Origin of the sequence: Rhodoferax potami, assembly GCF_032193765.1 — a bacterium.
Lineage (GTDB): Bacteria > Pseudomonadota > Gammaproteobacteria > Burkholderiales > Burkholderiaceae_C > Allorhodoferax > Allorhodoferax potami.
The window spans coordinates 112402-340744 of sequence record NZ_JAVBIJ010000001.1 but is presented as its reverse complement, the minus strand read 5'-3'; the positions used below and the strand labels follow the sequence as shown (position 1 = coordinate 340744).

Annotated in this window: 220 protein-coding genes, 4 tRNA genes and 3 pseudogenes (1 of these 227 cut by a window edge); 130 read left to right on the top strand and 97 right to left on the bottom strand. The window is 59.5% G+C overall.

From position 1 onward, the window contains the following. Nucleotides 1-119 precede the first annotated feature (119 nt). The 3 genes and pseudogenes from RAE21_RS01665 to RAE21_RS01655 all read left to right on the top strand — a co-directional run. Nucleotides 120-1019 (top strand): annotated as a pseudogene (locus RAE21_RS01665) (2-hydroxy-3-oxopropionate reductase); the annotation flags it as partial. Nucleotides 1020-1023: 4 nt separating this feature from the next. After that, nucleotides 1024-2001, top strand: a complete 978-nt coding sequence (locus RAE21_RS01660) for a TRAP transporter substrate-binding protein (protein ID WP_313879855.1) — start codon at nt 1024-1026, stop codon at nt 1999-2001. Nucleotides 2002-2063: 62 nt separating this feature from the next. After that, on the top strand, nt 2064-2690 hold the full coding sequence (locus RAE21_RS01655; RefSeq protein WP_313879854.1) for a LysE family translocator: 627 nt from the start codon (nt 2064-2066) through the stop codon (nt 2688-2690). Nucleotides 2691-2717: 27 nt separating this feature from the next. On the opposite strand, the gene RAE21_RS01650 is transcribed toward RAE21_RS01655, so the two are convergent. Together RAE21_RS01650 and xdhC are read right to left on the bottom strand one after the other, a co-directional pair. Beyond that, nucleotides 2718-3956, bottom strand: a complete 1239-nt coding sequence (locus tag RAE21_RS01650) for a urate hydroxylase PuuD (RefSeq protein ID WP_313879853.1) — start codon at nt 3954-3956, stop codon at nt 2718-2720. 12 nt (nt 3957-3968) lie between these two features. Continuing rightward, nucleotides 3969-4832, bottom strand: coding sequence for a xanthine dehydrogenase accessory protein XdhC (gene xdhC / locus RAE21_RS01645; protein WP_313879852.1), 864 nt, complete (start codon nt 4830-4832; stop codon nt 3969-3971). A gap of 88 nt (nt 4833-4920) precedes the next feature. Between xdhC and RAE21_RS01640 the strand changes: the two genes are divergently transcribed. Continuing rightward, a complete protein-coding gene (locus RAE21_RS01640; RefSeq protein WP_428983951.1) occupies nt 4921-5457 on the top strand; it encodes an energy transducer TonB in 537 nt (178 codons plus the stop codon). A gap of 4 nt (nt 5458-5461) precedes the next feature. Here RAE21_RS01640 and uraH read toward each other — a convergent pair whose 3' ends face one another. Further along, on the bottom strand, nt 5462-5827 hold the full coding sequence (uraH, locus tag RAE21_RS01635; RefSeq protein WP_313879851.1) for a hydroxyisourate hydrolase: 366 nt from the start codon (nt 5825-5827) through the stop codon (nt 5462-5464). A gap of 67 nt (nt 5828-5894) precedes the next feature. On the opposite strand from uraH, the gene RAE21_RS01630 reads away from it, so the two are divergent. The 9 genes and pseudogenes from RAE21_RS01630 to RAE21_RS01590 all read left to right on the top strand — a co-directional run bounded on the left by RAE21_RS01630 (nt 5895) and on the right by RAE21_RS01590 (nt 15987). Further along, complete coding sequence (locus tag RAE21_RS01630) at nt 5895-6536, top strand: GntR family transcriptional regulator (protein WP_313879850.1); 642 nt, start codon at nt 5895-5897, stop codon at nt 6534-6536. Beyond that, a complete protein-coding gene (gene puuE, locus RAE21_RS01625) occupies nt 6533-7486 on the top strand; it encodes an allantoinase PuuE (protein ID WP_313879849.1) in 954 nt (317 codons plus the stop codon). Before RAE21_RS01630 ends, puuE begins: the two co-directional genes overlap by 4 nt. A gap of 3 nt (nt 7487-7489) precedes the next feature. Next, nucleotides 7490-9308: pseudogene (uraD, locus tag RAE21_RS01620) on the top strand (2-oxo-4-hydroxy-4-carboxy-5-ureidoimidazoline decarboxylase). After that, complete coding sequence (locus RAE21_RS01615) at nt 9305-10537, top strand: M20 family metallopeptidase (protein WP_313879848.1); 1233 nt, start codon at nt 9305-9307, stop codon at nt 10535-10537. The pseudogene uraD and the gene RAE21_RS01615 overlap by 4 nt, the downstream one beginning before the upstream one ends. Nucleotides 10538-10748: 211 nt before the next feature. Further along, nucleotides 10749-11777 carry an ABC transporter substrate-binding protein gene (locus RAE21_RS01610; protein WP_313879847.1) on the top strand — a complete coding sequence of 343 codons (1029 nt, stop codon included), beginning with the start codon at nt 10749-10751 and terminating at the stop codon, nt 11775-11777. Between the two features lie 2 nt (nt 11778-11779). Further along, nucleotides 11780-12619, top strand: a complete 840-nt coding sequence (locus RAE21_RS01605) for an ABC transporter ATP-binding protein (RefSeq protein ID WP_313879846.1) — start codon at nt 11780-11782, stop codon at nt 12617-12619. A gap of 8 nt (nt 12620-12627) precedes the next feature. Continuing rightward, nucleotides 12628-13395 (top strand): ABC transporter permease, encoded by a 768-nt coding sequence (locus tag RAE21_RS01600; RefSeq protein WP_313879845.1) that lies wholly within the window; start codon nt 12628-12630, stop codon nt 13393-13395. A gap of 3 nt (nt 13396-13398) precedes the next feature. Next, the gene (locus tag RAE21_RS01595; RefSeq protein ID WP_313879844.1) at nt 13399-14229 is read left to right on the top strand and encodes an urease accessory protein UreD; all 831 of its coding nucleotides are present in this window, start codon (nt 13399-13401) and stop codon (nt 14227-14229) included. A 42-nt stretch (nt 14230-14271) separates the two neighbouring features. Beyond that, on the top strand, nt 14272-15987 hold the full coding sequence (locus tag RAE21_RS01590) for a response regulator (RefSeq protein ID WP_313879843.1): 1716 nt from the start codon (nt 14272-14274) through the stop codon (nt 15985-15987). Here the strand turns inward: RAE21_RS01590 and urtE are convergent. The 5 genes from urtE to urtA all read right to left on the bottom strand — a co-directional run bounded on the left by urtE (nt 15984) and on the right by urtA (nt 21725). Then, the gene (urtE, locus tag RAE21_RS01585; RefSeq protein ID WP_313879842.1) at nt 15984-16676 is read right to left on the bottom strand and encodes an urea ABC transporter ATP-binding subunit UrtE; all 693 of its coding nucleotides are present in this window, start codon (nt 16674-16676) and stop codon (nt 15984-15986) included. The genes RAE21_RS01590 and urtE overlap by 4 nt on opposite strands. Nucleotides 16677-16808: 132 nt before the next feature. Continuing rightward, nucleotides 16809-17690 carry an urea ABC transporter ATP-binding protein UrtD gene (urtD, locus tag RAE21_RS01580; RefSeq protein ID WP_313879841.1) on the bottom strand — a complete coding sequence of 294 codons (882 nt, stop codon included), beginning with the start codon at nt 17688-17690 and terminating at the stop codon, nt 16809-16811. After that, nucleotides 17687-18790, bottom strand: a complete 1104-nt coding sequence (urtC, locus tag RAE21_RS01575) for an urea ABC transporter permease subunit UrtC (RefSeq protein WP_313879840.1) — start codon at nt 18788-18790, stop codon at nt 17687-17689. The genes urtD and urtC overlap by 4 nt, the downstream gene beginning before the upstream one ends. Continuing rightward, entirely contained in the window at nt 18787-20367 is a 1581-nt protein-coding gene (gene urtB / locus RAE21_RS01570; RefSeq protein ID WP_313879839.1) for an urea ABC transporter permease subunit UrtB, read from the bottom strand. The genes urtC and urtB overlap by 4 nt, the downstream gene beginning before the upstream one ends. A gap of 95 nt (nt 20368-20462) precedes the next feature. Beyond that, complete coding sequence (urtA, locus tag RAE21_RS01565; protein WP_313879838.1) at nt 20463-21725, bottom strand: urea ABC transporter substrate-binding protein; 1263 nt, start codon at nt 21723-21725, stop codon at nt 20463-20465. A 259-nt stretch (nt 21726-21984) separates the two neighbouring features. Here urtA and RAE21_RS01560 point away from each other — a divergent pair, with 259 nt between their 5' ends. Both RAE21_RS01560 and RAE21_RS01555 read left to right on the top strand, forming a co-directional pair. Next, nucleotides 21985-22641: a FecR domain-containing protein gene (locus RAE21_RS01560; protein ID WP_313879837.1), complete on the top strand. Its 657-nt coding sequence runs from the start codon at nt 21985-21987 to the stop codon at nt 22639-22641. 178 nt (nt 22642-22819) lie between these two features. Continuing rightward, nucleotides 22820-23227: a hypothetical protein gene (locus RAE21_RS01555; RefSeq protein WP_313879836.1), complete on the top strand. Its 408-nt coding sequence runs from the start codon at nt 22820-22822 to the stop codon at nt 23225-23227. A 29-nt stretch (nt 23228-23256) separates the two neighbouring features. Here the strand turns inward: RAE21_RS01555 and RAE21_RS01550 are convergent, their stop codons facing one another. From RAE21_RS01550 to RAE21_RS01510, 9 genes are all read right to left on the bottom strand, one after another. Beyond that, the gene (locus tag RAE21_RS01550; protein WP_313879835.1) at nt 23257-24063 is read right to left on the bottom strand and encodes a DODA-type extradiol aromatic ring-opening family dioxygenase; all 807 of its coding nucleotides are present in this window, start codon (nt 24061-24063) and stop codon (nt 23257-23259) included. A gap of 37 nt (nt 24064-24100) precedes the next feature. Beyond that, entirely contained in the window at nt 24101-24745 is a 645-nt protein-coding gene (locus RAE21_RS01545) for an ABC transporter ATP-binding protein (RefSeq protein ID WP_313879833.1), read from the bottom strand. A gap of 147 nt (nt 24746-24892) precedes the next feature. Then, on the bottom strand, nt 24893-25465 hold the full coding sequence (locus RAE21_RS01540; RefSeq protein ID WP_313879832.1) for a YceI family protein: 573 nt from the start codon (nt 25463-25465) through the stop codon (nt 24893-24895). A 45-nt stretch (nt 25466-25510) separates the two neighbouring features. Further along, on the bottom strand, nt 25511-26080 hold the full coding sequence (locus tag RAE21_RS01535) for a YceI family protein (protein WP_428984051.1): 570 nt from the start codon (nt 26078-26080) through the stop codon (nt 25511-25513). A gap of 27 nt (nt 26081-26107) precedes the next feature. Continuing rightward, nucleotides 26108-26686 (bottom strand): cytochrome b, encoded by a 579-nt coding sequence (locus RAE21_RS01530; protein ID WP_313879830.1) that lies wholly within the window; start codon nt 26684-26686, stop codon nt 26108-26110. A 129-nt stretch (nt 26687-26815) separates the two neighbouring features. Beyond that, nucleotides 26816-27079 (bottom strand): VF530 family protein, encoded by a 264-nt coding sequence (locus RAE21_RS01525; RefSeq protein ID WP_313879828.1) that lies wholly within the window; start codon nt 27077-27079, stop codon nt 26816-26818. Nucleotides 27080-27097: 18 nt separating this feature from the next. Then, nucleotides 27098-28432 (bottom strand): ferredoxin reductase family protein, encoded by a 1335-nt coding sequence (locus RAE21_RS01520; protein ID WP_313879827.1) that lies wholly within the window; start codon nt 28430-28432, stop codon nt 27098-27100. A gap of 118 nt (nt 28433-28550) precedes the next feature. Further along, entirely contained in the window at nt 28551-29546 is a 996-nt protein-coding gene (locus RAE21_RS01515; protein WP_313882626.1) for a response regulator, read from the bottom strand. Next, nucleotides 29533-33153 carry a hybrid sensor histidine kinase/response regulator gene (locus RAE21_RS01510; protein ID WP_428984050.1) on the bottom strand — a complete coding sequence of 1207 codons (3621 nt, stop codon included), beginning with the start codon at nt 33151-33153 and terminating at the stop codon, nt 29533-29535. The genes RAE21_RS01515 and RAE21_RS01510 overlap by 14 nt, the downstream gene beginning before the upstream one ends. A 104-nt stretch (nt 33154-33257) precedes the next feature. Between RAE21_RS01510 and ureA the strand changes: the two genes are divergently transcribed. The 20 genes from ureA (at nt 33258) to RAE21_RS01410 (ending at nt 52399) form a co-directional block, all read left to right on the top strand. Beyond that, entirely contained in the window at nt 33258-33560 is a 303-nt protein-coding gene (gene ureA, locus RAE21_RS01505; protein WP_313879825.1) for an urease subunit gamma, read from the top strand. A 20-nt stretch (nt 33561-33580) separates the two neighbouring features. Then, nucleotides 33581-34183: a HupE/UreJ family protein gene (locus RAE21_RS01500; RefSeq protein ID WP_313879824.1), complete on the top strand. Its 603-nt coding sequence runs from the start codon at nt 33581-33583 to the stop codon at nt 34181-34183. A gap of 11 nt (nt 34184-34194) precedes the next feature. After that, on the top strand, nt 34195-34500 hold the full coding sequence (locus RAE21_RS01495) for an urease subunit beta (protein ID WP_313879823.1): 306 nt from the start codon (nt 34195-34197) through the stop codon (nt 34498-34500). Nucleotides 34501-34502: 2 nt separating this feature from the next. Next, nucleotides 34503-36221 (top strand): urease subunit alpha, encoded by a 1719-nt coding sequence (gene ureC, locus RAE21_RS01490; RefSeq protein WP_313879822.1) that lies wholly within the window; start codon nt 34503-34505, stop codon nt 36219-36221. 5 nt (nt 36222-36226) lie between these two features. Next, on the top strand, nt 36227-36685 hold the full coding sequence (locus tag RAE21_RS01485; RefSeq protein ID WP_313879821.1) for a GNAT family N-acetyltransferase: 459 nt from the start codon (nt 36227-36229) through the stop codon (nt 36683-36685). Nucleotides 36686-36741: 56 nt separating this feature from the next. Beyond that, nucleotides 36742-37392, top strand: coding sequence for an urease accessory protein UreE (ureE, locus tag RAE21_RS01480; RefSeq protein ID WP_313879820.1), 651 nt, complete (start codon nt 36742-36744; stop codon nt 37390-37392). 12 nt (nt 37393-37404) lie between these two features. Then, nucleotides 37405-38082 carry an urease accessory protein UreF gene (locus tag RAE21_RS01475; RefSeq protein WP_313879819.1) on the top strand — a complete coding sequence of 226 codons (678 nt, stop codon included), beginning with the start codon at nt 37405-37407 and terminating at the stop codon, nt 38080-38082. A gap of 47 nt (nt 38083-38129) precedes the next feature. After that, nucleotides 38130-38789, top strand: a complete 660-nt coding sequence (gene ureG, locus RAE21_RS01470; protein WP_313879818.1) for an urease accessory protein UreG — start codon at nt 38130-38132, stop codon at nt 38787-38789. Between the two features lie 13 nt (nt 38790-38802). Next, nucleotides 38803-38892, top strand: a tRNA-Ser gene (locus tag RAE21_RS01465). 421 nt (nt 38893-39313) lie between these two features. Continuing rightward, nucleotides 39314-39802, top strand: a complete 489-nt coding sequence (locus RAE21_RS01460; RefSeq protein ID WP_313879816.1) for a hypothetical protein — start codon at nt 39314-39316, stop codon at nt 39800-39802. A 3-nt stretch (nt 39803-39805) separates the two neighbouring features. After that, on the top strand, nt 39806-40315 hold the full coding sequence (locus RAE21_RS01455) for a hypothetical protein (RefSeq protein WP_313879815.1): 510 nt from the start codon (nt 39806-39808) through the stop codon (nt 40313-40315). A 142-nt stretch (nt 40316-40457) separates the two neighbouring features. Further along, a complete protein-coding gene (locus RAE21_RS01450; RefSeq protein ID WP_313879814.1) occupies nt 40458-43256 on the top strand; it encodes a type I restriction endonuclease subunit R in 2799 nt (932 codons plus the stop codon). A gap of 15 nt (nt 43257-43271) precedes the next feature. After that, nucleotides 43272-44981, top strand: coding sequence for a type I restriction-modification system subunit M (locus RAE21_RS01445; protein WP_313879813.1), 1710 nt, complete (start codon nt 43272-43274; stop codon nt 44979-44981). Beyond that, nucleotides 44978-46510 carry a restriction endonuclease subunit S gene (locus RAE21_RS01440; RefSeq protein ID WP_313879812.1) on the top strand — a complete coding sequence of 511 codons (1533 nt, stop codon included), beginning with the start codon at nt 44978-44980 and terminating at the stop codon, nt 46508-46510. The genes RAE21_RS01445 and RAE21_RS01440 overlap by 4 nt, the downstream gene beginning before the upstream one ends. A gap of 2 nt (nt 46511-46512) precedes the next feature. Then, nucleotides 46513-48294, top strand: coding sequence for a restriction system-associated AAA family ATPase (locus RAE21_RS01435; protein WP_313879811.1), 1782 nt, complete (start codon nt 46513-46515; stop codon nt 48292-48294). After that, a complete protein-coding gene (locus RAE21_RS01430; RefSeq protein WP_313879810.1) occupies nt 48294-48998 on the top strand; it encodes an HNH endonuclease in 705 nt (234 codons plus the stop codon). The genes RAE21_RS01435 and RAE21_RS01430 overlap by 1 nt, the downstream gene beginning before the upstream one ends. Before the next feature lie 80 nt (nt 48999-49078). After that, a complete protein-coding gene (gene istA, locus RAE21_RS01425) occupies nt 49079-50152 on the top strand; it encodes an IS21 family transposase (RefSeq protein ID WP_428984048.1) in 1074 nt (357 codons plus the stop codon). Further along, complete coding sequence (gene istB, locus RAE21_RS01420) at nt 50149-50976, top strand: IS21-like element helper ATPase IstB (RefSeq protein ID WP_313879687.1); 828 nt, start codon at nt 50149-50151, stop codon at nt 50974-50976. The genes istA (RAE21_RS01425) and istB (RAE21_RS01420) overlap by 4 nt, the downstream gene beginning before the upstream one ends. A gap of 35 nt (nt 50977-51011) precedes the next feature. Continuing rightward, nucleotides 51012-51497, top strand: a complete 486-nt coding sequence (locus tag RAE21_RS01415) for a hypothetical protein (protein ID WP_313879809.1) — start codon at nt 51012-51014, stop codon at nt 51495-51497. A 518-nt stretch (nt 51498-52015) separates the two neighbouring features. Beyond that, complete coding sequence (locus RAE21_RS01410) at nt 52016-52399, top strand: hypothetical protein (RefSeq protein ID WP_313879808.1); 384 nt, start codon at nt 52016-52018, stop codon at nt 52397-52399. 11 nt (nt 52400-52410) lie between these two features. Here RAE21_RS01410 and tnpC read toward each other — a convergent pair whose 3' ends face one another. The 3 genes from tnpC to RAE21_RS01395 all read right to left on the bottom strand — a co-directional run bounded on the left by tnpC (nt 52411) and on the right by RAE21_RS01395 (nt 54799). Beyond that, nucleotides 52411-53970, bottom strand: coding sequence for an IS66 family transposase (gene tnpC / locus RAE21_RS01405; RefSeq protein WP_313879806.1), 1560 nt, complete (start codon nt 53968-53970; stop codon nt 52411-52413). 110 nt (nt 53971-54080) lie between these two features. Further along, entirely contained in the window at nt 54081-54416 is a 336-nt protein-coding gene (tnpB, locus tag RAE21_RS01400; protein ID WP_313879805.1) for an IS66 family insertion sequence element accessory protein TnpB, read from the bottom strand. Beyond that, on the bottom strand, nt 54413-54799 hold the full coding sequence (locus RAE21_RS01395; protein WP_313882625.1) for a transposase: 387 nt from the start codon (nt 54797-54799) through the stop codon (nt 54413-54415). Before RAE21_RS01395 ends, tnpB begins: the two co-directional genes overlap by 4 nt. A gap of 29 nt (nt 54800-54828) precedes the next feature. Between RAE21_RS01395 and RAE21_RS01390 the strand changes: the two genes are divergently transcribed. Both RAE21_RS01390 and RAE21_RS01385 read left to right on the top strand, forming a co-directional pair. Further along, nucleotides 54829-55266 (top strand): hypothetical protein, encoded by a 438-nt coding sequence (locus RAE21_RS01390; RefSeq protein ID WP_313879804.1) that lies wholly within the window; start codon nt 54829-54831, stop codon nt 55264-55266. A 66-nt stretch (nt 55267-55332) separates the two neighbouring features. Next, on the top strand, nt 55333-56340 hold the full coding sequence (locus tag RAE21_RS01385) for a site-specific integrase (RefSeq protein ID WP_313879803.1): 1008 nt from the start codon (nt 55333-55335) through the stop codon (nt 56338-56340). Nucleotides 56341-56505: 165 nt separating this feature from the next. On the opposite strand, the gene RAE21_RS01380 is transcribed toward RAE21_RS01385, so the two are convergent. The 4 genes from RAE21_RS01380 to RAE21_RS19400 form a co-directional block, all read right to left on the bottom strand. Next, entirely contained in the window at nt 56506-57078 is a 573-nt protein-coding gene (locus RAE21_RS01380; protein ID WP_313879802.1) for a hypothetical protein, read from the bottom strand. 431 nt (nt 57079-57509) lie between these two features. After that, complete coding sequence (locus RAE21_RS01375; protein WP_313879801.1) at nt 57510-58937, bottom strand: SIR2 family protein; 1428 nt, start codon at nt 58935-58937, stop codon at nt 57510-57512. A gap of 329 nt (nt 58938-59266) precedes the next feature. Next, a complete protein-coding gene (locus RAE21_RS01370) occupies nt 59267-59980 on the bottom strand; it encodes a glyoxalase superfamily protein (protein ID WP_313879800.1) in 714 nt (237 codons plus the stop codon). A 415-nt stretch (nt 59981-60395) separates the two neighbouring features. Next, on the bottom strand, nt 60396-60629 hold the full coding sequence (locus RAE21_RS19400; RefSeq protein WP_487392435.1) for an AbrB/MazE/SpoVT family DNA-binding domain-containing protein: 234 nt from the start codon (nt 60627-60629) through the stop codon (nt 60396-60398). 108 nt (nt 60630-60737) lie between these two features. On the opposite strand from RAE21_RS19400, the gene RAE21_RS01365 reads away from it, so the two are divergent. After that, nucleotides 60738-61514, top strand: coding sequence for a protein NO VEIN domain-containing protein (locus RAE21_RS01365; RefSeq protein WP_313879799.1), 777 nt, complete (start codon nt 60738-60740; stop codon nt 61512-61514). 14 nt (nt 61515-61528) lie between these two features. Here the strand turns inward: RAE21_RS01365 and RAE21_RS01360 are convergent, their stop codons facing one another. From RAE21_RS01360 to RAE21_RS01340, 5 genes are all read right to left on the bottom strand, one after another. Next, a complete protein-coding gene (locus RAE21_RS01360; RefSeq protein WP_313879798.1) occupies nt 61529-62899 on the bottom strand; it encodes a hypothetical protein in 1371 nt (456 codons plus the stop codon). 154 nt (nt 62900-63053) lie between these two features. Further along, entirely contained in the window at nt 63054-63830 is a 777-nt protein-coding gene (locus tag RAE21_RS01355) for a hypothetical protein (RefSeq protein WP_313879797.1), read from the bottom strand. 44 nt (nt 63831-63874) lie between these two features. Continuing rightward, nucleotides 63875-65647, bottom strand: coding sequence for a DUF3631 domain-containing protein (locus tag RAE21_RS01350; protein ID WP_313879796.1), 1773 nt, complete (start codon nt 65645-65647; stop codon nt 63875-63877). Between the two features lie 13 nt (nt 65648-65660). Beyond that, complete coding sequence (locus RAE21_RS01345; protein WP_313879795.1) at nt 65661-66374, bottom strand: helix-turn-helix transcriptional regulator; 714 nt, start codon at nt 66372-66374, stop codon at nt 65661-65663. 323 nt (nt 66375-66697) lie between these two features. Further along, nucleotides 66698-67927, bottom strand: a complete 1230-nt coding sequence (locus RAE21_RS01340) for a tyrosine-type recombinase/integrase (protein ID WP_313879793.1) — start codon at nt 67925-67927, stop codon at nt 66698-66700. A 248-nt stretch (nt 67928-68175) separates the two neighbouring features. Between RAE21_RS01340 and RAE21_RS01335 the strand changes: the two genes are divergently transcribed. Beyond that, nucleotides 68176-69399 (top strand): MFS transporter, encoded by a 1224-nt coding sequence (locus tag RAE21_RS01335; RefSeq protein WP_313882624.1) that lies wholly within the window; start codon nt 68176-68178, stop codon nt 69397-69399. A gap of 15 nt (nt 69400-69414) precedes the next feature. On the opposite strand, the gene RAE21_RS01330 is transcribed toward RAE21_RS01335, so the two are convergent. From RAE21_RS01330 to RAE21_RS01305, 6 genes are all read right to left on the bottom strand, one after another. Then, nucleotides 69415-70101 (bottom strand): CBS domain-containing protein, encoded by a 687-nt coding sequence (locus tag RAE21_RS01330; protein WP_313879791.1) that lies wholly within the window; start codon nt 70099-70101, stop codon nt 69415-69417. Between the two features lie 42 nt (nt 70102-70143). Beyond that, complete coding sequence (hemW, locus tag RAE21_RS01325; protein WP_313879790.1) at nt 70144-71379, bottom strand: radical SAM family heme chaperone HemW; 1236 nt, start codon at nt 71377-71379, stop codon at nt 70144-70146. Nucleotides 71380-71384: 5 nt separating this feature from the next. After that, nucleotides 71385-71990: an RdgB/HAM1 family non-canonical purine NTP pyrophosphatase gene (rdgB, locus tag RAE21_RS01320; protein ID WP_313879789.1), complete on the bottom strand. Its 606-nt coding sequence runs from the start codon at nt 71988-71990 to the stop codon at nt 71385-71387. A 44-nt stretch (nt 71991-72034) separates the two neighbouring features. Next, entirely contained in the window at nt 72035-72712 is a 678-nt protein-coding gene (gene rph, locus RAE21_RS01315) for a ribonuclease PH (protein WP_428984049.1), read from the bottom strand. Between the two features lie 88 nt (nt 72713-72800). Next, on the bottom strand, nt 72801-73712 hold the full coding sequence (locus tag RAE21_RS01310; RefSeq protein WP_313879787.1) for a PP2C family protein-serine/threonine phosphatase: 912 nt from the start codon (nt 73710-73712) through the stop codon (nt 72801-72803). Beyond that, on the bottom strand, nt 73709-74722 hold the full coding sequence (locus RAE21_RS01305) for a serine/threonine protein kinase (protein ID WP_313873931.1): 1014 nt from the start codon (nt 74720-74722) through the stop codon (nt 73709-73711). The genes RAE21_RS01310 and RAE21_RS01305 overlap by 4 nt, the downstream gene beginning before the upstream one ends. A gap of 79 nt (nt 74723-74801) precedes the next feature. On the opposite strand from RAE21_RS01305, the gene RAE21_RS01300 reads away from it, so the two are divergent. The 4 genes from RAE21_RS01300 to RAE21_RS01285 all read left to right on the top strand — a co-directional run bounded on the left by RAE21_RS01300 (nt 74802) and on the right by RAE21_RS01285 (nt 78954). Further along, nucleotides 74802-75719: a YicC/YloC family endoribonuclease gene (locus RAE21_RS01300; RefSeq protein ID WP_313879786.1), complete on the top strand. Its 918-nt coding sequence runs from the start codon at nt 74802-74804 to the stop codon at nt 75717-75719. A 36-nt stretch (nt 75720-75755) separates the two neighbouring features. Continuing rightward, a complete protein-coding gene (gene gmk, locus RAE21_RS01295; protein WP_313873933.1) occupies nt 75756-76376 on the top strand; it encodes a guanylate kinase in 621 nt (206 codons plus the stop codon). 16 nt (nt 76377-76392) lie between these two features. Then, complete coding sequence (gene rpoZ, locus RAE21_RS01290; RefSeq protein ID WP_313873934.1) at nt 76393-76596, top strand: DNA-directed RNA polymerase subunit omega; 204 nt, start codon at nt 76393-76395, stop codon at nt 76594-76596. Nucleotides 76597-76683: 87 nt separating this feature from the next. Continuing rightward, entirely contained in the window at nt 76684-78954 is a 2271-nt protein-coding gene (locus RAE21_RS01285; RefSeq protein WP_313879785.1) for a RelA/SpoT family protein, read from the top strand. A 32-nt stretch (nt 78955-78986) separates the two neighbouring features. Here RAE21_RS01285 and greB read toward each other — a convergent pair whose 3' ends face one another. From greB to RAE21_RS01250, 7 genes are all read right to left on the bottom strand, one after another. Further along, the gene (gene greB / locus RAE21_RS01280) at nt 78987-79547 is read right to left on the bottom strand and encodes a transcription elongation factor GreB (RefSeq protein ID WP_313879784.1); all 561 of its coding nucleotides are present in this window, start codon (nt 79545-79547) and stop codon (nt 78987-78989) included. A gap of 69 nt (nt 79548-79616) precedes the next feature. After that, nucleotides 79617-79693, bottom strand: a tRNA-Arg gene (locus RAE21_RS01275). A gap of 99 nt (nt 79694-79792) precedes the next feature. Further along, on the bottom strand, nt 79793-80668 hold the full coding sequence (locus RAE21_RS01270) for a beta-keto acid cleavage family enzyme (RefSeq protein WP_313879783.1): 876 nt from the start codon (nt 80666-80668) through the stop codon (nt 79793-79795). Between the two features lie 17 nt (nt 80669-80685). Then, entirely contained in the window at nt 80686-82653 is a 1968-nt protein-coding gene (locus RAE21_RS01265; RefSeq protein ID WP_313879782.1) for an acetyl/propionyl/methylcrotonyl-CoA carboxylase subunit alpha, read from the bottom strand. A gap of 136 nt (nt 82654-82789) precedes the next feature. Further along, nucleotides 82790-83656, bottom strand: a complete 867-nt coding sequence (locus RAE21_RS01260) for an enoyl-CoA hydratase/isomerase family protein (protein ID WP_313879781.1) — start codon at nt 83654-83656, stop codon at nt 82790-82792. A gap of 39 nt (nt 83657-83695) precedes the next feature. Continuing rightward, nucleotides 83696-84850: an acyl-CoA dehydrogenase family protein gene (locus RAE21_RS01255; protein ID WP_313879780.1), complete on the bottom strand. Its 1155-nt coding sequence runs from the start codon at nt 84848-84850 to the stop codon at nt 83696-83698. Between the two features lie 45 nt (nt 84851-84895). Further along, on the bottom strand, nt 84896-86518 hold the full coding sequence (locus RAE21_RS01250; protein WP_313879779.1) for an acyl-CoA carboxylase subunit beta: 1623 nt from the start codon (nt 86516-86518) through the stop codon (nt 84896-84898). Between the two features lie 157 nt (nt 86519-86675). On the opposite strand from RAE21_RS01250, the gene RAE21_RS01245 reads away from it, so the two are divergent. Both RAE21_RS01245 and RAE21_RS01240 read left to right on the top strand, forming a co-directional pair. Next, on the top strand, nt 86676-86972 hold the full coding sequence (locus RAE21_RS01245) for an SCP2 sterol-binding domain-containing protein (protein ID WP_087494838.1): 297 nt from the start codon (nt 86676-86678) through the stop codon (nt 86970-86972). A gap of 8 nt (nt 86973-86980) precedes the next feature. Then, entirely contained in the window at nt 86981-87457 is a 477-nt protein-coding gene (locus tag RAE21_RS01240; RefSeq protein WP_313879778.1) for a MerR family transcriptional regulator, read from the top strand. A 94-nt stretch (nt 87458-87551) separates the two neighbouring features. On the opposite strand, the gene RAE21_RS01235 is transcribed toward RAE21_RS01240, so the two are convergent. Then, a complete protein-coding gene (locus RAE21_RS01235) occupies nt 87552-87938 on the bottom strand; it encodes a translational machinery protein (protein WP_313879777.1) in 387 nt (128 codons plus the stop codon). 199 nt (nt 87939-88137) lie between these two features. Here RAE21_RS01235 and RAE21_RS01230 point away from each other — a divergent pair, with 199 nt between their 5' ends. Further along, nucleotides 88138-88782: an SPOR domain-containing protein gene (locus RAE21_RS01230; RefSeq protein WP_313879776.1), complete on the top strand. Its 645-nt coding sequence runs from the start codon at nt 88138-88140 to the stop codon at nt 88780-88782. 83 nt (nt 88783-88865) lie between these two features. Here RAE21_RS01230 and RAE21_RS01225 read toward each other — a convergent pair. Continuing rightward, a tRNA-Ile gene (locus RAE21_RS01225) sits at nt 88866-88942 on the bottom strand. Nucleotides 88943-89571: 629 nt separating this feature from the next. On the opposite strand from RAE21_RS01225, the gene RAE21_RS01220 reads away from it, so the two are divergent. Both RAE21_RS01220 and RAE21_RS01215 read left to right on the top strand, forming a co-directional pair. Further along, entirely contained in the window at nt 89572-90795 is a 1224-nt protein-coding gene (locus tag RAE21_RS01220) for an ImmA/IrrE family metallo-endopeptidase (RefSeq protein WP_313879775.1), read from the top strand. Further along, the gene (locus RAE21_RS01215; protein WP_313879774.1) at nt 90796-91920 is read left to right on the top strand and encodes a beta family protein; all 1125 of its coding nucleotides are present in this window, start codon (nt 90796-90798) and stop codon (nt 91918-91920) included. Nucleotides 91921-92021: 101 nt separating this feature from the next. On the opposite strand, the gene hrcA is transcribed toward RAE21_RS01215, so the two are convergent. Next, nucleotides 92022-93026, bottom strand: a complete 1005-nt coding sequence (gene hrcA / locus RAE21_RS01210; RefSeq protein ID WP_313879773.1) for a heat-inducible transcriptional repressor HrcA — start codon at nt 93024-93026, stop codon at nt 92022-92024. A 40-nt stretch (nt 93027-93066) separates the two neighbouring features. Between hrcA and RAE21_RS01205 the strand changes: the two genes are divergently transcribed. The 3 genes from RAE21_RS01205 to rapZ are packed head-to-tail and all read left to right on the top strand — an operon-like array spanning nt 93067 to nt 96530. Further along, on the top strand, nt 93067-93963 hold the full coding sequence (locus RAE21_RS01205) for an NAD kinase (RefSeq protein ID WP_313879772.1): 897 nt from the start codon (nt 93067-93069) through the stop codon (nt 93961-93963). Nucleotides 93964-93983: 20 nt separating this feature from the next. Continuing rightward, complete coding sequence (recN, locus tag RAE21_RS01200; protein WP_313879771.1) at nt 93984-95633, top strand: DNA repair protein RecN; 1650 nt, start codon at nt 93984-93986, stop codon at nt 95631-95633. A 3-nt stretch (nt 95634-95636) separates the two neighbouring features. Next, nucleotides 95637-96530: an RNase adapter RapZ gene (rapZ, locus tag RAE21_RS01195; RefSeq protein WP_313879770.1), complete on the top strand. Its 894-nt coding sequence runs from the start codon at nt 95637-95639 to the stop codon at nt 96528-96530. Between the two features lie 103 nt (nt 96531-96633). On the opposite strand, the gene mutY is transcribed toward rapZ, so the two are convergent. From mutY to mutM, 3 genes are read right to left on the bottom strand one after another with little or no spacing between them, the layout of a single operon-like run. Next, nucleotides 96634-97698 (bottom strand): A/G-specific adenine glycosylase, encoded by a 1065-nt coding sequence (gene mutY, locus RAE21_RS01190; protein WP_313879768.1) that lies wholly within the window; start codon nt 97696-97698, stop codon nt 96634-96636. A 2-nt stretch (nt 97699-97700) separates the two neighbouring features. Further along, the gene (locus RAE21_RS01185; RefSeq protein WP_313879767.1) at nt 97701-99662 is read right to left on the bottom strand and encodes a dynamin family protein; all 1962 of its coding nucleotides are present in this window, start codon (nt 99660-99662) and stop codon (nt 97701-97703) included. A 43-nt stretch (nt 99663-99705) separates the two neighbouring features. Further along, nucleotides 99706-100521: a bifunctional DNA-formamidopyrimidine glycosylase/DNA-(apurinic or apyrimidinic site) lyase gene (mutM, locus tag RAE21_RS01180; protein WP_313879766.1), complete on the bottom strand. Its 816-nt coding sequence runs from the start codon at nt 100519-100521 to the stop codon at nt 99706-99708. Nucleotides 100522-100560: 39 nt separating this feature from the next. Here mutM and RAE21_RS01175 point away from each other — a divergent pair, with 39 nt between their 5' ends. From RAE21_RS01175 to RAE21_RS01140, 8 genes are all read left to right on the top strand, one after another. Continuing rightward, nucleotides 100561-102297 carry a tetratricopeptide repeat protein gene (locus tag RAE21_RS01175; protein ID WP_313879765.1) on the top strand — a complete coding sequence of 579 codons (1737 nt, stop codon included), beginning with the start codon at nt 100561-100563 and terminating at the stop codon, nt 102295-102297. Further along, nucleotides 102294-102797: an outer membrane lipoprotein LolB gene (locus RAE21_RS01170; protein ID WP_313879764.1), complete on the top strand. Its 504-nt coding sequence runs from the start codon at nt 102294-102296 to the stop codon at nt 102795-102797. The genes RAE21_RS01175 and RAE21_RS01170 overlap by 4 nt, the downstream gene beginning before the upstream one ends. A gap of 33 nt (nt 102798-102830) precedes the next feature. Beyond that, a complete protein-coding gene (gene ispE, locus RAE21_RS01165) occupies nt 102831-103706 on the top strand; it encodes a 4-(cytidine 5'-diphospho)-2-C-methyl-D-erythritol kinase (protein ID WP_313879763.1) in 876 nt (291 codons plus the stop codon). 14 nt (nt 103707-103720) lie between these two features. After that, nucleotides 103721-103797 (top strand) — tRNA-Gln (locus RAE21_RS01160). 79 nt (nt 103798-103876) lie between these two features. Then, the gene (locus RAE21_RS01155) at nt 103877-104839 is read left to right on the top strand and encodes a ribose-phosphate pyrophosphokinase (protein WP_313873955.1); all 963 of its coding nucleotides are present in this window, start codon (nt 103877-103879) and stop codon (nt 104837-104839) included. 102 nt (nt 104840-104941) lie between these two features. Beyond that, nucleotides 104942-105565, top strand: a complete 624-nt coding sequence (locus RAE21_RS01150; RefSeq protein WP_313879762.1) for a 50S ribosomal protein L25/general stress protein Ctc — start codon at nt 104942-104944, stop codon at nt 105563-105565. Between the two features lie 99 nt (nt 105566-105664). Next, nucleotides 105665-106345 (top strand): aminoacyl-tRNA hydrolase, encoded by a 681-nt coding sequence (pth, locus tag RAE21_RS01145; RefSeq protein ID WP_313879761.1) that lies wholly within the window; start codon nt 105665-105667, stop codon nt 106343-106345. Nucleotides 106346-106370: 25 nt separating this feature from the next. After that, nucleotides 106371-106769, top strand: coding sequence for a hypothetical protein (locus RAE21_RS01140; protein ID WP_313879760.1), 399 nt, complete (start codon nt 106371-106373; stop codon nt 106767-106769). Between the two features lie 31 nt (nt 106770-106800). Here the strand turns inward: RAE21_RS01140 and RAE21_RS01135 are convergent, their stop codons facing one another. The 6 genes from RAE21_RS01135 to RAE21_RS01110 are packed head-to-tail and all read right to left on the bottom strand — an operon-like array spanning nt 106801 to nt 111579. Next, nucleotides 106801-107064, bottom strand: a complete 264-nt coding sequence (locus tag RAE21_RS01135; protein ID WP_313879759.1) for a YfhL family 4Fe-4S dicluster ferredoxin — start codon at nt 107062-107064, stop codon at nt 106801-106803. A 32-nt stretch (nt 107065-107096) separates the two neighbouring features. Next, complete coding sequence (locus RAE21_RS01130; RefSeq protein WP_313879758.1) at nt 107097-107549, bottom strand: universal stress protein; 453 nt, start codon at nt 107547-107549, stop codon at nt 107097-107099. An 18-nt stretch (nt 107550-107567) separates the two neighbouring features. Then, nucleotides 107568-108056 (bottom strand): pantetheine-phosphate adenylyltransferase, encoded by a 489-nt coding sequence (coaD, locus tag RAE21_RS01125; protein WP_313879757.1) that lies wholly within the window; start codon nt 108054-108056, stop codon nt 107568-107570. A 22-nt stretch (nt 108057-108078) separates the two neighbouring features. Continuing rightward, nucleotides 108079-108723: a 16S rRNA (guanine(966)-N(2))-methyltransferase RsmD gene (gene rsmD / locus RAE21_RS01120; protein WP_313879756.1), complete on the bottom strand. Its 645-nt coding sequence runs from the start codon at nt 108721-108723 to the stop codon at nt 108079-108081. Nucleotides 108724-108732: 9 nt separating this feature from the next. Continuing rightward, nucleotides 108733-110085, bottom strand: a complete 1353-nt coding sequence (locus tag RAE21_RS01115) for a M16 family metallopeptidase (protein WP_428983950.1) — start codon at nt 110083-110085, stop codon at nt 108733-108735. A 15-nt stretch (nt 110086-110100) separates the two neighbouring features. Further along, on the bottom strand, nt 110101-111579 hold the full coding sequence (locus RAE21_RS01110; RefSeq protein WP_313879755.1) for a M16 family metallopeptidase: 1479 nt from the start codon (nt 111577-111579) through the stop codon (nt 110101-110103). Nucleotides 111580-111607: 28 nt separating this feature from the next. On the opposite strand from RAE21_RS01110, the gene ftsY reads away from it, so the two are divergent. The 6 genes from ftsY (at nt 111608) to RAE21_RS01080 (ending at nt 118360) form a co-directional block, all read left to right on the top strand. Beyond that, nucleotides 111608-112876 (top strand): signal recognition particle-docking protein FtsY, encoded by a 1269-nt coding sequence (gene ftsY, locus RAE21_RS01105; RefSeq protein WP_313879754.1) that lies wholly within the window; start codon nt 111608-111610, stop codon nt 112874-112876. Nucleotides 112877-112946: 70 nt separating this feature from the next. Next, nucleotides 112947-114146 carry an ABC transporter substrate-binding protein gene (locus tag RAE21_RS01100; RefSeq protein WP_313879753.1) on the top strand — a complete coding sequence of 400 codons (1200 nt, stop codon included), beginning with the start codon at nt 112947-112949 and terminating at the stop codon, nt 114144-114146. 122 nt (nt 114147-114268) lie between these two features. After that, on the top strand, nt 114269-114889 hold the full coding sequence (locus RAE21_RS01095; RefSeq protein WP_313879752.1) for an OmpA family protein: 621 nt from the start codon (nt 114269-114271) through the stop codon (nt 114887-114889). A gap of 14 nt (nt 114890-114903) precedes the next feature. Next, nucleotides 114904-115788 carry a patatin-like phospholipase family protein gene (locus RAE21_RS01090; RefSeq protein WP_313879751.1) on the top strand — a complete coding sequence of 295 codons (885 nt, stop codon included), beginning with the start codon at nt 114904-114906 and terminating at the stop codon, nt 115786-115788. Nucleotides 115789-115914: 126 nt separating this feature from the next. Beyond that, complete coding sequence (locus tag RAE21_RS01085; protein WP_313879750.1) at nt 115915-117204, top strand: cache domain-containing protein; 1290 nt, start codon at nt 115915-115917, stop codon at nt 117202-117204. A 52-nt stretch (nt 117205-117256) separates the two neighbouring features. Continuing rightward, complete coding sequence (locus RAE21_RS01080; protein WP_313879749.1) at nt 117257-118360, top strand: SMP-30/gluconolactonase/LRE family protein; 1104 nt, start codon at nt 117257-117259, stop codon at nt 118358-118360. A gap of 5 nt (nt 118361-118365) precedes the next feature. On the opposite strand, the gene RAE21_RS01075 is transcribed toward RAE21_RS01080, so the two are convergent. After that, on the bottom strand, nt 118366-119250 hold the full coding sequence (locus RAE21_RS01075; protein ID WP_313879747.1) for an EamA family transporter: 885 nt from the start codon (nt 119248-119250) through the stop codon (nt 118366-118368). Nucleotides 119251-119318: 68 nt separating this feature from the next. On the opposite strand from RAE21_RS01075, the gene RAE21_RS01070 reads away from it, so the two are divergent. The 4 genes from RAE21_RS01070 (at nt 119319) to RAE21_RS01055 (ending at nt 122695) form a co-directional block, all read left to right on the top strand. Continuing rightward, complete coding sequence (locus RAE21_RS01070) at nt 119319-119990, top strand: alpha/beta hydrolase (RefSeq protein WP_313879746.1); 672 nt, start codon at nt 119319-119321, stop codon at nt 119988-119990. Further along, nucleotides 119990-121252: an Hsp70 family protein gene (locus RAE21_RS01065; protein WP_313879745.1), complete on the top strand. Its 1263-nt coding sequence runs from the start codon at nt 119990-119992 to the stop codon at nt 121250-121252. Before RAE21_RS01070 ends, RAE21_RS01065 begins: the two co-directional genes overlap by 1 nt. A 287-nt stretch (nt 121253-121539) precedes the next feature. After that, the gene (locus tag RAE21_RS01060; protein WP_313879744.1) at nt 121540-122199 is read left to right on the top strand and encodes a Crp/Fnr family transcriptional regulator; all 660 of its coding nucleotides are present in this window, start codon (nt 121540-121542) and stop codon (nt 122197-122199) included. A gap of 64 nt (nt 122200-122263) precedes the next feature. Continuing rightward, entirely contained in the window at nt 122264-122695 is a 432-nt protein-coding gene (locus RAE21_RS01055; RefSeq protein ID WP_313879743.1) for a BLUF domain-containing protein, read from the top strand. Nucleotides 122696-123082: 387 nt separating this feature from the next. Here the strand turns inward: RAE21_RS01055 and hmpA are convergent, their stop codons facing one another. From hmpA to RAE21_RS01040, 3 genes are all read right to left on the bottom strand, one after another. Beyond that, entirely contained in the window at nt 123083-124252 is a 1170-nt protein-coding gene (hmpA, locus tag RAE21_RS01050; protein ID WP_313879742.1) for an NO-inducible flavohemoprotein, read from the bottom strand. Between the two features lie 42 nt (nt 124253-124294). Further along, the gene (locus RAE21_RS01045; RefSeq protein ID WP_313879741.1) at nt 124295-125257 is read right to left on the bottom strand and encodes an alternative oxidase; all 963 of its coding nucleotides are present in this window, start codon (nt 125255-125257) and stop codon (nt 124295-124297) included. A gap of 63 nt (nt 125258-125320) precedes the next feature. After that, nucleotides 125321-125722 carry a group III truncated hemoglobin gene (locus RAE21_RS01040; RefSeq protein WP_313879740.1) on the bottom strand — a complete coding sequence of 134 codons (402 nt, stop codon included), beginning with the start codon at nt 125720-125722 and terminating at the stop codon, nt 125321-125323. 92 nt (nt 125723-125814) lie between these two features. On the opposite strand from RAE21_RS01040, the gene RAE21_RS01035 reads away from it, so the two are divergent. Further along, nucleotides 125815-126282 carry an RrF2 family transcriptional regulator gene (locus tag RAE21_RS01035; RefSeq protein WP_313879739.1) on the top strand — a complete coding sequence of 156 codons (468 nt, stop codon included), beginning with the start codon at nt 125815-125817 and terminating at the stop codon, nt 126280-126282. A gap of 105 nt (nt 126283-126387) precedes the next feature. On the opposite strand, the gene RAE21_RS01030 is transcribed toward RAE21_RS01035, so the two are convergent. Beyond that, on the bottom strand, nt 126388-126981 hold the full coding sequence (locus RAE21_RS01030; protein ID WP_313879738.1) for an NUDIX hydrolase: 594 nt from the start codon (nt 126979-126981) through the stop codon (nt 126388-126390). Then, nucleotides 126971-127918: a LysR family transcriptional regulator gene (locus tag RAE21_RS01025; RefSeq protein WP_313879737.1), complete on the bottom strand. Its 948-nt coding sequence runs from the start codon at nt 127916-127918 to the stop codon at nt 126971-126973. Before RAE21_RS01025 ends, RAE21_RS01030 begins: the two co-directional genes overlap by 11 nt. Before the next feature lie 85 nt (nt 127919-128003). On the opposite strand from RAE21_RS01025, the gene RAE21_RS01020 reads away from it, so the two are divergent. From RAE21_RS01020 to RAE21_RS01010, 3 genes are all read left to right on the top strand, one after another. Then, nucleotides 128004-128426 (top strand): DoxX family protein, encoded by a 423-nt coding sequence (locus RAE21_RS01020; protein ID WP_313879736.1) that lies wholly within the window; start codon nt 128004-128006, stop codon nt 128424-128426. A gap of 97 nt (nt 128427-128523) precedes the next feature. Continuing rightward, nucleotides 128524-129387: a pirin family protein gene (locus RAE21_RS01015; protein ID WP_313879735.1), complete on the top strand. Its 864-nt coding sequence runs from the start codon at nt 128524-128526 to the stop codon at nt 129385-129387. 26 nt (nt 129388-129413) lie between these two features. After that, nucleotides 129414-130532 carry a patatin-like phospholipase family protein gene (locus tag RAE21_RS01010; RefSeq protein WP_313879734.1) on the top strand — a complete coding sequence of 373 codons (1119 nt, stop codon included), beginning with the start codon at nt 129414-129416 and terminating at the stop codon, nt 130530-130532. 92 nt (nt 130533-130624) lie between these two features. Here RAE21_RS01010 and katG read toward each other — a convergent pair whose 3' ends face one another. After that, nucleotides 130625-132835 (bottom strand): catalase/peroxidase HPI, encoded by a 2211-nt coding sequence (gene katG, locus RAE21_RS01005; protein ID WP_313879733.1) that lies wholly within the window; start codon nt 132833-132835, stop codon nt 130625-130627. A 155-nt stretch (nt 132836-132990) separates the two neighbouring features. Here katG and RAE21_RS01000 point away from each other — a divergent pair, with 155 nt between their 5' ends. After that, nucleotides 132991-133923 (top strand): class I SAM-dependent methyltransferase, encoded by a 933-nt coding sequence (locus RAE21_RS01000; RefSeq protein ID WP_313879732.1) that lies wholly within the window; start codon nt 132991-132993, stop codon nt 133921-133923. A gap of 22 nt (nt 133924-133945) precedes the next feature. Here the strand turns inward: RAE21_RS01000 and RAE21_RS00995 are convergent, their stop codons facing one another. From RAE21_RS00995 to RAE21_RS00985, 3 genes are read right to left on the bottom strand one after another with little or no spacing between them, the layout of a single operon-like run. Next, nucleotides 133946-134224, bottom strand: a complete 279-nt coding sequence (locus RAE21_RS00995) for a TFIIB-type zinc ribbon-containing protein (protein WP_313879731.1) — start codon at nt 134222-134224, stop codon at nt 133946-133948. Nucleotides 134225-134273: 49 nt separating this feature from the next. Continuing rightward, entirely contained in the window at nt 134274-134441 is a 168-nt protein-coding gene (locus RAE21_RS00990) for a hypothetical protein (RefSeq protein WP_313879730.1), read from the bottom strand. Further along, entirely contained in the window at nt 134441-134785 is a 345-nt protein-coding gene (locus RAE21_RS00985) for an HPF/RaiA family ribosome-associated protein (protein WP_313879729.1), read from the bottom strand. Before RAE21_RS00985 ends, RAE21_RS00990 begins: the two co-directional genes overlap by 1 nt. A gap of 97 nt (nt 134786-134882) precedes the next feature. Here RAE21_RS00985 and RAE21_RS00980 point away from each other — a divergent pair, with 97 nt between their 5' ends. The 12 genes from RAE21_RS00980 to RAE21_RS00925 all read left to right on the top strand — a co-directional run bounded on the left by RAE21_RS00980 (nt 134883) and on the right by RAE21_RS00925 (nt 150520). Then, nucleotides 134883-135767, top strand: coding sequence for a LysR family transcriptional regulator (locus RAE21_RS00980; RefSeq protein WP_313879728.1), 885 nt, complete (start codon nt 134883-134885; stop codon nt 135765-135767). A 102-nt stretch (nt 135768-135869) separates the two neighbouring features. Continuing rightward, entirely contained in the window at nt 135870-136802 is a 933-nt protein-coding gene (locus RAE21_RS00975; RefSeq protein ID WP_313879727.1) for a Tim44 domain-containing protein, read from the top strand. A 119-nt stretch (nt 136803-136921) separates the two neighbouring features. Next, on the top strand, nt 136922-138592 hold the full coding sequence (locus tag RAE21_RS00970; protein ID WP_313879726.1) for an ABC transporter permease: 1671 nt from the start codon (nt 136922-136924) through the stop codon (nt 138590-138592). A gap of 4 nt (nt 138593-138596) precedes the next feature. Then, the gene (locus RAE21_RS00965; RefSeq protein WP_313879725.1) at nt 138597-139235 is read left to right on the top strand and encodes an ATP-binding cassette domain-containing protein; all 639 of its coding nucleotides are present in this window, start codon (nt 138597-138599) and stop codon (nt 139233-139235) included. 55 nt (nt 139236-139290) lie between these two features. Beyond that, nucleotides 139291-139842 (top strand): TlpA family protein disulfide reductase, encoded by a 552-nt coding sequence (locus RAE21_RS00960; RefSeq protein ID WP_313879724.1) that lies wholly within the window; start codon nt 139291-139293, stop codon nt 139840-139842. 6 nt (nt 139843-139848) lie between these two features. Then, nucleotides 139849-140454, top strand: a complete 606-nt coding sequence (locus RAE21_RS00955; protein WP_313879723.1) for a CDP-alcohol phosphatidyltransferase family protein — start codon at nt 139849-139851, stop codon at nt 140452-140454. Nucleotides 140455-140464: 10 nt separating this feature from the next. Continuing rightward, the gene (locus tag RAE21_RS00950; RefSeq protein ID WP_313879722.1) at nt 140465-142648 is read left to right on the top strand and encodes a dihydrolipoyl dehydrogenase family protein; all 2184 of its coding nucleotides are present in this window, start codon (nt 140465-140467) and stop codon (nt 142646-142648) included. A gap of 10 nt (nt 142649-142658) precedes the next feature. After that, on the top strand, nt 142659-144986 hold the full coding sequence (gene selD, locus RAE21_RS00945) for a selenide, water dikinase SelD (protein ID WP_313879721.1): 2328 nt from the start codon (nt 142659-142661) through the stop codon (nt 144984-144986). Between the two features lie 70 nt (nt 144987-145056). Continuing rightward, entirely contained in the window at nt 145057-145761 is a 705-nt protein-coding gene (locus RAE21_RS00940; protein WP_313879720.1) for a DUF3047 domain-containing protein, read from the top strand. A gap of 4 nt (nt 145762-145765) precedes the next feature. Next, complete coding sequence (locus RAE21_RS00935) at nt 145766-146887, top strand: FAD-dependent oxidoreductase (RefSeq protein WP_313879719.1); 1122 nt, start codon at nt 145766-145768, stop codon at nt 146885-146887. Between the two features lie 70 nt (nt 146888-146957). Beyond that, a complete protein-coding gene (locus tag RAE21_RS00930) occupies nt 146958-148589 on the top strand; it encodes a mechanosensitive ion channel family protein (protein WP_313879718.1) in 1632 nt (543 codons plus the stop codon). Continuing rightward, a complete protein-coding gene (locus RAE21_RS00925; RefSeq protein WP_313879717.1) occupies nt 148586-150520 on the top strand; it encodes a YhgE/Pip domain-containing protein in 1935 nt (644 codons plus the stop codon). The genes RAE21_RS00930 and RAE21_RS00925 overlap by 4 nt, the downstream gene beginning before the upstream one ends. A 45-nt stretch (nt 150521-150565) precedes the next feature. Here RAE21_RS00925 and RAE21_RS00920 read toward each other — a convergent pair whose 3' ends face one another. Then, nucleotides 150566-151234: a ProQ/FINO family protein gene (locus RAE21_RS00920; protein ID WP_313879716.1), complete on the bottom strand. Its 669-nt coding sequence runs from the start codon at nt 151232-151234 to the stop codon at nt 150566-150568. Between the two features lie 137 nt (nt 151235-151371). Between RAE21_RS00920 and RAE21_RS00915 the strand changes: the two genes are divergently transcribed. After that, nucleotides 151372-151785, top strand: coding sequence for a hypothetical protein (locus RAE21_RS00915; protein WP_313879715.1), 414 nt, complete (start codon nt 151372-151374; stop codon nt 151783-151785). 20 nt (nt 151786-151805) lie between these two features. Then, nucleotides 151806-152729 (top strand): alpha/beta fold hydrolase, encoded by a 924-nt coding sequence (locus RAE21_RS00910; RefSeq protein ID WP_313879714.1) that lies wholly within the window; start codon nt 151806-151808, stop codon nt 152727-152729. Here RAE21_RS00910 and RAE21_RS00905 read toward each other — a convergent pair. Beyond that, on the bottom strand, nt 152726-154183 hold the full coding sequence (locus RAE21_RS00905) for a flavin-containing monooxygenase (RefSeq protein WP_313879713.1): 1458 nt from the start codon (nt 154181-154183) through the stop codon (nt 152726-152728). The genes RAE21_RS00910 and RAE21_RS00905 overlap by 4 nt on opposite strands. A gap of 292 nt (nt 154184-154475) precedes the next feature. Between RAE21_RS00905 and groES the strand changes: the two genes are divergently transcribed. Together groES and groL are read left to right on the top strand one after the other, a co-directional pair. After that, nucleotides 154476-154766 carry a co-chaperone GroES gene (gene groES, locus RAE21_RS00900; RefSeq protein ID WP_296509483.1) on the top strand — a complete coding sequence of 97 codons (291 nt, stop codon included), beginning with the start codon at nt 154476-154478 and terminating at the stop codon, nt 154764-154766. An 84-nt stretch (nt 154767-154850) separates the two neighbouring features. Beyond that, the gene (groL, locus tag RAE21_RS00895) at nt 154851-156497 is read left to right on the top strand and encodes a chaperonin GroEL (RefSeq protein WP_313879712.1); all 1647 of its coding nucleotides are present in this window, start codon (nt 154851-154853) and stop codon (nt 156495-156497) included. Between the two features lie 225 nt (nt 156498-156722). Here the strand turns inward: groL and RAE21_RS00890 are convergent, their stop codons facing one another. From RAE21_RS00890 to tal, 5 genes are all read right to left on the bottom strand, one after another. Further along, nucleotides 156723-157373: an HAD family hydrolase gene (locus tag RAE21_RS00890; RefSeq protein ID WP_313879711.1), complete on the bottom strand. Its 651-nt coding sequence runs from the start codon at nt 157371-157373 to the stop codon at nt 156723-156725. A gap of 104 nt (nt 157374-157477) precedes the next feature. After that, nucleotides 157478-158449: an MBL fold metallo-hydrolase gene (locus RAE21_RS00885; RefSeq protein WP_313874001.1), complete on the bottom strand. Its 972-nt coding sequence runs from the start codon at nt 158447-158449 to the stop codon at nt 157478-157480. 133 nt (nt 158450-158582) lie between these two features. After that, on the bottom strand, nt 158583-159809 hold the full coding sequence (locus RAE21_RS00880) for a winged helix-turn-helix domain-containing protein (protein WP_313879710.1): 1227 nt from the start codon (nt 159807-159809) through the stop codon (nt 158583-158585). Then, entirely contained in the window at nt 159810-161378 is a 1569-nt protein-coding gene (gene pgi / locus RAE21_RS00875) for a glucose-6-phosphate isomerase (RefSeq protein WP_313879709.1), read from the bottom strand. Nucleotides 161379-161399: 21 nt separating this feature from the next. Continuing rightward, entirely contained in the window at nt 161400-162347 is a 948-nt protein-coding gene (gene tal, locus RAE21_RS00870) for a transaldolase (RefSeq protein WP_313879708.1), read from the bottom strand. A 144-nt stretch (nt 162348-162491) separates the two neighbouring features. On the opposite strand from tal, the gene zwf reads away from it, so the two are divergent. Both zwf and RAE21_RS00860 read left to right on the top strand, forming a co-directional pair. Further along, the gene (zwf, locus tag RAE21_RS00865; RefSeq protein ID WP_313879707.1) at nt 162492-163958 is read left to right on the top strand and encodes a glucose-6-phosphate dehydrogenase; all 1467 of its coding nucleotides are present in this window, start codon (nt 162492-162494) and stop codon (nt 163956-163958) included. 6 nt (nt 163959-163964) lie between these two features. Continuing rightward, the gene (locus RAE21_RS00860; RefSeq protein WP_313879706.1) at nt 163965-164813 is read left to right on the top strand and encodes a MurR/RpiR family transcriptional regulator; all 849 of its coding nucleotides are present in this window, start codon (nt 163965-163967) and stop codon (nt 164811-164813) included. A gap of 85 nt (nt 164814-164898) precedes the next feature. Here the strand turns inward: RAE21_RS00860 and RAE21_RS00855 are convergent, their stop codons facing one another. Both RAE21_RS00855 and RAE21_RS00850 read right to left on the bottom strand, forming a co-directional pair. Beyond that, complete coding sequence (locus tag RAE21_RS00855; RefSeq protein ID WP_313879705.1) at nt 164899-165963, bottom strand: porin; 1065 nt, start codon at nt 165961-165963, stop codon at nt 164899-164901. Nucleotides 165964-166260: 297 nt separating this feature from the next. After that, nucleotides 166261-167202, bottom strand: a complete 942-nt coding sequence (locus RAE21_RS00850) for a porin (RefSeq protein WP_313879704.1) — start codon at nt 167200-167202, stop codon at nt 166261-166263. Between the two features lie 253 nt (nt 167203-167455). On the opposite strand from RAE21_RS00850, the gene coq7 reads away from it, so the two are divergent. Beyond that, nucleotides 167456-168073 (top strand): 2-polyprenyl-3-methyl-6-methoxy-1,4-benzoquinone monooxygenase, encoded by a 618-nt coding sequence (coq7, locus tag RAE21_RS00845; RefSeq protein WP_313879703.1) that lies wholly within the window; start codon nt 167456-167458, stop codon nt 168071-168073. 9 nt (nt 168074-168082) lie between these two features. Here the strand turns inward: coq7 and pelA are convergent, their stop codons facing one another. Together pelA and RAE21_RS00835 are read right to left on the bottom strand one after the other, a co-directional pair. Continuing rightward, nucleotides 168083-169501, bottom strand: a complete 1419-nt coding sequence (gene pelA, locus RAE21_RS00840) for a pectate lyase (RefSeq protein ID WP_313879701.1) — start codon at nt 169499-169501, stop codon at nt 168083-168085. Nucleotides 169502-169720: 219 nt separating this feature from the next. Continuing rightward, nucleotides 169721-170170: an OsmC family protein gene (locus RAE21_RS00835; protein WP_313879700.1), complete on the bottom strand. Its 450-nt coding sequence runs from the start codon at nt 170168-170170 to the stop codon at nt 169721-169723. 115 nt (nt 170171-170285) lie between these two features. Here RAE21_RS00835 and ilvA point away from each other — a divergent pair, with 115 nt between their 5' ends. Then, nucleotides 170286-171920 (top strand): threonine ammonia-lyase, biosynthetic, encoded by a 1635-nt coding sequence (ilvA, locus tag RAE21_RS00830; RefSeq protein ID WP_313879699.1) that lies wholly within the window; start codon nt 170286-170288, stop codon nt 171918-171920. Nucleotides 171921-171947: 27 nt separating this feature from the next. On the opposite strand, the gene RAE21_RS00825 is transcribed toward ilvA, so the two are convergent. Continuing rightward, the gene (locus RAE21_RS00825; protein WP_313879698.1) at nt 171948-172415 is read right to left on the bottom strand and encodes a type II secretion system protein N; all 468 of its coding nucleotides are present in this window, start codon (nt 172413-172415) and stop codon (nt 171948-171950) included. A 65-nt stretch (nt 172416-172480) separates the two neighbouring features. Between RAE21_RS00825 and gspG the strand changes: the two genes are divergently transcribed. The 10 genes from gspG to RAE21_RS00775 are packed head-to-tail and all read left to right on the top strand — an operon-like array spanning nt 172481 to nt 181449. After that, nucleotides 172481-172912: a type II secretion system major pseudopilin GspG gene (gene gspG, locus RAE21_RS00820; protein WP_313879697.1), complete on the top strand. Its 432-nt coding sequence runs from the start codon at nt 172481-172483 to the stop codon at nt 172910-172912. After that, nucleotides 172893-173384, top strand: coding sequence for a pilus assembly FimT family protein (locus RAE21_RS00815; protein WP_313879696.1), 492 nt, complete (start codon nt 172893-172895; stop codon nt 173382-173384). Before gspG ends, RAE21_RS00815 begins: the two co-directional genes overlap by 20 nt. Continuing rightward, nucleotides 173381-173755, top strand: a complete 375-nt coding sequence (gene gspI, locus RAE21_RS00810) for a type II secretion system minor pseudopilin GspI (protein ID WP_313879695.1) — start codon at nt 173381-173383, stop codon at nt 173753-173755. Before RAE21_RS00815 ends, gspI begins: the two co-directional genes overlap by 4 nt. Next, the gene (locus RAE21_RS00805) at nt 173755-174447 is read left to right on the top strand and encodes a PulJ/GspJ family protein (RefSeq protein ID WP_313879694.1); all 693 of its coding nucleotides are present in this window, start codon (nt 173755-173757) and stop codon (nt 174445-174447) included. The genes gspI and RAE21_RS00805 overlap by 1 nt, the downstream gene beginning before the upstream one ends. After that, complete coding sequence (gene gspK / locus RAE21_RS00800; RefSeq protein WP_313879693.1) at nt 174444-175412, top strand: type II secretion system minor pseudopilin GspK; 969 nt, start codon at nt 174444-174446, stop codon at nt 175410-175412. Before RAE21_RS00805 ends, gspK begins: the two co-directional genes overlap by 4 nt. After that, nucleotides 175396-176622, top strand: a complete 1227-nt coding sequence (gspL, locus tag RAE21_RS00795; RefSeq protein WP_313879692.1) for a type II secretion system protein GspL — start codon at nt 175396-175398, stop codon at nt 176620-176622. The genes gspK and gspL overlap by 17 nt, the downstream gene beginning before the upstream one ends. Then, entirely contained in the window at nt 176619-177092 is a 474-nt protein-coding gene (locus RAE21_RS00790; protein ID WP_313879691.1) for a type II secretion system protein M, read from the top strand. Before gspL ends, RAE21_RS00790 begins: the two co-directional genes overlap by 4 nt. A 4-nt stretch (nt 177093-177096) precedes the next feature. After that, entirely contained in the window at nt 177097-177936 is an 840-nt protein-coding gene (gspN, locus tag RAE21_RS00785; RefSeq protein ID WP_313879690.1) for a type II secretion system protein N, read from the top strand. Nucleotides 177937-177939: 3 nt separating this feature from the next. After that, entirely contained in the window at nt 177940-180051 is a 2112-nt protein-coding gene (gspD, locus tag RAE21_RS00780; RefSeq protein WP_428983949.1) for a type II secretion system secretin GspD, read from the top strand. A 9-nt stretch (nt 180052-180060) separates the two neighbouring features. Beyond that, nucleotides 180061-181449: a GspE/PulE family protein gene (locus tag RAE21_RS00775; RefSeq protein WP_313879689.1), complete on the top strand. Its 1389-nt coding sequence runs from the start codon at nt 180061-180063 to the stop codon at nt 181447-181449. Nucleotides 181450-181460: 11 nt separating this feature from the next. Here the strand turns inward: RAE21_RS00775 and RAE21_RS00770 are convergent, their stop codons facing one another. Continuing rightward, nucleotides 181461-181820 carry a LysR substrate-binding domain-containing protein gene (locus RAE21_RS00770; protein ID WP_313879688.1) on the bottom strand — a complete coding sequence of 120 codons (360 nt, stop codon included), beginning with the start codon at nt 181818-181820 and terminating at the stop codon, nt 181461-181463. Between the two features lie 45 nt (nt 181821-181865). On the opposite strand from RAE21_RS00770, the gene istA (RAE21_RS00765) reads away from it, so the two are divergent. After that, nucleotides 181866-182939: an IS21 family transposase gene (istA, locus tag RAE21_RS00765; RefSeq protein ID WP_428984048.1), complete on the top strand. Its 1074-nt coding sequence runs from the start codon at nt 181866-181868 to the stop codon at nt 182937-182939. Continuing rightward, nucleotides 182936-183763 carry an IS21-like element helper ATPase IstB gene (istB, locus tag RAE21_RS00760; RefSeq protein ID WP_313879687.1) on the top strand — a complete coding sequence of 276 codons (828 nt, stop codon included), beginning with the start codon at nt 182936-182938 and terminating at the stop codon, nt 183761-183763. Before istA (RAE21_RS00765) ends, istB (RAE21_RS00760) begins: the two co-directional genes overlap by 4 nt. An 85-nt stretch (nt 183764-183848) precedes the next feature. Here the strand turns inward: istB (RAE21_RS00760) and RAE21_RS00755 are convergent, their stop codons facing one another. Beyond that, nucleotides 183849-184535 carry a LysR family transcriptional regulator gene (locus RAE21_RS00755; RefSeq protein WP_313879686.1) on the bottom strand — a complete coding sequence of 229 codons (687 nt, stop codon included), beginning with the start codon at nt 184533-184535 and terminating at the stop codon, nt 183849-183851. Nucleotides 184536-184737: 202 nt separating this feature from the next. On the opposite strand from RAE21_RS00755, the gene RAE21_RS00750 reads away from it, so the two are divergent. Beyond that, nucleotides 184738-185298 carry a DUF4148 domain-containing protein gene (locus tag RAE21_RS00750; RefSeq protein WP_313879685.1) on the top strand — a complete coding sequence of 187 codons (561 nt, stop codon included), beginning with the start codon at nt 184738-184740 and terminating at the stop codon, nt 185296-185298. A gap of 54 nt (nt 185299-185352) precedes the next feature. Here RAE21_RS00750 and RAE21_RS00745 read toward each other — a convergent pair. After that, nucleotides 185353-186152, bottom strand: a pseudogene (locus tag RAE21_RS00745) (lipase secretion chaperone). 197 nt (nt 186153-186349) lie between these two features. Next, the gene (locus tag RAE21_RS00740) at nt 186350-187282 is read right to left on the bottom strand and encodes a lipase family alpha/beta hydrolase (protein ID WP_313879683.1); all 933 of its coding nucleotides are present in this window, start codon (nt 187280-187282) and stop codon (nt 186350-186352) included. A gap of 243 nt (nt 187283-187525) precedes the next feature. Between RAE21_RS00740 and gspF the strand changes: the two genes are divergently transcribed. The 5 genes from gspF to RAE21_RS00715 all read left to right on the top strand — a co-directional run bounded on the left by gspF (nt 187526) and on the right by RAE21_RS00715 (nt 192741). Further along, complete coding sequence (gene gspF, locus RAE21_RS00735) at nt 187526-188746, top strand: type II secretion system inner membrane protein GspF (RefSeq protein WP_313882620.1); 1221 nt, start codon at nt 187526-187528, stop codon at nt 188744-188746. Between the two features lie 30 nt (nt 188747-188776). Next, a complete protein-coding gene (locus RAE21_RS00730; protein WP_313879682.1) occupies nt 188777-189583 on the top strand; it encodes an SPFH domain-containing protein in 807 nt (268 codons plus the stop codon). Nucleotides 189584-189592: 9 nt separating this feature from the next. Beyond that, nucleotides 189593-190486, top strand: coding sequence for a 5'-nucleotidase (locus tag RAE21_RS00725; protein ID WP_313879681.1), 894 nt, complete (start codon nt 189593-189595; stop codon nt 190484-190486). 92 nt (nt 190487-190578) lie between these two features. After that, a complete protein-coding gene (locus tag RAE21_RS00720; RefSeq protein ID WP_313879680.1) occupies nt 190579-190827 on the top strand; it encodes a hypothetical protein in 249 nt (82 codons plus the stop codon). A 96-nt stretch (nt 190828-190923) separates the two neighbouring features. After that, complete coding sequence (locus RAE21_RS00715) at nt 190924-192741, top strand: ABC transporter ATP-binding protein/permease (RefSeq protein WP_313879679.1); 1818 nt, start codon at nt 190924-190926, stop codon at nt 192739-192741. On the opposite strand, the gene queC is transcribed toward RAE21_RS00715, so the two are convergent. From queC to RAE21_RS00695, 4 genes are all read right to left on the bottom strand, one after another. Beyond that, on the bottom strand, nt 192699-193436 hold the full coding sequence (queC, locus tag RAE21_RS00710) for a 7-cyano-7-deazaguanine synthase QueC (protein WP_313879678.1): 738 nt from the start codon (nt 193434-193436) through the stop codon (nt 192699-192701). The genes RAE21_RS00715 and queC overlap by 43 nt on opposite strands. A gap of 59 nt (nt 193437-193495) precedes the next feature. Then, nucleotides 193496-193993 (bottom strand): hypothetical protein, encoded by a 498-nt coding sequence (locus RAE21_RS00705; RefSeq protein ID WP_313879677.1) that lies wholly within the window; start codon nt 193991-193993, stop codon nt 193496-193498. Between the two features lie 191 nt (nt 193994-194184). Further along, nucleotides 194185-195762 (bottom strand): methyl-accepting chemotaxis protein, encoded by a 1578-nt coding sequence (locus RAE21_RS00700; RefSeq protein WP_313879676.1) that lies wholly within the window; start codon nt 195760-195762, stop codon nt 194185-194187. 54 nt (nt 195763-195816) lie between these two features. Then, nucleotides 195817-197262 carry a DUF4139 domain-containing protein gene (locus tag RAE21_RS00695; protein WP_313879675.1) on the bottom strand — a complete coding sequence of 482 codons (1446 nt, stop codon included), beginning with the start codon at nt 197260-197262 and terminating at the stop codon, nt 195817-195819. Between the two features lie 119 nt (nt 197263-197381). On the opposite strand from RAE21_RS00695, the gene RAE21_RS00690 reads away from it, so the two are divergent. Together RAE21_RS00690 and RAE21_RS00685 are read left to right on the top strand one after the other, a co-directional pair. Then, nucleotides 197382-199079 carry a SulP family inorganic anion transporter gene (locus RAE21_RS00690; protein WP_313879674.1) on the top strand — a complete coding sequence of 566 codons (1698 nt, stop codon included), beginning with the start codon at nt 197382-197384 and terminating at the stop codon, nt 199077-199079. A gap of 149 nt (nt 199080-199228) precedes the next feature. Continuing rightward, the gene (locus tag RAE21_RS00685; RefSeq protein WP_313874032.1) at nt 199229-199723 is read left to right on the top strand and encodes a Dps family protein; all 495 of its coding nucleotides are present in this window, start codon (nt 199229-199231) and stop codon (nt 199721-199723) included. 54 nt (nt 199724-199777) lie between these two features. On the opposite strand, the gene mobB is transcribed toward RAE21_RS00685, so the two are convergent. Together mobB and RAE21_RS00675 are read right to left on the bottom strand one after the other, a co-directional pair. Further along, nucleotides 199778-200278 carry a molybdopterin-guanine dinucleotide biosynthesis protein B gene (mobB, locus tag RAE21_RS00680; protein WP_313879673.1) on the bottom strand — a complete coding sequence of 167 codons (501 nt, stop codon included), beginning with the start codon at nt 200276-200278 and terminating at the stop codon, nt 199778-199780. A gap of 444 nt (nt 200279-200722) precedes the next feature. After that, the gene (locus RAE21_RS00675; protein ID WP_313879672.1) at nt 200723-200923 is read right to left on the bottom strand and encodes a hypothetical protein; all 201 of its coding nucleotides are present in this window, start codon (nt 200921-200923) and stop codon (nt 200723-200725) included. A 276-nt stretch (nt 200924-201199) separates the two neighbouring features. Here RAE21_RS00675 and RAE21_RS00670 point away from each other — a divergent pair, with 276 nt between their 5' ends. Continuing rightward, nucleotides 201200-201742 (top strand): hypothetical protein, encoded by a 543-nt coding sequence (locus tag RAE21_RS00670; protein ID WP_313879671.1) that lies wholly within the window; start codon nt 201200-201202, stop codon nt 201740-201742. Between the two features lie 103 nt (nt 201743-201845). Here RAE21_RS00670 and RAE21_RS00665 read toward each other — a convergent pair whose 3' ends face one another. The 4 genes from RAE21_RS00665 to RAE21_RS00650 all read right to left on the bottom strand — a co-directional run bounded on the left by RAE21_RS00665 (nt 201846) and on the right by RAE21_RS00650 (nt 203975). Beyond that, nucleotides 201846-202226, bottom strand: coding sequence for a hypothetical protein (locus RAE21_RS00665; RefSeq protein ID WP_313879670.1), 381 nt, complete (start codon nt 202224-202226; stop codon nt 201846-201848). 381 nt (nt 202227-202607) lie between these two features. Next, nucleotides 202608-203213: a hypothetical protein gene (locus RAE21_RS00660; RefSeq protein WP_313879669.1), complete on the bottom strand. Its 606-nt coding sequence runs from the start codon at nt 203211-203213 to the stop codon at nt 202608-202610. Then, nucleotides 203200-203607: a hypothetical protein gene (locus RAE21_RS00655; protein ID WP_313879668.1), complete on the bottom strand. Its 408-nt coding sequence runs from the start codon at nt 203605-203607 to the stop codon at nt 203200-203202. Before RAE21_RS00655 ends, RAE21_RS00660 begins: the two co-directional genes overlap by 14 nt. Nucleotides 203608-203657: 50 nt before the next feature. Next, on the bottom strand, nt 203658-203975 hold the full coding sequence (locus RAE21_RS00650; RefSeq protein ID WP_313879667.1) for a hypothetical protein: 318 nt from the start codon (nt 203973-203975) through the stop codon (nt 203658-203660). Between the two features lie 233 nt (nt 203976-204208). On the opposite strand from RAE21_RS00650, the gene RAE21_RS00645 reads away from it, so the two are divergent. Genes RAE21_RS00645 through RAE21_RS00625 form a run of 5 tightly spaced genes read left to right on the top strand, consistent with a single transcriptional unit; the run spans nt 204209 to nt 210087 of the window. Continuing rightward, nucleotides 204209-204934 (top strand): hypothetical protein, encoded by a 726-nt coding sequence (locus RAE21_RS00645; RefSeq protein WP_313879666.1) that lies wholly within the window; start codon nt 204209-204211, stop codon nt 204932-204934. A 25-nt stretch (nt 204935-204959) separates the two neighbouring features. Further along, nucleotides 204960-206672, top strand: a complete 1713-nt coding sequence (locus tag RAE21_RS00640) for a type I restriction-modification system subunit M (RefSeq protein ID WP_313879665.1) — start codon at nt 204960-204962, stop codon at nt 206670-206672. Then, nucleotides 206665-207954 carry a restriction endonuclease subunit S gene (locus RAE21_RS00635; protein ID WP_313879664.1) on the top strand — a complete coding sequence of 430 codons (1290 nt, stop codon included), beginning with the start codon at nt 206665-206667 and terminating at the stop codon, nt 207952-207954. The genes RAE21_RS00640 and RAE21_RS00635 overlap by 8 nt, the downstream gene beginning before the upstream one ends. Then, nucleotides 207951-209741: a DEAD/DEAH box helicase family protein gene (locus RAE21_RS00630; protein WP_313879663.1), complete on the top strand. Its 1791-nt coding sequence runs from the start codon at nt 207951-207953 to the stop codon at nt 209739-209741. The genes RAE21_RS00635 and RAE21_RS00630 overlap by 4 nt, the downstream gene beginning before the upstream one ends. After that, on the top strand, nt 209704-210087 hold the full coding sequence (locus tag RAE21_RS00625; protein ID WP_313879662.1) for a hypothetical protein: 384 nt from the start codon (nt 209704-209706) through the stop codon (nt 210085-210087). The genes RAE21_RS00630 and RAE21_RS00625 overlap by 38 nt, the downstream gene beginning before the upstream one ends. Nucleotides 210088-210104: 17 nt before the next feature. Here RAE21_RS00625 and glmS read toward each other — a convergent pair whose 3' ends face one another. Next, nucleotides 210105-212000, bottom strand: a complete 1896-nt coding sequence (gene glmS, locus RAE21_RS00620) for a glutamine--fructose-6-phosphate transaminase (isomerizing) (protein ID WP_313879661.1) — start codon at nt 211998-212000, stop codon at nt 210105-210107. Between the two features lie 135 nt (nt 212001-212135). Between glmS and RAE21_RS00615 the strand changes: the two genes are divergently transcribed. Then, nucleotides 212136-212627, top strand: a complete 492-nt coding sequence (locus RAE21_RS00615; RefSeq protein ID WP_313879660.1) for an Lrp/AsnC family transcriptional regulator — start codon at nt 212136-212138, stop codon at nt 212625-212627. Between the two features lie 14 nt (nt 212628-212641). Here RAE21_RS00615 and RAE21_RS00610 read toward each other — a convergent pair whose 3' ends face one another. Further along, nucleotides 212642-213580: a LysR family transcriptional regulator gene (locus tag RAE21_RS00610; RefSeq protein ID WP_313879659.1), complete on the bottom strand. Its 939-nt coding sequence runs from the start codon at nt 213578-213580 to the stop codon at nt 212642-212644. 204 nt (nt 213581-213784) lie between these two features. Between RAE21_RS00610 and RAE21_RS00605 the strand changes: the two genes are divergently transcribed. Next, nucleotides 213785-213979, top strand: a complete 195-nt coding sequence (locus RAE21_RS00605; protein ID WP_313879658.1) for a hypothetical protein — start codon at nt 213785-213787, stop codon at nt 213977-213979. 48 nt (nt 213980-214027) lie between these two features. On the opposite strand, the gene RAE21_RS00600 is transcribed toward RAE21_RS00605, so the two are convergent. Further along, nucleotides 214028-214795, bottom strand: a complete 768-nt coding sequence (locus tag RAE21_RS00600) for a sensor histidine kinase (protein ID WP_313879657.1) — start codon at nt 214793-214795, stop codon at nt 214028-214030. 3 nt (nt 214796-214798) lie between these two features. After that, complete coding sequence (glmU, locus tag RAE21_RS00595) at nt 214799-216181, bottom strand: bifunctional UDP-N-acetylglucosamine diphosphorylase/glucosamine-1-phosphate N-acetyltransferase GlmU (protein WP_313882619.1); 1383 nt, start codon at nt 216179-216181, stop codon at nt 214799-214801. A 67-nt stretch (nt 216182-216248) separates the two neighbouring features. On the opposite strand from glmU, the gene RAE21_RS00590 reads away from it, so the two are divergent. Further along, nucleotides 216249-217154, top strand: coding sequence for a DUF6279 family lipoprotein (locus RAE21_RS00590; protein WP_313879656.1), 906 nt, complete (start codon nt 216249-216251; stop codon nt 217152-217154). Between the two features lie 33 nt (nt 217155-217187). Here RAE21_RS00590 and RAE21_RS00585 read toward each other — a convergent pair whose 3' ends face one another. Then, nucleotides 217188-217787: a 5-formyltetrahydrofolate cyclo-ligase gene (locus tag RAE21_RS00585; RefSeq protein WP_313874039.1), complete on the bottom strand. Its 600-nt coding sequence runs from the start codon at nt 217785-217787 to the stop codon at nt 217188-217190. Between the two features lie 9 nt (nt 217788-217796). On the opposite strand from RAE21_RS00585, the gene RAE21_RS00580 reads away from it, so the two are divergent. Next, nucleotides 217797-219797 (top strand): lytic transglycosylase domain-containing protein, encoded by a 2001-nt coding sequence (locus tag RAE21_RS00580; RefSeq protein ID WP_313879655.1) that lies wholly within the window; start codon nt 217797-217799, stop codon nt 219795-219797. On the opposite strand, the gene RAE21_RS00575 is transcribed toward RAE21_RS00580, so the two are convergent. Both RAE21_RS00575 and RAE21_RS00570 read right to left on the bottom strand, forming a co-directional pair. Beyond that, entirely contained in the window at nt 219794-221659 is a 1866-nt protein-coding gene (locus RAE21_RS00575; RefSeq protein ID WP_313879654.1) for a diguanylate cyclase domain-containing protein, read from the bottom strand. The genes RAE21_RS00580 and RAE21_RS00575 overlap by 4 nt on opposite strands. Then, nucleotides 221649-222551 (bottom strand): transporter substrate-binding domain-containing protein, encoded by a 903-nt coding sequence (locus RAE21_RS00570; protein ID WP_313879653.1) that lies wholly within the window; start codon nt 222549-222551, stop codon nt 221649-221651. The genes RAE21_RS00575 and RAE21_RS00570 overlap by 11 nt, the downstream gene beginning before the upstream one ends. Nucleotides 222552-222679: 128 nt before the next feature. Here RAE21_RS00570 and RAE21_RS00565 point away from each other — a divergent pair, with 128 nt between their 5' ends. The 6 genes from RAE21_RS00565 to RAE21_RS00540 form a co-directional block, all read left to right on the top strand. Then, nucleotides 222680-223363 carry a glutathione S-transferase family protein gene (locus RAE21_RS00565; protein WP_313879652.1) on the top strand — a complete coding sequence of 228 codons (684 nt, stop codon included), beginning with the start codon at nt 222680-222682 and terminating at the stop codon, nt 223361-223363. Nucleotides 223364-223388: 25 nt separating this feature from the next. Beyond that, nucleotides 223389-224690, top strand: a complete 1302-nt coding sequence (locus RAE21_RS00560) for a multifunctional CCA addition/repair protein (RefSeq protein WP_313879651.1) — start codon at nt 223389-223391, stop codon at nt 224688-224690. A 48-nt stretch (nt 224691-224738) separates the two neighbouring features. Then, on the top strand, nt 224739-225440 hold the full coding sequence (locus RAE21_RS00555; RefSeq protein ID WP_313874044.1) for a response regulator: 702 nt from the start codon (nt 224739-224741) through the stop codon (nt 225438-225440). Beyond that, nucleotides 225437-226813 (top strand): sensor histidine kinase, encoded by a 1377-nt coding sequence (locus RAE21_RS00550; RefSeq protein ID WP_313874045.1) that lies wholly within the window; start codon nt 225437-225439, stop codon nt 226811-226813. The genes RAE21_RS00555 and RAE21_RS00550 overlap by 4 nt, the downstream gene beginning before the upstream one ends. Nucleotides 226814-226970: 157 nt before the next feature. Further along, a complete protein-coding gene (locus tag RAE21_RS00545; protein ID WP_313879650.1) occupies nt 226971-228050 on the top strand; it encodes a hypothetical protein in 1080 nt (359 codons plus the stop codon). Between the two features lie 114 nt (nt 228051-228164). Continuing rightward, nucleotides 228165-228343, top strand: the 5' portion of a protein-coding gene (locus RAE21_RS00540; protein ID WP_313879649.1) for a hypothetical protein. The gene runs 52 nt beyond the window's last position; the window shows 179 of its 231 coding nt (coding positions 1-179); its start codon is at nt 228165-228167; its stop codon lies off the right edge, out of view.

The window sequence follows — 228343 nt, the reverse complement described above, 5'->3', positions numbered from 1 at the left end:
CGAGGCTGGGTCGGAGCGCGTTCTGCTGCGTGTCCCCCGCCCTGCGGGCTCCTCCTTGACCTTCGCAGAACGCACTCCCACCCAACCTCCTTGGCTCAACGAAATCTTTTCCACTCCATCGCAATCTCACTATGACTACTCTCGGATTTATCGGCCTCGGCATCATGGGCAACCCTATGGCAGGCCACCTGCTGGCTGCGGGCCACACCGTTTACTTGAACACCAAGGGCGATGTGCCCGAAGCCCTGGTGCAAGCCGGCGGCAAGCCCTGCGCCAGCGCCAAAGAAGTGGCACAAAAAGCCGACATCATCTTTTTGATGCTGCCGGACACCCCCGATGTGGAGCTGGTGCTGTTCGGCGCTGACGGCGTAGCCGAGGGCCTGAGCGCCGGCAAGACGGTGGTGGACATGAGCTCTATCTCGCCCATCGATACCAAGGTGTTTGCGCAAAAGATCAATGCACTGGGCTGCCAGTACATGGATGCCCCGGTCTCCGGCGGTGAAGTCGGCGCCAAGGCGGCCAGCTTGACCATCATGGTGGGAGCCGAAGAAGCCACCTTTAACACCGTGTTGCCACTGCTGCAGCTCATGGGCAAAAACATCACCTTGGTGGGCGGCAACGGCGACGGACAGACCACCAAGGTGGCCAACCAGATCATCGTGGCGCTCAACATCGCTGCTGTGGGCGAAGCCCTGCTGTTTGCCAGCAAAGCCGGTGCAGACCCTGCCAAAGTACGCCAGGCGCTGATGGGCGGATTTGCCGCCTCGCGTATTCTGGAAGTGCATGGCGAGCGCATGGTCAAGCGCACCTTCAACCCGGGCTTCCGCATCAGCCTGCACCAGAAAGATTTGAACCTGGCCCTCAGTGGTGCCAAAGCCATGGGCCTGGCATTGCCCCAGACCGCAGGTGCCGCACAACTGATGCAGGTGTGTGCCGCCAACGACATGGCCGGCCTGGACCATTCTGCCTTGGTGCGCGCCCTGGAAATCATGGGCGCCCACGAAGTCGCCAAAGGCTGATGCGATGAAGCCACGCACGCCATGGCGATGTTTTGCCCTCGCCTGCTTGTTGCTGGTGAGCACCAGCAGCCATGCGCAAACCAAACTGCGTGCGTGGAATATCCACCCTGACGGCTACCCGGTCACTGAGGCGCTCAAGCGCTTTGCCAGCCTGGTGGCCCAAGAGACCCAAGGGCGGTACCAAATAGAGATTTTTTCGAACGCCACCTTGGGCGACCAGCCCAAGGCAGTGCAGATGCTCAAGTCCGGCGAGATCGATCTCGCCGAATTCAGCTCCGGCCCTTTGTCGGACGCGGTGCCCGGACTCAAGGCACTCAACCTGCCTTTCTTGTTCACCGATTCCGCCCACATGTTCAAGCATCTGGACGGCAAGTTGGGAGAACGCTTTGCCGCCAAGCTGCAGGCAGCGGGCTTTGTGGTGCTGGGCTGGTACGACGGCGGTGGCCGCTCGTTCTACTGTGTGAACCGGCCGCTCAACAGCTTCAAGGACCTAGCGGGTGCCCGCATCCGGGTGCAGCAATCCGAGGTGTATCTGGAAATGGTGAAGCTGCTGGACGCGACCCCGGTGGCTCTGCCCTTCAAAGAAGTGATGGCAGCGCTGGAGAAAAACGAAGTCGACTGCGCCGAAAACAACATGCCCTCTTTTGAGTCCACCGGGCACTACAAGGTGGCCAAGTCGGTGTACGTGACCAACCACGTCATCTCGCCCGAGGCACTGGTCGTCTCTACCAAGCTGTGGGCCAGCCTCAGCCCTGCCGACAAGGCAGCATTCAGCAAGGCCGGCACCGAGTCGGCCGCCATCATGCGCGAGTTGTGGAACAAGCGGGTGGCCTCTGCGGTGGAGACGGCCTCCAAGCAAGGCGTGCAGTTTGTGCGGGTGAAAGACCCGGCCCCCATGGTGCGGCGCATGTCACCGCTGTACAGCAAGTACATGGCAGACCCCAGTACCCGCGAAGAGCTGCTCACCATCATCGGGAATTGAGCACGGCCGCGCGTTAGGATGGCAGGTGCTCCACCTGTACGCCGCATTAGCGGCACGACGCCATGCTCCCACTCGACACCACACTGACTTTTTTCGCAGCTTCGGTGCTGCTCGCCCTGTCGCCCGGGCCTGACAACGTGTTTGTTTTGCTCCACTCGGCGGTGCATGGGCGCAAAGCCGGGCTCCTGGTGGTGCTAGGCCTATGCAGTGGCTTGCTTTTTCACACCGCTGCGGTGGCATTGGGTTTGGCCGCGGTGTTCGCAGCATCAGCGGCCGCGTTTACCGCACTCAAGCTGCTGGGGGCGGGCTATCTGCTGTACCTTGCCTGGGGTGCTTGGCATGCACCGGTCGGCATTGCCGACACGGCCACCGAGAGCGCGATGTCGCCCCTCAAGACCTACCTGCGCGGTGTGATGATGAACATCACCAACCCCAAAGTGGCCATTTTCTTTCTGGCATTTTTGCCGCAGTTTGCCGACCCGGCCCAAGGCTCGATGGCACTGCAAATTGTGCAGTTGGGTGGCGTCTTCATGCTGGCGGCACTGCTGACCTTTAGTGCAGTCGCGTGGTTCGCGGCCGGTTTCGGGCAGGTTTTCAAGCGCTCCCTGCGGGCCCAGCAAATCCTGAACCGGGTGGCCAGCATCGTGTTTGTGGGCCTGGCCTTGCGTCTGGCAACCGCACAGCGCTAACAGCAGGCCCGCCCACAAGGGCCCGGGCTACTCCGTCTTCGCCCCGCCCTCGAACCAGCGCTTCACGATGTCGCGCTCGGCATCGGTGATGTTGGTGGAGTTGTTCATCGGCATGATTTTGCTTACCACCACCTGCTGGTACACCGCCTGGGCATGGCTGCTCAGGGCTTGAGGGCTATCGACGCGCACGTTTTTCATTTGCACCGCTGCCCCGTGACACATGTAGCAACGCTGCTCCAACACAGGCTGGATATCTTGATAGCCAATAGTGCCGCTAGCGCCCGCAGCAACTGCGCCAGTCGCTACAGAATTCGTAGCAACAGGGGCGCTAGCGGGTGGCGTTGGCTTGAGCCACACCAGCAAACCCAAAATCGCCACTACACCGGCTGCCGCATAGGGCCAGGGGTGCGGATTACGGGCCAACTTGTACCCATGGCGCAGCACAAAAAACTGGCGGATAGCGGCACCGGCCCCCATCATCACAATCAGCACCAGCCAGTTTTGCGGATGGCTGTAGGTAAAGCTGTAGTGGTTGCTCAGCATGGCGAACAACACCGGCAAGGTGAAATAGGTGTTGTGCACGCTGCGCTGCTTGCCGCGCTTGCCGTGGATCGGGTCTACCGCACGACCGGCAGCCATGTCTTTCACCATGGTGCGCTGGCCGGGAATGATCCAGAAGAACACGTTGGCACTCATGGCCGTGGCCATCATGGCGCCCACCAGCAAAAAGGCAGCGCGCCCGGCAAACCAGTGGCAGGCCAAGTACGAGGCCACACACACCAGCACCGCGACCAGCGCACCCACGATGGCATCGCCATGTTTGCGCTTGCCGAAAACCCGGCAAATTCCGTCATAGGCCAACCAGAACACCACCAGAAATGACAGTGCCACTGCAATCGCAGCATGCGGGTGCCAGGCCATGACTGATTTGTCGATCAAATAAGTGCCCGCACTCCACAGGTAGGACACCGTGAACAATGCAAAGCCCGTGAGCCAAGTGCTATAGCTCTCCCAATAAAACCAATGCAAGTTGCCCGGCAACTTGGGTGGCGCCCCGGCGAATTTGACCGGGTGATAAAAACCGCCACCGTGCACCGCCCATAGCTCGCCGCTCACCCCTTGTTTCTTGAGGTCGTCGTCTTCCGGCGGCGTCAGGCTGCTGTCGAGAAACACAAAATAAAAGGAGGAGCCGATCCACGCAATCGCGGTAATGACGTGCACCCAGCGCAACAGCAAGTTGGCCCAATCGAGTAAATAGCTTTCCATCCGGTGTTCTCCTCAGGTTTCCAATCGTCCGGCAGCGCCCGCAGCCGCATCAAGCTCTGCCGGGTCTACCACTTGCAAGAGTTGGGCCGCTACAGCGACCGCAATAATTTCAGGCCGCTTGTCCCTGACCACCGGCACGCCAATGGGGCAAGTAACATGCGCCAGTTCAGCCGCGCTAAAGCCGCGCTCGGCCAGCCGATGGCTGAACACCGCCCATTTGGTCCGGCTGCCAATGAGACCGATGTAAGGCAAATCGCCCCGGGTCCGTTGGCGCAACAGGCAGGCTGCCACGATGTCCAGATCTTCTGCGTGGCTGAAACTCATGATGAGCACACGGCTGCCCGGCTGCAGGTCTGCGACTGCAGACTGCACTGGCTCCGAATGCTCGCAGCGCAAGTTAGAAGGCACCTGTTCAGGAAACACGCCATCACGGCTGTCCACCCAGGTCACCTCAAAGGGCAGATGGGCCAACACCTGTACCAGCGCCTGCCCCACATGACCGCCGCCAAACAGCCCCACCGGCCACAAGGCAGGGGCCAATCGATCGCGCAATGCAGGCGCATCCGCTGCTTGCACCAACTCGTAGCGCAGCTGCACCTCGCCGCCACAGCACTGGCCCAAACTGGGGCCCAACCCCATGCGCTTCTCTACAGGCGCCACTATTTGCCCCAAATGGTGGGCCTCCAGCAGCGCACGCGCTGCGGCCTCGGCGTCGAGCTCGAGTCGGCCGCCGCCGATGGTGCCCAACAGCCCGGTCGGCAACACCGCCATCCAGGCGCCGGCATCCCGCGGCACAGAGCCCCGTGTCGCCACCACCGAGACAAGCACCACCGGGTGCTGCTGTAACTCACGCAATAAATCGGACAAATTACTCACAAACAGATACCTTTTGAGGGCTTCCGATATTCCGCAACTCCATAATTTGCTGCACAGTACGACGGCGCAAAAAACAAGGAGATCCGCCATGCCCCCAATGACTCATTTCGTGCCTGCACCCCGTTGGAGCAGCACCCGCCTCGCGCTTAGCGTGACTGTGTTGGCGATTCTCAGCGCCTGCACGGTGGCTCCACCTGCCCCGCAACCCGAGAAGCCCCCGGTTGCAGTGGTAACCCCCCAAGCTGCTCCCCCGGTGGTGATTCCTGAAGCGCCACCCGCACTGCAATCCCAAGCGGCCACGCCGCGCGATTACCGCAGGGACGCGGCCGGCCACCTTTACGCCAAGAACTCCAAGCGCATCTACAGCGGAAAAATGCCTCCGCTGCTCTACGCCGTGGGCGTATTGCAGGTTGATATCGACCGCAAAGGTCACGTCACTGACATCCGCTGGATGCGCGCGCCCAGCCATGCCCCTGAGGTCATCGCCGATATCGAGCGCTCGGTGCGTGCAGCCGCCCCCTACCCCGCACCGGTGCGCATGGGCCGGGTTACCTACACGGACACCTGGCTCTGGCATAAGAGCGGACGTTTTCAATTGGATACCTTGACCGAAGGCCAGATGTAGCCGGTCAAGAACCGCGGTACGTGGAGTAACTCCACGGACTGACCAGCAAAGGCACGTGGTAATGCTGGTCGGTATGGGCTACGCCGAAGTCCAGCGCCACGCGGTTCAAAAAGTTGGGCTCGGGCAGGGCCACACCGCGGGCTTTGAAATAGCCGGCCACATCAAACACCAGCCTGTAGGTGCCTTTTTGCAGGTTTGCGTTGTCATACAGCGGGCCGTCCGGGTTGCGGCCGTCGGCATTCAGCACAAAACTTTTCACCAGCGTTGCTGCCTCGCCCTGCGTGGTGGTTTGTGTGGTGTACAGCGCGACTGACATGCCCGCTGCGGGGGTGCCGTGCATGGTGTCCAGTACGTGCGTGCTCAAGCCCATGGCGCCTGCCTTTCTGTTGAAAAAGCAAAGTGTATACACTTTTGGTCATTCTCGGTATCATGACTTCATGGAGACCACCACCACCGGTTTCATCGTGGAGGCGATTACCGCCGCCATCGTGGACCACCAGCTCACCCCCGGGGCCAAACTGGCCGAGCAAAAGCTTGCGGACCAGTTCGGCGTGTCCCGCACGCTGATCCGGCAGGCCTTGTTCCAGCTTTCGCGCAATCGCCTGATCCACATGGAGCCGGCACGCGGCGCCTTTGTGGCAGCGCCATCTGTGACCGAGGCGAGGCAGGTGTTTGCGGTGCGCCGGATGCTGGAGGCCGGCATGGTCCGTGCATTCATCGCGGCGGCCAACCCGGAACACATCGATGCCCTGCGCCAACACATTGCCGAAGAACAAAATGCCGTCCATGGCGGCACCATCAGTAACCGCACCGAGGTGCTGGGCGACTTCCATGTGCGCATGGCCCAGTTGCTGGGCAATGAAGTGTTGGCATTGATGCTGATGGATCTGCTCTCGAGATGCTCCCTGATCACACTGATGTACCAGTCCAGCGACTCGGCAGCCCATTCGCACGAGGAGCATGCTGCACTGGTGGATGCCCTCGAAGCCCGCGATGAAACATTGGCCCTGCGCTTGATGGACGAGCACCTTCAACACGTAGAAGCCGGCCTGACTTTGCCCCCAGACGAATCGACATGAATCACACCTACGACACCACCCAAGCCTACCCCCGCGACCTGGTGGGGTACGGCGAACACGTGCCCCACGCCCAATGGCCCGGCCAGGCCCGCGTAGCCGTGCAATTTGTCCTCAACTACGAAGAAGGCGGCGAGAACAGCGTGCTGCACGGAGACGCAGGCTCTGAACAATTCCTCTCCGAAATGTTCAACCCGGCCAGCTATCCAGACCGCCACATCAGCATGGAAGGCATTTACGAATACGGCTCACGCGCCGGTGTGTGGCGCATCCTGCGCGAGTTCGAACAACGCGGCCTGCCGCTGACGGTGTTCGGCGTGGGGATGGCGCTGGAGCGCTACCCGGAGTTGACCCGACGACTGGTAGAGCTGGGCCACGAGATTGCCTGCCATGGCCATCGCTGGATCCACTACCAGAACATGGACGAGGCGCAAGAACGCGAACACATGCAGCTGGGCATGGCCGCCATCGAAAAGCTCACCGGTGAAAGACCGTTGGGCTGGTACACCGGCCGAGACAGCCCGCGCACCCGCCGCCTGGTGGCCGACTACGGCGGCTTTGAATACGACAGCGACTACTACGGCGACGACCTGCCCTTCTGGATGAAGGTGCAAAAGACCGACGGCAGCGTGGTGCCCCAACTTATCGTGCCCTACACCCTGGATTGCAACGACATGCGCTTTGCCCTCCCCCAGGGCTACTCGTACGCAGACCCGTTCTTCCAGTACATGAAGGACACCTTCAACGCGCTCTACGCCGAAGGCGACCCTGATGGCCTGAATGCGCCCAAGATGATGAGCATAGGCATGCACTGCCGCCTGCTGGGGCGCCCGGGTCGCATCACCGCCTTGCAGCGCTTTCTGGACCACATCACCCAACATGAAAACGTGTGGGTGGCACGACGCATCGACATTGCGCGGCACTGGAAAGCTACGCACCCCTACCAAGGCTGAGTGATGAACACACTGACACTGGAACAACTCAACACCCTGCCATTGGCCGAAGCTGCACAACGCCTCGAACGGCTTGTACGAGCACTCTCCGTGGATTGTGGAAACGGCCTTGCAACAACGGCCCTTTGTGTCACTCGCGGCCTTCAAACATGGCATGGTGCAAGTGGTGGCCGCGGCAGGGCGCGAACCCCAGCTCGCCCTCTTGCGGGCCCACCCCGAATTGGCCGGCAAGGCGATGGTGGACCAAAGCCTCACTGCCGAGAGCACCAATGAGCAAAGCAAGGCCGGCCTCACGCATTGCACGCCCGCCGAGTTCGACAAAATTCAGCGCCTGAATGCAGAGTACAACGCGCGTTTCGGTTTCCCCTTCATCCTTGCAGTACGCGGCCCGCGCGGTACAGGCCTCTCCAAAGCGGAGATCATCGCCACGCTGGAGCGCCGCGTGCAAGGTCACCCGGACTTTGAGTTAGCCGAATGCCTGCGCAATGTGCACCGCATTGCCGAAATCCGTCTCAACGACAAGTTTGGCTACACACCCACCCAAGGCCAGCAGGTGTGGGACTGGCAGGAGGCGCTGGCCCAACACACTGACGCAGCCTATGTGGGGACCGGCCAACTCACCGTGACCTACCTGACCGATGCGCACCTAGCCTGCGCCCGCCAGATCCAAGCAGATATGCTGGCTGCTGGCTGCGACAGCGCCACCATCGATGCGGTGGGTAATGTGGTGGGGCGCTATGAAAGTGATAGCTACCCGCGCACATCCGACGAGCGCCAAGGCCCTATTTCATCCAAAACCCTGCTGACCGGCAGCCACTATGACACCGTGCGCAACGGTGGCAAGTACGACGGTCGCTTGGGAATTTACGTGCCACTCGCCTGTGTGCAAGCGCTCAAGGCCCGGGGCCAGCGCCTGCCCTATGCGCTGGAAGTAGTGGCCTTTGCCGAAGAAGAAGGCCAGCGCTACAAAGCCACCTTTCTGGGCTCTGGCGCACTCACCGGCGACTTTGACCCCGCCTGGCTGGACCAAACGGACGCAGACGGCATTGCCATGCGCGACGCCATGGCGAAAGCGGGGTTGGATGTGAACGCTATTGGCGCCATCCGCCGCAACCCTGCCGACTACCAAGGCTTTGTGGAGGTCCATATCGAACAAGGCCCGGTGCTCAACGCGCTGGACATTCCGTTGGGCGTGGTCACCTCCATCAACGCCAGCGTGCGTTATGTGGGCGAGATCACCGGCATGGCCAGCCACGCAGGCACGACGCCCATGGGCCAGCGCCGTGACGCCGCCGCTGCGGTGGCCGAGCTGATTTTGCTGGTCGAACACTGCGCCACCCAAGATGGTGACTCGGTAGGCACCGTGGGGCAGCTGCAAGTGCCCAATGGCTCCATCAATGTGGTGCCCGGGCGCTGCACCTTTTCCCTGGATTTGCGCGCACCATCCGATGTGCAGCGCGATGCACTGGAGGCCAAAGTGCTCACCGGCCTGCGCCTGATTTGCGAGCGCCGCGGCCTGCACCACAGCCTCACCCGCACCATGCAAGCCAGCGCCGCGCCCAGCGCGCCCGAATGGCAGCAGCGCTGGGAAGCCGCAGTAACCGCACTGGGTGTACCCCTGCACCGCATGCCCAGCGGCGCCGGCCACGATGCCATGAAGCTGCACACCATCCTGCCGCAGGCCATGCTGTTTGTACGCGGCCAGAATTCCGGCATCAGCCACAACCCGCTGGAATCGACCACCAGCGACGACATGCAACTCGCAGTAGATGCGCTCAGCCACCTGCTGCATCAACTGGCCCAAGAACATACACACCCATGACCACCCCCTACGAACAACTCGACACCTGGATTGACGCGCACTTTGACGAGCAAGTGCGCTTTCTGCAAGAACTGGTGCGCGTGCCCACCGACACCCCGCCCGGCAACAACGCACCGCACGCAGACCGCACCGCCGAGCTGCTGGCCGCCATGGGTCTGCAGGCCGAGAAACACAGCGTGCCCGCCAGTGAAGTGCAGGCTGCCGGCGTGCAAAGCATCACCAATCTGGTGGTGCGCCGCCCTTACTCGGCCGGCGGCATCACCATCGGCTTGAATGCCCACGGCGACGTGGTGCCACCCGGCGAAGGCTGGACGCATGACCCCTACGGCGGCGAGATTGCCGACGGCAACATGTACGGCCGCGCCACTGCGGTCAGTAAGAGTGATTTCTCCAGCTACACCTTTGCGGTGCGAGCCCTCGAATCTTTGGGTCTGCCGCTCAAGGGCGGTGTGGAGTTGCTATTCACCTACGACGAAGAATTCGGCGGCGAACTCGGCCCGGGCTGGTTACTGGAAAAAGGGCTCACCAAGCCAGATCTGCTGCTGGCGGCCGGGTTTTCGTACGAGGTGATCACCGCACACAACGGCTGCCTTCAAATGGAAGTGACCGTACACGGCAAGATGGCGCACGCAGCCATTCCTGAAAGTGGTGTGGACGCCCTGCAAGGCGCGGTGCACATCTTGAACGCGCTGTACGCCCAGAACACGCTCTACAAACAGGTCACGTCGGATGTGGACGGTATCAACCACCCTTACCTGAACGTGGGCCGCATCGAAGGTGGCACCAACACCAATGTGGTGCCCGGCAAAGTGGTCTTCAAACTAGACCGCCGCATGATCCCTGAGGAAAACCCCACTGAAGTGGAAGCCTCCATCCGAAAAGTGATTGCCGACGCAGCAGCCCAAGTGCCCGGCATCTCGGTAGACATCAAGCGCCTGCTGCTGGCCAATTCCATGCGTCCCTTGGCAGGTAACAAGCCATTGGTGGATGCGCTGCAAAAACATGGCGAAGCCTTGTTTGGCGAACCCATCCCCGCCATGGGCACCCCGCTCTATACCGATGTGCGCTTATTCTCTGAGCGCGGCATTCCCGGTGTCATCTACGGTGCTGGCCCCCGCACGGTGCTGGAATCTCACGCCAAACGGGCTGACGAGCGGGTGAGTTTGGACGACCTGCGCAAAGCGACAAAGGTAGTCGCGCGAACGCTATTAGATTTGTTGAAAGGCTGAGGGCCTGACTGCGTCCACTCGCAGCACCCCCACCAACACCCATTAGGAGGTTCGCAGGTATCGAAGTGTTATGGGGCGAGTCACACCCAGATAAACCCCAACATTAGAACCCACCCCCAGCGCGCAGAATGAACTTGGAAAGAGCAATGCCCCAAAGTTGGGCATTCTTCTTGCTTGACCGTTGGCATCCGAAAACCATGAAGGAATTTCCATGAAAAAACGCCAGTTTCTCCACGCGATCGCATTTGCCGCCGCCACAGTGGCCGCCGGTTCTGCCATGGCCCAAAGCACGCCGATCAAGTTCCAGTTGGACTGGCGCTTTGAGGGTCCCTCCGCCTTGTTTTTGACACCTGCGGCCAAGGGCTACTTCAAGGATGCCAGGTTGGATGTGACCATCGACGCCGGCAACGGCTCGGGCGGTGCGGTGACCCGCGTGGCGTCTGGCGCTTATGACATGGGCTTTGCCGATCTGGCTGCGCTGATGGAATTCCACGCCAACAACCCGGATGCACCCAACAAGCCCATCGCCGTGATGATGGTCTACAACGACACGCCCGCTTCGGTGATGGCGCTCAAAAAGTCCGGCATCAAGACGCCAGCCGATTTGAACGGCAAAAAGCTCGGCGCACCCGTGTTTGACGCTGGCCGCCGCGCCTTCCCCATTTTTGCCAAGGCCAACAATGTGAGCGGCGTGCAGTGGACCGCGATGGACCCACCCCTGCGCGAAACCATGCTCGCCCGTGGTGATGTGGACGCGATTACCGGCTTCACCTTCACCTCGCTGTTGAACTTGGAAGCGCGTGGCGTCAAGTCAGAAGACGTGGTGATCCTGCCTTACCCCGAATTCGGCGTGAAGCTGTATGGCAACGCGATCATCGCTTCGCCCAAGATTCTCAAAGACAACCCGGCTGCAGTGAAGGCCTTCCTGGCCGCGTTTGCCAAGGGCGCCAAAGACGTGATCGCCAACCCCTCTGCGGCGATTGCTGATGTGAAGGCGCGCGACGGCATCATCAACGCGGACCTGGAAACACGCCGCCTCAAGCTGGCCATCGATACCGTCATCAACAGCGCCAATGCCCGCGCGGAAGGCTTTGGCCAGGTCAACGGACCGCGCCTGTCGCTGATGGCGTCCCAGGTGTCAGACGCGTTCAACACCAAAACCCGCATCAACCCCGATGTGGTGTGGAATGCCAGCTACTTGCCCTCCAAGGCTGAGCTCAACATCCTGCCCAAGAAATAAGCATGACAACACCAGCATCCCCCTGGTTTGTTGATTTTCAGGATGTCTGGCTTGCCTATAACGATGAGCTGCTGAAGCAGAACCACTTTGCGGTCGAAGCCATCGACCTCAAGGTGCGTAAAGGCGAGTTCATCGCCATCGTCGGCCCATCGGGCTGCGGCAAGTCCACCTTCATGAAGCTGACCACCGGCTTGAAAATGCCCTCCAAGGGCAAGATCCTGATCGACAACGAGCCTGTCACCGGGCCCCTGAAGATTTCCGGCATGGCCTTTCAGGCGCCGTCGTTGCTGCCGTGGCGCACCACCGTGGACAACGTGCTGTTGCCGTTGGAAATCGTAGAGCCCTACCGCAGCAACTTCAAAGCCAAACGCAAGGAATACGAAGAGCGCGCGCGCAAGCTGCTACAAAAAGTGGGCTTGGGCGGCTATGAGGACAAGTTCCCTTGGCAGCTCTCGGGCGGCATGCAGCAGCGGGCGAGTATTTGCCGCGCACTGATCCATGAACCCAAGATGCTCTTGCTCGACGAGCCCTTTGGCGCACTGGACGCGTTCACCCGCGAAGAACTGTGGTGCATCTTGCGCGACCTGTGGACCGAGCAGCAGTTCAACGTGATTCTGGTGACGCACGACCTGCGCGAATCGGTGTTTCTGGCCAACACGGTCTACGTGATGAGCAAGAGCCCCGGCCGCTTTGTGGTGAAACGCGAGATCGACCTGCCGCGCCCGCGCGACCTCGAGATCACCTACACCAAAGAGTTCACCGACATCGTGCACGAGCTGCGCGGGCACATCGGCGCCATGCGCTCGACTGCGCCTGCGGCATCCGGTGCCATTACCCAATAAGGCGGCCCATGACAAACAAACGAGTTGAAGCGTGGGCACCCTGGGTGTTGCTGGTGTTTTTCATTGCCCTGTGGCAAGTGCTTTGTAGCGCGCTGGATGTGTCGGAGTTTGTGTTCCCGAGCCCTTGGCGGATCTGGACGCAGTTCTGGGAGTTCAAAGGCATCATCGCCGGCCACGCATGGCGCACCTTCTGGGTGACCATGGCGGGCTTTGGCATTGCTATTGTGGTGGGTGTGTTGCTGGGCTTTGTAATCGGCAGTTCGCGCCTAGCTTACGCTGCGGTGTACCCGCTGATGACAGCGTTTAACGCGCTGCCTAAGGCGGCATTTGTGCCGATTTTGGTGGTGTGGTTCGGCATTGGCGTGGGCCCTGCCATCCTCACAGCCTTCCTGATCAGCTTTTTCCCGATCATGGTGAACATTGCCACCGGTCTGGCCACCTTGGAGCCTGAGCTCGAAGATGTGCTGCGGGTGCTAGGCGCCAAGCGCTGGGACGTGCTCATGAAAGTGGGCCTGCCCCGCTCCATGCCTTACTTTTATGGCTCGCTCAAAGTCGCCATTACCCTGGCATTTGTGGGCACTACGGTGTCCGAGATGACAGCGGCTAATGAAGGCATTGGTTACTTGCTCATCAGCGCGGGCTCCGCGATGCAAATGGGCTTGGCCTTTGCCGGTTTGGTGGTGGTGGGGGCGATGGCCATGGTGATGTACGAGCTGTTCAGCGCCATTGAAAAGCGCACCACCGGCTGGGCGCACCGTGGCTCGCAGAACCATTGATGTATGGTTTGGCATGCCCGTTTAAGCCTCAACTACCAGGTCGAGAACCAGCGCTGTGTGGCCCGCTATGACCATAGCGGCCCACTCCGGATTTTGCAAAGCCTCTACCCCGAGGGCGACACCATCTGCCACAACGTACTAGTGCATCCGCCCGGCGGCTTGGTCGGTGGTGACACCTTGGAGCTGAATGTGTCGGTCGGCCCCGGAGCACACGGGCTGGTTACCACCCCGGGTGCGACCCGGTTTTACCGCTCGGACGGCCCGGTCGCCACCCAAACTACCCGCCTGCACCTGCAAGAAGACGCGCGCCTGGAATGGCTCCCCCTGGAGGCCATTTGCTACGACGCGTGCAACGCGATCAACAAACTGCAACTGAACCTCGCACCTGGTGCACAGTGCATAGGCTGGGACATCACGGCACTCGGCCTGCCCCATGCCAAGCTGCCTTTTGTGAGCGGTTGGCTCGACCAGCACCTCGAGATACCCGGCGTTTGGCTGGAGCGTGGTCGCCTGCGTGCCGACGACCAACGCTTGATGGACGGGCCCACTGGCCTCGCAGGCCACCGCTGCCTCGCAACTTTGTTTTTTGCAAGTGGCACCCCCTGGAAGCGTTCGGACAAAGAAGCCCTGATCGACCTCGCCCGCGACACCTTGCGGGAGCACCCGCTCGCACCCACCGGCGGCGTAACCAGCCCCAACACCCGCACACTGGTGGTACGGGTGTTGGCACCCACGGTAGAGCCGGCCATGCAGCTCTTGCGCACGGTGCGCCAGCAGTGGCGCGCGCAGGCGTGGCAGATGGCAGGGCAAGATCCGCGCATCTGGGCCATGTAGGTTTTCTGGTCAATCGCGGTTAGCCCCACCATAATGTGTGCAATGGCCGCGATTGACTATGACCTCTCCACCTGCAACGCACTAGTCGTTGACGGGAACCCCACTTCACGCTCCATACTGGTTTCACAGCTGCGCGACTTTGGGGTCGCATCCGTGTCCCAGGCTGCGCGCGCGGTCGATGCGCGGCGGCAGCTGGAGTTCCGGACCTTTGATTTCGTGCTGTGCGAGCAGCACTTCCCGACCGATGCCATGTCAGGCCAGGACCTGCTGGACGACTTGCGGCGCAACCAGCTGCTGCCTTTTTCCACGGTGTTCATCATGATCACCGCAGAGGCCACGTACTCCAAAGTGGCGGAAGCGGCAGAGTCCGCCCTGGATGGCTACATGCTGAAGCCGCACAAAGCCACCCACCTGAGTGAAAGGCTGGCTGCGGCCCGAACGCGCAAGGCGGCCTTGCAAGAGATCTTCACCGCAGTAGAAGAAGAGCGCTTTGAAGAAGCCGCCGCCCTGTGCCTAGAGCGATTTGAAACACGCGCACCTTTCTGGCTCTATGCCGCCCGGGTGGGCGCCGAATTGCTGCTGCGCTTGTCCCGCCCGCAAGAAGCGCAAACCCTCTACAAGGCCGTGGTCACCGCCAAGACCTTGCCTTGGGCCAAGCTGGGGGTTGCCCGTGCCCAGCTGGACGCTGGTCAAATCAACCAGGCCACCACCGCCTTGGAAAAGTTGCTGGGCGAAGATGCGAACTACGCAGATGCCTACGACGTGATGGGCCGCGCCCAGTTTGAGCTGGGGCGGTTCGACAAAGCGCTGGAGACCTACAAGATGGCGGCCTCCTTGACGCCGGCCTCGATCAGCCGAGTACAAAACCTGGCCATGATGACCTACTACAGCGGCGACACCGTGGCTGCAGAGGGTTTGCTGGACAAGACGGTTCGCCTCGGGCTGGACTCCAAAATGTTCGATGCGCAAACCTTGGTCATGCTGGCCTTCACCCGGCTTACGACGGGTGACCGCAAAGGTTTGCAACGCTGCCATGACGACCTGCTGCGCTTGCTCGACCGCGATGATGGCAACCCGCGTTTGCAACGTTTGGCCGATGTGGTGGCCGCACTGAATCTGATCCAGCAGCACCAGTTCGCCAAGGCGGTCGACACCGTGCGCGCAATGACGGGCACCGTGCGGGAAACCTCTTTCGATTTCGAGTCGGCAGGGAACCTGATTGCCCTGATGGCCCAGCTCTCGCACAAGGCGGTTCAGCTCAACGAGCTGGAAGAGACAATTGATGTGATTGGGCGGCGGTTTTGCAGCAACCGCTCGCTCACCGAATTGCTGGCCGCCAGCGCGTCAGCCTACCCGCCTTACGCCGACCGCTTGCGTGCGGCACAAGCCCAGGTCCTCGAATACGCCGAGACGGCTATGGCCCTGAGCCTGAAGGGGGACCCGACCCATGCTGTCAAAAACCTGATCTTGCATGGCCGGGATACCTTGAACCCCCGCCTGATCGACAACGCCTATCAGCTACTGCAAAAACACAGCGCCAAAGTTAACTCGGCAACCGAGCTGATGGACATGGTGCAACAGCTCAAGGCCCGGTGCGGCTCGATTGTGAACCGGGGCTCCCCCGGCGAGCAAAAGCGCCAAGCGGGTGGCTTGGTGTTGCGCACTGGCAAACGTGTGGCGCCGGCCTACATGAAATCCGCAGAGCCCATGCCCCCCGCCGAAGCGGCGGCACCGGACCTGTTGGTACCCGGCATTTAAATCGCCACGAGGCCGCGCACGCCGTCAACTTCCATGTTCTGGCCCATGCCTCGTGCCAGCACCGCGCCGCGCTCCATCACGATGTAGTTATCCGCCAGCTCCTGGGCAAAGTCGTAGTACTGCTCCACCAACAGAATGGCCATGTCGCCCCGGTCAGCCAGCATACGGATGACCCGGCCGATGTCTTTGATGATGCTGGGCTGAATGCCTTCGGTGGGCTCATCCAGAATCAGCACCTTGGGGCCGGCGGCCAACGCGCGCGCAATCGCCAATTGCTGCTGCTGCCCGCCCGACAAGTCGCCCCCCCGGCGGTGCAACATCTGCTGCAACACCGGAAACAACTCAAACAGCTCCGCCGGAATCGGTGTGCCCGCAGGCTTGTAGGCCAAGCCCATACGCAAGTTTTCTTCGACGGTAAGGCGCGCAAAAATCTCGCGGCCCTGAGGCACAAACCCCAGTCCCAAGCGGGCGCGCTCGTAAGGCGTGAGCTTATGGATTTCTTTGCCATCCATCGAGATGCTGCCGGACTTGATGGGCACCAGCCCCATCAACGATTTGAGCAGCGTCGTTTTGCCCACACCGTTGCGGCCCAAAATGACCTTGACCTTGCCCACCTCGGCCTCCAGACTGACGTCCCGCAGGATGTGGGAGCCGCCGTAGTACTGGTTGATGTTTTTTACTTCAAGCATAGTGTTCTCTTACCTGTGCAATTTTTCGCAGGGCCGCCCCAATGCTCTGAGCCGCTTGGCGGTCAGCCCCGAAGGGAAAAATTAGCCCCCTTGGGGGGCAGCGACCCGTGCAACGGTGGAGCGTGGGGGCTTTCATCTGCCCAAATAAACTTCAATCACACGCTCATCGGCCTGCACCTGATCCAGCGTGCCCTGGGCCAACACCGAGCCGTCACACAGCACAGTGACGATGTCGCTGATGGTGCGGATAAAGCTCATGTCGTGCTCCACCACCATCAACGAGTGCTTGCCCTTGAGGGTCAAAAACAGCTCGGCGGTGCGCTCGGTTTCCTCGTCGGTCATGCCGGCCACTGGTTCATCCAGCAGCAGCAACTTGGGATCTTGCATCAGCAACATGCCGATCTCCAGCCATTGCTTCTGGCCGTGGCTCAGATTGCCGGCCTGCCGCCCCACACTGTCAGCCAAGTGGATGGTGTGCAGGATCTCTGCCAGCCGGTCCCGCTGGGCAGAGTCCAGCTTGAAAAACATGGAGGCTTTGACGCCCTTATCCGTCTTCAAGGCCAGCTCCAGGTTCTCGAACACCGTGAGTTGCTCAAACACCGTCGGCTTCTGGAACTTGCGCCCAATGCCCAACTGTGCGATCTCTGATTCTTTGTAGCGCAACAAATCGATGGTGCTGCCAAAAAACACAGTGCCGCTGTCGGGCCGGGTTTTGCCGGTGATGATGTCCATCATCGTGGTCTTGCCCGCGCCGTTGGGGCCGATGATGCAACGCAGCTCTCCGGGCGCAATGTCCAAACTCAAGCCGTTGATCGCCTTGAAGCCATCAAAACTCACGTTCACATCCTCCAGATAGAGGATGCGCCCGTGGGTCACATCTACCTCGCCTTGGCTGGCGAGGCGGCCGAAACCAGCGGTACGGCCGCCGGACTCTGTCTGGGCAGTTTGCCCGGCCAGTGCGGCCAGGCGCGCTTCGACCCGGCGTGCGCCTTGTTCCAACAGATCGGGAGTCATGCCTTCCCTCCCTTCAGTTTCTTGATCAAGCCCACCACGCCATCGGGCAGGAACAGGGTGACACCGATGAATAGCGCCCCCAGAAAGTACAGCCAAAACTCGGGGTAGGTCACAGTGAGCCAGCTCTTGGCGCCGTTGACGATAAAGGCGCCGACAATCGGCCCGATCAGCGTCGCCCGCCCACCCACCGCGGCCCAGATAGCAATCTCAATTGAGTTGGCCGGGCTCATCTCACTCGGGTTGATGATGCCGACCTGCGGCACATAGAGCGCGCCGGCCACGCCGCACATCATGGCCGAGATGGTCCAGATGGTGAGCTTGTAGCCCAAGGTGGAGTAGCCGCTGAACATGACACGGCTCTCCGCATCCCGCACCGCCTGCAGCACCCGCCCGAACTTGCTGCCCACCAGCCAGCGGGCCATCAAGAAAAACAGCAGCAAGGTGACAGCCGTCATCACAAACAGGGTCATGCGCATGCTGGAGGTCGCAATCGGAATGTCCAGAATCCGCTTGAAATCGGTGAAGCCGTTGTTGCCACCGAAGCCGGTTTCATTGCGAAAGAACAGCAACATGGCCGCAAACGTCATAGCCTGGGTGATGATGGAGAAATACACCCCCTTGATGCGCGAGCGGAAAGCAAAGTAACCAAACACAAAGGCCACCAGCCCCGGCACGGCAACCACCAAAAACAGCGTGGCACCGAAGCTGCCGGACAGTGCCCAGTGCCATGGCAGCTCTTTCCAGTCCAGGAACACCATGAAGTCCGGCAGGTTGCTTTTGTAGTTGCCGTCCAGCCCGATCTGGCGCATCAGGTACATGCCCATGGCATAGCCACCGAGTGCAAAGAACAGGCCGTGGCCGAGGCTCAAGATCCCTGTGTAACCCCAGATCAAGCCCATCGCGAGGGCACAAATCGAGTAGCACATGATCTTGGCCGTGAGTGCCACCGCAAAGTCGCTCAGGTGTAGCACACTGCCCTCCGGCACCATCAGGTTCAAAACCGGCACCAAGGCGCACAACACGATCAGCGCGGCCAGCCACGCGACCCAGCCGGTGCGGGACAACAGGGGTTGGGGAGTAGGTAAGGTGATGTTGCTCATGCTTCTGCGCTCCGGCCCTTCATGGCAAAAATGCCTTGCGGACGCTTCTGGATAAAGATGATGATGAAGACCAGTACCGCAATCTTGGCCAGCACGGCGCCCGTCCAGCCTTCCAGGAATTTGTTCAAAACACCCAGGCCCATGGCGGCGTAAACCGTGCCCGCCAGTTGGCCCACGCCACCGAGCACCACCACCATGAACGAGTCCACGATGTAGCCTTGGCCCAAGTCCGGCCCGACGTTGCCCACCTGGCTGAGCGCGCAGCCTGCCAGCCCGGCAATACCGGAGCCCAGTGCAAAGGCATAGGTGTCAATGCGGGCCGTGTTCACGCCCATGCAACTGGCAATCGGGCGGTTCTGAGTCACACCGCGGACAAACAGGCCGAGTCGTGTTTTTTCAATCAAAAACCACACGCCAGCCAGTACAGCCACTGCGAAGCCCACAATCACCAAGCGGTTGTAGGGCAGCGAGAGGTTGCCCAGCAGTTGCACACCGCCGCTCATCCAGCTCGGGTTTTCCACACCCACGTTTTGCGCACCAAAGAGGGTGCGCACCAGCTGCATCAGCATCAGGCTGATACCCCAGGTAGCGAGCAAGGTTTCGAGCGGGCGGCCATAGAGAAAACGGATCACGCTGCGCTCCAGGGCCGCGCCCACCAGCGCCGATGCCATGAACGCCACCGGTACCGCCGCCAGCAAGTACCAGTCGAATGCGCCGGGCAGGTATTTTTGGAACAGCACCTGCACCACATAAGTGGCGTAGGCGCCAATCATCATCAGCTCGCCGTGGGCCATGTTGATCACGCCCATCAAGCCGTAGGTAATCGCCAGCCCCAGAGCCACCAGCAGCAAGATGGAGCCCAAGCTCACGCCGCTAAAAATGGCGCCCAGGCGGTCGCCCCAAGCCAGACGCGCCTCCACGGCACCCAAGCCTTTTTGCAGTGCGGCTTTGACGGCACCATCTGTCTCCGCCTGCAGGCGCTCTACGAGCAGTGTTTTGGTAGCGGCTTGGGCGCTGGTGCCGAGTTCAGTGGCAGCGGCCAAACGCTCGGTAGGGTTGTCACTGCCCAGCAGCGCGGCAGCGCGCAGTTGCTGCAGGGCCTCTTTCAAAGCGGGTTCTGTCTCGGTGGCGAGCGCCTTCTCCAGCAAAGGCAGCTTGCCGGTATCGACCTGGCCACCCAGTGTTTGAATGGCGGCACGACGTATCGCCACCTCTGGCGACAAGAGCTTGACCGCGGCCAGCGCGGTGTCGAGCTCGCCGCGCATGCGGTTGTTGTTCATCACGTCTTCCGCCGTGTCCGGCACGGTGACCTCGGCCAGCGTGACCGGGTCGAGGCCTTTGCCATCGATCACCATCACCGGAACCTCGCCCACGAGCTTGACGGCATCATCGGACAGCGCCTGGATAAAGCGCACGGTGCGCGCATCAGCGCTCTCCACCGCCTTCTGCAATGCCGCCACACGCGCATCGCTCTCACCAATTGCAATAGCTTTTGCCTCGTCAGCGCTCAGAGCGCTTGCGCGAGTAGCTATCAAAAGCATAGCAATTGTGAGCAACTGAAGTAATTTTTTTGGCATACGCCAATCTCTCCGGGGTAAAAACAACAAGCCGCCACGCCCTTTTCAAGGCTGTGGCGGCTCTGGCTAAACGCTAGCCTCTCCCTGCCGACGCCTTATTTCTTTGCGGGCTCATCAGGCTTCTTGTCGTTGCCTTCGATGTACGGAGACCATGGCTTGGCTTTCACAGGGCCCGGAGTTTTCCAGACCACGTTGAACTGGCCGTCGGCCTTGATCTCGCCGATGAACACGCTCTTGTGCAAGTGGTGGTTTTTCTCATCCATCTTGGACACGATGCCGCTGGGTGCCTTGAAGGTCTGGCCGGCCATGGCGGCGATCACTTTGTCGGTGTCGGTGGACTTGGCCTTCTCGACGGCTTGTTTCCACATGTTGATACCGATGTAAGTGGCTTCCATCGGGTCGTTGGTCAAAGGCTTGTCCTTGTGACCGGCAATACCCTTGGCCTTGGCGTAGTCAGACCACTTTTTGATGAACTCGGTGTTGGCAGGGTTCTTGATGGATTGGAAGTAATTCCATGCCGCCAAGTGACCGACCAAAGGCTTGGTGTCTACACCGCGCAACTCTTCTTCGCCCACCGAGAAGGCCACCACGGGCACGTCTTTGGCTTTCAGGCCGGCGTTGCCCAGTTCTTTGTAGAAAGGCACGTTGGAGTCGCCGTTGATGGTGGACACCACCGCGGTCTTGCCACCAGCGCTGAATTTCTTAATGTCAGCCACGATGGTCTGGTAATCGCTGTGGCCAAACGGGGTGTATTTTTCGTCGATGTCAGACTCTTTCACGCCCTTGGACTTCAGGTAGGCGCGCAGGATCTTGTTGGTCGTGCGGGGGTACACATAGTCGGTACCCAACAGCACCCAGCGCTTGGCGCCGCCACCTTCTTTGCTCATCAGGTAGTCGACTGCGGGAATGGCTTGCTGGTTAGGCGCAGCACCGGTGTAGAACACGTTTTTGGACAGCTCTTCACCTTCGTATTGAACAGGGTAGAACAACAGGCCGTTCAACTCTTCCACCACAGGCAGCACCGACTTGCGTGACACGGAAGTCCAGCAACCAAAGATGACCGAGACTTTGTCTTGGGTAAGCAGCTGCTTGGTCTTTTCAGCAAACAGGGGCCAGTTGGACGCGGGGTCGACGATGACAGGCTCCAGCTTTTTTCCGAGCACGCCGCCCTTGGCGTTGATCTCGTCAATCGCCATCAGCACGGTGTCTTTCAACACGGTTTCCGAGATGGCCATGGTGCCGGACAGGCTGTGCAGGATACCGACCTTTATCGTGTCTGCAGCCATGGCGGGCACTGCCGACAAGGTGGTAAGGGCGACGGCAGCGGTGAGTGCCTTCAAAGTAAAACGACGTTGCATGTGGGCTTCTCCGGGGGGTTAAACAAATCCATCTCACTTCTCGCGGAACAAACTCAGAAGAGGTTGTGTGATGCGATGGAGTGACTGTAGGTTTGCCCGTCCGAACCGGAAATACGCCTAGTGGCGTACAGCCCGCGCACTGCAGTCAGCCCGAGAGGGCACTAGACGCCCCTGCCGAATGGCGCTATCTTTTGTCGTCCCTGGGCCATCAACCGGATATCCACGGGGCGCTCTTCTTCCACTTTTCAACATTCAGCTTATGAGCAATCGGCGTCAATTCATCGCAAACAGTGTGGCGATCAGTAGCTTGGGCGGCTTGGTGGATGCGCTGGCCATGGGCCAACGCCCCTTGCAAAGCGGCATACGCCGCATCAAGGGCGAGGTGTTTCTCAACGGAGGCGTGGCCCGTATCGAACAAGCGATCTTGCCCGGGGACACCATCAGCACCGGTGCCCTGAGCGAAACGGTGTTTGTGATGGGCGACAACGCTTACCTGCTCCGTGAAAAGAGCAGCCTGCAATTCGCCCAGGACGAGGTGGTGAGTGTGCTGCGGCTGATCAGCGGCAAAGCACTTGCGGTGTTTGGCCCCAGTCCGAAACGCATCGAGACTCGGGCCGCAACCGTCGGTATCCGGGGTACCGCCTGCTACATGGAAGCGCAGGAGACTCAACTCTATTTCTGCCTGTGCTACGGGACTGCAGATATCAAGCCGCTCGCAAACCCCGGCCTCGCGCGGAGCTTGACCACGACCTACCACGACATGCCGATGTACATCAGTTACGACAGCAGCCAACCGGTGTTGCGGCCAGCACCCGTTATCAATCACCGTGACTCGGAGTTGGTCTTACTGGAAGAAACCGTAGGCCGGCAGCCCCCGTTCGTGCAAAAGCCGGCCCAGGAACCCAGCAGCTACTGATTGGCGCGTCGCCGCAGGCCGCCTCGGACTGGCGGCAAATGCCCGTAAAAGTTCACATATCGGCGGTTTTTTGCGTCAGATTGTCCAGAGGACAACAATTGGCGGCCCCTGACGACCGGGAAAAACCTTATTGTTGGCTCAATCCAAAGCAGGGAGCCCCGCCAGAGGGCACAAAACCATGTCAGCCCCACTCAAAACCGCCGCATCACCCCACCAGCTTACTTTTCGCCGCGCCGCGAGAACGTTGATTGCAGCCACTTTGGCTGAATGGGTGCTCGAGGAAGAAGACTGGCTGGGCGCTTGCCGCAAGCGCATCAAAGACCGCATGTCAGATGCCAAACACATGGTGTTTAACAACCAGCGAAAAATCGGCCTGATGCTACTGGGAAGGACCGACGAGATTCCGGCACTGGAAGACAAAAACCGCCAACTGGAGCACGCAGCTCTGGTCTGCGAATATGCCCTCGATATTCTGGACGAGATGGTCTCAGCCCAGACACCGGCTGCACCCGTGTCCCCGCAGCACCGGGCGCTGCCCGCACGCACAGCGCAGCCTGCATTCCGAGAAACGGCTGCAAGCCCCTGAACCGCGCCCGGGCCTCTGGCCCCCTACGTTTAGCTGGCTGTGCCGAAGCGGAAGCTGGACGCTGTCACGCCGCCAAACACCGCTTCGTCGTGGTACACGCACTCTGCAGCGTCGTCGTAGGCGGCGCCCACGGCCACCATCAGCGGCAACAAATGTTCTTCACGCGGATGGCAGATGCGGGCGGCCGGCGCTGACTCCCAGTTCACCAGCGCTTCTGCCCGCACCGCAGGCGTAGCGGCCATGACGTCTTGCAACCAGACGTCAAAGGCCTTGGACGGAGCCCGCCCGCCCGCACCAAAATTGCGCAGGTTGTGATAGCTCAGGCCACTGCCCACGATCAACACATCTTCATCCCGCAACGGCGCCAGCGCACGACCCAACGCAATGTGCTCAGCCGGGTCCAGCCCCGCGCGCAGGGACATTTGCAACACCGGCACTTGTGCATCCGGGTACATCACGGCCAAGGGCACAAAAGTGCCGTGGTCGTAGCCACGCTCGGAGTCCAGCGCCACGGGCAGACCCGCCTCTTGCAGCAGACCCTGTACCCGCGTGGCCAGTTCAGGGGCACCCGGTGCGGGGTACACCACCGAGTAGGTGTGTGCCGGGAAACCGCCGTAGTCGTAGACCATGCCGGGCGCCGGACTGGAGCCCAGGGTAAACGCACGCTCTTCCCAGTGCGCAGTAATGATCAGAACAGCCTTGGGCGTGCGGCCGATCTGGCGCGGCATATCGGCCAGAGCCGTGTCCAAGCTGGCCAGCATCTCGCGCATATCCGCCATCCAAGGCCAAGGGCCACCGCCGTGGGACACAAAGTAGGTGGGCAGTCGGGAAGTCATAGGGTTCTCCTGGTCAAAAGGACGAAATTCACGGGGCTCAAGCGCCCAAATTGATGGTGGCGGCGAGTGGCACCCCGGCAGGCGCTTCATAGTCTGCCAACACCCAGGCGCGCGGACTGTGCGCCGCCGCATCCTGCAGCAGCTCGGTGATGGTGCGTATGGAGGCACGGTCCAAGGCGGCGAAGGGCTCATCCAAGCAGGTGAGCTCCGCACCACTGGCGCAGGCCGCCGTAATCCAAACCTTGCGCTTGGAGCCGGTAGACAGCATGTACATCGGTTTCGCAAGGTGCTCGTCCAGCCCCAAGGCGGACGCCAGCTCGCGGCAGATTTCCGCACGCCACAGGGGCCAGAGGCGCTTGCCTTGCTCCCAAAACTGCAAGGGAGAAGACTGGTCCCAGGCACTGGTGCGTGGGTCCATCCAAAAGGCTTTTCTGCGGTACTGGGCAGGGTCGGTCTGCAGGCCGGTGCCGGCCAGCTGCAGGTTGCTCCCCGGCACCACGAGGTCGCCAGCCAGCATGCGCAGCAAACTCGATTTGCCCCGCCCTTCCCCGCCGGTCACCCAGGTCACTCCGGCTGACAGCTGCACATCCAGCGGGCCCCACAAACGGTGGGGGCCTGCGCTGCAGCGCAAGGCACGGGCGATCAACACGGCAGAAGAGGCGGGCGATTCAGAAGCGGACATAGAGGTACAAGCGGATGACTGGTTGCTATGAAAAATATAGCTGACTGCGCAGATGAATCCTGCGCTAGAGCCTGATTTTGCATAAAAAAAGGCCAGCCTTGCGGCGGGCCTTCAGATCAATCCGCGGGAACGCGGTCTGGTGGCAGATTACTGCTTGATCGCTTCGATAGCGATGGTGATGGTCACGTCGTCGCCCACTGCAGGCGCGAACTTGCCAGCGCCGAATTCGCTGCGCTTGACGGTAGTAGTGGCGTTGGCGCCGATAACGTCTTTCTTGTTCATCGGGTGAGCAGTAGACACGAAGTTGGTCAATTTCAGGGTCACAGGCTTGGTGATGCCCTTGATGGTCAGGTTGCCTTCGACTGCAGCTGGCTTGTCGCCTTCAAACACCACTTTGGTGGACTTGAAAGTCGCGGTTGGGAACTTGGTGGTGTCCAGGAAGTCTTCGCCCTGGATGTGGCCGTTGAAAGCGGACGAACCGGTTTCCACTGTCTTCATGTCGATCACGACATCCACTGCGCCTGTCTTGCCGGCCTTATCAAAAGTCACGGTACCGGTGGTGGTGTTGAAACGGCTTTGCTGATTGGACAAACCAAAGTGGTTGTAAGAAAAGCTGGAGAAAGTGTGGGAAGAGTCAATCGCGTAAGTCGCGGATTGGGCGCTGGCAGCACCGGCGAAAGCGGACAGTGCCAAGGCGGCAGCGATGAGGGAAGTACGCATAAAAACTCCTGATTTACGGGTTGGTTAAAAAGAAACTGGAAAAACTTACATCTTGCCCACGCCGGTCAGCGCGAGCTTGAACTTGACTTGCACGTCGTCAGCGACCATGGAGGTGTCGGCCCACTCGTTCTCGCCGATCTTGAAAGCCAGGCGCTTGAGCGGGAAGGTGCCGGTCACGGTGGTGGTGGCGCCGCTCTGGGCCAAAGCCACCGGCACCACGACGTCGCGGCTATTGCCTTTGATGGCCAGCTTGCCGCTCACTTCAAACTTGCCACCACCCAAGCCTTTGACGGCGGTGGACTGAAAGGTCGCTTGCGGGAACTTGGCGGTGTTGAACCAGTTGGGGCGGGGCAACTCGGCATCGGTCTCGGGCACACCCAGGGTGGCACTGGCAATGTCGACGGTGAATGCGATCTTGCTGGCGTCAGGCTTGGCAGGATCGAAGGCGATTTGCGCATCGAACTTCTTGAAGCGGCCTTCCACCGGCACACCCATCTGCTTGCTTACGAACACGATCTCGCTTTGAGCGGGCACCAGCTTTTGCTGGGCAAAGGCAGATGTGCCGAGGAGTGCAGACGCTGCAATCGCGGTGGACAGAATTACGCGGGAAACCATCATGTCAAATCCAATCAGTTAAAGGGTTCAGTCGCGGCCGGGCAACATGCGGTTGATCAGGCCGTCGCGGTCGATCCACTGGTGCTTGAGTGCAGCGGCAATGTGCAGACCGGCCAGTCCGATCAAGGCAAACGCAGTAAGTTCATGGAAAGGCTTGATCATTTCTGCCAAGGCCTTGTCGACCGGCACAAAGTCAGGCAAAGGCAACACGCCGAACACCACGATCGGGAAACCGGATGCCGAGCTATACGCCCAGCCGATCAGCGGGACCAGGAAAAACAAGGCGTACAGCGCGTGGTGGGTGCCGTGGTGAGCCCAGTGCTGCCATGCGGGCATGGCTTTGGAAATCTTGCCGGGCAATGCGGGCGGGCGGTGTGTCAGGCGCCACAGCAAACGCAAGGCAGACAGCACCAGAATCGTCACACCCGCCCATTTGTGCCAGTTGTAGAGCTTCAAGCGGGTGGGCGAGAAAGGCAAATCGGTCATGTACAGACCGACCGCAAAAATGCCCAGAAGTGCAGCGCCCAGCACCCAATGCAACACGATGGCCGTGAGGCTATAGCGCTTGGTGCCAGCGTCGAAAGAGGAAGTGTGGTTGGATGCCATGCCCCGAAGTCTAGGGGGGCATGAATTGCTGATTTTTGAATCTAATTGATGACTTGATTCAAAAAATATGAACAGTCAGGTTCCCGGCACTCGCTAAAAAAGTGCGGCGGGCGCGACAAACGGCGCGGCTCAGCGCCCTGAACGGCGTATTTCGCGCAGCATGAACAGGTAGAGCCCTTCGACCTTGTCACGCGCCCAAGGAGTTTTACGCAAAAACTTGAGGCTGGAGCCCACGCTGGGCTCAAACGTAAAGCAGCGCACCGGGATGCGCTCACCCAACCCATCCCAGCCATAGTAGTCCGACAGTTCGGTCACGATGGCTTCCAGGGTCTTGCCATGCAAGGGGTTGTTGGCTTGCTTGGGCGGGGCGGGTGGAGATGCATCGGTGCTCATGCGGTGATTGTCGCAGCCTCACCGCATCTCGAACAGTTCCTGGTGAAAGTCCGCAGCCGGCAATCCCTGTGCCACCAGCGCTGCTTTCAGGGCCCGGCCAAAGGCGGGCGGGCCACAGAACCAGACATCGGCCTCACGCCAGTCGGGCACGGCTGCACACAGGCGTGCGGCGTCGAGTCGGCCATCGCGCGCGTCGTGCAACACATGCAAGCGCACGCCGGCGGAGGCTGCGTCATCTTCCATCTTGTCGATGGCGCGCGGGTCCAGCACGGTAGTGGAGTGAAACAGGTCAATCTGCTTGCTGTCCGGGGCACCGGCCAGCGTTTTCATGCGGGCCACAAACGGGGTAATGCCAATGCCCGCCCCCACCCAAATCTGGCGCCGCTTGGGGCCCTGGAAGGTGAACTGACCGTAGGGGCCTTCGATTTCTACCGCATGCCCCACCGCCAGATAGTCGGGCAAAGTGCGGGTGTAGTCGCCCAGCTCTTTGATGAGGAAGGTGATGTGCCCATCGCCCTGCCACGCGGAGCTGATGGTGAAGGGGTGTGCGCCCTCTTTGGTATCGAAATTCACAAACGCAAACTGCCCCGCTTGGTGACCGGGCCAGCGCCCGTCCAGGCGCAGCGCCACGTAGAGCACTTGCAACTCATCAAAGCGCTCCACCGCCTCGATCACCCCCGCCACCTTGCGGTGCTCACCCACTTTGCGGAACAGCACCACCACCGCCGACACCGCACCCGCCAGCATGAGGACGGCCATGAACGGCGCCAGGCCTTGCGCCCAGTAACTGAAGTTCATCAGCACCACCGCATGGAACACCAGCACCAGATAGGTGACAGCCAACACCCGGTGGGTTCGGAAAAACCACTTGTAAGGGAAGCGCTTGATGAGGGCCAAGGCAATCATCAGTACCGTGACATAAAACGCCCACTCGCCCACACCCTCGGCCAGACCGCGCCAGCTCTGAAAGAGTTTGAAAATCTCCACGGTTTGCTCCACCCGCGGTGGGCGCCCACCGGTGGGCTGCGCCATGAGCCCGGACCCGATCAACCACTTCGGTGCGTTGGAGCACAACCAGTGCAAGACGGACACCACCAAGCCGCCAATACCCAGCCATTTGTGCAGGCGGTACATCTTGTCCAGCCCGCCCAGGTAAGGCTCAAACCACACCGGCCGCACCGCCAGCACCATGCCCACACTCATCATGGCCATGCCCAGCAAGCCGGTGTAATTGACCAGCGAATTACGCACCGCGAAAAAGCCCAGCGGGGTGCTCAGCAGCGGGTCTGCCCACAGCCACCACGCGGTCAGCCCCAGCAGCAAACCCCACAACACGTACTTGATTTTTTGCATCCCTTGATCCTTGCTTATCTGAACCAGACCACTTTACAAACCCCACGTAAAGCGGAGGTAAGCGACAGATAGCCTCAAGGCAAACAGGATTGCGCTAGGTCAAACAATCGTCAGTGCGTTAGCCCTCGAACTGGGGATGCAGCTGCCGGATGCGGCTCATGGCCATGCCCGCAGCGGCGGTGCGGGTTTCCACACCGAGCTTCACGAACACGCGCTCGAGGTGTTTTTTGACGGTCATCGGGCTGCTGCCCAGAATGTCGCCAATGTCTTTGTTGGTTTTGCCTTTGACCACCCAGTACAAGACCTCCGCCTCTTTGGCGGTGAGCTTGAATGACAGGCTCATGGCCTCGATCACCGCGGTGTCAGACACCTCCCGCATCACGATGAGCCAGTCGCCGCCGGCATCGCTGTCGCCGATCTGCTGATGCAGACGAAAGGTCAGCCGCTTGGGGCCGCGCTCCAGGCTCAGCTTGGCCGGCTCGTCACCCCGGGCCACAGTTTGCAGGCAGGCCTGCAACCAGCCCAACACTTCGGGCGGTGTGATTGGAGCCTGGGTTCCACAGTAGCGCTCCAGCAGCTCGCGCGCCAAGGGGGTTTGCCACATCAGGCAGCCATCCGCGGCACGCACTGTGATGGTGGCGTAGCCAAAGGCATCGAGCGCATTGCGGGTCTGGCGGCGCTCGCGCGCGCCGGCCAGGTGCACCCCCATGCGGGCCAGCACCTCTTTGGGCTTGATCGGCTTGGTCACATAGTCCACCCCGCCGCTCTCCAGCGCAGCCACCAAGTATTCGGTCTCGGTGAGGCCGGTCATAAAGATGATGGGGATATGCGTGGTTTGCGGCGCCGCCTTGAGCCGGCGTGCCACCTCAAAACCATCCATGCCGGGCATCATGGCGTCCAGCAAAATCACGTCGGGCAGTGCCTGAATGGCGCGCATCAGGGCAGCCTCACCGGAGGTGGCAATCAAAACGGTGTAGCCCGACTCGTCAAGGGCATCGTGTAAGACGGCCAAGTTGTCAGGCACATCGTCCACGATGAGGACCACATCGCTGTTGGCACGGTCCAGCGTGCCGTCCAGGCGGGCTGTGTCCGGCGGGGTGTCAGCGGGGTTCATCAGCGGAGCAGGCATCGAGCACCTTTTGCAATTGGTCAGACATCGTTTCAAACTGGTACTGGCGGGCCAAGGCCTCCTGCTGTTGCAGGAAGGTTGTGCTCGCCGGATAGCGGGTCTGCAGTGACTGCAGCAAATTCATCACGCCGCGGTAGTAGCCCAGCTGGGCCACCTCCAGCAAGGCGCGGGCAGCCTCGGCCGGTAGCGCGGGCGTGGACACCACAGCGGCAACTGCCAGCGGCACATCCATCACCTCCGGGGCGGCTGCAGGCGCGGGCTTGTCGATCCACACCAACTCCAGCCTGCGCTCCAGCCAATCCAACAGCTCGCTGTGGCGCACCGGCTTCACAATGAAATCCTCGGGCGGCAAGCCCAAGCCGTTGTCGAGCCCGCGATCGAACGCATTGGCCGACACGATGGCGACCTGCGGCTGGCTGCCCCCCAGTGCCGGGTTGGAGCGGATGCGGCGCAAAGTCTCCCAGCCATCAATGCCGGGCATGGCCAAATCGAGTAACACCACATCAGGCTGCAGTCCGGCCGCCATGAGGTCCAGCCCATCGTGGCCGCTGGCAGCGGTACGCACATCAAAACCCAAAGGCTGCAGAAGGCTCACCAAAAGCTCGCGGTCGGCCTCTTCGTTGTCGACCACCAGCACCTTGCGCCGGGCACCGGCATAAGCCAGCCGGGTTTTGCTGGCGCGCGCCGCCGGGCGGGTTGCGCTAGCTGGCATGTGCAGCTCCGGCAAAAAAAGGCGCACTTTAAACACACTGCCCTGACCGGGCACACTGTTGGCGGTGAGCTCGCCCCCCATCAGGTCGGTCAGCATCTTGGCAATCGTGAGCCCCAGGCCTGAGCCGCCGGACGCAACCGCTACCCCGGATGCCGCGGTGGAGCCCCGCGTGAAGGGCTCAAAAATCCGATCCAACTCTTCGGCGCGCATCCCGGGGCCGGTGTCATGGATCTCGATGTGCGCCATCTCGCGGGCATAGCGCAGCACCAGGCGCACGCGGCCAGTAGCGGTGAACTTGATGGCATTGCCCAGCAGGTTGATACAGATCTGGCGCAGGCGCTTTTCGTCGGCCCGCACCCACTCGGGCACATTGCCCACGACCTCGAAGTGAAACTGCAGCCCCTTGCCGGCAGCCTGTAACTCAAACATGCCGGCCAGCTCTGCCATGCCGTTGGCAAACTGCATCGGCTTCACATTCAGGGTGAGCTTGCCGCTCTCGATGTGTGCCATATCCAGCGTGCCCTCGATCAGCGAGAGCAGGTGCTCGCCGCCGCGCTTGATCACACTCACTGCCTGCTTGCGGTGGGGTGGAATAGCCGCATCCTCCCCCATCAACTGTGCATAACCCAGGATGCTGTTGAGCGGCGTGCGCAGCTCATGGCTGATGGCGCTGATATAGCGGCTCTTGGCCTGGTTGGCCGCCTCGGCGGCGAGACGCGCCTGCTCGGCCACCCGCTTGGCTTCTTGCAGGGCAATATCCGTCTGGCGGTGCGACTCGATCTCTTGCAGCAACAAATGACTTTGGCGGTTGGACTCTTCTTGCGCCACTTGGCGGCTCTTGTGCGCCAGCACCAGCCACCACGCCACGATGCACGACATCAACAAAAGCGCTGCGAAGGTTTTGCTGAAACCCGCGCGCAGCGCGACTGCCACGCTGTCGCGGTGCTCAGCCCAGACCGCGAGGTTGCCCATCTCTTGCTGGTAGAACATGGCAAACACGGTGGCCAGGATTGGCAAGATCACCAGCATCAACAACAAAAAGTGCCCGAGCCCCGTATCCAGAAAAGGCCACACACGCCGCGGCAACAGCCAGCGCAAAGTCGCAGACCATTGCGTGGCTAAGTTGGCGTGTGGTTTACACATGTCGCCACAGCGCGCATCCAGCGTGCAGCAGAGCGAGCAAATCGCGCCCTGATAGGCCGGGCAATGGGCCATGTCGGGGCCTTCATACTCGCGCTCGCAAATGACGCAACGCTGCACTTGGGGTGTCCGTCCGAACGCTGGAGTTTGGGTGGCAATGCGTTTTGCGGAGGTCAAGGAGGAGCCTGCGCAGCAGGCGGGGGACACGGAGCAAAGCGGGTTGCCATCCAAACCTCCGTCGCTTGCGCGCGCAAGGTAGTACTTGCCTTTGGTCCACCACGCAATCAAGGGCGAAGTCACCATGGCCGTGACTAAGGCCACCACCGCCGAGAAAGCCTTGGCCAGTTCCCCGAAGAGCCCCAAGTAAGCCAAGATGGACAGCAAGGACGCCATGGCCATGGCCCCCACGCCCACGGGGTTGATGTCGTACAGATGCGCCCGCTTGAACTCAATGCCTTTGGGTGAAAGACCAAGGGGCTTGTTGATCACCAGGTCCGCCACCACGGCCATGATCCAGGCGATGGCGATGTTGGAGTACAGGCCCAACACCTCGCCCAGCGCCTGAAACACATTCATCTCCATCAACATGAAGGCGATCACGCTGTTGAACAGCACCCACACCACCCGCCCGGGGTGGCTGTGCGTGAGGCGGGAGAAGAAGTTGCTCCACGCCAGCGAGCCGGCATAAGCGTTGGTGACATTGATTTTGAGCTGCGAGATCACCACGAACACCGCCGTCGCAGCTACCGCCCAGCCCAGGGTCGGGAAGACGTATTCGTAGGCCGCGAGGTACATCTGGTTGGGGTCTACCGCGCGGTCTGTCGGAACGCTTGCCCGGATAGCCAAGTACGCCAGGAAGGCCCCGCCCAGCATTTTGACCACGCCAAGCACCACCCAGCCCGGCCCGCCTACCAACACACCAGCCCACCAGGAGACCCGGTTGGCTGCGGTGCGCTGGGGCATAAAGCGGAGGTAGTCGGCCTGCTCGCCCATCTGGGTCATGAGGGCAATGCCCACCGTCAGAGCAGCACCAAACAGGTGCAAGTCAAAGCCACCCGCAGGGCCTTTCTCACCAGCGTAGTGCGTGATGCCCGCAAAAGCCTGTGGGTCGCGCACCAAAACAAAGCCGAACGGCACGATCAGCATGATCAGCCACAGAGGCTGCGTCCAGATTTGCAGCCGGCTGATGGCGGACACCCCGTGGGTAACCAGGGGGATCACCACCACCGCGCAAATCAGGTAACCCCAGGTGGGCGGTATGTCCAGGGCCAGCTCCAGCGCATAGGCCATGACGGCCGCCTCCAGCGCGAAAAAAATAAAGGTAAACGACGCGTAGATCAGCGAAGTGAGCGTGGAGCCGATGTAACCAAAGCCCGCGCCGCGGGTCAGCAAATCCATGTCCACCCCGTAGCGTGCGGCGTACACGCTGATGGGCAAACCCGCCAGAAAGATCACCAGCCCCGTCATCAGAATCGCCCAGAAGGCATTCACAAAGCCGTATTGCACCAAGAGGGTGGCGCCCACCGCTTCAAGGATCAGAAACGAAGCTGCACCGAAAGCGGTGTTGGCCACCCGCCACTCCGACCACTTGCGAAAGCGCTGCGGCGTGAAGCGCAGGGCGTAGTCCTCCATGGTCTCGCTGGCCACCCAGTTGTTGTAGTCGCGGCGAATTTTGACCACCCGCTGGGCGGGTGCTTCGGGCGGCGGAGGGGGTGGGAGGTCGATGGGCACAGCTGGCAGGGTGCAGTTTCCATGCCACCAGCATGCGACCTTTGGCGTATGGCACCACCACAGGGCACGGGGCTTGCTTAGGATGCACCATCTGCAGACATACCGGACCGACCATGGAACTGACCCCTCGTGAAAAAGACAAGCTCATGCTGTTTACCGCCGGATTGCTGGCGGAACGCCGCAAAGCCCGTGGCCTCAAACTCAATTACCCCGAGGCAGTCGCCCTGATCAGCTGCGCCGTAATGGAAGGCGCGCGCGACGGCAAAACCGTGGCCCAACTGATGAGCGAAGGCCGCGCCGTGCTGACCCGCGACGACGTGATGGACGGCATCGCCGAAATGATCCCCGACATCCAGATCGAAGCCACCTTCCCCGACGGCACCAAGCTCGTCACTGTCCACCAGCCGATCGTCTGACCCCCTATCCGGAGAATGCCATGTCCAAATCCTTGAAATCCGCTCTTCTTTTGATAGCTGCCGGCGCAGTATCTACGAGCGCTAACGCCCATATTGGCACTGAATTGCACAACCACAGCAGCTTCATGACCGGCCTGCTGCACCCCTTGGGTGGCCTGGACCACTTGCTGGCCATGCTGGCTGTGGGCATCTGGAGCGCCGTGTCGGCTCGCCGCGCCGGGCCCGCCTTGCTGTGGGGGCCACTCGCCTTTGCCAACATGCTGGTGCTGGGCGCTCTGATGGGCCTGCAAGGCATGGGCGGCGCAGTCGTGGAGCCCTTGGTGGCAGCCTCGGTGCTGGCGCTGGGCTTGCTGGTGCTGACCCGCCAAGGCATGAACGCTGTGGCATCCATGGCACTGGTGGGTGGCTTTGCGGTGTTCCACGGTCTGGCGCACGGTACTGAACTGGCTGCGACCGGCAACGCATGGGCCGCAGTGGCGGGCATGTTTGCCACCACCATCGCGCTGCACCTGACTGGCGTGGCATTGGGCTGGACCTTGCGCGCTGCGCCAGCGTGGACCACACGCGCTACCGGTGCTGCAGTGGCGGTATCAGGCATGGCGCTCTTGTTGAAACTGGCGTGAAGGACAGCCCCATGATCCCTGGCGAACTCATTCTTGACGACGGCGAACACCTGCTCAACACCGGCCGCCGCACCGTGACGGTGGTGGTGCAGAACCAGTCGGACCGGCCTATCCAGGTCGGCTCGCACTACCACTTTGCAGAGACCAATGGCGCGCTCGGCTTTGACCGTGCGGTGGCGCAAGGCATGCGCCTGAACATCGCTTCCGGCTCGGCCGTGCGCTTTGAGCCCGGCCAACAACGCACTGTGGAGCTGGTGGAGATAGCCGGCGACAGAATGATTTACGGCTTTCGTGGCCTGGTGCAAGGGAGTCTTTAACCATGGCAACCATCGGACGCCGCGCCTACGCGGAAATCTTTGGCCCCACCACTGGCGACCGCGTGCGCCTGGCGGATACCGGCCTGATCATTGAGGTCGAAAAAGACTACACCTTGGCCGCAGGCGCTTACGGTGAAGAGGTCAAGTTCGGCGGCGGCAAAACCATCCGCGACGGCATGGCGCAAAGTCAGCGCACCAGGGCGGAAGGTGCGGTGGACTGCGTGCTGACCAACGCCCTCATCCTCGACCACTGGGGCATCGTCAAAGCCGATATCGGCCTCAAGGGCGGGCGCATTGCAGCGATCGGCAAAGCCGGCAACCCTGACACGCAGCCGGGTGTGGACATCATCATCGGACCAGGGACTGAGATCATCAGCTGCGAGGGCAACATCGTCACCGCAGGTGGCATTGACTGCCATATTCACTTCATCTGCCCGCAGCAGATTGAAGAAGCACTCTCCAGCGGCGTGACCACCATGATGGGTGGCGGCACGGGTCCAGCCACCGGCACCTTTGCCACCACCTGCACCCCCGGCCCATGGAACATAGAGCGCATGCTGCAAGCGGCCGATGCCTTCCCCATGAACCTCGGCTTTTTTGGCAAGGGCAATGCCAGCCTGCCCGGCGCACTGCATGAGCAAATCAACGCCGGTGTGATCGGCCTCAAGCTGCATGAAGACTGGGGCAGCACGCCCGCAGCCATCAGCAACTGTCTGGATGTGGCTGACGAAACCGAGATTCAGGTAGCCCTGCACTCAGACACGCTCAACGAATCCGGCTTTGTGGAGAACACGATTGAAGCCACCAAAGGCCGTGGCCTGTGCGCCTTCCACACCGAGGGTGCGGGCGGCGGCCACGCCCCTGACATCCTGAAGGTCGTGGGCCAGGCGAACTTTCTGCCCAGCTCCACCAACCCCACCATGCCCTACACCCAGAACACGCTGGACGAGCATGTAGACATGCTGATGGTCTGCCACCACTTGGACGCGGGCATTGCCGAAGACCTGGCCTTTGCTGAGAGCCGCATTCGCAAGGAAACCATTGCGGCGGAAGACATCCTTCACGACATGGGCGCGATCTCCATGATGAGCAGCGACAGCCAGGCCATGGGCCGCGTGGGCGAAGTCATCATCCGCACATGGCAGACCGCCGACAAGATGAAGTCACAACGCGGCAGCTTGCCAGAAGACAGCAGCCGCAACGACAACTTCCGCGTCAAACGGTATGTGGCCAAGTACACCATCAACCCTGCCATTTCGCACGGCATCAGCCACGAAGTGGGCAGCATCGAAGTCGGCAAGTGGGCCGACCTGGTGATCTACAAGCCCGCCTTCTTCGGCGTCAAACCCGCGCTGATCTTGAAGGGTGGATTCATCGCCCACGCCGCCATGGGCGACCCGAACGCGTCCATCCCCACCCCGCAGCCGGTGCACTACCGGCCGATGTTCGGCAGCTTCGGTGGCGCGCTGCACCGCGGTTCGCTGACCTTTGTGTCGCAATCGGGTTTGAATGCTGGCATCAAGGAACGCTTTGGCCTGGCCAAAAACGTGGCAGCGGTGAAAAACATCCGCGGCATACGCAAGCAGCACATGATCCACAACAGCTACCTGCCCACCATGGAGATCGACGCGCAAACCTACAGCGTGCGCGCCGACGGCCAACTGCTGACGTGTGAGCCGGCGCTCAAGCTGCCCATGGCACAGCGCTACTTTTTGTTTTGAGCGCCATGCAGATCATCGCGGGCGGCCTAGAGCACCCTCAGGTGCAAGCATTGCTGGAGGCCCACCTGCGCTCCAGCCAGTCGCACTCGCCTCCCGGCAGCGTGCACGCACTGAATTTGGACGCCCTGCGGCACCCCTCCATCCGCTTCTGGGCTGCATGGAATGGTGAGGATTTGATGGGCTGCGGTGCCCTCAAGACCTTGACACCCACGCTCGGCGAACTGAAGTCCATGCGCACCGCGGACGCCCACCTGCGTAAGGGCGTTGCGCGAGCGATGCTGCAGCACATTGAAGCCCATGCACGAGCTTGCGGCATGCACCACATCAGCCTGGAGACCGGCTCACACGCCCCGTTTGCAGCGGCCAGAGAGCTCTATGCCCGCGAGGGTTTTGTCGAATGCGGCCCCTTTGCCGACTACGTGCTGGACCCCTACAGCTTTTTCATGACCAAGCAACTGGCGTGAGCGGGCCCTCTGCAGCTGGGCCACAATGCCTGCAACCCTTGTTCACCTGAATATTTATGCTCCAAGTCTCCAAATGCATCCCCCAAGGCCAAGGCCTGGCACCGGTCCTCGTCAAGCGCGCCGCCACCGTCGAGCTGGATTGGGACGTGCGCCAGAAAAGCCGCTTTGAAGCCACTGACTCCACAGGCCGCCAGATCGGCGTGTTTCTGCCCCGTGGCACCGTGGTGCGCGGTGGCGATGTACTGGTGGCTGAAGACGGCTCGCTTATCGTCGCCAAAGCCGCGCCGCAAGCGGTGCTGAAGATCACCCACTGCCGCAATCACGGCACGCCCTTCGACCTGATCCGCGCCGCCTACCACCTGGGCAACCGCCATGTGCCGATCGAGCTGCAGCCCGACCACCTGAAGATTGAGCCTGACCACGTGTTGGCCGACATGCTGCGCGCCATGCACCTGATCGTGAACGCGGTAGACGAAGCGTTTGAGCCCGAGAACGGCGCTTACGCCACCGGTGGACACCACGGCGGCCATCACCACGGACACGATCACCACGACCATGGCCATGACCATGGGCATTCCCACGCCGGCCACAACCATGACCACGCGCCCAAGCCGGCGGCTACCTTGCGCGGCATCCCGGTGGCAGTGCAAGTTAAACCGCATGTGCATGGCCCGGACTGCAACCATGGTCACCACGACGACCAGTAAACCCAATACACCATGCTCGACAGCAGCCTGATGCAGCTCATGTGGCTGGCCTCCCCTGCCTTGCCGATTGGCGGATTTTCATACTCTGAATGCCTGGAAGCGGCCGTGGATACTGCGCGAGCCGCTACAGAAAGTGAAGCATCCGTCTGGCTGGTCGACCAACTGCACATGACGCTGGCCCGCTCGGAGCTGCCTGCGGTGGCCCAGGCCATTGCCGCCTGGCGCGCAGACGACCAGCCCCGCATTGCCGAGCTCAATGCCTGGGTGCTGCAAACCCGCGAGAGCGCAGAGCTGCGCGCGCAAACCGAGCAAATGGGCAAGAGCTTGCTGGAATGGTTGAAGAACCACACCACAGCCACGCCCGCACAAATCGCCCTGCTTGCAGCGCAGGAGCCCACCTACCCCATCGCGTTCGCGCTGGCCGCAAGCGCCACGCAAGCGCCTGTGCGCGAATGCCTGTTGGCCTTTGCCTTCGGCTGGGCCGAGAACATGATGCAGGCCGCCATCAAGGCCGTGCCGCTGGGCCAAAGTGCCGGGCAGCGCATCCTGTCCGCGCTGACCGCCGAGATTCCTTCCGCCGTTGATTACGCCCTGAGCGTGAGCGACGACACACGCCAAGCCTTCAGTCCCATGCTGGCCATTCTGAGCAGCCAGCATGAGGTGCAGTATTCAAGGCTTTTCCGCTCCTAGCGCCCGTTGATATTGCGCAAGCAGCTCACTTTTTGATAGTAAATACTATGTCCGCACTTCATCACATTGCCAACCGCACCAAGACCCTGCCGCCCCTGCGCGTGGGCATAGGCGGCCCTGTTGGCTCCGGCAAAACCACCCTGCTGGAAATGCTGTGCAAGGCCATGCGCGACCAGTACGACCTGGTCGCCATCACCAATGATATTTACACCAAGGAAGACCAGCGCCTGCTGACAGTGAGCGGCGCATTGAGTGCCGAGCGCATCATGGGCGTGGAAACCGGCGGCTGCCCGCACACCGCCATCCGCGAAGACTGCTCCATCAACTTGGAAGCCATTGACCGCATGCTGGTGGACTTTCCCGATGCCGACATCGTGTTTGTGGAAAGCGGTGGCGACAACCTGGCCGCCACCTTCAGCCCCGAACTGAGTGACCTGACCATCTACGTGATCGACGTGGCTGCTGGCGAAAAAATCCCCCGCAAAGGCGGCCCCGGCATCACCAAGAGCGACCTGTTCGTCATCAACAAAACCGACCTCGCCCCCCACGTAGGCGCCAACCTGGACGTGATGCGCGCCGACACCGAGCGCATGCGCAACACCCCCAAGGGCATGAAGCCCTTTGCGATGACCAACCTCAAAGACCTGACCGGCCTGAAAGAGGTGATTGCGTTCATCGAAACCAAAGGCATGCTCAAGGCCGGCTAGAATATGCAGCTCTGGAAGCTTGGCCGAGCGGTTTAAGGCACCGGTCTTGAAAACCGGCGAGGGTTTATCCCCTCCGTGAGTTCGAATCTCACAGCTTCCGCCAGAACAAAGCTAGAAAAAACTTGATAAGTTGTTGATTTTTAAGGGATTAACTGCATTTTAGCAGCCTACGAATCAACATACAAATATCAAAGCTACTATCAAACGCCACAGCGCTTCACGCCCTGTGGCGTTTTTTCTTTTTGGACTGGTTACCTCCTAGTGCCATCTGCATGGAGGCGTTCGGCAAGACGTGCAGTCTGGCAAAGTTATTGAGTTGGCGACGCTTGTTAGTAGGCGCTTACACTGAATATGTCGCGGCAACAGCATCACTCGGTGCGGGCTTGCCGCTGACCAGCGCGTAGTGCAGACACCAGCCCACTGCCACAAAGCCCACATTCCCTGATTCGTTATCTCTGAGCCCACCGGCAACTCGGGCTGGCTTTGCCCTGCGCGTTGATTTCAACCCTTCAAGGAATCAACTCATGGCTACAGCACTTGCTCCCTCAAATTTTCAACCCCACTTCAAGCGCGTCGCAGCAGGCGAAGACCGACATGCAGATGTGTACTGCGTAATCGCCTCTCTTGTCGGCAACGGCAAGACACTGGACGACATCCGCAAACAAGCGGAAACGCTCGGCGTACCAAAAATAGGGCCGTACTACCCCTATATTGACGGCGATCTGATTGCCAAAATTTTGGCCGCGCATGGTCTCGTTGCCACGGTTTGGAAGGAGGCCAAAGACTTCAAGGAATTGCCCGACGTGGCAATCGCAATGGTGGACTACGACGCTGACTGGGAGGTGGGTCGTTGCGTGGTCTTTCACCGTATGCGGTCAGAAGACGGGAAAACTATCCAACCGTATTGCGTGGACTCTGCGACAGGTAAACCTGCAGCTATCACTGACCTAACTGGGCTTGTTCCCAGTTGGTATCTTGGCGTGACACAGATGCAAAGGCAGGCCGGGAAGTAATTCATGCGCGGGCCTTACCTGTTCCCCATGCTGCAAGGCCAGACGGTTAAGGCGCTGCGTATCTGCGACCCCGCATCGAATAACCTGCAGATTCGGAAGCAGCCGGGGCACGCGCACTTCGGTGCCGTTGCCCTGGAGTGCGAGCGCCATGCTTTACTGTGCTATTGCCCCACCCGCTACTTGCTGCATCCCCATGGCAGCGTCTTCGGTTGCTTCGGAGGTGCGCAAGCGGCGCTACGCTTCCGGGCAAGCGTATGCGAAGCCTGCGACCTGGAGGATTGGCTCCCCATTACGGCAGGCGCACACTGGTCACATCACTTCGACCAGGAACTTCCCATGCGAGGGGATGTGCTGTTGGAGTCGCCGCAGTTGGTTCGAGGAAGTCAGCTTGCCCCCTGGCATTTGGAATTGCGCTTCTCGAAGGGCAGGAGTTTCCGACTGACGCAGATCGATGCACACAACCGTCTTCAGCTCGTTCCAGACGAAGTTGGCGATGCCTACAGCTTTGCCTAACGTGCGGGCAGTTCCTGCATGAGAGCCTCCGCGCTCAAGTCCAGCCCGTTGGTCAACCTAAATGTGCAAATCTGCGTGAGAGAATCCCAGTGCCGCAGTGTATGTTCGACGTAGAGCTGTGTTGTGCACGGGAGGCAAAAAAATGACAAAGTCAGAGGCAGATACCCGATCAATACTTATTGACCAGCAGTTGGCGCAGTCTGGCTGGGACGTAAAAGACCCAATGCAGGTAGTTGAGGAGTTCGACATCCTTGTTGAACTCCCTATAGGCGTAGCAGAACCCCGCACGCCTTATGAGGGCCATCAATTCAGCGACTACGTCTTACTGGGTAAAGACCGCAAACCCCTGGCAGTGATCGAGGCCAAGAAGACCAGCCGCGATGCCGCCATTGGCCGTGAGCAGGCAAAGCAGTATTGCTACAACATCCAAAAGCAGCTGGGTGGTGAGCTGCCGTTCTGCTTTTACACCAACGGCCATGATCTGTATTTCTGGGATTTGGAGAACGCCCCACCACGCAAGGTGGTCGGCTTTCCTACACGCGACGATCTGGAACGCTTTGCCTACATCCGCCGCAATCGCAAGCCGTTGACACAGGAATTCATCAACACCTCGATTGCCGGGCGTGATTACCAGATCCGCGCGATTCGTTCGGTGCTCGAAGGGATCGAGAAAAAACAGCGTGATTTCCTGCTGGTGATGGCCACTGGCACCGGCAAAACCCGCACCTGCATTGCCATGGTTGATGCGCTGATGCGCGCTGGTCACGCAGAGAAGGTGCTTTTTCTAGTTGATCGGATTGCGTTGCGCGAGCAAGCACTGGCAGCCTTCAAGGAGCACATGCCTAACGAGCCGCGCTGGCCCAATGTGGGTGAAAAGCTGATTGCCACGGATCGCCGCGTATATGTCGCCACCTATCCCACGATGCTCAACATCATCCGGGACGAGGCGCAGCGCCTGTCGCCGCACTTCTTCGATTTCATCGTCGTCGATGAAAGCCATCGCTCCATCTACAACACTTTCGGCGAAGTCCTCGACTACTTCAAGGCTATCACGCTGGGCCTGACGGCCACGCCAACCGACATCATTGATCACAACACCTTTCAGCTTTTCCATTGCGAAGACGGCATTCCCACGTTTGCCTACACCTATGAAGAAGCTGTGAACAACGTGCCACCCTACCTCTGTAACTTCCAGGTCATGAAGATTCAGACGAAGTTTCAGATGGAAGGCATCAGTAAGCGCACCATCTCCTTGGAGGACCAGAAGAGGCTGATCTTGCAGGGCAAGGAGATTGAAGACATCAACTTCGAGGGTACCCAGCTTGAAAAGCAGGTGATCAACAAGGGCACCAACACCCTGATCGTCCGCGAATTCATGGAAGAAGCCATCAAGGATGCCAATGGCGTGCTGCCGGGCAAAACCATCTTCTTCTGTGCCACAAAGGCGCACGCTCGGCGCATGGAAGAAATCTTCGATAAGCTCTATCCGCAGTACCACGGCGAACTCGCCAAAGTGCTGGTTTCAGACGATCCACGCGTCTACGGTAAAGGCGGCCTGCTCGATCAATTCACCAACAACGACATGCCGCGCATCGCCATTAGCGTGGACATGCTCGATACCGGCATCGACGTACGCGAAATCGTCAACCTCGTCTTCGCCAAGCCGGTCTATTCCTATACCAAGTTTTGGCAGATGGTCGGACGCGGTACACGCCTGCTGGAAACTAGCAAGCCCAAGCCCTGGTGCCTTGAAAAAGATGTGTTCCTGATTCTCGACTGCTGGGACAACTTCGAATACTTCAAGCTCAACCCCAAAGGCAAGGAACTGAAAGCCCAGCTGCCGCTGCCGGTGCGGCTGGTCGGCCTGCGCCTCGACAAGATCGAGAAAGCCAAGGACAGTGGCCATGCCGACATCGCTGCGCGGGAAATCGCCAAGCTCCGCCTGCAGGTGGCAGCATTGCCCAAAGAGTCGGTGGTGATCAAGGAAGCCGCCGCTGCGCTAGCGCGTCTGGACGACGACAACTTCTGGATCAGCCTCAGTCACGAACGGTTGGAGTTTCTGCGCGCTGAAATCAAGCCGCTGTTCCGTACCGTGTCCGAGGCTGACTTCAAGGCTATGCGTTTTGAACGTGACCTTCTCGAATACTCGCTGGCCGTTCTGAATGATGATAAGGAACAAGCCGAAACCATCAAGGAGGGCATCGTCGAACAGATCAGCGAACTGCCGCTCTCCGTCAGCTTCGTAAAGCAGGAAGAAGCCCTGATCCGCGCCGCGCAAACAAGCCACTACTGGGTAAAGGCCGACGAAGACGCCTTCGACGAACTGGTCGCCAAACTCGGCCTGCTGATGAAATTCCGCGAGCAATCCACCGGTCAGGAACAAACCCACCTCGATCTGGCCGATGAGCTGCACAAGAAGGAATGGGTCGAGTTTGGCCCGCAGCACGAGGCGGTCAGCATCACCCGTTACCGCGAAATGGTCGAGGCGGTTATTGCCGAACTCACCGCGCATAACCTAGTGCTTCAGAAAATCAAGAATGGTGAAGAGGTCAATGTCGATGAAGCGAACCAACTGGCTGAGCTGCTGCACGAAGAACACCCGCACATCACCGAAGACCTGTTGCGTCAGGTCTACAAGAACCGCAAGGCGCGCTTCATCCAGTTGATCCGCCACATCTTGGGCATTGAAGTGCTCAAGAGTTTTCCGGATGAGGTCAGCGCCGCCTTCGACCAGTTCATCCGCGCCCACAATACGCTCAGCACACGGCAGTTGGAATTCCTCAACCTGCTGAAGGGCGTCATCATCGAGCGCGATAAGGTGGAGAAGAAAGACCTGATCAACGCCCCCTTCACGGTCATCCATCCGCAAGGCATCCGTGGCGTGTTCAGTCCTCTTGAAATCAACGAAATCCTGCAACTGACCGAACGTTTGGCTGCCTAAATATCAAGGTACACGATGCTACAAAACAACCCCGAACTCAAAAGCAAGATAGACCAGCTCTGGAACAAGTTCTGGAGCGGTGGCATCAGCAACCCGCTTACCGCCATCGAGCAGATCACCTACTTGCTCTTCATGAAACGGCTAGATGAGCTGGACCAAAAGCGCCAAGCCGATGCCGAGTGGACAGGAGAGAAATACACCTCGAAGTTTGAGGGCAGCTGGGTTCCACCAGAATACAAAACGAAACTCACTGGGCGAGAGACGGATTTCGAGTTGATCAACATTCGCTCGCAGGATGAGCGCAAGTATGGCGTTTCGAGACAAAGTCTGCGCTGGAGCGAATTCAAGCGAATGCAGGCCGAAGAGATGCTGCAGCACGTGCAGGGCAAGGTGTTCCCGTTTCTCAAGGACCTGAACGGCGCCGAATCCAACTTCACCCACCACATGAAGAACGCGGTCTTCATCATCCCCAAGCCCGCCCTGCTGGTGGAAGCGGTGAAGACCATCGACGACATCTTCGAGGTGATGGAGAAGGAATCGAAGGAGAAAGGCCAGGCCTTCCAGGACATCCAGGGCGATGTCTATGAATTCTTGCTGTCCGAAATCGCCACCGCCGGCAAGAATGGCCAGTTTCGCACCCCGCGCCACATAATCAAGCTGATGGCCGATCTGGTGCAGCCACAACTGGGCCACAAGATCGCCGACCCAGCTTGTGGCTCCGGCGGCTTCCTACTTGGCGCTTCTCAGTACATCGTCACGCAACTGGCTATCAAGGCAAGCAGCAAAGACCTCACACCCGATGAAGATGGCTTCGTGCGCACCTCGGTCGCCGCTGCGCTCACCAAAAATGCCCAAGACACTCTGGCCAAGTCGCTTTGGGGTTACGACATCGACCAGACCATGGTGCGGCTGGGCCTGATGAATCTGATGATGCACGGCATCGACGAGCCGCACATCGACTACAAGGACACCCTCAGCAAGAGCTACACCGAGGAAGCTGAGTACGACATCGTGATGGCCAACCCGCCCTTTACCGGCAGCATCGACAAGGGCGACATCAACGAAAACCTGCAACTGGATACCACCAAGACCGAACTGCTGTTTGTCGAGAACATCTACCGCCTACTCAAGACTGGCGGCACTGCTTGCGTCATCGTGCCGCAAGGCGTACTGTTTGGCACCGGCAAGGCCTTCAAGGAGTTGCGCCAGAGACTAGTGGATCGTTGCGACCTGAAGGCAGTGATCACCCTGCCCAGCGGCGTGTTCAAACCCTATGCCGGAGTCAGCACCGCCATTCTGCTGTTCACCAAGGTCTGGGGGCCGAAAGACAAGGTGAGCAAACCCGCCACCGGGCATGTCTGGTTTTACGAGATGGATGCAGATGGTTATTCGCTGGACGACAAGCGCAGCAAGCAGGAAGGCTACGGCGACCTGCAAGACATCATCGCCTGCTATCGCGCCCGCGATGCTGCCACCGACATTGACCGCACCGCCAAATGCTTCATGGTGCCGCGCAGCGAGATTGCCGACGAGAAGAACAGCTACGACCTCTCGCTTTCTCGCTACAAGCAGGATGTCTTCGAGGAAGTGCACTACGACGCGCCGGGTGTGATTCTGGATCAGTTGATTCAGGCCGAGGTGGGCGATGTGGATGAAGCGGAATTGGGCAAAGTGCAGAGCGGCATCGTGCGGGAGTTGCTGGAGTTGAAAGGAATGGTGGGATGAAGCAAGCCAAACTCAAGGATCTTTTTGACTACCTCCCAAAGTCAAAGGTCCAAGCCGGTGAAGGTTTTGCGAAGGGCATGTATCCCTTCTACACGTCTAGCGAGAACCAAACAAAGTATCTGAATGAGTATCAGCATGACCCCGGCTGCTTGGTGTTTGGAACGGGCGGGAAAGCTAGTTTGCATTTCACGACTCGTCGTTTTTCGACCTCTACCGACTGCATCACAATCAAGCCCAAGCCGGATTTGCAAATCGATGCCGCGTATGTCTTCCAGTATTTCAAGGGCAACATGCAGGTCCTCGAAAATGGGTTTAAAGGGGCTGGCCTAAAGCACATTTCCAAGGCATATCTTTCAGATATTCAGATACCGTATCCGGAAGATATTGATGACCAGCGACGCATTGCCCATCTGCTCGTAAAAATCGACGGGCTGATCGCCCAGCGCAAACAACATCTGCAAAGACTCGACGACCTGCTCAAGAGCGTGTTTCTGGAGATGTTCGGCGACCCGATTCTGAATCCTCATGGCTTCCCTGTAAAAAAGCTTTCGGAGTTCTATGTCAATCCGAAAGAGGGCACTAAGTGCGGCCCATTTGGAAGTGCATTGAAGAAGGAGGAACTGGTTGACGCGGGCGTACCAGTCTGGAATATGGACAACATCGACTCAAATGGACGAATGTCGCTTCAGTTTCGCATGTGGATAACCGCTGACAAATACGACGAGCTTGCAGCGTACTCGGTGAAGGATGGCGACATCATTATTTCGCGGGCCGGTACCGTCGGAAAGATGTGTGTCGCTCGCATGAACGGACAGTCTGCAATCATCAGCACCAATCTGATTCGCCTTCGCCTAGGCAATGAGCTACGGCCCCTACACTTCGTTTCACTGATGCTGTATTGCAAAGGGCGAGTCGGGCGCTTGAAAACAGGGGCAGACGGTGCCTTCACGCACATGAATACTGGGGTTCTGGATTCGCTTGAGCTCCCATATCCGCCTGTCGAGCTTCAAGACCTATTTGGGGAGATTGCCACCAAGGTTGAGGGTGTCAAATCCCGCTACCAGCAAAGCCTCGCCGATCTCGAAGCCCTCTACGGCGCGTTGAGCAAGCAGGCTTTCAAGGGCGAGCTAAATTTGTCGCGCGTGCCCTTGCCGGGCATACAACCTGAGGAAGAAAAAGTCGTGGCAACTGATCCGTTGCAGTCCCCCGTCGAGCAAGGCCAGGCTATCCACTTACCTAACAGCGCGAATATGCTGGCTGCGCTTGAGAGCACTGAGGCGCGCAAGAATCTGCTGGCGCAGTGGCTGGATGCTTATCGCAATCAACTAGGCAGCACGCCATTTTCGGTACAAGATTTCATGGAAGAGGCACAAACGCAACTGGTGAAACTGCACAAAGACGGCGACTTCGAATTGGGCTCGAATGACTACGAACACATTAAAGCGTGGGTGTTCGAGGCACTGGCAGCTGGCACACTAAAACAAGCGTTTGACGACGCGGGCAACCGTATCGAACTCAAGGCGGCATAGGCATGAAACTGCTGCGCCTCAAGATCACGGACCCGGCAGGCTTTCGCAGCCTGCCCTGTGGTTTTGAGCATCACTTCCGCACGGAATGGAGCCTGCAGGATGAACAGGCCCAGCCCGACGGCTTTGCGCCATACGTCTGCGCTGGCCCCAATGGCAGCGGCAAGTCTAATCTGCTCGAAGCACTTGCAGCGATCTTCTTTCAGCTGGAAATCCAGCGGGTGCGCCGCAGTTTTCTGCCAGAAGTTTTGCAGAACACCGATCAAGATTTTTCGCCGGTAGCGTTTGAGCTGGATTACCTGATCCGCATACCCGTTGAGTACCGTGGCCCCGACAGTCCAGCGTGGGCGAAAGTGGGCGTGTGGAAAAACCCCAGTGAATCGGTGCGCTTCCAGTGGGAGAACCAGAGCGACTTCGACACCGACCTTTACAAGGTTTTCAATGGCGGTCACGCCGATATCCTGCTGCCTCAGTACGTGCTGGGCTATTCGTCGGGCGAGAACGAGATCCTCAGCTTGCCCTTCTTTAAGCTGCGTTTCGTCCAGTTCGACGAATACTGGACAGCACTGGCCAAACAGCTACCTTATCCTGGCCGCCCAGATGCGCGATTGGCCTACCTCGATAGTGGATTCAGCCAGGCCATCCTGCTGTGCAACCTGCTGTTTCAGGACGAGACCACGCTCCAGCCCTTCCGCGAGGATGTCGGCATTGAGGCGCTCAAGGAATTTCGCATCATTTTGCGGCGGAGTATCCCGCTGACACGGCAACAAGCCGAGGCTTTTACTGCGGGTGATTATGTCCAGCCCGGTTATACGCAGGATGGCTACTTTGCAGACAACGCTGCCATAGGTCTTGATCCTGAGACTGGCGACTACCGCCTCAAGTTGCTGCATGGGCTGGAAGGCGACGAGCGCACGTCCATCATCGAAAAGCTCAAGCGTTGCGCTACCCTGCATTTTCATGACGAGGCCACCGATACGTTGATCCTGGACTATTGGGTCAATGAACGGACGAAAGATGCCTTCCGCGACAATTTCGATGATTCCGCGTTGTCCCTGTTCCAGGCACTGCAAGTCCTGCTTACGCTTAACTTGTATTCGGTCAGCGATTCGTTGAAGTCGGATCTCTACACATCCACCAGCTATTACGTCGGCGAAACGGTGCCGACGCTGGCATCCGACCAGCGCATCATGCGTTTCAAGTTCATGCGCTTCACGAAGCAGGGCGTGGCGCGACCGATGATGCTCAAAGAGCTGTCGGATGGCGAGCATCAATTGCTGCACAGCCTCGGGCTATGCCTGCTGTTTAGGGACACCAACAGTCTGTTCCTGCTCGATGAGCCCGAAACCCACTTCAATCCCGATTGGCGCGCCAACTTCATCAGCCGTTTGCGCCAGTGCCTGCCGGCCAATAGGGAATGCGGGCAGGAAATGCTAATTACCACTCATACGCCATTCCTGATCTCCGACAGCAAACCAGACAAGGTGCTGGTGTTTGCCAAAGACAAGGCCAGCGGCAAGGTCAGCATCAGCCACCCGGAATACAACACGCTGGGCGCGTCGATCAACAAGATCACCATGAGCACCTTCGGGAAGCGCGAAACCATCGGCGGCCATGCGCAGGCCTTGCTGGAGGCGTTGCGGGCCCGCTTCGAGCAGGGCGGCCAAGACAAGGAAGCTCTGATCACGGAGATTCACCAGCAACTCGGCGACTCGGTAGAAAAGGTGCTGCTGATCAAGGCCATCCTTGACGGCGATCAGCCAAGCAATGGGGAGGCGCAGAGCTGATGCTGTTTCCGTACACCTATGTGCCGCACCAGATGGAAAAGATGCAGACGTTCATCGACTTCATCTTTCATGAGGTGTGGTGTAAGGCCCCGACAAGTGGCCCTTTTGGTCTGAACCTGTTTGACGCCAACGTGGAGTTGCGCGAAGTAATGGAGGCCTTCTATTATTCCGATGCGCAAGGTGCTGATTTCTTTTACGGCCATGTGGAGCGAATCTACGGCCTGTTTTCGGCGCTAACCGCCGTGCAGATCAATCAGTTTGGGCAGTGGTATCACGGAAATAATGATTTGGAAAAAGTGTGCGCCAATCATCCGGAAACACACCTCGCCCGGTACGCCGACATCGCCGTTAATCACAAAGACCTTGCTGCCCAGCTCAGCACTTTCTTCAAGGGCTTGTACTCGCAGTCTCTGCTGGACCTCGCAGCACTGCGCGCGAAAATTGGTGACATCGAGGATCACTATCAAACCTTTGTGGCTACCAACAAGGCTGGGAAATGCCCGTTTTGCGGCATCGGCGATATCAAGGGCGAACATCACAGTAAACGTGAGGCCTACGATCATTACCTTCCCAAGGCGCTCTATCCGTTTAACTCCATCAACTTTTGGAATCTCGCGCCGGCCTGCCATGAATGCAACAGCACCTATAAGCTCAGCAAGGACCCTGCTCACAATCCTGCCGGGCGGCTGTCACGCGCAGTATGAAAATGACACGCAAACGCGGTGAGGAATTGATACACCTCGACTAACGTGCCAAGCCATCCGAACCATGGATGGGACTGGCAATGATTACGAACGAGGAGTACATGGAACTCAAGGTTTTAAGGAAGCACAGGCTGAGCTTGCGCGAGATATCGGCGCAAACTGGAATGGCAGTCAACACGGTGCGTAAGTATTTGGAGGGCGGTCCGCCGGCCATGAAGAAACTGCCGGAACGTAAAAGCAAGCTCGATCCATTCAAGGACTACTTGGCTGGACGTATTCAGGCGGCCAAGCCTGATTGGATTCCCGCAACGGTGCTGCAGCGTGAGATTGCCGCACAGGGGTATACGGGCTCCGTGCGCATCCTGCAGGAGTACCTCAAGGAGTTGCGTCCACAGGCGCGCCCGGATCCGGTTGTGCGGTTCGAGACCCAGCCCGGTGAGCAAATGCAGATGGACTGGATCGAGTTCCGCAAGTCTGGGCATAAAGACGGCATGTTGGCGGCGTTTGTGGCAACGCTTGGCCACAGCCGGGCGACCTTCGCGGAGTTTGTCACAGACATGAAGCTGGAGACACTACTGGCGTGCCATGTCAGGGCGTTCGAGAGCTTTGGTGGAGTCACCCGTGAAGTGCTGTACGACAACATGAAGACCGTCATCCTCAAGCGTGACGCCTACGGCAAGAACCTGCACCAGTTCCAGGGTGCCTTTGCTGACTTTGCGCACCACCATGGCTTTGTGCCGCGGGTGTGCAAGCCCTATCGGGCCAAGACCAAGGGCAAAGTCGAACGCATGAATGGCTACATCCGGCGCAGCTTCTGGGTGCCATTGGTGGCGAGTATGAAGCAGCAATGCTTGGTGGTGGACGCGGACACAGCCAATCGGGAAATGCGCACCTGGCTGCGTGACGTTGCCAATGTGCGGATCCACGGAACCACTGGGTGTGTGCCGGCACTGGCTTTGCAACAGGAGCGCACACATCTGCTGGCCATCCCCAGCGCCTACAGTGGGCGAACAGTGCGTCAATTGCAAAAAGTCACCGGTAGCGGCGCAGCAGTCCGGCCAATTCCAGCCGCGGCATGGCGAGGCCTGCAGCATCCTCTGGCGATGTATGACACGCTGGTGCACAACCAAGCCTCAGCAGGAGGACGACCATGAGCCTGCAAATGGAAAGACTGCGTGAACTGTGTGATCAGCTGCGCCTGCTCAACTTACCCGATCAGCTTGCCCACTTGGGGCAAATGGCGGCCAAGAAAGAGCTGGGGTACCTGGAGTTCCTGGAGCAAGCCTTGCGTGGCGAGGCTCTAGCCAGAGTGGAGAGAACACGCGCCATGCTCACGCGCATAGCGGGCTTCCCCGCCATCAAGACGCTTGATGAGTTTGACTTCCAGTTTGCCAGCGGCGTGCCCAAACCCCTGGTACAGGAGCTTGGCAGTCTGGCCTTCGTGGAGCGCAGCGAGAACGTGGTCTTGCTGGGCGCCAGTGGGGTGGGCAAAACCCACTTGGCCATCGCCTTGGGCTACAGGGCAACCCAGGCTGGAATCAAGACGCGTTTCATCACGGCGGCAGATCTGCTGATGACACTGAGCACGGCACTACGGCAGAACACCCTGGAAGAGGCTATCAAACGCATCGTGCGTCCCTACCGGCTGTTGATCATTGACGAGGTCGGGTACCTTCCCATGAATCGGGAACAGGCGAATCTTCTGTTCCAAGTCATTGCCAAACGCTATGAAGTGGGAAGTCTCATCCTGACCTCCAATCTGCCGTTTGGGCAATGGGACCAGACGTTTGCAGACGATGCCACGCTGACAGCGGCGCTACTTGACCGACTGCTCCACCACGCCCATGTGGTCCCGATTTCAGGAGACTCCTATCGCCTGAAAGATAAGCGGCGTGCCGGTGTGATTGCCGCCAGCAGCAATACCCTACTCAAACGAAAACGCAGTCACCTTGATACACAGGAGGAACAGGCAGCCTAAGGGCGCCAAGCAGTCAGTGGCGAGCCACTGACTGCTTGAAAGACAAGCAAAGACAAAACAGACAATCGCCCCACACAACGGTGTATCAAATCCACGCCGCGTTTGCGTTCGACAGCTGTATCAAATCGAAACTGCGTTTGACACGGCGTAAGGCTTTCAATCCGTATGCCCCAGCTGGTCAAAGCATTCAGATACAGGTCACTTTGCAGAACGCGGACATCGACAAAATGGTACCTGCCGATATCACGATGCAATTCGGCCCTGCAGCTCTGAGTGAAGAGATCGACACTTGGAAAGACGTTTACGGTATAGAAGAGCGTTACAAGGCCAAATTCTGCGGAAAAAACGATGGGAAATACTGGGTGATGCAAGTGATTGATGAGTGGAAAGAGTGCGGCCGGAACCCCAATGACTTCCTCTCAGCATTGGCACGCCAAGCTCAAAATCGTCCCTACGCGGAATGCAACTTTCTCAAAAAGGCTTTCCTTGATGCCTGCCGAAGTGTTGGGGCCTTTCCATAGTTACATAAAACTATGCGTTCGGAGAAGAGTATTCCTGATTGTTATTTCGCCTAAATTAATTGTCTCCAGGATACGATCCCAAACATACACGCTGCTGAACTCATTTGAGCTAACCAATAGCTTTATGTTGGAAAAATTAAGACTAAAACGAACTGAGTTCGATGGTCTAACCAATCAGGAGCTAATCAAGGACTTGCAAGAGGAGCACTGAGGGCATAAGAGCAGATTGTTCAGATGCCTCAACCGGTTGCAGCACTCCTCTCTATTGATGCTTCACAGCCATACAGAAGCATCTCGACATGCGCCTACTGCAAAGTTTTACCGCGCTGGACAGTCATCGTTGCAAATAGCTACATTGACCGTGCGGCACCGCTAACCACAATGGCAGCGGTAGGCCGTGCTGCGTGAGTCGCGGTCAAAGTCAATCCAATTAAACAAAAGGGCTATGGCATACGTCATAGCCCTTTTTCGTTTCTGGCGTCGCGCTCACGCGGCTGAACCCCAACAAGGAATCAGCCATGAAGACCGAGCCTCTGCCTCCACTACCATGCACCGCGTTTGACCACCTTCGCCCCGACCAGATTTGCGACGAACCGCCAGCTCTGTTTTCGCTGGGCCATGTGGTTGCCACCCCTGCGGCGCTGGCGCTAATTGAAAAGCACGGCGCTTCCGTGCCGCAATTGCTGAACCGCCATCAAACCGGGGACTGGCAGGAACTGTGCCAGAAAGATCGTGATGCCAACTGGCAAGCCGCATTCGGCGATGCGCGTGTATTGAGTGCATTCAATATTGGCAGCACAGATCATCCAGTCAAGATTTGGATCATCACGGAGAGGGATAGATCGGTCACGACCATCCTCAGACCGCAGGATTACTGTAAGCAACCGGTCAACACACATTGACGGCGCAATGTTTACGTGGTCTGCGGTGCCCAGTTGTGAGGCAGCAATTCCCCGATCTGACTGGCCCGCTGCGTGGGCAAGCGTGTGAGTACGTCTTTCAGATAGGCGTACGGATCGTGCCCATTGAGCTTGGCACTCTGAATCAAACTCATCACCGCCGCCGCACGTTGACCAGCACGCAGGGAACCCGCGAATAACCAGTTGCCCCTGCCGACAGCTGCCGGGCGAATTTGGTTTTCGCACCAATTGTTATCTATGGGTACTTGCCCATCGTCCAGATACAGCGTCAACGCCTCCCAACGTTTGATGCTGTAGTTAATCGCTTTTGCGGTGGCCGATCCACTGGGCACCTTGCTGGCCTGCAACAGTAGCCACTGGTGCAGTAGGTCGGCAATGGGCCTGGATTTTTCCTGCCGGATTTGCAGACGAATGGCCGCTGGTAATGACTTGATGTCACGTTCGACGTCATACAGTAGGTCGAAGAATTTCAGTCCCTCTGCGGCAATCAGACTGCTGTGATTGGCGTGCAGTTCAAACAGCTTTCGGCGTGCATGCGCCATGCATCCGGCTTCTTTGACGCCTTTGGTGAACAGCGATTTATAACCCCCGTAATCGTCGCAAACCAGAGAGCCACGCCAGCCACGGTCATCGTCATCAGACTTCCCCAGAAACGTTCTGGCATTCTGGCCGGCGCGGGTCTCGCAGAAGTCGTAGACGACGGCGTGTATCTGCTCAAAGGCACCAGGAGCGTATGCCCACAAGTAGGCCTTGTGGGTCTTCTTATTGCCGGGCTTGAGCATCGGGATCGGAGTCTCATCGGCATGCACCACAGCGTGACTCAGTACCGTCTCTTTCAACGCATCCACCAGCGGCTGCAATTGCACGCCGCACATGCCCACCCAGGCTCCCAGCGTGGAACATGCAATCTCCAAGCCGGCGCGGCCAAAGATTTTCTCTTGCCGGTACAGCGGCAAGTGATCCGCATATTTGGCCACCAGCACCTGTGCCAACAGGCCAGCGGTTGGAATGCCTTTGTCAATGACTTGGGCCGGTACCGGCGCCTGAATCAGTGTTTCACACTGGCCACACGCCCATTTGCCGCGAACATGCAGCTCAACAGTGAATACGCCGGGCGTGTAGTCCAGCTTTTGCGCGACGTCCTGGCCAATGCGCTTGAGCTGGCAGCCACAAGTGCAGGTGGTGGAGTCTGGTTCGTGGTGGATTTCTACACGGGGCAGGTGATCCGGCAGCGCTGCACGTTTGGGCTTGCTACGGTGGTCTTTATCGGGCTTGGGCGTCGGCGTGAGGTTTTTGAGTTCTTGCTCAATTGCCGCCAGGTCTTCATCGCAGGCTTCATCGAGCAGACTGGTCTGCGTGGCATCGAGTTGTTCGCGGCTACGACCAAACTGCAGTCGCTTCAAGGTCGCCATCTCGTGCGTGAGCTGGTCGATCTTGCTCTGACGGTACAGCAGCTCTTTGCTCTGCGTGCTGACCTTTTCCATCAGTCCACTGACCAGATTGCACACATCGTACGCGCTCATTTGTTGCAGTGAATCGGGCGTAAAAACCATGGATCGAAGTGTGCCAAATGGCGCAGAATTTCGCCATCGGTGCATGCACTAATGGACGCCAAGTACGCGCGCTACTCGATTGGCAAACCATTGGCGTACACGCCCACCCCTCAGACGACGGTGATGATTCCTGCGCTTCCAATGCGCTGCCAGGGAAGTCCCAATACCAGCGCTTGGAGCTGTTCATTGCTGAGTTGCTGGTGCCGACCGACGCCCGGTGTGGGCCAGACAAATTTGCCTTGATGGAGCCGACGCGCGGCCAGCCAGATGCCAATGCCGTCATGTACCAGAACCTTCATGCGGTTGGCACGGCTGTTCGCAAATAGGTAGGCATGGTGCGGGTGGGCAGCGCCAAACACCTGCACGACTCGCCCCAGCGCCGTATCCGTACCCGCACGCATGTCCAGTGGTTGGACTGCCAACCAGGCGAAGTCGATGCGGATCACTTGAGAAGGGCGCCCGACCAGCCGGCAAATTCATGGGCAGCAGACATGGGCCAAGTGACGGTCATGCTCAAACTACCTTTGCGGACCTCCACACGAATCGTGCGCTCCACGGGCTCTGCCGTTTGCGTGAGCAGGGGCACCGGGATAAATGCTGGCATGTCTATCGGCTCTGACGGAAGGGCTTCGGCGTGAGCGTCCGGCTGTGCTTGCTCCTTCAGCCAGCGGTGCAACACATTGGCGTTCATGCTATGCGCGCTGGCGACCGCTGCGATGGACGCGCCCGGCGCCCTGCACGCGGCAAGCAACGCGGCTTTGGTATCTGCTGAATAGGTTCGCTTGGTACGGCGCACGGCGTACCTCGGGGTGTCTGAGTCTTTGAGCATTGTGTCCACGATCAATTGTTGTGGACGCAATGTTGCAAGGTCGAGGGTCGGTCAACAAGGTGACTTCGCTGGCCGCTTACGGATTACTGACCATGGCAACGGAACAATCGTCCATGCGGCCCATGCGAGAACTGCTGCTGCAATTGCCTCTGCTGCCAATCACTCAGGATCACCGAATCGACTACGAAGCCACCGACGCAGATTTGCTGCTTGAGCTGGCTGACAAGGCCGAAACCGTCATGAACACCATCAACCTAGGCCTTTCCGCCGTGGGTACGATCTTGGCTCACGCGTCGCCCGAGGTGGGCAGTGAAATCTCGGGCTGCACGATAGAAGCCCTCGGCTGGCATATCGCCGAGAGTGCCGATGCCGCCGCCGCCCTGCTCAGCCTTGCTCACGCATGCAGGCACTACACCGCCGACTACCACCCACCCCAGCCCAAGAAGGCCCCAATGGTCACCTTCTGAGGCAGAGCGCTTCACAGCAAAGTCGCCAGCATCATTCTTCACCCCGCCATCAGCCGTGCCGCATTCGTGTTGCACGGCTTTTTTGTCGCTGCCATTTGGCAACGATACGGCACCATTATCGAAACCAAAATGAATATACGGAAACATCAGAGCAATCGGCCCATTGAGAACGTCGTACTTCCTTCTGCCCAGGTCAACCGCTACACCCAGGCGGCGTTGGCAGACAACACGCACCGAAGCTACAAGGCAGATCTGGCCCATTTCCGCACACATGGTGGCGCTATCCCGACAACGGAGGTGCAACTGGCCGAATACCTTGCCAGCTTCGCGGATTCATTGGCGGTAGCCACCTTGCAGCACAGGGTAATCGCCATACACCGTGCTCACGTTGAGGCCGGGCTCCAATCGCCTGCAATGGGCTCTCTAGTAAAACGCACCATGCAGGGCATCCGCCGCACAAAGGGAACGGCCCAGCGACGAGTCACAGCACTGGTCAAAGACGACATCATCGAGTTGGTGCTGACGGCGGAGAAGCAAAAGCCGATGAAGGCCGCCCGAGATACGGCACTGATCCTTGTAGGCTTTGCTGGCGCATTCCGGCGATCCGAGCTGGTGAGTATCCGTCGTGAGGACATCACAACCTTCGACCATGGAGTAGAGGTCCACATACGGCGCACCAAGACCCAGCAAGAGAAAGGGCACACGGTGTTCATACCGTGCGCCAAGTCTTCGCGCTGTCCTGTCAAGGCATTGGAGAAATGGCTGGTGCTCAGCGGGATTGAAAACGGGCCGGTATTCCGCGCAATCAACCGGCATGACCACATTGTTACAAGCAGGGGACTTACGGCGCAGTCAGTAGCCCTGGTACTGAAGGCAGCAACAAGCTATACCAAGAGCGAAGAGGCCGCGAAGTCAATAGCGGGGCATAGCTTGCGGGCTGGGTATTGCACCGAGGCGGCGAGTGCGGGGGTATCAGCCCACGTCATCATGGAGCAGACAGGGCATCGGTCGAGTGCGACACTGGCGAAGTACATCAGGCCGTTGTCGCGCAGGAAGACACCAAGTTTGCTTTGAAATGTGATGCGATAGCTTTTCCTAGGCAAATGCCTAACTGTTTAGTACTCGATGATGGGGTAAGTCAGATATTTTAAAACAATGAGGAAGGCCAACTAGTAGTAGTTTGGGCAAATACATTTCGTATGTGATCTATTCTTCAGATTACTACACAAACGGCAACACCTATCCACATCGCGATGCAATATAAAAAGCTCCAAGCATCTGAATTGCAATACCAAATCCAATCAATACGTGATTCAAACAGGAAGAGCCATAACGGCATGCTAGGTCCCAGTCCGAACCTTCACTGGGGTAATTGCTGGGGCATCCAATGTCGGTGAGTGGCCACAGCATAGCAATACCGATTAACTGATATGGATAATTAGCAAAGTTCATCCCGATGGCAAAGAGAAGCCCAAGCCACCAAACCAAAATCGGAGCGAGTGATACTAAAGATTGTTGGTATTTTGTGACCGGCATTACCCCAAGCTTGACATATGGAGCACCCAGAATGAACTCTGGCTTAAGGCGAAAGGCCTTCGCAGCAAAATAGTGTGCTCCCTCGTGCAAAAGTGTCTTTGGTGAATACTTTCTTAAAATCAAAAACTTAGTTGCTAAGCTTTCGAAGATAAAAGATATGCATACTCCGAGGAGAGCAGCCAGCAAAGGCTCAATGAATTTATCGGATAGCCTAATTAAAGATATAGCAAAAAAGAAAGTAGAAACTACAATTAATGTGTTACGCGCGAAGCCCATAATTTGAATAATTTTTCAAAGAGCACATCTATATTGAACTAGCCTTCGCCAGTGACGAAATTTTTCAACAAAACTGCAAGTTTTCATAGCTACTATCACCTCTCGTAAACTATCACTGACAATGGTTCAGACGAAAGCTGAGTCAAGGGTATATGAAACCTCGCAGCACATACCAGAGCTTCTCATTAAAAATTCGCTTTTCCGCAAGTCTTATGGAGTACTACAGTTCAAACTCGGTCATATTTGTAATATCGCCACCTCTAAGCCGCAGTTATAACGACGCAGCGATGCCAAGGACGGGCGAGTTACAACAATGTTGGCAGGTGTGTTCGAGTAACCAAGTCAGCTACCGGGTAGAGTAATGTTCTGATACTTTCCTCACCATTGTGATAGGCTGGGCCGTAAAGCAAAAGCCCCGGTAGCCTCGAGTTCTATTTCTTAGCAGGCTCTGTCTTCACCTTTGCCTTTGCGGGGGGCTGATGCTGGGCATCTACGACGTTCTTCGGAATTTCGTAGTTCGCGCCATTAAGCACTTTCTTCAGTAGAGCCACTGCTGCATCTGAGTACTTGCGCGTGCGACTATTAGCAGCCTGTCCTGTCTTAATATGAACGTGGTAGATGTTATCGAAAGCCTTCATGTCGAATCCGGTGGCCGCTTTTACTTGGTCTATCAACTGGTTTACGTGATACCAGTGAGCAACGCCGACCTGTTCCGCGAGCTGACTCGCCAAGTAAGGATGGTTAGCATTCGCTGCAGCTGGGTCTCCAAGGTTTGTCACACCAAACAGCTTTCCGAAGGTTTCTTCGTTTGAGATCGCGTGTTCAAGTGCCTCGTAATTGACCTGCACGTTTTTAGTCGGAATATCCGTACGTATGAGGTTGTGCATCCGGTTTGCGAGAGCCCTAAGTGCCTTTAGGTCTACTTTTTCCATTGTGCCGCCGACACTGAACGCTTCATAGACCCACCGAAAGTCATTGGCTGAGATGCTCTTAATTCGAACATTTATGCCGTCCCCTACTTCCAAAACCTGCTCCTTGGCAGGCATGGAGTGCTCAGTGATTGTGTTGTCCCACTGGAGTATGTATATGTTACGAATTAGAGTACTGGTGGGAGTAAACATCCTGCTCATGTCATACAGAATATTCTTGATGTTTTGATCGGTCGCGCTGTATCCGATGAAAAGCAAAGGATGCTCCGCAAAGTAGGTTAGTAACTTCGCGCTAAGATATTTCTTATCCTGGTCAAACGCGTCGTAGTCTTCCCTAGTGAGGATCATCGACTCTGGCTCAGCGACTGACCCGTGTATCTTGAAAATCTCGCCTACAACCAAGGCCGACTGCCGGAAGACGCGCTGGCCGACGATGACCTCGTACTGGGGAAACAGTGGCTCCAGCAGCGCGTCGTAGTTTGTCGTAATCACGGCATGAGGCCCAAGCTCCTTGAGCGCTTCAAGCTCACCTTGGAGAGCCTTATGTGCTCCCTCAGTTGTCAAGTGCTTTAGCAGTTCAGCCGCCTTGTACTTGATGTACGTGTCCCGAGGGATATCGGTCCCAAAAAGCTCGGCAGGGAACTGCTTTTTCCCCTCCTTGCTCCATGCCCATTCGAAATACTCGTTCGCAAAGTGCGAACCTACCTTGGTGAGATCGCTGTCGTACTTCTGTTTAAAGTACGCAAATTCTTTCTCGATGGTCGGGCAAGCCTGAGCAAGTTGGGTAAGCAGCGCCTCCCAGTTTGGCCCGCTGGCATACCGCAGTGAGAAGCCGCTACCAATGAACAGAATGGGCTGACATTGGAATCTCTGCAGGGTTTCAGCGATGTCATCTTTGATCTCTTGCTGGTACTGTACGTAATTAGGCATCCTCTCCTCCTTCTTAAGAGACATTGAACCATACCGGACAACTTTTTTTCAGCTTTGACAGGACAGTACTAGCGATGAAATCGCTATACCACTCCTGGCCGCTTTTACTGTTCAGGTCCTTGTTTTGAATTACTCCGCTCAGCTTTACCCGGACTTAAGCTAACTGAGGGACTCAACTGGCTTCGATCAAGCGTTACTTGTTAACTATCGATAACACGCACTTGTCGATAGTTAACATATGGCTGTGCTGACGCGTGCAACGCGTCCATTTGGGAGTCCAACTCTGTGTTGGTGAGATTAACCAACACAGGTGATCGATACATTCAGTTCTAGCTGCTCAATACCTGGCTAAGGACACTGAGGCGATCCAAGTAGGCAGCCGCATCAACACGGGAGTGCCACGGGAGGCAGCCGTCGTTGAACAGATACCCATCACGCGAGCCTTGGGCAGTGAAGCTCCTGTGGAGATCGTTTGCGAAGTGCGTGTGAAGGTTTGGAAACTCCGCGTAGTTCGCCCAGTCCTTGCCCACTTGACCTACCGGCTTATAGCTGCGGTTCACAAGAATATGCTTGCCATCCTCGACCCAATGACAGGAATAGGGCAACCATGACCGCATTTCCCAGTATGCCGGGGCCGCCGAGTAGAGCTTAAAGCGCGGGACTGCTAGCAGGCAGGACACGTAGTCGATTGCGAACTGAACTGCATTCTGCGCAGACGTGAAGGCTGACGAAAGGTCCTCGACCTGCTGCTGAGCGTGATCGCTTCTGGTGGGGCGACCCCAGCCGCGAGGCTCAGGCACCTTGAGCAGGGCCAAGCGCATTAGTTCCGGCGTGCGGACAAACTGGAACGGCGGACGCGCACTCTTCGTTTTTGCTGCGTCGTGCGCATCGCTGTGCTTCGCAAGCAGTGACCAATTGCTGTAGCCATTGGCACTTGCTATCTGATCCAACGCTTGGCTATGAGAAATATGGGTGTCGCGATGTAGCCGCTTGGCTTCGCGCTTGAAACCTTCAACTTGGGAAATGGTAAATGAGGCCGTCATATTGGCTCCTTGGTTATGCCATGCGACATCAATGCGCCCACACAATGAGTCTGCATGGCAGAACAGGGCTGCCAACGAGGCCGTTCCGCAGTTGCTGCGGAACACGTTGCCGATACGGCTTCGCCAGTGTGAGCGGGCTGGCCGACGCGCGGCCCAGTTTTTTTATTGTATCGAAGCTGTCTATGCCAGCGCAAGGGGAGCGATTTTGGGGTGCCCCCTGATGAGCTGACAAGCCGCAAGGTAACGTTACTGGCGCTACATCCGCTACGGGCGTTTCGCCCTCATGCACATGTGGAGCAGGCGCACAGCAGTGCAACCCGCAACAGCAAATGCATTGTGTCCCGCCCCGCGACGTTGATGGGTTGGCCGATGATCCACAGTCGACTGGATGGTGCGGTGAGTTCCTGCAACAGGCTCACCATTGCTCCCACTTCGATTCTTCCTTCGTAGCAGTGCTTGATTTTGCGGCGTCCGTGCTATTCGATTCAGCGGGAACAACTTTGCCGATTGGGCGAAGTCTGATTTCGCCACTGTCCAATAATCGGATGGAAACGGCGCTGTGAGCGGTGAGTCCGGCAGCTTCTAGCACAGACTTTGGCAGGCGTAGGCCGACCGAGTGCCCCCAACGGTTCAGACGGGTGTTACTCATGGAAGGTTTCTCCTTGTGTAGTCGATGAATAGCAGCAAATTGCGCGGGTGCAGTCAGCAACACCGTTAGCGACGGCGGCGGCATTCACCATGGCGACACAATGCAAGCATGAAGACACGCCGCCAGCCCTCCATTCCGCGCCCTGAATCATGGATAACCACCGCCGAACTGGCCCGACGAACGGCTGGAGGGGATGACTACATTCGCACCAAGGACAACCAAGTCAAAGGCTTGGCGTTAAACCCGGTGTTGAACGAGGATGCCCCGAAAATCGTGGTGGTAGGCAAGGGCCCGAATATCGAAGCGAGAGCAAAGAGATTTCTTGACTCCGGCATTGCCGTGCCCACCTACTTGAAACACGACACCAACGCTTGGGAACTGGTTGGCAACTACCGGGCCATTCAATATAGGACAGACGGCACAACTATTCGGAAGCATCGTGGCGAACGCCCCCTAGATGAAGTCGCTGGGATTCTGTTTCTCGAACGCACCGACGAGGCCACGGTGGATGTTCACGGTGGCGGCTTTGCTGACCCCGCAACCCGCCGGGCGGTAGAACTTGCAGCCGTTGAATTCGTCTGGATTTATTTCGAGTCACAGGGCTACACCATCTATGACTATCAGCGCGACAACCTGGGTTACGACCTGCTGGCGGTCAAACCGGACTCCACGCTCAAGCTCGAAGTCAAGGGCACTGACGGCGTGGCCCCACGATTTTTCCTCACGCGCAATGAACGCAGGTGCGCAGCTCAAGATGCTGACTGGCGACTGGTCATGGTGACGAACGCCAGAACAGCCCCACAACTGGAAATCCTGACCATTCGGGAAGTTGAGCGCATATTCAACCTGGCCCCCTTGGCATGGGAATGCACGCCAAGGGAATGAGGTCGTCTAACCCATCAGGAATCGCTATCCCTGTCTTCACGCTGTTCACTATCGCCCGCATCGGGCAGATTCCCGCCATTTTCTGAATCGCCGCTATCAGAGTCTTCGGAATCTGCAGTTTCTTTCCAGGTATCTTCCGGCGTGGACAACTTTCCAAGCCACTCTTCACGGGCAAACCGCTGCCACCGCTGATTCCATGCAGCGCGTTTCTCAGGGTCGGCGATCTCGGGCAACTCGGCGTCGGTCACAAACGCCAAACCCTGCTCAAGTTCTTCCATGATGGCGGGGGCAGTGCGTTCAGACACCACAAAATCACGGAGTTCATCGGGCAAACGCCAGCGATTCTTGTAGTGCAGTTGCGACCCCAAGTTTGCAGGGTTGAAGCGAAACCGCTTTTTCGTCCGCGTATCAATATCCGGCCCGTTCGCATCGAGGATGGCTTTTCTGTCACGGCTAATGCGGTACTTGGGCAGCGTTTCGGTTACGTCCTCACCAGCGAGAAACCGGCGCAAGGTGTCTTTGGCGCTGTCGTTTAACTGGCTCTCGTCGGCAACTCTGTCGGAATCATCAAAACCCATGCTGTCCCACATTGCCTCCATGGCAGCGCCAGCGGTCTTGGTGTTGATGTCGCGGGGGTGCTGAATGCCTGCTTCTCGCAACGTTTGCTCACAGGCCAGCAGTTCATTGCGTACTTGAACCTCCAGCGCGGGCGTAACGGTAGCCAACTTCGGGCGCATGGCATCAGATATAAAGTTCTCCGCGCGGGCCTTCTTGCGGCGTGACTTTATCTGCTCGGCCTTGTTGTAATTGCGGTAGCCATCACCATTCTTGAACGTGACCTTCAAGCTGACACCGGACTTGGAATCGTTAATCTCTGCATCGTCAATAAGTGCATCGTGGCGAGAGCTCAACCCCCGCTTTGTTCGCATCAGATCGTTGATACGGTTTTGGCAGGCTTTGCGGGCATCAACGCTTGCTGTCTGGTTGTGCCAAGTCAACTCTAGCAACTGGGGACGCACCATTTTCATGTAGTGCCTGATTTCAGCAGGGGTCATGCCAATGCTGACAAGCAGAATCTTGACCAGCAACTCCAGGCATTTGATCTCAAGCCGAATGACCTCCAGTCCCGCGTGAAAGCGGTTATGCCCTATGAGGGCGGTGGCTACAGGAATGGTGATCTGCACATACCCCATGTTGGTTCCTGCTACCTTCTTGACGCGGTACACCACCTCCATCTGAGCACCAGTGAGAGGGCTGTTGATGTACGTGGTGGTTTGCTTGGCTTTTGCTTGCAAAAAACGATGGTATGAAACCTGAGCAAGACGCCGGAGGTGGTGGGATTGGACTGGCCCCCAAGGGCCGTTGATGATGACTTTGTCTAACATGATTGCTATAAATGGTGTGATTGGCGTATACGGTGAATAGCGTCAACATTGCATTCGACCATGGCGAATTTGTGTAAAAACGGCTTTTCGTTTGCAGAGTTCGGTAGCGGCTGTGTTGGGGCACCTCCAGATGCCGCTGCATCCGCTACAGGCGCTACAAAAGACCGCGAAACAGGTCGTTATCGAGGTTAAAAGGCTCTACCACACCGATTTCCTGGTCGATGTCGGCATCGATCTCGAAGGAGGTTTCGGGGCGGCGCGTATTCAATTGCCGCGTTGACTTTGGCGGCCCACACGTCTTGAGCGCGTCATAGAGGCAGGTCAGTGTTGCGGTTTGCAGTTCCTTGCTGCCAATTGCCTTGATTGCATGCTGCGAACGTGACCCCAACAAGCGCGGCACACCTTCTGCATCGGGAGTCAGGTCACCGAGTTGACCAAAGTTCAGAGGGCGGTCGAACCATGCGGCCAATCCGGGAGAGTCCTCTGCAAGGTGTTCCAGCAGTTCGAGGGCGTGTTCGTACTCAGCCTCTGCACTGCGTTTGGCTGCGTAGCCCAGTTTGAATTGCTGGGTGCGGATTTGCGGGCGTTGCTTGCCGCCGCTCCGACTTGCCTTGGCATCTGCACGCCGCACGGCTTCAAGGTAGGGACGCAGTTCCCCTGCCAACATTGGCGGCATGCGCGAAGGAGCGGCAGCAGCTTGTGACCTAAAAGCCGTCCATGCTGATGCTCCGAGCACAGACTTCAATTCACTTGCCTTGAAGTCATCGCCGCGATGCATCTGAACAATCAACTGGAGGATGCGTGCCTTGCGGTCGGCTTTCGTTTTGGGCTGGTGGCTAGACACGTAGTCCAGCGTGACGCGCTGGGGCGTCTCTTTTGGGGTATGGGGTGTTTTCATGGTCATTACATGTTTTGAGGATGTGCCGTCCACTCGCCGGAATGGACGGCAGCAGGGTGTAGCGGATGTAGCGCCTTTTACGGTGCCACCTTGGCTTTAACGTAACGGGCGAACACTTGCGTGAACTGCTCGCGTTGGTAGCCCCTACCAACTTTTTCCTGTCCACTGCCATGGCGCATCTGGATGCTGCTGATACCAAACTGCTTGAACATGCCCGCCAAGTCACGGGCCGTCATGGCGCGGCCATGGTTGAAGGTGCGCCACGGTGCTTCTTCTTGGGCGTACAGGAAGTCCAGCAGGTCAGCCGTCAACAACTTAGAACTGGCCCGGTGTGCAAAGGCACGGGCGGTGTCCGTCAGCAGCCATTCGCCATGACTCAGCGTCTTGTCTTCTGCCTCGGCATGCGCTTCAAAGGCTCCCTGCGCACGTTCGAGCCAGTTGCCGCCCATGATTGCGGCGATGGCCAACAGAGGCTTTGCATTGTCTTCGGCACGGTCATTGTTCAAGCCCAAGGCTTCTGGCTTGACGCGGGCCACTGCATTGCTGTTGTCGGCTACCCAACGCACCAGACGTGAGCACAGCAAGGACAGTTCGTCGGGGCCTTGTTCTGGCACGGTCTCGACTTTTTCGTCGGGGCTTTTGCGTTCCAGCCGGATATGGATGGAACGATCCTTCAAGGTCTCCGGCATTTCGCCGATCATGGCAATGGCCTTGGGACAGAAGGTCGTCATCTTTTCAAGCCCATTCTTGCCAACACGTTCGACACCGCCCATCGTCCGTTTGTAGCCCGAATTGAGAATGCCGATCATGGTCTTGCTTTTCGTCATAAAGGTCTCCGCTTCATCCATGAGCAACGTGGGTTTCTCCTTCTCAATACGGCGATAGATGGCGGCTTCCGACATGTTGCTGGTGGCATAGGGAGCGCGGCAAAGCCGGGACAGAAAGATCATCAAGTTGGTCTTGCCGCAGCGTTTTTCCGGCGACGTGACTGCCAGACTCGGCGCAATTCCAAAGAGGTGGTAAAGGTGGGTAAAGACAACCCACAACGCAATCAGGATTGAATCCACCTCGGGCAATACCGTGTGGCGACGCACGGCTGCAACCAGATCGAACATCAAACTGCTACCGTTCTGCGCGGTTGCGGTGGGCAATGCCAGTGCGCCGGGTGACTCTGGAATATCCGCTTCGTCAGCATCCGTCTCGGGCACCTTGGCGAATTCGATCTGCTTGGCAATTGCCTCTGAACCGCTTGCACGCTGCAACTCCACAAACGTGCGTGTCGCCCCGGAAAACGCCAGCTTCATGTCGTGCTGGCCTGCAATTGCCATCGCATGCCGGACCAAACGGCTGTCTTGCGACAGATCTCCCATCTTGTAGTCCACGGCAATGGTGATCTTGGTGTCAGGGCGGTGCAGCAGGATCTCTTCGCATACTGCTTCCAGGTTGTCGGGGTAGAGCGCAGCAACCACGGTTTCGCCAGTGATCGAGTGGATCAGTGCGGCGGTGGCATCGTCAAGAGTGACGATCATCTTCGAAGCGAACTCGCCGTACCTGGTGAAGTGTCCGAGGTGAAGCGCACCAGGAATGAACACCTGTTCCAGCTGGCCCTTGTCGTTCACGCGGTACATCACGGCGTTCTCTACAGAGCCGCTACCGTTGCGCAGAGCGCGGATGAAGTTGCCGGTGCAGTCCACGTCGGCCAGTTCACCGTAGGCGACCACGCTGCCTAAGGCGGTGTCGATATCGCTTTTTTGGAAGAACGCATGTTCCGGTGGGCAGGCAACCAGTTGACTACGCAAGGCGTTGACAGTGGCGTCAATGGGACTGATGGGAAAAGTAGATGTTGTCATGATGGTTGGGCTTTCAGATTGAGGTGGTGGCACTGTTGGTTGCCGTGGAGGCGGCGGTGCTGCGTTTGGCCATGAGTTTTTGCACCCACAGCTCTACTTCACTGGCGACCCAGCGCACAGCGGCACGGCGAGAGCTTCCCAAGCGAACTGGTTCAGGGAAGTCCGGTTGTGCGTAGATGAAGGATTTCTGAAAGCCCACGATTGACATCACGCGCTCAATGTCAATCAGTTGAATGACTGGAGGATCGTCCGATGCGCGTTCGACGGGCACACCAATGGTCAACTTCGTGGAGTGTCGCGGTGCCTTCTTCTTGGTGGCACCGTTGAGGTACTTCGTACGTACTTCAACTTTGCCGGAGAAGCCGGGGCAAGTCGGTGGCTGCTTCTTGTCCAGAATGACGTGTTTACCGTCTGGCTGCACCTTGTGATGTACCCACAGCCGATTGGGGTCCTGCACTACATAGGTGTTGCCGTCTCTAGGGACAGGTGTGAAATGCTTGGCGTAGTCGGCGCTGACAAACACCAAACTACCTTTCGGCATCGCTGCCAAAGTGGGCGCAACTGAAGACGCGCAAACCGTTGGTGCGCTATAGATGAGGTGGACGGGTGGGCGCGGCCTTTTGGGCATGCGCACTTTCGTCCTGCGCACGGATGCCTTGGGCTTGCAACTGAGTGCTTTCGTCCAGCGCGTAGGTGCTTTTTTGGGGGCAATCGAGCGAATTTTCATTTCCAGATTTCTCGTTGGTTCGAGGGCTGGAAGGCGAACGCTCAGGAATTAAATGCGAACGCCAACCAGCCCGGTTAAGGGTTAGTTGGCGTCGTTCGGTCAAGTCCACTACTGCGGTGGAATCAAGCCATGCATTGATCTTTGTTCATTGAACTAGACCATGATCTGGTTTAGTAACCAAATCAGGTTTTGATTTCCTGAATCAAAACCCTGGACGCCTCGTCGGTGGATGCAGTGACGAGGAGCAATGGCCGCTTGAAAGCACATTACGTCCAGATTTTTATCTGTTGTGCCGAGTTTGTCAAATTTCGTGAGAGCGCGTTCTAAATCATGCGCTCGGATAGGCAAAACCTCTCCCAATCCGATAACAAACCGACCCGCTTATCGTAGAAATCAGTGCGCAGGTAAGCCGCTGCAACTGCGTCAGGCAGTCGATGCGCCAATGCCTGTTCGCAGACCTCAAACGGATAGGTAGTCTGCTCCCCTGCCCAGTTTCGAAAGGTTGAGCGCATTCCGTGAACTGTGATGTCGGCGTAGCCCATTCGTCGAATCAACATAGACATGGCCATATTGGATAGAGGCGATTCCTTTTTCCTTCCTGCGAAGACGTATTTCGCCCCCGAAAACGGACGCACTAAAGTCAAGACTTCAAGTGCCCGCTTACCTAGAGGTACACGATGCTCAATGCCTGCTTTCATTCGCTCCTTGCGAATGACCCAGATGCCTTTATCCAAGTCGAGTTCATCCCAAGTGGCTTCAATAACTTCACCAGTACGCGAAGCACAGAGGATCAAAAACTCAAGTGCGTAACGGGCCATGCCGCTCTGCTCATTCAGCTTGAGGAGGAAAGCCGGTAACTCTTCATAAGGCAAGGCTGGGTGATGCTGGTGCCGATCTGAGTCACGCAACTTAGGTAGCAAGTGCTCAAGGTAACCTTTGAATCTTGCTGGGTTATCACCCTCACGCATTCCATGCGCCGTAGCCCAGTCAATCACTGATTCGATACGCCCACGTAATCGCATGGCAGTTTCTGTCGTACTTGTCCAAATGGGTTTGAGGACCTTGACTACATCCGACGCATGTACTGCACCGATAGGCATTTGACCTATGACCGGATATGCAATCTTTTGCAGGGTGTTTTCCCATTGCTGGGCGTGCTTGGCATTCTTCCAAGATGACCTAGTCAGAGCAATGTACTCCTCAGCACAGGTTTGAAATGTCTTGGATTTAGCTTGCTGCAGCTTTTTTTCACGCTCGGCTTCCCTCTTGGCAGTCATTGGATCGACGCCACCAGTTCGGGCATCGCGCAGAGCTTGCGCTTTTTCACGGGCCTTCTGCAGCGTCGTGCCGGGGTATCCACCCAAACCAACGGACTTGGCTTTGCCATGATCCATGTAGCGGTACAGCCAGCTGGCCGTGCCGTTTTTTGCGATGCTTAAGTAGAGTCCTTGCCCGTCACCGACCAGCGCATTCTTTGGTGCACTGAATGCTAGGTCTTGGATCTCCCGAATTTTTGCTTTGATCTTGGGGTCGGTAAGTTTGTGGATCGCCATGCGAAGTATTTTGGTTGAAGTTTTGGTCGGCTCCCCCCACCTATCAATTCACATATCAAATTCCTACGATTTCAACCGGATGTTCGCGGTGAATGGCGGACTGAAAATGCACGTAACCCGTTGAATTACAAAGGTTGCAGTACACTTGTGGAGAACTACGGAAGTCTGTTGCACCGTCACAGCTTCCGCCAAATACCTCTTTGGCGCAGTGCTCAGGCGTCACACCGCCGCCTCATGACCACCGACGCATCCCTCCCCCTCTCTCGGAGCTTTTCAAGCACCAAGCCTTCGTCCGCTACTGGTTCGCCCGCATTGCCGGCATCATGGGCAACCAGATGCTCATGGTGGCGGTCGCTTGGCATATGTACGACCTCACTTCCAGTGCCTGGGATCTCGGGCTGGTGGGGCTGTTTCAATTTGTGCCAGCCTTGGTGATGACGCTGCCCGCCGGGCATGTGGCCGACCGCCTGCACCGCGGCCGTATCTTTGCGGCCTGCATGGCCTTACAGGCTGGCGTGGCGCTCACGCTGCTGAGCGCCACCTTGGGGAACTTCGCGTCCCGCGAACTCATCCTGCTTATCTCCGTCGTGCTCGGGCTGGCCCGCGCCTTCCAGATGCCGGCCCAGCAAGCCCTGGTGGCGCTGCTGGTGCCCACTAACTTGCTCGGGCGCGCGGTAGCACTCAGCTCCACCGGCATGGAAATCGCGGTCATCAGCGGACCGGCGCTGGGCGGGCTGCTCTACGCGCTAGGGCCCACCAACGTGTACATCTGCTGCACAGCGCTGATGGTGCTGGCCACCGGCCTGATTCTGGCGGTGCATTACAAGCACAAACCTTCCAACTTGGCCGCCAGTTGGTCTACCCTGTTTGCCGGCGTGCGCTTTGTGTGGGAACGCAAACTGCTGCTGGGTGCCAGCTCGCTGGACTTGTTTGCAGTTTTGTTGGGCGGCGCGACAGCCTTGCTGCCGATTTATGCGCGCGACATCCTGCACACCGGGCCTACGGGTCTGGGCTTTTTGCGCGCTGCGCCCGCAGTGGGCGCGCTCACCATGTCACTGGTGATCACCCGCTGGCCCTTGCGCCGGCATGTGGGCAAGCGCCTGCTGAGCGCCGTGGCGGTGTTCGGGCTGGCCACCGTGCTGTTCGGCCTGTCCGAATCATTCTGGCTGTCCATGTTCGCGCTCACCGTGACAGGTGCCGCAGACTGCATCAGCGTGGTCACCCGCAATACCCTGGTGCAGTTGGAAACACCTGACGAGATGCGTGGGCGCGTGGCCGCAGTGAACTCCATCTTCATCGGCGCCTCCAACCAGTTGGGTGAATTCGAGTCCGGCGCCACGGCTGCCATGTGGGGCCCGGTGGGCTCGGTAGTGGTGGGCGGCATCGGCACCATGCTGGTGGCTGGCTTGTGGTTCAAGCTTTTCCCGGCTTTGGCTCACCGCGACCACATGGAGCCCCAAGGCAAGCGGTAAACGGCTACCGAACGCTCAAGTCCACAGGTCCAGCGGCGGATCGGCCACCACAGCCCGCAAAATGTCGGAGCGGGACACGAACCCCTGCACCGCACCCGCCTCCTCCACCACCGGCAAACCGGGCAAGCCCGTATCCAACAGCACGCGCGCAAGCCGGCGAATGTCGGTATCAGCGGCCACGCTGGGCACCGGGGTCCACATCACGTCCTGCACGCTTTGCGCCAGAATGGCGCGCCATACCAGCGCATGGGCATCCGCCCGTGGCAGATGCTCCGCACGGGTCAACTCCGCACGGGTGAGCAGCCCCACCAAAACACCCTCTGCAGACACCACGGGGGCCTGCGCGATGCCATGCTGATTGAGCAACGCCCAGGCTTGCTCGATGGTGGAGGTGTCAGGCACCGTCACCACCTCATGGCTCATGATGTCGGCCACCCGGGTCAAGGGCTGGCGAATCTGCGCAGGTTTGCGAACCTCGCCATAGGCCGCCAGTGCCGTCCGGTGCGCGATGTCGGTCGCGGGCGCTTCATGGGCAGGAGCGTTCAGCACATCGGCAAAGCGCAGGGGGCTATGGTCCTGGGCATCCAGCCCCAGCGCTTCGATGCGGCGGGTGCGTGCAGCACGGCGTATGCCGGCTACCTTACCCAACTCTTCGAGCGAGCCCCGGAATATCTGCCCTGCTGTACCGTAAACCGAAAACATGGCGTCCCCCTGCATGGCCGGGCGGGCCGCGGCGCAGCCCCTTCAGTCCAGATTGGACAGGAAAATTTCCTGCAAGTCACTCAAAAAGTCAAAGCCTTTGACCGTAGGGCGCACGCGAGCAAAGTCCCGCTCGATCAGGCCTTTGCGCTCGGCTTCTTCCAACCCTTTCTGGATGGCAGTAATGGCCAACCCGGTGCGCTCGGTGAAATCGCGCAGCCCGAAACCATTGCGCAAGCGCAAAGCATTGAGCATGTACTCAAAAGGCAAATCGGCACGGGCCACCTCATCCTCTTGCGCTACTGCATGGCCGGCCAGCGCCTGCTCCATGTAGCGGGCCGGATCGCGAAAGCGCACCTGCCGCACCACCCGGTGGGCAAAGCTGAGTTTGCTGTGCGCGCCCGCGCCTATGCCCAGATAGTCGCCAAACTGCCAGTAGTTGACGTTGTGAAAACAGCGGTGCCCCTGACGTGCATAGGCCGACACCTCGTACCGGTCCATCCCGGCCGCAGCGGTGGCCTCGGTGATGCGGTCCAGCATGGCATAGGCCGTGTCGTCCTCGGGGATCTGCGGCGGGAACTTCGCGAAGTAGGTGTTGGGCTCGATGGTCAGGTGGTAGATCGAGATGTGCGGCGGCTGGAACTGCAGCGCGGTGGCCAGGTCTTCATCGAGCTGCGCCTGCGTCTGCCCCGGCAGGGCGTACATGATGTCGAGATTAAAGGTATCGAACGAGGCAGCTGCCTCTTCCACCGCGGCTAGTGCCTGCGCGCGGTCATGCACCCGGCCCAGGGCTTTCAGGTGGGTATCGTTGAAGCTTTGCACCCCGATAGAGAGTCGCGTCACGCCAGCACCGCGAAAGGCTTTGAATCGGTCTTTCTCAAAGGTGCCGGGGTTGGCCTCCATGGTGATTTCGCAGTCTGCCTCCAGCCGCAACCGGGCCCGGATGTCACCCAGCAAGCGATCAATAGCCTCCGGCGAAAACAGGCTGGGCGTGCCGCCACCGATGAAGATGCTGTGGATGTTGCGCCCCCAGATCAGGGGCAGAGCGGCCTCGAGGTCGGCGATTACTGCGTCGATGTAGCGCTTCTCTTGAATGCCATCTTTGGCCTGCTCGTGGGAATTGAAGTCGCAGTAAGGGCACTTTTTGATACACCACGGCAGGTGAACGTACAAAGACAAAGGCGGCAGCGCGCTGAACTGCAAACTGCCGGGTCGCATGTAATGCTGGATGTCGCGCTGCACCGCGGCAGCGCCCTCGGCAACGGGCGTGATGGGAATCATGCGCCTCAGGCTCCGAGCCAGTTGGAACGGATCAGGGTAGCCATGGCAGCAGCCGCACGGCCACGGTGGCTATGGGCGTTTTTCACCTCCACCGGCAGCTGGGCAAAGGTCTGGCCGAACTCGGGGATCCACATCACCGGGTCGAAGCCGAAGCCGTTGCTGCCCACCGGCTCAGGCGCAATCTGCCCGACCACACGGCCCACGGCAATCAGCGGCTCGGGGTCGTCCACACTGCGCACCGCCACCAAGGTGCTGACCAGCGCTGCGCGGCGGTTGGTCACGTCCTTCATTTGCTCCAGCAGGGCTGTGACGTTGTTGTCGTCCCCTTTGGCGTAGCCGAACTGGGTGGCGTAGTAGGCCGTGTCCACGCCCGGCAAGCCGCCAAAGGCGTCCACACACAACCCTGCGTCATCGGCCAGCGCGGGCAAGCCGGTGTGCTGGGCTGCGTTGCGCGCCTTGGCCAGCGCGTTTTCAATAAAAGTGCGAAACGGCTCAGGCGACTCTGGCACGCCCAGGTCGCCCTGGCGCACCAGCTCACAGCCCAACGGGGCGAACATGGCATTGAGCTCGGCGAGCTTGCCCTGGTTATTGGATGCAAGAACAATCTTCATAAGAAATAGGCCTCTGGCGCCCGCAAAATATGCGCGAGCAGCTATTATTTTGATAGTGCCTGTTGCTGCAGCAGCATGAGTTCACCCACACCTTTTTCAGCCAGCGTCAGCAGTTGGTCCATCTCGGCGCGGGTGAAAGCCACGCCTTCGGCCGTGCCCTGCACTTCTACAAAGTGGCCGGCACCGGTCATCACCACATTCATGTCGGTATCGCAGGCGGAGTCTTCGGTGTACTCCAGGTCCAGCAAGGGCGTGCCTTCCACAATACCCACGCTGATGGCCGCCACAGCTGCCGTAATGGGCGTCTCGGTGATCTTGCCGGCCGCCAGCAGGCCATTAACCGCATCTTGCGCGGCCACAAAGGCGCCGGTGATAGCAGCGGTGCGGGTGCCGCCGTCGGCCTGGATCACATCGCAATCGAGCTGGATGGTACGTTCGCCCAGTTTCTTCAAATCGAACACTGCACGCAGCGAGCGGCCAATCAAGCGCTGAATCTCTTGGGTACGGCCGGTTTGCTTGCCGCGGGCGGCCTCGCGGTCGCTGCGGCTGTGGGTGGCGCGGGGCAGCATGCCGTATTCGGCGGTGACCCAACCTTCACCACTGCCCCGCTTGTGCGGAGGCACTTTTTCTTCGACCGACGCGGTGCACAGCACCTTGGTGTTGCCGAACTCGATTAACACCGAGCCCTCCGCGTGCATGGTGTAGTGGCGGGTGATGCGCACCGGGCGCAATGCATCTGCGGCGCGACTTGCGCTGCGAACCATGGTGTTCATGGAATGATCCTCAAAAATCCGGCAGAGCCGGAACTACTCAAAGCTTGCGGGCTGCGGAGCGGCGAATCGCTTCATTGATCTCGGCGATCGAGCGCTCAATGGCCTCGTCGTCCAGGTCGTCCACCTCGGAGTCCGCCCACGCTGCCTGCACCGTGGAAGCAAATACGCCGTCATGGATGCTGTCGGTCGAAATCGTCCCGCGGGTGGACTCGAAGCTGTCCGGAGTTTCCCACTCCATGGCGATCAGTGTGACGTTGTCACAGTGCGGGCCGCCTTGCAGCATGGCCTGCTCCACCAGATCGGGGGCCGACTCCGCCACCGGCTTTTGCGACATGTGGAACACGATATCGTCGTCTTGCAAAGGCCCCCAGAGCCCGTCGGAGCACAGCATCATGCGGTCGCCTTGGTGCAAGGGCACCGGGCCGGTCACATCAAACACCGGGCGGGTAGGAGACCCCAAGCAGGTGTACAGCACATTGCGGTTGAAGTTGACCGGAGCCCCGCTGGGCCGCTCCATGTCACGCTGCTCTGAATACGAGTGGTCACGGGTGCGAATCAGCAGCTCACCCTGGCGCACAAAATACAAGCGCGAGTCGCCGCAGTGCACCCAGTGGGCGGCACCACCTTGCACCACCGCGGCTACCAGGGTGGTGCGCGGAGTATCGGGCAAATTGCGCTCGGCTGCGTATCGCAGAATCTGGCGGTGTGCCGCAAGAATGGCTTTGTTGAAAAAGTCGCGCACATCCATCAATTCAGGCTGTGCTTCCTTCTGGTACATCGCAGAAATGACCTGCAATGCCATTTGGGATGCGACCTCCCCTTCAGGGTGCCCTCCCATGCCATCGGCCAACAAAAAGATGCCGGAAGACTTGGTGTAGCAGTACCCCATCCGGTCTTCGTTTTTTTCGCGGCCACCTTTACGGCTGATCTGGAACACAGAAAACTTCATTTCGGCCGAGCCCCTTGCGCATCAGAGGCAGCACCCATCACGGTTTTCTTGGTGTCGGCGACTATGGAGTCAAACTGCATGCGCACTTTTTCGGTGACCGTCAGCTTGGTGTAGCGGCGCTCGCCCTCCCGCGACAGCTCTTTTTGCAAAGCAAAAACGGACTGCGGCCGGGATAGCGGGTCCAGCGCCATACACCACTCGACAACCTCAATCAGGTTGTCGGAGTAGACGCCCCGCAAGCGCGCCAAGGCGGTGGCGATACGGTCTTTTTCAATACGCTGGGGCGCTTCATTGGGCGGGTAACCCTGCATACAGGCGTAGATACAAGCCCCGATCGCATAAATGTCGGTCCAGGGCCCCATGGAAGCGTCGCGCCGGTACATCTCGGGCGCAGCAAAACCGGGGGTGTACATCGGGCGGATGAAGTTGCCCTCTTTGCTCAGCACTTCACGGGCCGCACCGAAGTCGATCAGCACCGAACGGTTGTCGTCGGTGATGAAAATATTGGCGGGCTTGATGTCCAAGTGCAGCATCTTGTGCTGGTGCACGATGCGCAGACCGCGCAGGATCTCATCAAACAAAGAGCGGATGGTGGACTCGCGGAATACCTTGCTCTTTTTCTGGTCGCGCGCGGTCACGATGAAATCCTGCAAGGCCGCGCCTTCCAGGTAATTCATAACCATGTAAACGGTCTCGTTTTCGCGGAAGAAGTTCAACACGCTCACCACCGACGGGTGGGAGATCTGCGCCAGTGAGCGCCCCTCTTCAAAAAAACTCTTCAACCCCAAGCGGTACAGAGACAGCTTTTCCGCTTGCACCTGCGGCAGCAACTCGCCGGGCGCCCGGGAGGCCAGTGACGAGGGCAAATATTCCTTTACCGCGACTTGCTGGCCCTCGGCATCGAGCGCCAGGTACACCAAGCCGAAACCTCCGGCTGCAACTTTGCGGATGATGCGGTATCCGCCGATGATGGTGTCCGGGGGAAGAGGCGCTGGCTTGACCTTTGACATAGGTGCAGTGGGATCACTCGTGGTGTGGGGTTGAAACGGGTTATTCTCGGGGCCGTTTCCATCGCCGCGAAAGCCCTTGATGCCAGTTTACAGCATGACCGGCTATGCCAGTGCACAGCACAGCACAGCCCATTCCGCCCCTGAGGGTGAAGCCCGCAACCAACCGGTGACCCAGTTGGGCTTGGAGGTGCGCTCCGTCAACAGCCGCTTTCTTGACCTGACTTTCCGACTCCCTGAGGACCTACGCCAGTTCGAGCCCGCCCTCCGGGAATTGCTGGGCAGCAAGCTCAAGCGCGGCAAGGTCGAAGTGCGGGCCTCTGTGGAGACATCCAGCACCAGCAGCATTCCTGAGGCTACGCCCAAGCTGCTGCAAAAGCTCAATGCTGCCCAAGACAACATCCGCGCCTGGCTGCCCAATGCCAACCCCTTGAGCGTGGCCGACGTGATCCGCTTGGCAGCGGCAGAGCAAGGCACCAGCCGCGACTGGAGTGCCGACGTGATGCCCTTGGCCGAGAAAGTGCTCAAGGAATTGTTAAGCGCCCGCCAGCGTGAAGGCGCCCGGCTCGCCACCATGCTGCTGGGCCATATTGCCCAATTGCGCAACTTGGCCGAACAAGCGAGCCCGCTTGTACCGAAGCTGGTGGAGCAACAACGTACCCGCTTTATGGAGCGCTGGAAAGAGGCGATGGCCCTCACAGAAGGCTCCACACTGCCCGAGACCGCCCAAGACCGCGCTTTGACCGAAGCCACTGCCTTTGCTATACGTATTGACGTGGCAGAAGAAATCACCCGATTGAACTCGCACCTGGACGAGCTGGAGCGGCTGATTAAAAAGGGCGGCGAGATCGGCAAGCGCCTGGACTTTTTGATCCAGGAACTGCATCGCGAGGCCAACACCATGGGCTCCAAATCTGCGGCGCTGGAGCTGACCCATATCTCGGTAGATATGAAGGTTTTGGTCGAGCAAATGCGGGAGCAAGTGCAGAACATAGAATAAGGCGACTTTAGACACCGCATCACGGAGCCTCAGTCGATGGACTACCCCGGAAATCTTTTTGTTGTTGCAGCCCCCAGCGGCGCCGGCAAGTCAAGCCTGTGCAAGGCCTTGTTGGAGCTGGATTCGCGCCTGCAACCCTCTGTTTCCCACACCACCCGCCCACCGCGTGGTCAAGAAAAACACGGCCGCGAGTACTTTTTTGTGTCGCAGCCAGAGTTTGATGCGATGGTGGAAGCCGACGCGTTTGTCGAGTGGGCGCATGTCCACTCCAACCGCTACGGAACGTCCAAAAAAGCGATCGAAGATCGCATGGCCATGGGCGCTGACGTGATTCTGGAGATCGACTTCCAAGGCGCCATCCAGATCAAAAACGTGTTCGCCAACGCGGTTTGCATCTTCATCCTGCCTCCTAGCTGGGAAGAGTTGCGCTCCCGCTTGGAGCGACGCGGCGAAGACTCGGCAGACATCATCGACATGCGCATGAAAAACGCGCAATTAGAAGTGGCTCAGGTCGCGAAATTCGACTTCGTTATAATCAACGAACTGTTCGACCGTGCGCTTTTCGATCTGAAAACCATTGTCCACTCCCAGCGACTCAAAATATCTGCCCAGCGCCGCGCCCGGGCCGAGACATTCCAAGCGCTGAACATCCTCTAGCTTTCCGGAGAACTCCATGGCCCGCATCACTGTTGAAGACTGCCTCGCGCAGATTCCTAACCGCTTCCAATTGGTTTTGGCTGCGACTTACCGCGCCCGCATGCTGAGCCAAGGCCACACCGCCAAAATCGAAAGCAAGAACAAGCCCGGCGTGACAGCGCTGCGCGAAATTGCTGCTGGCAAAGTCGGCTTGGAAATGCTCAAAAAAGTCCCGCTGTAAGGACTCACGCATCTCACTAAAAGCACCGCTTGCGGTGCTTTTTTCGTTTGAGCCACACAAGCTGCGCCGCCGCGCTACATTTACAACATGGGCATCACTCTTCAAACACCTCCAAGTACCGCAGCGGGTGGCAAACAGGCCAAGCCGGGCGCCACGATTGCCGCTGTGAATGCCGCTGCTGCCAGCTTTGCCAGCCTGACTGCAAAGCTTGACTACTTGAGCAGCAGCGATGTGGAGCAAGTGCGCTTGGCCTATCGTTTTGCGGATGAAGCCCATTTGGGCCAGCTCCGCAACAACGGCGAGCCTTACATTACCCATCCGATCGCCGTGGCGGCTCAGTGTGCTGAATGGAAGTTGGACGCCCAAGCCCTGATGGCAGCCCTGCTGCACGATGCGCTGGAGGATTGCGGGATCACCAAAATCGAGCTGATCGAGAAGTTTGGCTCACCGGTGGCAGAACTGGTCGACGGCTTAACCAAGCTCGACAAGCTTCAGTTCAACACCCGGGAAGAAAACCAGGCCGAGTCCTTCCGCAAAATGCTGCTGGCCATGGCCCGTGACGTACGGGTGATCTTGATCAAGCTTGCGGACCGGTCGCACAACATGCGCACACTGTCGGATACGCCGCGCAGCAAGTGGATCCGCATATCGTCTGAAACACTCGACATCTATGCCCCAATTGCCCACCGCCTGGGCTTGAATCAAACCTACCGTGAATTACAAGACCTCTCGTTTCAGCACATCTGGCCCTGGCGGTACACCGTGCTGGCCAAGGCAGTCTCCAAGGCACGTAGCCGCCGGCGTGACTTGATCCAGAAAGTGCAAAAAGAGGTGGAAGCGGTCTTCGGCGAAGCCAAGATGCCAATCCGCATCGCAGGACGGGAAAAGACGCTTTTCTCGATCTACCAGAAGATGGACAAAAAGCACCTGAGCTTTGCACAGGTGACCGATATTTATGGCTTCCGGGTGCTGGTGCCCAACGTCACTGACTGCTACACCGCACTGGGCTTATTGCACCAACTCTACAAACCGGTGCCCGGCAAGTTCAAAGACCATATTGCGATCGCCAAGGTCAACGGCTACCAGTCGCTGCACACCACCCTCGTTGGGCCTGCCGGTATCAATATCGAATTTCAGATGCGCACCGAAGCCATGCATGTGGTGGCAGAGTCCGGCGTGGCCGCTCACTGGCTTTACAAGGTCAACAACCCTGAAGACGGTACCGCCGATAGGCTGGGCACCAAGTGGCTGCAGTCGCTGCTCGATATTCAGGATGAAACACGGGACGCGGCGGAGTTCTGGGACCATGTGAAGGTCGATCTATTCCCGGACGCGGTGTATGTGTTCACCCCCAAGAGCCAGATCATGGCCCTGCCGCGCGGGGCCACGGTTGTGGACTTTGCTTACGCGATTCACAGCAACATCGGTGACCGTACCGTCGCCGCGCGCATCAATGGCGAACAGGTGCCTTTGCGTACCGAGCTCAAGAATGGTGATGTGGTCGAAGTGGTAACCGCCACAGTGTCCACACCCAACCCCGCATGGCTGGGGTTTGTGCGCACCGGTCGGGCACGCTCCAAGATTCGCCACCACCTCAAAACCATGGAGCAAACCGAGTCCGAAAGCTTGGGTGCCCGCTTGTTGGCGCAGGCTTTGCGCGCCGAAGGAATCGAAAGTTTCCCTGAGGAAACTGGAGCCAACCAAGCTCTGTGGGAAAAGCTGCTGCGTTTTACAGGCAACAAAAACAAACACGAGCTGTTGACAGACATCGGGCTGGGCAAACGTATTGCCAATATTGTGGCCAAACGCATGGTCAACTTGCTCAGCGACGCCGGTGAACGGCCTGATGCGCTACTCCTCACCAGGGAGCGGTTCACAGCCCATGAAACCAACACACTCAGCTCCATCACGCTTGATGGAAGCGAGAACGCATCTGTGCAATTTGCGCCATGTTGCCGCCCGGTACCGGGCGACTCCATCGTGGGCTATCTCGGCCGCGGCGAAGGCCTCGTAGTTCACATGGGTGATTGCGGTGTTGCCCGCAAATTGCTGGCCAAAGACAGCGAACGATTTATCGGCGTCGACTGGTCCGATGAGCCGGTACGCGCCTTCGAAACCGGCCTGCTGGTCACCGTCAATAACGGCAAAGGGGTGCTCGCGAAAGTGGCGGCTGCTCTGGCGTCTGCAGAGGCGGACATCATCCACATCGACATGGGCCAGGATGGCGTGCGCGATGTCGCCGACATGCGCTTCCTGGTGGGTGTGCGCGATACCGCGCACCTCGATGTCGTGCTGCGTAACCTGCGGCGCACCCCGTTTGTATTGCGCGCACAACGCGCCACCAACGGGACGGGCTGAGCATCTAGCCCGCAGCGCTTTTCGTTAAGGCCTCAAGTTGGAAGCGGCGCCGGGTATTGCACCCGCAGCACCTCGATGTCGCACACCCGGTCGGGCATGACCAACTTGAGCTCATCACCCTCGCGGGCCTTGAGCAGGGTGCGCGCAATGGGTGATATCCAGCTCACCTCACCGGCTGCACTGTTGGACTCGTCAATCCCTTTGATCGTGATGGTGCGCTCCACATCCTGATCGTCCACATAGGTCACGGTAGCACCAAAAAAAATCTGCTCATTGCCGTGGTGCAGTGAGGGATCTGTGACCTCCGCAATCTCTAGGCGCTTGGTCAGAAAACGGATGCGGCGGTCAATTTCGCGCAGGCGCTTTTTGCCATAGAGGTAATCGCCGTTCTCTGAGCGATCGCCATTGCTGGCAGCCCAGTGCACGATTTCCACAATCTTGGGGCGCTCGTTGTCGATCAGGTCTAGCAACTCGTCGCGCAGTGTGGCGAAGCCTTGGGGGGTGATGTAGTTTTTGCCACCGGCCGGCAGCGCAGGCAGTTGCAGCTCATCGTCGTCTGCACCATCGGACTCTTTGGTAAAAGCCTTGCTCATGGATCCGCCTATTTGGGAATCAGAATAAGAAAAAGGTCTGCAACCTTGCGATTGCAGACCTTTACTTTTTGGTGCGGCTGGCAGGAATCGAACCCACGACCCCTTGGTTCGTAGCCAAGTACTCTATCCAGCTGAGCTACAGCCGCTAAGCTTCGTATTCTAGCATGCTTTTTTTCATGCTATCCGGAAATTCCGGAGAAACTTTTTCAAACGTTCTTTTCAGAAGCATTCGGGATGTACGTATTCTAACCTGTTCGCAGACCCAAAATGGCTCTCGCCTCAGAAGGATTTGCAATTGTTCGTCCTGCGCGCTGGGCGCACGCTGCCAGCGCCTCGATAAGTACACCATTACCGGCAGCGCGTGCACCATCGGGCAAATAGAAAGTGTCTTCCAGACCGGTGCGCAACATGCCTCCCAGATCAGCTGTCTTCTGGTGCACCGGCCAAATCTCAGAGCGGCCAATCAAGGTGGTTTGCCACACGCTGTCGGTGGCCATGTACTTGGGCAATAGCGAAAGCAAATCCCCGTCGCACGGCATGCCCGAAGCCACGCCCATCACCAGGTTGTATTCCGCCCGGCCCATGTCGGGCTTGAGCATGCCGTTCTTCAAATACATGGTCACCGACCGGACGATGCCCACATCAAAGCACTCGAACTCGGGATGGGTGCCGCACTCCTGCATCACATCGAGAAACTGCTGCACCTTGGCCACCGGGTTATCAAACACCATGGGCGGCCAAGCCCAGCTGCCATCTTCCTTGAGCTTGAGGTAATTCAGACTGCCCGCGTTGCAGGCGGCAATCTCGGGCTTCACGCGGCGTATGCAGTTCAAGGGGCCGCTGATGTCTTTCCCCACCACGCCGGTGGTCAGGTTGATGATCACGCCCGGGCAGGCCTCGCGGATGGCATTCACAATGCATTCGGCTACATCCGGGTCCCAACTGGGCATGTGGCCCAGGCCGTCTTCCTGCATGCGCATATGGATATGCATGATGCTGGCGCCGGCATTAAAAGCATCGCGAGCCTCCGCCGCCATCTGGGCGGGTGTGACAGGTACTGGGTGCTGCTTGGGGTTGGTCAACACGCCGGTCAAGGCGCAGGTCAATATGGCTTTATCCATGGGATTCCTCAGTGTGTTTAATTGGCGGCCCCATCCGACCCGGGGCTCAGCTCCACCAGTACCGCGCCGGCTTCCACCTGCTCGCCCGCACGGGTGTGAACCGCCTGCACTTGGCCGGCCTGTTCGGCGCAGAGCCACATCTCCATCTTCATGGCCTCCACGCAGACGAGTTGCTGGCCCTCTCTGACCGCATCGCCCGGCGCCACCAGCACCTGCGTGACCTTGCCGGCCACAGGCGATCGGGCGCGGCTGGCATCTTTCAAAGCATCCGCATCGGGGAAGGCCGACACCTCGCTGAACACATGGCTGTAGCCCGCATGTGCCACATGCCATGCACCGGCAGCGAACACGGCAATGGCGCTCTGCGCCACACCGTCCAGCTCCAGACGCAGAACTGCGTCTTGCCAAGCGATGACGCGGGCCTGCGCTGTCACCCCATCCATGGTGATGGTGGTCAAGCCTTGACCATCACTGCTGATGCGCACAGTGCGCACCACTTCACCGCACTGCAACCGCACGCTGTAGGCCGACACACTGTTGGCCCGCCAGCTGCTGCATTGCTGCTGCGCCAACGCCAAGGCAGCAACTTGCCAGGCCGCCAAAGAAGGCACCGGCGTTTGCAGCAGCGGCTCGCCTTGTTCCAGCCAATGGTCGATCAGCGTGGTCGTCATACGCGCTTCGCGGAAGGCGGGGTGATCCACCAAGTCGCTCAGGAAACGACCGTTGTTCTTCAAACCCAGCAAGGGCGCGTTCGACAGTGCTGCACGCAGGCGGCGAATGGCGTCGCTACGGTCACGCCCGTGCACGATGACTTTGGCCACCATCGGGTCGTAGAACGGCGAGACCACACTCCCTTGCCGGATGCCATCGTCGATCCGTACGCCGGGCTGCAACGCACGCTCGGGCTGCCAATAGGCCACGGTGCCGGTCTGCGGCGCAAAGCCGGTGTACGGGTCTTCGACATAGAGGCGTGCCTCAATGGCGTGGCCGCTCAGGTGGATGTCTTCCTGCCGCGCGGGTAAGGGCTCGCCTGCTGCTACTTGCAACTGCCACTCCACCAGGTCGAAACCGGTAATGCATTCGGTAACCGGATGCTCGACCTGCAGACGCGTGTTCATTTCCAGAAAGTAGTGCTTGAGGTGCTCATCCACAATGAACTCCACCGTGCCCGCACCGCGGTAGCCCACCGCCAGCGCCGCAGCCACCGCATCGCGCCCCATGGCCTCGCGCATGGCGGGGCTGACCACCGGGGACGGCGCTTCTTCAATCACCTTTTGCCGGCGTCGCTGGGCCGTGCAGTCGCGCTCACCCAGGTAGACCGCATTGCCGTGCGCGTCCGCAAACACCTGTATTTCGATGTGGCGGCCGTTGTCTATCAAACGCTCCAACATCAGCGTGCCGTCGCCGAATGCGCTGATGGCTTCCCGGCGTGCGCCCTCCAGACCGGGCTGCAATTCGGCGTCGCTGCGCATCAGCCGCATGCCGCGTCCACCGCCACCGGCCACGGCTTTCACCAGCAATGGGTAGCCTAATTTGTGCGCCTCCTGCGTCAGCACCGTGTCGCTCTGGTCAGCACCCAAGTAGCCCGGTGCGCAGGGCACGCCCGCTTGCATCATGCGCTGCTTGGCCAATGCCTTGTCGCCCATGGCGGTGATGGCGTCCGGCGGCGGGCCGATGAACACCACGCCCGCATCGGCACAGGCCTTAGCGAATGCAGCGTTCTCGCTCAAGAAGCCGTAGCCGGGGTGCAAAGCATCTGCGCCGGTTTTGCGCGCAGCTTCCAGAATGGCGTCTACTTTGAGGTACGACTCGGCGGCCGGTGAAGGGCCGATGTGCACTGCCTCATCGGCAAGGGCCACATGGGGTGCGTCGCGGTCGGCATCGCTGTAGACGGCCACGGTTTGGTAGCCTAGTTTGCGGGCGGTGCGGATGACGCGGCATGCGATTTCACCGCGGTTGGCGATCAAGATTTTGCTGAACATCATGCGTCCTCCTGCTGTGGCGCCTGTGGGGCAATGCGCTTTGCTTCGTGTCCCCCGCCCGCTTTGCGGGCTCCTCCTTGACCTACGCAAAGCGCATTGCCCCACAGGCTTGGCGTGGTCTGAGTTGTTCCGATAGATTTCATTGCACCGCCCAAGTTGGTTTGCGCTTTTGTATGAATGCGGTCATGCCCTCTAGTCCCTCTGCGCTTTGCGCTGAGTGGGCGAATACGGCGGCGGCGTGCTCCACCAGGTCGGCTGCAGGGCTGAAGCGGGCTTGCTGCATCAGGGCTTTGGTGGCGGCCAGGGCGCCGGGGGCACAGGCCTGAATTTCTGCTAGCACTCGGGCAAGCGCTTCCGGCAATTCGTCAGCACTGCACAGCTCATGGATTAAGCCCATTCTGTGCGCCCCAGCAGCGTCCAAGCGCCCGCCGGTCACGGCCAAGCGCTTGGCCTGCGAATAGCCCAAGCGCTCGACCAGAAACGGCGCGATCTGTGCGGGCACGACGCCAAGCGACGTCTCGGGCAGGCGGAACGAGGCACTCTCATCCGCCAGCGCCACATCGGCCACACAGGCCAGGCCGAAGCCGCCGCCCATCACCGTGCCTTCCAGCACGGCCACCACGGCCAGCGGGGTCTGGGCGTAGGCCATGCACAGGCGGCCGAAGGCGGCGTTCACCTCCGCAATCGGGTCCGGCGCGCCAGCCTCGCGCTGCATGGAGCGCATGCGTGCGCCAGCCATGTCTTTGAGGTCCGCACCCGCGCAGAAGTGCCCGCCCGCGCCGCGCAACACCACCACGCGCACAGCGCCTTCACTCCCTGCAGTGGCCTCAGCCGCCTGCAACGCTTGTTGCAGCTCGGCCACCATTTGCAGGGACATGGCGTTACGCGCCTCAGGCCGGTTCAGGGTGATGTGCAACACCGCCCCCACCTGCTCTGGGCGGATATGTCCGTAGCTTGGCGCAAGCGTATTTTCTCCTTTTTCAGGAGCTGCTTGCGCACTATCCATGGGCGCTAGCGGGCTATTTGACTCAGAAACCTGCATAGCTCACGCGGCCTTGCCGGGCAGAGTGCCTTCGAGCTTGCAGATGATGCCCAGCATGATTTCGTCGGCCCCGCCACCAATCGAGATGAGGCGGCTGTCGCGGTAGGCCTGCGAGATCGGGTTATCGGCGGTGAAGCCCATGCCGCCCCAGTACTGCAGGCAGCTGTCCGTCACTTCGCGGCTCAGGCGGCCCGCCTTGAGCTTGGCCATGGAGGCCAGCTTGGTCACGTCCTTGCCGCCCACGTATTGCTCCACCGCGCGGTAGGTGAGCGCGCGCAGGCACTCCACCTCGGTGCGCAGCTCGGCCAGGCGGAAATGCACCACTTGGTTGTTGAGAATGGGCTGACCGAAGGTCTGGCGTTGGCGGGTGTAGTCGATGGTGAGGTTGATCAGGTTGTCCAGCGAGCGCAGGCTGCTGGCCGCACCGTAGAGCCGCTCCTCCTGGAACTGCAGCATCTGCAGCATGAAGCCCATGCCCTCCTGGCCGATCAGGTTGCGCTGCGGCACCCGCACGTTGTCAAAAAACAGCTGCGCCGTGTCGCTGCTGTGCATGCCGATCTTCTCGATCTTCTGGCGGGTGATACCCGGCGCATCCATGGGCACGATGATGAGCGACTTGTTCTTGTGCACCGCGCCTTCGCTGGTATTGGCCAGCAGGCAGCACCAGTCGGCCTGCATGCCGTTGGTGATCCACATCTTGGAGCCGTTGATCACGTAGTCACCGCCGTCTTTGCGGGCTGTGGTTTTGAGGGCTGCCACGTCCGAGCCGCCCGTGACCTCGCTCACGCCTATGCAGCCCACCATGTCGCCTGCGATTGCCGGCGCGAGGTACTGGTTGCGCAGCTCGTCGCTGCCGAAGCGGGCCAATGCCGGAGTGCACATGTCGGTCTGCACGCCGATGGCCATGGGCACACCGCCCACATTGCAGTCGCCCAGCGCCTCGGCCATCACCATGGAGTAGCTGAAGTCCAACCCCATGCCCCCAAACTCGGTGGGGTACTTGATGCCCAGCAGCCCGAGATCGCCCATCTTCTTGAACAACGCACGCGCCGGGAAGATGCCCGCTTTCTCCCACTCCGCGGTGAAGGGGTTGATCTCGTTGGCCACAAATTTGCGCACCGTGTCGGCAATCTGGGTGTGCTCGGAGGTGAATTTCATGGGGTGTCCTCGGGTCGTTGTAATGAGTGAGTCGGTCAGCCGCGCTCAGAGGCGGGCCACACCAAAAGTGTTGGCGTTCAGCCGGCGGTCAGCGGCTTCTGCAGCCAGCGCCAGGCACAGATACAAAATGCGGCGGGTGTCGCGCGGGTCGATGATTCCGTCGTCCCACAAGCGGGCCGTGCCAAAGAGCGCTGCGCTCTCTTTGTCCAGCCGCAGGCGCAGCCCGTCGGACATGGCCTTGAGCGCTTCATCGTTCGCCTCCGTGCCCATACGCTCCACCTTGGCGCGGTTCACGATGTCCATCACCTTGGCGGCCTGCGCGCCGCCCATGACGGCGGTGCGCGCGGTGGGCCAGCTGAAAATAAAGTTCGGGTCAAACCCGCGCCCGCACATGCCGTAGTTGCCCGCGCCATACGAGCCGCCCAGCACCACGGTGAATTTGGGCACGCGCGCGTTGGCCACGGCCTGAATCATCTTGCTGCCGTGCTTGATGGCGCCATTGCGCTCGGCCACCGAGCCCACCATGTAGCCGGTGGTGTTCTGCAAAAACAGCAGCGGCGTGCCGCTCTGGTCGCACAGCTGGATAAATTGCGCCGCCTTGGTAGAGCCCGCGGGTTGAATCGGCCCGTTATTGCCAAGAATGCCCACCAATCGGCCTTCGATGCGAGCGTGGCCGCACATCATCTCGGGGGCATAGCCGGCCTTGAATTCCAGAAAGTCCGAGCCATCCACCAGCCGGGCAATCACCTCGCGCACATCATAGGGCTCGCGCTCGTCCGCAGGGACGATGCCCATCAGCTCCTGCTCGTCAAACAGCGGTGCTGCAAATCCGGTGCGTTGGGCAGGCGCCTGAGGTGCAGTGTCCCAGTTGATCTTGTCCATCAGCTCGCGGGTCAATGCGATGGCGTGGGCATCGTCTTCAGTGAGGTACTCACCCAAGCCGGTCACTTGCGCATGCGTCTCGGCGCCGCCCAGTTCGTCGTCAGTGCAGTCCTCGCCGATGGCGGCTTTCACCAGCGGCGGGCCAGCCAGGTAAATACTGCTGCGCCCGCGCACCAACACCACATAGTCCGACAAACCCGGCAGATACGCACCGCCCGCCGTGCTGGAGCCATGCACCACCGAGACTTGCGGTATTCCCGCCGCCGACATGCGCGCCTGGTTGGCAAAGCTGCGCCCGCCCTCCACAAAAATTTCGGACTGGTACATCAGGTTGGCGCCGCCACTCTCCACCAGGTAAATCACCGGCAGCTTGTTCTGCAGGGCCACCTCCTGAGCGCGCAGTGCCTTCTTGAGGCCCATGGGTGCGACCGTGCCGCCTTTGACGGCGCTGTCGTTCACCGAGATCAGGCAGCGCTTGCCCGCCACGGTGCCGATGCCGATGATGGAGCCGCCACCCAGCACTGCCTTTTTGCCGTCGTCGTCATGCATGTTGAGGCCGGCCAAGCGGCTCAGCTCCAGGAACGGCGAGTTGCGGTCCAGCAGGCGGGCGACGCGTTCGCGCGGCAGCAGCTGGCCGCGCTTCTCAAACTTTTCGCGCTTGCTTTCCGACTCGGCAATCACCATGTCCTGCAAGCGCTGCACCTCGGCCAACAGGCCCTGCATGCGCTGGGCATTGGCGGCAAAGGCATCGGAGCGCGGGTTGATCTTGGAACGCAGGGCAGGCATAGGTCTGGGCTTTCTGAATTGCTTGACGCATTAGAGGTCAGGGTAACGTTAACGTCAACCAGTTGCCGTATAGGTGTTTTCACTATGCCTTACGTTATGCTCGACCACTACCATCCGCCACGGTCCATTCGATTTACCCGATACCGGAGAACACAACATGTCCCTCGAATCCGCAACCCAAGCCATCCGCGCCAAAGTGGGCGACGACAGCGGCCTCAACGCCACCCTGAAGTTCGACATGGGCGCTGACGGCGTCATCGTCATCGACGGTGCCAGCACCCCCAACACCGTGAGTAACACCAACACCGATACCGACTGCACCGTCGGCATCACCCTAGACAACCTGCAAGCCATGCTGGACGGCGACCTGGAGCCCGCCACCGGCTTCATGGCCGGCAAGCTCAAGGTCAGCGGTGACATGGGCGTAGCGATGCGCCTGCAACGCGTGATCTGACCCTGCGCATGGCCTTGAAAGACACAGCGTCCGCCGCCTTGACCGACGCGCAAGCGTTTGTCGACTCCCACCGCGACGAGGGCACCACCGAACTCTTCGGCATCACCGAGCTGTGCCGGGAGTTCGGCATCACCCTGCGGGCGCTGCGCTTTTATGAAGACAAGGGCCTGCTCGCCCCCCGCCGGGTGAACGGCGCCCGCGTCTACACCCGGCGCGACCGGGCACGTCTGGCCCTGATCCTGCGGGCCAAGGCCATAGGCTCGCCGCTCTCAGAAATCAAAACCTATCTGGATTTGTATGGCGACCATGGCGAAGGCCGTGCGCAGCAGCTGCAGTACGTGATCACCCGCACTGACAACGAGATCACTGAGCTGGAGAAAAAGCGCGCCCAGATCGACGCTACCCTGGCCGAGCTGCGCGTCATCAACGGCAGCTGCCGTGGCCTGCTGGCCGAGCGGCAGCGCAAGCCCAAGGGCAAGGCTTAGGGCCCTACCGAGGCTAAATATGGGTCAAATCAGGCGCTAGCCCTCGCAGAACCTGCGCGTGTAGCTCCTAAAATAGGAGCAAATTACCCGCGCTTCAGGTGAGCATCTGGTCTTTGGCTACAAAGTATTTGCGAGCGTAGGCCACCAGCTGGCCGTCGGTGGGGTGGTCAATCGTCTCTACACCCACCACCTTGTTGCCCACCTGCGGGTCGTGGCTGTGCAGGTGCTTGATGAGTTGCAGCTTGGCCTGCGCGGGGCCCACCACCAGAATTTCTTCAGCGCCTTTGAGCGCCTCGGCAATCGCGTGAAAGTATTGCTTGTCCTCAGCTGCCTTGCCCGAGCCCACTACGCCGCTCTTGGCGTGCACCTGCGAGTGCGGGTGCTTGGGGCGCACGATGGACGCCTCCACATCGTCCGGCGCAATGTGCATGACATGCGCCTCCGAATGATCCAACCAGACAACTGCGTGGTAATGCGACATGGTGTTTCTTTCTGAGTGTTGAACAACACCTCCAGCGTAGGCCTCTGGCAACCGCAGGTATTGCGCTGGGTCAAGCTGCGCACAGACGGCAGAACCATGCTTTACATACAGTACATTTTGAGGATTGCGCCCGCGAGCCCTGTGCACGCAGCGCAGCAGTCACCCGATGACCCCGTTTTAACGAGAAAGCAGCAGCCCCATGTCTTCTGTGCCCCACTTGCCCTTGGCTCCCCACCCTTTGCGCACCGGCCGCACCCTGTTGGCCGCCGGCCTGATGGCCAGCGCGCTCTCCGGCTGCGCCATCTGGCCCAAGGCATTGACTTGGGGCGGTGCAGATACATCCACTCCCACCGCGGCTGCAGAGCCACTGACACCGCCGCCTGCACCACCCATGGTGGCCGAAGAAGCCCCCAAAGCGAACGCCAACCCGGTACCCGCCAGTGCGGCAGAAACAGCCGCCATCGAACCGCGCCCTGTTTTGGCATCCACACCCGTCATGGCACCGCCTGAAGCGGAAACCCCCAAAGCCACCGGGCGCGCCACAACCAATGGCAAAGCCAACCCCAAAGACGCCGCCAAGTCAGCACCCACTAAAGCCGGCAGCAGTGAGTTGGTGCCTGGCTTTTATATCAACGTCGGTTTGTTTGCGGTGCCCAGCAACGGCACCAACGCCTTCCGCACCCTGGAGAAGGCGGAGCTGCCCGTGTTCACCGATGTGGTGAAAAGCAAAAAAGGCGCCCTCACCCGCGTGCGCGTAGGCCCCTACCTGAACAAGGCATTGGCCGATGCTGCGGCTGACAAGATCAAAGGGATGAAGCTGGAAGCGGTGGTATTTCAGCGCTGAGCTGCTAATGCGCTGATAGCTTCATCGCGGAATGAAAAAAGCCTGTGGGTCGTGAGACGCACAGGCTTTTTGTTTTGTTTGAATGGTAGGGCGTGAGTGACTTGAACACTCGACCAAAGGATTATGAGTCCTCTGCTCTAACCAACTGAGCTAACGCCCCAACCGAGCCGCAGATTGTAGCCGCGCAATCTCTCGTCCGCACCACCAGCGAACACTCCACTAAATCCTTCTCTAAGCTCACGGAAAGAATTGAATTCGGAAGCTAAGGATCCTTCTTTGCTCGTTTTACTCCGCTAGAGGATGCCGAATGCCCCCTCCAATTTTCTATGGGGAAGCGCACTTCGTCGATACGTAAAGCCACGTTGTGGTGGCCGTTCATAGCCGAGCTTGTGCTCTGAAGCTTCGGCATTTGCGTCTCTACCTTCATCACCCTGCGGAAAAGTTGAGAAAATAAATTCTCATTTTGGGAACACAATTTTTATTGGGCTGATGTATAATTTTCCCAAAATGGGAACAAAAAAAGACTATGAAACTTATTGGCAGGAATCGACTTAAGGTGCTTTACGGCAAGGATGACCAGACTGACGCATGGTTACGGGGTTGGGTATCCGAGCTATCGCAAGCCAACTGGAAGATGGCCAAGGATGTCTTACGTCAGTTCCCAAAAGCCCAAAGTGTCGCGAATGATGTGTTTTTGTTCCCGGTTGCGCTACAGCCGCAATGTATCCAGGTTGCAATTGTTTTTCCACAGGCCGTTGCTTTGGTGACGGACCTAAAGAGTACGAGTTGATGATGCGAGTAGACGCCAAAGTAATCCGCTCTGAAGAGCAACACCAAGAATACCTCTTGGAAATAGAGCGACTTATCGCTTGCGAACCGCCGCCAGGCAGCGAAACGGCCGACAGTCTAGAACTCCTGTCTGTGCTGGTTGAAGCGTACGAAAATCAGAAATTCCCAATTGAGGCTCCCGATCCAATTAGCGCAATTCTGTTTCGCATGCAAGAACAAGGGCTGAAGCAGTCTGATCTTGCACCTTACTTTGGAACTCGCAGCCGGGTATCTGAGGTTTTGGCAAGAAAGCGACCGCTGACAGTGAACATGATTCGTGCACTTTCCAGTGGACTGGGCATATCCACGGAAACACTAGTTGGCATGGATTCGATTGAAGTTCCAAAGACGGATAAAGATGAAGTTGACTGGGGCAGTTTCCCCATAAAGGAAATGATGGCGCGCGGCTGGCTTCAAAAGCTGGCAAATAAAGCAGTTAAGTCGACAGAAGACCTAGTGAAAGGCTTCATCACAAATGCGGGCGTCGAATTCGGGAGTACTGCTTTTCGTCGAACGCTGGGCGGAGATGCTTATTCACCTTCCACAAAGTACGCGCTATATGCGTGGTTAGCACGTGTGATTCAGAAGGCAAGAGAACGGAAGAGCATGCTAGGGACTTTTGATAGAGATCAGTTTTCAACTGCCTTTATGCGAGAACTCGCGCAGTTAAGTTGGTCAGACCAAGGCCCAGCGTTGGCAGTAGAGTTTTTAGAAAAACGTGGCATTGCGGTAGTTATTGAGCCACATTTGAAAGGGACACTGCTAGACGGGGCAGCTTTGCAGGATACCGATGGAACACCCATTATTGGACTTACTCTGCGGTTTGATCGGTTGGACAATTTTTGGTTTACCTTACTCCACGAGGTCGCGCATTTGTGGAAGCATGTGGATGAGGAAGAGACGTTCTTGGACAACTTAGATGCCTCATCTGAGGACAAGCGCGAGGTAGAGGCAAACCGGATTGCAAAAGAAGCGTTAATCCCCAGGATCGCTTGGAAACGTAGCGATGCCTACTTGAATCCAAGCAATCAAGCCATAGATGCGCTGTCCAGAGAATTGAAGATACATCCGGCAATCATCTCTGGCCGGTTACGGAAAGAGCGGGAAAATTACACGCTCTTCAATGATTTGATTGGTCACGGACAGGTACGTAAACACTTTAACTTTTCTGAGCTGGAGGTCTAAATGAGTCTTCTATATGTTCCAGTGATGGGCGCTAAAAAGGGTGAATTCACAGCCCTTACAAACTTGGCGGCAGGTATTTCAGAAAAAGTGATGCCTGTCTTTGAGTTGCCCGCCCAAAAGCCCGATGCACGTTTGTTCGAAAAATCCATCCTTCGAACTGCGACTAGCGCTGGCAAAGCTTGGCCCGGACGCCAGGCGTTTTTAGATATTTCTAAGTGGAAGCCGAACGCGCGAACCGAAAGTGGAATTCATGTTTTGGAATATGCGTTTTCAGTGTTCCGATCAAATGGCGTTCCGGTTCAACCGGTAGTCGGTTACGACCGTTGGGACGATCCTCTGTACGTCCAAGCGCACAAGAATATTCGTACTTCGGTACAAGTAACACCTTGCATTCGCATTGATCGTGAAGCCGTGCAAGATGACATGCCTGACGTTGAGTATTTCTCTGAGCGCATGAATGAAATCATGGAAGCGCTCAACGTCGGACCAAAAAATTGCTACATCCTCCTCGACTTCGGCAACGTATCTACGGTTGCAGTCCCAGACTTAATGGGAGATGTTGAGCGCGCCGTAGGCGTTTTGCGTGGTTTGGGCTTCGGCACTGTAATTGTTGCAGGTGGATCGATGCCTGCAGTTGTGAATGCGGCGGTAAACAAAACGAACTCGGAAGGCTGCATCCCGCGCATCGAAATGCTTGCCTGGAAAGCAATTTTCTCTGCCAGCAAAGACACGTCACTTATTTTTGGCGACTATTTGATTCGAAACCCTGATGCGATTGAGGGAGTGATTGCTCCTGATGCAAACGCCAAAATTCGATACACCATTAACAATCAGTATTTCATTGTGCGTGGACATTCAAAGCGACTGGAAACATTGACTTCTCAACACAAACGGCTTTGCGCCACCCTTGTGGCGTCGGCTCACTATATGCACACGACGCCTCCTTTTAGTTGGGGGGATGCTGAAATCTTGAATTGCGGCTTGGGCCTTAGAGAAGTTCGCGAAGCAACTAGCATGATCGCTATAGACAGCAACCACCATGTCAGCGCTGTTGTTGCAGAGATTTTTGAGCATCAACGCACGGTTGTCTCGAGCCCGTCAGCAAGCGCAGGTCTGAGTGTCTAATTGAGTGAATGTCCGCAGCTTGGAGCAGCGGTCTAGTTGGTGCTGCCTAGGCGCAGACGGATGCAATAAAGTGCTTAATCTTGGCTGTTATCTGGTCGCCATTATTTGTGGTGACTCAGCGCGTTGCTCACCAGCTTGGAGGTGATATCCACAATCTGGATCATGCGGTCATACGCCATGCGGGTGGGGCCGATCACGCCTAGCGTGCCAACCACTTTGCCATCCACCTCGTAGGGGCTGCTGACGATGGACAGGTCTTCAAACGGCACCACCTGGCTCTCGCCCCCGATGAAGATGCGCACGCCTTCGGCCTGGCCGGTCACGTCCAGCAGGCGCATAAGCTGGGCCTTTTGCTCAAACAGCTCAAACGCGCGGCGCAGGTGGCCCATGTCGCTCGAAAAGTCAGACACCGACAGCAGGTTGCGCTCGCCGGAGATCACCACTTCGTCTTGCGTTTCGGAGATCACTTCCGAGCTGGCATTCACCGCTGCTTGCATGAGAGTGGCAATCTCGCCGCGCAGGCTTTCTACCTCGCCTTGCAGGCGCTGGCGCACTTGCTCGATCTCCAGCCCCATGTAGCTGCTGTTCAAAAAGTTGGCCGCCTCGGCGAGCTGGCTTTGGGTGTAGTCCACCTCGGTGAAGATGACGCGGTTTTGCACATCGCCATCGGGCGCCACGATGATGACCAGCAGCCGCCGCTCCGAGAGGCGCAAAAACTCAATATGCCGGAAAGCCGATGTGCGGCGCGGCGCAATCACCACCCCCACAAACTGCGACAAGTTGGAGAGCAGATTCGCCGCGTTGCTGATGACTTTTTGCGGCTGATCGGGCGCGAGGCTGTGCGCAGCCATGTGGCCTTGCTGCACCGTGAGCATGGTGTCCACAAACAGGCGGTAGCCGCGCGCGGTGGGGATGCGCCCGGCCGAGGTGTGGGGGCTGACGATGAGGCCCAGGTCCTCCAAGTCCGACATGACGTTGCGGATGGTGGCGGGCGAGAGGTCGAGGCCGGACTCTTTGGAGAGCGTGCGGCTGCCGACGGGCTGTCCATCGGCGATATAGCGCTCTACGAGCGCCTTCATCAACATCTTGGAACGTTCATCGAGCATGCCGGTCATTTTAGTAACCTATTTAGTGTCTAATTTGCGCATGTTGTCTCTATTTAGGCATGTCGCTCTGATCGGCAAGTACCAAACCACCGGCACCAGCGCTGCGGGGGCCTCGTCCCGCAAATCGCTGGACGAGATTGCCCATTATTTGATGGACCAGGGCTGCGAGGTGGTGATCGAGGCCGACACCGCCGCCAACACGGGCCTGAGCAACTACACCACCATGGATGTGGACGGCATTGGCACCCATTGCGACCTGGCCTTGGTGGTGGGTGGCGACGGCACCATGCTGGGCATCGGGCGCCAGTTGGCGCGCTACCAGGTGCCGCTGATCGGCATCAACTCCGGGCGGCTGGGGTTTATTACCGACATCCGCTTCGAGCAATACAAAACCACACTGGCCCCCATGCTGGCTGGCCACTACGAGGTGGACGACCGCGCCCTGATGCGCGCCCGCGTGATGCGCGACGGCCACTGCGTGTTTGAGGCCGAAGCTATGAACGATGTGGTGGTGAACCGCGGAGCCACCTCGGGCATGGTGGAACTGCGCGTGGAGGTAGACGGACACTTTGTGGCCAACCAGCGGGCGGACGGGCTGATCATCGCCTCGCCCACGGGCTCCACCGCCTACGCCATGTCGGCCGGAGGGCCGCTGTTGCACCCCTCGATTGCGGCTTGGGTGATGGTGCCGATTGCGCCACATACATTGTCAAACAGGCCGATAGCCCTCGCCGATAGTGCGCACATAGCTATCGAAATCGTAGCAGGACGCGATGCCAGCGCCAACTTTGACATGCAAAGCCTGGCCAGCTTGATGCACGGCGACCGCATTGAGGTGACCCGCTCGCAGCACAAGGTGCGCTTTTTGCACCCGAAGGGCTGGACCTACTTTGACACCCTGCGCCAGAAAATGCATTGGAATGAAGGGGTGGCGTAAGCACCACCCCTATTGAAAACATGGCACTCAAGCGAATTGTTCTCAGAGACTTTGTGATCGTCAGCGAGCTGGAGCTGGACCTCGAATCCGGCTTTTCGGTGCTGACAGGTGAAACTGGCGCGGGCAAATCCATCCTGATTGATGCGCTGCAGCTCGTCACTGGCGCGCGCGCCGACACCGGCGTGATCCGCGAAGGCGCGGCCCGCACCGATGTGAGCGCTGAGTTTGACAACGCGCCCGGCCTGCAAGCTGTACTGGACGAGGCCGGGTTTGAGAGTGGCGACACCCTGCTGCTGCGCCGCACGGTAGATACGCAGGGCAAAAGCCGCGCCTGGGTGAATGGCAGCCCCGCCACCGCGCAGCAGTTGCGCACCATCGGCGAGCAGCTGCTGGACATTCACGGCCAGCACGCCTGGCAAAGCCTGACCCGGCCTGAGGCAGTGCGCGGCTTGCTGGACGCCTATGCCAAGTTGGACACCAGCGCTCTGGGCAGCCTGTGGGCCACCTGGCGCCAGACCCAACAAGCCCTCACCCAAGCCCAAGCCGCACAAGACAGCCTGCAGCGCGAGCGCGAACGTCTGGCCTGGCAGATTGGCGAGGTAGACAAGCTCAACCCCGGTACCGACGAGTGGCCCGAGCTCAACGCCAGCCATAGCCGCCTGGCCAATGGGCAGGCGCTGATTGATGCCGCCCAAGGCGCCGTCAACCTGCTGGAAGACGACGACACCAATGCGCTAGCCCCGCTGCACGCTGCCCTGCAGCTGCTGCAAGCCCAGTCGCACCTGGAAGCCGAATTCAAAGATGCCATTGAGGCCCTGAACTCCAGCGTCGCGCAGATAGAAGATACGGTACACAGCCTGCGCTCTTATGCCCGCCGCGCCGAGCTGGACCCGGAGCGGCTGGCGGAGCTGGACGAACGCATGTCGCTCTGGGTGAGCCTGGCGCGCCGCTACAAGCGCCCGCCCGAAGAGCTGGCCGAGTTGTGGGCGAGCTGGAAAACCGAGCTAGCCCAGTTGGATGCCGCCGCTGACCTGGACGGCCTGCAAGCCAAAGAGCGCAAGGCCCAAGCCGCCTTCATGGCGGAGGCCAAAGCCCTCTCCAAACAACGCGCCAAGGCCGCACCCTTGCTGGCCCAAAGCATCACCCATGCCATGCAAGGGCTGGGCATGCAAGGCGGCCGGTTTGAGGTGGCACTGGAGCCCTTGGCCCAGCCCCAGGCCAGCGGGCTGGAAGACGTGCAGTTTCTGGCCGCGGGCCATGCGGGCAGCACACCGCGCCCGGTGGGTAAGGTGGCCTCGGGCGGCGAGCTGTCGCGCATGGCGCTCGCCATTGCGGTGACCACCAGCCGCTTGGGCACCGCCCAGACCTTGATATTTGACGAGGTGGATTCCGGCGTAGGCGGCGCAGTCGCCGAAACCGTGGGCCGCCTCATGCAGCAGCTGGGCAGCGACCGCCAGGTGCTGGCCGTGACCCACCTGCCCCAAGTAGCCGCCTGCGCGCACCACCATTTGGTGGTTTCCAAGCAGCTGCAAGGCAAAGCCACCCTGAGCACCGTGGCCCCCGTGGGCGGCGAGCAGCGCGTGGCCGAAATTGCCCGCATGCTAGGTGGGGAGAAACTCTCAGGCACTACGCTGGCACACGCGAAAGAAATGTTGCAGTCAGGCCTATAAAAAATGAGCTCTCTACACACGTCGATGGAAATTGTGCTGATCACCGGCATGTCGGGTTCCGGCAAATCGGTGGCGCTTCACGCCTTGGAAGACGCAGGCTTTTACTGCGTCGACAACCTGCCGCCCGAGCTGCTGCTGCCCTTTGTGGAGCTGGAACGCCAGCACGACGCACAGCGCATCGCCATTGCGATGGATGTGCGCAGCGCGGTCTCACTGCCTTTAGTGCCCCAGCAACTGGCTGCGGTGCGGGCGCTGGGCGTGGTGGTCAAGCCTTTGTTTTTGGACTCCACCACCGACACGCTGGTGCGCCGCTACTCTGAGACCCGACGCAAGCACCCCTTGTCACAGGGTAGCTCCGACCATGGCGAGCGCGATGAGCGCCGCGCGCTGGTCGATGCGATTGAGCTGGAGCGCGAGCTGCTGGCCGACCTGCGCGAGCAGGCCCATGTGATTGACTCCAGCATCATCCGCCCCTCGCAGTTGCAGAGCTATGTCAAAGCGCTGATCGCCTCGCCCGGGGGGCAACTCACGCTGGTGTTTGAATCGTTTGCCTTCAAACGGGGCGTGCCCACCGATGCGGACTACGTGTTCGATGTGCGCATGCTGCCCAACCCGCACTACAACCCCGAGCTCAAGCACCTGACCGGGCGGGACCAGCCGGTGATGGATTTCCTGATGGCCGAAGATGCCGTGGCGCTCATGCAGCACCACATTGCCCACTTTCTGGAAAGCTGGCTCGATGCTTTGGCGAGCGACCACCGCAGCTATGTCACCGTGGCCATCGGTTGCACGGGCGGCCAACACCGCTCGGTGTTTTTGGTAGAACAACTCGCCAAGCGCTTCAGTGGTGAGTGGATCACCCTCAAGCGCCACCGCGAGATGGACGCAAGAGCCTAAAGCCCCCACGCTCCGCCGCTGCGCGGGTCGCTGCCCCCCACGGGGGCGCGTTTGGCAAAACCCCGAGTCCACGCCTTGGGGCGGCCCGGCGGCAAAACCCTCTCTAGCCTTCCAACAGCTTTCGCACAGGTGCCGGCAAGCCCGCCGCAGCCCATTCGGCGGGCGTAAACCAAGCGCCCTCGCCCAAGCCACTTGCTATTAAATCCATAGCAACTTGCGCACATTCCACCTGCGCTGGATGCATAAATAGGTCTTTATGCGTGAGCACATGGGTCACTGCGGGCAGGAAGTGCAAGTCGCCAGCAAACGCGGGCGGTAGCGCGGCGCGCAACGCGTCTTCACTCTCAAACAGCGGAAAGCACTGCAAGCCCGCCCACACACCAGGCGTGGGGCGCTTGCTCAGCCACACTGCGCCATCAACACGCCGCAACCACAAGAGCCACAGGCTCTGGCTGCTGCGCTTGAGCTTGCGGGTGCGCACCGGGTAGCGCTCGGCGTCTCCTGCCTTGGCAGCAGCGCACTGGTTTTGCACCGGGCAGAGCAAACAGCTGGGCCGCTTGGGGCTGCAAAGCGAGGCGCCCAAATCCATCATGCCCTGTGTGTAGCGCGGCATCACACGCGGGCCCTCAGTGGCCACCTCGGCCGCGCTGGGCAGCAGGGCTGTGGCCTGGTCCCACAGAGCGCGCTCATTCTTGGTGGAGGCCAGATCGGCGTCAAACCCCAGCACGCGGGTGAGCACACGCTTGACGTTGGCATCCATGATGGCCACCCGCTCGTCAAAACACAGCGAGGCAATCGCCGCAGCGGTGGAGCGGCCTATACCGGGCAAGGTGACCAGCGTGGCCGCATCGCGCGGGAAGGCACCGCCGTGCAGCTCCATGACCAGCTGGGCGCAGCGGTGCAAATTGCGGGCGCGGCTGTAGTAGCCCAGGCCGCTCCACAGGCCCATGACCTCGTCACTGCTGGCGGCGGCCAGGTCTGCCACCGTAGGGCAGCGGGCCAAAAAGCGGTCGAAATAGCCGATGACGGTGGCCACCTGCGTTTGCTGCAGCATGATCTCTGACAGCCACACCCGGTACGGGTCTTGGGTGTTTTGCCAAGGCAGGCTGTTGCGGCCATGCTGCGCCTGCCAGCGCACCACGGCGGTGGCAAAACTCGGTGTCGCCATAGTCAGACCAGTTCGACGTCGACTTCGGTCAGCGCGGTGCTGCTCTGGTGCGCCGCTACCAGGTAGGAGGTGAGCTCCATGAGCTTGTCGTCCAGCACATTCAGGGCGTTGCTCTGCAGATTGATTTCACCGATGCGGTCCTCCAGGCCACCCGCGGCCTGCGAGATGCGGTCAATCGCTTCAATACGGCGCACAAAATTGCGGCGGCGCTCGCGCAGTTGGGCATCGAGCTGCGCTGCAGACGCTTTGCTCCAGAGCTCTACATCTGCCAAGGCGGTTTCGTGGACCGTGCGCAACCGCGTGGACAAGGCGCGCACCAAGCGGTCTGCAAACTCCGGCTGGGCCAGGCGGAAGGCATTGCCCAAGCCCAAATACTGCAGGTGATTGCGTTCGATCGTGTCCAGATCCACCGTGAATCGGGCCATGTCCGGCTGCGCCGGTGGCTGCAGCGAGAAGCCGTATTCGGCGTTCAGCGCGGTAAAGCTGGCCTCCAGCATGGTCTGGATTTCGGCGCACAGGGCTTGCACCCGCTGCAGGTTGGCACGCAGGCGGTCAAAGGTTTCGCTGTAAGCCCGCTTGACGCCCAACTTGAGGCCCTTTTGCAGCAACGTGTCACCCAGCCCGGCCATTTCTTTCTTGAGCATGGCTGCGCCCAAAATGTTGAACACCTCGCGCAGCAGGCGCAGATGCACTGAGCGCACTGCATGGATCTTGGCGCCGCCCTGGTCAAACTCGGCCTGCTCTTGCGAGATGCGGTTGCGCATGTGCTTGATGACGTTGGCGTTTTTGCCCTGCAGGCTTTGCAACTCCATCATCTGCTCGGTCAGGTCGCGCTTACGGATGTTGATGACGCGACCGGTTTCAGCCCGCAAATCCGTAATTCCGCCCTTCATGGCGGAAGCCAGAATCTGCTGGCGCTTGCCCATCATGCCGTGGCCGAGCACGTCTTCGAGCACCGGCAGGCAACTCTGGCGCAGCAACGCATCGTCTTCGGTGACCTTGGCGACCAGGCCCTTCTGGGCCGACACCGCAATCACCCGCTCTTTGGAAATCCCCAAAATATCAGCGGTGCTGGTGCGCTGGCGGTCGATCTGGGTCTGAATCTGGGCGGGGGTACTGAGGGCGTCCCACAGCGTGTCGATCTTGTTGAGCACCACCAAACGCGCTTCGGGGTCGGTGGACTCGGTGATCAGGTGCTCGCGCCAGATAGCCAAGTCAGACTTGGTCACCCCGGTGTCGGCGCCCAACATGAACACCACGGCGTGGGCCTGGGGAATCAGGCTGACGGTCAGCTCCGGCTCAGCGCCGATGGCGTTCAGGCCCGGGGTGTCCAGAATCACCAACCCCTGCTTGAGCAGCGGGTGGGCAATATTGATGAGCGCATGGCGCCAGCGCGGCACTTCGACCATGCCCTGCGCGTCCACCATGGGGTTGTCTTCAGGGGCTTGGGCATTCCAGAAGCCCAAGGCGCGGGCCTCTTCTTGTGTCACCCGAATGGTTTCGGCGACTTTTTCCAAGGCCTTGGCCAGTTGCTGGGGATTGTTCACATCGAGGTCGATGCGGGTCCACTTCTCGGGCGCCATGCGCCATTCCATCAGCGCCTGGGGTTGCAGGCGGGTCTCGATCGGGAGCAGGCGCAGGCAGGGGGGCACCTCAGCGTCATAACCCATCTCAGTGGGGCACATGGTGGTGCGGCCTGCGCTGGCCGGCATGATGCGCCGGCCGTAGCCCGCAAAGAACAAGGCGTTGATCATCTCGGACTTGCCGCGCGAGAACTCGGCCACAAAGGCCACCATCACCTTGTCAGAGCGCAGCTGGGTCTCCAGGCGCAACAGGCGCTCTTCGACGCCGGCATCCAGCAACTCGTGGTCTTTCAGCCATTCGGCCAGCAGCTTCAGGCGCAGCGCAAACTCACGCCGCCATGTGCCGTGTTGGTCAAATTGATCGTTGAATGAAGTAGCCACGTAGTCCCCCGAGGAATCGGCCAATATAGCACCCCATCCAGCCCTAGCGCTTCTGGCAAATCATGCAGAAATAGGTAGACCGCTGCCCTTGCCGGATCGCTCGCACCGGTGTCGCACACACACGACAAGGCGCGCCTTCACGGCCGTAGACATTGGCCTCTAATTGAAAGTAGCCACTCTCGCCATTGGCGTTGGAAAAGTCGCGCAGCGTGCTGCCGCCCTTCTCTACCGCGCGGCTCAGCACATCCTTCACCGCCGCATGCAGCTTGGCCACGCGCGGCTTGCTGATGCTGTTGGCCGGGCTGGTGGGGCGTATACCCGCCAAGAACAAGGCCTCGGACGCATAAATATTGCCCACCCCCACCACCACCTCGCCGGCCAAGAGCACTTGTTTGATGGGGGCTTTGCGCTGCCGCAGCCCGGCCAGAAAAACGGCCACCTCAAAACCGTCACCCAAAGGCTCTACGCCCAAGTGGCCCAGCAGTTTTTGCGCAACCGGGTCTGCCTCACCCGCCGCAAACACCACAGCGCCGAAGCGGCGGGGGTCGTGCAGGCGCAGGGTGCCGAGATCGGTGACCATGTCAAAGTGGTCGTGCACACCCGCGGGCGGCAAATGCCGGTCAAAGACCACCGAACCCGACATGCCCAAGTGCACCAGCAGCAAGCCTTCGCTGAGGTCGATCAACAGATACTTGCCCCGGCGCCGGACGCCACGCACCCGCATGCCCGCCAACGATGCTGGCTCGCATTGCAATGGCCAGCGCAAAGGTTTGCCCATGTGCACTGCCTGAATCGTGGCGCCGGTGATGCGGTCGGCAAAACTCCGGCGGGTGACTTCAACTTCGGGCAATTCAGGCATGGGCGCTCTCAGATACGGGGGTTGGATTATTATGGTCTGATGCACCGCACCCAACGCCTCATCGCTATCGCTTCCGTCGTGGCCGGACTCATTCCATTCGGGTCCGCGCAGGCTGTGGCGCCGGCGCCCATCACAAACTCGGACCTCAACGCCGGGCTGATGTACCAGATCCTGGTGGCAGAAATGAGCGCCTTCAATGGCGATGAGACCAATGCGTTCTCCTTGACCCTGGATGCAGCCCGGCGCGCCAATTCACCGCGGCTGTACGAGCGGGCGGTAGAGCTGGCCCTACGCGCCCGAAGCGCGGACTTTGCGCTGGAGGCCGCCCGTGCCTGGCAGCGGGGGTTCCCAAGCTCGAAAGATGCCAATCGCTACATCTTGCAAATATTGATAGGCACGAACCGCCTGTCTGAACTGACCGAACCACTCAAACGCGAACTCCAAGGCCTCTCGGGAAAGGACCGGGTAGGCACTATTAATGTGTTGCCACGCTATTTCCAGCGGGTAACCGATAAAACACTGGCCGCAGCGGTGCTCGAACAGGCGCTGGCAGCAGACCTGCCCACCACGCTCTACGGACCCGCGGCGTGGAGCGCTGTCGGCGTGATGCGAATCGGCGCTGGCAACCTGCCCGGCGCGCTGGATGCAGCCCAACGTGGCGCCGCGCTGGATGCCAACGCGGAAGAGCCGGCAGTACTCGCCCTGAATTTGATGGATGCCAAAGCGCCCGCCGCCGAGGCGATCGTGCGCAAGTACTTGGCTGGCAATGCGCTACCCGAAATCCGCATGGGCTACGGGCGGGCCTTGATAGGTGCGCAGCGGTTTGCCGAAGCACTCACCCAAATGCAGCTGATCAACACGCAAAAGCCGGATTTTGCGGATGCTTGGTTGGTACGTGGGTCTCTGGAAATCCAGGACAAAGGCCCGGCCGCGGCAGAGAAATCACTCAAGCAATACCTGAGCCTGCTCCCCGCCGAACAAGACCCCAATGACGAGACCGAAACCGGACGGGGCGCGGTACAAGCCTATTTATTGCTCGCCCAGATTGCAGAACTGAACGGCAAGCCCGACGAAGCCAACGCACTCCTGCAACGGATCAAAAGCCCCCAAGACGCCTTGCGGGTGACTGTGCGCCGCGCCACGCTGCTGGCCCGCCAGGGCAAGCTGGATGAAGCCCGTGCCGCGATCCGCAACGCCCCTGAGCGACAAGCCGATGACGCCCGCACCAAGCTGGCCACCGAAATCCAGCTGCTCCGCGACTACAAGCAAATGAGCGAGGCCTACACCTTGCTCACAACCGCGGTGCAGACCTACCCGGATGACAACACCTTTGCCTACGACTTGGCCATGGTGGCAGAAAAACTCGGTCGACCTGAGGAGATGGAAACCCTGCTGCGCAAGCTGATTGCCAAAGCGCCGGACTACCACCACGCGTACAACGCATTGGGCTATTCCTTGGCGGACCGTGGCATACGCCTGCCAGAGGCGCGGCAACTGATCCAAAAGGCGTTGGAGTTTGCACCCGCAGACCCCTTTATCGTCGACAGCCTCGCGTGGGTGGAGTTCCGCAGCGGCAATCTCCCCGAAGCACAGCGCCTATTGCAGCAAGCCTATGCCAGCCGGCAGGACGCAGAAATAGCAGCCCATTTGGGCGAAGTGCTGTGGGTCTCAGGGCAGCGCGAAGCGGCTACCAAAATTTGGCAGCAGGGCTTGGAACTGCAAAAAGACAACGAAACCCTGCGCGAGACCATCCAGCGGCTGAACCCGTCCTTATGAGCTGGGGAATCCGGACCCGAGCGCGCCTCACGCTCTGGATTGCTATTTTTTTGATAGCAGGTTGCGCACATAAACCGGGCGCGAACAGCACTTTTCCTGCTGAATCGCAGTGGAGCGGCAGACTGGCCCTCAAAGTGCAGAGCACGCCACCCCAAGCCTTCAGCGCCGACTTTGAATTGGGTGGTTCAGCCGAAGCAGGCCAGCTGGCCTTTTACACCCCCCTCGGCACTACTGCGACAAAGCTGCAATGGGCGCCCGGCACCGCAACCCTCGCGGCAGAAGGACAAATCCGCCAGTTTGACTCTGTCGAGGCACTGGTGCAGCAGGCTACCGGCGCCGAGCTCCCGGTGCAAGCGCTGTTTGATTGGCTCCGGGGTACGGCTACGCCCGTGCCAGGCTGGTCCGTGGACCTGAGTACCCTAGAGCAAGGTCGATTAACGGCCCAGCGCGATGACCCATCGCTGCCGCGTGTTGAGTTGCGAATCATTCTGCAGCCCTGAACGACGCACCCTGCAGCGCAGATAATCGCCGCCATGCAGTCGCTCTACGACATCCCCGCCCCCGCCAAGCTCAACTTGTTCCTTCATATCGTGGGTCGCCGCGAGGATGGATATCACCTGTTGCAGTCCCCCTTTATGCTGATTGATTGGAGTGACACCCTCCACTTCGACCTGCGCAGTGATGGCGGTATCAGCCGCGAGGATCTGAGCTGGGCCTTGCCGGAAGACGATCTCGTACTCCGCGCAGCCCGCGCCTTGCAGCAAGCCACCGGCTGCGCCTTGGGTGCCCACATCGGCATCCACAAATCCATCCCGGCGCAAGCAGGCATGGGCGGAGGGTCTTCGGATGCAGCGTCTACGTTGCTGGTCTTGAATCGCCTGTGGAACTTGAATCTGCCGCTGCCTGCGCTGCTAGCGATCGGCCTGAAACTGGGTGCAGATGTGCCCTTTTTCCTCGGCGGAAAGAACGCGTGGGTAGAAGGCATCGGAGAAAAACTGACCCCCATCGACATCCCGGTTTCGCCTTGGTTGGTCGTGAAACCCGGGGCCGGTTTAGAAACAAAACGAATTTTTTCCGATCCAAGCTTGAAACGTGATTCAGAGTGCGCTACAATCTATGGCTTCGCTGCACACACTTTCGAAAATGTCTTAAAGACAACAAGAAATGATTTGCAGGCCATAGCCCAGACGCTGTGCCCGGAAATGAACCAAGCCCTTCAGTGGCTGAATTCAAAAGGTCTCAGTGGTCGAATGACTGGTTCAGGAAGCGCAGTTTTTGCGCACTGCACTCAGGACATCGAAATGGGTAATGCGCCTACTGATTGTCAAGTCAGGTTGTGCAGTAGTTTGGATGTTCACCCCCTTCAGGGATGGGCACCCAGCGATGGTTTATCGGTGGGTAGCGTTTAGCTACCAACCCGTGTAGGGGAGTCGCCAAGTTGGTTAAGGCACTGGATTTTGATTCCAGCATGCGAAGGTTCGAATCCTTCTTCCCCTGCCAAATTGCTGTTCGGGCCGGTCCCGATTCAGCATGCGATCTGTGAAAAAATAAACCCACTCTCTTCGCTGGACCTCCCCACATGCAGGCATTCACACCCCCTGATTTCATGGTTTTTACCGGCAATGCCAATCCTGGCATGGCGGAAGACATTTCCAAGCACCTCGGCATTTCCCTCGGTGCAGCCACCGTCGGTCGCTTCTCGGATGGCGAGGTCACGGTAGAGATCAACCAAAACGTTCGCGCCCGCGACGTGTTTGTGGTCCAGAGCACTTGCGCTCCCACTAACGAAAATCTGATGGAACTGCTGATCATGGTCGATGCACTCAAGCGTGCGTCTGCTGAGCGCATCAGCGCCGTGATTCCCTACTTCGGTTATGCACGTCAAGACCGTCGTCCCCGCTCTGCCCGTGTGCCTATCACTGCCAAAGTGGTCGCCAACATGTTGCAAGCCGTGGGCGTAGACCGCGTGCTGACCATGGATTTGCACGCTGACCAGATCCAGGGTTTCTTTGATATTCCGGTGGACAACATTTACGCGTCCCCCGTGCTGCTGGGCGATTTGCGCCAGAAGAACTACAGCGATCTGATCGTGGTGTCGCCCGACGTAGGTGGCGTGGTGCGTGCCCGCGCTCTGGCCAAGCAGTTGAACTGCGACATGGCCATCATCGACAAGCGTCGCCCCAAGGCCAACGTGTCTGAAGTCATGCACGTGATCGGCGAGATTGAAGGCCGCAACTGCGTGATCATGGACGACATGATCGACACCGCCGGCACTTTGGTGAAGGCCGCTGAAGTATTGAAAGCCCGCGGCGCGAAGAAGGTGTATGCCTATTGCACACATCCCATCTTCTCCGGCCCGGCCATCGAGCGTATCGCTGGTGGTGACGCCCTCGACGAAGTCGTGGTGACCAACACCATTCCTTTGAGCGCTGCCGCCGCGCAGTGCACCAAAATTCGCCAACTCTCCGTGGCTCCGCTGATCGCCGACACGATCCAGCGGATCGCCAAGGGAGATTCGGTCATGAGTTTGTTCACCGAGTAACACTACCCGGTGCAAAAAGCAGATATTGCCGGCGCTGTGCCGGCGATGTCTTTTTAAAGTCGGAGTCACACTGGTCGCGGTGGACTCTTTTAGGAGTTGAATATGAAATTTGTCGCTTTTGAGCGCGCTAAGCAGGGCACGGGTGCGAGCCGCCGTCTCCGCGTTACCGGTCGTACACCTGGCATCGTTTACGGTGGCACTGGCGAACCCCTCTTGGTTGAGCTGGATCACAATGCTTTGTGGCACGCCATCAAGAAAGAAGCTTTCCACTCCACTATCCTGGACATGGAATTCAACGGCAAGGAAAGCAAGGTTCTGTTGCGCGACGTGCAAATGCACCCCTACAAGCAATTGATCCTGCACATTGACTTCCAACGCGTGGAAGCCAACACCAAGCTGAGCATGCGCGTTCCTTTGCACTTCAGCGGCCAGGAAAACTCGCCTGCAGTGAAGACCGATTCCTGCTTGATCAACCACGTGATCACCGAGCTGGAAGTGGCTTGCTTGCCTGCCGACCTGCCTGAATTCATCGCTGTGGACCTGAGCGGTCTGGTGAAGGGCAAGTCCTTGCACGTGAACGATCTGGCTATGCCCAAGGGAACTGTTGCTGTGACTCACGGCAAGCCAAACCCCGTGGTTGTGTCCGTGGTCGCTCCTGTGGAAGAAGTGATTGCACCCGTTGCAGCTCCCGCTGCTGATGCCAAGGGCAAAAAAGGTAAGAAGTAATTAACGCTTTGCGTTGAGGACTTAAGAACGGCCCACCTCGGTGGGCCGTTTGCATTGGGGCGCCCTCTGCAGCCCCGATTGTGAGCCATAATTTTTAGCATGATCAAACTATTTGTCGGCCTGGGCAACCCGGGTACGGAGTACGAAGGCACTCGCCATAACGCCGGCTTCTGGTGGGTTGATGCCCTCGCGCGTGAACTCAAGCTGAATCTCTCGATGGACAAGGGCTACCACGGTCTCGTGGCCCGCACCACCCTGCAAGGCCAGACGGTCTGGTTGCTAGAGCCGCAAACGTTCATGAACCTGTCCGGCAAGTCGGTGGGCGCGCTGGCCCGCTTTTTCAAAATAGCGCCCCAAGAAATTCTGGTGGTTCACGACGAGCTGGACGTGGTGCCCGGCGAAGCCAAGCTCAAGTTCGGTGGCAGCCACGCCGGACACAACGGCTTGCGAGACATCCATGCCCAGCTAGGCACCGGTGATTACTGGCGCTTGCGCCTGGGCGTAGGACATCCCGGCGTGAAATCAGAAGTCGTGCACTGGGTCCTCAAAAAACCATCGCTCGACCATCGTATTGCCATCGACCAAAGCATTGACCGTTCGCTCAAAGCACTGCCGCACTTGTTGGCTGGGGACATGGACAAAGCCACGATGCTTATCCACACCAGCAAGCCCCCTCGCCCTAAGCCGCCACGCCCCGCTACCCCACCGGTACCAGCTGCAGATGCGGCGGGCGCACTATCCGCAGTGCCAAACATATCCACGGTGCAAAACACCCCCTGAGCCCCCTGCCCCACCGGAGACCTGTATGAGTCACGCCATCGCCTTTGCTATCGTTTTTGCAGCATTAACCGCAACAGGAACGGCGACTCAAGCCCAAAAAGTCTACAAGTGTGGCAACACCTACAGCCAGACTCCCTGTGGCGATGGCAAAACGCTGGACACATCGGCGCCGGATGCGAGCACAGACGTTGCACGCAAACAAACGGTAGACAAAGAAAACAAGCGCCAATTGGCGGCAGCCAAAGCGCTGGAAAAAGAGCGCCTCGCCACTGAAGCGGAGGTCAGAAAGCGCCACGCACTGGAGGCCAAAGCCTTGGAGCAAGAGAAAGCCCTTACCGCAAAAGGCTCAGGCAAAGACAGCGCAAAGAAGAAAGAGGGACCGCAGTTCTTTACTGCCAAGCAGGTCCCACCTGCAAAGCCTTAACAGCCCGGGGTGACCGCTAGCCTGCTAGCCCTCAGGCAGGCTTGATCGCCGCAGCCTGCAAGCGCAGGTACTTTTGCATCAAAGTTTCTTTGCTTTCGGTGAAATCGGGGTTCACCGGAATGCAAGACACGGGGCACACCTGTACGCACTGGGGCTCGTCGAAATGCCCAACGCACTCGGTGCATTTATGCGGATCGATTTCGTAAATCTGCTCACCCAGGTAGATGGCCTCATTCGGGCATTCGGGCTCGCATACATCGCAGTTGATGCATTCGTCGGTAATTAACAGTGCCACAGCAGTTCGCGCTCCATGGCAGGATTATCGCCTCAGGGGCTCAAGCCCTCGTCGTCAGCGGGGAGTTTGACGATCACCACCGGCACGGTGCTGGTCCGCAGCACTTCGTTGGCGACTGATCCGACCAAACCGGACCCGAGTGCCCCGGCACTCTCAGCGCCCATCACCACCAGATCGACGCCATGCCGTTCACCGACCTCGATAGCCATGTGCGCTGGGTCGCCGGTCGCAACTTCGCAGACACACTCCACTCCGGCAGCGCTCAGCAGAGCGCGCGCTGGCTCGATGCAGTGCATGCCGGCATCGGTGCTGACCTGACTCAATACATCGGCGTCGTGTGCCACTACCAGCTCATAAAGATTGGCAGGCTCCTGGACATTGACCAACACCACCTCGACCGGCAGGCCTTGGTCCCTGGCGGCTAGCACCCAGTGAACGGCCTCCATCGACAACTCCGAACCGTCAACCGGCAACAGGACTTTCATGGCAGGCTCCTTGAAGGGTCAGGGTGTCAAGCGGTCCATCAAGCGGGCATGAACCACCGGGGCCACGAAGGCGGCAACGTCGCCCTTGAGCGTGGCAATCTCCCGGACCAGCGTACTCGAGATGAATTGAAAACGCGAGTCCGGCGTGAGGAAAACCGTTTCTACATCAGGGGCTAAAGACTTATTCATGCCGGCGAGTTGCGCCTCGTAATCGAAGTCGGTCACCGAACGCACGCCACGCACCATGGCGCGGGCACCATGGGCGACTGCGAAGTCGCGCACCAAGCCACTGAAGCTCTCTACCTGCACGTTGTCGAGCGGCTGGAACACTTCGCGCGCCATCGCCAAACGCTCGTCGAGACTGAAAAGCGTCTTCTTGTGGTGGGCAACCGCCACTGCCACGATGACCGTCCCGAAGAGACGGGATGAGCGACGGATCAGGTCCTGGTGGCCCAAAGTAATAGGGTCAAAGGTTCCGGGAAAAACAGCAATCGTGGCTTGGGGCATGGCAGGGCCTTCTCAAAGGGGCTTAGGGAGCGACCAGCGCTTGCAACAGGTGAGCATGGACCGCGCCCGCCTTCAGATGCCGGTAGACGCGCAGTCCATATGCGCTCAAGGCCTCATCGGTGTAGGCGGCGGGGGACTCCAGATACACCCAGCCACCAGCTGCCAACGCATGGGCACAGGCACCCAGCGCGGGCTCAAACAAGGGTGCATCAAACGGCGGATCGATAAAAATCACATCCAAGCTTGCGGGTGCCGCCTGCCGGATCGCCGCAATGCCGTCACCGCGTTGCACCAGCACCATGCCGGCATTGAGCTGGGATTGGGTCTTTTTGAGCTGGTCGATCAGGGCGGTGTCTTGCTCGATCAGTGTCACTTGCTTGGCGCCGCGCGAGGCGGCCTCAAAACCCAAGGCGCCGGTGCCGGCAAAGGCATCCAGACAGCGCAAGCCGGTCATGTCCTGGCCCAGCCAGTTGAACACGGTTTCACGGACCCGGTCCGGCGTGGGGCGCAGGCCCGGCTTGTCGGCGACCTTGAGTTTGGTGCGTTTCCAGAGTCCGCCAATGATGCGGATTTCGTGGCTCTGAGCCGCCCGGGGGCGTGGGGGGCGCTTGGCGGCGCCTGTAACACCGCGGGGAGATGTGGTTTTAGAGGAAGCTTTGGCGTTCATGGAGTGAGCTTACCGCACCGGATCCGGCGCCCCCAGCAACACGGTAGCCATCCGGTCGGGCTGCAGCACACGGGCCATGGCTGCGCGCACGTCTGCCGCCGTCAGCTTGTCGATCTGCTGGGTCCAGGTGTCCAGGTAATCGAGCGGCAGGCGGTTCCAGGCGATGTTGGCCACGTTGTCCAGCAACTTCTTGTTGCTGTCGATCCGCAGCGCAAAGCCGCCCATCAAGTTGTCTTTGGCGGCTTGCAGCTCCTTGTAAGACGGGCCTTGCGCAACAAACCGGCTCAGCACCTCCCGCACCAAGGACAGGGCCTGCTCTGCCTGGTCGGGCCGCGTCTGAAGGCCGACGGTAAAGGCACCTGCGTGCAGACCTGGTGCAAAGAAGCTGTACACGCTGTAGGTCAAGCCTCTTTTTTCGCGCACCTCTTCGGTCAATCGTGCGGTGAAACCGCCGCCCCCCAGAACGTGGTTGCCCACCGTCAGCGCAAAGAAATCAGGATCGTTGCGCTTGAAGCCGGGTTGCCCCACCAGCACATGGGCCTGGGCAGAGGCAAACGCAATCCGCTGGTCGCTGGCGGCCGCCAAGGGCTGCACCTCCGGCACCGGCGGTGGTTTCACACAGCCGGCTTGGGGCAAGCGGGCCAGCAACTTGGTCACCAGTGCGTCGGCCTGTGTCCGGTTCAGCGCACCCACGATGCTGACCTGGACCGCACACGCCCGCAGAACACGGGCATGTAAGTCGCGCATGTGCTGCACATGGGTGCGGAGCAAGCTGGCCTCGGTCGGTTCATAACCATAGGGGTGGTTGCCATACACCGCGCGGTTAAAAGCGCGGGCTACCAATGTGGCGGGCCGGGTGTTGGCCTCCTTGAGGCTGGCAATCAGCTTGGGCCGGTCACGCAACCACGGCGCCTCCGGAAACGCCGGCTCGCCAATCTGACGCGCAGCCAGCGCAACCGCTTGATCCAGGATATCGGGATAGGTCAGAGACCTCAGCGCGAAGCTCATGCGGTCGGCGCTCGCGCTGCCACCGAAAGAAGCCCCCAAATCCGCCCACGCCTCGCTGAGTTGGTTTTCATCCAGCGCCGGGCCGGCATGGCTGGCGCGCACACCGTTAGAGGTGCTACTTGCCATCAGATTCGCCAGACCGGGCTGGTCGGCCGGGTCGCGCCGGCTGCCGGCATCCAGATCAATTTGCACATCCACCATCGGGATGGCCGGGCTCTCGACCAGAAACACCCGGGCACCTTGGGGCTGCGTCCAGTGCTGGATCGGAATGCCCGCCCATGCCAAATTTATACAAAAAATGCCTATAGCGCCCGTAATCATCGCGCGAGAAGCTATCAATTTAGGAGTATTCATGGTGTCGTGTAGTGCTCAGTGCCGCATGCCGGCCGCCGGCGACCGGGGCTTGCGCGCCATCTCCAAAGGCTGGGGAATCAGGGTGGCAACCGTCAGCGCATCGTCCCCGAAGTAACGTGCAGCAGCAGATTGCACCTGCACCGCACTCACCCCGCGGAGCCGCTCCAGCAGCACCGTGTCGCTGCCCAAGGCAAATCCGTTGATCCAACTCACCCCCAACAAGCGGGCCTGGTTAAACACACTGTCTTGCTTGTAGACCTCACCGGCAACCCAACGGTTTTTCACACGCAGCAGCTCGGCCTCGGTGACCCCCTCCTTGGCCACCAAGGCGATCTGGGCGCGCAAGGCGGCCTCCACCTCTGCCGCGGTCTTGCCCGCCGCAGGTACCCCGTAGAGCGTGAAGAGCTGTGGCCCCCGGGCGGTCAGCCCGTAATAGGCGCCGGCGCTATCGGCCACCGAAGGCTCGGTCAATGTCAAGGCCCGCGGGAGCCGCGCACCGTCGTAGCCCGACAACACGGCAGAGAGCACCGTCAAGGCCAAAGCGTCTTCGCTAGGCGCATCCATGGGCACGTTCGCTAGGGCAGGGAGCCCCTCCGGCCGCAAACCAGGCACCTTGAAGGACAGCGCCACATAGGCCTGCTCTGCCGGGGCCTTGAGGGCCAAGCGCCGCAAGCCGGCCTGCTCCGGCTCGGTGCGGGGTTTGCGCAGGGGCACCGCACGCGCAGGCAGGCTGCCGTAATACTTTTCGGCCAAAGCCCGCACGGCATTCACCTCCACATCCCCGGCCACCACCACGGCGGCGTTGGTGGGGGTGTACCAGCGGCGGTAAAAGTCGCGCGCGTCCTCCGGCTGCAAGCTCTCCAGATCGCTCATCCAGCCCACAATCGGGCGGCGATAGGGGTCTGCTTGGTAGGTCACACCGTCCATCGCTTCGTGCAGGCGCGCATGGGGTTTGTCTTCGGTGCGCAGGCGGCGCTCTTCTTTGACCACCTCCAGCTCCTTGCGGAAATCTTCATCGGTCCAGGTGCTGTTGGCAAAGCGGTCGGCCTCGAGGCGCATCACATCCTCCAGCCGCTGGGAGGGGATCTGCTGGAAGTACCCGGTGTAGTCTTTGCTGGTAAACGCGTTTTCACGCCCGCCCAAGGCCGCTACTTGGCGGGAAAAATCGCCTGCTTTGACCGTGGGTGTGCCTTTGAACATCATGTGCTCCAAGACATGGGCCACCCCACTGCTGCCATCGACCTCGTCCATCGAACCCACCCGCACCCACAGCATGTGGACCGCAGTGGGCGCGCGCCGGTCGGGCTTGACGATCAGGGTCATGCCGTTTTTCAAAGTGAACTGCTGCGCCAGCGGTGCGGCCACAGAAACCGGGGGGTTCGATTGGCCCAATGCCAACGGGCTCGCACTGATCAGCACCAGTGCACAAGCCCCTGCCGACCACGAAATGCAGGCGCGCCGCAGTGCGCCCGTCAGGTGAAATGGGTGTTTCATAGAATGCTGTGATTCTAGAAACGCACTCATGTTCAGTTTTTTCAAAAAGAAATTCTTTTCCTCGACGACTCCGGCCCCTGAAGCGGTAGCGCCCGACGCGCCTCTGGCCGCCGAATCCCCATCGCCAGCCGCCCCGGCACTGCCCACGGCTTCTGCCCCGGCCACGCCAGCTGCATCGCCCGCCGCGCTGCCTGACACAGCCCCAGCTGTACCTGTACCCGCAGCGGTGAACACTGCACCAGCCAGCCCTGCGGCGCCCGCCGTTGTTGCAGCGGCACCCGTGCAGGCCGTGCAAACAGCACCCGCTTCGCCGCCGCCTGCCTGGGGCACTGGCTCGCTGATTGGCAGCGCCTTGGTGGCGCCGATTGAGATCCCCGAGCCACCGGCTACACCGCCTGAGCGCCAGAAGTGGCTCGACAAGCTCAAAGCCGGTCTGGGCAAAACCGCGAGCAGCATCTCCGGTGTTTTCGTCGGCACCCAGATTGATGAGGCGCTTTACGAAGACCTCGAAGGCGCCCTGCTGATGGCCGATGCGGGCGTATCCGCCACCGAGCACCTGACGGCGGCCCTGCGCCGCAAAGTCAAAGCGACCGGCGTGACCCACCCGACGGCGCTGAAAAATATTTTGATTGCCGAGCTCACCGAGCTGCTGCAACCCCTGCAAAAGTCCCTGGTGATCGGCGAGCACACGCCCACCGTGGTGATGGTGGCAGGCGTCAACGGTGCGGGCAAAACCACCAGCATCGGCAAGTTAACCAAGCATTTGGCCGACAGCAACGCGAGCGTCTTACTGGCAGCTGCAGACACCTTCCGCGCAGCAGCGCGAGAGCAGCTCACCGTCTGGGCTGACCGCAACACGGTCGAGATCGTCAGCCAAGAAGGTGGCGACCCCGCTGCGGTGAGCTACGACGCGGTCACCGCCGGCAAAGCGCGCGGCAAAGATGTGGTGCTGGTCGACACCGCGGGCCGATTGCCCACCCAACTGCACCTGATGGAAGAGTTGAAGAAGATCAAACGCGTGATCGCCAAAGCCGACGGCACTGCCCCGCACGAAGTGCTGCTGGTGATCGATGGCAACACTGGCCAGAACGCAGTGCAGCAGGTCAAAGCGTTCGACGACGCGCTCGGCCTCACCGGCCTGATCGTTACCAAGCTGGACGGCACCGCCAAGGGCGGCGTGCTGGCGGCCATCGCCCGCGAGCGGCCGATTCCGGTGTACTTCATCGGGGTGGGCGAGAAGCTTGATGAGCTGGAAACCTTCAACGCTCGGGAATTTGCACAAGCCTTGCTGGCTTAACCCCTGATACCCGCAGTGTAAGAAAACGGGGTTATTTTCCGACTCATGTTTTTTTAGGACGCTCCGCACCATGACTCTTCGCATCGCACGTCGCCAACTGATCGCCGGCACTGCTGCCGCACTCGCGCCTCCCGCCTTCGCCCAATCCACCCCCGCCTGGTCTGCCATTGAAGCCAAAGCCAAAGGGCAAACGGTGTACTTCAATGCTTGGGGCGGGTCGGAGACCATCAACGCTTACATCCAGTGGGCCGCGGGCGAGGCGCAAAAGCGCTTTGGCGTGACAGTGCAGCACGTCAAAATTGCCGACGCACCCGACATGATCAAGCGGGTGCGCAACGAAAAAGCCGCTGGCAAAACCAATGGCAGCGTGGACATGGTGTGGATCAACGGTGAAAACTTTTTGACCATGAAGCGCGAGGGCCTGCTCTTCGGGCCCTTTGCAGAAAGCCTGCCCTCGTATGCCAAAGTGGACGTGCAAGGCAAACCCACCACCCGCCTCGACTTTGCCGAGCCTACCGATGGCCTGGAGGCTCCCTGGGGCATGGCACAGCTGACCTTCATGGTCGACAGCAAGCGCACCCCCAAGCCGCCACAAAACCTGGCCGAGCTGCAAGCCTTTGCCAAATCCAACCCCGGCCGCGTGACCTACCCGCGCCCGCCCAACTTCCACGGCACCACCTTCTTGAAGCAAGTGCTGATGGATGTGAACGCCAACCGCGACGCGCTCTACAAACCAGTCACCCCAGACGCGTTTACCAAAGCCACCGCCCCCCTGTGGGCAGCGCTGGACCAGATGCACCCGCACCTGTGGCGCGGCGGCAAGCAGTTCCCCAACAACGCCGAGGCGATCCGCCAGATGCTGGCCGATGGCGAAGTGGCGATTGCAATCACCTTCAACCCCAACGACGCTGCGAACGAAATCGCCGCCAAGCGCCTTCCTGCGAGCATCACCAGCTATCAATTCAGTAGCGGAACAATTGGTAATACGCACTTCGTCGCGATTCCTGTGAACGCGACTGCCAAAGAAGGCGCGCAGGTATTTGCCAACTTCTTGCTCAGCGCAGAGGCGCAAGCCCGCAAGGCTGACATTTCTGTCTGGGGCGACCCGACGGTGCTCGCGCTCGACAAGCTCAGCGCCAGCGAGCGCGCTGCATTCGCGGCCAAGCCTTTGCCCGGCCAAGTAGAAAAGCCGGCACCTGCTATTCCAGAGCCCCACGGTAGCTGGGTGGATGCGCTGGAAAAGGAATGGACCAAGCGCTACGGGGCATGAGAAATAGTTCGCAGATCGGCGAACTATTTCGAGTGTTTGTAAGCAATTGCTAGACAGACCCACGGCTTAAGCGTTTCAATGCGTCTGGGCCAGTTGGCGGCCTTTTATTTGGATCTGTCTGTATGTCTTACCTCACCCGTTCTACCCACGCCGCGCGTCTGTGCACCACAGTTGCCGCCCTCGCCCTCACCGGCGCATTGCTGAGCGCTTGCCAGCAGGCGCCAGTGGTGCCAGCCACCCCCGTGTACAACGGGCCGACCTTGCCGATTACCCAGTCGGAGCGTGGTGTTCAGATTTTTCTGCCGAGCTCGGCCTTGTTTGAGTCGGGCAAGTCCAGCCTGAACGTCACAGAGTCCTCTGCCTATTTGCAGCGTGTTGCAGTGTTGATCAACACCAAGACCGACAAAAATGTGATCCTCGAAGGCCACACCGACAACCTCGGCAACGAAGCCCTGAACCAGGAGCTCTCGGAAGCCCGTGCCCGTAGCGTGCGCGAAGCCTTGATCGCCCAAGGCATTGATGCCAAGCGCCTGAGCACCGCAGGCTACTCGTTCAACCGCCCTGTGGCCTCCAACGCCAACGACGAAGGCCGCAAACTCAACCGCCGTGTCGAGGTGGTGATCCTGGAAGAAAAAGTGGAAAACATCACCCGTGGAGAAGCGCCCAACGCCTTCGAGAACGCCTGGGACCGCCTCAAAGCCATGATGGACAAGGGCTTGATTCAACCCGTGATGGGCAAATGATGGGAGCGCCCGGCATGCTGCGTCGCACTTTCGCCCGTCAACTGGCTACTGGTGTGGCGGCGGCCTCCGCCCTCGCCCTCTCAGGCACGGCCGCCGCGCAGGCCACACCCCGGCGCACCGGCAAGCTCGGGCTTGTTCTGGGTGGTGGGTCCGCGCGCGGGTTTGCGCACATCGGTGTGCTCAAGGCGCTGGAAGAGAGCGGCTACAAGCCCGATGTGGTGGTCGGCACCAGCGCCGGCTCTCTGGTGGGCGCTTTCTATGCGGCGGGTTTCAGCCCCTGGCAAATGGAAGAAGTCGCCCTCAAGGTGCGTGATATCGATGTGGCCGACTTCAACTCGGCCAACAAACGCGGCATGTTCGCGGGCGAGGCGCTGCAAAAGCTGATCAACGAATACGTGCGCAACCAACCGATTGAAAAGCTCAAGCTCACGTTTGGCGCCGTGGCCACCAACCTGAACAACGGTGACGCGGTGCTCTTGCGCTCCGGCGATACCGGCCAGGCGGTGCGAGCGTCGAGTGCGATTCCGGGCGTTTTTGTGCCGGCCGTTGTGGGCGGTGTGGAGCTGGTCGATGGTGGCTTGGTGAGCCCCCTGCCGGTGCGGTTTGCGCGCACTCTGGGCGCCAGCCAGGTCATTGCAGTGGACGTGGGCACCAAACCCCAAAACAACGTGGGCCATGGCCTCTACGAAGTCATCTTGCAGTCGTTTGAAATCATGGGCCGCGCACTGACCAATCTGGAGGCCAAAGAAGCCGACGTGTTGATCCGGCCGGACACTGCCCGCTTCAGCAGCACCGACTTCGGTGCACGCAAAGACCTGATCCAGGCAGGCTATGTGGCCGGGCGAGCAGCCGTGGCAGAGATGAAAAGCAAGATTCCCCCCAACGCCCGGGGCAACTGAACCGGCTGGCGTGCCACCGCGGCCGCTTAGCACGGCGGCGGCACCCGGCCCTGGCCACGGAGCCACAATAGCGCTATGCCGCCTACTGCCCCACCTTCCTCTGCGCCGGTCGTCAGCGCATCGCACATGCTCCGCACACACCACATCAGTCTTGCACTGGTGATAGGGGGCGTGACTCTGGCCTTGTTGCTCGGGAGTTGGGCGGAATACAACCGCCAGAAAAGGGCCCTAAGCTGGGCACTCAGTGCCCAAGGTGAGCAGCTACAAACCGCACTCAACGGGCCGCTGGATGCCGCACGCCAGCATGTGGCCGGCATGCGCCAGAGCGCCGAGCGCAACCTGCGCCAAGCAGGTTTTGTGGATGCCAGCCTGGCCGAGCGCCTGGAGCGCCGCAACCTCGCGCCACTGCGGGATGCGCCTTGGGACCGGATGCCGCAAGACCTGGTCAAAGACATGGGTTCCATCCATGTGAACCCCAGCGCAGGCGGGGATTACCGGCGCGAGCTCAATGCCCCTTTGGGGGCGCTCGGGCAGGTCGTTGCCGCCCACAACACCCAATCCCGCTTGGTGTGGAGCTATTTTTACGATGCGCCGCAGCGCTGGCGCTGGGTGTACCCCGCGCAATCGCGCGATGAGGTGTTTGCCGCCACCGGCAAATCCGACATGGGCACCGCGCTCGCCGTGTTCTGGGAGGCACAAGGCGCCCGCCCCGTAGAGGCAGCCGGCCCAACCCGCAACCCGCAAAAAGAACCGGTCTGGACCCTGCCCCATACCGACACGCTCAAGGGCATTCCGGTGGTGTCTGTGCTGGCGCCGGTGTACGCCGGCAACGCCTATGTAGGCGTCATGGGAACCGACTTGGCAGTCGACGCGCTCAACGCCGTCATGCAACAACACCCGCTGACGCTGGGCCAAGCCTGGGTCATCGACACCGAAGGCCGCACCCTGGCCGCCAGCGACAGCAAAGCGGCGCTGCCTGCGGGCCCCTACACCACCGAGGCCGGCTGGCTCCGGTTCGCGTTACGGGGCTCGCCCTTCAGCCTGGTGATTTACCAGCCGGCGGAAGCCGTGGCATCGCAAGCACTGAGTAAAACCTGGCCCATGATGTTGACCGGCCTCCTCGGGCTGCTGGCCACTGCAGGCACTGCGCTGTGGCTGAGCCGGCGCTTTACGCAGCCGGCCTTGCAGTTGGCCGACTATGTCCAGAACGCCGAGGGGCCCAACATCAAGCGCCCACCCAAGGTACCGGCCCTGTGGAAGCCCTGGTTTGTGCGGGCAGGACGCGCCGCCATCGACCGGCGGGACCAGCTGATGCACCACCACCAACGCAGCAGCCAACTGGAAAAGCGCGTGGCACAGGTCGAGGCTCAAGCCCGCACTAGTGGCAGCACCAACGACAACCACAGCAAAATCTAAATGCATTCGCCCGAGCTTCGGGCTCTCAGGGAAACACGCTTTGAAGAAAATTGTGAACCTCCTTTTGGGGGTTGTGGGCTGCGCCACGCTGTATCTGCTCTTGTGGCCAGTCCCGGTGAGCCCCGTGGCGTGGGATGCGCCCACTGCACCCGGCTATCAAGGCGCCCACGCCGTCAACGATCGGCTAAGCGGTTTAAAAATGATCGACCTGCGCGGCGAAGTGGGGCCGGAACATATCCAGTTCGGCCGCGACGGCAAGCTCTACACGACGGTGGCCAGCGGCAATATCTTGCGCATGGAAGCCGATGGCAGCGCGCAGCAGGTGTTTGCCAACACGGGTGGCCGCGTGCTCGGTTTTGACTTTGATGCAGAGGGCAACCTGATTGCGGCGGATGCGTTCAAAGGGCTGCTGTCCATCGCGCCGGACGCCAAAGTGACCGTGCTCACCGACACGGTGAACGGCGACCCGATCCGCTATGCAGATGCGGTGGTGGTCGCTCAAAACGGCAAGATGTATTTCAGCGATGCCTCCACCCGCTTTGCACCCAAAGACTGGGGTGGCACCTTCGAGGCAAGCCTGCTCGACATCGTGGAGCAGTCCAGCACCGGTCGCGTTCTGGAATACGACCCTGCCACCAAAGCCACCCGCCTGGTTGCGACCGGCTTGAGCTTTGCCAACGGCGTGGCACTGAGCCGGGACGAACAGTCACTGTTTGTGAACGAAACCGGCAAATACCGGGTCTGGAAGATTGCGGTCAGCGCCCATCAGCTCGACGTGCGCAGCCTTGACACCCACACCCCAGGCACCGCACAAGCCCGGGTGCTGCTGGACAACCTGCCCGGCTACCCCGACAACCTGATGCGCGGCCTGGACGGAAAAATCTGGCTGGGTTTTGCCAAGCCCCGCAACGCCACCATCGACAACTTGTCGGCCATGCCATGGCTGCGCAGCCTCACCCTACGCTTGCCGCGTGCGCTGTGGCCCATCCCCAAGGCCTACGGCCATGTGATCGCCTTCACTGAGGACGGAAAAGTAGTGGCCGACCTGCAAGACCCGAGCGGCAGCTACCCCGAAACCACGGCGATTACCGAAACCAAAGACCGCCTGTATGTGCAAAGCCTGCACGCCCACGGGCTGGGCTGGCTGCCCAAGTAAAGCGCTTACTGCACGAGACCGGCTGCAACCGCCGGCGGCTCGCGCTTGGCAGTGACCGCGCTGCCCGCTGCAGCACCCATGATGAACACGATGGCCCACCACTGCTGGGCACTGAGTTGCTCATGGAGCAACATCAGACCTAACAAGGCCGCCACCGCCGGCTCCATGCTGGTCATGATGCCGAAGGCCTCTTGCGGCAGGCGCTTGAGGGCCACCATCTCCAGCGAGATAGGTAGGGCGCTGGAGATCGCGGCCACCACCAGCCCGATCAATAAAACATGTGGATCCAGCAGGGCTGCACCCGCGTGCCAGACTCCGAAGGGCACCACGGTGATGGCGGCCACCGTGAGCCCCAGTGCCACCGAGTGGCCTGCGTGCAAATGGCCCACCCGCTTGCCGAACACGATGTAAGCACCCCAAAACGCGGCGGCGGCCAGGGCATAGAGCACACCGGTCACATCCAGCGACTGCACGTTGCCGCCGAACGGCAGCAATAGGCCCAGACCCGCAATCGCCAGCGCCAGCCACACAAAGTCCACCGGCTTGCGCGACGAATACAGCGCCACCGCCAAAGGCCCCGAAAACTCAATCGCCACTGCAATGCCAAACGGAATCGTGCGTAGCGACATGTAAAACAGCAAGTTCATCAGCCCCAGCGCCACGCCGTAACGCAGCAGTGACATGCGGTCGGCCGGCGCCAGTGCCCAGCGCCAGGGCCGCCAGATCAGCAAAAGCAGCAGCGCCGAAAAGCCCACGCGCAAGGCCGTGGTGCCCAGGGACCCGACCACGGGAAAGAGCTGTTTGGCGATCGACGTGCCCAGCCCCAAGGCGGTGACAGAACCCAAAACCGCCAACAAAGGCAGCACATGATGAAAGCGGTGTGAAGACATGCCTTGACGATAACCGCTGCAACTCGGGTATAAACCCGTCTCCCAAATTCAATACCAAGGCCCGCGCCATGACTGCCCTGCTCGACTGCATCGAACTCGAATCCGCCCCCAACCCCACGGCCGCCGTCATCTGGATGCACGGGCTGGGCGCCACCAGCGATGACTTTGCAGGCCTGGTGCCCGAGCTGGACTTGGACGGTTGCCAGCCTATCCGCTTTGTGTTTCCGCAGGCGCCCAGCATCCCGATCACCATCAACGGCGGTTATGTGATGCCCGGCTGGTACGACCTGTATGGCATGGACCTGGTAAGCAAGCAGGACGCGGCGGGCATCCAGCGCTCTGAGGCGGCGATTGCGGCCTTGGTGGAGCGCGAAGTGGCCCGTGGCATCGCGGCCGATCACATCGTATTGGCGGGTTTTAGCCAAGGCTGCGCCATGGCACTGCACACCGCGCTGCGCCTGCCACACAAAATTGCGGGTGTGATGGCCCTGTCCGGCTACCTGCCGCTGGCAGACCGCTTTGCCACCGAGCGCAACGCCGCCAATGCGACTACCCCCATCTTCATGGCCCACGGCACCCAAGACCCGGTGGTGATCTTGAAGCGCGGCGAAGACTCGCGCGACGCACTGGCCGCCCTCGGCCACCCGGTGCAGTGGCACACCTACCCCATGCCGCACAGCGTGCACCCGCGTGAGATTGCTGACATTGCCGCCTTTTTGAAGCAGGTGCTGCCCGCGTGATGGAGACTGCTCGCCCCCTCGTGCTGGGCATTGACTTCGGCACCTCGAATTCCGCCTGTGCACTGATTGACGCGCAAGGCGCCTTGCAGGTGATCCCGCTGGACGGCGCCAAGGCCGAGATGCCCACCGCCCTGTTTTTTGCCAGCGAAACGCATTCCGTGCTCTATGGCGCAGAGGCCATGCAGGCCTACCTGAATGGCACAGAGGGGCGCTTGCTGCGCTCGCTCAAAAGCCTGATGGGCAGCCGCCTGATGGACGAGTACACCGCCGTGGGCGACAAGAGCATCCGCTTTTTTGACATCGTGGTGCTATTCTTCAAAGAGCTCAAGCGCCGCTGCGAAGCCCATGTGGGCCAGCCCCTGACCCACGCCATGCTGGGCCGCCCGGTGCACTTTGTGGACGATGACGCCGAGCGCGACCAGCTGGCGCAAGAAACACTGGGCCGCGCCGCATTGGAGGCCGGCTTCACCCACATTGCCTACCAGCTCGAACCGATTGCCGCTGCGCTGGACTACGAGCAGCGCGTAGCCAAAGAGACCACCGCGCTAGTGGTCGACATTGGCGGCGGCACCTCCGACTTCACCGTCATTCGCCTCAACCCCGAGCGCAGCGCGCAGGGCGACCGCACCGCAGACATTCTGGCCACCACCGGCGTGCACATTGGCGGCACCGACTTTGACCGCTTGCTGGACCTGACCACTGTGATGCCCCACTTGGGCTACAAGCACGTGGGCACTGGCGGGCGCATTGTGCCCAGCAGCGTGTTTTTTGACCTGAGCACTTGGCACCTGATTCACCAGGCCTACACCCGCAAGTCCATGCACTTTGCCAAAGAGCTGTGGACCGACTACACCGACCAGGCGCTGCACCGCCGCCTGATGGATGCGCTGGAAGAGCAGCACGGCCACCGCATGCTGGCCAGCGTGGAAGCCGCCAAGATTGCCTGCTCCATCAGCGGTGATGGCGCGGTGGTGAACCTCGACTTTCTGGACCGGAGCCTGGCCCCCACGGTGGATGCGGTGAACATGGAAGCCGCCCTGCACGCCTCACTAGCGCAGGTGGTGCAGTGCGCCCAGGACTGCGTGGCCGCTGCGGGCTTAAGCGCGGTGGACGCGGTGTACCTGACCGGTGGCTCGTCCGCACTGCGCACCTTGATAGCAGCGCTTCGCGCGGCCATGCCTCAAGCCACGCTGGTGGAAGGCAACCGCTTTGGCAGTGTAGCCGCCGGGCTAGCGTGGGCGGGTGCGGTACACCCGTATTGATTTGCTATTGATTTAGGAGCTACTCGCGCATATTCCATGAGCGCAAGCGGCACTTTTCATCTAAAAATAAGCAGCACAGGCGGCGCGTGCTGCACGGTGGGTAGCCGCCAGTAATTCCTATGTACGGTATCGCACATACACCGGCCTGAAAAGGCGGTAGGGTCTGCGCGATCGCATTTGAATTACAAAGAGGTTTTACCCATGGATAGCCTCTTCCGGCCGGACGAAAACCGGCTACTCGCTACGCTCCCCCCGAAGAAGTAAACCGCCTGCTCCCGAATCTGGAGTTGGTCACCCTGCACCTGGGGCAGGTCATGGCAGATGCCGGGCAAGCGCCCACGCACGCGTACTTTCCCACCACCGCCATAGTGTCGATGGTGTATGTCACGGAGAACGGCGACTCTGCGGAGATTGCCGTGATCGGAAACGATGGGGTCGTCGGTATCTCGCTGTTTCTGGGCGGGGACCGCACGCCGGGCTGCACCGTGGTCCATAACGCGGGGCAAGCCTACCGCTTACCATCGCGCCACCTCGCGGCGGAGTTTGAACGCCGCGCAGTGGTGATGCGGCTTTTGCTGCGCTACACCCAGGCGCTGGTCACCCAGATCACGCAAACCGCAGTGTGCAACCGGCACCACCACCTAGAGCAACAGCTGTGCCGCTGGCTGCTGCTGAGGCTGGAGCGCTCGGTGACCGACGAGTTGACGGTGACCCACGAAATCATCTCAACCCTGCTGGGCGTGCGGCGTGAAGGCGTCAGCCACGAGGCGCGCAAGTTGCAGGTGTCGGGGCTGATCCGCTACCGGCGCGGCAGGTTGCGGGTGTTGGACCGCGAAGGCCTGATGCGCGTCGTATGCGAGTGCTTTGGGGTGGTTCACAAGGAATACGAGCGCCTGCTGTCGGCCCCTGATGCGGGCCAGGGGCCCCGAGCGCATCATTCGTCCTGATGGCCGCAGGACGCGTTCGGCCCAGCTTCTCTTTCTCTTTCACTCTGTTTTGATAGGTCTCGTTATGGCACTGATCCATTTGATTTACACCAGCACCTTGGTGCAAGGCGGGCCGGAGGTGCTGGCTGACATCCTTCACACTGCGCAGCACATCAACCAATTGCGCGGTATCACCGGCATGCTGCTGCACGCCAACGGCAGCGTCTTGCAGGTGCTGGAAGGCGAGGAGGCGGAGGTGAGCACCACCTTCCAATCCATCGAGCGGGATACCCGCCACCGGGATGTTTTCGTGTTGTCCCGGCAAGGCATTGCAGAGCGGCAATTCGGCGCGTGGACCATGGGCTTGCGCAACTTGACCGCCACAGAGCTCCGGGAGTCCCCCAGCGCGGGCCAGGTGTTTGATGCCAACAAACATGAAATCGCCACCCGCGTGCAGCCCGGTGCTGCATTGGCCCTGCTGGTGTTTTTTGCACAAGGGGTCGAAGTGCCTGACTGATACCGGCACCCTCTGCGGTGGATGTGGAACACCCTCACGGTACAAAGAATGGACCCCGGGCGAAGTAGCCATCGTCCAGATCGTCGGAGTCGCTATCGAGGATAGGGACATTGCGCCTTGGCCGGGGCCGCTTAGGCGGCGCCTCGTCGGGCGGGGTGTGCAATTCCGCAGCCGATGGCCCTTGCGGGCGGTTGAGAGGCGATGGGGTAGCGGGCGAGTCCATGCCTCATTGTGCGGAGGCGAACATCGGCGCACTGTGCGCTACAACACATACAGCTGCTTTTTTCACGAAGGCATTTTGCTACTTATTTGATAGCTACTAGCGCATATTTTTCGGGCGCTAGTGCTCGCTTATAGCAATACTTCCTGCAATGTAAGGCTGTGCGTTTAGTTCAGCGCCTCGCTAGGGCCGAAGAACTCAAAGTGGCGCCGCTCCGTGGGGAGTCCGTGGTCCGCCAGCGCCCGGTTGATGCACTGCATGAAGGGCTTGGGGCCGAGAAAGTAGGCATCGGCATCTGCCGGCACCCATTGTTGGATGTGCGCCAGGCTGGGGCGGCCGGAGGCAACGCCTTCGGTGGCACCCTCCTCATAGGCCAGGTGCAGCGTGAAGCGGGGGTGCTTGTGCGCCCAGGCAGCGAGTGTTTCTTTGAACGCTTGCACTTCGGGGTTCCGTGCGTAGTGAATAAACACAACATCCCGCTCGCCTTGCTCCAAGGCCGTTTCTGCCATGGCCAGGGTGGGGGTGATGCCCACTCCGCCGCTGATCAGGGCCAGCGGTGCGGTGCCGGCCCCCAGCACAAACTCGCCCGCGGGTGGAAACACCTCAAGCACCACGCCTACCTCGACCTGGCTGTGTAGGTAGTTGGACACCACGCCCTTGGGCTCGCGCTTGACGCTGATGCGCAGGGTGCGGCCATCTGCCTTTTGCGAGAGAGAGTAGTTGCGACGCACTTCCTGGCCATTGATTTGCAACTTGAGGCCCAGGTACTGGCCGGGCTGGTAGTTCAGCACCGCGCCACCATCAACCGGGGCCAGCACGAAAGAAGTGATTTCTGTGCTTTCCACCTTCTTCTCGATCACCGCAAACTGACGCGCACCGCCCCAGCCGCCGGGCGCAGCGGCGTTTTGGGCGTATTGCGCACTCTCTGCGCCGATCAGGATGTTGGCGAGTTGCCAGTAGGCGGCGCCCCAAGCCTCGATCACCGCATCGGTGGCAATGGCTTCGCCCAGCACCTCGCGGATGGCGCGCAGCAAGCAGGTGCCCACCATGGGGTAGTGCTCCGGCAGGATTTGCAGCGACACGTGCTTCTGGATGATTTGCGCGGGCAACTGGCCCAAAGCGCCCAGGTTGTCGATATGGCGTGCGTACTTCAGCACCGCATTGGCCAAGGCGCGCGCTTGGGTACCTTGTTGCTGATGCGTCTGATTGAACAGGGCGCGGACTTCCGGGTACTCGCTCATCAAGACTTGGTAAAAGTGGGTGGTCAGCGCCTCGCCGCCCGTCTCCAGCAGCGGGACGGTGGCTTTGATTTTGGCGGTGTGTTCAGTGCTCAGCATGTGCTTTCTTTCTTGTGGATGTTCGGGGTTTGGTACGGCTGATCAATTGCGGCGCGGGTCGTGGTCATAAAACTCGATACAGACCTTGACCGCTCCCACCGGCTGCACAAAATGCGGGCTCAGGGGCGTCACATAGCCCGGCGTCTGCGCATCGAGTAGCTCGACCTTTCCGGTGTCCAGGTGGGTCAGCCGGAGGCTGCCTTCCTTTACGCGGATCACGCCCCACACGTCTTTGGCCGTGTTGTGTTCTTTCTGGAGCGCGGCGGGCAAGTTGTCTTGGGTGAAGTCCACCGTCACGCGGTAGGGGCCGGCCTCTGGGGGCGTCAGCTCTGTGGTGCTGGCGTGCCATGGGTAGGGTGAAGGGTTGCTTGCAGGGCTAGCACCGCCGAGCTCTGCGGCCAGGCTGTGGTTCACGTCGCGGTGGTGGGCTTCATCGGCGCGCACTGCCAGCACGACATCGCGCAAGGTGGCCGACGGGGGCAAGCCCCAGTACTGGCGGGCAATCGCCGGTGCCGGAATATTGGCCACCCGGCCCGCATCGATTTCGGCAAGGTAGAGCGTGTAGCTGACCACCGCCTCCTCCTCAAAATAACCGACCAAGCGGTGGGCGGTGCGGGGGCTGATGAGATACAGCAGCGAAAAGCCGAGGTAAAAAACCCACTGCACGGTCAGGATCACGACGCGCTCGAACAAGGTGGGTTGCGCCACTTCGATGAAGGTCATCAAGTGCATGCGCTCGTTCTCGGCCTCTTCCATCAGCGTGCGGATCCAACCTTTGTCGTTCTCCATTCGGCGCAGGCAACGCAGATGGGTGAGCGTGGCGCCGACCATGCCGGGCACGGCGGCTACGGTCTCCAGAACGATGGCGCGGTGGCCATAGCGCTTGGCAAAAAAGGTATCGGCACACCAACGCAGCAACTTGGTCACCGCCAGTGCAAAGCGGTCGGATGCAGCACCGGGCGCATGGTGAACAGACAGATCAATCGGGGGCGTAGAGAACGACATGGGGGCTCCAGGGTGAAGGTGGGTTTTGTGGATTGCGGCTGCAGGGCGCTTAGCGCTCAACACCTAGCGCGGGGTGTTGGAATCAAACAGGGCGTATTGCAAGCTGGTGGCGATCTGGCTGGCCTTGTGGACAAACAGCTTGGCGTGCTCTGGCGCAAACAGCGCGTGTGTGGTCTGCGTCCACAGCTCCAGCCAACGCGTGAACATGGCGGGGGTGAGCACGTCCAGATGCGTGGCATGCATTTGCACCGGCTTGCCGTGGTAGCGGCCGGACGACAGCATCACGGAGGACCAAAAGGCGCTCATGTGACCGAGGTGCTCTGCCCAGTGCCCTTCGGGTATTGCGCGGGCAAACACCGGGCCCAGCGATTCGTCTTCCCGAACGCGGGCATAAAAAGTCGCGATCAAGGTCGAAATGCCGGCCTCGTCCAGAGCGAAAGGTGGGTGTGTTTCAGCAATGAGCATCACAAGTCTCGTTAAATGATGTATCTTGGATGCCAGTTTATCTAGGAATCAATAAACATGCAAATGAAATACCTATTTAATTGGAGGCTTCCGTGCGCCTAACCCAGTTTTCTGACTTTGCCGTTCGCGTCATGCTCTACCTCGCTGCCCACACAGAACGGCTGTGTTCCGTGGGGGAGATCGCGGGTGCCTATGAGATCTCTGACAACCACTTGATGAAGGTGGTCAGCAAGCTCGCGGCCGAGGGCTATATCGAATCTGTCCGGGGCCGCAACGGGGGCATCCGGCTGGGCCGCCCCGCCACAGAAATCAACATTGGCAAACTCATTCGCTACACGGAGGGGCACATCGACCTGGTGGGCTGCGCGCAATGCAAACTCAACGGGGTCTGCAAGCTACCCGGCCCGTTGGACCTGGCGCTCGCTGCATTCTTCGGTGTGCTGGAGCGCTACTCGTTGGCCGACGTACTGGGCACCCAAGACGGCATACGGATGCTGCGGCAACTGTCCTCGCTGTCGCGCGGGGAGGCCCTGACGCCGGTAGACCCGACGGCGGACTGAGCCAGCAGCGGGTACGCTCACCCGCCTTGATTTGCTATTTATTTAGTAGCTGCTAGCGCATATTTCACCTGCGCTAGCGGCACTTTTTACCCATAAGAAGGCTTGTCAAAGAGCAAGCCGCAGCTTGCTCACCAGCCGTACAAAGCGCGCACTCTGCAGCGCTAACAAAGCCTCACGCGCAACCCAACGTACGCCCTGCACTTCTTCCCACTGCGGGCTCAAGGGCGCAGTGGCATCGCCTCGGAACAGGTACAAAAAGTCGTGGTGCAGATGCGCGCCCTCGCCTTTGGCCGGGTTGGCCGGGATGGCGTGGCTGTCGATGTCGATCAGCGGCGGATCGAGGGCTTGGTCCTGAGCTCCGCACACCTGAACGCCCGTCTCTTCCTCCACCTCCCGCGCCGCAGAAACGTCCAAGCGGTCCAGCCCTTCGTGGTGGCCGCCGGGCTGTAGCCAGCGGTTCAGGGTGCGGTGGTGGATGAGCAGCACCTTGTCGGACGCCCTGTCATAAAACAAGCCGCTGGTGGTGATGTGGCCTTGCATGTTGGCCCGTGAAAACGGGTCTGCGGACGTATCGGCCAATTGATCAGCGATGGCTTGCAGGTCGGTGGCCTCGGCGGGAAAGCTGGCAATGTACTTTTCCAGTTCAGCTTGCGCGTGGGCCCGGAGTTCGGCCGGGGTGGCCAAGGATTTATGCCGCATGGGGGTCTCCCAAAGCCACTTGCAGCATCTCAATAAACACCCGCGTCTTGGGTGGCATGAGCTTGCGACCGGGGAAGACGGCTGAGACAGGCATTTGCGGAAAACACCACTCGGGCAACACCCGCACCAGCGCGTGGCGGCGCAGATCGGCTTGGGTGAATACATCGGGCACTGCGCCTATGCCGGTGCCGGCCAGCACCAGGCGCAACAACAGGTCCGGCGCGTTGGCCGCAAAGCGGCCGGGGGGTAGCGCAGTCCATGCTTGCTCGCCATTCACCAAGCGCCAGGGCAGGGGCTCCCCGTTGCCGCCCAGCAAGCGCACCGCCTGGTGCTGCAGCAGGTCTTGCGGTGTCTGCGGTGTGCCGTGTTCGGCCAGGTATTGGGGCGAGGCGTACAACCCGGTGGACATGAGGCTCAGGCGCCGCGCAGCCAGCAGGCTGTCGTCCGGCAAGGCGCCGATGCGCACCGCCACGTCAAAACCTTCACCCAGCAGGTCTACCCGGCGGGCCGATAGGTCCAGCTCCAGCGAGATGCCGGGGTACATGGCCACAAACGCACCCAGCATGTCGGCCAAGAGCAAGTGGGCAATGTCTGCCGGCATGGACACCCGCAGCCGCCCGGTGGGCGTGGCCTGGCGGCGCTCGCTCAGGGCGGCTACAGCCTCTACCTCCAGCACCACCTGCTTAGCGTGCTCGAGCAGTTGCTGGCCGAACTCGGTCAGTGTTTGGCGGCGGGTGGTGCGCAGCAGCAGGCGCTCGCCCAAGCGCTGCTCGAGGGCTGCGAGCCGGCGCGACACGCTGGACTTGGGCAGCCCCACCTTGTCGGCCGCACGGCTGAAACTGCCCAGCTCCGCCACGCGGGCAAAGATGAGCAGGTCGTTAGGGTCGATGGCGGCAGTCTGGAGTGCGCTTGATTGTTCCATAGTGACAACAATCATATCCATTTCAACGGATTTTCAGGCTGATTGATGAGGAATACAGTTCACCCATCGCAAACAACTTCCCCCTTGAAAGGAAATCACCATGTCCTCTAGCAACACCACCACTACCGCCCAAAACGCACTCAACCTCGCAGGCCGCGTGCTGTTGGCTGCCCTGTTTTTGCCAGCTGGCATCAGCAAGCTCACCGGCTTTGAAGGCACCGTGGGTTACATCGCTTCCGTCGGTTTGCCACTGCCCGCCGTCGGCGCTGTGCTCGCGCTGGTGGTCGAAATTGTGGGTGGCCTGGCGCTGATTGCCGGCTTCGGCACCCGCATCGCGGCTCTGGTGTTGGCCCTGTTCACACTGGTGGCGAGCTTCTTCTTCCACGCTTTCTGGGCTGTGCCGGCTGACCAGGCCTTCATGGTGCAACTGCTGTTCTTCAAGAACGTGGCAGTGGTCGGTGGCTTGTTGGCCTTGGCCGCCAACGGCGCCGGTGGCTGGAGCCTCGACGCACGCCGCGAATAAAACCCGGTACAGCTCGGTCCGGCACGCCGCACACAGCCCTTCAACCACAGGCCGCCTTTTGCGGCCTGTCCGTCCGTTCAACCCCAAGGAGATCACCATGACAGTTCAACAATCACGCACCATTGAGCGCCTGGTGGCGGGGCAAGCCACTTCGGATGGCGCAGGCGTCAAGCTCACCCGGGTACTGACCCAAAACCTGCAACACCGCTTGGACCCCTTCCTGATGCTGGACGCCTTTGGCAGCGACAACCCGGATGACTACATTGCCGGCTTCCCCGAGCATCCGCACCGCGGGTTCGAGACCGTGTCGTACATGCTGAGCGGCCGCTTGCGCCACCGCGACAGCGCGGGCCACGAGGGCTTGGTCACAGACGGTGGTGTGCAGTGGATGACTGCCGCGCGCGGTGTGATCCACTCCGAAATCCCGCAGCAGACCGAAGGCCGAATGGAAGGCTTTCAGCTCTGGCTGAACCTGCACAGCAGCGAAAAGATGGGCGCCCCCTGGTACCGCGACATTCAGGCGACCGACCTGCCCAAAGTCACTACCGCCGAGGGTGTGCAACTGACGGTGATTGCCGGTGAAAGCCATGGCACCGCAGGCGCTGTGCAGCGCGAGAAAACCCAACCGCTGTACCTGGATGTGCACATACCTGCCGGCAGCACCTTCAGCCAACCGCTACCCGCCACACACAACGCGTTCATTTATGTGTACCGCGGTGACGTGCAGGTGGGCGACAAGACCGTGCCCGCCCAGCGCATGGCCATCTTCCGCAACGATGCGGCCAGCGATGGAATAACCATCACCGCCAGCGCGGACGCCAGGTTCCTGCTGATTGCCGGCAAGCCGCTCAAAGAGCCCATCGTGCAATACGGCCCCTTTGTGATGAACTCGCAGCAGGAGATTTATCAGGCGCTAAGCGATTTCAGGGATGGGGTCTTGGGCGAGCCGTCAGCTGCCTGAATGCCGCCTTGCCCTAAGCTAGGGGCATGACCGACCCCAAAACCCCTACCGCCACGCGCCCCATGGTCAACCTCGCCCTGCAGGGCGGAGGCTCGCACGGGGCATTCACCTGGGGAGTGCTGGACGCCTTGCTCGAAGACGGCCGGCTGGACTTTGAAGGCATCAGCGGCACCAGTGCCGGCGCGATGAATGCGGTGGCGCTGGCCCACGGCTTTGCGCAGGCCGAGGGTAAATCACGCAAGGTGGCCAGAGACAGTGCCCAACAGTCGCTGGCAGATTTTTGGGAAGGTGTGGTCAACATGGGCGCGCTCAGCAGCTCGCTGGCAGGCGCCCACAAGGTGCCGTTTGACTTGCTGTTTGGCGGGCTTTCCGCCCTCACCGGCTCGGCATCCCCCAGCCAGATCCTTTCTGACGCGGTCACCAGCTTCTGGACGCAAGCGGTATCGCCCTACCAAAGCAACCCGCTGGACATCAACCCGCTACGCGACTTTTTAGAGCGCCAAATGGACTTTGAGCGCCTGGCCGCCTACCCAGCGCTCAAGGTGTTTGTGGTGGCCACCAAGGTGCGCACTGGCAAGGCCGAGATTTTTTCAGGTAAGCGGCTCACCGCCGATGCGGTGATGGCCTCCGCCTGCCTGCCCACCGTGTTCCAAGCAGTAGAGATTGAGGGCGAGCACTACTGGGATGGCGGCTACGCCGGCAACCCCGCCATCCACCCCCTCATTTACGAGTGCAAAAGCCCGGACGTGATGCTGGTGCAGATCAACCCCATAGAGCGCCACAAGCTGCCTACCACGGCGGCCGGCATTCTGGACCGCTTGAACGAAATCACCTTCAACTCAGCGCTGATTGCCGAGATGCGCGCTATCGACTTTGTGAAGCGCCTGCTAGCCGAAGGCAAGCTGGACCCGGCGCGCTACAAAAATGTGCTGATGCACCGCATTGATGGCGGCAGCATTCTGGAGGGCTACCCGGCCTCCACCAAGTCAGACACCGACGCCAAGCTCATCCACACCCTGCGGGACCTGGGCCGCGCGTCTGCCAAAGAGTGGCTGAAAAAACATGTGACCTCCATCGGGGTGGAGTGCAGCATCAACATCGCCGCCGACTACCTCGACGACCTGCGGGTGCCCACCCCGGGCTGACGCAAAAAACCCCGCTGCATCACCGGTACACCGGCAGCACAGCGGGGTTGTAAGCCGCCACCCAGGGGCAGCGGCAATCACCAACCGTTAGCTCACACGAGGTCGAAGCGGTCCAAGTTCATCACCTTGGTCCATGCGGCCACAAAGTCGCGCACAAACTTGGCTTCTGCGTCGTTGGTGGCATACACCTCGGCCAGCGCCCGCAATTGCGAGTTCGAGCCGAACACCAAGTCCACCACAGTGCCGGTCCACTTCAGGGCACCGGTTTGGCGGTCACGGCCTTCGAGCACGCCAGCGTCAGTCGCTTTAGTCCACTTGGTACCCATGTCGAGCAGGTTCACAAAGAAGTCGTTGCTCAAGGTTTCAGGCCGGGTAGTGAACACACCGTGCTGCGCTTGGCCCACGTTGGCATTCAGGGCACGCAGGCCACCGACCAGCACTGTCATTTCGGGTGCGCTCAGGGTGAGCAACTGCGCCTTGTCGAGCAGCAACTCGGCGGCCACACCTTCGAGGCCTTGGTGGGTGTAGTTGCGGAAGCCATCAGCCACCGGCTCCAGCACTTGGTAAGCCTCCACATCGGTGTGCTCTTGCGAGGCATCCATACGACCCGGGGCAAAAGGCACGGTGACGGCTTGGCCCGCCTTTTGAGCGGCAGCTTCCACTGCAGCGCTACCGGCCAACACGATCAAGTCTGCCAACGAGATCTTCTTGCCACCGGTTTGCGCGGCATTGAAGGCTTGCTGAATCGCCTCTAGCTTGGCCAGCACCTTGGCCAGCTGCGCAGGCTGGTTGGCCGCCCAGTCTTTGGCCGGAGCCAGGCGGATGCGGGCACCATTGGCACCGCCGCGCTTGTCGCTGCCCCGGAAGGTTGAGGCTGAGGCCCATGCAGTGCTCACCAGCTCAGAAATGCTCAAGCCGGAGGCCAGCACCTGGGCTTTGAGGGCAGCCACATCAGCAGCATCCACCAGCGCATGGTCCACGCCGGGAATCGGGTCTTGCCAGCTCAGCACCTCGGCAGGCACCAGCTTTCCCAGGTAACGGACACGGGGGCCCATGTCGCGGTGCGTGAGCTTGAACCAGGCACGGGCAAACGCGTCGGCAAACTCGGCCGGGTTCTGGTGGAATCGGCGCGAGATTTTTTCGTACGCCGGGTCCATGCGCAACGACATGTCGGCCGTGGTCATCATGGGCGGGTGCTTCTTGGATGCATCGTGCGCATCCGGAATCATGTGCTCGGGTTTCACGTTTTTGGCGACCCACTGGTGCGCGCCTGCGGGGCTCTTGGTGAGCGCCCATTCGTAGCCGAACAACATGTCGAAGTAGCCGTTGTCCCAAGTTGTGGGGTTGGGCTTCCAGGCGCCTTCAATGCCGCTGGTAGTGGTATCCACACCTTTGCCGCTGCCGAGCTTGTTGATCCAGCCAAAGCCTTGTTCTTCAATGCCAGCCGCTTCGGGCTCGGGGCCCACCAGGGTCGGGTCGCCAGCACCGTGCGCTTTGCCGAAGGTGTGGCCGCCGGCCACCAAGGCTACGGTTTCTTCGTCGTTCATGGCCATGCGGGCAAAGGTTTCGCGCACATCGCGGCCGCTGGCCACGGGGTCGGGCTTACCGTCCGGACCTTCGGGGTTCACGTAAATCAGGCCCATTTGCACGGCAGCCAGCGGGCTCTCGAGCTTGCGGTCACCGCTGTAACGGCTGTTTTCTTTGTCGCTGGTGGCGAGCCACGCTTTTTCGGCACCCCAGTAAATGTCTTGCTCGGGTTCCCAGATGTCTTCACGACCACCGGCAAAACCGAAGGTCTTGAAGCCCATGGATTCGAGTGCCACGTTGCCGGCCAAAATCATTAAATCTGCCCAAGAGAGCTTGCGGCCGTACTTTTGCTTGATGGGCCACAGCAGGCGGCGTGCCTTGTCGAGGTTGCCGTTGTCCGGCCAGCTGTTGAGCGGGGCGAAGCGTTGGCTGCCGGAGCCGGCGCCACCGCGACCATCCGCCGTGCGGTAGGTACCGGCCGAGTGCCAGGCCATGCGCACCATCAGGCCGCCGTAGTGGCCCCAGTCGGCGGGCCACCAGTCTTGGGAATCGGTCATCAGCGCGGTCAGGTCTTGCACCACAGCGTCGAGATCGAGCGTCTTGAATTCTTCGGCGTAATTGAAGTCTTCCCCCATGGGGTTGGAGGCGGGAGCATGCTGGTGCAGGATGCCCAACTTGAGCTGGTTGGGCCACCAATCAGTATTCGACGGCGCGGCTGCGCGGGCATTGGTGCTGCGCGCTGCGTGGGGGAAAGGGCATTTGGCTTCAGTGGTCATGCAAGTCTCCTGTGAGGGTGGTGAAATCGATCTGGTTTGCAGTTTAGTTTTTACCTATCAACCTTGCCAATTGGATTGCCCAATAGCACCGATAGTGATTTTTATAGGCCACACACTGCATACACTCCCCGCATCCTCCACTGAATAAACGCCCCTTGCAAGCTCTGCTCTCCACCATCGCCACGATGGAACTCCCCTCCGATGCCTGCCGCCTGTTTCATGGCCGGGGCGGCCTGTTCCCCGGCAGCGAATCCTGGTCGCTGGACTGGTACCCACCGGTGCTAGTCGCCACCAGCTTTGCGGCTACAAGTGAGGCGGAGCTCGCGGCGCTGGGCGATGCATTGACAGCGCGCTGGGCCCAGATCGGCGACGGGCAGCCTCTGAATTGGGTATTTCAATGCCGTGCTGACGGCCACGCCGATACCCGCTTGATGACCGGTGTAGTGCCTGAGCCCCACGTGGTTACCGAAGCGGGCAGCCGCTACAAAGTGCAGTTGTTAAAGGGCCAGAACCACGGCCTGTTTCTGGACATGGCAGAGGGCCGGCGCTGGGTGCGCGACTATGTGGCCAGCCATCCGAAAACTTTTGCCTTCCGGGTCCTCAACCTGTTTGCCTACACCTGCTCGTTCTCGGTAGTGGCCTTGCAGGCGGGCGCACGGCATGTGGTGAATGTAGACATGAGCCAAGGCGCGCTGGCCACGGGCCAACAAAATCACCGGCTCAACGGGATTGAGAGCGGTGTGAGCTTTTTGGGGCACGATATTTTCAAGACCTGGGGCAAGATCACACGCAGCGGCCCCTACGACTTGGTTGTGCTCGACCCACCGAGCTACCAGCGTGGCAGCTTTGTGGCCACCAAAGACTATGCCCGCTTGGTGCGTCGCCTGCCCGAGTTGCTGGCGCCGGGCGGCCACGCGCTGGTGTGCCTGAATGCCCCCGAGCTGGACACCGCCTTCCTGCAGGGGCATATGCAAGAGCAAGCACCTGGCCTGGAGCTGGTGCAGCGCCTGCCCAACCCGGCGGCATTTGCCGATATTGCGCCGGAGCGGGCCCTCAAGGTATTGGTCTACCGCATGCCGGAAGGCTGAAACCGCTCAGGATGCCAAGGCGCTAGTCAAAGATCTCGTGCAACCACGACTTCTTGCGGCTCTGCGGGTAGCGCTTGTGCTCGTGAAAGTCAGAGTCTTCAAAATCGCGATGCCGCGGCGCAGACGGAGGGCGTGCCGCCGGCATGGCCTGCACTGGGGCGGGGCCGGAGGCTTTGTCCAGCAGCTTGTCGAGCTCGCCTCGGTCCAGCCAGATGCCACGACAGGTAGGGCAATAGTCAATCTCGACGCCTTGCCGCTCGGTCATCACCAAGGTGCTGCTGGGACAATGGGGGCATTTCATAGGGAACTCCTTGCTTCAAAAATTCAATGGTGCGGGCAGTGCGCCCGCTTTACAGAACAAACCCTGCGCCGGACAAAATCAGCCCGCCAGCACCCAGGCCGGCTAAAAACTTGGCGTCACGCGTATTGCGTTCGGAATACTCATGCCACGCCGCATAAAGAATCGGCATCGACAGCGCCAGGCTGATCCACTCCAGCGTCAGAAAATCGTCACCCATTAATTCACCTCAAGAGTTGGCTTGGCCAGTCGTGTGCGGGCAGGCTTTCTCTGGCGGTCCATAGTTCGCGTCAGGGCGCGCACCAAGCGCTCCAAACCGTCATCCAGTGCGGTGCGCCAATCGCTCGCCAGCGAAGAAATCACCAGCACCCCCGACTTCTCGGTTTTCACTTCCAACAAGCAATGCTTGTCGACGCCGCCCTTAGGGCCATTGATGTCGGTGAACATGACTTTGGTCCGCGGCACGGTGGCCCCCAGCCTGCGCAAGACAAACCGCACCCGCTCCAGAGCCTCTTGGCGCAAAGTGCTGCCAGTTGCATGTCGCGATTCAAAAATGACTTGCATAAAAAACTCCTTGCTGTGAATGAGCCTCTACCTTAAGCACGAGAACATTCCGCAAAAAGCAGATAATTTCTGATCCAAATTCCCGTAAATACAGAATATGAGCACCAGCTTCAACTACAAGCACCTGTACTACTTTTGGGTGGTGGCCAAGGAGGGCGGCATGTCACGGGCGGCCGACAAGCTCGACATGGCAGTGCAAACCGTGAGCGCGCAGGTCCGCGAACTGGAGCGCTCGCTGGGTTATGCCCTGCTCAAACCCGCCGGCCGCGGCTTGGTGCTCACAGATGCGGGCCAGACCGCTTTGCAACTGGCCGACCAGATATTCCAGATCGGCGAGAACTTGCCCGAGCGGGTGCGCGAATCAGCCAGCGCGCCGTCGATGCGGCTGGCTGTGGGCATATCAGACGGCTTGCCCAAGCTGGTGGCGCGCCGCCTGTTGCAACCGGTCATCAGCGAGCCGACCCTGCGCTTGATCTGCCACGAAGGCGAGCTTGACGAGTTGTTGGGGGACTTGGCCTTGCACCGGCTGGACGTGGTGTTCTCTGACCGCCCTGCTCCGGCCAACCCCAACATCAAGCTCTACAGCCACGCCATGGGGCAGTCGCCCATGGCGTGGTACGGCACCCCGACATTGGTGCGCGGCGCCGCAAGCCACTTCCCCCAGTGCCTTGCCAGCACCCCGGTGCTGCTACCCACAGCCCACACCGCCGTGCGGGCCCGCCTAGACCACTGGTTTGAGCAACAGGGCGTTCGCCCGCGCATCGTGGGCGAGTTTGAGGACAGTGCGCTGCTCAATACCTTCGGGGCCAGCGGCATGGGCATTTTTCCGGCAGCAGAATGGGCTGAGCAAGACTTGCTTGCCAACTATGGCGTCGAACGACTGGCTCCCTGCGAAGGCGTGACCGAACATTTCTTTGCGGTGGGCACCGAAAAGAAAGTCCAGCACCCCTTGGTGCAGCGGGTGCTGGATGGCCTCGCCTGAACCCTCAGTTTTTTACGGAACGTTATTCTTAAATACACTGGTTTTTAATTGGTCTTTTCGCACGTAATCTCCGCTTGTCATTCATTTTTTCAGGAGATCGACATGAAAAGACTTCTTTCCGTTCTCGCGGTAGTGTTCACGATGGGCATTGCCAGCGTTTCCATGGACGCCGAAGCGGCCAAGCGATTGGGCGGCGGCAAGTCCATGGGCACCCAGCGTCAAGCCACCCAAGACAAAGCGCCATCAGCCCCCACCGCCCAAAACGCGGCACCGGCCGCAGGCGCAGGTGCTGCCGCAGCTTCCAAGCCCTCTTGGATGGGGCCAATCGCAGGTATCGCAGCTGGCTTGGGTATCGCCGCTCTGGCATCGCACTTCGGTTTCGGTGACGAGCTCGCCTCAATGATGACCATGGCTTTGGTCGCATTCGCCATCATGGCCGTGGTGGGCTTCTTCCTGCGTAAGCGAGCCATGGCTCGCCAAGGCGGCACAGCAGGTGCAGGCGGCTTGATGCCGGCTGGCGCCTCTGCAGGCCAAGGCGGTGCAGGAATGCCCCAACAGGCCTACAAAATGGCGACACCAGCAGCCTCCGGCATGGGCGGCTCGTCCTCCGGCTCACTGATCGGTGCTGACATTGGCGGCCAGCCCGCTGCAACGTCCGCGATCCCCGCTGACTTTGACCGTGTGAGCTTTGAGCGCAACGCGAAAGTGAACTTCATCCGTTTGCAAGCCGCTTATGACGCAGGCAACCTGGACGACATCCGTGAGTTCACCTCGCCAGAGATGTTTGCAGAAATCAAGCTCGACTTTGCTGAGCGCGAAACATCTGCCCAGCCAGGTGAAGTGGTTCGCATCGACACCACCGTGCTCGAAGTGGCAGAAGAAGCGCAGCGCTATGTGGTGAGCGTCAAGTTCACGGGCTTCATCCGCTTCGGCGCAGGTTCCGACGACGAAACATTCGACGAAATCTGGCACCTCACCAAGTCCCGCCAGGGCAATGGCGGATGGGTGTTGGCTGGCATCCAGCAAGCCAGCTGATCCCTGCACGCGGGCCGCACCAGCCCGCCCTGCCCCCGAGCCCGGTTTGCACCAGCAAGCCGGGCTTTTTTTCGCGCACGGCCTCCACCAGCCACCAAGGCTTTGATTAGGATGCAGCCATGCCCGTCGCACGCCTTTCGCGCCACCTAGTTCCTTTTGCACTGCTGTTACTCGTAGCCGGACCCTTGCTGTGGGCGGTGGGCAGCACCGTGCCTTTTGGCATGCAAGCGCCGGCGTGGGCCGCCCTGTTGCAACACCCACAAACCTGGCCCGCCTTGGGCATGACGATCTGGACCGGCCTGAGTGCGACCCTGCTGGCCACCGGCATCACCGCATGCATTCTGGCGCGCTGGTTGGCGCCCACCGGCACCGCACAAGGGCTGGATAAATGGGCCCGCTGGATGTCCCCCTTGCTCTCGGTACCCCATGCGGCGTTTGCCATTGGCATGGTGGCCCTGCTCGCGCCCGGGGGGTGGCTGTTGCGGCTCATATCACCCTGGCCCAGCGGGCTGGAGTCTCCGCCCGCTTGGGCCACGACCCAAGACCCTTGGGGCCTGGGCCTGATAGCGGTGCTGGTGTTGAAAGAGGTGCCTTTTTTACTCTGGGCCGCGTTGGCCTATGTGCAGCAGCCGGGTGTGCAGGCGCAGCTGCGCCAGTCCTTGCGCTTGGCAGCTACCTGGGGCTACAGCGATGCGCAAGCCTGGTGGCGCATCGGCTGGCCACAGCTGGTGCGCCACCTCACAGCCCCATTGCTGGCGGTGCTGGCCTATAGCCTGACGGTGGTGGATATGGCGCTGGTTATCGGGCCGACTGCGCCCCCCACCCTGTCGGTGCTCGCCTGGCAGTGGCTGCAAGATGCGGACCCTGCCATCAATGCCCAAGGCGCCAGCGCCGCCTGGCTGCTGGCGGCGGTGCTGCTCGGGTGCGCCGGTGCGCTGGTGGCTTGGAGGGCCTGGCCCCTGTGGCGCCAGCGTCAGGTGCGCGGCGTCACGCTTGCGCAGTACTCCATCACAGTGCGTAAGCCCGATGCCGTAAGCGCCCCTTTGGCAGCGCTCTTGGGCGTCTATGTCGCGGTGCTGGCCGCCCTCGCAACAGGCAGCGTCTCAGGGCCCTGGCCTTTTCCGGCCCTTTTGCCGGAGGTCTGGACCCTCCATGCCTGGGAGGGCGTACTGCGCAGCAGCCGCACGGTTTGGATCACTCTCGGTTTGGGACTGTTAAGTGCGGCCACCGCACTGGCCTGGGTGGTGGCTTGGTTGGAGTGGGCGCCGCTTGGCTGGCAGCGGCGCATGCGACCGGTCTGGATGCTGCCTTTGGTGCTGCCCGCAGTGCTCTGGGTGGTGGGTCTGCACCGCCTCAGCTTGGCCTGGGGGCTTGATGGGCAAGCTGCCGGCCTCTGGCTGGCGCACACCTTGAGTGCCTTGCCGTATGTGCTGATTGCGCTGCAAGGCCCTTACGGGGGTGTCGATCCGCGCCTCCTGCAGGTGAGTGCAGCCCTGGGGCGCAGCCGGGCAGCGTTTTTGTGGCAAGTGAAATGGCCGCTTTTGCGCAGCGCGCTGGCAGCGGCGCTAGCGGTCGGCTTTGCGGTGAGCGTGGCGCAGTACCTGCCGACCTTGTACGTCGGGGCCGGGCGGTTTCAGACGGTCACTACCGAGGCGGTCACCCTGGCCTCCGGCGGGCAGCGCGCGTTGACTGCTGCGTTCGCATGGCTGCAATGGCTGTTACCGATGCTGATGTTCGGCCTGGCCGCCTGGTCGGGCCGGCCCCGCCGCTGGCCTGCGGCGGCACAATAAACCCATGAGTCTGGATATCCATATCACCCAACTGGCCAGCCCTGCCGGTGACTTGCTGCGGGGCCTGCACATCCATGTGCCAGCCGGCAAGGTGCACACCCTCATGGGGCCCAGCGGCTGCGGCAAAAGCAGCGTGCTGGCTGCCGTGTGTGGCACGCTGGATGCCGGCATGCTGTGGGACGGCCGCGTGACGCTCACTGACCAGCGTATCGAGTCTCTGCCGGTGCAGGCGCGCCGGGTCGGGCTCTTGTTTCAGGACGACCTGCTGTTTGCCCACATGACCGTGCGCGAAAACCTGTTGTTCGCCATACCCGCTGGCGAGCGCCAAACGCGCGAGCGGGCGGTGGAAGCCGCATTGGACGATGTGGAAATGCGGGAGTTTTTGCACGCTAACCCCGCCCGCCTCTCCGGCGGGCAACGGGCGCGCGTGGCCTTGGCCCGGGCCCTGCTGGCCCAGCCCCGCTGTTTGCTGCTGGACGAGCCCTTCTCCAAACTCGACGCGGCCCTGCGCGAACGCATGCGCGCCCTGGTGTTCGGGCTGGTGGCGCGGCGTGCCATTCCGGCGCTGCTGGTAACCCACGATCTGGCCGATGTCGCCGACCCCCAACACCTCACCCGCTTGGACACAGCCGGCGCGGTGTAAGGAAATGCGCGCACCGGCGACCAACCACCAGCCCGCTTCACCGTAGACTCGCTGCATGCCCCACACCTCCACCGCCCCTTGGCTCCGCCTTGCCCTGACCGGCCTTCTGGCATTCGCCTGCAGCCTGGGCATGGCCTTCAACGCGGCAGCGCAATCCACAACACCCCCCGCCGCGGGATCGACAGCCATAGCGAATGGCAACCGGCTGCAGTTGCCGGCGGTCTATGCCAATGGGCAGCGCTTCAGCACCCAAGCGCTGGACGGCACTGTCACAGTCGCCTTTTTCTGGAACACCGACTGCGCTGTCTGCCGCGACAGCCTGCCCGAATTGCGCGCCAACCTGAATGGCTGGAAAAACAAGCCCTTCAGCCTCTTGCTGGTGAACCTGGACCGCAAAGCCAGCGATTGGCAAACCTATGAAAAGCTGGTGGGCCAGACCCAGATGAACGCCAAAGGCCTGCTGTCGGTGCGCATGGAAGAAGAGCTCCCCGCCGGCACCCGTTTGCCGCTGACTTTGCTGATCGATAGCAAGGGGCGGGTATTGCAGCGATTTGAAGGTCGCCTGGCCCCTGAGGTGTGGGACGGCGTCGCCGACCTGCTGCCCTGAGCCGCCATGCTGGACCGTTTTGCCACGCCCTTGCTGCGCACGCCCCTGCAGGCCATGGCACGCCTGCTGGTGCGCGCTGGCGTGGGTGCGAATGCCGTCACGCTGGCCGGATTTGGAGTCGGCATTGTTGCTGCAATTTTGATAGCTAATGGCGCATACGCGGCGGGCGCTATCGCCCTTTTAACCTCCAGACTACTAGACGGACTGGATGGTGCGGTGGCCCGCGAAACCCAGCCTACGGATGCGGGCGGTTTTCTCGATATCTCGCTGGACTTTTTGTTTTACGCCAGCATCCCGCTCGCCTTTGCGGTGGCAGAGCCCACTACCAACGCCCTGCCCGCAGCAGCCTTGTTGGCCGCCTTCATTGGCACCGGCAGCAGCTTTCTGGCGTTTGCGACACTGGCCGCCAAGCGCGGCATGGACAACCTGGCCTACCCCGACAAATCGTTTTACTTTTTGGGTGGCCTGACCGAAGCCACCGAAACACTGGCCTTTTTTGTGGCCATGTGCCTATGGCCTGCGCACTTTGCGACATTGGCCTACCTGTTCGCCGCGCTGTGTGCGGTGACCACTGCCACCCGCATCTGGTGGGGTTGGCGCACTTTTTCTTGAAAGAAGCCCTATGAAGGCATCCAAACTCCTGGTGCTGGCCCTGATCGGGCTGGCAATTACCAGCTTCGTCGTGTTGGACTTGGGTCGCTACCTGAGTCTGGACGCTCTGCGCCAGAGCCAAGCCTCGCTGGCAAGCGCTTACGCAGAGAACCCGTGGTCTCTGCGCGCCGGCTTTTTTGCGGTGTATGTGGCGGTGGCCTCGTTGTCGCTGCCGGGCGCGGCCATTCTCACGCTCGCGGGGGGCGGGGTGTTCGGCTTGGGATGGGGCTTGTTGCTGGTGTCGTTTGCCTCAAGCGTTGGGGCCACGGTGTCGTTTCTGGCTGCGCGTTTTGTGCTGCGCGACGCGGTACAAGCCCGCTTCGGAAGCCGGCTGACCGAGATCAATCAAGGCATTGCCCGGGATGGCGCGCTTTACCTGTTTAGCCTGCGGCTGATTCCGGTCGTGCCCTTTTTTGTGATCAACCTGCTGATGGGCTTGACCACCCTGCGCACACGCACCTTTTACTGGGTGAGCCAACTCGGCATGCTGGCAGGCACTGCTGTTTATGTGAATGCCGGCACCCGGCTGGCAGAACTGCAGTCGCTCAAGGATGTCGCAAGCCCCGAGGTGCTGGGCGCGTTGGTACTGCTCGGCCTATTTCCCCTGATCGCCAAGGCCCTCATGAACCTGGTGCAAAAACGCAAGGTCTACGCCCGCTGGAAAGCGGTGCGTCCCCAAACTTTTGACCGCAACCTTATCGTGATCGGCGGTGGCGCCGGTGGGCTGGTGTCGGCCTACATTGCGGCGGCGGTCAAAGCCAAGGTCACACTGGTGGAGGCCCACAAGATGGGTGGCGACTGCCTGAATTACGGCTGCGTGCCCAGCAAAGCACTGATTAAAAGCGCCAAACTGGCCCATCAGATGCAGCACGCAGACCGCTATGGTTTACATAGCAGCCCGCGCACATCTGACGAGCGCCAGAGCCTCTTTTCGTTCAAAAAGGTGATGCAGCGCATCCACGAGGTGATTGCCGCCATTGAGCCGCACGACAGCGTGGAGCGCTACACCGGCCTGGGTGTGGAAGTGCTGCAGGGCTACGCCAAGATCATCAACCCTTGGACGGTAGAGATCGCGCTCAACGACGGCGGCACGCAGACCCTGACCACCCGCAATATCGTGATTGCGGCAGGCGCCCGCCCCTTCGTCCCGCCCCTGCCGGGTCTGGACGAGGTGGGCTATGTGACCAGCGACACACTGTGGGACGAGTTCGCCAAGCTGGACGAGGTACCCAAGCGCCTGGTGGTGTTGGGCGGCGGGCCGATTGGCTGTGAGTTGGCACAAAGCTTTGCACGCCTCGGCTCTGCCGTGACCCAAGTGGAAATGGCGCCGCGCATCATGGCGCGGGAAGACATGGAAGTGTCTGAACTCGCCGCCAACTCGCTACGCGCCGATGGCGTGGACCTGCTGACCAGCCACAAGGCCATGCGCTGTGAGATGGTGGATGGCGAAAAGGTGTTGGTGGTGGAACACGCTGGCGTCGAAAAGCGCATTGCGTTTGATCAACTGCTGTGCGCAGTGGGCCGCACCGCCCGACTCTCAGGCTACGGACTGGAAGAGCTGGGTATCCCCACTCACAAGACGGTGCAGACCAACGAGTACCTGCAAACCATCTACCCCAACATCTTTGCGGCGGGTGATGTGGCCGGCCCCTACCAGTTCACCCACGTAGCCGCGCACCAAGCTTGGTATGCGGCGGTGAATGCGCTGTTCGGCGACTTCAAGAAGTTCAAAGCCGATTACTCGGTCATCCCTTGGGCCACCTTCATCGACCCGGAAGTCGCGCGCGTCGGTTTGAACGAGCAGGACGCCATAGAACAAGGCATTGCCTACGAGGTGACCAAGTACGGAATTGACGACCTGGACCGCGCGATTGCAGACAGCGAGGCCCACGGCTTTGTGAAAGTGCTGACTGTGCCGGGCAAAGACAAGATTCTGGGCGTAACCATTGTCGGCACCCATGCCGGCGACCTGCTGGCCGAGTACGTGCTTGCCATGAAACACGGCTTGGGCCTGAACAAGATTCTGGGCACCATCCACACCTACCCCACACTGGCCGAAGCCAACAAATACGCCGCCGGCGAATGGAAGCGCGCGCACCAGCCGCACAAGCTGCTGGAATGGGTGCGCAAGTTCCACGACTGGAAGCGAAGCTGAATTGAGGTCTATGCAAGTACCCGCCACGCCCATCGTTAGAGACATCGTGTTGGTGGGTGGCGGCCACAGCCATGTGGTGGCGCTGCGCTACTTCGCCATGCACCCACTGCCCGGCGTGCGCATCACCCTGATTTGTACCGACGCGCACACGCCCTACTCCGGCATGCTGCCCGGCTATGTGGCGGGGCACTACAGCTATGACGATGTGCACATCGACCTGTGCCGCCTGTGCGCAGCCACCGGCGCGCGCTTCATCCAAGCCGAAGTAACGGGCTTGGACCGCGAGGCGCGCACGGTGCAGCTGCGCGGCCGGCCGGATATCGACTACGACGTGGTCTCCATCAACACCGGCTCCACGCCGCAGATGCGCGCATTGGGCGCCACTGAATTCGCAGTACCGGTCAAACCCATCACCGGCTTCAACCAGCGCTGGCTGCAGTTGCTCGACAAGGTGGCGCACGCTACGCGGCCGCTGACGATTGCCATCGTGGGCGGTGGCGCGGGCGGCGTGGAGTTGTGCCTGGCGATGCAGTACCGGCTGAGTGCTGAGACACAAGCCGCAGGGCGCGCAAACTTGGCGCCGCAATTCCACTTGTTTACTTCGGATGGCTTGCTGCCCACCCACAACGCGGGTGTACAGAGGCGATTTACCGAAGTACTGGCCGAGCGAGGCGTACAGGTGCACTTGCAAACGCCCGTGGCCGAAGTCGAGGCAGGCCGGCTACGCAGCGCAAAGGGCGAGTGGTTTGACGCTGACGACGTGCTCTGGGTTACCCAAGCCGGTGGCGGCACCTGGCTGCAAGGCACCGGCTTGGCCCTGACAGACAACCGTTGCATTCGCTTGCACGACACCTTGCAAAGCATCACCGACCCGCGCGTGTTTGCCGCGGGTGATGTGGCCGCCATGGAGAACTTTGCGCTGGAGAAAGCCGGCGTGTTTGCAGTGCGCATGGGCATGCCGCTGGCCATCAACCTGCAGCGCGCGGTCCAGGGCTTACCCCCGCAGCCCTACCGCCCGCAGCGCCACTGGCTGGCGCTAATCAGCACCGGTGACAAATTTGCCGTGGCGTCGCGCGGCGCACTTGGCTTTGCCGGTGCATGGGTCTGGCTCTGGAAGGACTGGATAGACCGCCGCTTTATGCAGCGCTTCAGCGTGCAAGGCGTGAAGGGGCTCGCGGGCATGACTTCAGCCGCGACATCCGCCAACGCATTAATTCAGCTAAGCGCCGACGAAGCTCAGCAAGCGCAAGCCGCAGTCGCCATGCGCTGCGGCGGCTGTGGTGCCAAGGTGGGAGCCAGCGTGCTCTCGCGTGCGCTGCAAAACCTGTGGGTGCAACCCAACCCCGATGTGCTGCTGGGCCTTGACAGCCCGGATGATGCCGCCGTCGTGCGCGTGCCGCCCGGCAAAGCGCTGGTGCACAGCGTGGACTTTTTCCGCGCCTTTGTGGACGACCCGTATGTGTTCGGCCGGATTGCCGCCAACCATGCACTGGGCGACTTGTTTGGCATGGGCGCGCAACCGCACACCGCGACCGCTATTGCCACCGTACCCCCAGGCGTGGACCGGCAGGTGGAAGCCACCCTGCGCCAGATGATGCAAGGCGCGGTCGAGGTGCTCAATGCGGCCGGATGCACGCTGATCGGCGGGCACAGCGGTGAAGGCGCCGAGCTCGCACTGGGCTTTGCAGTAAACGGCCTGGTAGATGTGAACGATCAAGGGCAAATGACGGGCGTGCTGCGCAAGGGCGACATGCAGCCCGGCGATGTGCTGCTGCTGACCAAGCCGATTGGCACCGGTGCCTTGTTTGCCGCGCATGGTCGTGCAGCCGCCAAAGGCCGCTGGGTGCAAGCCGCCCTGCAAAGCATGGTGCAAAGCAACCAAGCCGCCGCGCAAACACTGCGCACCTATGGCGCCACCGCCTGCACCGACCTGACCGGCTTTGGGCTCATAGGCCACACGGTAGAGATGGCCCGCCCCAGTGGCGTGCAGGTGGTGCTGGATGCTGCTGCCCTGCCCCTGCTAGACGGCGCGCTGGAGTGTGTGCAACAAGGCCTGCTGAGCTCCCTGCACAGCGCCAATGCGCGCCAACAGCATGTGGTGCACAACGCCACCGAGGCCATGGCCCACCCGCTGTGGCCGCTGCTGGTGGACCCGCAAACCGCTGGCGGGCTGCTGGCCAGCGTGCCCGCCAGCCAAGCAACAGCGTGCCTTGCCGACCTGCGTGCGCAAGGCTACGCTGCGGCCTGTGCCATCGGCCATGTGCGTACGCTGGCTGCGGGCGCAGCCCCGGTTCATATCCATATCCGTCCGGAGGAAGCCGATGCGAAATACTCCTAAAAAGATAGCAGCACGCGCAATTAAAACCTGGGCCTCTGCCGCATTTTTCCTATACACAGCCTGTGCGAGCTTGACAGGAGCCCACGCGCAAACCCAGCCCGCTAACACAGGGGGTCTGCTGCAAAGTTGGGCGGATTCGGCAGATGGCGCGCCCCCCAGCCCCTGGCGGGTCGTAGGCCTGCCCGGTGGCAAGGTTCCCCTGCTGGCACCGGACATCGCCACCTTGGACGGCCAAAAAGTGCTGCGCCTGCGCAGCGACAAAAGCTATGGCGCGCTGAGCCATGCGGTTCCCGCGGGTAGCGAAGGCCGCTATTTGCAATGGCAGTGGCGTCTTGACCAACCCCTGGCCCAGGCCGACCTGCGCAGCAAAAGCGGAGATGATGCCGCCCTCAAGGTGTGTGCGCTGTTTGATTTGCCGCTGGAGAAAATCCCTTTTGTCGAACGCAACCTGCTGCGCCTGGCCCGCCGGGTGAGCGCAGAAGCCTTGCCCGGTGCCACCCTGTGCTACGTGTGGGACAACCAGTTACCCGCAGGCACTACCCTCAACAACGCGTACACCGCCCGAGTGCGGCTGCGTGTGCTGAATGGCAACAGCGATGCGCTCGGCCGCTGGGTCTCCCACAAGCGGGATCTGCAGGTCGATTTTCTGGCCGCCTTTGGCAACGAGACGGACACCGTCCCGCCCTTGCTCGCGATCGTGACCGGCGCGGATGCCGACAACACCGGCGGCACCAGCCTCGGTTTTGTGAACCGCCTGCAGCTCATGAAACAATAGCGGCATGAACGCACCCGCAGTGCAGCGCCCAGACCCAGCAGACACACACCTATCGCCCGAAGCGCAGAGCAATCAACCCCGGCAGTTGGTGCTGTTGGGCGCCGGCATGGCGCACCTGAAACTTTTGCACACGCTGGCTCGCAAGCCCTTGCCCGAGGTACAGGTGACGCTGGTAGCCGAAGAGACCCACGTGGTTCACCCTGCCATGGGGCCGGGCCTGGTTGCCGGCGACTACCAGCAAGAAGACTGCACCATCCCGCTAGAGCCTTTGGTGAAGCGTGCGGGCATCCGCTGGCTGCAACAGCAGCCCGTGTCGCTGGATGCCGGGCAGCAAACGCTGGCACTCGATGATGGCAGCACTCAGCACTACGAGTGGCTTTCGATCAATGCCGCCCCTGCGCACCACAACGAGCAGTTGGAACAAACCATACCCGGCGCGGGAAAATTCGGCCTCTGCGTCTACCCGCTAGATACCTGGGCCCAACGCTGGCAAGGTGTGTCCGAATTGGCGGCGAAAAAAGCCTTGCGCGTAGCGGTCATCGGCGACCAAGTGGCTGCGCTGGAATTGGCGTTGGCGGTGCAACAGCGCCTCCCGTCCTGCGCAGTCACGGTGTTGATGCTGCCGTCTCCAGCCGGTACCCCGCTCGCCACCGCGGGCATCACCCGGTTACTGCAACAACTCAAGGCACAGCGCATCACGGTTTTGCACGACACGGCGCTCCAGATCGATGCCAGCGCGGTGCATCTGGGGTGCGGCGCGCAGCTCGCATGCGATGTGCCGCTGTTGGCCTTGCAGCACCTGCCACACGCTTGGCTGGCCGCCAGTGGACTTGCGTTGAATGCTGACGGCCAAGCGACTACCGACGGCTACTTGCGCAGCAGCAGCCATCCGCAAGTGTGGGTCGCCAATGGCGATTTGGATTCCCCGCTGCGCCATCTGCAAGCCGTGGCGCGCGGCGCGCGCTTACCCGCCACCACCGGCCAGCCGGGGGCAGGCTTTCAACTGCTGTTCGGGGGTTCACAACAGGCGGTTATGGCCTGGGGAGGGTACAGCGCGTCAGGGCGTGCCTGGCACTGGCTCAAGGATTGGTGGGACCGGCGGCAATTGCGCCGCTACACCATGTAAAGGAAAGCCGGCCCCACCAAAGGAAGGGCTGGTATGGGTATAGTGGGTCTGACTTAGATCGCTGCTACCCATGAAAATTTTGTTGTTACTGTGGCTCTCGCTGTCCCTGTTGTCGGGCAATGCCTTGGCACAAGTTGCCGGGCCTTCAGGGCCTACGGTACAGCAGCCCACCAGCCCCGATGCCGCGCTGACGTTTTACAACCGCAACCTGATCACTTTTCGCGGGGAGATGGCGGGCATCTCGGCCGAAGACCGTGCCCAGCGCGCGCACACCCGCTTGCAAGCCCAACTGGCGCAAGCCGGCCCCCACCTAGTCAGCCAGAAGCCGGACACCATGGGCATCCTGATCCAGATAGATGGCGCGACCACCTTTGTGGTGACGCCAGCTGAAGTCGACCTCAGTGCGCGCGACACACTGGAAGCCACCGCCCTCAGGGCCCAGCGCGCCTTGGAGGCCGCCATTGCCCAAAGCCGCGAAAGCCGGGACCTTGATGCTTTGGCCCGCGCTTTCGCTTGGGTAGCCGGAGCTACTGCGGTGGCCATTGCGCTGTGGGCTGCACTCAAGCGCCTGCACATTGCGGCCGGTAAACGGCTGCTACAGCTGTCCGCCGAGCACGCCGCCCGCTTGCAGCTGGGCGGCATCAGCTTGCTCAACCGGAATCGCGCCGTGGGCACCGTGCGCACCGGCATGACCGTGCTGCTGCGCCTGTTGCAAGCGCTGATTGCGTATGAGTGGCTGAGCTTTGTGCTGCAACGCTTTCCGTTCACACGCGCTTGGGGTGAGGCCCTGAACGGTTACTTGCTGGGTTTTGCCGGCAAAGCAGGAAATGCGGTGATTCAAGCCATACCGGGCTTGTTCACGGCGGTGGTTATTTTTTATCTGGCGCGCCTGCTCACCCGGGGACTGGATCGTTTTTTTGATCGGGTTCTGGAAGACGAGCACACCCTCTCATGGCTGGACGCCGACGTGGCGGTGCCGACCCGCCGTATCAGCAAGGTGCTGGTCTGGCTGTTTGCCTTGGCCATGGCCTACCCCTACTTGCCGGGTGCGGGCACTGAGGCCTTCAAAGGGCTTTCGGTGCTGGTCGGGCTGATGATTTCACTGGGCGCTTCCAACCTGGTCGGGCAAGCGGCCAGTGGCTTGATATTGACCTATGGCCGCGTCTACCGCAAAGGCGAGTACGTGCGGATCGCGGACCAAGAAGGCACCGTGACCGATATCGGCATGTTTGCAACCCGTATCCGGACCGGGCTGGGTGAAGAACTCACGATTTCCAACAGCAGCGTGCTCGCCAGCACTACCAAAAACTACTCGCGAACCGTGAATGGCCCGGGCTACGTGGTGGACACCACCGTCACCATAGGCTACGACACACCGTGGCGCCAGGTGCACGCCATGCTGATTGACGCGGCGCTGCGCACAGAGGGAATTCAGGCGCACCCGGCGCCCCAGGTGTTCCAGACCGAGCTGTCCGACTGGTACCCGGTGTACCGGCTGGTATGCCAGGCCATCCCCGAGGAGCCCCGCCCGCGGGCGGAGGTGTTGAGCGCGTTGCACGCCAACATCCAGGATGTATTTAATACTTTCGGGGTACAGATCATGTCGCCTCAGTACATTGCCGACCCTGCGGTGGCGAAAACCGTAGCACCGGCAGACTGGGCGCCTGCTCCGGCCCGCCCTTACACACCCGAGCAGCCATGAGAAATTTTGCAAGCCAAGTGCGCTACGTGGCGCGACACGAAATGCTGTTGCTGCTGCGGTACCCCAAAATGCTGCTCGCTGTAGTGGTGGTGGCAGTGCTGCCATCGGTGTATGCCGCGATCTACCTCACCAGTGTGTGGGACCCCGGCTCCCACAGCCAGGCGCTGAAGGTTGCGGTGGTGAACCTGGACGAGGGTGTGCACTACCAGGACCGTGTGTTCAACGTAGGTGCGCAAGTGGTCTACAAGCTGGGGCGGAGTGCGCGCTTCGGCTATGTGAATTACGACGACTCCGAACAAGCGCGGCAGGATGTCCGCATGGGCCGGGCCGCATTCGCGCTCATCATCCCGAAAGATTTCAGCTCTAACGCGGTACCCGGTGCACAACCGGGTGGCGGCAAGCTGGTGGTGTATGCCTCCGAGGGCAATAACTTTCAGACAGCCGCCATCGCGAAACAGTTCGCCAACGAACTGGGCCACGAGGTCAACGAAAGCCTGAACGAGCGCCGGTGGTCCATGGTGCTCACCAACGCCGCAGGCTCACAGCGCAGTGTGGACGAGTTGCGCGCGGGGGTAGATGCGCTGCGCACCGGTGCGGCAGATCTCCAAGCCGGGGCCAACCAGGCGGCCACCGCCGGGCGTGCGCTCTCCAACGGTTCCGTCAAGCTCAATGCAGGCGTGAACCAGGCCACCGATGGTTTCAAGCAGCTCGGCAACGGACTGCGAACCCTCGACTCCAAACGTCCACCCAACTCTGAGCTGAACCGGCTTAAAGCCGGAGCCGAGGCGCTAGCCAGTGGCCACACCGACCTCAGCAAGGGCATGGATGAATTGCAGGGCGGCAGCCACAAGCTGCTGGAAGGTGCCATGGGCTTCAAGACAGAAGCCGACGACAGCTTGTTGCTACCGACGCGTGTCAAGGACGGCGTGGGCCAACTGGCAGGCGGGCTCAATCAACTGGACGATGGCATTCGCACAGCCGCTGATGCGCAGAAAAAACTGGCAGATGGCGCCACACGTTTGAGTGCCGGTGTGGGCACGCTGACAACCGGCATGCGCACCATGACTGGTGCCATCCGCCAAGCGGTGACCAAGCTCCCGGAAGACAGCCAGCTCGACGAACTGGCGAGTGGCAGCGCACAGCTCAGCCATGGAGCGGGAGACTTGTCGGAGGGCCTGCAAAAACTGAAGGCGGGAAGCCAAGCCCTGTCCTCGGGCTTGGTGCTGCTGGCCAACTCTTTACCCGCCTCGATCGATACTCCCGAGGGCAGCCCGGAAGGACTGGCCAACTCGGTCAAACCGATCATGGAAATCGATGCCGTGGTGGGCAACAGTGGCAGCGGGTTTGCGCCCAACGTGATCCCCGCCGCCCTGTGGTTGGGTGCAGGGGTGGCGGCGTTTTTGATTCATATCCGGGTGTTACCTCGGCATGCGAAAAAATTCTCGCCTCCGGCAAAGTTCATAGGCAAGGTCAGCGTGCCCATCCTCGTGGTGGCGCTGCAGGCGGCGCTGTTGGGTGCAACCGTGACTTGGGGTCTGCATGTACCGGTGCACAACATCGCGGCTTTTGCAACCTGCCTCGGGGTTGCGGGCATGTCGTTTTTGATGATCGTGCTGTTTTTGTCGCGCACCATGGGCGACGCCGGCAAGGTGTTTGCCATGGTGTTTCTGGCGGTCCAGCTGTCCGCCTCGGGCGGCGTGCTACCCGTGGAGCTGAGTGGCGGGCTGTATGAAATCATCAGCCCCTGGATGCCCATGACCTGGACGGTCCAGGCCATCAAAGCGGCCATGTTCGGCGCCTATGGAGGCGCGTGGACCACCCCGATGACATGGGTAGGTTTGGCAGGTATTGCCACCTTGCTGCTCGCCTGCTGGATAGGGCGATGGCGCTACCTGCACCCTGCGCAAATGCAGCCCACGGTGGGGCTCTGAGCCGGGCCCCGCAGCGGGGCCCTGGTGATCGATCAGGGCGGTGACTCAGGCCGGCACTTTGGCACCGGGGCGCCGCAACAAACGGGTGACTGCGCGCGGATCCAGACCGTACATATCGGCAAACGCTTCAACGCTTGCACCGCTTGCATTGAATGCAGCCAACAAGGCCTCCGCCTTGGCAGCACGCGCTTCGGCTTCGACGAGCGCTTCGTCGAGCACAGCGTTGGACGCTTCGTCGCGTCCGCTGAGTAACTCGCGATAGGCCTGGGGCGTAAGGCCAGAGGCCTCCCACGCAGCTACCACCCGCTGCACCAGCTTAGGACGCAAGTCTTCCTGGGTGCGGGACTGGCGACGGCGGAACACCTCCAGCAAGGCGTGGTACACGTGCTCAGGCGCCATCGGCTCTACCGGCTGGCCTTGCAGGTCGTGACGCTGCTCGCCGGACGCGACTGCAGTCAAGTAGCGCAGCGACCGCGCATGCATGGACAGCGCCGCCTTGAGGCTGACCGGTTCAAATTCGGCCGGGTGCTTGTCAAGCAACTCCTGAAAAATACCCCGCTTCATGGGCCTGAAGACGGCACCGAACAAGTGGGGATACAGGGCAGCCATTTTGTCGAGCACCGGCAACACATCAGATTTGGCGGGGCGCGCCTTGGAGGCTACTGGTGTTTCGGCAGCAGGCGCTTCCGTTGGCTGGGGCAAGGATTCGGTCATGGCAATAGTCAGGAAATCGTGCAAAAAAGCCCTCGATCATGCCGTATCGGGCAAGGCTTGGACAAATTCCCGCCAAAAACAGGGCCGCTGGGCGCTGCAAACGTTCAGTTAAAGTCCCTGCCCACAAGGAACACAACATGCTGCTCACAGATATCAGCGCCGAACACATCTTCACGGCCACCAAAGGTGGCCCTCGTGTGACGATTTTGGTGCATCCCTTTACGAACACACAAAGAGACTCACTCGGCAAGTTTGAGATCGTTCGCAACATCCGCGAACCGGGGGCTAAAGAAGTGAAACGCTCCACCTTCGTGTCGTTCCAGCAATTAGCGGAGCTGTACGCAAAAGGAGTGCTCGACGAATTTGGCTTTTCCGTGCGCATGTGTGCCGCTGATGGCAAACACCCCAATACGACACCGACCAAAAAGCTGCTCCCGAGCTGCATCAAACAAGGCTCACCATTTGACGTGGCGGTGCAAGGCGTGGATGTCTCCCTGCCCGCGAACCGCGAATTGAGAACTGCCTTGCTGCGGACCAGTGTCAAGGTTTGATGCCATTCGAGGGGCTGCACATGACACTTCTTTACACGCTGCTGCTGATCGCCACCTGTCTGTGGGTGTTTATCCAATGGAAGCCTGACAGCGCGTCTCGCTGGGGATTGGGGTTGGAGCGTAAGCGCAGCGGACTGATGCTGAAGTCGCAAGCGATTGCAGGCTTTGACATCCCCTACCTGGAAGGTGGGCAAGGCGAAGTGCTTGTGCTCGTGCACGGTTTCGGGGGCGACAAAGACAATTTCACACGCATGGCGCGGTTTTTAACACCGCACTTTCGGGTGATACAACCCGACCTGCCGGGCTTTGGCGATGCAACACGCGACCCCGCAGCGCGGTACCGCATGTCCGATCAAGTGGAGCGCTTGCATGCGTTCCTTCAGGCTCTGGGTGTGCAAAAAGTAATTCTCGGTGGCAACTCCATGGGCGGCTTCATTGCCTGTGAATATGCCGCGCGCTTTCCCGAGCAGGTCAAGGCGCTATGGTTGCTGGATGCTGCCGGCACGGCCGCTGCCCACGACTCGCCTATGCTGCGGCACTACCTCGCCACTGGCGACTCTCCCCTCCTGCTGCGCAGCCAAGCCGACGTGGCCAAGCTGATCCGCGCCACCATGGCGCGTCCTCCCTACTTTCCCGGCTTCTTGAAGCGCACTTTGGGCGCTCGCGCGATAGCGGATTACCCCTTGCATTGCGAGATCTTCAAAGACCTCAGCCAACATTCGCCCATGCTCGAAACCCAACACACGACTTGGCCCACCCCGGCGCTGATCGTGTGGGGGGCGGAAGATGCCATCTTGAACCCGGCAGCTGCCCAGACCCAGGAGCGGCTGTTTCCGCGCCACAAGACGATCGTGATGCAGGGCATTGGGCACTTGCCCATGCTGGAAGCACCCGCCCAAACCGCCCAAGACTTCCTAGAGTTTGCGCAAACGCTGTCGGCTTAACCCCGCCGCACAAACTCCAACGCGCCATCGTCTATCGACTCGTTCAGCAGCAGGGTTTTGTCGACTTCGTAGGCATGGGTCACGCGCCATGGGCCGCTGCGGCCTTGGCGTGGCAGCTCGCTCACATCCCGCAGGATATAGCCCGAGGTCAGTGAGCTCATCACATTGCCTTCGCCCAGTTGCCCTTCGGGTGCGCGCGGGGTTGCGCAGGCAATGCCCTCGCTATCCATGTAATTAAGCAGCCGGCACACGTAGCGCGAAGCGATGTCTGCCTTGAGCGTCCACGAGGCATTGGTGTAGCCAAAAATGAAGGCCATATTGGGCAGGTCCTGCATCAGCACCGCGCGGTAGCTCAGCAGCTGGTGGGTCGCCACCGGTGCACCGTCCAGGGTGATGTCCATGCCACCGAAGGTCTTGAGGCGTATGCCGGTCGCAGTCACCACGATGTCCGCCTCCAGCGTCTCACCTGATTTGAGCAAAATGCCATGCTCGGTAAATGTGGCAATTTCGTCGGTGACGATAGTCGCCTTGCCCGACTTGATGGCCTTGAACAGGTCGCCATCGGGCACCACACACATGCGTTGGTCCCACGGGTTGTAGCTGGGTGTGAAGTGGCGCATGTCCACGGTGTCCCCCAGCATTTTCTGGATGGGGCGCAACATGAACTTTCGCATGGCGTCGGGCCAGCGCTTGGCGCCCTTGTAGAGCGCACGCTGCAAAGCGATATAGACACTACGCAAGGTCCCATAGATACAGCGCGCAGGCAGGAAACGCCCCAGCATTGCAATCGCCTTTTCAAGTGTGGGTGCGATGAAGTAGTAGGTGGGTGTGCGCTGCAACATGGTGACGTGCGCAGCTTGGGCCACCATGGCCGGAACAATCGTGACCGCCGTGGCCCCACTGCCAATCACCACCACCCGTTTGCCCCGGTAGTCCAGGTCTTCGGGCCAAAACTGCGGATGAATGGTCTGCCCCTTAAAGCGATCCAAGCCCGGGAACACCGGGAGATGCCCTTGGTCGTAGTCGTAATAGCCGGTACAGCTCACAAAGAAGTTACAGGCGTAGCTGATGGTCTCCCCGGTGGACTCCTGCAGGGCCGTGATCGTCCAGAGGTTCTGATTGCTGGACCAATCGGCCTTGAGGATTTTGAGGCCGAAGCGGATGTGGCGGTCCACGCCATATTCCTCTGCGGTCTCCTTGACGTACTCGCGCACCAGTCGGCCTTCGGACAGCACCTTGGGCGACATCCAGGGCCGAAAGGCATAGGCAAAAGAGAACATGTCGGAATCGGACCGCACACCGGGGTAGCGAAACAAATCCCAGGTTCCACCAATGGCGCTGCGCCGCTCCAGGATGGCGTATCGCTTGCCCGGCGATTCTTTCTGCAAATGGCACGCCATGCCGATCCCTGAAATGCCTGCGCCGACGATCAGCACATCAAAATGCTCGCTCATAGAACTCCCTGCTGAAAACCAGACTCCATGCGTCCCCCGCTGGGCCATCCGGCCCCAAAACTAGTGTAAGCCGCGGCCTTGAAAGCGGTCGCCGTTTGCTGTGACCTGCGAAAAGTGCCATACCAACGTAACCCCCTCGCAAGCGGGGGGACTCTTGAAATCAGGTCAAAAGCCCTTATCATTAGCACTCGTCGGACTTGAGTGCTAACAGCACCAGCCGCGTTAGTTCTCGGGAGCTTGCCCAAGTGGGCGGCCCCTGGTGTTTCTTGTTTCCATATCTAGGAGATTTCTCATGAACCTGCGTCCTTTGGCAGATCGCGTGATTGTTAAGCGCGTCGAAACCGAAACCAAGACTGCTTCCGGCATCTACATCCCTGACAACGCAGCTGAGAAGCCTGACCAAGGTGAAGTGTTGGCTGTCGGCCCCGGCAAGACCAACGACAAGGGCGAAACCAAGGCCCTGACCGTGAAGGTCGGCGACCGCGTGTTGTTCGGCAAGTACTCCGGCCAGACCGTCAAGGTCAATGGCGATGAGCTGCTGGTCATGAAAGAAGACGACCTGTTCGCAGTCGTCGAGAAGTAATTCACCGCGCTATCAAATAAATAGCTAGTCGCGCATGCTTCATGTGGGCTAGCGGCATATTTCACTTAAATTTGGAGTCATAACATGGCAGCAAAAGACGTAATTTTCGGCGGCGAAGCCCGCGCACGCATGGTTGAAGGCGTGAACATTTTGGCCAACGCGGTCAAAGTGACTTTGGGCCCTAAGGGTCGTAACGTGGTTCTGGAGCGCTCTTTCGGCGCCCCTACCGTGACCAAGGACGGTGTGTCCGTGGCCAAGGAAATCGAACTCAAAGACAAGCTGCAAAACATGGGCGCGCAGATGGTCAAGGAAGTGGCTTCCAAGACTTCTGACAACGCAGGTGACGGCACCACTACCGCTACCGTGTTGGCTCAAGCCATCGTTCGCGAAGGCATGAAGTACGTGGCCGCCGGCATGAACCCGATGGACCTGAAGCGCGGTATCGACAAGGCAGTGACTGCTCTGATCGAAGAGCTGAAGAAGGCTTCCAAGCCCACCACCACTTCCAAGGAAATCGCCCAAGTGGGTTCCATTTCCGCCAACTCTGACGCATCCATTGGCGACATCATCGCCAACGCAATGGACAAAGTGGGCAAAGAAGGCGTGATCACTGTGGAAGACGGCAAGTCCCTGCAGAACGAACTCGACGTTGTCGAAGGCATGCAGTTCGACCGCGGCTACCTGTCCCCTTACTTCATCAACAACCCAGAAAAGCAAGCGGCTTTGTTGGACAACCCGTTTGTTCTGTTGTTCGACAAGAAGATCAGCAACATCCGTGACCTGCTGCCTACCTTGGAACAAGTCGCCAAGGCTGGCCGTCCTTTGTTGATCATTGCTGAAGATGTCGATGGCGAAGCCCTGGCAACTTTGGTGGTGAACACCATCCGCGGCATCCTGAAGGTTGTGGCTGTGAAGGCTCCTGGCTTCGGTGACCGTCGCAAGGCCATGTTGGAAGACATCGCCATCCTGACCGGCGGCAAGGTAATCGCTGAAGAAGTGGGCCTGACCCTGGAAAAAGTGACTTTGGCCGACCTCGGCTCCGCAAAGCGCGTCGAAGTGGGCAAGGAAAACACCATCATCATCGACGGTGCTGGCGCTGCTGCTGACATCGAAGCCCGCGTGAAGCAAGTCCGCGTGCAAATCGAAGAAGCCACTTCCGACTACGACCGTGAAAAGCTGCAAGAGCGCGTGGCCAAGTTGGCTGGCGGTGTTGCCGTGATCAAGGTGGGCGCTGCTACCGAAGTCGAAATGAAGGAAAAGAAAGCCCGCGTTGAAGACGCACTGCACGCTACCCGCGCTGCTGTGGAAGAAGGCATTGTGGCTGGCGGCGGCGTGGCTCTGCTGCGCGCCAAGCAGTCTGCTGGCACCATCAAGGGTGACAACGCTGACCAAGACGCCGGTATCAAGCTGGTGTTGAAGGCGATCGAAGCACCTCTGCGCGAGATCGTTTACAACGCAGGCGGCGAAGCCTCTGTGGTGGTGAACGCTGTGTTGGGTGGCAAGGGCAACTACGGCTTCAACGCTGCCAACGACACCTACGGCGACATGATCGAAATGGGTATTCTGGACCCCACCAAGGTGACACGTACTGCTCTGCAGAACGCAGCATCTGTGGCTTCCCTCATGCTGACGACCGAGTGCATGGTGTCTGAAGCTCCGAAGGAAGAAGCTGCTGGCGGCGGTATGCCTGATATGGGTGGAATGGGCGGCATGGGCGGCATGGGCATGTAATTGCTCCTTGCCTGAGGCGCCACGCCGGCGTTGCAAGGGCTTGCCGTACCGTAGGTACTGTCTGCGCCCTTGCGCCTTGGCCTGGCACCTCATGCTGCGTCGATGTGGCGTTATTGCTCTCGACTGCAAACCTAATAAAAAGCCCCGCTCGGTTTTGCCTTGCGGGGCTTTTTTACGTCTCTCTTGCTACGCTTTTGATAGCAACTTGCGTAATTTCTATGAGCGCTAGAGGCTGATTTCGCTTAAACCCAGGGCTTGCAGCTCTTGCGCGGCCTGTTGCGCGGTGTGGAAGTGGATGCCGTGCCAGCCTTCGGCCTGCGCGGCCTGGATGTTGGGGAGCAGGTCGTCCAGAAAGACCGTCTTGGCGGGCTCGAGGGCGTGGCGCTTTTGCAGGCGCTGGTAGATGGCGGGCTCGGGTTTGATGAGCAGTTCGTCGCCTGAAAAAATGCCGCCGTCGAATTCACTGAGGAAGGGGTTCATGCGCTCCAGTGTGCGGGCATACGGCACTGGCATGTTGGAGAGGTAGTAGAGCCGCACGGGCTCGCCTTCGGTTGCTGCGCGTTGCGCGCGCAAGGCCACCAAACTCTTGAACAGGGCTACCGACTCCGGCATGGGGGTCAGCCGCTCGCCGATGCTCTCGACCAGCGTGCCGAGCACCGTGGCATCTACACCCACGCGCTTAGCCACTTGGGCCACCACGTCTGCCATGGCGATCGTGCCCCGGTCAAAGGCTTGCCACTCGTGATGGCCGAATACCTCATGGGCCAGGTGCCCTGCCTCGGCACGGGTCGCGGCGCGCTGGGGAAAGCACTCCATCATCAAATCTACCGGGCGCCAAGTAAACAGCACAGCGCCAAAGTCAAACACCACATTCATAGCTTAAAGGTTCCAAATAAAGAAGCCCCGCCAGCATAGCGCTGGCGGGGCCGGAAACGGCTCAAAAGATCCGCTATTGCAGCAATCTACGGTCGATCAGCGTATCAAGCGACAGGCTTGAATTCAAAGCCATTACCCAGCTTCTCGACGCGGCCAAACGCCGGGAACGGGAAGTGGAAGCCGCCCGCCATGACCTTGTCGTTCACGATCATGTCAAACACCTTGCGGCGGGCCACGCGGGCCTCTTCGGCATTCATGTCGAACTGCACCGCCCAATCAGGGTTGCGCGCAAACAGCTGGGGCACGTTGGTGATGTCGGCCACGTAGGCGAACTTTTCACCCTTGCTCTCCACCATAAACAGCGTGTGACCGGGGGTGTGGCCATATGCCGCCACGCTCTTGATGCCGGGCACAATTTCGGTGCCGGCTTCAAACTTCACCATCTGGCTGTCGTTCAGGCCACCCAGCATGCGGCGCACGGTCTGGAAAGCGCCTTTCATGGCGTCAGGTGCTGCGGCCATGCGGGCGTCATCCATCCAGAACGCGTGCTCAACGGACGGGACCATGATCTTGGCGTTGGGGTACACCAATTGGCCCGCCTTGTTGCGCACACCCAAAATGTGGTCGCCATGGAAGTGGCTCAGGATCACGGTGTCAATGTCTTCCACCTTGTAGCCCGCAGCATTCAAATTGGCGACCAGGCGGCCGGTAGTGGGGCCGCCGTTGTCCGAGAAACCGGTGTCGAGCAGCACTTTGCGGTTGCCAGCGATGACCAGGAAGGCGGTGTACGGCACATCCAAGTATTCGGTGGGCAGGTTTTGCGATTTCAGCAGCTCTTGCACTTCGCCCAAGGGGGCGTTGCGCACAAACTCAGCGGCCAAGGGGCGGCGGGTGACACCATCGTTCAGGGCAATGACTTCAAAGTCACCCAGCTTTTGCTTGCGAAAGCCCACCTGCACCACACTGGGTGCGCCGAAGTTGGGGGCCGATTGGGCGCCCAAGGGCAAAAAGGATCCGGCTGCATAAGCCGCCACTGCCGCACCGCCACCGACAAAGAAATCGCGCCGAGTCACCATAAAAGCCTCCTGGGTATGAATAAAGACCAGATAGTCTCAAACACCACTCATGAGTGCACGCGCGCAACGCTATGCCCGCCCCGATGTAAGGGTTATCGCCGGCAGGCCGCGCCGCACTGGCTTAAACCCGGCGTCAAGCGCGCTTGAGGGCTCGCCGCAAAGCGGCCGCCAACTTGGCAGGCTGCGTGCGGCCAATGCGCACCTGCGGGGTACCGTGCCATGCGGCACAGCGGCGGATGGCAGCGGCGACCTCTTGCACTTGCTGCTCAGTCCACACGCCACCGGGCTGGGCGTGGAGTGACTTCACTTCAAACACGCCCTCTGCCCGGTGCGCTTTGGCATCCAGCCGGCCTATGAGCTCGCCGCGGCACAAAATCGGCAAGACAAAGTAGCCGTAGACACGCTGCGCCTCGGGGGTGTAGCACTCCAGCTTGTAGTCAAAATCAAAAAAGGTCGAGGCCCGCTCGCGGTCCCACACCACAGGGTCAAACGGCGACAAGAGTGCGGTGTGGCTGGCCACCAAGTCGCCCGCCAGCGCCTGCTGTAGCAGGCCGGTATGGTCGGTGTGCACATAGCCGGCCGCAGCCCACCCCTCAACAGCCACTCGCTGAATACGCCCCGCACGCACCAGAGCCTCCAAGTGCGCATCCTGCAAGCGCGGCTTGGTCCGGAAATAATCGTTGATCCACCGCGCTTGGGTAACCCCCAGTGCAGCCACAGCCTTCTCTACCCACGCGGCTGCGAGCTCGTCCGGCGGCAATGCGGGTGCGGGCTGGCGCAGTGCAGGTGCCACCCGCTCGCTCAGGTCGTAGACGCGGTGAAAGTGGTCACGGCGCGCGATCATCAGCTCGCCCAGAGCAAACAGAGCTTCCAGCCAACGCTTTTCGTCCTTCCAACCCCACCAAGCGCCACCTTTGCCCTCAAGCCGCACGAAGTCAGAAGACTTCACCGGCCCCTGGGTGCGGATCTGATCCAGCAAGGCATCCAGCTGCGGGCGCTGGGCCGCAGCGAGTTTCTGGGCATGGGAGATGCCCCAATGCGTGCGCCCCTCGCGGTTGTAGGCGCGGTGCAAGTGCAAATCATCAGCGGGGGCAAAACAGGCTTCGTGGGCCCAGGTTTCAAACAAGGCGCCGTTGGCTAACGCGTCTTCCAGCCATGCCGGCGGGTAGTCGCCCAAGCGGGCGTGTAACACCAGATACGGGCTGCGCGCCACCACATGGATGGTGTCAATCTGCAGCAAGCCCATGCGCTGCACACAGGCCGCTACATCGCCTTCTTGTGCGGGGCGTGCAAGCGGCTGCAACAGGCCCTGGGCTGCCAAGTGCAGCGCGCGGGCTTGAGGCAGGCTAAGCGTCTGCAATCAGCTGCGCAGACGCGCCAGCAAACCGGCGGTGGAGCCATCAAGGCCCGTGGCGTCGCCGCTATGAAGACGCGGCTCAATGTCTTTGGCCAGCACTTTGCCGAGCTCGACGCCCCATTGGTCAAAGCTGTTGATACCCCAGAGGCTGCCACTGACAAACACGCGGTGCTCTTGCATCGCAATCAGCGCACCCAGCGATGCGGGCGTCAGGTCGTCCAGCAGCAAGAAGGTGCTGGGGCGGTTGCCGGTGAAATGCTTGTGGCCACCGGCATCGTCTTTGCCTTGCATCAGGGCTTGGGCTTGCGCCAGCACGTTGGCCAGCAACATCGGGTGGTGGCCTTTCAGGTGGTGGCGCGCCTTTTTGACGGCCACAAACTCCACCGGCACGACCTCGGTGCCTTGGTGCAGCATCTGAAAGTAGGCGTGTTGACCATTGGTGCCGGGTTCGCCCCACAGCACCGGGCAGGTATCGAACGGCAAGGCTTCGCCACTGGCGTCCACCCGTTTGCCATTGCTCTCCATCTCCAGCTGCTGCAAATAGGCCGGCAGGCGGCGCAATGCACTGTGGTACGGCGCAATGCTGCGGCTGCTAAAGCCGTGGAAGTTGCGGTACCAGACGTCCAGCAACCCCAAACGCACCGGCAGGTTCTGCTCCAAGGGCGCAGTGCGGAAGTGCTCGTCCATGGCATGGGCACCCGCCAGCAGCTCGCGAAAGCCTTGCGCGCCGATGGCAATGGCAATCGGCAGGCCGATGGCCGACCACATGGAGTACCGCCCGCCCACCCAGTCCCAAAAGCCAAAGGTGGTGGTGATACCAAAGGCATTGGCCGCCGCCACGTTGGTGGTGAGTGCGGCGAAATGGCGGGCTATGTTGGTGCCGCCCTGCTCGAGGAACCAGGCCTTCGCGGAGGCCGCGTTGGTCATGGTTTCGATCGTGGTGAACGTCTTGCTGGCGATCAGGAAAACGGTGTTTTCGGGCTTCAAGTGGGGCAGCTTGGCGGCCAGCTCGTGGCCATCCACATTGCTCACAAAATGCAGGCGTTTGCCGCTGGTGGCAAAAGCATCCAGCGCCAACACCGCCATTTGAGGGCCGAGGTCAGATCCGCCGATGCCGATGTTCACCACATCGGTAATGGCGGTATCTGCACGCAGTTGCTCGGCGTAGGCCAGCATCGCGTCTAGCGTAGCGTGCACCTTAGCCTGCTCACCCGCTATGAATTCAGGAGCGGCTCCCGCATATTCCGCTTGCGCAGAGGGCGGATTTCGCAACAAAACGTGCCACACCTCGCGCTGCTCGGTGTTGTTGATTTTCTGGCCGGCAAACATGGCATCGCGGTGCTCGGACAGGCCGCTTTGGCGGGCCAGGTCCATCAGCAGTGCTTCGGTGCTGGCGTCGATACGGTTTTTGGACAAGTCCGCAAACACATAAGGCGCCTCTTGGCTCAAACGGGTGAAGCGCTGGGCGTCGGCCTCAAAGGCTTGGCGCACATCCAGCGCTTGGCCGGTCGCTGCATACGCAGCCTGCAATTGGGCCCAAGCGGGCGTGCGGTCACAACGGGTACGTGCCATGTTCGCGAGTCCTTGGTGCGCTTAAGCGGCCAGCAACAGCTGCTCGAGCTTGACAGCGTCCACGCAGAATGCACGGATACCTTCTGCCAACTTTTCGGTGGCCATGGCGTCGTTGTTCAGGGCGAGGCGGAAGCTGGCTTCGTCGTAGCTGACGTGCTCGATATCGGCGGTCTTGGCGGCATCGGCGTTCAGGTGCTGGGTCACAGGCGCCTCGGACGCTGCCATCTGGGCCAGCAAATCGGGGCTGATAGTGAGCAGGTCGCAACCGGCCAAGGCGGTGATCTGACCCACGTTGCGGAAGCTGGCGCCCATGACTTCGGTGGCGACACCAAACTTTTTGTAGTAGGCGTAAATTTGGGCTACGGACTTGACGCCGGGGTCATTCAACTCCGCGTTGTCCGCCTCAACCCAGGCTGCGCCGGCGTTCTTTTTGTACCAGTCGTAGATACGGCCGACAAACGGGGAAATCAGCTGCACCTTGGCCTCGCCGCAAGCCACGGCTTGGCAGAACGCGAACAACAGGGTCAAGTTGGTGTGGATGCCTTTGCGCTCCAACTGCTCAGCGGCCTTGATGCCTTCCCAGGTCGACGCCACTTTGATCAGGATGCGGTCAGAGTGAATGCCTTGCGCTTGGTACAGCTCGATCAGGCGTTCGCCACGGGCCATTGTTGCCGCGGTGTCAAAGCTCAGGCGCGCGTCCACTTCAGTCGACACACGGCCAGGAATGATAGAGAGAATTTCGCAACCAAAACGCACCAACAAACGGTCCACGATCTCGTCCATGGCACGGCCACGGAACTGGTTGACCGTGTCTTTCACCAAGGGGGCGTAGTCCGCCTTTTGCACGGCTTTCAAAATCAGCGACGGGTTGGTGGTCGCGTCCTGGGGCTTGAACGCGTCCAGTTGTTTGAAATCGCCAGTATCGGCTACGACGGTGGTGAATTGTTTGAGGGCGTCGAGTTGGTTCATGGGATGCAGACGGCAGAGCCGCAGGTTAAAAAAACTTAGGGTAAACGCGCAGAAAGTTGCAGTTTCTCGCCTTGAATTATCAATGAAACAAAGTTACATTACAACGTCAGCTTTTATGTAACTACTAAACGTACCACTTGTCTTATGAGCTTTGATTTAGTCATGTTCGGCGGCACCGGCGATTTGGCCTGGCGCAAACTCATGCCCGCATTGTTTCAGGCGTTCCGCCACGGCACCTTGCCGGAGGGTGGACGCATTATCGGGGTTGGCCGTGATGACCTGAGCCATGACCAATACCGGGCGCTCATTCAATCGCGCTTCGAAAAGGTGGAGCTGGCCAAGCGCCCGAGTGCCGAGGAGTTTGCGCGGTTTGCTGCAATTCTCGAATTCGTGCGCATGGACCTGTCCAAGTCCGAAGACTATGCGCGCCTGGCCGAAACCCTGAACAACCGCAATGCCGACAGCGTGGTGATGTATGTCGCCACCGCCCCCAGCTTGTTCACCAATGTGTGTGAACAGTTGGCCGCTAGCGGATTGAACACACCCAAAACCCGCGTGGTGCTGGAGAAGCCGCTGGGGCATGACCTGGCATCCAACCGCGCCATCAACGCCACGGTGCGCCGCTTCTTTGCCGAAGAGCAGGTCTACCGCATCGACCACTACCTGGGCAAGCCTTCGGTACAAAACCTGTTTGCGATGCGCTTTGGCAATGCACTGTTCGAACCACTCTGGCGCCGCGAGCATATTGCCAACATCCAGATCACCATCGCCGAAGATTTGGGCGTCGAGAGCCGTGGCGCGTTTTACGAGACCACCGGCGCACTGCGCGACATGGTGCAAAACCACGCGCTGCAACTGTTGTGTGCCATTGCCATGGAGCCACCGATTAACGCGGGGGCTGACGCTATTCGCGATGAAAAGCTCAAGGTTCTGCGCTCCCTTAAGCCCTGGACCGCTGAAACGCTCAAGCAAGATGTGGTGCGCGGGCAGTACTCCGCTGGCACCAGCGGTGGTGTGAAGGTACCCGGCTACCGTGAAGAGACAGGCGTGAGCCCACAAAGCAACACCGAGACCTTTGTGGCTCTGCGCACTGAGATCGCCAATTGGCGCTGGGCAAGCGTGCCGTTCTACATCCGCACCGGCAAGCGCTTGTCGGGCCGCGATGCCCGCATTGTGATCAACTTCCGTCCCACTCCGCACGCCATCTTCAACTCCAACGAGGGCGTGGGCAACCGTTTGGTAATCAACCTGCAACCAAAAGACGGTTTGGAATTGCACTTGCTGGCCCAGGGCCAGGAAAATCGGCAATCCCGTAGCAGTGCATCGCAAACACTGGCACCGGTGCAGCTTGACCTCGATTTCGACAAGCGCTTCGGCTCGGAGCGCGTGGGGGCCTACGAACGCCTGCTGCTTGACGTGATCGACGGTCGCCTGAACCTCTTTGTGCGCAGCGATGAGCAAGAAGAGGCCTGGCGCTGGGTCGAGCCCATGCTAGAGCACTGGGCCGCAGACACCACAGGCCCGCGTTTGTATGCGGCCGGCACCTGGGGGCCCAGTGCATCCAGCGCCATGATTGCTCGGGACGGCTTCTGCTGGAGCGAAGAAAGCTAAAAGACTATGTTGGACCGCATCAAAGCCTCACTGCCCTCGTTGGCACCTGCCGAACAGCGGGTGGGCAAGCTCTGCCTCGCTGACCCCCGCGCTTTTGCCAAGCTGCCTGTCAGCGAACTGGCGGACCGTGCCCACGTCAGCAAACCCACGGTAGTGCGTTTTTGCCGCAGTGTGGGCTATGACGGGCTATCTGACTTCAAGCTCAAACTCGCAGGCACCGTGAACGAGGGCGTGCCCTTCATTCACCGCAGCGTGGATGCCGACGACAAGACAGGCGACGTCATGGTGAAGGTCATTGACAACACCGTGGCCGCCTTCTTGCGCTATCGCAACGACGCTTCGACCATGGCGATCGAAAAGGCCGTGGTAGCGCTGGTCGACGCCTATAACGCCGGCCGACAAATTCAGTTCTTTGGGGTCGGTAACTCGGGCATCGTGGCCCAAGATGCCCAACACAAGTTCTTTCGTTTGGGCATCAATACCACCGCCTACAGCGATGGGCACATGCAAGTCATGAGTGCGTCGATCTTGGGCGCGGGTGATTGTGTGGTGGTTATCAGCAACTCGGGCCGAACCCGTGACCTGATGGATGCCTGCGATATTGCCCGCAAAAATGGGGCGACTACGATCGTTATCACCGCCAGCGGATCCCCGCTGGCCAGTGCAGGCCACATCCATCTGAGTGCAGACCACCCCGAAGGCTTCGATCGCTACAGCCCCATGGTCTCGCGGCTTTTACACCTGATGATTATTGATATCTTGGCCACCTGCGTAGCCCTGCGCATAGGCGGTGGAAAGCTCCAACCTTTGCTCAGCGAGATGAAGCACAACCTGCGGAACAAGCGCTACGCTTGATTGCTGAAACACCCCATAAAAAAAACCCGCAGCATGCGCTGCGGGTTTTTTCTTTTGGCTAATACTGGCCTAGGCCAGCAATTGCTTAGAAGGAGTGCGACAGCAACAGGTTGGTTTCGTTGTTGCGCTTGGCACCGGCGTACGGCAGCCAGTCAGCGTATGTGGCGATCAGGCTGGTACGCTTGCTCAGGTCATACTTGGCAGACAGACCATAACCATTACGAGTTTGATCCAAACCACCTTTTGGAATAACACCCAGCAATGTCGGTTGCGCAGCGAATCCATCCGCAGTTTCTGTCGCGTAGTTGGCACCCAATGTCAAAGCACCGATCGGCACTGCGGCCGAGATAGCAGCAGAATTCAGCGTACCACCGGACATGGTAGTCAAGGTGCTGTAACCGCCACCAACTTGGAAGGAGCCGAAGTTGTACTTGGCACCTGCGCGAAGCACGTCACGGTAAGACGTGTTGGCATTTGCAGTACGGTTGTCGTAGCTCAAGAAGTTGAGGTTGGCAACCAAAGCGCCGGTCATGTAAGTGCCGGACACGCTGGTCAAGCGCTGGCCAACTTGACCTTGTGCACCTGCAGCGCCTTGGCCCAATCCCAATCCAGCGGTGGGCGCCACTCCATTGGCAGTACCTTGCTCTTGGTGAGAGATGCTCACGATAACAGGACCCAATTTGGTGTCAAAACCAACGGCATCTTTAAAAGAACGCGCAGGGAACACCTTGTTATCCATGCCGGCACCGCCCACACCAAACGATCCGGAGAGGTAATCTGCAGGCTTGTATGCTTGCAATGTGATGCGACCAACACTGGTGGTCAATTTCAAAGACGAGTCGCCGCCAGTGGCTGTGCCGCGGGTGAAGCCGTCAAGCGACATTTCTGCCGCCACGTTCATACCGCCACCCAAGTCTTCCTTCGCAGTAAAGGTGACCAAAGAGGTATCAACACCCAAGCCAGATGCTTCGCCATTCGCGTTACCGCCGTTACCGCCAGCAACCGCTTGCGTAAAGGCTTGCGCTGCACTTGCGGTGGGAGAAGTCGTGCTTTGCTTGTAGCCGATGGTGTAGTTACCAGTGATAGTCACTTGCGCCATCGAGGCGCCGGACACTGCCATAACAGCCAATGCGATGAGGGTTTTTTTCATATTACTTGTCTCTTCAATCTAAGTTTGAGGATCGCCGGATAGTGCTGGGCACCCCTCCAACGCTTCTTACTTCTTTAGCAAGAAGTAAGTTCTATTGAAACAAAAATTTGCAGTTCAGTCAGCAAACACATCAAGAAAAATAAAGAGCGACCGTTCGTTTTTCAAGATTTGTTGTATTAGCACCAAGACATCAAAAATTTTCACCATACAGAAATCGCCGCTCAAGAAAAAAACCCTGCGAGCTTTCGCTCGCAGGGTTTATTCGCTAGCTCAAAGCTGGCCTAGGCCAGCGTCAAATTAGAAAGTGTGGGAAACCAACAGTTCTGTCAGGTTAGCGCGCTGTGTGCCGCCCTCATCCCAGTTGGTGTAAGCACCAACCAAGGAAGTGCGCTTGCTCAGAGCGTACACGGCCTTCAGACCGTAGCCAGACTTGGTGATGTCGTTAGCAACAGTACCGGAGTCGTCACGCTTGGAAGAACCAACGTCGAAGCCCAGTGTCAAAGCGCCCAAAGGAGCTGTCACAGCCAAGATGGACTCGGTTGTAGTGCCCTTGTTACGCTGAACTTGAACAACACCTGCGCCCAGTGTGAAAGCGCCGAAGTTGTAAGAACCCTTTGCGCGAACGCGTGTCTTAGCGTTGTTAGGAGCTGCTGCTTCGGTGGACTGATTGTCCCAAGAAGTGAAAGCACCAGTCACAGCCAATGGGCCAGCTGCGTAAGAAGCAGACAGGCTGTTGCTACGCTGGTCGTTGTTGGAAGCAGCGCCCACGCCCAAGCCTTGTGCGTTTGTGTGTTCTGTGTGGGACAGACCGAAGGTCAGACCACCAAAAGAAGGCGATGTGTAAGCGACAGAGTCGTTGATGGTGCGAGCACCGTACACTTTGCCGTCCAAACCAGCGATGCCGCCGATAACGGAGGACAGGTAGTCAGCGCCCTTGTCGTTAGCCAGCTTGATGCGACCGAAACCGCCAGTCAATGTCAAAGAGTTGTCACCGCCAGTAGCTGTACCACGTGCGAAACCGTCCAAAGACATTTCGGCAGCAGCCTTCAAGCCACCACCCAGGTCTTCAGAAGCAGCGAACTTCACGAAGGAAGTGTCCACGCCCAGACCGGACTTCTCAACACCGGTAGAGGAGTTGGAAGTGTTCCAGCCGTAAGCGTATTCGCCGGTGATGGAAACTTGTGCGAAAGAAGCGCCGGAAGCAGCCAGAACGGCCAAAGCGATCAAAGTCTTTTTCATTAGAAATACTCCAAGGTTAAACATAGAGCTCCGGACCGATTGTTCGGAACCCCGGGCCAACCTCCTTGTTCAGGAAGTTGGAGCTATTGCACCAGACCGATTCGGCTTTGGCAAAGAAAAGCGATAAAAAGGGTGGGTTCCTTGGGGTTACCGTTGTTGACTTGCAACAGGGCCTTTTACCAGCGTCAAGTGCGATTTTTCACACTCCCTATAGACTTTGGCTTTGATTTGACGCGAAAACTCGAGCATTTGTATGGATTCCCTTTTAAACGCCGCCGATACCGCCCTGCGCACCCTGTTCGCTACCCCACACGCTTCGCAGGCATCTCCCACCTCGCCTGACTCTAAAACAGAGTTGAGCGATGCTGACAGAAAGAAATCTGCGGGTCTGATGCGGGTGAATCATGTGGGGGAAGTCTGCGCGCAGGCTCTTTACACCGCACAAGCGCTGACAACCCCTAACAAAGGCTTGCGTGAGCATTTCACCAAGGCCTGCATTGAAGAAACCGATCATTTGGCGTGGACTGCGCAGCGCCTTGATGCATTGGGTTCACGTCCGTCCTTGTTAAACCCCCTCTGGTACGCGGGTGCCTTTGGTTTGGGGCTGCTGGCGGGGCGCATGGGCGACAAATGGAGTCTGGGCTTTGTCGTTGAAACGGAGCGACAAGTCGGCGCCCACCTTGAGGGCCATCTGTCGACGCTACCGGAGGGCGACCACGAATCCAGAGCCATCGTGGCGCAAATGCAGCGCGACGAGCTGCGCCATGCGGATGACGCAACCGCTGCCGGAGCAGCGGAACTACCCCGCCCTGTGAAAGAACTTATGCGGGCAGCCGCCAAAGTCATGACCACGGTGGCAGAGCGCATTTGATCAATGGCTCTAGCGGGCAGCCACTTTGTGACGGGCCAGCCAAGCGGGATACTCTTTGGTGAGTAGTTCGGTTGCAGCGCTGGTGTACCAGTTGTACTTCACCCGACGCTCGTAACTCACATCGGCATACGCCGCTTTCTTGACACCGTCTCGAGATGTGAACAGTGGGCGCCCGGAATCGAGGTCATAAAAGCGCGCCCAGAGGGGCGGTGCGCTAGCGTCCGCCACCACACGGCGGTCAAAGCCGAACTCCAGCGTTTTGTCACTCACCTGGATTAGCTTGATACCTGAGACTTTGGCTGCATCAAACCATGCCATGCCACTCTGGATAGCGTCCACCACCTCAGAAGACGGTTGCGGTAATGACATCAAAAAGCGAAGCACATTGACGCTCTCATCCCCACTGATAGAGGGCAACTCAAAGGCGCGCCCCATGGCAGGCTTCAGGGTCAACTCGTCGTACTGGGCAGCCCAGCCCGTTTTTTTGCCATCAATCCGGACTTGGCTGGCCAGAATCAACTGCAGACCTTTGTTATAGGCATCACGGGCTTTCGCCACTCGTGCGGCATCCACAAACGCCATCTCCGGCTTTCTTTCGGCGACATCCCGCAAGATTTCCAACACGTTGGCGATCGCGTCGTCATTGAAAGTGATGCGCGCCTTGTAGCCTTGGGGCTGTGGCCAGAATTGTTGCCAACCCCCACTCGGGTGCTGCGCTGCTAATAGATAGTCCAAGCCCCGTAAAAATGACTCTTTGTGGCTGGACTTGCCGCTAGCCGCCTGCACCTTGGCCAAAGCAACCAGCTGTTTGGTCGTGGAATCGTTGTCGATCGTGGATTTGCTTCGGAACCCGGTCAAGGCCTCTTTGTTCACCGGCGTTAGAAGACTGACCGTCTTTTCCAGCTTAGGCCACCCGCCATCCTTATTTTGGTAGCCCACGATGACGTCGCCCATACGGACGCCGTCTGCAGATCCGTAGAACCCCGCCTTTTGGGACAGCAGGGTCTCTTCAGTCACAGGACCACCCCGCGCAAAGTCAGCCAGTTTGACACCCGCGGGCAGTACAAAGGCACCGGTGAGCCGCTGGCGGGCTTTATCCCACTTCACGAAGGCGCCCATGGCTTCCCACACGGAACTCACGGGCACCCAAGCACTTCCATTGCGTTCTTCCACCTCAGCCTCGAGGATCACGGGGGCCCCATTGACGGTGGCATTGCGTTGCCCGACGGACGCCAGCAAAGTCTTGTCTCCGAGGGTCAGCTGGACCCGCCCCTCAGCCACCGAGTAGCGGTATTGCCCACCCAGATACGGGACGATGTCGCCCAAGGGCGCCATCACCAGCGTGCCATTGCGCAATTCCGGCTGGGTGTACAAGCCCTCTTCCAGCTCTTGATAAGCGCCATCTACAGAAAAGTTAGGTTCGCCCATGATCAGGGCGACTGTCTTAAACAGCTGCGGGGATCGTGCCGGAACAGCAGATGCCCCTGTGGGCATGACCGAACTGCATCCTGTCAGGCTCGCTACGCCGATGAGCGCAGACGCTATAGAAACTACGCAAAAACTTCTAGACATACCTCGGACCTCACGACAAGTCGTCAGACGACTATTGAGAAATTCCGATTATCTAGCGCTTTTCCGCAAAAGTCATCAGACCTCTATAAGGTCAAACCCTGTAGTGATCTCTGCTGTTTTGGCCAGCATGATGCTGGCTGAGCAGTACTTGTCGTGACTCATGGCAATGGCGCGCTCCACCGCGCTGGCAGGGATTCCCTTGCCGGTCACGGTAAATTGCATGTGGATCTTGGTAAACACCTTGGGATCCAAGTCGGCGCGCTCGGCGGTCAGCTTCACGGTGCAGCCCTGCACATCGTGGCGGCCGCGTTTTAGGATGAGTACCACGTCATAGGCGGTGCAACCACCGGTGCCTGCCAGCACGGTCTCCAAGGGGCGTGGTGCCAGGTTCTGGCCGCCGTTTTCAGGTTTGGCCGCATCGGGGGCGCCATCCATCATCAATGTGTGACCGCTGCCGGTCTCGGCCACAAAGCCCATGCCTGAGCGGGTATTGAGGCCGCCGGTCCAACTTACGGTGCATTCCATGGTGTGTTTCCTGTCTAAGCCCCGCGCGGAGCTGTTCTCTACATCGTTACAATGCCATGAATCGCTCCGCGCGGAGCGCCATGACCGCCTATCTCACCCACCGGAGTGTAGCCCTGTGAGCACCAAGACCCCGTCCTCAGCCCTGAATACCCCAGCCCCGCTCACCCCAGCCGACTACCTGAAGAAGATTCTCACTGCCCGTGTGTACGACGTGGCGGTAGAGACAGCGCTAGAGCCCGCCCGCGCGCTCAGCCGGCGGCTGCACAACACGGTGTTGTTCAAGCGCGAAGACCAGCAGCCCGTGCGCAGCTTCAAGCTGCGTGGCGCCTACAACAAGATGGCCCAAATGCCTGCCGAGCAGATTGCCAAAGGCGTCATTTGCGCCTCGGCTGGCAACCACGCCCAAGGTGTAGCTTTGTCCGCCAGCCGCATGGGTGTGCGCGCGATCATCGTGATGCCGACCACCACGCCCCAACTCAAAGTGGATGCCGTGCGCGGCTTCGGCGGCGAAGTGGTGCTGTTCGGCGAAAGCTATTCCGACGCCTACGACCATGCGCTGGCCCTGCAAAAGAAAGAGGGACTCACCTTTGTGCACCCCTTTGACGACCCGGATGTGATTGCCGGCCAGGGCACGGTGGCGATGGAAATCATGCGCCAAGTGCAGACGCTGGGGGCTGACAAGGCCGCCAAGTCGGGCCACAAAACCGGCAGCAAAACCGGCCCGGGTATTGATGCGGTCTTTGTGGCTATTGGCGGCGGCGGCCTGATCTCAGGTGTGGCGAACTACATCAAGGCGGTGGCACCCGGCGTCAAAGTTATTGGGGTGCAGATGAACGACTCCAACGCCATGATCCAGTCGGTGGGCGCACACGAGCGCGTAACGCTGCCTGATGTTGGCCTGTTCTCCGATGGCACCGCGGTAAAGCTGGTGGGCGAAGAAACTTTCCGCATCGCCCATGACCTGGTCGACGGCTATGTGACGGTGGACACCGACGCCGTGTGCGCCGCCATCAAAGACATCTTTGTGGATACCCGCAGCATTGTCGAGCCGGCAGGCGCACTGGCAGTCGCGGCTATCAAACAATATGTAGCCACCCACAAAACCAAGGGTGAGACCTATGCCGCCATCTTATGCGGCGCCAACATGAACTTCGACCGCCTGCGCTTTGTAGCCGAGCGGGCCGAAGTGGGCGAAGAGCGTGAAGCTCTGTTCGCTGTCACTATCCCTGAAGAGCGCGGCAGCTTCAAGCGATTTTGTGAGCTGATTGGCGAGCTACCCGGCGGCACACGCAATGTGACCGAGTTCAACTACCGCATCAGCGACGCGGCCAGGGCCCATGTGTTTGTGGGCCTCACCACCCAAAGCAAAGGCGAATCCACCAAGGTGGCCAAGAACTTTGAGAAAAACGGCTTCAAGACCCTGGACCTGACCCACGACGAGCTGGCCAAAGAGCACATCCGCCACATGGTGGGCGGCATCTCCAGCCTCGCGCAGGACGAGCGGCTGTTGCGTTTTGTGTTCCCCGAGCGGCCAGGCGCGCTGATGAAGTTCCTGAGCCTGATGCGCCCGGGCTGGAACATCAGCCTCTTCCATTACCGCAACCAGGGCGCCGACTACGGCCGCATCCTGGTCGGTTTGCAGGTGCCAGAGGCAGACGACAAAGCGTTTGAAAAATTCTTACAAACCCTGAACTATCCGTATGTAGAAGAAACCCACAACCCGGTGTACCGGATGTTTCTACAAAAATGATAGCTACCTGCGCATACGGGATGCGGGCTAGGGCGCTTTTTTGGTGGCAGCGGGTAGCGCCAGCGGGGGCAAGCTCAATTCCAGCTCGGCCCCTTGACGACCGATCGTCACCGTGCGCCCGGCCACGCGGGTTAGTTGCCAGCCGCTGGCCAATTCAGCCCCGAGTGCAAACGGCTTGGCAGGTTTGTTGTCAATCGCGATCAAGGCCGCGCCCGCACGATCGCCACCCAGCACCCCTTGAAGCACAAACCGCGAAGCCTCTGCCGCAGGGGCTGCCACCACTGCGGGCTGGGCCGCGCCCTCGGGGGCAGCGCCCAGGCCACGGGCAACCGCACCAACGTCCAACGCCTGCTCTGCGGGCTCCGCCACCCCAGCCATTGCCTGTTGCGCGGGCAAGCGCCAATGCAGGCCCCAATAGACAGCGCTCAATGCTGCCAAAGTGGACAACAACAAAGCCGCCATACGAGGAGGCCACACAGAAGCGGGATAAGGCATGGGCGCATTATGATTGACCGAGACGCCTACCGGCCCCCCTTCCACTTTGCTGACCAGAAGTCCCCATGAGCCCACACATCCGTTTGTACCGCGCCGCACAACGCGGCTTTACCCTGATTGAACTGATGGTCGTGCTGGTCATCATTGGCGTATTGGCGGCCTTGATTGTTCCGAACGTGCTGGACCGCGCCGATGACGCCCGGGTCACAGCCGCCAAAACCGACATTGCCAACCTCACCCAGGCGCTCAAGCTCTACAAACTCGACAACCAGCGCTTTCCCTCTGCCGAGCAGGGCCTGCAGGCACTGGTTGCGAAACCGACAGTCGGCGTCATTCCGGCCAACTGGCGCCCGTACATAGACAAACTGCCCATGGATCCCTGGAACCGGGCCTACCTCTATATCAACCCCGGCCTGAAGAGCGAGGTCGATGTGATGTCATTCGGCGCGGATGGCCAAGCCGGCGGCGATGGAAAAGATGCCGACATCAACAACTAGCCTCGCATCCAGCCCTGCAGGCCCACGCACCCGGTCGCGTGGCTTTACGTTGTTGGAGTTAATGATTGTGGTGGCCATCACCGGCATGGCCTCCGCCGCGGTCGCATTTGCCTTGCGGGACAGCACTCAGACCCAGCTCGATCGTGAGTCGCAGCGCCTGGTTGCACTCCTCGAAGCGGCTCGGGCCGAATCCCGCGCCACCGGAGTCAGCTTGCAGTGGCGGGCTACGCCCGGCGGATTTGAGTTCACCGATGGCATCAAAACCAGGCCCCAGCGCTGGGACCCCACCACCCTGCAGGCCCGCAGCGACACACCGGTTGTCTTGGGCCCCGAGCCTGTCATAGGCCCACAAACCATTCGCCTCAGCAACAGCGACGCTGCAGGGCCCAGCCGGTATGTGACCACCGATGGCCTTCGGGCCTTTGAGGTGCGCAACGCGGCCCCCGCAGGACCTTCGGGAGCAGCACCGTGAAGTGGCATCGCCGCTGGCCCGGCACGCAGGGTTTTACCCTGATAGAGGTGTTGGTTGCGCTGGCCATTGTGGCTGTCACGCTGATCGCCGGGCTGCGCGCCAGCGCCACCATGACCCGGAGTACCGAGCGCCAGAGCAGCAGGGTGCTGGCCCAGCTCTGTGCTGAAAATGCCCTGGTGCAATACCGCCTGAGCGGTCAGCTCCCGGATGTGAGCGACAGCACCCAAGAGTGCGCGCAAGCGGGCCAATCCTTCGAATTGCGGCTTCTGGTGCAGTCCACACCCAACCCGAACTTTCGCCGGGTAGAGGCTAGGGTGGCCAAAGACGGCGCCCCCCTGCTCCAGCTCAGCACTGTGTTGGGGCGCTACTAATGCAACGCCTTTCCCGCAGCGCCGGAAGCGCTGGCTTCACCCTGATCGAACTCCTGGTGGCGCTCGCCGTCATGGCGCTCATGACCACCATGGGGTGGCAAGCCCTTGCGGGCATGCAAAGCGCCATGGAGGGCAATCGCAGCCACAACGATGCGGTGCTTATCACCGAGGCGGGCCTGAACCAATGGACCGCCGATCTTGACGCCATGCAAGAGATCCCCCAAACCCGCAGCCTGGACTGGGACGGCCGGGCCCTGCGCCTGACCCGCCGCAGCGCCCAACAAGGCGATGGCGCTTACGTCGTAGCCTGGACACGGGCAGAACGCGCGGGCCGGGCCGTCTGGCTGCGTTGGCAGTCAGGCCCTGTCAGCACCCGCGAAAGCTGGCAAGCTGCCTGGGGCGCAGCGACTGCGTGGGCGCAAGGCGCACAGGCGAGCACCGTCAATGCACTTGCGGGCAATGCCAGCAGCATCCGCCCGGCAGAGGTCAGCATCACCGCACTGTCTGCATGGCAATTGTTTTACTACCGCGGAGGCGCCTGGAGCAACCCCCTCTCCAGCGCCGGTGCACAGGACGCTGCAGCCCTGCCCGACGGGATACGCCTTGTCTTGACGCTGGACGCCCCCCATCCGCTGGCCGGCACGCTCGTGCGGGATTGGGCCCGTCCAACCCTGTCGGGAGCCACTCCGTGAAAGTCCAGCGCGGCGCGGCCATCCTGACGGCCTTGTTACTCATGGCGCTGGTCGCCACCCTCAGCACAGCAGCGCTCTGGCAACAAGCGCGCGCCTATGACCTCGAAGCGGCAGAGCGGGCCCGTGTGCAAGCGAACTGGGTCCTGCAGGGCACCACCGACTGGGCGCGCCTGATTCTGCGGGAAGACGCCCGATCCGGCACGGTCGACCATCTGGGCGAACCCTGGGCCATCACCCTGCAAGAGGCCCGACTCAACACTTTCTTGGCCAATGGCTCCGCCAGCGCGGAAGAATTACCCACCGACGTTCTGCAAAACGCCTACCTTTCCGGCAATATCAACGACTTGCAGGCACGCCTGAACGTGACTAACCTGGTGCTGGACCAGCAGGTCCATGAGCCGACACGCAACGCGTTTATCCGGCTGTTTGATCTGCTCAAGCTCCCGCCGGCCGAATTGCAGCTGTTGATCAACAATTTGCAAGCCGGCCTGGAGGCCCCCAAAGCAGGCCAAGAAAGACCCCCCAGCTCCAGCAACACCCCCTTGCTGCCGCGCAACCTCGACCAACTGGCATGGCTGGGCGTCTCGCAGCGCAGCCTGGCCCAATTACGGCCTTATGTCGTGGTCCTCCCGGACCGCAGCACGGTCAATATCAACACGGCGACGGCGCTGGTGCTCCAAGCCATCATTCCCGGTATGGACGGAGCCAGTGCCCAACGCCTCATCGACAGCCGGGCAAAAAGCCCGCTTCGGAGCATGGGCGACGCGCCTGCCGCATCGGGCTTGCCGCAATCGGCATTTCAAGACAATTTGGTCAGTGTGAACTCGCGGTTCTTTGAGGTCCGCACCCGCCTGCGGATCGGCACGCTCACGACCCAGGAGCGCACCGCCGTGCTGCGCGAAGGTTTGCAGGTGAAATCTCTCTGGAAAGAACGTGAGGCGCCGCAAGATGCCTCCGTACAATGAAGCCGATATGCGTCAGCACCTCGTCATGCCCCCACCACCCCATGCAACGCAGGCTGCATGGGACTGGGTCCGCAGCGATAGCCCGCAAAGCAACCAGCGTTTGCCCACTGTGCCCGCTGTTGGCTCCGGTGCGGACACTACGGTTTTGATCGTGCCCGCAGCGGCCCTGTCTTGGCACCGCATCACGCTGCCGCCTGGGCTGCTAGGCCGCGAGGGTCAGGCCCGGCAACCCGCCAAACTCAAATCGGTACTCGAAGGTCTGCTGGAAGACCAGCTCCTGGATGATCCGGCGCAGCTGCACTTTGCGCTACAGGCCACCAGTGCCGAGACCGGTCCCTGGTGGGTGGCGGTATGCCAGCGTCACTGGCTCAACGAACAAATACAACAGCTGCGCCAAGCCGGGCACACCTTGCACAGCATCGTCCCCGAGTGGGGACCCGGCTCCTCCGATACCCCGCCGGCACTCTGGCTCACAGGAGAAGTCGAGACGGCAGAGTGGACATGGGCCGATAGCGCAGGCGTGCATCGCCGCAGCGCAGCACAAGCCCCGGCCGCGTTTCTAGCCCCTGCCCAGCAAGCCAGCGCTGCCCTGTTTGCGGAGCCAGCGTGCGCTGAACTTGCAGAATCACAAACCCACCGGGAGGTCACGGTGCAACACCGTGCGGACCGCTTGCGCGCCGCCGCCAACGGCCCCTGGAGTCTTGCGCAAGGCGAATTTGCCAACCGCCATGCCTTGTTGCAGCGAGTGACTGAAACGGCAACAGCGCTGTGGCAAGCACCGGCCTGGCGGCCGGCCCGTTGGGCGCTGGGTGTACTCGCTGCGGTGCAGCTGGTAGGCCTGAACCTGCAGGCGTGGCAAGCCCGCCAAGCGCTGACCGAACAGCGCAGTGCGATCCAGAGTGTGCTGCTCAGTACCTTTCCGGCCACCACGGTAGTGGTCGATGCACCTTTGCAAATGCAGCGCGCGGTAGAAGCACTGGGCCAGGCCGGCGGGCAGACACGGGCGCGCGACATGGAACGACTTCTAGAGGCTTTTGGCACGGTAGCCCAAGCAGATACTGCGCCATCCGCTATCGAATACGTAGCAGGCGAGTTGCGAATAACGCCTCCTTCCGGTAATGCCGAGCCCCCGGCGTCGTTGCGTGACGGCCTGCAAAACAAAGGCTTGCGCCTTCGGACCGAGGGCACCACCTGGGTGCTGAGCCCATGAACACCCAAACCCTACGCACCTGGTGGAACCAGCGCCCCCCCCGCGAGCAAACAATGGTCTCGGCCGCCGTGGTTTTGATAGTGGCCGCCCTGACGTGGACCACCGCCATTGCCCCGGCTTGGCGCACTGTCAAAGCTTACCCTGCACAACGGGCTACGCTGGATGCCCAACTCCAACAAATGCAAACGCTGCAGGCACAAGCCACCGCGTTACAAAGTCGCCCGGCCCTGGCGCCGCAAGCGGCTCAAGCCGGCCTGCAAGCCGCGGTGACAGGCCTCGGACCCCGCGCCAGCCTGCTGATACTCAACCAGCAAGCCACCGTCACCCTCAAAGGCCTGGAGGCGGAAACCCTGGCCCGCTGGCTGGCAGTGGTGCGGGTGGAGGCCCGCATGCTGCCGACCCAGGCGCAATGGCGTCGTGACGGCCGCCTCTGGAGTGGCACGGTGACCTTCACTCTGCCGGGCGGCTGATGTGATGGCTACCCGCCCCGACATCCTGCGACGCGCCCAAAGGCAGCTGACCACAGGCACCACGCGTAGCCCGTGGAGCTGGGCCGCGATGGGGGTTTTGCTGGGTGTGCTGGCAGGTGCCTTGGCATTTGCGCCGGCGCGCTGGCTGGCTTCCGGCTTGGTCTGGGCAGACGCACCCCTGCGCTTGCACAACCCGACCGGCACCGTATGGAATGGCAGTGCCCAAGTGCTCCTGCGCAGTGGTGCCGAGGGCAGCAAGGCCTTGCCCGGTGACCTGCGTTGGACCCTGCGCCCTGCCTGGTACGACGGCGGCCCCGGTGTGCGCGCCGAGTGGCGGGCAGACTGTTGCCTCAGCGCGCCCTGGATTTGGCATGTGAACGGCAGCCTGCAGTCTGTGCAGCTGCGAGCGGATGATTTGCTACCGGCACAAGGCTTGCGCATTCCGGCAGGTCTGCTGACCGGCCTCGGCACCCCTTGGAACACGCTGCAGCCCCAAGGCCAATTGACGTTGGCAACCCGGGGCCTGACGGTACGGTTGAACGCCACAGGCACCCAACTCGGCGGCGAGCTCGCGCTGGACGCTCTGAACATGAGCACCAGCCTGTCGACCTTGCGCCCGGTGGGCAGCTACCGGGTGACCCTGCGTGGCGGCGAGCAAACAGCCATGACGCTCTCGACCCTTGAGGGGGCACTGCAGCTCAGCGGGACCGGAAAAATCGGGCCCCAAGGGCTGGTCTTTACCGGAGAAGCCCGCGCCGCGGAGGGCCGTGAGGACACACTCTCCAATTTGCTGAATATCATTGGACAGCGCCAAGGCGCGCGGTCTCTGATTCAACTGGGTTAAGGAATGTCCACTCCTCTTTATCGACGCTTGTGCAGCACACACATTGCTATTCAATTAATAGCAACTGGCGCAATTGGCATGGGCGCTATGGCCCCATTTGGCTCTCAGGCCTGGGCACAGACCAGCAATGCTGCGCCCACAGTCAAGCGGGGCGAGCCGATCACGCTGAACTTCAGCAACGCTGAAATTGAGGCGGTCGCCCGCACCATGGCCATCATGACCGGGCGCAATGTGGTGGTGGACCCACGGGTCAAAGGCACGATGACCTTGGTCTCTGACAGCCCCATGTCGCCCGCCCGCGCCTACAACCACTTTTTGGCGGTGCTTCGCAGCATGGGCTACGCAGTGGTGCAATCGGATGGCTTGGACAAAGTGGTCCCCGAGGCCGATGCCAAGCTGATCGGCGGCGGCGTTTCCGCCACCGAGAACGGCGCCCCCAACACGCCGGGCAACCAGTTGGTGACCCAGATCATCAAACTGCAGTTCGAAAACGCCAACAACCTGGTGGCAGTGCTGCGCCCGCTGATCAACCCCAACAACCCGATCAACGTGAACCCGGCGACGAACTCGCTGGTCATCACCGACTACGCCGACAACCTGCGCCGCTTGGCGCGGATTGTGGCGGCACTGGATGTGCCGAACGCCACCGACGTTGAAATCATCCCACTGAAAAATGCCAGCGCCACCGACCTCGCACCGCTGGTGCTGCGGCTGATGGAGAGCACCGCCGCCAGCCCGGCTGGGGGTGCGGAAACCGGCTTCAAGACCACCGTAGTGGCCGAACCGCGCAGCAACGCGCTGATTGTGCGGGCCGCCAATCAGGCACGCCTGGCACTGGCCATCAACCTGATCGACAAGCTCGACCAACCGGTGGCCAGCGTCAATGGCGCTGCAGGCAATATCTATGTGGTGTACCTGAAGAATGCCAATGCCACGCAGCTGGCGACCACCCTGCGCGCCGCGATGGGCGCTAACGGAGGCTCGGGCGGCAGTGCGCCGGTTGCCACCGGCGCAGCTCCCACTGCGGGTGCGGGCGCATCCACCTTGGGCGCAGCGCAAGCACCCAGCACGGGCGGCCAAATCCAGGCGGACCCGACGACCAATTCGCTCATCATCACCGCCAGCGAGCCGCAGTACCGGCAGTTGCGCGCGGTGATCGACAAGCTCGATGCGCGCCGCGCCCAGGTGTTTGTAGAGAGCCTGATTGCCGAGGTGAGCGCTGACAAAGCAGCAGAGTTCGGCATCCAATGGCAAGGCGCGCTGGGCAATGCAGGCGATAGCTCGATCGGTCTGCTGGGTACCAATTTCGGGGCCGCGGGCAACAACATCATCAGCCTGGCGACACAGGGGGCAGGGGGCACCGTCGCCCCGGGCAAGGGCCTGAACGTGGGAGTGGCCAACAAAACCAACGGCATTTATGTGCTGGGTTTTCTGGCCCGCTTCCTAGAGGCAACCGGCAGTGGCAATGTGCTGTCCACGCCCAACCTGCTCACGCTGGACAACGAAGAAGCCAAAATCGTGATTGGACAGAACGTGCCGTTTGTGACCGGGCAGTTCACCAACACCGGTGCAAGCTCCGGCAGCGTCAATCCGTTTCAAACCATTGAGCGCAAAGACGTAGGTCTGACCCTGAAGGTGAAACCGCAAATCAGTGAAAACGGCACCGTCAAGCTGACCATCTTTCAAGAAGTGTCCAGCGTGTTGGCCTCCACCGTCAACGCGGCCAATGGCCCGACCACCAACAAGCGGACGATTGAGTCCAATGTCTTGGTCGAAGACGGTGCGGTCGTGGTGCTGGGCGGTTTGCTGCAGGACGAATACGCTGGTAGCCAAGAGCGGGTGCCCGGCCTGGCCGATGTGCCCTTCTTTGGCAACCTGTTCAAAAGCGAGGCACGCAGCCGCAAGAAAACCAACCTGATGGTGTTTTTGCGGCCGGTGGTGGTGCGCGACGCAACAGCAACACAAGCCTTGTCCAATGAGCGCTACGAGCAAATGCGCGGAACGCAGCAATCCGGCCAGCCGGAGCCCAGCTCCACCCTGCCGATCAATGAAGCGCCGGTGCTCCCGAATTTGCTGCTCAAGCCCGGCAATCTTCTATTGGCCCCAGCGCAATAGGGCTTGTACATGCGCTACCCGCTCCCCTATGCGTTCGCGCGCAGCCAGCAGCTGCTGCTGGAGGACGACAACGACCGCCTGTACCTCTGGGTTCACGCAGACACCGCGGCCTCTGCCATTTCTGAGGTGATGCGCAAGCACCGCATCGACCACCTGCAAACCCAGGATGCAGCGGAATTGGCCCAGCGCATCAGCATGGCCTACGCCCAAGGCGAGTCCAGCGCCGCCACGGTGATGAACGAGGTGCAGGGTGAGGCCGATTTGACGCGGATGATGCAAGAGCTGCCCGCGGTCGAGGACCTGCTGGAAACCGCAGACGACGCCCCCATCATCCGTATGCTCAACGCATTGCTCACCCAAGCCGCACGCGACGGGGCCAGTGACATCCATATCGAGCCGTTTGAGCGCAACTCATCAGTCCGCTTCCGGGTAGACGGGTCCCTGCGCGAGGTGGTGCAAGCCCACCGCGCCTTGCATGCGGCCTTGATCTCGCGGCTCAAGATCATGGCTGATCTGGACATCTCAGAAAAGCGCTTGCCGCAAGACGGGCGCATTTCGCTGCGCATCGGCACCCGCGCCGTCGATGTGCGGGTCAGCACCTTGCCCAGCGCCCACGGCGAACGGGCGGTACTGCGCTTGCTCGACAAGAGCCAGGACCAGCGCAGCCTGGAGGCGGTGGGCATGCAGGGCGATGTGTTGCGCCGCTTTGAAGGCCTGATTGCCCAGCCCCACGGCATCATTCTGGTGACAGGCCCCACCGGTTCGGGCAAATCGACCACCTTGTACGCCTCGCTCGGGCGGCTGGATGCTGCACGCCAAAACATCATGACGGTCGAAGACCCGATCGAGTACGAGCTGCCGGGCGTCGGCCAGACGCAGGTCAACCCCAAGATCGACCTCACGTTTGCCAAAGCCCTGCGGGCGATATTGCGGCAAGACCCGGATGTGATCATGATCGGCGAAATCCGGGATTTCGAGACCGCCCAAATCGCCATCCAGGCCTCGCTGACCGGTCACTTGGTGCTGGCCACACTGCACACCAATGACTCGGCTAGTGCGGTCACCCGCTTGATCGACATGGGGGTGGAGCCCTTTTTACTGAGCTCTTCGCTGCGCGGCGTACTGGCTCAGCGTTTGGTGCGCAAAACCTGCAAGGCCTGTGCGGGCAAAGGCTGCGAGGCCTGCGGCCATACCGGCTACCTCGGGCGTACCGGTGTTTTCGAATTGCTGGTGGCCGATGACACGATTGCCGAGTTGATCCACCACAACGCCTCAGAAGCCGACATCCGCACCTCCGCCACCCGACAAGGCATGGTGCCGCTGCGCGAAGACGGTGAGCGACTGGTCAGCAGCGGCCTGACCAGCCGCGAAGAATTGTTGCGCGTAGTCCGGGACTGACACCGCCCCGCTTAGCAGCGGGTGCAGGCCTTCACCATCGCATCCGCGCGGGCACGACTTTGCTCGGTCAAGTACTCCAGAAATACGCGGGTACGCTCCGGCAAAAACTTGCGGCTGGGCAACGCTGCATACAGCGACAGATGCCCACCGATCCAGGGTGACAACACGCGGACCAAGGTGCCGTCGGTCAACTGCGGCGCCACCAGCGTCACGGCCGCCGAGGTGATACCCGCACCATCCATCGCGGCACGGACCAAAGTGTCGCTGTGGTTCACCCAGAGTTTGGGTTTAACGGGAAACGTGACCTCGTGGTCGTTGGTGTCACGCGCAGTATGAAAATGACACGCAAACGCGGTGAGGAATTGATACACCTCGACTAACGTGCCAAGCCATCCGAACCATGGATGGGACTGGCAATGATTACGAACGAGGAGTACATGGAACTCAAGGTTTTAAGGAAGCACAGGCTGAGCTTGCGCGAGATATCGGCGCAAACTGGAATGGCAGTCAACACGGTGCGTAAGTATTTGGAGGGCGGTCCGCCGGCCATGAAGAAACTGCCGGAACGTAAAAGCAAGCTCGATCCATTCAAGGACTACTTGGCTGGACGTATTCAGGCGGCCAAGCCTGATTGGATTCCCGCAACGGTGCTGCAGCGTGAGATTGCCGCACAGGGGTATACGGGCTCCGTGCGCATCCTGCAGGAGTACCTCAAGGAGTTGCGTCCACAGGCGCGCCCGGATCCGGTTGTGCGGTTCGAGACCCAGCCCGGTGAGCAAATGCAGATGGACTGGATCGAGTTCCGCAAGTCTGGGCATAAAGACGGCATGTTGGCGGCGTTTGTGGCAACGCTTGGCCACAGCCGGGCGACCTTCGCGGAGTTTGTCACAGACATGAAGCTGGAGACACTACTGGCGTGCCATGTCAGGGCGTTCGAGAGCTTTGGTGGAGTCACCCGTGAAGTGCTGTACGACAACATGAAGACCGTCATCCTCAAGCGTGACGCCTACGGCAAGAACCTGCACCAGTTCCAGGGTGCCTTTGCTGACTTTGCGCACCACCATGGCTTTGTGCCGCGGGTGTGCAAGCCCTATCGGGCCAAGACCAAGGGCAAAGTCGAACGCATGAATGGCTACATCCGGCGCAGCTTCTGGGTGCCATTGGTGGCGAGTATGAAGCAGCAATGCTTGGTGGTGGACGCGGACACAGCCAATCGGGAAATGCGCACCTGGCTGCGTGACGTTGCCAATGTGCGGATCCACGGAACCACTGGGTGTGTGCCGGCACTGGCTTTGCAACAGGAGCGCACACATCTGCTGGCCATCCCCAGCGCCTACAGTGGGCGAACAGTGCGTCAATTGCAAAAAGTCACCGGTAGCGGCGCAGCAGTCCGGCCAATTCCAGCCGCGGCATGGCGAGGCCTGCAGCATCCTCTGGCGATGTATGACACGCTGGTGCACAACCAAGCCTCAGCAGGAGGACGACCATGAGCCTGCAAATGGAAAGACTGCGTGAACTGTGTGATCAGCTGCGCCTGCTCAACTTACCCGATCAGCTTGCCCACTTGGGGCAAATGGCGGCCAAGAAAGAGCTGGGGTACCTGGAGTTCCTGGAGCAAGCCTTGCGTGGCGAGGCTCTAGCCAGAGTGGAGAGAACACGCGCCATGCTCACGCGCATAGCGGGCTTCCCCGCCATCAAGACGCTTGATGAGTTTGACTTCCAGTTTGCCAGCGGCGTGCCCAAACCCCTGGTACAGGAGCTTGGCAGTCTGGCCTTCGTGGAGCGCAGCGAGAACGTGGTCTTGCTGGGCGCCAGTGGGGTGGGCAAAACCCACTTGGCCATCGCCTTGGGCTACAGGGCAACCCAGGCTGGAATCAAGACGCGTTTCATCACGGCGGCAGATCTGCTGATGACACTGAGCACGGCACTACGGCAGAACACCCTGGAAGAGGCTATCAAACGCATCGTGCGTCCCTACCGGCTGTTGATCATTGACGAGGTCGGGTACCTTCCCATGAATCGGGAACAGGCGAATCTTCTGTTCCAAGTCATTGCCAAACGCTATGAAGTGGGAAGTCTCATCCTGACCTCCAATCTGCCGTTTGGGCAATGGGACCAGACGTTTGCAGACGATGCCACGCTGACAGCGGCGCTACTTGACCGACTGCTCCACCACGCCCATGTGGTCCCGATTTCAGGAGACTCCTATCGCCTGAAAGATAAGCGGCGTGCCGGTGTGATTGCCGCCAGCAGCAATACCCTACTCAAACGAAAACGCAGTCACCTTGATACACAGGAGGAACAGGCAGCCTAAGGGCGCCAAGCAGTCAGTGGCGAGCCACTGACTGCTTGAAAGACAAGCAAAGACAAAACAGACAATCGCCCCACACAACGGTGTATCAAATCCACGCCGCGTTTGCGTTCGACAGCTGTATCAAATCGAAACTGCGTTTGACATTGGCTCCGGTATTGAGCAACTTCCACTGGTCAAAACTCCCACTCGGCGTTTTGAGGCGCAGCACATCATGCTGGATCAGCTCGTCGGGCGTGAGCGGGGTCCCCATGCGCTTGAGATAGGCAGGCGAAGCCACCAGAATGGACTGGGTGCTGGAGACGCGCCTTGCAATCACATTGCCGTCGTAGTCCCCTTCGGTGGGGAGCATGGTGACGTCGTAATCCTCCACGGGCGGCACGTCATAGGACTCCACATCCATGTGCAAGGAGATCCCCGGGTACTTGGCAGTAAATCCGGCAATGATGGGGCTGATCACGTGCGAGGCCAAGGCCGGCGGCGAGAGCAAACGCAGCTCTCCGGCCAACTCATGGGTCTGGGAGCTGGTGAATTCATGCGCCTCATCGATGTCTTGCAAAATAGTGCGCACTCGCCCCAGGTAAGCCTCACCGGCGGGGCTTAGAGACACTTTTCTTGTCGTTCGGTGCAACAAGCGGGCGCCCAAAAACTCTTCCAGATCGGCGATCTGGCGGGTGACACCGGCAGATGACATGTCGAGGGCGCGAGCTGCTGCTGCAAATCCACCTTCGTCCACCACTTTCTGGAAAACCCGCATTGACATTAGTCGGTCCATGGGTCTCCTTTCAATCTATTCAAGGCCGCGATTATTTCAAACGGCGTAATGCACCACTGTCTGTGGAGGTATTTTTCAGATGTGCTTGGATCTTTAAAGTTCAACCCATCGATGTGACGAACCTGAAACGCCCCGTCGATACCGGTAACGACAGGCACTGTGCCTACCGACCGGAATCCACAACTGATGAAGGATCTGAATCATGAAATACGCTACCGCTTCTATCGCTCTTGCTGTTGCTGCCTTGTTGACCGGACATGCACAAGCTGCTGACAACGTCGGCAAAACCCGCGAACAAGTGCGCGCTGAATTGGCTGAAGCCCAACGTACTGGCGACATCGTTGCCGGAAAAGACGCCGCTGCTGACGAGTTCACCTCCGGAGCCTTCAAAAAGCTCAATGAATTGAACCCAGCCGCTTACCCCGCCAAGGCTGCCGTTGCTGGCAAGACCCGCGCACAAGTTCGTGCAGAGCTGGCCGAAGCCCAACGCACTGGCGACATCGTGGCTGGAAAGGATGCTGCTGCTGACGAGTTCAGCTCCGGTGCATTCAAAAAGCTCAATGAATTGAACCCAGCCGCTTACCCTGCCAAGGCAACCGTGACTGGCAAGACCCGCGCACAAGTGCGTGCAGAACTGGCCGAGGCACTCCGCACTGGCGATATCGTGGCTGACAAGGATGCAAGCGATGAGTACACCGCAGCAAACGGTCACAAGCTCAACGACATCTACCCTAACCTGTACCCTGCTACCCAAACCAACTAATTTGGTTTAACCCGTAAAGCCCTCTAGCGTACAGCGCTGGAGGGCTTTTTGCATTCAGGGCTCGTAGGCCGCCAGCCGTTTGCGCTCAGCCTCGGTGAATCGGGCTTGTTGCAGCGCTGTCACGGCTGCTGCTTGCTCAGTGTCCGCAAGCGCACTTGCGCCCTGCAAAAGCCGGCTTCGCTCAGCCAGGTAGCTGGCAATTCGCTCCTGCCAGGCCCGCTCTTCTTGGTCCAGTTCGGCAAAGCGGCCCGCTGCTGCACTGTCAAATGCTTTGGCGCGCGCGCGGTAGACCTCGTCCTCCCCTGCGCCGGCCGCGCGCAAAGCGGCCACCTGCGCTTCCAGCTTGATGACTGCGCGTGGCGCCTCCCGGTCTTCGCGCAGGCTAGGGGGAGCTGCTTGTCCAGCGCGGCCAAGCGAGCCTGCTTGTCTTGCGGGGAAAGCTGTGCATCGTTCACGATATCGAGCCGGGCGAGTGCATCGAGGTCATGCAGATCCTCGGCGCCGAACATCGCTTGAGCCTCCTCCGCGCTGAAAAAACGGGCGCGCACCACGCGCATGGCTTCAAACCGCTCGCGGAGTACCGCGTTGCTCGGAGGCGTTTTGACGAATTGCTGCTCTACCACCACCAGCGCCTTTTTGAACGACAGGTACCGCTCCAACAAGCGCTCGGCTTGGGGCAGTTGCACAGGCTTCAGGTTTTGGGCTAGCACGGTGCGGATTTGCGCACCGATAGCCTCCACACTGAGTTCGCCCACGGTGCTCAGGTAGTAATCAAACAGACGCTTGAGTTCTGCGTAAGGCAACACGGTGCAGCCCGCTTCGCGGCACTGCGTGGGCAAAGCGTGGAGCCCCATGGTTTGCACCGCTTGCAAGCCATCGGGTGCGGTGCCCTGCAGCGAGCGGGCGGCTCCGGTGGCTATCGCACCGGTACCCGCGTTTTGGTCGCCGGTTGGCGAGTCGCCCCCCAGCCACACATTGGCACCCCACCAACCCAGCAGGGCCAAGCCTGCCAAGCCTGCCAAACCCGCGAGTGCCTTGCTGCGCAGTCGCATTACAAACCGGCGTTGCGCAGGCGGTTGGCCTGTTGCCGGAACAAGGTGACCGGGTTGGTTTCAAAAATATTGGTCAAGCCTACCGTCTGGTTGACCTCATCCAGATGGTTGAAGGCGTAATCATCGCGAATGACACGACCCAGACGCGACGAGCAGCTGCTCACCAAGCCATCGTTTTTCGCGCCTGCAAACGCCAGCGAGGTCAATGCCAGTGCGGGGTCCACCACATCGAGCACGTTGCTATACGGTTTGGCACCACTCCAGGAGTAATAGGCGACCCCGTTGACGCTGTAAGCGCCCTCGCCGCAAGCGCTGGTCGGCACGCCTTGGGGGTGCTTGGCATTGAACTTCAAGGTACCGGCGGTGCTGAGGGACTGCGCTGCTGCCAGCGAGTTTTGGGTGTTGCCGCCGCCCCCGGACAAGAAGTTGATGATGCTGGCCAGTCCATTCGTGACTGACACCAGCGCAGTATTCTGAAGACTGCCGGCGGGCGCCACGCCCAACAACACGTCTGCCACGGCAGAGCCCTTGTTGACGCCACCGATGCTCGTGACCGATGCCACCAGATCCGGCCTCACCGATGCAACGTAGCGGGCGGTGGGGCCGCCGTGGCTGTGGCCCATCAAGTTGACCTTGCCTGCGCCGGTAGCGGCCAAAATTTGCCGCACTTGCGTGAGCAATTGCTCGCCTCGCACTTCGGTACTGTTGGCAGCAGAGACCTGCACCACAAACACCCGGGCACCGTCTGCGCGCAAGGCCGACGGAATGCCATAAAAGTATTCCACGGGGCCAATATTGTCGAAACCGAACAAGCCGTGAATCAACACGATAGGGTACTTGGTTTGGGTGTAACCGGCCGCTTGCGCAGACGCCGGCAGCAGGCCGATAGCCAGCGTACACGCGGCCAGCCAGCCCATTACGATTCGCTTCATCTTCATAGTTGTCTCCTCGGGACCTCTGAGGGTCGATGGGGTTGAAGGGATGCCAGTTGAGAACGTAAACCGTTGCGACCTCTCGGGTGGGGGCGCTGTCGCGGGTGATGGCCGGCCTGCTGTTTGTGTCGTCAGGCAATCATCAAAATAGCACGGTCGTGCTTTTATTGAAGTATGCGGTGGATGCACGTTTTTGTCATGGTGGAAAACCCGTGCAACCCGGCGCCCCGCTACTATTGCGCCATGCCTGCCTATTCCTACCAAGCCCTTGATGCCGACGGAAAATCCCGTTCGGGCGTGTTAGAGGCCGACACGGCCAAATCTGCACGCAGCCTGTTGCGCTCGCAACAGTTGGTGCCCCTTCAGGTTCAGGCACTAAGCGTAGACAGCAGCGCCCCGGGCACCTCGCGCCGCGCCTGGGGTTCACGTGCCTTCAATAACGCGCAGCGCACCGTGTGGACACGGCAGCTGGCCGGGCTGGTGGCAGCGGGCCTGCCCTTAGAGCGTGCCTTGAGTTCTCTGGCCGAAGAAGCCGAGACGCCAGCCCAGCGAGATGTGGTGGCCACCATCCGCTCGGAGGTCAACGGCGGCAAGCCGCTGGGCACTGCACTGGCGCAGCACCCGCGGGAGTTTTCAGACATTTATGTGGCGGTCGTGAGCGCCGGCGAGCAAAGCGGCCAGCTCGGGCTGGTGCTAGAGCGGCTGGCAGATGACCTGGAAGAGCAACAAAACCTGTCTTCCAAATTATTGGGCGCAGCGCTGTACCCTGCCATCGTGAGCCTCGTGGCTCTGGCCATTGTGCTGTTTCTGTTGGCCTATGTGGTCCCACAAATCGCCAACGTGTTTGCGGGCTCCAAGCAGGCGCTCCCCCTGCTCACCCGAATCATGCTGGCGATCAGCGATGCCGTGCGGTCGTATGGTCTGCTCGTGCTATTTGCTATTGTTTTAGGAGCCTTTGGCGCACGTATTGCGTGGGCTGGCGCCGCTTTTCGCTCTAAAGCGGATGCTGCATGGCTGCGCCTGCCGGTACTGGGCCGCATGTCCCGCAGTTACAACGCCGCGCGCTTTGCCAGCACCCTGGCCATGCTGGCCGCCGCCGGCGTGCCCATTCTCAAGGCCTTGCAAGCCGCGGCCGAAACGCTGAGCAACCACGCCATGCGCGACGATGCGCTGGAGGCCCTGACCCTGGTGCGCGAGGGCGCCCCGCTAGCCAGCGCCTTGGCTCGCAACCAGCGTTTTCCGGCACTGCTCAGTATGTTCGCCCGGCTCGGAGAACAAACGGGCCGCCTGCCCCATATGCTGGACCGCGCAGCCCTGCAGTTGCGCACCGAGGTGCAACGACGCGCCCTGCAACTCGCCACCCTGCTGGAGCCCTTGCTGATCGTGGCCATGGGCCTGGTGGTGATGCTGATCGTGCTGGCGGTGCTCATGCCTATCATCCAGCTCAACCAACTCGTCAAATAAAACACAGAAAACCCAGGAGGCTTAGTTCACATGCGACCCTTTTCCCTGCCACTGCTGCTCGTTGTCGGCGCACTCACCCTGAGCCTCAGCGCCTGCACCCGGATCGAAACCGGCGAAGTGGGCCTGCGCGTCAATTTCGATAAAACCGTGGACCCGACCGAACGCCTGCCCGGCTCGTTCAACCAGACCGTGGTCGGCGAAATACTCACCTTCAAAATCCAGGATGTGGCGGTAGGCGTCGACAACATGACGCCGCTGGCCTCTGACAACTCCACCGTCAAAGACTTCGACATGACAGTGGTTTACAACGTCAACCCCTCGGCGGTGTCCGAGCTCTGGACCACCAAGAACCGCACCTTCCACGGCATCTCGGAAAAGGGGGGAGACATCCTGCTGATGCAAAACTACGTAGCCCTGAGTGCGCGTAACGCGGCCTACAAGGTCGCACGCGGCTACGAGTCGCTCAAGATGGCGGACAACCGGCCCCTGATGGAGCAGCAAATCCGCGAAAGCATCATCAAAACCCTGACCGAAGAAAAGCTGGGCGACAAGATTGCCGTCTCCCAAGTGCAGGTGCGCGCCATCACCCCGGCTGACGTGATTGTGCAAAGCGCCAACGAACTGGTGCGCGCCCAAAACGAGCTCAAAACCAAAGAGGTGGAAGTGCAAACGGCGAAGAAAGAAGCCGAGCGCATCGCCGCCTTGAATGCCAATGCCGGCGCCATCGGCTACATGAATGCCATGGCCAACCTCAAGATCGCCGAGGGCGTGGCGAACGGCAAAGTACAAACCATTGTGGTGCCCTACGACTTCAAGGGCATCGTGAATGCGAAATAAGGATTTCTCATGGGATTGACCCTCGACGGCAAGCTGGTGGTGGCCATTTCCAGCCGGGCCTTGTTTGACTTTGAAGAAGAAAACCAGGTTTTCGAACAAAACGACGACCACGCCTACATGCAGCTACAGCGCCAGCGGCTGGACGTGCCGGCCAAGCCCGGTGTCGCGTTCTCACTGGTCAAGAAGCTGCTGGCGTTCAATGAGCCGGACTCGCAGCGGGTGGAAGTGGTCATCTTGTCGCGCAACGACCCGGTCTCGGGTATGCGGGTGTTTCGCTCTGCGCAGCACTACGGGCTTGCGATCCAGCGTGGCAATTTCACACGCGGTGAGGCACCTTGGCGATACCTCAAGCCCTTGCATGCCAACCTGTTTTTGAGCACCCACTTGAGCGATGTACGAGCCGCCCTTGCAGCGGGCGTGCCGGCCGCGCAGGTGTACCCGCACAGCGCACACGCCAGCGCCGACCACCCCAATGAAGTGCGTATTGCTTTCGACGGCGACGCCGTACTCTTCAGTGACGAGGCCGAACAGGTCTACCAGAGCGGCGGCCTGACCGCCTTTCAAAAACACGAGATGGACAAGGTGGCCCAGCCGCTGCCGGACGGCCCCTTCAAGCCCCTGCTGGTCGCATTGCACCGCCTGCAACAAGCGCGTATTCCGCACATCCGTATCCGTACGGCACTGGTCACCGCCCGTAGCGCACCGGCCCATGAGCGCGCGATTCTGACCTTGATGAACTGGAACATCGATGTCGACCAAGCCATGTTCCTCGGCGGACTGGACAAAGGCGAGTTCCTGCGCGAGTTTGAGCCGGACTTTTTCTTCGACGACCAGACCGGCCACATCGAATCCGCCGCCCGCCATGTCCCTAGCGGACATGTCGCCAGCGGCGTGCGCAACTAGCTGTATTCGCCAGATGTAAACGCGAGAACCGGTTTGGTAAAGCAATGTAAAACCGGCTGACAGCCACGACGGGCCGGTCTATCCTGAGGGCCATGTCGTACTCATCCACTGGCCTCACCTCCCGCACGCGCAAGCCGCTTGCCGGTGAAGGTTCGGACAAACCAGGCGAAGCCCATCTGTCTGCCAATGCGCAAGCGTGGCGCAGGTGGGCGCTTGTGGGCTACCGGCGAAACCCGGAGTCAATGCACTCAGGCCGCGCTGAAACGGCAGACACCGAGCGCCAGGTCGATGAGTCCGGCCGCTCTGACGACGGCCACCACAGCGGCTTTCAAGGGCTTTAGCCGCGGCACACGGGACTTCGCGGCTAATATGCCCCATGGTCTCACGGCAACGCCCCGCGCGGTGCCGGCCTTGTTCCCTCAACCGAGATTTTTTGCATGGCACTTGTGGCATCTGCGTCCGCCAAATGGGCGGCGTTCCGGGCATTTATCCAGCGCGCCGTGGCTCTGTCCACGCCCTACTTTTCTTCTGAGGACAAATGGAAGGCCCGCGGCATGTTGGCAGCGATCGTGGCCCTCAACCTGGCCTTGGTCTACATGGCGGTGGTGTTTAACGACTGGAACCGCTTGTTTTACGACTCGCTCCAAGAGAAGAATGCGGCCGTATTCTGGGAGCAACTCGGGCGATTCACCTACCTGGCTTTTGGCTTTATCGTGATCGCGGTCTACAAGTTCTACCTGACCCAATTGCTCGAAATGCGCTGGCGCGCCTGGATGACCGACCACTACCTGCACAAGTGGATGTCGCATCAGGCTTTTTACCAAATGGAACTGGCCCGCTTTGCACCCGCAGTCCACGGCGCCCACACCGACAACCCGGACCAACGGATTCAGGAAGACATCAACCAATTCACCAGCTACACCATCTCGCTCAGCATGGGGCTGTTGAACTCTGTCGTTACCCTGGCCAGCTTTGTGGGCATTTTGTGGTCGCTTTCCGGTGCGTTTGCCTTCACGCTGGGGGGGCAGGACTATTCGATTCCCGGCTTCATGGTGTGGATGGCGGTGCTGTACTGCGCGGTGGGCAGCGTGATCACCCACTACATCGGGCGCAAGCAGATCCCGCTCAATTTCGAGCAACAGCGGGTGGAAGCCGATTTCCGCCACCACATGGTCCGGGCGCGCGAGTACAGCGAATCGATTGCGCTGGATCGTGGGGAGCGCGTCGTGCGGGAGCAAATGGCAGAGCGTTTCAGCCGGGTGCTCAGCAACAACCTGGCGCTGATCAAGGCCCAAAAAGGGCTGATCTGGTTCACCAGCTTTTTCGGGCAGGCCGCAGTGGTATTCCCGTTTGTGGTGGCGGCCCCGCGCTTTTTCAGCGGCGCCATTCAGCTGGGCCAACTGACGCAGATTTCAGGTGCCTTCGGTCAGGTGCAAGGCGCCTTGAGCTGGTTTGTCGACACCTACAGCAGCCTCGCCAGCTGGCGCGCCACCACCGATCGCCTCACGAGTTTTGAAGAATCTTTTAAGGCGATAGCCTTCACGGAGCGTGCGCAAGCCGCTATAAATACAGTAGCAAATGCACCTCAGCTGGACACCAGCCCCTTGCGTATTTCTTTGCCGGGCGGCACTACGCTGCTGGACCACACGCGCCTGCACGCGCAGCCGGGCGACCGGATTCTGCTGCAAGGCCCGTCAGGTAGCGGCAAGTCCACCCTGTTCCGCACCCTGGCAGGCATCTGGCCTTACTCGGAAGGGGCGGTGGCCCTGCCCGCGGACAGCATGTTTCTGCCCCAACGTGCCTATTTCCCGAACGGCACCTTGCGTGACGCCCTCGCCTACCCCGCTTTGGCGCCGCAATACCCCAACGCAGCACTGCAACAGGCACTGCGCGATGCCTTGCTACCCCATCTGGCGGATTCCTTGGATGTCGTAGACGCCTGGAGCCAGAAGCTCTCTGGTGGCGAGCAACAGCGCTTGGCCATCGCCCGTGTTTTGCTCAAAAAACCCCAATGGCTATTTGCAGACGAGGCCACCAGCGCCCTCGACGAAGCTGCCGAGGCGGTCCTCTACCAACGCATGTGCGATTTAGTGGCAGAAAAGGGCGGTGCCCTGGTATCCATTGCCCACCGCCCGGGTGTTGCCGCCTTCCATAACCAACGCTGGATATTGGAGCCCAACCCGCAAGCCGCAGAAGCAGCCAGCCCCGGCGCTCAGGCAGCTGCGCGCTTCAGTTTGTCTGTAAAACCGGCATAGCCTTTGGCCCGCAACTCACACGCCGGGCAGGTACCGCAGCCATAGCCCCACGCTTGGCGGTGGGCGCGGTCACCCAGATAGCAGGTGTGGGTGTGCTCGACCACCAAGTCCACCAAGGCGTTGCCGCCTCCGGGCTCGCCCGAGCGCTCGCCCAGCGCATGGGCCAGCTCCCAGGTTTGGGCCTTGTCGATCCACATCAGCGGGGTCTCAATCAGAAAGCGCTGGTCCATGCCCAGCGACAAGGCCAACTGGAGGGCCTTCATGGTGTCGTCTCGGCAGTCGGGGTAGCCCGAAAAATCAGTCTCGCAAACGCCGGTCACGATCACTTGCAGTCCACGGCGGTAGGCCAGTGCGGCAGCGAGGGTCATGAAAAGCAGGTTGCGCCCGGGCACAAAGGTGTTGGGCAGCCCGTTGGCCTCCATCTTGAATGCGGTGTCGCGGGTCAGTGAGGTCTCGCTCACCTCACCCAGCACCGCCAGATCCAGCAAATGGTCTTCGCCCAGTTTGGTGGCCCATTGCGGAAAGCGCGCTTTTATCTCACGCAACACATTTAAGCGCGCGGTCAATTCCACGTTGTGGCGTTGGCGGTAGTCGAAAGCGATGGTTTCCACGCGCTCGTAGCGCTCGAGGGCATAAGCCAGGCAGGTGGTGGAGTCCTGACCGCCGGAAAAAAGGACAAGTGCGGATGTATGCATGTCCGAGATGTTAGACCACCCCAAGGTGGCCGGGCGAACTCCACCGGAGTGGAGTCAGCTCACATGCCTTCTGTTTTCTTGATTTTGCTGGGGCTGTAGACCAGCGCCTGTTTGGCCAGCTGTCCCGGCGCGTCGGCCGGCGACACCGGCTGTGGCGTGGTGAGCTGATTCTTGACCTGCTCGATCTGCACCGCGCTTGCGCTTGCAGTCCACATAGTTTTGAGATGGTCCATCAGCACTTGTGAAATCGGTTTGGGAGGAGGATCCTCCACCTTTTCCTTCGCGGGCCGTTGAATCGTCCAATCTTTCTCCACCACCGCGTCACTGCCCTTCTTCATCGGGTCGGCCACACTCTCGTAGGGCGCGTCTCCGCTGTTTTGGGGCTTAAGTGCGGGGTTCACCTTGTCGATCACATCCGGACTGGACTCGATCGACTTGGTAACACCGGCAGGCGGGTTGACCGGAGCAACTGGGAGAACCCTATTTGCCCCAGACGACACCGCGTCTACGCCGGCGGGGCGCATATTCGGGGTTCGCTCAATGGTTGGCAGTTGCATTTTGGGTAGACCTTGCGGCCCCTCCGGTGGCTTTTAGGAGTTGACGTACTGTTCTTAACGGCAGATTTAGGGGGTTATTTAGGCCTTTTTCTAAAATTCTTAGAAAAATATCTGATCAGGCCCATGCGCCATCTATTTGCACCACATTGGTGCAAAAACGCCCAGCCTTGCGCCGGACGGAAAGCAAGCACTCAAGAGGCGGTGTGAGGCAAAAGCGCTGTAGCACTCGCGTCAGGCAGAGTAAACCGCCCGACCAGTTGATCCAACAATGCAGCCTGCTCCCGCAGTGATGCGGCGGCTGCAGCGCTCTGCTCGACCAGCGCTGCATTCTGCTGGGTCATTTGCTCCAGCTCGCCCACCGCCTCGTTGACTTCATGCATGTCTTGGCTTTGTTCGGCGCTCGATGCCGTGATGTCGGCAATGATTCCACTGACCCGCTGCACCGCACTCACCACCTCTTGCATGGTCTGCCCGGCGCCATCCACCAAGCGGGAGCCGTGCTCCACATTCGCCACCGAGCTGCCGATCAAGGATTTGATTTCTTTGGCAGCCTCGGCGCTGCGCCCGGCTAGCGCCCGCACTTCGCTGGCCACTACGGCAAAGCCGCGCCCTTGCTCGCCTGCCCGTGCCGCCTCGACAGCGGCGTTCAGGGCCAGGATGTTGGTTTGAAACGCGATGCCGTCTATCACCCCGATGATGTCCACAATCTGGCGGGACGACCCGTGGATCTCGTGCATGGTGCTCACCACTTGCGCGACTGAAGTGCCGCCACTCTCCGCCACCGAATAGGCAGACCCGGCCATGGCATTGGCCTGCCGGGCAGCTTCGGCCGATTGCTGCACCGAGCCATTGAGTCGCGCCATGGAAGACGCTGCGCGCTGCAAGTTGTAGGCGGTAGTCTCCGTGCGGTTGGACAGGTCCTGGTTGCCATGCGCAATCTCGGAGCTCGCCACCGTGATGCTGCCGGTCGATTTATGAACCTGGCCCACCAGGTCCGCCAAAGAGCGGGTCATGTGCGCGAGTGCGCGCAACACATCGCCCATTTCGTCCTGGCGTTCGGTGTGGATACGGACGTTCAAATTGCCATTGCCGATGGCAGTGGCCACCCGGACCACCTCGTCCAGGGGATCGCAGACGTTGCGCTGCAGCAATCGTGTGCCCAACGAGATCAACACCACGATCAAAGCCATGATCCCGGCCACGGACCAGACAGTGCGCATCCGCTCTGCGCCTGCTTTTTCGCGCAAGGCAGTCGCCCCCTCCTCTGTCAACTTGACCATGGCCTGTTGGGCTGCCAGAAAGGCAGTGAGCTCGGTCTGGGTCACGTTTTGGATGTGCGTGAGCGCCGCCGACATGTCGCCTGTGGCTTTCAGGGCTTCGGCACGGGTAATCGCCGCTTTTAAGGTGCTCGCCCTGCGTTGGACCTCTTGCAAGGCGGCGCGCTCGGCGTCGCTTTGCCTCAGGCGGCCGAGCTCAGACTCCAAGCGGGCCTCTTCCTGCGCACCGGCCTCTTTCCCTGCGAGCAAAAACTGGGCTCCTGCGGGCTCGCTCGCCAGTACAGCGCCTATACCGCGCAAGGCTTGGGCTTGCGCCACGCCATACCAGCGGGCACTCATCTCTAGTTTGCTTTGTTGCTCAGATTGCTCCGCGACTGTCACGGCTTGCGAGCGGATGGTCCTCAGTGCGGAGCCACTCGCCATGGCGACCAGCGCGATGCTGACGGAGATGGCGGGCAGCCACAACTTGAGAGCAATGCTGAGTGACTTCATGGGCTTTGTCGGTAGAGATCAAAAGGGCAGTATCCCGACAAAGCCCCGCCACGGTCAATACCGGACCAAGGTGCGGTAGGTCAAAACTGTTTTGCCTTCCGCAGGAACTGTCACCTTCCAGACAGCCATATTCGCCGAAACCTTGGTGTGGGGCTGACTGGCCGCCAGCATTTGCCAATCCCCGGGGATCGGCTCTTGCACCGTCACAGTTACCGGTTCTTTTTTTGCGTTACGCAGAACGACTTCATAGGCACTCTCGGCAACGAATCCAAATTTGGAGGTGTTGGAAAGCCGCTTGAAATCTGTTTGCTTCTTGTCTGCCGACACGTCAAAAGCGTTGCCAAGCTTCAGCCGGACCTTCTCATTTTTTGCGGTGTGATCCAGGCGGTCTTCGCCAATGAATTGGGCATTGCCGCTTTTGTCTTTTTTATAGACCCGCGCCACGCCTTTGGGCAGAGGCACACCCAAGCGGGAAGCCTCTTTGTTGTCGAACTCCAAAAACGCCGCCACCTTCAGCTTGGTGCCCAGGTCTCCCGAGAGCCCTTGGTAGTAGTAATCCGACCCCTGCAACACCAGCTCGCGGCGTGCAGGAACACCCGCTGCAGACAACAAGGCAACTTGCTTGGTTTGATTCTCCGCAATCGTGGTGGGGCGCTCGAGGGTGTAGAGGTGGTATTCGAAGAGTGACTCCTCAACCACATCGCTCTCAGCTTTGGCCATGGCGGTAGCCGCCATCAGCTGCGGGCGTCCGCGTGTAGCCATTTCGGGGGCCACTTGGTTTACGTCGCCTGCCACCAATTGCAGGCGGGCGTTGCGATAGGTTGCACCGCTGGTGTTGGTCAGGGTGACCCAGCCGGATACATCCAGCGCATCTTCTGCCGCATTGAGCTCGACCACATAATCTGCTTTCCACGACAAGCCGCCTGTGAGATAGCTCAACTCCACATCCTGCTGAGCCGGTCCGGTGTTCTGTAAGTTCATGACCAGCGTGGGGCGATCGCGCAAATTAGGCGGCACATCATCAAACACCAAGCGACCGGGAACGCCAGTTTCGATGCGTTGACCGATCTGCAGCACGACGCCGTTGTTGGCCGACAGAACGGTCGCGGTCTCTACCGTTTCAGCACCCGTGGTCGGATGGGTGCGCACCACTTTGACCTGCTTGCCCACATACTTTTCGAGCATTTTTTGGGGCGTGAGGAGGTCGAAGTCAAAGTTTTGCTCCTGAACGCGCAGGGCGCCCGGGGAAGACAAGCTGCGCATCAGCGCAGTCTCAGCGCGCATACGGGCACTGACATCGCGAAACGCCAGCGCCGATGCGCCCGCCTTGAGCGGTACCTTGCGCACATCTTTGACCAAGGCAAGGTTGTCGTTGTAAATCGTTACCGCCACTTCTTGCTGGTCGGCGAGCGTGCTTCGTTGCTCCTGCGCTTGAGCAGGCCCAGCAGATAGAGTGACCACGAGCAAGGCGGCAGCCGCCAGGGGAAAAGGAACACGCATAAAAACCCTCAAATAAATGTGAAGCACTCAACGCACAACGCCACACATCCGGTGCAGGCTGACGCATTTGCATTGTGTTACCAAAAGAGACAGCACCGCCCCACCGGTTAGCATCCGGCATGCCTTTGACACCCCACTGGATTCCCCACTACCCGAGGCAGCACCTGCGAGACGATTTGATAGCGGGTGTGTTGCTCACCGTTCTGGTCATTCCCCAGAGCTTGGCCTATGCTCTGCTAGCTGGCCTGCCGCCACAGGCCGGGCTGTATGCGAGCATATTGCCGGCAATCGCTTACGCATGGTTCGGCAGCAGCATGGTGCAGGCGGTAGGGCCCGTAGCCATTACTGCCATCATGACGGCCAGTGTGCTGGGCCCCTTGGCACCCGTTGGGAGCGCGCTCTACCTTCAGCTGGCCGTGTGGCTGAGCTTGGGCTCTGGCGTGCTGATTACGTTGTGCGGGCTGGCTCGCTTGGGTTTTTTGTCCCAACTGCTGAGCAAGCCTGTGGTCAGTGGATTTATCACGGGCTCTGCACTGCTCATCATCTTGAGCCAGCTGCGATTCATCGGCGGAATAGATGCCCGGGGACATACAAGCTGGCAGCTCTTGCATAGCCTTTGGGCTTGGGTGCCCGACATCCATGTTCCAACCCTCCTGCTGGGAGTAGGCGCCGTTGTCGCCTTAGCCTTGGCGCGCGCAGGTCTGAAGCGCTGGCCTATGTGGCAACGCTTGTTTCCCTTGTTGTTGATACTGGTCTGCCCTTGGGTAGTGCAAGGGCTGGCCCTGGACCCGGGCCAGCGCATCGCGGTGGTGGGCCCTGTGTCGCTGGAGTGGGCATCTTTCGACTTTTCGATGCCCCACCCGTCCGTATTCAGCGCATTGGTTGGCCCGACTTTTCTGATTGCCTTTATCGGCATGGTGCAAGGCATCACCATGGCACAAGCATTGGCCACCCAACGGCGGGAGCGCATCGATGCCAACCAGGAACTGCTCGGGCTGGGGGCTGCGAATATCGCGGCAACCTTCAGTGGCGGTATGCCGGTCGGGGGCGGCCTGAGCCGCTCGGCCATCAACGTGGCGTCGGGGGCACAGACTCCCTTGGCTGGCATTGTCTCCGGCATCAGCATGCTGGCTGTTTTGCTGCTGGGCACCGACTGGTTGAACCATGTTCCATTGGCGATTCTGGCGGCCAACATCATCATTGCGGCCTGGGGAATGATCGACCTCTCCGCTTTGCGCCAGGCATGGGCCTATGACCGAGCGGATGCGATTGCATGGCTGGGCACCGCATCGGGGGTGCTGGCTCTGGGGCTTGAAACCGGCATTGCCGTGGGTATCGGCTTGTCGCTGGCAACTCTTTTGTGGCGCACTAGCTCTCCACATATCGCAGTCATCGGCCGCCTGCCCGGCACACAATCGTTCCGGAATGTGAACCGATACGCCACCGAAACACTGCCCCGGACACTGATGTTGCGGATCGACGAGAGTCTGTTTTTCGGTAATTTGCAAGCGGTGGAAGAACGCCTCGGACTGGAACTCGCCCAGGCGCCAGACACCCAAGATGTGGTGTGGGTCATGACCGCGGTGAACCGGGTAGACACCTCTGCCATGGCGGCACTGCTCAACTTGAACCGGGACCTCAAGGATCGCGGCATCCGCATGCATTTTGCGGAGGTGAAAGGCCCGGTACAAGACCGTTTGGTGCACACACCCCTGTGGACTGAGCTCTCCGGTGAGTTCTTTCATTCGGTGCCCGATGCGTTCGCTGCCCTCCAAGTCTCGCGGCAAGAGCCACATGACGCCGCTTTGTCAATCTAACCGCAGCCTTTGAGTGGCACCACAGGTTTTAGTGCAGTCTTGCACTGTCCTGCTGTGAGCGCGCTAGACTGAGACACTGCCCCCGGGGCGAATCACCCTTGTTCACCGCGCACTGTTGTGCGAGGACCTGTTTTTTAGGAGCGCTATTTATGGCTAAAAATGTGGCACCCAAGATGTCGATCGACATCGGTATCAGCGAACGCGAGCGAAAGAAAATTGCCGAAGGCTTGTCAGGTCTTTTGGCCGATAGCTACACCTTGTACCTGATGACGCACAACTTTCACTGGAACGTGACAGGCCCCCAGTTCAATAGCTTGCACACCATGTTCATGGCGCAGTACACCGAGCAGTGGACCGCGCTGGATCTGATTGCCGAGCGCATCCGCGCACTGGGTTTTCCAGCGCCGGGCACCTACAAAGAGTTCACCAAGCTTGCCAGTATCAAAGAGGTCGAGGGCGTGCCCAAAGCCAACGAGATGATTCACCACCTGCTGGCCGCTCAAGAAGCCACTGCGCGCACTGCGCGCAAGCTGTTCCCCGTGGTGGATGCCGCGAATGACCAGCCCACCGCAGATGTCTTGACCCAGCGTATTGACGTCCACGAAAAAACGGCCTGGATGCTGCGCAGCCTCATCACCGAGTAAGCCCCCTCACGCCCGCCGGGCGCCGCAAGCGCCCTGCTGCGGCGATGGGTGCTGTCAGCGCAATGCTATCGCTTGATTCAACACAAAGTCGGCGATAGCGCTTGCGTTTTTCAGGTCAAGCACAGGCACTGTGCAATCGGGGACCGGGCTGTCGCTCGCAATACCCACAATGCCCGGCCAGTGTGGCCACAACGTGCTTTTCCCCTCACTGGCCCGCCAGACTTCCAGCTTGGGAAAGACTCCTTCCTTGAAGCCTTCCACCAGCACCAGGTCACAGTCCTGCAATCGCGTCAGCAAATAGTCCAGTGATGGCTCCGGCTCACCACGCAGTTCATGCATCAGCGCCCAGCGGGTGCGACCGAGCAGCAGCACTTCGGTACAACCCGCCTCCCTCAGGCGGAAAGAGTCCTTGCCCGGTCGGTCAATTTCGATGTCTTTGTGGCTATGCTTGATCAACGACACCCGCAACCCACGCTGTTTGATTTCCGGAATCAGGAGCTCTAGTAGCGTGGTCTTTCCCATACCGGAGTAGCCGGCGATTCCGAAAATGCGCATACAGGCTTACTCGACGGTAACGGAGTGGGCTGGCTGGGGGGTAATTCTGAACCCGTTCATTCTTCCACTCCTCCTATGGTTAGTTACGTTGTAAGGCTTAGACACAAGGGTCTAAGGCTCGGTTCGTACACAGAATATCAGACAGCGCTTTCAAATGAAATACTGAGGCTCAGAGACGCTGAAAAATTGACCTTCAAGGACATAGCTCAACTTCTCATTTCAGAGGGGTGGAAGAGTCCAAGAGGGTTCTCTCTTGGACCTGAAAGCGTGTTCTCAATTTACAAAAAACGGAAGATCCGAGACGCTCGACTTCTGTCATTACCTGAGATCGAAATCGCTGAAGTCACAGTCAAAGATAGATGATTACGTCAATCGACTTGATGCTTCGGCTGGGTCTGACCCAGCGCCAGCTTTCACATCTGACGTACAACGATGACGATGTCTTTAGAGTTCGGGACTTGGGAAAACATGAACTCCTTGGACGGAGATTTCCTGATGATGTCGAGTACCTTGTCCTTCACCATTCGTAATCCCAATTTCTCCGTTTGCTTCAAGGCTTCTTGACTCATCTTTTTTCTCCTTCTTTTTCTTAACAGGGTGAAGCTCTCTCCACTCCATGAACGACATTAGTTCTGGTTGTTCCATCAAAACATTTCCTTTCTGACACGGGTGAAGTTCTCGGGGTTGTTAAAGTGCTCGTTGTAAAAGCGCTTCAGAACGTACCTAATGATCTCGGAACGGTTGTATCCCAAGCGATCACACAATCCGTCGAACTTGTTGACGAAGTCTTGTGTAGTTCTGATTCCCAGCATTTGGTTACGGTGGGCTCTTGTTGTCATGTGCTCCCTTCGTGGTGGATAAATAAAACGACTCTCGTTTTCTATTTAGTAAACGGTGAAGTCCGCTAACTGGAGAACACAAATGACTAAGACCCTTTACGTGACGGGAAAGATGTACGAAGCAAACACGGTGAGCATCACGGACGCTGAACTGGTAGCGCTTGTATCGGCTGAACAGAGTGATGATGGTTTTTGGGAAAACCTAGAAGAGCTACATGACCAACTTATGGGGGATTCTCAAGCGAACGGCTTCCTAGTTACCGATGGGCACCCTAGGTATAGAGCTTCGGTCGATGACGAGGAAGTCGATTTAACTGACATCGACGTCAATTACAGCGAGTCAAAGAACACTCAACGGGTTGCTCCTAAGCTCGAAACTCATGCTCTGGTATTTGAAAAGTGGAGTATCAGGGGCTATGGGAGCTGCTCTCTCAAAGTGAACTTGGACAATGAGAAATTAGACCTGACAGCCACCGCTTTCACTCTTCCTACGGGTGAAACTCGATACGTTGTAGAGCCCTACTACGAAGATCATGACTTCGACTACGGTGATAGCTGGACGGAAGAGACTCGAACGTACATCGTCACGACAGATGGTTACATCATCGAGCTCAACCGAGCCTAGACACCGTAGCAAAAGGTCTAAGACCGATTGATGAACACACAAAACACTGTTTTAGGTAGCTATCGTGAAAGTCACGATTTTTTACGTTCGTAATTTTCAGGGCTCACATCAGCTCGCTCATCATCTTTTCCTTCAACATGTAGTTGAACCAAGCTTCCTTGTGATCCAGTCTTAACGGTTCGATCAAGAACGTGGAAACCTTGGGAAGCGACTTCAAATCTTTCACCAGTCGTGGATCCAGCTCACCCGTCTCAACGTTGTAGAACTTATGTAAAACCCGATTAGGGATTGGAAGAATTCCGTGAATGTGATGGGGAGACTGGTTGTTGGAAACCTTCTTAAAAAAGCTGGTTTGGTCATATTCGTAGACGTAGAAGTCCGTGATCGGTAAAACCTTGTCCCAGTAGTTAGTCAACCGACAGAGCCTTTTCCTAATCTTGGTCAGAACCTTCTTGTTGTATTCGTACTTGGTAGCCAGCTTCATTCCTTGACCAGTTTCTAGCGGGACTAGGTTCTTGAAGGTTACGGTTATCGTGAATACAGTCCAGTCAGGGTTAGATGTAATCCAGTCCAGTTCTTGTAACTTCAGATTTCTTTCGGTCGATAGGGACTTTCTAACAATCTCATGTCCGTACCTATGGTTATGGAGAGTGTCTTTCAGTTGGTTTGTATTTGTAATCATTGTTTACTTTCTTTTAGACGTACTAAGGATTACCGACCTCTCTAAAAGTCGGTATTGGAAGAGCGAGTAAGCTATCAACGGCTTTACATTCACTAAGAACGCTCTCGTATAGCGTTCGTAAAACTATTTATAAAAAAACAAAAACCACCCGAAGGTGGTTTGTAAAAACGTCCGTTTTAGGACTTAGAACTTGAATCCCGAAAAGGACGAAATATCAAATGATCTTTTTGTCCCAAATCCAAGATTCACTAGCTCCAATGGTTCTCTACCCACAAGTTTTTCCAACTCGGTCTGTAACATCTCTCTAGCCAAATCCCTCTTGGTTACTTTCGGTAAAGAACATTGACTCTTGTAGTTGCTGGTTGACCAAACAGGACGTGGGATACCTACGGGACAAAGTTCGACTTCAATCCCAAAGCCTACATCCCGATCAATCCACAATCTCAAACTAGAGTCAGTACTGACGACCTCCCTCAAATACTCAACAGCATTTTCAAGAATCGATTCAGCCTTGTGAAATGACTTTCTAGCTTTGTAGCCGTCACCCTTGAGTGATTGCTTATCACCTAAAGCGTAATAAATCAGACCACGTCTAATTCGCTCTGAGTATTCAACAATCTCTTTGGGTTTGTAGTTACGACTGCTTTTCTCATTCATCCATTCGGTATCAAGCCTACTTAATCCAGTAGCACCAAGCACCCGCTCAATGGAGGATCGTGTAACAGACCCTCCGTTGTCAAAACGGTGAATGAGCAACTCAATCCTACGGATTCGTTTAGCGGTATTCACTGAGCAATTCCCCGTTTTCGTCAAGGTAACGACCTTCCTGAATCCACCAATAGTGCTCGGTAACTATGTTTCCATAAACTTCTAGCTCATCAATTAGCGATATGGCTACTTCGGGATAAAGATTTTCAACAGTACCCTCCCACGCTCTCTTGTGAAAATCTTCAAAATCATCACCCGTAACATGTTTGATTAAGAAATTCTTGAAGACTTCCTCATATTCCTTTTTTGCTTTTTCAAAAGATTCTCGAGCTAGTTTCGTTTCGCTTTCCAATAGCTGCTCGAACATTTCGATTTCACGTAAATCTTTGTCATACATAGCATCATTGAATTCTTGAGCGGCTGAAATGATGTTTTGGACAAAACGATCCGTTGGGTTCATCTTGCTGGTTTTCATAATATTTCCTTTTTCTAAAATTTCTGAGATAGGGTTGTTGGCTCAGCTTCTTAATGGATTGATTCCCCAGTCACGTCCCTTGTTTCATCCTCGTCCTCCTCATCAGTGACTACAGGAGTGAGGGACATTCTGTTTAGAACCTCCATCACATCGGGCTCGAAGTTGTTTTGAAGAGCCTCTTCTCGAATTCGAGCTTTCACGTTCTCGAAAAATCCGTCAAAACAACAAGGACAGTGATTAACTCGATGAAGAATTTCTCTTCTCATAGCTAGCTCGTACTCAGTCCTAGCTTGGTGAAAATCGTTCCTCGTTTCGCTGACTTTTTCTTTCAGGAAATCCTCTTTGAAAAAGCTTGAAAATGCTGTCATATTTAATTCCTTTCGTGTGTTTAATAAAAAATGAACTGTTAAGCTAAATGCTCGTTTTGTTCATGTTTCTATTAGACTCCTTTATCTGATAAACATCTCCACCAAGAATAAATGCGTCATTTAAAGTGTTAAGTTATTGGTGAGCTTTATGAGAAAAATTCGACAAAACCAACAAAACAAACAGTCGAAAAGTCGCTATTTCAAGTGTTAAGGCTTTGTGTTACATTGAAAACATGAATCCCACCAAGAATTCACGACCACGACACTTCCCCTACCAACACCCAACTTTTGGTCGTGGAAAGAACGTCAAGGACGAATCGGCTTGGAAAAAGACGATCTACTACGTCTGGTGGTCGTACCTGAAGCGGAACGAGGACTACCTGAAGACCTGTGAGTCCAGCGGTAAAGGCTCCCTGTCGAAGCTCTACGAGGACTTTGGTGACGTAAGGGCTAATGACTTCAAGGCTTGGTGGACTGAAGATGGTCGTGGGGCTAGGCTGTTTTCGAACCCACCAGCCGAGGAAACGGTAAGACTTCTCTCCAAGAACGAGGAAGCCCCTATAGAGGGTGATCGTCTGTTGGTCAGCGTACCCCTCAACCTTCCCAAAAAATTCATCCTCCAGCGGTTTAGAAGCCTTCTAGACCAGAACCACAAAGGTCAAAGAGGAAAACGCTACGCTAAAACGAGTAAAGCCAAGTACCAATTCACGGGGCAACCGAACATCGAAGCGCTTACGACGGCTCTAAATGTATGGGACAAGCGTATCGAGCACCCAAAAATGAAGCTCTGGGAGCTAGGTCAATTCCTTCCGCTCAACAAGCACCTGTACGTTGACTACTTGAAGAGCGGAAAGCCGTTAGACACGGCTAGTAAAAAACTCATGGAAGCGACCGTTAGCCGATACCTCAAGAAAGCACGAGCTTCTGTAACGAACACATCTAAGGGGCTCTTCCCCTGACCTCATTCAAGACTTAGGAATCTTCATGAACAATACAACCAACCTATCCTCACTCATTTGGTCATCAGCCGATGATGTTCTTCGGGGCTTATTCAAACCTTCCGAATACGGACGGGTAATTCTTCCGTTTGTCGTGATGAGACGGCTGGACTGTGTTCTAGAGCCGAAAAAGGATGAAGTCTTTGAGCTCTACACAAAATACAAAGACCAGCTATCCGACCCAACTCCTGTGATCTTGAGACAAGTTGGCTACCCGTTTTTCAATTCGTCTAAATTCGACCTGTCACGAATCAAGAGCGACCCGAATAACGTGTTGATGAATTTCAACAACTACGTTCAGGGCTACTCAAAGAACGTTCTAGACATCATCGAAAACTTCTCGATCAATCCGCTCGTTGAGAAGCTACACAAAAATAAACGGTTGTACTTACTGATTGATAAGTTCACTGAATTCGACCTTCACCCAGACAAGATCGACAACCACCAAATGGGTTCGGTCTATGAAGAGCTCCTTCGTAAATTCTCTGAAATGTCGAACGAGGAAAGCGGAGACCATTTCACCCCACGAGACGTTGTGAAATTATTGGTTTCCTTTGTGTTCGGAGGAGACCGTAAAGACCTTCAAGGTGAAGGAAAGATTCGTTCCGTTTTTGATCCCTGTTGTGGAACAGGAGGTATGTTGACCATTGGTAAGGAATGGATACACGAAAACATCAATCCAAATCTGAAAGTCGACCTATACGGTCAAGAGCTAAACGATGTGACATATTCAATCTGTAAGTCCGACTTACTGATGATGGACGAGAACCCTGAGAACATTCACGGTCCATGTTCTTCTATATCTGACGATCGGCTACAGGGTCGTAAGTTCGACTACATGATCACCAACCCACCTTTTGGTGTGAGCTGGAAGTCCGAAGAAGAGTTTGTAACGGAAGAGGCTAAAGATCCGAATGGTCGCTTCTTTGTTGGAACCCCAAGAACTTCGGACGGGTCACTCCTGTTCCTCCAACACCTCATTCACAAGATGAACCCCGAGGGCTCACGTATTGGTATCGTCTTTAACGGCTCACCGCTCTTTACTGGTGATGCTGGTAGTGGTGAATCTGAAATCCGTAAATGGGTAATTGAAAACGACTGGTTGGAATGTATTGTTTCTCTCCCAGACCGTATGTTCTTCAATACAGGTATTACGACCTACATCTGGATTGTGACTAACAAAAAGTCCAAGGAGCGTAAAGGTAAGGTTCAGTTGATTGATGGAAGCTCATTCTGGACTTCGCTGAAAAAGAACCTTGGGGACAAAGGAAAGTACATCACTGAAGAACAGAAAGATGAGCTATTTAACATCTATCAGAAATTCGAAGAAAGTGAATTTTGTAAGATTTATCCGAACAACTTCTTCGGTTACACAAAGGTTGTAGTTGAACTACCATTAATCGAAAACGGTGAAATCAAAAAAGATCGTCAAGGAAAGCCAAAGCCCGATACATCAAAAAGAGATAACGAACGTGTTTCGTTGTCTGAAGACATTGAAAGCTATTACGAGCGTGAGGTGAAGCCTCACTTACCAGAATCTTGGATGGATCGATCCAAAGACAAGATCGGTTACGAAATCAACTTCACAAAATACTTCTACAAATTTACACCGCTAAGAAGTTTGGACGAAATCTCGAAAGACCTGAAATCACTTGATGATGAAATTCAACAGTTGTCGATGGAGATGGCTGATGAATAACTATGAGAGCTATAGAGATGTTCAATCTTTTTGGATGGATAAAGCCCCAAGCCATTGGAAGAGCCTAAAAAACAAACACGTATTCACCCAAAAGAAAGAGATTGTTGGTGAAAACTGGGAATCGTTCACCTTACTAACAATGGGTAAGGGAGGGGTGAAACCTCGTGACATGGATGGTGGTGGTAAGTTTCCTGAGAGCTTTGAGGGTTACCAAGTCGTCAATCCTGATCAACTTATATTCTGCTTATTCGACCTTGATGAAACTCCTAGAACGGTCGGTCTTTCCAAAGATCACGGAATGATTACCTCGGCTTACGATGTCTTCTCAACAAGAGAAGGAAACGATCCCAAATATTGGACTTACTTTTATCAAACTATAGATGACCATAAAGGGCTTAGACCTTATTACACAGGTCTTAGAAAGGTTGTTCGTTATGACACCTTTATGGGAATCGACGTTTATTCACCACCACTTGAAGAACAAAACCTTATTTCTTGCTACCTTGATAAGAAAACAAGCCAGATAGATTCATTGATCAACAAGATCGAAAAAAAAATCGAACTGCTCAAAGAGCAACGAACTTCATTGATCAATCAGTATGTGACAAAAGGGCTCAATCCAAATGTAGAGATGAAGGATAGTGGTGACGAGTGGATTGGTGAAATTCCGAAACATTGGGGAGTACAAAAATTAAAGTACTTAGTCACATACAACACCGAAACATTAGATGAGAACACAGATTCAAATTATGAATTTCATTACATAGAAATTGGTGATGTTGATTATCTAGATGGTGTGAGCATTTCCCCAAAAATCAACTTTTCAGAAAGTCCGTCAAGAGCACGAAGAATTGTCAAGCCTAAAGACGTAATCATTTCTACAGTAAGAACATATTTGAGGGCTATTGGAGTTGTCCCTGAAGTCGATGACGTAATTTGTTCTACTGGTTTCTGTGTTCTCAGAGACCAAAGCGGATATCTGGATCAAGATTTTTTATCATTCACGGTTAAATCTGAGTGGTTCATATCAAAGGTAATTGGTAATTCTTATGGTGTGAGCTATCCAGCGATTAACTCATCAGAGCTAGTGGAATTAAAAATCACGCTTCCCCCTCTTGACGAACAGAAGGCGATTGTTGAACATCTTCAAATAAACATCTCTAAGTTCGACAGAAGCATTCAATTAGAAGAAAAAAGAAAATCCTTGCTTGGTGAATACAGACAATCCCTCATTTCGTCAGCCGTTACGGGTAAGGTAAAAGTTACGGAGAAAATGATATGAGCGGACTAAGCCCTACAGAAAAAAAGTTTGAAGAGCATATCGAAGACCATCTGAAGAGCGTTGGTTACTCTACTCTCCACTTTAGTGAATATGACCGTAATCTTTGCTTGATTCGTGATCAAGTCATTGATTTCATCAAAGATACACAACCTGAGCAATGGGGTCGTCTACAAGAAATCTATGATGTTGATACCGAAAACAAAATCCTCGCTCGTATATCTTCGGAAATTTCAAAGCGTGGGATTATCGATGTCCTAAGAAATCAAGTTGTTGACCGTGGGGTCTATCTGAATCTTTGCTATTTCGAGCCCAAGAGCGACCTCAATCCAGATCACCTAAAACTCTACCAATCTAATCAATTCACGGTAGTTAGACAGCTTCACTATTCAGAACAGAATGAGAACTCCATTGACATGGTTCTCTTTCTCAATGGGCTTCCCATCGTGACGATGGAGCTAAAGAATCAGTTAACTGGACAGAACGTCAAGCACTCTGAGAATCAGTACCGATTCGATCGAGACCCAAAAGAACCGTTGCTTCACTTCAAGCGCTGTATGGTTCATTTCTGTGTCGATAACAACCGAGTGTCCATGACCACTCGGTTAGCGGGACAGAAAACCTTCTTCCTTCCGTACAACCGTGATCTTGAGAATCCGTCTGTAGAGAGTGGGTACCGAACCAAATATCTGTGGGAAGAAATACTTCCACCTTCTTCATTGATTGATGTTCTCGAGAACTTTGTTCATCTGTCAAAAGAGAAGGAATTCTTCTTCAACGACAAGACTCAAAAGATCGATTCAGTAGTCAAGGAAGTTCTAGTCTTTCCTCGATACCACCAGCTGGACTTGATTCGTAAGTTCAGACGACAACTTAAGAAAGATGGTGTCGGAAAGAACTACCTTGTTCAACATACGACAGGCTCTGGAAAATCCTATTCAATCGGCTGGCTGTCTCATACTCTGACTTCGTTGTATCGTTCAAAGGGTGACACCAAGCGCTTATTCGACACCATCATCGTTGTGACTGATAGAACAGTACTTGATGATCAGCTACGGAATACGATTCGCTCGCTTGAAAAGATTGATGGAGTAGTCAACGGGGTTGAACACGGCTCACAAGAGCTCAAAAAGTTTTTGGAACAAGGTAAAGATATTGTCATTACGACCATCCAGAAATTCCCGTTCATTTCCGAAACGATTGCTTCACTAGGAAACAGAACCTTCGGCGTGATCATCGACGAAGTTCATTCCAGCCAATCGGGTGAAATGTCGAAAGAACTCAAGAAGTCTCTGTCCAAATCTGACGAAGATGACGACGACTTCGACTATGAAGAGATGCTTCGTCAAGAGATTCAGAGTCGTGGAAAACAATCTCACATCTCATTCTTTGGCTTCACAGGTACACCCAAAGAAAAGACACTCGAATTATTCGGTACGAAGACACAGGACGGAAAGTTTGTTCCGTTCCACATCTATTCGATGTACCAGTCCATCCATGAAGGCTTCACTCTAGACGTACTCCAGAACTACACAACATACAAACGCTACTTTAAAGTAAAACAAACCAAAGACGGTGACATTGAGATTCCTACTGGTAAAGGGAAGCTAGAGCTTGTACGTTACGTCGACTCTCATGAGATGACAATTCGTAGCAAAGTTCAAATCATGTTGGATCATTGGATCGACAAGGGCTCCAAAGAAATTCAAGGTCGATCACGTGGAATGATCGTCACACAATCTAGAAAGCATTGTGTTTGGTACTTCAAAGAAATTAAACGAACAAGCTGACCTCTACAAAACGGACATCACTAACCTCCGTCTGAAGCTCCGTGGTGAAACAGAAAAGAAGGAATGGGTTGACTGGGTTGGTATGTTCGGTGAAGAGATCAAAGAGAAGGCTAAATTGACCGATGAACAGCGTCAGCTTTACCTTCAGGGCTTGATCGAAAAGATCGAGTGTCGGTTCCTTCCTAAAACCCGAGATCACGAGCTAGAAATCCACTTCAAACACCCCATCGTAGGGGACAAGCTCAAGTGGAACGACCCAAAGGTGAAAGCCAAGGGTTACAAGCTCCTAGAAGGCTCTAAAACGACCCAAATACGGGTGGAAAAGAGGGACGGTAGGGGAAAGTAAATTACCCCCTAGCCACCTTACTCGACGGTCACGCTCTTGGCGAGGTTGCGCGGCTTGTCGACGTCCGTGCCCTTTGCCAAGGCGGTGTGATACGACAGCAATTGCAAGGGAACCACGTGCAGCAACGGTGAAAGCTCGCCGTAATGCTCCGGCATGCGGATGACGTGCAAGCCTTCGCCGCTCTCAATTTTGGTATCGGCATCGGCCAGCACGTAGAGCACACCACCGCGGGCGCGCACCTCATGCATATTGCTCTTGAGCTTTTCAAGCAAGGCGTCATTCGGTGCCACGGTTACGACAGGCATGTCACTGGTCACCAAGGCCAAAGGCCCATGCTTAAGTTCGCCCGCCGCATAGGCTTCTGCGTGGATATAGGTGATTTCTTTGAGCTTGAGCGCACCTTCGAGAGCAATCGGGTAATGCAGACCACGGCCTAAAAAGAGGGCGTTTTCTTTTTTGGCAAAGTCATCGGCCCACGCAATGATCTGGGGCTCCAGAGCCAACACCGCCTGGAGCGCTGCCGGCAGATGGCGCATGGCTTTCAAATGGCGGGCCTCATCGGCATCGCTCAAACGGCCCTTTGCCTGGGCCAGGCACAAGGTCAACAAAAACAAACCTGCCAACTGGGTGGTAAAGGCCTTGGTGGATGCCACGCCGATTTCCACACCCGCCCGCGTTACATACGCCAGACTGCATTCGCGCACCATGGCGCTGGTAGCCACATTGCAAATGGTGAGCGTGTGCTGCATGCCCAGGCTTTGTGCATGGCGCAAGGCCGCCAGCGTGTCGGCGGTTTCGCCACTCTGAGTGATGGTGACCACCAGGGTCTTGGGGTTGGGAACCGAGTCCCGGTAACGGTATTCACTGGCAACTTCCACATTGCATGGAATTTTGGCAATGCTCTCGATCCAGTATTTAGCAGCACAGCCGCTGTAATAGCTAGTGCCGCACGCCAGGATCAGCACATTGTCGATTTGCTGGAACACCCGGGCCGCATTGGCACCAGGCTGGTGGTTGCCCTGTTGGTCAAACAACTCCGGCACGATGCCTTCCACGCCTTCCAGCGTATCGGCAATGGCGCGTGGCTGCTCGAAAATCTCTTTTTGCATGTAATGGCGGTAAGGGCCCAGTTCAGCCGCGCCGCTGTGGGCCACCACGGTTTTGACCGGGCGCTGTGCAGGTGCAACCGCCTTGTGCGCTTTGTCGAGCAACCAGTACTTGCCAAGCTGCAAGTCGACCACATCACCCTCTTCCAGGTACACGATCTGATCGGTCACACCGGCCAAGGCCATTGCGTCACTCGCCAGAAAGTGCTCTTGTCCGTCTTTGCCCACGCCCAAAATCAGGGGCGAGCCCGCCCGGGCACCAATCAAACGCTGCGGCTCATCTTTGCAAAACACGGCAATCGCATACGCTCCGTGCAACTGCAAAACAGCGGCCTTCACGGCCTCAAACAAATCACCGTCGTAGAGGCTATCGACCAAGTGGGCAATCACCTCGGTATCGGTCTGGCTATGAAACACATAACCCTTGGCCTTGAGGGCGGCACGGAGTTCATCGTGGTTTTCAATGATGCCGTTGTGCACCAGCGCGATGCGGCCGGGCTTGCTCTCGGCATCTGCACCGGTTCCGTGACTGAAGTGGGGGTGGGCGTTGTGCACCACAGGGGCACCGTGAGTGGCCCAGCGGGTGTGTGCAATGCCCAAATGTCCTTGCACATCGCCTGCCGCGACCTGCTCCATCAGCTCGGACACCCGTGCCGTGCTACGCGCGCGGCGCAGGCCGCTTTGTGCCCCCAGCCCGTACACCGCAACACCGCAGGAGTCGTAACCCCGGTACTCCAGGCGCTCCAAGCCCTGAACCAAAACGGGAACAATATTCCGGGTAGAAACCGCGCCGACGATGCCGCACATAGAAAACCTCCAAAACAAACAATGGAGCGAATGGTAGAGTTTTGATGAGAAATTACCGATTGAAATTCAAATTTTTTTGACTTTAAATTTCACATTTACAAGACAATATGTTTTTATTTCAGAAATCTTAATTCAATGAAAGAAATAGAACTTGATGCCATCGATCTGCAGTTGCTGGAGCAACTGCAAAAAGACGCATCCCTGAGCAATCAGGTCTTGGCCGACCGGGTTCACACCTCGGCGCCGACCTGCTTGCGCCGCGTCAAACGCTTGCGTGAGAGCGGCTTGATTGAAAAGCAAGTGGCCGTGCTGAACCCGCAAACCCTGGCTGCCCACACGGGCCACGGGCTCACGGCGATCGTGGAAGTCTCGTTAGACCGGCAAGATACTGGCGCACTGGAAGCGTTTGAGAAGAGAGTGGCTCTAGAGGCCGCGGTGCAGCAGTGCTACCGGGTGTCCCCGGGCCCTGACTTTTGCCTCGTGGTCCACACCTGGGACATGCCGGCTTACCAAGCCCTCACCCAGCGCTTATTCACCACCGATGCCAATGTGCGCAACGTGAAAGCGTTCTTCAGCGTACACCGCAGCAAATTTGGCGCAGAGCTGCCGATGCATGCGCCCCGCTAAGCCGTGAGTTCAATTCACTGGCATTGGCCGCCGCAGGCCTCGTGGGCTCCTGCCAGCAGCAATGCGGTTTGCTCTGACAGATAGTCCAAAAACACCCGGGTGCGCCTCGGCAAATACTGCCGACTGGGCAAGGCTGCATAGAGGTGCAACTGACCTGCAACCCACGGAGACAGCACCCGCACCAAGTCACCACTGGCTAAAAATGGAGCAACCAACTCCACCGTGCAAGGGGTGATGCCCGCACCGTCCAGCGTGGCGGAAATCAAGGTTTCAATATGGTTGGAGCTGAGAACTGGGGTGAGATTCAGGTCTATGGATTCGTTCAAGTCCAGCTCATTGCGCAAATGCCAACGCCGGTGACGCGCAATACCGCCTTTGAGTTCAAGGCAATGGTGGTTGACCAAGTCTTGCGGATTGACAGGGATCCCCATGCGGCGCAAGTAGTCAGGGGTCGCGACCAGAATGCCACGGGTTGACGCGATTTTTCTGGCCACGATCGTGCCGTCAAAAGCCTCGTCCGCAGTGAACAGCGTCACGTCGTGTGCTTCTACTGGCGGCTCTTCGAAGGACTCCACTTGCACATGCAAGGTGATTTTGGGGTACTGCGCCCTGAAGCCCGCGAGCAGTGGCGCCAACACATAGGTCGCCAACACGGGCGTAGACAGCACATTGAGCTCGCCTGACAACTCCTGGGTGTGAAGGTGGGCAATGGCATCCGCTTCATCAATGTCTTGCAAGATGGCGCGCACCCTTGCCAGATACGCGTCGCCGGCCTCACTCAATGACACACGCCGGGTCGACCGATGCAACAAGCGGGTGCCCAAGTGCTCCTCGAGGTCGGCCACAAGCCGGGTCACGACGGCCGGCGACATCTCCAAGGCCCGGGCGGCCGCAGCAAAGCCCCCTTCGTCGATGACTTTTTGAAACACACGCATTGAGAGCAAACGGTCCATGGAGTCACTTTAGCGAGTTACACGCGATCGATTGTTTCCGTTTCAGCAATGCCGCGATGTTATTTTGATTGTTTATCTTTGGATTCAGAAATTTTACAGTTCATCCCATCGACGAGACGCAAGTATTTACCGCCCCATCGATGCTGTTCAGACGGACTGAAAACCGCCGCAGCGGAATCTTCAACTTTGGAAAGGAACTTCATCATGAACAAGACCACTATCGCCACTATCGCTTTCACATTGGCTGCTGCCTTCGCAGGCCAAGCCATGGCCCAAGACACTGCCACTGCGACCCAGGCTGCAGAAAAGCAGGCCGCCGCAGCCAAGGCTGCCAAAGATGCCAAGAGCACCACAGCGGCTGACCCCTACGCTGAGCTGGACAAAGTGAAGACTTGGTAAGCCAAGCCCGGGACCCGTACACAGGGTCCGTCAAGCTTCAAGCCCGGCTCAGACCGGGCTTTCTTTTGCGCCTTGAAACCGGATCTCGGCGACCGCTCCGCATGGTGCTATTGCGGTCAAACTCACCCTTGCACCCACCTTGTGCAACAGCCTTTGTGCACTCAGCAGCCCTACCCCCAAACCGGGAAACTGCTTGGCGGTGTGCAGGCGCCCAAATACCTTAAAAAGCTTGTCGTGCATGGCAGGGTTGAAACCCGCACCGTTATCCGCCACCCGGCACACCAGGTCGCCGCCCGGCTCTAAATCCACCGTGACCTGAACCTGCGGTTGTGGCGTACGCGCTGTAAATTTGAAAGCATTGCCAAGCACCTGCAACACGGCTTGGCGCAACAACTGGGGATCGGTGGACAGCACCGCACCAGACGGAACGCTCCAGGCCACCGGCACTTCCCGTGCCGGGTCCGTCGCTTGTACTTCTGCCCAGGTATCTTTGAGCACCGGCTCCAACGCGACATCCGACCATTGCACCGGCAACCCATCGATACGCGACAAGCCTGTCAGCGCATCCAGCAGCTCGCCCATGTGCCGGGCCGATGCAGAGATCGTGCGCAAAAAATCAGCGCTCTCGCCTTGCAGTTGCGAACCGGCCTCTTCTTCCAGCAACTGCGCAAACGACACCAAGTGCCGCAGAGGCGCCCGCAAATCGTGAGATACCGCGTAGGTAAATTCTTGCAAGCTCGCACGGCTGGCGGCCAGCTCCGCTTCGAGTGCGTCAACCCTCTGCTGCAGATCTTGGTGGGAAAGCGGCTCCGCCATGCATCAAGCTTTCGGCTTTTTGACTGGGCGGCTCCAGTTGGCAATGCTCACCTGCTTGCCGCGGGCCACACTCAATGCGCCGGCTTCGGTGCTCTTGGTGATGGTGGAGCCACCACCCACGGTGCCCCCGGCCCCGATAGTGACCGGAGCGACCAACACACAGTTGCTGCCGATGTGCACATCTGCCTCGATCACCGTGCGGTGTTTGTTCGCACCGTCGTAGTTGGCGGTAATGCTGCCAGCACCATAGTTGACCCGCTCACCAACCGTAGCATCGCCCAAATAGGCGAGGTGATTGGCTTTGGCACCGGCGGCCATGGTGGAGTTTTTCACCTCCACAAAGTTGCCAATGTGCACCTCTGGCCCCAGCTGCGCGCCGGGGCGCAAGCGGGCAAACGGCCCGATGAGTGCACCCGCACCTACACTGACGCCCTGTTTCTCGCCATCGATATGGGTGAAAGGGTGAATCACGGCACCCGCTTCGATCACGGCATTCGCGATCACGCAGTTCGCGCCGATCGAGACCCCCTCCCCCAAACTCACCTGCCCCGAAAACACGCAGTTCACATCGATGCTGACATCATGGGCGCAGAGCAAATCGCCCCGCACATCAATGCGGGCGGGGTCCGCCAGGCGCACGCCCTCTTCCATCAACCGGTGCGCTTGCTGCAGTTGGTAGGCGCGCTCCAGCTCTGCCAGTTGTACCGGGCTGTTGACGCCGGCGACCTGCACCGCATCGGTGATTTTGTGTCCGACCACTCCGACACCATCCGCCACCGCAAACTTCACGACATCGGTCAGGTAATACTCTTGTTGGGCGTTACGGTTGTCCAGGCGCGCCAGCCAGGCCTTCAGCCGCGCAGCAGGCACCGCCATGATTCCACTGTAAATCTCGGTAATGGCGCGCTGCGCTTCGCTGGCGTCTTTGTGCTCCACGATGGCCTGCACCGCGCCACCGGCGTCGCGCACGATACGGCCATAGCCGGCCGGGTTGCTTTGCTCCAGCGTCAGCAAGGCCAGCTTGTCGCCGCCACTGGCCTGGATCAGGTGAAACAGCGTGTCGGACTGGGTCAAGGGCACATCACCGGACAAGACCACCACCACACCGTCATCCGGCAGTACCGGCGCAGCCTGCTGCACCGCATGCCCTGTGCCGAGCTGAGGCTCCTGCCGCACGAAATTCAAAGAAAAATCGGCGCTAGCCCTCGAAAAGCCTGCGCAGGCTGCTTCAACTTCGATAGCACCATGCCCGGTGATCACCACCACATGGCGGGCCTGCAAATCGGCAGCCGTGTCGACCACATGCTGCAACAGCGGCCGGCCGGCCAAGCGCTGCAAGACCTTGGGAATTTTGCTACGCATGCGCGTGCCTTTGCCCGCCGCCATAATGACCACATCCACCGGTGCAGTAGACGATTCGACGTTTGCAAGAGGGGAACTAGAAGTCAAAGCCATGCCTTTATTGAAACTTGAAAAGTTAGCGCGCCTCTGGCGCAATGCCCGGCGCTGGTTCGCCATTATCGGGCTGCTGAGTGTCGCGGCGACTTTGACTGGCTGTGGAGCAGTCCGTTTGGCCTATAACAATGCGCCGGATTTGTCCTACTGGTGGCTGGACGGCTACCTGGACCTAGACAGCCCGCAAAGCCTCAAGCTACGTAGCGATCTGCAAGCGCTGCAAACTTGGCACCGAAAAGAGGAGCTCCCGCAGATCGCAGACATGCTTAAGAACCTGCAAGCGGCGGCCCCCAGCAACGTGACGGGTGAGCAGGTATGCCAGCTCTCTCGCTATCTGGAAACACGGTTCCAAACCGTGTTGGACCGCACCACACCCACCGCGCTGGCAATTGCACCGACGTTGACCCTTGCGCAACTCGATCACCTTGCCCGTGCGTGGGACAAACGCAACCAAGAATGGCGGGAAGAGTGGATGGACGGCACCCCGCAAGACCGCCTGAACCGCCGGATGAAATCTGCACTCGATCGCACCGAGAGTTTTTACGGCCGCCTGAGCGACACCCAGAAACAAGCTCTGCGCGCTCAACTGGATGCGTCCGCGTTTGACGCTGCCACGCAATACAAAGAAACCATGCGCCGCCAAAAGGACATTTTGCAGACCTTGCGTGCACTGAAGGCCACACCCTCGACTGAACTGCAGCAGCAAGCCGAAGTGCGGGCGCTGCTGCTGCGCAGCACCCAATCCCCCGACCCGGCGTTTCAGCAATACACCGAGCGGATCCGGAGCAACTTTTGTGATTCTGCCGCCGAGCTCCACAACGGCACCAGCCCGGCACAACGCCAAAAACTCCAGCAAACGTTGCAAGCCTACGAGGCGGATGTGCGCGTGCTCATGCAACGCTGATCCGCACGCCGCCGGGCCTCCTAGCCCACGGCATCAAACTGGCCAGACGACGCCGTGGTCGTTCAGGATGGCATCCAGGGGCATGTCATGGGGCTCCGGCTCGAAGTCATCGACAAAACCTGTGCCAAACCCCAAGCCAACGGTAAAGGGACGCGGGCTCAAGCTCGCCAGCATGCGGTCATAAAAGCCACCGCCATAGCCCAAACGGTAGCCACCAGGCCCGTAGCCGACACAAGGCACAAACAGCAGGGTGGGCACAATCAGCTCTGTGTCTTTGGGCTTGGGAATGCCATAAGCGTCCTCTTCCATCGGGCAGCCGGGGTACCACGCATGAAAGGTCATGGTTTTGTGTTCCCGGTTCACCACTGGCAAGCCAATGCGGCGCGGCTGGGGTTGGTCAATCAGCTCGCCGTCCTCTTTCCAGCGGTGCAAAGCGGGCAAGGGGTCGAACTCGCCCTTGATGGGCCAGTAGGCGCCAATGACCGCATCTGGCCGGCCCACCAGCCAAATCCGCATCACGCGCTGCAATAAATCGGCGCGCTGTAGGCGATCCGGCATGGCCAGACGTTGATCCAATAGCGCCTTGCGAAGGGCTTTCTTTTGTGCAGCTTTGCTGTCGTCCGAGTTGTCCATAATCCCCACATGCAGTTTTCAGCCATTCTGACATCACTCGCCCTTTGCGGCGCCCTAATGTCCACCACTACCCCCTCAGCATACGCCCAAGGGCGCGACCTTAGCCGCCTCGACGAGACTATTCTGGACCTGTCACAGGCCTATAAAAACCGCGACCGCAAACGCCTTGCCGCAGCGCTCCCGGGAATGCGCGGGCACATCCTCGAGCCTTGGGCGGCCTACTGGGACATGTCCGCCCGGCTGGACGATGCCAGCAAGTCAGAAATCCAGGATTTCCTGAACCGCTACAACGGCACCTACCAAGAAGACCGCTTGCGCGCGGAGTGGCTGCTGCAGCTAGGCCGTGCCCGTGATTGGGACACCTTCAGCCGCGAATACCCGCTCTACCGCATGAACGACGACCGGTCCGTGCGCTGCTATGCCCTCTGGGCGGACTACAGCACACGGGGAGCCGACGTGACTGCCGCCCTGGAGTCGGTGTGGTGGGGCCTGAAAGAGGCCGACGACGCCTGCGGTAGCTTGGCGACCCAGCTGGTCAAAGACAAAAAAATCAGCTCTCACAGCGTCTGGGTCCGGGCGCGCCTCGGCATGGAAAACGACCGCCTGCGCGTCGCAACCCAAGCCGCCGGCGCGTTGGATACAGACTACGTCAAAACCATCAACACCATCTACAACACCCCGGCCAAATACCTGAATGACAAGGTCACCGCGCTGCGGCCGCAAACCCGAGAATTTGTGTCCTTGGCCATCATCCGCCTGGCCTATCAAGACCCGCAAGAAGCGGCCGAGGAAGTCGACAAGCTCCGCTGGAAGGCGCAGCTCACCCAAGAAGAGCGCAGCTGGATCTGGGGTGTGATCGGCAAACGGGCGGCGCAAAAACTTTCGGACAACGCCGCGAACTACTTTGCCAAAGGCCAACTTAGCCAGATGCACGAGGACCACCTTGCTTGGGCTGCCCGTGCCGCTCTGCGCGCCGGGCGCTGGAATCAGGTGGCAGACGCCATCACCGCCATGCCCGAGTCCTTGCGCAACGACTCGACCTGGGTCTATTGGCGCGCCCGTGCGCTGGCCCGCCGCAGCAATGTGGAATCTGCAAAGATGGAGAGCCAGGCGCTACTGGAGTCGATTGCCGGCACCAAGGGCTTTTACGAAATGCTGGCCCTTGAAGAACTGGGCCAGAAAATCGTGACGCCGCCCAAACCAGCCCCACTCACCGCGGAAGAAAAAGACCAGGCCAAAAAGAACCCCGGCTTGGCGCGTGCGCTGCACGCCATCAACATCGGCTTGCGCAGCGATGGGGTGCGGGAGTGGAACTACACCACCAACCTGCACAACCGCGGCGGGCTGGATGATCGCTCTTTGCTTGCCGCCGCAGACCTGGCCTGCAAGGCCGAAGTCTGGGACCGTTGCATCAACACCAGCGAACGCACCAAAGGCATGGTCGACGTGGACCAGCGCTACCCCATGCCCCACAAGTCGGCGGTGGTGGCTCGTACACAGCTGATCGGGCTCGATCCAGCCTATGTGTATGGGCTGATCCGCCAGGAAAGCCGCTTTATCACCGATGCCAAGTCGGTGGTAGGTGCGGCTGGCCTGATGCAAGTCATGCCTGCGACCGCGAAATGGACTGCGAAAAAAATCGGGCTCAACGACTTCCAAGCCCACCAGATCACCGAGCGGGACACCAACATCGCCATCGGCACCGGCTACCTCAAACTGGTGCTGGACAGCTTTAACGGCTCCATGCCCATGGCAGCCGCCGCCTACAACGCGGGCCCCGGACGGCCGCGTATTTGGCGCGGGCAAGCCGGTGGCCCCACCTGGGAAGCTGCTATCTGGGCGGAAAACGTGCCGTTTACCGAGACTCGCGACTATGTGAAAAAAGTCTTGGCCAACACCACGCTTTATTCCGCGCTGATCACCGGGCAACCGCAGTCGCTGAAAGCACGGCTGGGTGTGGTGGGCCCGCGCGATGCGAGCACTACAGAGGGTGGCCTCGACCTGCCTTAAGCCGGCCGGCGGTAAAACGCGCAGCGGTTGCGGCCGCCGCGCTTGGCCTCGTACATCGCCTGATCAGCATGCAGCAACAAGGTCTGCGGGTCTGTGCCATCCCCCGGGTAAACGGCCACGCCAAGACTTGCAGCCACTTGAACCACAGGCCCATCGGACCCCGGGCCCAAATGGCAGGGCTCTGCAAATGCAGCCATGATTTTGGCTACCAAGGTCGAGAGCTCGCCGCTGTGAGACAGGCCACCCAGCAGCATCACAAACTCGTCGCCCCCGAGGCGGGATACGGTATCTTCCGCCCGCAACACACCCTGTAACCTGCGGGCCACGGCTTGCAGCAGGGCGTCGCCGGCGTCGTGGCCGTACATGTCGTTGACCTCTTTGAAATGGTCGAGATCCAAAAAACCGACCGCAAACAGGCCGTTGTGGCGGTCGTGGTGGGCACACAGCATTTTCAAGCGATCGTGCAACAACACACGATTGGGCAGGCCGGTCAGGGCATCGTGCTCGGCAAAGTGGCTGCGGGCCTGCAAGCGCTTTTTCTCGGTCACATCCTGCAGCACCGCAAGGCTACGCTCGGGCCTGCCGTTTGCATCGAACTCCCACACTGCAGACAGCAAGACATCGCGCACCGCGCCGTCCCGGGTAAGAAACTGGTATTCCACGTTATCGCAGCGGCCGTCGTGCAGTCCCTGCGGAATCACCACATCGCGCGCATAGCGGGCTGACCCGGATGTCATGAAATCCGCAATGTGCCGCCCCAGCACTTCTGCCTCTTGGTAGCCCAGCGTGTCGAGCCACAGCTGGTTGACCTGCACGATGCAGCCGCTTCCATCGATCGAGTGCAACATGGCAGGCGTCGCGCGGTAAATGCTCAGTGCCCGGGCCTCGCGGTCCGCCAAGGCATGGGTCGTGCGGCGCTGCCCTTCGGACATCACTGCCAAAAACAAACCCGGCAACAGGGTAGCCAATACCGAGATGTAGTACACCGCATCGCCCCACCAGATGGACGATGGGGGTGGCAGCAAAACACCCACCCGTATCAAGGCGGCCATGGCCAGCGCGATCAGGCCATTGATCACCAGGCTGTTGAGCAACGTGCTGCGCACCGCTACCCACACCATAGGCGCCAACATCACCACAAAGGGTTTGGGCAAGCTGGTGGCCGACCACAACACCACAGACAGACTGATCAGCGCCATCCCCACATGAACCGGCTGGAACCACTCGCGGACCGCACTGCGCAAACCCCGGGTAGCCAGCAGCAACACCAGCGGCAGCATCGCCACCGAGCCAATGGTGCCGCCCACCAACCAATTCAAGGCCATATTCGACCAATCGCCCCGCAAGACCAACACACTCGCCAGCCCGCCCAGCGGTGCAGACGCCATGGCGGGCAACAGCGCTCCACGCAGCAAGACTTGCGCTTGAACCGTAGGGCTCTCGCCGGCCTGCTCCAGCGCAGGCAAGCGCTCCAGCCACAGGGCGGCGAGCGCCATGCCCAACAAGTAGCCCGGTACATCAGCAAAAGCGACCCAGGCCGTGTGCAAGCCACCGGCCTGACTGACGGCCACATTTGGCGACACCAGCGCAAAGCCACCATGCGCCGCCCACAGGACCAGCGCCACCAGCACAAGAAACGCAGGCCACTGCCGTTTGGGCAAGCGCATCAGGGCGACGGCACCAAAGGCATTGGCAAACCACACCATCACCTGCCCCGGCCGCGGATCGGAGATCGCCAGCGACACACACGCCACCGCGCCCACGAGCAAGGCCCACTGCCACAGCCACCCGGAGGTGCGGTCACGCGGGGCCAACAGGGTGGATGAAACGGCGTTGTCCGCCCGGAGCGCGTCAGTCTGCACGGGGGTGCCTGTTTTTCAAGAGGGGTTTGCGTGCGCGCCAAACCAGCATGAGCAGCACCCCGAGGAACGTCAACCCCAACGCCGCGCGGCGCAACCAAAGGTGGAGCGGGTCTTCGTAGGTGAGGGTGTCCACATCAATCCAGCGGCGCAGCAGCGCCTGACGGGTGGCGGGCGAAATATCCTGGAGGGCGGTGTTAAGGGCACTGCCCAAAGCCGTCAGCTCTTTGCGATAAGCGAAGCTCAGCGCGTACTCAAAGGGCAATGTCTCGCCGACTTGCACCCCGCGCACGCCGCTGTGGCGCTTGGCATCGCTGATGCTGGCGACATCCGCCACCACGCCATCGACTTCGCCGCGCATCAAGAGCTGAAAGCCGCTCATGTCATCGCTCACGGCCACCCAGCGGATTTGCGGGTAGTGGGTGCGCACAAAAGTTTCCACCGCATAGCCTTTGCCCACCGCCACCGCGCGGCCTGCAAGGTCTGCCAAAACGGGGGCCGCCGGCCCCTGTTTGACCACCAAGACGGCAGGTACTTTGACGTAAGGCTCGGTAAACGCCAAGAACTCGGCCCGCTCGGGGGTGGGGCGCAGTGAGGAGATCAAGTCCACCTCCCCGCGGCGGGCCGCATCGAGAATGTTGGCCAGGTTATCCGGGGGCAACATCTGCAGCTCGCCGCCCAGGCGCGGCCGCAGGATCTCGAGCACATCCACCGACAAGCCTTGCACATGCCCCGCAGGGCCAGCACTCACAAACGGGGGGTAGTCTTTCTCCGGTGCAAAGCGGATCGTATGGGCGGCCGCAGCACTCGAGAGCAAGCCTGCACACACAGCCACACACCACCACAGGCCGTTATGCCAATGACGCCGGTCAGGGCGAACTGCTTGGTACGACATGGGTATCTCCCTCCCGGTGTTGGCAAAACTTGGAAGTCTGCGCTTGTGCATTCAGTATAGGGCGGCCCCCTCTGAGTCGCCAACCCCTTTAGGCCCGACTATCATGCGAATTTGACCAAGGATTGCGCATGATCAAGCTCTACATCGGCAACAAAAACTACTCCTCGTGGTCCATGCGCCCTTGGGTACTGTTGAAGCAGGCGGGCATCGATTTTGAAGAGGTCATGGTGCGCTTTGACTCGTTCGAGAGCCAATCCCAATTCAAAACCACGCTCGCCCCGCTCTCCCCCACCGGCAAAGTGCCGCTGCTGGTCGATGGCGACTTGGCGGTGTGGGACACCCTGGCGATTGCTGAATACGTAGCCGAGAGCTTTCCTAACCTGCAGCTCTGGCCTGCTGACAAGTCCGCCCGTGCGCGGGCCCGCAGTGTGTGTGCCGAAATGCACTCCGGCTTCACCGGCCTGCGCAGCAACTGCCCCATGAACATCGAGGCCACCCTGCTCGAAACCGGTGCCCTCATCTGGCGCGACAAGCCCGTAGTCCGCGCCGATGTAGCCCGCCTGAGTGCCATGTGGACCGAGCTGCTGGCCCAATACGGCGGCCCCATGCTGTTTGGCCAGTTCTCGGTGGCGGATGCGTATTTCGCCCCGGTGTGCGCCCGCCTCAAAACCTATGGCCTGCCGGTCAGCCCGGTGGTGGGTGCCTATGTGTCCCGCGTGCTGGCCCTGCCCGGTGTGCAGGACTGGATCACCGGCGCGCTGGCAGAGAAAGACTTTCTCGACTTTGAAGAACCCTACCGCCTGCAACGCTGAACTACGTCTAAAGCCCCTGCCTTTTATGCCCGCCACCTCATCCGACTCCACCCGTAACACCGGCACCTTTCTGGTGGGAGGTGCCGTGCGCGACGCGCTGTTGGGTCTGGAAGTCAAAGACCGCGACTGGGTGGTGGTGGGCAGCAGCCCGCAGCAGATGCTGGACGCGGGCTTTATTGCCGTGGGCAAAGATTTCCCGGTGTTTTTGCACCCCCGCACCCAAGAGGAATACGCCCTGGCCCGCACCGAGCGCAAAACCGCGCCCGGCTACCGCGGGTTTGCGGTGCACGCTGCGCCCGATGTGACGCTGGAGGAAGACCTGGCCCGGCGCGACCTTACTATCAATTCCATAGCAGCTCGCGCAGACAATACGTGCGCCAATGGCACTTTTGATACCAAAGACCTGATAGACCCCTTTGGCGGCCAGGCCGACCTGCAGATGCGTGTGCTGCGCCATGTGACCCCCGCCTTCCGCGAAGACCCGGTGCGCATCTTGCGCGTGGCCCGCTTTGCGGCGCGGTTCACCGAGTTCACCGTGGCGCCCGAAACCACCGCCCTGATGCAAACCATGGTGGAAGACGGCGAGGTGGACCACCTGGTGCCTGAGCGCGTGTGGCAAGAGATCGCCAAAGGCTTGATGGAAGCCCGCCCCTCCCGCATGTTTGAAGTGCTGCGCAGCTGCGGCGCCCTGAAGCGCCTGCTGCCTGAGCTGGACCGGCTCTGGGGCGTGCCCCAAAGCCCGGAGCACCACCCCGAGGTGGACACCGGCGTGCACGTCATGCTGGTGCTGGACCGCGCTGCCCAGCTGGATGCGCCGCTGGCCGTGCGCTTTGCCTGCCTGGGCCACGACCTGGGCAAAGGCACCACGCCCACCGACGTGCTGCCCCGCCACATCGGCCATGAAGAGCGCAGCGCCCGACTGCTCAAAGCGGTGTGTCAGCGCCTGCGGGTGCCCAACGACTGCGCCGAGCTGGCCGACGTGGTGGCACGCGAGCACGGCAACATCCACCGCAGCAGCACGCTCAATGCGGCTGCCCTGCTGCGCCTCTTGGAGCGCTGCGATGCCATCCGCAAACCCGAGCGATTTCGTGCCGCCTTGCTGGCCTGCCAGTGCGATGCCCAAGGCCGCCTTGGGCTGCAAGATGCGCCCTACCCCCAAGCCCAACGGCTGGGGCAAGCACTGGACTTTGCGCTGGCGGTTGCTACAGATTCCATAGCTGCTCGCGCAATAGCGGCGGGCGCTACCGGCCCAAAGATTGGCCAATTCATCCAAACCGCCCGCGCCGAGGCGATTGCCGCAGGGCTAGAGGCTGCCACCGTCACCTGAGAGTTGCACCGCAGCAAAGCTTGCCACCTGCCTTGGTATGCTTGGGGAATGGCCCATTTACTGATTGTTGAAGACGACGAATTGCTGCGCGACGGCCTGTGCGCGCAACTGGTGCACGCCGGCCACAGCGTGAGCAGCGCCAGCGACGGCGCCCAAGCCCAAAGCCTGCTGGAGTCCACCCGTTTTGACGGCGTGGTGCTCGACCTGGGCTTGCCAGTGGTCGACGGCATTACCGTGCTGATCTGGATACGCCAGCGCTTGGCTGCGCTGCCGGTACTGATCCTCACCGCGCGCGATGGCGTGGAAGACCGGGTGCAAGGCCTGAACGCTGGCGCTGACGACTACCTCACCAAACCCTTTGAAATGGCGGAGCTGCTCGCCCGCCTGCAAGCCATGCTCCGCCGCTCGCGGCTGCCCGCCTTTGGCGGTTCGCTCGAAGTGCAAAGCAGCACCAGCAAAAACCTGCGCCTCGACCCGGTGCTGCCTCTGGGCTGGCTCGGCGAAGAAGCCATGGAGCTCACCCACCGCGAATGGTCTTTGCTCTCGCTGCTGGTGAACAACATGGGCCAGGTGGTCGGCCGGGAAGACGTGCTGGCCGTGTGGCAAACCGCGCCGCAAGAAGGCGGCGCTGCCGGCTCTAATGCGCTGGAGGTTTATGTGCACCGCTTGCGCCGCAAGCTCAACGACAGCGGCCTGAGCATCCGCAACGTGCGGGGCTTGGGCTACATGCTGGAATCGGACACTCCGTGAGCCGCCCGGCTCGCTTCTCGCTCAAGCGGCAGCTGCTGATCTGGCTGCTGCTGCCGCAGCTGGTGCTGTGGCTCATGGGCGGCGCTCTGGCATTCCGGGTGGCGCTGGCCTATGCCGAGAAAACAATTGACCAGTCGCTCACCCAATCGGTGCGCTCGCTGGCGCGGCAGGTCAAGCCCATGGGCTCGGGCTTGTTGATCGACTTTCCGCGCGCAGCGCGCGACATCATTGAGCAAGACCCGGACGACCGCGTGGCCTATATGGTGTCGTCCCCGCCCGGCAGTTTTTTGCTGGGCAACACCAAAATCCCCGGCCAAACACCTGACCTGTACTCCCCCGCCAACGAGCCCGTGCTGTACGAGGTGGTGATGGACGGCAAGCCCATGCGCGTGGCCTCCATCGACCTGAGCTTTGGCGATGGCTTTACCGACCAGCGCATGCGGGTGCAGGTGGCCAAGAGCCTGGTGGCGCAGCAGCGCATCGCCCGCGAGCTGGTGCGCGATGTGCTCTTTCCGCTTTTGATTTTGGGCGCCGTGCTCAGCGTGCTGGTGTACGAGGGCATACGCCGTGGCTTGGCCCCGCTGGAGCGGCTGGAGGCGCAACTGGCCAACCGAAATATGGCGTCGCTCTCGCCCATCGAGATGACGCAAGCGCCGGAGGAAGTGCACTCACTGGCCAACACCCTGAACCAGCTGCTCACCACCCTGCGCCGTAGCCTGAGCCAGGAAAAGCGCTTTTTGAACGATGCCGCCCACCAACTGCGCACCCCGCTTGCGGGCCTGATCAGCCAGACCGAACTGGCCATGCAAGAAAAAGACCCCGAGGCCCTGCAACAACGCCTGACCAAAGTGCACACCGGCGCCCAGCGCAGCGCCCACCTGGTGCACCAGCTGCTGTCGTTGGCCCGCACCGAGGCAGAGGTGAGTTTGGTGCCGGTGGATGCAGCGTCTCTGGCGCGCGAGGTGGCCCGCGAATGGACCCGCCGCGCCTTGGCCGCTGGCGTAGACCTCGGCTTTGAGGGCGAAGACAGCGTCATGGTGCCAGCCGACAAGCTGCTGCTACGCGAAGTGCTGAGTAACCTGATCGACAACGCCCTGCGCTACGCCGGCAAAGGCGCCGTGGTCACGCTGCGCACCACGGTGCACAACGGCTACTGCTGGCTGGACGTGGAAGACACCGGCCCCGGCCTCTCGACCGAGCACCTGGAGCGCGTGTTTGAACGCTTCTGGCGCGCCAGCGAACTCCCCGGCGGCTGCGGCTTAGGCCTGTCCATCGTGGCGGAAATCGCGCGGCGGCATAACGGCACGGCAACAGCGCAGACGACATTGCCGCATGGGTTGACGATTCGGTTGGAGTTGCCGTTGCAGGGGTGAGCGTAGAAAGAATTTGACGATCAGCCTCCGTTAAAAAATTGAAAGCTCCGAAAAATCAAAGGATACGAGGCTATCAAGGACAAGGCCGGATCTGGTATTCAAGATAGCAGCCCTATGGCAAGTACCGGCTAAATTTCATTTAGTTCAAAAGTCAAATATGTACAAAAAAACCATAAATGTCAGAGCCACAGCGCTGGCCCTTTCATTTGTTGCAATATCTGCAGTGGCTCAACCCGCCGAGAACCCAGCCCCAAACTACGTACAAGTAAAACCGGGGACCACCTTAAATCTCGCGAATCCTTTTGGCCTCATTGCGCGTAAGACTACTTGTGCCGAACTCGCTAGCAACCTCCAAAGAACGACTTGGTCGCCAACCTCTGATGGTGGCTACATATACGGGATTTTGTACGACATCCAGTGGAACGGGTATGTCAAAGCAATCAATTCCTGCTCCAATCCAAATGACACGATAGAAAACTTAGATGTGGTTTTCGTGCCAAGCAATTTAGGTGAACCTAATGCCACGGCGATGCGAGAACTACTATCTGAGCTAGCGAGTAGGGCAACTGCGAAGGGAAGTGAGTGGACTACGGTGTACAAGGATACCAACAGCCCAAGCGTCCCTCGTGTCACCGTCTACAAGTCAAATGCCTCAGTAAACATGTGGATGGGGCGAGACAGAGTTTTCGTTGAATTTCGAAGTTACGAGCTGAGTCAAACACGCCAAATCGAAATCAAACGAGCTTCGGTCAGGCCACTTGGCGTTGCCGTAGGTGTCAGTACTTGCTTCGAGGCAAATAATGAACTCGAAGGTAGGGCTTCTCTGAGACGACTCGAGCGAAGCATGAACGTGCTGGGGAAACAAACAATATTCTCAACAGACACAATCGAAGTTAAAGCTAAGGATCCAGGTCGCTTTTATCCCGGAGCCAGTTCGATAGTCGCAGAGTGCCGCAATCTTGAGGAAAAGGTTAAAACTCTCTACGTAGGTGTAAAGGACGGGCCCAAAAACACTGCTGCGATAGACGCTTACCGTGTTCTTGCCAGCAAATACAAGAGAGTGGATGGCTCCCCGATCCCTGAGAAAGGGGCTGGCTATGCCCGTTTCGAAACCTCAGGGATATCAATAGAAATCGAGGTGTTGGGAAATGGTCAGGACTTTCTGATTACATACATGGAAACCGCAATGTTCAACAAGTTGAAGAAATCAGCAGACCAAAAGCGGCAATCGCTTTAACCGAACTACGCTGAACAACTGAAAATAGGCCGTAAGACGGACAAATTTGATAGTGTTTTGGTACCTGTACTACAGCAAATACCGCTGCAACATACTAGCCAAGCGAGAAACACTATGCGACATGAGCACTTTGAAGTCGCCTACTACTTTCAGGAAAACAAGGTTATCGCCGTTCAGTTACGCCGAAACGCTTATACAAACATGATCACATTAACCAACGAAGTGATGCGGAACTACTTTGGGGATAACTTAAACAACGTCAGCATCACACACTACAGAGATGGCTTAAATAT

Coding starts and splice junctions, on each gene's coding strand:
- RAE21_RS00995 (WP_313879731.1), bottom strand. CDS start 134,224: ATGAAATGCCCCCATTGTCCCAGCAGCACCTTGGTGATGACCGAGCGG.
- recN (WP_313879771.1), top strand. CDS start 93,984: ATGGCACTCAAGCGAATTGTTCTCAGAGACTTTGTGATCGTCAGCGAG.
- RAE21_RS00905 (WP_313879713.1), bottom strand. CDS start 154,183: ATGAGCGAGCATTTTGATGTGCTGATCGTCGGCGCAGGCATTTCAGGG.
- RAE21_RS01085 (WP_313879750.1), top strand. CDS start 115,915: ATGCTCCGCACACACCACATCAGTCTTGCACTGGTGATAGGGGGCGTG.
- RAE21_RS01115 (WP_428983950.1), bottom strand. CDS start 110,085: ATGAATACTCCTAAATTGATAGCTTCTCGCGCGATGATTACGGGCGCT.
- RAE21_RS00670 (WP_313879671.1), top strand. CDS start 201,200: ATGACTAAGACCCTTTACGTGACGGGAAAGATGTACGAAGCAAACACG.
- RAE21_RS00655 (WP_313879668.1), bottom strand. CDS start 203,607: ATGAAAACCAGCAAGATGAACCCAACGGATCGTTTTGTCCAAAACATC.
- glmU (WP_313882619.1), bottom strand. CDS start 216,181: ATGGCGGCGGGCAAAGGCACGCGCATGCGTAGCAAAATTCCCAAGGTC.
- RAE21_RS01215 (WP_313879774.1), top strand. CDS start 90,796: ATGAGTCTTCTATATGTTCCAGTGATGGGCGCTAAAAAGGGTGAATTC.
- RAE21_RS01130 (WP_313879758.1), bottom strand. CDS start 107,549: ATGAAAGTCCTGTTGCCGGTTGACGGTTCGGAGTTGTCGATGGAGGCC.
- RAE21_RS01055 (WP_313879743.1), top strand. CDS start 122,264: ATGGCACTGATCCATTTGATTTACACCAGCACCTTGGTGCAAGGCGGG.
- RAE21_RS00720 (WP_313879680.1), top strand. CDS start 190,579: ATGTCGTACTCATCCACTGGCCTCACCTCCCGCACGCGCAAGCCGCTT.
- RAE21_RS01065 (WP_313879745.1), top strand. CDS start 119,990: ATGGAGACTGCTCGCCCCCTCGTGCTGGGCATTGACTTCGGCACCTCG.
- gspF (WP_313882620.1), top strand. CDS start 187,526: ATGCCTGCCTATTCCTACCAAGCCCTTGATGCCGACGGAAAATCCCGT.
- coq7 (WP_313879703.1), top strand. CDS start 167,456: ATGGATTCCCTTTTAAACGCCGCCGATACCGCCCTGCGCACCCTGTTC.
- mutM (WP_313879766.1), bottom strand. CDS start 100,521: ATGCCTGAATTGCCCGAAGTTGAAGTCACCCGCCGGAGTTTTGCCGAC.
- RAE21_RS01265 (WP_313879782.1), bottom strand. CDS start 82,653: ATGATGTTCAGCAAAATCTTGATCGCCAACCGCGGTGAAATCGCATGC.
- RAE21_RS01495 (WP_313879823.1), top strand. CDS start 34,195: ATGATCCCTGGCGAACTCATTCTTGACGACGGCGAACACCTGCTCAAC.
- RAE21_RS01610 (WP_313879847.1), top strand. CDS start 10,749: ATGAAAAAACGCCAGTTTCTCCACGCGATCGCATTTGCCGCCGCCACA.
- RAE21_RS01375 (WP_313879801.1), bottom strand. CDS start 58,937: ATGCCTAATTACGTACAGTACCAGCAAGAGATCAAAGATGACATCGCT.
- gspN (WP_313879690.1), top strand. CDS start 177,097: ATGGCTACCCGCCCCGACATCCTGCGACGCGCCCAAAGGCAGCTGACC.
- RAE21_RS01230 (WP_313879776.1), top strand. CDS start 88,138: ATGTCTTCTGTGCCCCACTTGCCCTTGGCTCCCCACCCTTTGCGCACC.
- RAE21_RS00600 (WP_313879657.1), bottom strand. CDS start 214,795: ATGGCGGAGCCGCTTTCCCACCAAGATCTGCAGCAGAGGGTTGACGCA.
- RAE21_RS01395 (WP_313882625.1), bottom strand. CDS start 54,799: ATGCTCAAAGACTCAGACACCCCGAGGTACGCCGTGCGCCGTACCAAG.
- gspL (WP_313879692.1), top strand. CDS start 175,396: ATGCCTCCGTACAATGAAGCCGATATGCGTCAGCACCTCGTCATGCCC.
- RAE21_RS01255 (WP_313879780.1), bottom strand. CDS start 84,850: ATGAAATTCACCTCCGAGCACACCCAGATTGCCGACACGGTGCGCAAA.
- istA (WP_428984048.1), top strand. CDS start 181,866: ATGATTACGAACGAGGAGTACATGGAACTCAAGGTTTTAAGGAAGCAC.
- RAE21_RS01600 (WP_313879845.1), top strand. CDS start 12,628: ATGACAAACAAACGAGTTGAAGCGTGGGCACCCTGGGTGTTGCTGGTG.
- RAE21_RS01455 (WP_313879815.1), top strand. CDS start 39,806: ATGCGCGGGCCTTACCTGTTCCCCATGCTGCAAGGCCAGACGGTTAAG.
- RAE21_RS00740 (WP_313879683.1), bottom strand. CDS start 187,282: ATGAAGCGAATCGTAATGGGCTGGCTGGCCGCGTGTACGCTGGCTATC.
- RAE21_RS01555 (WP_313879836.1), top strand. CDS start 22,820: ATGTCAGCCCCACTCAAAACCGCCGCATCACCCCACCAGCTTACTTTT.
- RAE21_RS00855 (WP_313879705.1), bottom strand. CDS start 165,963: ATGAAAAAAACCCTCATCGCATTGGCTGTTATGGCAGTGTCCGGCGCC.
- istB (WP_313879687.1), top strand. CDS start 182,936: ATGAGCCTGCAAATGGAAAGACTGCGTGAACTGTGTGATCAGCTGCGC.
- RAE21_RS00640 (WP_313879665.1), top strand. CDS start 204,960: ATGAACAATACAACCAACCTATCCTCACTCATTTGGTCATCAGCCGAT.
- istB (WP_313879687.1), top strand. CDS start 50,149: ATGAGCCTGCAAATGGAAAGACTGCGTGAACTGTGTGATCAGCTGCGC.
- RAE21_RS01595 (WP_313879844.1), top strand. CDS start 13,399: ATGGTTTGGCATGCCCGTTTAAGCCTCAACTACCAGGTCGAGAACCAG.
- RAE21_RS01410 (WP_313879808.1), top strand. CDS start 52,016: ATGAAGACCGAGCCTCTGCCTCCACTACCATGCACCGCGTTTGACCAC.
- RAE21_RS01015 (WP_313879735.1), top strand. CDS start 128,524: ATGACAGTTCAACAATCACGCACCATTGAGCGCCTGGTGGCGGGGCAA.
- urtA (WP_313879838.1), bottom strand. CDS start 21,725: ATGCAACGTCGTTTTACTTTGAAGGCACTCACCGCTGCCGTCGCCCTT.
- hmpA (WP_313879742.1), bottom strand. CDS start 124,252: ATGCTGAGCACTGAACACACCGCCAAAATCAAAGCCACCGTCCCGCTG.
- RAE21_RS00565 (WP_313879652.1), top strand. CDS start 222,680: ATGATCAAGCTCTACATCGGCAACAAAAACTACTCCTCGTGGTCCATG.
- RAE21_RS00815 (WP_313879696.1), top strand. CDS start 172,893: ATGCCGACATCAACAACTAGCCTCGCATCCAGCCCTGCAGGCCCACGC.
- RAE21_RS00665 (WP_313879670.1), bottom strand. CDS start 202,226: ATGAAGCTGGCTACCAAGTACGAATACAACAAGAAGGTTCTGACCAAG.
- RAE21_RS00775 (WP_313879689.1), top strand. CDS start 180,061: ATGCGCTACCCGCTCCCCTATGCGTTCGCGCGCAGCCAGCAGCTGCTG.
- RAE21_RS01440 (WP_313879812.1), top strand. CDS start 44,978: ATGAAGCAAGCCAAACTCAAGGATCTTTTTGACTACCTCCCAAAGTCA.
- RAE21_RS00925 (WP_313879717.1), top strand. CDS start 148,586: ATGAGAAATTTTGCAAGCCAAGTGCGCTACGTGGCGCGACACGAAATG.
- RAE21_RS00645 (WP_313879666.1), top strand. CDS start 204,209: ATGAATCCCACCAAGAATTCACGACCACGACACTTCCCCTACCAACAC.
- RAE21_RS00725 (WP_313879681.1), top strand. CDS start 189,593: ATGGGATTGACCCTCGACGGCAAGCTGGTGGTGGCCATTTCCAGCCGG.
- urtE (WP_313879842.1), bottom strand. CDS start 16,676: ATGCTTGAAGTAAAAAACATCAACCAGTACTACGGCGGCTCCCACATC.
- RAE21_RS01140 (WP_313879760.1), top strand. CDS start 106,371: ATGAGTCACGCCATCGCCTTTGCTATCGTTTTTGCAGCATTAACCGCA.
- rpoZ (WP_313873934.1), top strand. CDS start 76,393: ATGGCCCGCATCACTGTTGAAGACTGCCTCGCGCAGATTCCTAACCGC.
- RAE21_RS00700 (WP_313879676.1), bottom strand. CDS start 195,762: ATGAAGTCACTCAGCATTGCTCTCAAGTTGTGGCTGCCCGCCATCTCC.
- RAE21_RS01380 (WP_313879802.1), bottom strand. CDS start 57,078: ATGGGCTTCGCGCGTAACACATTAATTGTAGTTTCTACTTTCTTTTTT.
- RAE21_RS00980 (WP_313879728.1), top strand. CDS start 134,883: ATGAGCACCAGCTTCAACTACAAGCACCTGTACTACTTTTGGGTGGTG.
- RAE21_RS01550 (WP_313879835.1), bottom strand. CDS start 24,063: ATGACTTCCCGACTGCCCACCTACTTTGTGTCCCACGGCGGTGGCCCT.
- RAE21_RS00705 (WP_313879677.1), bottom strand. CDS start 193,993: ATGCAACTGCCAACCATTGAGCGAACCCCGAATATGCGCCCCGCCGGC.
- RAE21_RS00860 (WP_313879706.1), top strand. CDS start 163,965: ATGTTGGACCGCATCAAAGCCTCACTGCCCTCGTTGGCACCTGCCGAA.
- RAE21_RS01520 (WP_313879827.1), bottom strand. CDS start 28,432: ATGCAAAAAATCAAGTACGTGTTGTGGGGTTTGCTGCTGGGGCTGACC.
- RAE21_RS01175 (WP_313879765.1), top strand. CDS start 100,561: ATGCACCGCACCCAACGCCTCATCGCTATCGCTTCCGTCGTGGCCGGA.
- rsmD (WP_313879756.1), bottom strand. CDS start 108,723: ATGAACGCCAAAGCTTCCTCTAAAACCACATCTCCCCGCGGTGTTACA.
- selD (WP_313879721.1), top strand. CDS start 142,659: ATGCAAGTACCCGCCACGCCCATCGTTAGAGACATCGTGTTGGTGGGT.
- RAE21_RS00825 (WP_313879698.1), bottom strand. CDS start 172,415: ATGCCTTATCCCGCTTCTGTGTGGCCTCCTCGTATGGCGGCTTTGTTG.
- RAE21_RS01435 (WP_313879811.1), top strand. CDS start 46,513: ATGAAACTGCTGCGCCTCAAGATCACGGACCCGGCAGGCTTTCGCAGC.
- RAE21_RS00685 (WP_313874032.1), top strand. CDS start 199,229: ATGGCTAAAAATGTGGCACCCAAGATGTCGATCGACATCGGTATCAGC.
- RAE21_RS00630 (WP_313879663.1), top strand. CDS start 207,951: ATGAGCGGACTAAGCCCTACAGAAAAAAAGTTTGAAGAGCATATCGAA.
- RAE21_RS00790 (WP_313879691.1), top strand. CDS start 176,619: ATGAACACCCAAACCCTACGCACCTGGTGGAACCAGCGCCCCCCCCGC.
- RAE21_RS01100 (WP_313879753.1), top strand. CDS start 112,947: ATGACTCTTCGCATCGCACGTCGCCAACTGATCGCCGGCACTGCTGCC.
- tnpC (WP_313879806.1), bottom strand. CDS start 53,970: ATGGTTTTTACGCCCGATTCACTGCAACAAATGAGCGCGTACGATGTG.
- RAE21_RS01260 (WP_313879781.1), bottom strand. CDS start 83,656: ATGGATAGTGCGCAAGCAGCTCCTGAAAAAGGAGAAAATACGCTTGCG.
- RAE21_RS00915 (WP_313879715.1), top strand. CDS start 151,372: ATGCTGCTCACAGATATCAGCGCCGAACACATCTTCACGGCCACCAAA.
- RAE21_RS01650 (WP_313879853.1), bottom strand. CDS start 3,956: ATGGAAAGCTATTTACTCGATTGGGCCAACTTGCTGTTGCGCTGGGTG.
- ureE (WP_313879820.1), top strand. CDS start 36,742: ATGCTCCAAGTCTCCAAATGCATCCCCCAAGGCCAAGGCCTGGCACCG.
- pth (WP_313879761.1), top strand. CDS start 105,665: ATGATCAAACTATTTGTCGGCCTGGGCAACCCGGGTACGGAGTACGAA.
- ispE (WP_313879763.1), top strand. CDS start 102,831: ATGCAGTCGCTCTACGACATCCCCGCCCCCGCCAAGCTCAACTTGTTC.
- RAE21_RS00590 (WP_313879656.1), top strand. CDS start 216,249: ATGCCTTTATTGAAACTTGAAAAGTTAGCGCGCCTCTGGCGCAATGCC.
- RAE21_RS01590 (WP_313879843.1), top strand. CDS start 14,272: ATGGCCGCGATTGACTATGACCTCTCCACCTGCAACGCACTAGTCGTT.
- RAE21_RS01010 (WP_313879734.1), top strand. CDS start 129,414: ATGACCGACCCCAAAACCCCTACCGCCACGCGCCCCATGGTCAACCTC.
- RAE21_RS01235 (WP_313879777.1), bottom strand. CDS start 87,938: ATGTCGCATTACCACGCAGTTGTCTGGTTGGATCATTCGGAGGCGCAT.
- RAE21_RS01660 (WP_313879855.1), top strand. CDS start 1,024: ATGAAGCCACGCACGCCATGGCGATGTTTTGCCCTCGCCTGCTTGTTG.
- pelA (WP_313879701.1), bottom strand. CDS start 169,501: ATGGGCGAACCTAACTTTTCTGTAGATGGCGCTTATCAAGAGCTGGAA.
- RAE21_RS01245 (WP_087494838.1), top strand. CDS start 86,676: ATGTCCCTCGAATCCGCAACCCAAGCCATCCGCGCCAAAGTGGGCGAC.
- RAE21_RS01350 (WP_313879796.1), bottom strand. CDS start 65,647: ATGACAACATCTACTTTTCCCATCAGTCCCATTGACGCCACTGTCAAC.
- RAE21_RS01545 (WP_313879833.1), bottom strand. CDS start 24,745: ATGTCCGCTTCTGAATCGCCCGCCTCTTCTGCCGTGTTGATCGCCCGT.
- RAE21_RS01370 (WP_313879800.1), bottom strand. CDS start 59,980: ATGACGGCCTCATTTACCATTTCCCAAGTTGAAGGTTTCAAGCGCGAA.
- RAE21_RS01250 (WP_313879779.1), bottom strand. CDS start 86,518: ATGCCTGCCCTGCGTTCCAAGATCAACCCGCGCTCCGATGCCTTTGCC.
- RAE21_RS01030 (WP_313879738.1), bottom strand. CDS start 126,981: ATGCGGCATAAATCCTTGGCCACCCCGGCCGAACTCCGGGCCCACGCG.
- RAE21_RS01330 (WP_313879791.1), bottom strand. CDS start 70,101: ATGTTTTCGGTTTACGGTACAGCAGGGCAGATATTCCGGGGCTCGCTC.
- urtB (WP_313879839.1), bottom strand. CDS start 20,367: ATGCCAAAAAAATTACTTCAGTTGCTCACAATTGCTATGCTTTTGATA.
- RAE21_RS00715 (WP_313879679.1), top strand. CDS start 190,924: ATGGCACTTGTGGCATCTGCGTCCGCCAAATGGGCGGCGTTCCGGGCA.
- RAE21_RS00650 (WP_313879667.1), bottom strand. CDS start 203,975: ATGACAGCATTTTCAAGCTTTTTCAAAGAGGATTTCCTGAAAGAAAAA.
- RAE21_RS00975 (WP_313879727.1), top strand. CDS start 135,870: ATGAAAAGACTTCTTTCCGTTCTCGCGGTAGTGTTCACGATGGGCATT.
- RAE21_RS01360 (WP_313879798.1), bottom strand. CDS start 62,899: ATGTTAGACAAAGTCATCATCAACGGCCCTTGGGGGCCAGTCCAATCC.
- RAE21_RS00560 (WP_313879651.1), top strand. CDS start 223,389: ATGCCCGCCACCTCATCCGACTCCACCCGTAACACCGGCACCTTTCTG.
- rdgB (WP_313879789.1), bottom strand. CDS start 71,990: ATGAAGATTGTTCTTGCATCCAATAACCAGGGCAAGCTCGCCGAGCTC.
- coaD (WP_313879757.1), bottom strand. CDS start 108,056: ATGCCCCAAGCCACGATTGCTGTTTTTCCCGGAACCTTTGACCCTATT.
- RAE21_RS01220 (WP_313879775.1), top strand. CDS start 89,572: ATGATGCGAGTAGACGCCAAAGTAATCCGCTCTGAAGAGCAACACCAA.
- RAE21_RS01285 (WP_313879785.1), top strand. CDS start 76,684: ATGGGCATCACTCTTCAAACACCTCCAAGTACCGCAGCGGGTGGCAAA.
- RAE21_RS01270 (WP_313879783.1), bottom strand. CDS start 80,668: ATGGATAAAGCCATATTGACCTGCGCCTTGACCGGCGTGTTGACCAAC.
- queC (WP_313879678.1), bottom strand. CDS start 193,436: ATGCATACATCCGCACTTGTCCTTTTTTCCGGCGGTCAGGACTCCACC.
- RAE21_RS00635 (WP_313879664.1), top strand. CDS start 206,665: ATGAATAACTATGAGAGCTATAGAGATGTTCAATCTTTTTGGATGGAT.
- RAE21_RS19400 (WP_487392435.1), bottom strand. CDS start 60,629: ATGAGTAACACCCGTCTGAACCGTTGGGGGCACTCGGTCGGCCTACGC.
- RAE21_RS00585 (WP_313874039.1), bottom strand. CDS start 217,787: ATGGACAACTCGGACGACAGCAAAGCTGCACAAAAGAAAGCCCTTCGC.
- RAE21_RS00970 (WP_313879726.1), top strand. CDS start 136,922: ATGCCCGTCGCACGCCTTTCGCGCCACCTAGTTCCTTTTGCACTGCTG.
- RAE21_RS01460 (WP_313879816.1), top strand. CDS start 39,314: ATGGCTACAGCACTTGCTCCCTCAAATTTTCAACCCCACTTCAAGCGC.
- RAE21_RS01340 (WP_313879793.1), bottom strand. CDS start 67,927: ATGGCGATCCACAAACTTACCGACCCCAAGATCAAAGCAAAAATTCGG.
- RAE21_RS01445 (WP_313879813.1), top strand. CDS start 43,272: ATGCTACAAAACAACCCCGAACTCAAAAGCAAGATAGACCAGCTCTGG.
- RAE21_RS01045 (WP_313879741.1), bottom strand. CDS start 125,257: ATGTCGTTCTCTACGCCCCCGATTGATCTGTCTGTTCACCATGCGCCC.
- RAE21_RS01090 (WP_313879751.1), top strand. CDS start 114,904: ATGCTGCGTCGCACTTTCGCCCGTCAACTGGCTACTGGTGTGGCGGCG.
- pgi (WP_313879709.1), bottom strand. CDS start 161,378: ATGGCACGTACCCGTTGTGACCGCACGCCCGCTTGGGCCCAATTGCAG.
- RAE21_RS01205 (WP_313879772.1), top strand. CDS start 93,067: ATGTTGTCTCTATTTAGGCATGTCGCTCTGATCGGCAAGTACCAAACC.
- RAE21_RS00695 (WP_313879675.1), bottom strand. CDS start 197,262: ATGCGTGTTCCTTTTCCCCTGGCGGCTGCCGCCTTGCTCGTGGTCACT.
- RAE21_RS01345 (WP_313879795.1), bottom strand. CDS start 66,374: ATGAAAATTCGCTCGATTGCCCCCAAAAAAGCACCTACGCGCTGGACG.
- RAE21_RS00675 (WP_313879672.1), bottom strand. CDS start 200,923: ATGGAACAACCAGAACTAATGTCGTTCATGGAGTGGAGAGAGCTTCAC.
- RAE21_RS00850 (WP_313879704.1), bottom strand. CDS start 167,202: ATGAAAAAGACTTTGATCGCTTTGGCCGTTCTGGCTGCTTCCGGCGCT.
- RAE21_RS00920 (WP_313879716.1), bottom strand. CDS start 151,234: ATGACCGAATCCTTGCCCCAGCCAACGGAAGCGCCTGCTGCCGAAACA.
- RAE21_RS00610 (WP_313879659.1), bottom strand. CDS start 213,580: ATGGACCGTTTGCTCTCAATGCGTGTGTTTCAAAAAGTCATCGACGAA.
- RAE21_RS01240 (WP_313879778.1), top strand. CDS start 86,981: ATGGCCTTGAAAGACACAGCGTCCGCCGCCTTGACCGACGCGCAAGCG.
- katG (WP_313879733.1), bottom strand. CDS start 132,835: ATGACCACTGAAGCCAAATGCCCTTTCCCCCACGCAGCGCGCAGCACC.
- RAE21_RS01540 (WP_313879832.1), bottom strand. CDS start 25,465: ATGCGTACTTCCCTCATCGCTGCCGCCTTGGCACTGTCCGCTTTCGCC.
- RAE21_RS01615 (WP_313879848.1), top strand. CDS start 9,305: ATGACCACCCCCTACGAACAACTCGACACCTGGATTGACGCGCACTTT.
- zwf (WP_313879707.1), top strand. CDS start 162,492: ATGAGCTTTGATTTAGTCATGTTCGGCGGCACCGGCGATTTGGCCTGG.
- ureA (WP_313879825.1), top strand. CDS start 33,258: ATGGAACTGACCCCTCGTGAAAAAGACAAGCTCATGCTGTTTACCGCC.
- RAE21_RS01025 (WP_313879737.1), bottom strand. CDS start 127,918: ATGATTGTTGTCACTATGGAACAATCAAGCGCACTCCAGACTGCCGCC.
- rapZ (WP_313879770.1), top strand. CDS start 95,637: ATGAGCTCTCTACACACGTCGATGGAAATTGTGCTGATCACCGGCATG.
- RAE21_RS01655 (WP_313879854.1), top strand. CDS start 2,064: ATGCTCCCACTCGACACCACACTGACTTTTTTCGCAGCTTCGGTGCTG.
- gmk (WP_313873933.1), top strand. CDS start 75,756: ATGGACTACCCCGGAAATCTTTTTGTTGTTGCAGCCCCCAGCGGCGCC.
- RAE21_RS01515 (WP_313882626.1), bottom strand. CDS start 29,546: ATGAACCCCGCTGACACCCCGCCGGACACAGCCCGCCTGGACGGCACG.
- RAE21_RS01530 (WP_313879830.1), bottom strand. CDS start 26,686: ATGGCATCCAACCACACTTCCTCTTTCGACGCTGGCACCAAGCGCTAT.
- RAE21_RS00615 (WP_313879660.1), top strand. CDS start 212,136: ATGAAAGAAATAGAACTTGATGCCATCGATCTGCAGTTGCTGGAGCAA.
- puuE (WP_313879849.1), top strand. CDS start 6,533: ATGAATCACACCTACGACACCACCCAAGCCTACCCCCGCGACCTGGTG.
- RAE21_RS01430 (WP_313879810.1), top strand. CDS start 48,294: ATGCTGTTTCCGTACACCTATGTGCCGCACCAGATGGAAAAGATGCAG.
- mutY (WP_313879768.1), bottom strand. CDS start 97,698: ATGGCGACACCGAGTTTTGCCACCGCCGTGGTGCGCTGGCAGGCGCAG.
- istA (WP_428984048.1), top strand. CDS start 49,079: ATGATTACGAACGAGGAGTACATGGAACTCAAGGTTTTAAGGAAGCAC.
- RAE21_RS01475 (WP_313879819.1), top strand. CDS start 37,405: ATGCTCGACAGCAGCCTGATGCAGCTCATGTGGCTGGCCTCCCCTGCC.
- ftsY (WP_313879754.1), top strand. CDS start 111,608: ATGTTCAGTTTTTTCAAAAAGAAATTCTTTTCCTCGACGACTCCGGCC.
- RAE21_RS01070 (WP_313879746.1), top strand. CDS start 119,319: ATGACTGCCCTGCTCGACTGCATCGAACTCGAATCCGCCCCCAACCCC.
- RAE21_RS00690 (WP_313879674.1), top strand. CDS start 197,382: ATGCCTTTGACACCCCACTGGATTCCCCACTACCCGAGGCAGCACCTG.
- RAE21_RS00545 (WP_313879650.1), top strand. CDS start 226,971: ATGTACAAAAAAACCATAAATGTCAGAGCCACAGCGCTGGCCCTTTCA.
- ureC (WP_313879822.1), top strand. CDS start 34,503: ATGGCAACCATCGGACGCCGCGCCTACGCGGAAATCTTTGGCCCCACC.
- urtD (WP_313879841.1), bottom strand. CDS start 17,690: ATGACTCCCGATCTGTTGGAACAAGGCGCACGCCGGGTCGAAGCGCGC.
- RAE21_RS00580 (WP_313879655.1), top strand. CDS start 217,797: ATGCAGTTTTCAGCCATTCTGACATCACTCGCCCTTTGCGGCGCCCTA.
- RAE21_RS01040 (WP_313879740.1), bottom strand. CDS start 125,722: ATGCTCATTGCTGAAACACACCCACCTTTCGCTCTGGACGAGGCCGGC.
- RAE21_RS01020 (WP_313879736.1), top strand. CDS start 128,004: ATGTCCTCTAGCAACACCACCACTACCGCCCAAAACGCACTCAACCTC.
- RAE21_RS00930 (WP_313879718.1), top strand. CDS start 146,958: ATGAAAATTTTGTTGTTACTGTGGCTCTCGCTGTCCCTGTTGTCGGGC.
- RAE21_RS01605 (WP_313879846.1), top strand. CDS start 11,780: ATGACAACACCAGCATCCCCCTGGTTTGTTGATTTTCAGGATGTCTGG.
- RAE21_RS00960 (WP_313879724.1), top strand. CDS start 139,291: ATGCCCCACACCTCCACCGCCCCTTGGCTCCGCCTTGCCCTGACCGGC.
- RAE21_RS01630 (WP_313879850.1), top strand. CDS start 5,895: ATGGAGACCACCACCACCGGTTTCATCGTGGAGGCGATTACCGCCGCC.
- RAE21_RS01110 (WP_313879755.1), bottom strand. CDS start 111,579: ATGAAACACCCATTTCACCTGACGGGCGCACTGCGGCGCGCCTGCATT.
- greB (WP_313879784.1), bottom strand. CDS start 79,547: ATGAGCAAGGCTTTTACCAAAGAGTCCGATGGTGCAGACGACGATGAG.
- RAE21_RS01300 (WP_313879786.1), top strand. CDS start 74,802: ATGCCAGTTTACAGCATGACCGGCTATGCCAGTGCACAGCACAGCACA.
- RAE21_RS01155 (WP_313873955.1), top strand. CDS start 103,877: ATGCAGGCATTCACACCCCCTGATTTCATGGTTTTTACCGGCAATGCC.
- RAE21_RS01500 (WP_313879824.1), top strand. CDS start 33,581: ATGTCCAAATCCTTGAAATCCGCTCTTCTTTTGATAGCTGCCGGCGCA.
- RAE21_RS01365 (WP_313879799.1), top strand. CDS start 60,738: ATGAAGACACGCCGCCAGCCCTCCATTCCGCGCCCTGAATCATGGATA.
- RAE21_RS01560 (WP_313879837.1), top strand. CDS start 21,985: ATGAGCAATCGGCGTCAATTCATCGCAAACAGTGTGGCGATCAGTAGC.
- RAE21_RS01075 (WP_313879747.1), bottom strand. CDS start 119,250: ATGTCTTCACACCGCTTTCATCATGTGCTGCCTTTGTTGGCGGTTTTG.
- RAE21_RS00605 (WP_313879658.1), top strand. CDS start 213,785: ATGAACAAGACCACTATCGCCACTATCGCTTTCACATTGGCTGCTGCC.
- RAE21_RS01535 (WP_428984051.1), bottom strand. CDS start 26,080: ATGGTTTCCCGCGTAATTCTGTCCACCGCGATTGCAGCGTCTGCACTC.
- RAE21_RS00755 (WP_313879686.1), bottom strand. CDS start 184,535: ATGGACCGACTAATGTCAATGCGGGTTTTCCAGAAAGTGGTGGACGAA.
- RAE21_RS00570 (WP_313879653.1), bottom strand. CDS start 222,551: ATGTCGTACCAAGCAGTTCGCCCTGACCGGCGTCATTGGCATAACGGC.
- RAE21_RS00555 (WP_313874044.1), top strand. CDS start 224,739: ATGGCCCATTTACTGATTGTTGAAGACGACGAATTGCTGCGCGACGGC.
- RAE21_RS01450 (WP_313879814.1), top strand. CDS start 40,458: ATGACAAAGTCAGAGGCAGATACCCGATCAATACTTATTGACCAGCAG.
- RAE21_RS00985 (WP_313879729.1), bottom strand. CDS start 134,785: ATGCAAGTCATTTTTGAATCGCGACATGCAACTGGCAGCACTTTGCGC.
- RAE21_RS01095 (WP_313879752.1), top strand. CDS start 114,269: ATGTCTTACCTCACCCGTTCTACCCACGCCGCGCGTCTGTGCACCACA.
- tal (WP_313879708.1), bottom strand. CDS start 162,347: ATGAACCAACTCGACGCCCTCAAACAATTCACCACCGTCGTAGCCGAT.
- RAE21_RS01305 (WP_313873931.1), bottom strand. CDS start 74,722: ATGTCAAAGGTCAAGCCAGCGCCTCTTCCCCCGGACACCATCATCGGC.
- RAE21_RS00955 (WP_313879723.1), top strand. CDS start 139,849: ATGCTGGACCGTTTTGCCACGCCCTTGCTGCGCACGCCCCTGCAGGCC.
- hemW (WP_313879790.1), bottom strand. CDS start 71,379: ATGATTCCCATCACGCCCGTTGCCGAGGGCGCTGCCGCGGTGCAGCGC.
- RAE21_RS00935 (WP_313879719.1), top strand. CDS start 145,766: ATGAACGCACCCGCAGTGCAGCGCCCAGACCCAGCAGACACACACCTA.
- RAE21_RS00835 (WP_313879700.1), bottom strand. CDS start 170,170: ATGGAATGCACCGTAAGTTGGACCGGCGGCCTCAATACCCGCTCAGGC.
- RAE21_RS00990 (WP_313879730.1), bottom strand. CDS start 134,441: ATGGGTGACGATTTTCTGACGCTGGAGTGGATCAGCCTGGCGCTGTCG.
- RAE21_RS00965 (WP_313879725.1), top strand. CDS start 138,597: ATGAGTCTGGATATCCATATCACCCAACTGGCCAGCCCTGCCGGTGAC.
- gspG (WP_313879697.1), top strand. CDS start 172,481: ATGAGCCCACACATCCGTTTGTACCGCGCCGCACAACGCGGCTTTACC.
- RAE21_RS01525 (WP_313879828.1), bottom strand. CDS start 27,079: ATGAGCACCGATGCATCTCCACCCGCCCCGCCCAAGCAAGCCAACAAC.
- RAE21_RS01150 (WP_313879762.1), top strand. CDS start 104,942: ATGAAATTTGTCGCTTTTGAGCGCGCTAAGCAGGGCACGGGTGCGAGC.
- RAE21_RS01310 (WP_313879787.1), bottom strand. CDS start 73,712: ATGAAGTTTTCTGTGTTCCAGATCAGCCGTAAAGGTGGCCGCGAAAAA.
- groES (WP_296509483.1), top strand. CDS start 154,476: ATGAACCTGCGTCCTTTGGCAGATCGCGTGATTGTTAAGCGCGTCGAA.
- hrcA (WP_313879773.1), bottom strand. CDS start 93,026: ATGCTCGATGAACGTTCCAAGATGTTGATGAAGGCGCTCGTAGAGCGC.
- mobB (WP_313879673.1), bottom strand. CDS start 200,278: ATGCGCATTTTCGGAATCGCCGGCTACTCCGGTATGGGAAAGACCACG.
- RAE21_RS00750 (WP_313879685.1), top strand. CDS start 184,738: ATGAAATACGCTACCGCTTCTATCGCTCTTGCTGTTGCTGCCTTGTTG.
- RAE21_RS01640 (WP_428983951.1), top strand. CDS start 4,921: ATGCCCCCAATGACTCATTTCGTGCCTGCACCCCGTTGGAGCAGCACC.
- RAE21_RS00730 (WP_313879682.1), top strand. CDS start 188,777: ATGCGACCCTTTTCCCTGCCACTGCTGCTCGTTGTCGGCGCACTCACC.
- RAE21_RS00910 (WP_313879714.1), top strand. CDS start 151,806: ATGACACTTCTTTACACGCTGCTGCTGATCGCCACCTGTCTGTGGGTG.
- gspD (WP_428983949.1), top strand. CDS start 177,940: ATGTCCACTCCTCTTTATCGACGCTTGTGCAGCACACACATTGCTATT.
- groL (WP_313879712.1), top strand. CDS start 154,851: ATGGCAGCAAAAGACGTAATTTTCGGCGGCGAAGCCCGCGCACGCATG.
- RAE21_RS01485 (WP_313879821.1), top strand. CDS start 36,227: ATGCAGATCATCGCGGGCGGCCTAGAGCACCCTCAGGTGCAAGCATTG.
- RAE21_RS01390 (WP_313879804.1), top strand. CDS start 54,829: ATGTTGCAAGGTCGAGGGTCGGTCAACAAGGTGACTTCGCTGGCCGCT.
- urtC (WP_313879840.1), bottom strand. CDS start 18,790: ATGAGCAACATCACCTTACCTACTCCCCAACCCCTGTTGTCCCGCACC.
- glmS (WP_313879661.1), bottom strand. CDS start 212,000: ATGTGCGGCATCGTCGGCGCGGTTTCTACCCGGAATATTGTTCCCGTT.
- RAE21_RS00890 (WP_313879711.1), bottom strand. CDS start 157,373: ATGAATGTGGTGTTTGACTTTGGCGCTGTGCTGTTTACTTGGCGCCCG.
- uraH (WP_313879851.1), bottom strand. CDS start 5,827: ATGGGCTTGAGCACGCACGTACTGGACACCATGCACGGCACCCCCGCA.
- RAE21_RS01170 (WP_313879764.1), top strand. CDS start 102,294: ATGAGCTGGGGAATCCGGACCCGAGCGCGCCTCACGCTCTGGATTGCT.
- RAE21_RS00885 (WP_313874001.1), bottom strand. CDS start 158,449: ATGGTGACTCGGCGCGATTTCTTTGTCGGTGGCGGTGCGGCAGTGGCG.
- ureG (WP_313879818.1), top strand. CDS start 38,130: ATGTCCGCACTTCATCACATTGCCAACCGCACCAAGACCCTGCCGCCC.
- RAE21_RS00950 (WP_313879722.1), top strand. CDS start 140,465: ATGAAGGCATCCAAACTCCTGGTGCTGGCCCTGATCGGGCTGGCAATT.
- RAE21_RS00805 (WP_313879694.1), top strand. CDS start 173,755: ATGCAACGCCTTTCCCGCAGCGCCGGAAGCGCTGGCTTCACCCTGATC.